The following is a 229462-nucleotide window of genomic DNA, read 5'->3' on the forward strand; positions in this document are numbered from 1 at the left end:
GGCTCATCGGCCAGCCGCGCGTTCAGCGTGGCGGCCACGGCCAACTGGCCTGCCTTCCATCTGCCCACGGCGCTGGCGCGCAAGCGTGGCGCGGTGGCGCGCGCGGACGGCGCCGTCGCCAGCTACGAGCTGACCGTGCTGCGCGCGGTCGAGGAACTGGAATCGGCGCTGACGGAGTACGGCCAGACCCAGCAGCGCCTGGGCAGCCTGGCGCAGGCGGCCGCGCATAGCGGCAGGGCGGCGGAACTGGCGCAGCTGCGCTACCGCGAGGGCAGTACGCCGTATTTGACGGTGCTGGACGCGCAGCGTACGCTTTTGCGCGCCCAGGACGCCGTGGCCGTGGCCGAAACCGAGTCCTATACCCGCCTGATCGCGCTGTACAAAGCCTTGGGGGGCGGATGGGAGGCGCCCTCGATGGATCCGCCGGCCGCTTCCGGCTGACCGGCAGGCCAGGTTCATGGCACCATAGGCAAACAACCGGAGTATGCACATCCATGTCTGACAGTCCGTCCCATCCCGTGGTCTGGGAGCATCAGCCCGCCGATCGCGTGCTCATGACCCTGAAGACGCGGGGCCCGCAATCCGTCGCCGTCATTGCCAAGGCCCTGGACGTGACGGCCGAGGCCGTGCGTCAGCAGATGACGCGCCTGCATGCGGAAGGACTGGTGGATTCCGAAAGCCACAGCGCGGGCCGGGGCCGGCCCACGCAGATCTGGTTCCTGACCGATGCCGGAAACGGGCGCTTCCCGGACACGCATGCGGAAATGACGGTGCAGATGCTGGGCGCGGTGCGCCAGGTGTTTGGCGAAGAGGGCATCGAAAAGCTGATCCAGGCGCGCGAAGCCGCCATGCTCAACAGCTACCGCCAGGCCATGCAGGGCGCCCGCAGCCTGAAGGAAAGGCTGGAGCGGCTGGTGGAAGTCCGCTCTGCCGAAGGCTACATGGCCGAGCTGCGCAAGGATGGCGCGGACTTCCTGTTCATCGAGAACCACTGCCCGATCTGCTCCGCGGCCAAAGCCTGTATGGGCTTTTGCCGCAGCGAGCTGGAACTCTTCCACAAGGTGCTAGGAGCAGAAGTCCGGGTGCGCCGCGAAGAACACATCCTCGCGGGCGCGCGCCGCTGCGCCTACCGTATCGACAAGGCTGGCTGACCAGTCATGAGCGGGGCTGCTCCCAGCCGCCCAGCGCCTTGTACAACTCCACCGCATTGACCAGCCGGCGCTGCTGCAGCCGGATGAACTCCTGTTCGGATTCGAACAGGCTGCGCTGCGCTTCCAGCATTTCCAGGTAGCTCGCCACGCCGCGTTCGTAGCGCCTTTCGGTCAGGCGCTGGCGGTCGCGGTCGGCGTCGCGGACCTTGCGCTGGGCGTCGATCTGGGCGCGCAGCGTGTCGCGCGCGGACAGCGCGTCGGCCACTTCGCGGAAGGCCTGCTGGATGCTGCCCTCGTACTGGGCCACCGCGATGTCCTTGCGCGCTTCCGCCAGCGACAGGTTGGCGCTGTTGCGTCCGGCGTTGAAGATGGGCAGCGTCAGCTTGGGCGCGAAGGTCCAGGTGCCCGTGCCCGAACCGAACAGGTCCGAGAAGCTGCCCGCCGTGGTGCCGATGTCGGTCGTCAGCTGCACCGACGGGAAGAACGCCGCGCGCGCCGCGCCGATGTCGGCGTTGGCGGCCCGCAGCGTGTCCTCGGCCTGGCGCAAGTCCGGGCGACGGACCAGCAGGGTCGAAGGCAGGCCCGCGGCCAGCGGTGTCAGGCTCTGGCTTTCCAGCGTGACGGCATCGGTGTCGGGCGGCAGCGAAAAGTCGCCCGCCAGCAGGCCCAGGGTGTGCACCGACTGCCGGTATTCCCGGCTCAGTTCGGCATGCGTGGCGCGCGAGGATTCCACCAGCATCTGCGCGGTACGCAGCCCCACGGCCGTTTCCAGTCCGGCGTCGTAACGGCGCTGGGTCAGTTTGAGCGAGGCCTCGCGTAGCGCCAGCGTGCTTTCGGTCAGGCGCAGCTGTTCGGCCAGTGAGCGCTGGTTGAAGTAGGCCGTGGCCGTCTCCGACACCAGCGACAGCGTGGCAGCGCGGTGCGCTTCCTCGCTGGCCAGGTAGCGCGACAGCGCCGCGTCGCTCAGGCTCTTCACGCGGCCGAAGAAATCCAGTTCGAACGCGGCGATGCCGACGGCGGCGCGGTAGCGGTCGGCCACCGGCATGCGCGGCTGGCCGGGCTCCGCGCCGCGTCCGCGGCTGAACTCGCCCGTGCCGTCGATGGACGGCAGGCGGTCGGCCTGCTGTACGCCGTACAGCGCCCGCGCTTCCTGGATGCGCAGCGCCGCCACCCGCAGGTTGCGGTTGTTCTCGAGCGCGGCGGCGATCCAGGCCTGCAGCGCCGGGTCGTTGAAGTAATCGCGCCAGTCCTGCGGCATCGCCGCCAGTCCGTCCGCGGCGACCGTGTCATAGGCCTGGGGGACCGGCGCTGCCGGTCGCTCATAGGTGGGGGCCAGCGAGCAGCCGGCCAGGGCCAGCGCAAGCAGGGTCATTGCCATAGCCTTCATGGCGTGGTCTCCAGCGTTTCGCGGCCTTGCGGACGCGAGGGACGCACGCGCATGCCCAGCGCGCGGCCCACGATCAAAAAGAAGAGCGGCACCAGGAAGATGGCCAGCACCGTCGCCGTGACGATGCCGCCCAGCACGCCCGTGCCGATCGCGGCCTGGGCGCCCGAGGCCGCGCCGGTGGCCAGCGCCAGGGGCAGCACGCCCACGCCGAAGGCCAGCGAGGTCATCACGATGGGCCGCAGCCGCAGCCTGGCGGCCTCCAGCGTGGCGGACACGATGCCCTGGCCGTCGCGCACCAGGTCCTTGGCTACTTCCACGATCAGGATCGCGTTCTTGGCCGACAGCCCGATGGTGGCGATGAGGCCGACCTTGAAGTAGATGTCGTTGGGCATGCCGCGCAGCGTTACGCCCAGCACCGCGCCGATCACGCCCAGCGGCACCACCAGGATCACCGCCAGCGGTATCGACCAGCTTTCATACAGCGCGGCCAGGGCCAGGAACACGACCAGCACCGACAGCGCGAACAGCACGGGCGCCTGGTTGCCGGACAGCCGTTCCTCGTAGGACTGCCCCGACCAGTCGAAGCCGATGCCGCGCGGCAGTTCGGCCGCCAGCGCCTCCATGGCGCGCATGGCCTCGCCGCTGCTGTGCCCGGGCGCGGCCGAGCCGTTGATGGTGAACGACGGGAAGCCGTTGTAGCGGTTGAGCTGCGGCGGTCCCATCGACCATTTCAGGGTGGCGAAGGCCGACAGCGGCACCATCTGGCCCTGCAGGTTGCGTACATGCAGGCGCGACACGTCTTCCATGTCGATACGGCTCTTGCCGTCGGCCTGCACGGTCACGCGCCGCACCTGGCCATTGAGCATGAAGTCGCCGATATAGTCCGAACCGTACATTACCGCCAGGGCGGTGTTGATCTCGTCCAGTGGCACGCCCATGGCCTGCGCCTTGTCGCGGTCGACGCGCAGCTCCAGCTGCGGCGCTTCTTCCTGGCCGGCGAAGACAACCTCCGTCAGCGCGGGATGCTTGGCCGCCGCTGCCAGCAATTGCTGGCGCGCCTGCTCCAGGGCCTCGTAGCCCAGTCCACCCCGGTCCTGCAGGCGGAAGTCGAAGCCCGAGGTGGAGCCCAGGTCCGGCAGCGGCGGGGAGTTCAGCGCGTGCACCATGACGTTCTTGCGGTCGGCGAAGGCGGCGTTGATGCGTTCCACCACCGCGTTCACGTGCAGGTCGGCGCCGCCGCGCTGCTTCCAGTCCTTTAGCGTGACGAAGAACATGGCCGAGTTCGGTCCGCTGCCGTAGTTGCTGAAGCCGTTGACCGAATACACATATTCGACGGGCTCATGTTCCATCATGTAGCGCTCGACCTCTTTCACCATCGCCATGGTTTCGGCTTGCGGCGAGCCCTGGGGCAGGATGACCATGGCCATGAAGCTGCCCTGGTCTTCGTCCGGCAGGAAGGAAGAGGGCAGCCGGGCGAACAGCAGCGCCACCGCGGCGATCACCGCCAGATAGGCCAGGCCGAAGCGCACCGGACGGGCCAGCACGCCCGACACCCGGGCGGTGTAGCGCGCCGTCAGGCGCGCGAAGGCCCGGTTGAACCAGCCGAAGAAGCCGCGCTTCTCGTGGTGGCCGGCGGCGATCGGCTTGAGCATGCTGGCGCACAGCGCCGGCGTCAGCGACAGCGCCAGGAAGGCCGAGAAGGCAATCGACACGGCCAGCGTCACGGCGAACTGGCGGTAGATGTTGCCCACCGCGCCGTCAAAGAAGGCCATCGGCACGAACACCGACACCAGCACCACCGTGATGCCCACGATGGCGCCGCTGATCTGGCCCATGGCCTTGACCGTGGCCTCGCGCGGCGACAAGCCTTCCTCGGCCATGATGCGCTCGACGTTTTCCACCACCACGATGGCGTCGTCGACCAGGATGCCGATGGCCAGCACCATGCCGAACATCGTCAGCACGTTGATGGAATAGCCCAGCCCCAGCATCACGCCCAGCGTGCCCAGCAGCGCCACCGGCACGACCAGCGTCGGAATCAGCGTGGCGCGGAAGTTCTGCATGAACAGGTACATCACGCAGAACACCAGGGCTACGGCTTCCAGCAGGGTCATCAGCACCTTCTTGATCGAGATTTCGACGAAGGTGGATGTCTCGTACGGAATGTCCCAGGTCACGCCCGGCGGGAAATACTGGGCCAGCTCCTGCATGGTCGCGCGGATGCGCTTGGTGGTTTCGACCGCGTTCGAACCCGGCGCCAGCTTGATGCCCAGGCCCGTGCCGGTCATGCCGTTCACGCGCGACAGGTACATGTAGTCGGTGCCGCCCAATTCGACCCGCGCCACATCCTTCAGGCGCAAAGTGGCACCGTCCGGCTGCGCGCGCAGCGGAATGTTGCCGAATTGCTCGGGCGTGCGCAGGGACTCGCCCGCGACGATGCTGGCGTTCAGCGGGGCGTCCTTGGGCACGGCCTGGTTGCCCAGCTCGCCGATGGTGACGCGGGCGTTGTGGCTGCGCAGGGCCGAGACGATGTCGCCCGGGGTCAGGGACATGGCCGTCAGCTTGGCCGGATCCGGCCAGATGCGCATGGCGGCTTCCGCGCCGAACGACTGCACCTTGCCCACGCCTTCCACGCGGCGCAACGCCTGCAGCACGTTGGAGGCTGCCAGTTCGCCCAGCTGGATGTCATCCAGCCCGCCATCCGACTTCAGCGACACCACCAGCTGGATGTTGTCGGCCGCCTTCTCCACGCGCACGCCGTCGCGGCGCACCGATTCCGGCAGGCGCGGCTCCACCGCCTTCAGGCGGTTCTGCACTTCCACGGCCGCCAGGTCCGGGTTGGTGCCTTGCTTGAAAGTCAGGTTGATGCTGGCCCAGCCCGTCGAGTCGCTGCTGGACGAGGTGTACATCAGTCCCGGCGCGCCGTTCATCTCGCGTTCGATGATGGCGGTGACGGCCTCTTCGACCACCTTGGCCGAGGCGCCGGGGTAGCTGGCGCCGACGTTGACCACGGGCGGGGCGATGTCCGGATATTGGGCCACCGGCAGCGCACGGATCGACAGGATGCCGACCAGCACGATCAGCAGCGAGATCACCCAGGCGAAGACGGGGCGATCGATAAAAAAACGCGCCATTGCGGTTTATCCTTTTTGGCCCGGCGCGGACGTCCTAGCCTGGACGCCGGCCTCCGGGTTGCCGGCGGCGGGGGCCTGCGCACCGGGCGCGGCCCGCTCCACCGGTTTGATTTTCTGTCCCGCCGCCATATGCGCGGCGTTCTCGACGACGATGCGTTCGCCGCCTGCCAATCCCTGCGTGACGATCCAGTTCGGACCCTGCAGCCGCTCTGCGGTGACGGCGATCTTCTTCAGCTCTCCGTCTGCACCCGCGGCCAGCACGTGCGCGCCTTCGGCATTGCGCAGCAGGGCGTTGCGCGGCACCAGATAGGTGTCGCGGTTGATCGCCTGCTCCAGCCGCACCCGCACATACATGCCCGGCAGCAGATCGCGGCCCGGGTTCTCGAACAGCGCCCGCATGGTGACGTTGTCCGTGCCGGGATCCACCGCCAGATCGGCGAACGACAGCGTGCCGCCGCGCCCGTACTCCGAGCCGTCGGGCAGCAGCAGCCGCACCCGCACCTGGTCCGGCGCCACGCCTTCCAGGGCGCCCGCGCGGATCTGCTTCTGCAACTGCATCACCTCGGCCGCCGGCTGGGCGAAGTTCACGTAGATGGGATCGATCTGCTGCACCACCGTCAGCGGCGTGGCCTGGCCTTCGCCCACCAGTGCGCCTTCGGTCACCAGCGCGCGCCGCGCCCGGCCGTCGATGGGCGAAGTGACGCGCGCGTAATCCAGCTTCAGCTTGGCGCTCTGCAGGTTGGCGCGGGCCAGGGCGACCTCGGCCCGCGCTTGGCGTTCCTGCGCCACGCTTTCGGCGTGGTCGCGTTCGCTGATGGCGCGGTCCGACACCAGGTCAGCGTAGCGGCGCAGCTTGTCGGCGGCGGCGGAAAGATTGGCCTGCGCGCGCGCCAGGTTCGCGGCTTCCGAATCGTAGGCAGCCTGCAACGGCGCGGGATCGATCTGGAACAGGGCGGCGCCGCGCGTCACATCCTGGCCTTCTTCGTACAGGCGCGCGGTGACGATGCCGGCCACGCGCGCGCGCACTTCGGCTTCGCGGTAGGGCTCCAGCCGGCCCGGCAATTCGGTCGCGACGCTGGTGGGCGTGGCTTGGGCAACGATGACGCCGACTTCGGCGGGAGCCTCGGTGGCTTGTTGGGCTTCCGGTTTCGAGCAACCGGTAATAAGAATTAGTACGGAAGAAAGGGCGAGCGTGCGTAGAGAGACTCTTTGCTTCATTTTTAAAATTTCTGATGGGCCCGCAGAGGGCTGAGGTGGGGAAAGGCGCCGACTTTCCCGCGTGGGGAAGCGAGTCTATCATTTAATCCGTCACGCTTGATTAATTATTTTGTTCGGAAGTATGCTCCCCGCTTCACACTTATTCACAGTGACGAAAGAGGCGGCTTCTTGTTTTGAAGCCGCCGTTTTTTTGCAGCCGGTTTTTTAAGAAGGAGGTCCCCCGCATGGCCCGCAAGACGAAAGAAGAGTCCCAACGCACCCGCGACCGCATCCTGGATGCCGCGGAGCACGTGTTCCTGTCCAAGGGGGTGGCCGCCACCACCATGAGCGACATCGCCGACCACGCAGGGGTGTCCCGGGGCGCCGTCTACGGCCATTACAAAAACAAGATCGACGTCTGCATCGCCATGTGCGACCGCGCGCTGGGCGAGGCTGCTCTCCTGACTCATGTCTCGACCGACGGCGAGGCGCTGGAATCGCTCTACACCTCCATGCGGCAATACATCCAGATCTACGCGCAGGAAGGCTCGGTGCAGCGCGTGCTGGAAATCCTGTACCTCAAATGCGAACGCAGCGACGAGAACGCGCCGCTGCTGCGCCGCCGTGACTTGTGGGAGCGCCACGCCCTGCGCACCTCCGAGAAACTGCTGCGCGCCGCGGTCAAGCGCGAGGACCTGCCGCGCGCGCTGGACGTGCGCCTGTCCAATCTTTATCTGCACGCCCTGGTCGACGGGGTGTTTGACAGCATCTGCTGGTCCGATCGCCTCAAGGGCGACATGTGGCCGCGCGTCGAGCGCATGCTCCGCGCCGCCATCGATACCCTCCGGTTTTCCGCGCACCTGCTGACGCCGAAAGCCGCCTGATTCCGCGGCGGGCGCTTTTCAACGGGATGCTCCTGAAGTGAGCATCCCCATGCCGGACGCCCCTACAATCCGCGCATGACCCTCAAGCAACTCGAAGCCTTCTACTGGGCCGCCACCTGCGCAAGTTTCGCCGTGGCGGCCGAGCGTCTGCATCTGTCGGTATCGTCGCTGTCCAAGCGCATCACCGAGCTCGAGGAAGGCCTGGGCCTGTCCTTGTTCGATCGCAGCGGCCACAAGGCGGTGCTGACCGACGCCGGCCAGCGCCTGCTGCCGCAGGCGCGCGACCTGCTGGCCTCGGCGGAGCAGATACGGGCGTCGCTGGCGCAAAGTGCGGGGCTCAGCGGTCGCTGCCGCTTCGGCGTGGGCGAGCTGACCGCGCTCACCTGGCTGCCGCGGCTGATCCGGGGCGTGCGCGCCGCCTATCCGGACCTGGTGCTGGAACCCTATGTGGACATCGGCCAGGTGCTGGAGCAGCGCGTGGCCGACGGCGAACTGGACTTTGCCGTGATCGCCGGCCGTTCCTCTCGGCCCAATATCGCTTCCACGGCCATAGGCCAGGCCGACTTTTCCTGGGTCGCCGCGCCGGCGCTGCTGGACGGCGCCACGCGCATGACGCCGGAGCTGCTTGCCCGCCTGCCGCTGGTCACGCTGCCGGCGGGGGCCGGCACCACGCGCATCATCGACGACTGGCTGGCGGGCCGCGATGCCGGCGGCGAACGCCTCTGCTGCAACAACTGGGGGGCGGTGGTCGGCCTTCTGATAGAAGGCACCGGGGTCGGCCTGCTGCCCAGCCATTGGGCCCGCGCCTTGCAGGCCGAGGGCAGCCTGCGCGTGCTGGAAGGCGATACGCCGCTGGCGGCCATGCCTTATGCATTCCAGTACCGCCGCGATGATGCCCGGCCGCTGGTCGCCAAGCTGCGCGCCGAGGTCCAGGCCGCCGTGGACTTCGCGGCCCCTTGCCGCATCCCCTGAGGGTGCGTCCGCAAGGCGGCCGTCCGGCGCGCATTTAGGCTTACGACAGCCGCCGCTCTATACAATCGCCGCGCGCCTGGCGCAGAATCCAACAAGAACGTGCGCAGCGGGGGATGGACCCGGATGCAGCACGGCTCGGGTCTGTTCCCTCATGCCGGGCGGCGCGTCCGCGTGGGGAACCAGGCCGACCTGAACCGACGGAGATCTTTCATGCGTAAACTTTGCCTCGCCATGGCCATGGCGGGAATGCTGGCCAGCGGATTGGCGCAAGCGCAATCCACCCTGCGTATCGGCTTGCAGGACGACCCCGACGTGCTGGACCCGGTGCGCGCGCGCACCTTCGTGGGCCGCATCGTCTTCGCTTCCCTCTGCGACAAGCTGGTGGAGATCACGCCGGACCTGAAGATCGTGCCGCAGCTGGCGCAATCCTGGACCTTCAGCCCCGACAACAAGGTCCTGACCTTCAAGCTGCGCACCGACGCCGTTTTCCATGACGGCACGCCGGTGAACGCCGCCGCCGTCAAGGCCAACCTGGACCGCGCCCGCACCTTGCCCGACAGCAACCGCAAGAGCGAGTTGGCCACCGTCGCCAGCGTCGAGGCCCCGGACGCCAGCACCGTGGTGCTGACGCTGTCCGAACCCGATGCCTCGCTGCTGTCGCAGCTGTCCGACCGCGCCGGGATGATGATGTCTCCCGCCAGCTTCGACAAGGACCCTGGCGGCAAGCCGGTGTGCTCCGGCCCCTACCAGTTCAAGGAGCGCGTGCAGAACGACCGCATCGTGCTCGAGAAATTTCCCAAGTACTGGGACGCCGCCAACTATCACTTCGACCGTCTGGTCTACACCCCGATTCCCGACAACACCGTGCGCCTGAACAACCTGCGCGCCGGCGACCTGGACATCATCGAGCGCGTGGCGCCCAGCGATGCCAAGGCGGTGAAGGACGACAAGAACCTGACCCTGGCGCCGGTGACCGGCCTGGGCTTCCAGGCCATTTCGGTGAACCTGGCCAATGGCGCGCGCGCCAACAACCCCCTGGCCAAGGACAAGCGCGTGCGTCAGGCGCTGGACCTCGCGATCGACCGCGACGTGCTCAATCAGGTGATCGGCGAAGGCATGTTCCAGCCCGCCTATCAGCCGTTCCCGCCGGCCAGCTTCGCCTACAACACCGCCTTCGAGCACAAGGGCCGCGACCCCAAGAAGGCGCAGGCGCTGTTGAAGGAAGCGGGCTATGACCGCGTCAAGTTCGAGATCACCTTTGGCAACAACACCACCATGCAACAGGTGTTCGAGCTGGTACAGGCCATGGGCGCCGAAGCGGGCTTCGACATCACGCTGCGTCCGGTGGAGTTCGCGTCCCTGCAATCCTCGCTCGCGCGCGGCGACTTCGAAGTGGGGCAGAGCGGCTGGTCGGGCCGCGTCGATCCCAGCGGCAACATCCACCAGTACCTGAGCTGCAAGGGCAACCTGAACGACGGCAAGTTCTGCGACGCCGCCGTGGACAAGCTGCTCAACGATGCCCGCGCCGAATCGGACACCGCCAAGCGCCGCGCCATGTATGACCAGGTGCTGACGGCGATGCAGGATCAGCGCCCGATCGTCTACCTGTTCTACCTGCCGTGGACCTTTGGCGTGCAGAAGAAGGTGGAGGGCTTTGTGCCTTACCCCGACGGCCTGATCCGCCTGAAGGGCGTCACTGTGGCAAAAAAGTAGGCTCCCCCCTACCCGTTGGCGCGGGCCCCCCAGGGGGCGGCGCTGGCGGACCAGCGGAGCCGGATCCGCGGTGCCCCGGCTGGCAGCGTCCGCCGGCCTCTCCAGCGTGCCTGTTCTTTTGATCGCCAGGCGCCCGCCGTGCAGGAAGTGTTCCGCGTTTCAGCGGCAGCCCTATAGGAATCATCATGTTTACTACTCGCCCGGAAATCCTTGGCACCTTCGGTGTCGTGACCTCCACCCATTGGCTGGCCAGCGCCGCCGGCATGTCGCTGCTGGAGCGCGGCGGCAACGCCTTCGACGCCTGCGTGGCCTCAGCCTTCGTGCTGCAGGTGGTCGAACCCCATCTGGTGGGCCCGGCCGGCGAAGTGCCCGCGGTGTTCTATTCCGCGCGCACCGGCCGCGTCGAGGTGCTGTGCGGCCAGGGCACCACGCCCGCTGCCGCCACGCTCGAACGCTACCGCGCCGAAGGCCTCAAGCTCATTCCCGGCAACGGCCTGCTGGCCGCCGTCATTCCGGGCGCCTTCGACGCCTGGATGCTGCTCCTGCGTGACCACGGCAGCATGCGCGTGCGCGACGTGCTGGAGCCCGCCATCTATTACGCGGAGCACGGCCACGCGCTCATGCCGCGCATCTCCAACACCATCGCCGGCCTGAAGGACTTCTTCCAGACCCATTGGCCCACGACGGCCGCGGTCTACGTACCGGGCGGCCAGGTGCCCGAGGCCCGCAAACTGTTCCGCAATCCGGCGCTGGCTCGCACCTGGACCCGCGTGCTGAAGCAGGCCGAAAGCGCCGGCGCAGACCGCGAGCGCCAGATCGAAGCGGCGCGCGACGCCTTCTACCGTGGCTTCATTGCGGAGGAAATCGACAAATTTGCGCGCAACACCGATGTCATGGACGAGAGCGGGTCCACCCACCGCGGCGTCATTACCGCCGAGGACCTGGCGGGCTGGTCGGCCAGCTACGACACGCCGGTCACCTACGACTATCACGGCTACACCGTGGCGAAAGCCGGCTCCTGGAGTCAAGGTCCGGTCTTCCTGCAGACCCTCGCGCTGCTCAAGGAGATGGATCTGGCAGGCGTGAGCCCGACCAGCGCCGAATTCGTGCACCGCGTGACCGAGGCCATGAAGCTGGCCTTCGCCGACCGCGAGGCCTATTACGGCGATCCGGCCTTCGTCGACGTGCCGCTGGACCATCTGCTGTCCGACGCCTATAACGCCGAACGCCGCGCGTTGATCGGCGAGTCGGCTTCGCAGGATCTGCTGCCCGGCCAAGTGCCGGGTTTCGAGGCGCAAGTGAAGCGCGTCATGGACACGCTGGAGCGCCTGTCCAAGGTATCCGCGCCCGGCAGCGCCACCAATGAACCCACGCTTGCCGACATGCGCGCCTCCGCCAAACGCGGCGACACGACGCACGTGGACGTCATCGACCGCTGGGGCAACATGATCTCGGCCACGCCTTCGGGCGGATGGTTCCAGTCTTCGCCGGTGATCCCGGAACTCGGCTTCGGCCTGAACACCCGCGCGCAGATGTTCTGGCTGGAAGAAGGGCTGCCTGGCACGCTGGCGCCCGGCAAGCGTCCGCGCACCACGCTGACGCCCTCGCTGGCGCTGCGCGATGGCAAGCCCTACCTGGCCTTCGGCACGCCGGGCGGCGACCAGCAGGAGCAATGGCAACTGTTGTTCTTCCTGCGTCACGTGCACCACGGCCTGAACCTGCAGGAAGCGATCGACCTGCCCATGTCCCACACCATGCATTTCCCCACGTCCTTCTATCCGCGCGACCGCAAGCCGGGGCATCTGGCGGTGGAGGCGAGCTTCGGCGCCGAGGTCATCGCGGCGCTGCGCCAGCGCGGGCACCAGATCGAGGAAGTGCCAGAGTGGTCGGTGGGCAGGTTGACCGCGGCTTCGCGCGATGCCGACGGCCTCCTGCACGCGGCAGCCACGCCGCGCCTGATGCAGGCTTACGCCATCGGCCGCTGAACGGCGGCGGCGGGCGCGCCTGGCGCGTCCGCCGCCAGCCTTGTTGCGGCGCTTTGCCGGCATGGGGTATGTTTGTCGCATGACGCCAACCCAGCATAAACCGGCAACAGCGGCCCATTCCCTGACGGGACAAGAACCCCTCTTCATCGTCCTCAATACCGGATCGGGACGCGGCGACGCGCAGATCCTCCAAGACACGATCCGTCGCATACTCGACGAGGCCGGGCGCCGTTACGAATTGATGCCCGTGCAGGATCCGTCGCGCCTGACCGCCACGGCCGAGGCCGCAGTCACGCGCGCGCAGGAACAGCAGGGCGTGGTCATCGCGGCAGGCGGCGATGGCACGCTCAATGCGGTCGCGGGTGTGGTGCTTGGCAAAGGAGTGCCGTTCGGCATCCTGCCCCAGGGCACGTTCAATTACTTCGGGCGCAGCTACGGCATCTCGCAAGATACCGAGGTGGCCTTGCGCGGCTTTCTGCAAGGCCAGCCCAGGCCGGTGCAAGTCGGCATGCTCAACGGCCGGCTGTTCCTGGTCAATGCCAGCCTGGGCCTGTATCCGCAATTGCTCGAGGACCGCGAAGCCTATAAACAGAAGTACGGCCGCAGCCGGATGGTGGCGCTGTGGTCCGGCCTGGTCACCCTGCTGCGCGCGCCGCGCCAGTTGAGCCTGCTGCTGGATCATGGCGGGCAGGCCCGCAATCTGCGCTCGCCCACCCTGGTGGTGGGCAACAACAAGCTCCAGCTGGAGCACATCGGCATCGAATCGGCGGAGCTGGATCAGAACCGCCTGATCGCCATGGCGGCGCGGCCGGTCGGCACCTTGGCGCTCTATGGCCTGCTGTTGCGCGGCTTGTTCAGCCGCCTGGGCGAAGCCGAGCATGTGGTGAGTTTCGCCTTCGACCGTCTGACGGTGGCCGTGCGCGGGCGCCGCCGCGTCAAGGTGGCGATGGACGGCGAAATCTCCTGGATGGATACGCCGCTGGAATTCAAAGTGGCCGACGAACGGCTGCCGCTGGTGGTGCCGGCGGACTCGCAATATCTGGACCGTTCATGACCCGTATCCTGCATTTTTCCGATACCCACTTCGGCACGGAACGCAAACCCGTGGTCGAAGCCGCGCTGGACCTGGCCTGCACGCTTGCGCCTGACCTGGTGGTGCTTAGCGGTGACATCACGCAACGCGCGCGGCGCGGCCAGTTCGCCGCCGCCCGCAGGTTCATCGAGCGCCTGTCGCTGCCGGTGCTGACCGTGCCGGGCAATCACGACATTCCGCTGTTCAACGTGTTTGCGCGCGCGCTCAATCCTTACGGCAACTACAAGCGGGCTTTGGGGCCAGTGCTCGAACCCGTGTTCGAGAACGCCGGCCTGCTCGCCATCGGCGTCAACACGACACGCCCGCGCCGCCGCAAGGATGGCGAGATATCCGGCGCGCAGATAGCCCGGGTCGCCGAGAGGCTGCGCCAGGCCAGGCCGGGGCAGTTGCGCGTCGTGGTGGCGCACCATCCCGTGCGCGCCAAGGTCGAGTCGGATCTGTCCAATCTGCTGAACGGGCGCGAACGGGCTCTCGAAGCCTGGACGCAGGCGGGCGTGGACCTGATTCTGGGGGGGCATATCCATCTGCCCTATGTGCTGCCCGCGAACCCGGCGGCGCCTTCCGGCGGCTGGGTCGTCCAGGCTGGAACCACCTGCTCGCGCCGCGTGCGCGGCAATGTGCCCAATTCGGTCAATGTCATCACCTGCGAGGGGGCAGGCGAGTGCCATATCGAGCGTTGGGACTACGCCGCCGGGGCGCATGCTTTTGCACCCGTAGACAGGACCTTGGTCGCGCTGTAATTGAGAAGGATCGGGAGTTTCATCGTGGCGGGCTCTTATTCATGACGGACGCGTACGCGGCATGGGCCGCGGCCCATGCCTTGCAGTTGTTCATCGCGCTGCCGTTGCTGGCCGGCGGGGTGGCGCTCGTGTTTGCGCGCTGCGGCCTGAGTCTGCGCGGCCGTCGCCGCGACGCCCTCTTCATGACGGGTACGTGCGCCGCGCTCGTACTCTTCCTGGTCCTGGCTTTCGCGATAGAAAGCGAGGGGAGGGTAGTGGCGTTCGACCGGGCCCTGGCCAATTCCCTGAGCATGTCCATGTCCACGCCGTTGCTGTGGCTGCTGTCCTGGTTCACCTACCTGGGCGACCGGAAATTCCTGACCGGGGTCAGCGTGCTGATGACGCTGTTCCTGTTGTGGCGCGGAGAATGGCGGCTGGCCCTGGTCTGCGCCGTCGCCACGGGCGTGGGCGGCGCGCTCAACTGGCTGCTCAAGCACGCCTTCGAACGGGTGCGGCCGGAGCACGATCATGGCTACGCCAGCGTGGCGGGATGGAGCTTTCCCAGCGGCCACTCCTCTGCCGCGATGGCCGTCTACGGCATGGCCTGCTATCTGTTGTGGCGTCTGGCGCCGCCTGCCTGGCGCCTGCCCGGCATTGCGCTGCTGGCGGCGCTCATCATGGCGATCGGACTCAGCCGCATCCTGCTGCAGGTCCATTTCGCCAGCGACGTGCTGGCGGGCTTCGCGGTCAGCCTGGCCTGGTTGGCGTTGTGCGTGGCGGCGGCGCAGCGCCTGCGGCCCTCATGCGCCGCGGGCCAGCGCGTTCAGTAAGCGCGTCTCGGCGAGCGGAGCGTCCACCGCCGCGGCCAGGGGCGCGCAGGTGTAGCGGCCGCCCGCCGCGAGGATGGCCTGGTCCAGGCTGCGCGCGCGTTCGGCGCAAGGCGGCTCCAGATCCACGATCAGCTTGCCTGCCACCGGCGCCGTCACGTTGCCGTCGCTGAAACGCTCCAGCGTGCGGTCGATCTCGCGTTCGCGTGGCAGGGCCAGCACGATGGTGTCGGATTCTTCCAGCGCTTCCCGCGCGGAGGTGGCCAGCGTCGCGCTGCCGCGAAAGTCTTCGCAACGCCCGGGCTCGATGTCGTAGAGGGTCAGCGCGATGTCCGGCTCGGCCGCCAGGAGGCGCTGTGCGGCCTGCGTGCCGATCCTGCCCATGCCGACGATGCTCACGCGCATGCTCATGGCTTTGGCACGGACCACGTGCTCACGATATGGGCAAGAGGTTCGTCCGAACCCTCGCCGGTCAGGATGACTTCCCCGGCGGACAGCCGGCCCACTTTCAGCAACCGGGCGTCGGCATAGATGGCGCCCGCGGGGCTCTTGCGCAGGAAATTGATCGTCAGGCTGGCAGTCACAGCGTGCGCCTGTCCGGTGGCGCCCACCACCGCCGCGTACATGGTCAGGTCGGCCAGGCCCATCAGCATGGGGCCGGCAACGATGCCGCCCAGCCGCTGGTGGGCGTCGCGCGCCGGCAGCACCGCGCGCGCCGTGCCGCGGCCGATGCGTATCACGTCTATGCCCAACAGCATGGAAAACGGATGTTGGTCGGCCAGCAATATATGGAAGTCGGCCAGGCTGATCAGCGGGGCGTCGGCCGGGGTGTCCAGGTCGGTTGCGGTCATCGTTGCTCCAGGGCGAGGCAGTAGTTGTCCAGCAGCGTTTCCGCTTGCTGGCCCAGGGATTTCAGGCGGCGGGTGTGCAGCAGCAGCAGCAACCCCATCAAATAGGTGAAGAGATTCATCTGTTCGACGGCGACGGTCGCGGCCTCCCAGGACTTGGTCCGGGCCAGCGCCACGCCCAGCAGATCTATGCACTGGCGCAGGCGGGCGTTGAGCCGTTCGTCCATTTCCCGGCCCAGGCCGCGCGGCCCCAGCCCCTGGAACAGGTACATGCCCAGCGAAAAGTCGGTCCGCCGTTCTGCGTAGTACCCGAAGAACGCATGGATCGCAGTGCGCGCCGCGGCCGGCGCCGGCCCGCTGGAGGCCGCCTCGGCCAGATGCGCATGCAGGCGTTCCAGCGATTCCTCCAGCAGTGCGCCATAAATGGTTTCCTTGCCGGCGAACCACGGATAGATGGCGCCGGTGGTGCAGCCGGCCTCCTTGGCGATCGCGCGGATCGTGGTCTTCTCCAGGCCGTCGCGCTCGAACACGCGCTGGGCGGCGTCCAGAACCAGCTGGCGGCGCAACGCATTCAGTCTTTCGGAACGGTCGGCGCGGGACGTGGGCGTAGGCATATGGCTGAATGGTGAGACGACGATTCGATCATATCGGCGATTTTTATAAATAACAACGTTATTGATAGTGGACGAGTCGGCGCATTCCTGCTGTGGGGGCCTTATGGCGAAGGTGCGATTCCGATGGCTGGTTGGAGGTCGCGGCGACGCGGAAACAGGGCTCGGAAGGGAGCTGTATTTGATGGCGGGGATGGTATCCGGAGCATCCGGATAATTAGGGGCAGGGCTGAAAGTCGCATGAATAGGTGCTTGGCCTAAAAACTAAGGGTAAGCCCTAGCGTGTCCGGCCAGGCTTCGCTGAGTTGTTGCAATATCCCAACAAGCCTGTCGTAAACCTGCACTTTTCTGGCGCCGACCATAGCCAGCCCCCCTGATTTTTGATGCAATAGCGTCAACTTCCCTTCGCGGAGTTAGGGGGGCGGCAGGCTGGTTTGCTGGATTGCTGCTCTTGTCACTCAAATCAACGGAGATTTCTTAAATGAAAAAGACTCTGCTCGCTGCCGCCCTGCTCGCCGGTTTTGCCGGTGTCGCCCAGGCAGAAACGTCTGTCACCCTGTACGGTATCATCGACACGGGTATCGGCTACAACAAGATCAGCGGTGGTCCCGATGCCATGAACGGCAGCCGTTTCGGCATGATCAACGGCGTCCAGAACGGTTCGCGCTGGGGTCTGCGTGGTTCGGAAGACCTGGGTGACGGCCTGCGCGCTGTTTTCCAACTGGAATCCGGCTTTGATTCGGGTAACGGCAAGTCGGCCCAAGGTGGCCGCCTGTTCGGTCGTCAAGCCACCATCGGTCTGGCCAGCGACAGCTGGGGTCAACTGGACTTCGGTCGTCAAACCAACATCGCGTCGAAGTACTTCGGCTCGATCGATCCGTTCGGCGCTGGCTTCGGTCAAGCCAACATCGGCGTTTCGATGAGCGCTGCCAACACGCAACGCTACGACAACATGGTCATGTATCAGACCCCGTCGTTCAGCGGCTTCCAGTTTGGCATCGGCTACTCGTTCAACGCTGACGACAACAACGCTGATCAAACCGGCTGGCGCACGGCTGACAACACCCGCGCCATCACGACCGGTCTGCGTTACGTGAACGGTCCCCTGAACGTTGCTCTGACGTACGACCAGCTGAACGCTTCGAACAAGTCGGTGTTTGCTGACCAAGACGCGACCCCGCGTATGTACGCCATCGGCGGTTCGTACGACTTCGAAGTCGTGAAGCTGGCCTTGGCCTACGCTCGCACGACCGACGGCTGGTTCGCTGGCCAAGGCGTGAACACCGGTTCGGGCTCCCTGAGCATCGGCACCAACATCTTTGCTGACGGCTTCAAGGCCAACTCGTACATGGTCGGCCTGTCCGCCCCGATCGGCGGCGCAAGCAAGCTGTTCGGTTCGTGGCAAATGGTTGACCCCAGCAACGACCGTATCAACGGTGCTGAGACGATGAACGTCTTCTCGCTGGGCTACACCTACGACCTGTCCAAGCGCACCAACCTGTACGCTTACGGTTCGTACGCCAAGAACTACGCCTTCATCGAAGACGTCAAGTCGACCGCCGTCGGCGTCGGTATCCGTCACCGCTTCTAATCCAAAGCAGGGCGCAAGTCCTGCCTGGATTTAAAGTGCACAAACGGGCTTCGGCCCGTTTGTATAAAACCACCCTCCGGGGTGGTTTTTTTCGTTTTCGCGCCTGTGTTTTTGCGTGTGTTTGTGCGTGCATCGGCAGGCTGCTGTATGCTTGCGTACCGGTGCTGAAAGCAGCCATTGTTCCATTTAAGGAATGCTGTCTTTCGCCTGCTGTTCGAGCTACAGAGTTCAGCCAGAAGTAACCGCGCGAATGCTACAATCCTAAGGTTTGCGCATTTGACGGACGCCTGAATGAACCTGCAACAGTATTTTCCCGTCCTGCTGTTTATCGTAGTGGCCACCCTTATCGGGTTCGCGCTTCTAACGGCCGGCTCCCTCCTTGGTCCGCGGCGTCCTTACGCCGAGAAGCTCTCGCCGTACGAATGCGGTTTCGAGGCCTTCGAAGACGCCCGCATGAAGTTTGACGTGCGCTACTACCTGGTGGCGATCCTGTTCATTCTTTTCGACCTGGAAATCGCCTTTCTGTTCCCGTGGGCCATCGCCCAGGGCACGGTCGGTCTCGTCGGTTTCTGGACGGTCATGGTTTTCCTGGCCGTGCTGACGGTCGGCTTCATCTACGAATGGAAAAAGGGCGCGCTGGACTGGGAATAACCCGCCGGGTTTTTTCACAGCACGCTATCAGAGACGAATATGGCTATAGACGGCATTCTCAAGCAAGGGTTCATCACAACCAGCGCCGACAAGTTCCTTAATTGGGCGAAGACCGGCTCCATGTGGCCCATGACCTTCGGTCTGGCCTGTTGCGCGGTTGAGATGATGCATGCGGGCGCGGCCCGCTACGACCTGGACCAATTCGGCATCATCTTCCGCCCCAGCCCGCGCCAGTCCGATCTGATGATCGTGGCCGGCACGCTGTGCAACAAGATGGCGCCGGCGCTGCGCAAGGTCTACGACCAGATGCCCGAGCCGCGTTGGGTGGTTTCCATGGGCTCCTGTGCCAACGGCGGCGGTTACTACCACTACTCGTATTCGGTGGTCCGTGGCTGCGATCGCATCGTACCGGTAGACGTCTACGTGCCAGGCTGCCCGCCCACGGCCGAGGCGCTGGTCTACGGCTTGCTGCAAATGCAGAACAAGATCCGTCTGACCAACACGATTGCGCGCTGAGTTCCGCCGCGCCAGGCAGCAGCCTTTGCAGCCGGCCCCGCGAAACCAGCATATCGGTTCACCTAAGCGTACAAGATGATGACCAGGCTCGAAACCCTGAAAAACAATTTGCAGACCACCCTCGGCGCGGACATCGCGCTGACCGAGGCGTTGGGCGAGCTGACGCTCGAAGTACCCGCGCAGCAGTGGTTCTCCGTCTGCAACAAGCTGCGCACCGAAGCCGGCCTGCGCTTTGAAACCTGTATCGACCTCTGCGGCGTCGACTACCTGACCTGGGGCAACGGCACGCGCCAACTGCCCGAGGAAACCAACGCCAAGATCCACCGCTCGCGTTTCGCCGTGGTTGCCCATGTGCTCTCGATCGAGAACAACTGGCGCCTGCGCGTGCGCACCTGGGCCGAGGACGACGAGTTCCCGATGGTCGCCTCGCTGATGGAATGCTGGCCGGCCGTGGGCTGGTTCGAACGCGAAGCCTTCGACCTGTACGGCATCGTCTTCGAAGGCCACCCGGACCTGCGCCGCATCCTCACCGACTATGGCTTCATCGGCCATCCCTTCCGCAAGGACTTCCCGCTGTCCGGCACCGTCGAAATGCGCTACGACCCGGAACAGCGGCGCGTCATTTACCAGCCGGTCACGATCGATCCGCGCGAGGTCACTCCGCGCGTGGTCCGCGAAGACTCTTACGGCTTGGGGCGTTAAATCATGGCAGAAATCAAGAACTACACGCTCAACTTCGGTCCCCAGCACCCGGCTGCGCACGGTGTGCTGCGCCTGGTGCTCGAGCTCGACGGCGAAGTGATCCAGCGCGCCGACCCGCACATCGGCCTGCTGCACCGCGCCACCGAAAAATTGGCCGAACACAAGACCTACATCCAGGCGCTGCCCTACATGGACCGCCTGGACTACGTGTCCATGATGTGCAACGAGCACGCCTACGTCATGGCCATCGAGAAGCTGCTGGGCGTGGAAGCGCCGCTGCGCGCGCAGTACATCCGCGTGATGTTCGACGAGATCACCCGTCTGCTGAACCACCTGATGTCGCTGGGTTCGCACGCGCTGGACGTGGGCGCCATGGCGGTGTTCCTGTACGCCTTCCGTGAACGCGAAGACCTGATGGACTGCTACGAAGCGGTTTCGGGCGCGCGCATGCACGCGGCCTACTACCGTCCGGGCGGCGTCTACCGCGACCTGCCGGACTCGATGCCGCAATACGGCGACACCAGCAAGTACCGCGGCGACAAGGAAGTGCGCGCCATGAACGACGCGCGTTCGGGTTCGCTGCTGGATTTCATCGAAGACTTCACCAACCGCTTCCCGGCTTGCGTCGACGAGTACGAAACTCTGCTGACCGACAACCGCATCTGGAAGCAGCGTCTGGTGGGCATCGGCGTGGTCGACCCCGACCGCGCCAAGGCGCTGGGTTTCACCGGCCCGATGCTGCGCGGTTCCGGCGTGGCCTGGGACCTGCGCAAGATGCAGCCCTACGAAGTCTACGACCTGCTCGATTTCGACATCCCCGTGGGTGTCAATGGCGACTGCTATGACCGCTATCTGGTCCGTATCGCCGAAATGCGTGAGAGCAACCGCATCATCCGCCAGTGCGTGGAATGGCTGCGCAACAACCCGGGCCCGGTCATGATCGAGAACCACAAGATCGCCCCGCCCAAGCGCACCGCCATGAAGACCAACATGGAAGAGCTGATCCATCACTTCAAGCTCTTCACTGAAGGTTTCCACGTGCCTCCCGGTGAAGCGTACGCCTCGGTGGAACACCCCAAGGGCGAATTCGGCATCTATATGGTGTCCGACGGCGCCAACAAGCCTTACCGCCTGAAGATTCGGGCCCCCGGCTTCGTCCACCTGCAATCGCTGGATGAAATGTCGCGCGGTCACATGATTGCCGACGCCGTCACCATCATTGGCACGCAGGACATCGTTTTCGGCGAGATCGATCGCTGATCCGCCCAGACAGTCACGAGCACGCCCGCATAACCCGGATTCAAACTATGCTGCTTTCCGAACAGGCCTACCAGAAAATCGACCGAGAACTCGCGAAGTTCCCGGGCGACCAGCGGCAGTCCGCCATCATGGCCTCGCTTGCCATCGCGCAAGAAGAGAAGGGCTGGTTGGCTACCGAAATCATTGAAGATGTGGCCAACTACATTGGCGTTCCGCCCATCGCGGTCCAGGAAGTCGCCACCTTCTACAACATGTTCGACGTCAAGCCCGTCGGCAAGAACAAGATCGCCGTCTGCACGAACCTGCCCTGTGCCTTGCGCGACGGCGAACGCGCCGGCGACTACCTCAAGCGCAAGCTGGGCGTCGATTACCGCGGCACCACTCCCGACGGCCAGTTCACGCTGGTGGAAGGCGAGTGCATGGGCGCTTGCGGTGACTCGCCCGTGCTGATCGTGAACAACAAGCATATGTGCGTGCGCATGACCGAAGAGAAGCTGGACGCGCTGGTCGCGGCCCTCAAGGTGCAAGGAGAGTCGGCATGAACGCGCCCGACCTGTACAAACAGTTCGCGCAGGGGCTGGACCCCAACCCGCTGAACGATGTTTCCAATTCGATGTGCCTGCATGGCCGGCACATCCAGCCGCAGATCCTGGCTGACGTCGACGGCGCCAACTGGCGCCTGGCCGACTACGTCAAGCGCGGCGGCTACGAAGCCCTGAAGAAGATCCTGACCACCGGCATGAAGCCGGAAGACGTGATCGCCGAGGTCAAGGCCTCCGGCCTGCGCGGCCGCGGCGGCGCGGGCTTCCCGACTGGCCTGAAGTGGAGCTTCATGCCGCGCGCCTTCCCGGGCCAGAAGTACCTGGTCTGCAACTCCGACGAAGGCGAGCCTGGCACGTTCAAGGACCGCGATATCCTGCGCTTCAATCCGCACATCGTGATTGAAGGCATGGCGATCGCGGCCTACGCCATGGGCATCAGCGTCGGCTACAACTACATCCACGGCGAAATCTTCGAAGTCTACGAGCGTTTCGAAGAAGCGCTGGAAGAGGCGCGCGCCGCCGGCTTCCTGGGCGACAAGCTGCTGGGTTCGGATTTCAGCTTCCAGCTGCACGCGTTCCATGGCTACGGCGCCTACATCTGTGGCGAAGAAACCGCGCTGCTGGAATCGCTGGAAGGCAAGAAGGGCCAGCCGCGCTTCAAGCCGCCGTTCCCGGCCAGCTTCGGCCTGTACGGCAAGCCCACCACCATCAACAACACCGAGACGTTCGCGGCGGTGCCCTGGATCATCCGCAACGGCGGCCAGGCCTACCTCGAAGTCGGCAAGCCGAACAACGGCGGCACCAAGCTGTTCTCGATCACCGGCGACGTCGAGCGTCCCGGCAACTACGAGATCCCGCTGGGCACCCCGTTCTCGAAGCTCCTGGAGCTGGCGGGCGGCATGCGCGGCGGCAAGAAGCTGAAGGCCGTGATTCCCGGCGGTTCGAGCGCGCCGGTGCTGCCGGCCGACATCATCATGGAATGCACGATGGACTATGACTCCATCGCCAAGGCCGGCTCGATGCTGGGCTCGGGCGCCGTGATCGTCATGGACGAAACGCGCTGCATGGTGAAGTCGCTCCTGCGCCTGTCGTACTTCTATTTCGAAGAAAGCTGCGGCCAGTGCACGCCGTGCCGCGAAGGCACCGGCTGGCTCTACCGCATGGTGCATCGCATCGAAAACGGTCACGGCCGTCCGGAAGATCTGGACTTGCTGGACAACGTGGCGGGCAACATCATGGGCCGCACCATCTGCGCCCTGGGTGACGCCGCCGCCATGCCCGTCCGTGGCTTTCTCAAGCATTTTCGCGACGAATTCGCGCACCACATCGAGCACAAGTCTTGTGTGGTCCCGCAATATCTGTAGGTCTCAGGAACAGCAATGGTTGAACTAACCGTCGACGGCAACAAGGTCGAAGTGCCCGAAGGCAGCATGGTCATGCATGCCGCCCAGAAAGTCGGGCTTTACGTGCCGCATTTCTGCTACCACAAGAAACTGTCCATCGCGGCCAACTGCCGCATGTGCCTGGTTGAAGTGGAAAAAGCGCCCAAGGCGCTGCCCGCCTGCGCCACGCCCGTGACCAACGGCATGGTCGTCCACACCTGCTCCGAGAAGGCTCGCGCCGCTCAGAAGTCGGTGATGGAATTCTTGCTCATCAATCACCCGCTCGACTGCCCGATCTGCGATCAGGGCGGCGAATGCCAGCTGCAGGACCTGGCCGTGGGCTACGGCGGTTCTTCCTCGCGTTACCAGGAAGAAAAGCGCGTGGTCTTCCACAAGGACCTGGGCCCGCTGGTTTCCGCCGAGGAAATGAGCCGCTGCATCCACTGCACCCGCTGTGTGCGCTTCGGCCAGGAAATCGCCGGCGTCATGGAACTGGGCATGCTGGGCCGTGGCGAACACTCCGAGATCACGACCTTCGTCGGCCGCTCGATCGAGTCCGAACTGTCGGGCAACATGATCGACATCTGTCCGGTGGGCGCGCTGACCTCCAAGCCCTTCCGCTACAGCGCGCGCACCTGGGAACTGGCTCGCCGCCGTTCGGTCAGCCCGCACGACAGCCTGGGCGCCAACCTGGTGGTCCAGGTCAAGGGCGACCGCGTCATGCGCGTGGTTCCGTTCGAAGACGAAGCCGTCAACGAGTGCTGGATCAGCGACCGCGATCGCTTCTCGTATGAAGGCCTGAACAGCGAAGACCGCCTGTCGGCCCCGATGATCAAGGGCACCGACGGCAAGTGGCAGGAAGCCTCCTGGAGCGACGCGCTTGCCGCCGTGGCCCAGGGCCTGTCCCGCGTGCGCGACAGCTTCGGCGCCGGCCAGATCGGCGCCCTGGCGTCCGAATACGCCACCACCGAGGAATACGCGCTGCTGGGCCGCCTGGTCCGCGCGCTGGGTTCCGAAAACATCGACTTCCGCCTGCGCCAGACCGATGCCGCCTTCGACGCCGCTCTGACCGGCGCGCCGTGGCTGGGCATGCCCATCGCCGAACTCGACAACCTGGATCGCGTCCTGGTGGTCGGTTCCTTCCTGCGCAAGGATCATCCGCTGATGGCGCAGCGTCTGCGCCAAGCTGCCAAGCGCGGCACGCAGATCCTGATGGTCGACAGCGCTGCCGACGATCCCCTGATGCCCGTGGCTGCCCGTATCACCGTGGCCCCGTCCGAGCTGGCGCGCGCGCTGGCCGAAGTGGCAGTCGCCTTGGCCCAGGCCAAGGAACAGGCCGTGCCGGCCGAGTTCGCCTCGGTCACGCCCGGCGAAAACGCCAAGCTCATCGCTGCCAGCCTGGCTTCCGGCGCCAACACCGCCGTGCTGATGGGCAACCTGGCAGTGGCTAGCGCCCAGGCCTCGACCCTGGCCGCCAACGGCCGCGCCGTGGCTGAGTTGGCCGGCGGCAAGTTCGGTTTCCTGACCTCCGGCGGCAACACCGTCGGCGGTTACCTGGCCGGCGCCATTCCGGGCAAGGGCGGCAAGAACGCAGCCGCCATGCTGGCCGAGCCGCTGAAGGCCTACGTGGTCCTGCACGCCGAGCCGCTGCTGGATGCCGACAACGGCCAGCAAGCCATCGCCGCGCTGCGCGGCGCGCAGTTCGCCGTGGCCCTGACGCCTTACCGTTCGGCCGCCGCCGAATGGGCCGACGTCATGCTGCCGGTGTCGCCGTTCACCGAAACCTCGGGCACCTACGTCAACGCGCAAGGCCTTGCCCAGAGCTTCAAGGGCACGGTCACGCCGTTCGGCCAGACCCGTCCGGGCTGGAAGGTCCTGCGCGTGCTGGGCAACGTCCTGCATCTGGCTGGCTTTGACGACGAGACTTCCGAGTCCGTGCGCGACGCCGTGCTGGCTGGCGGCATCGAAGGCCGCCTGTCCAACGAGATCAAGGCCCCGCTGGGCCTGGGCCAGGCCGCCAGCGGCCTGGAGCGCGTCGCCGACGTGCCGATCTACCGCACCGACGCGATGGTTCGCCGCTCGGAGCCGCTGCAAGCGGCCCCGGCCTCGAAGAAGCCGGCTGCCGCCATGAACGGCCGCACGCTCACCAGCCTGGGCCTGACGGCCGGCGTCAAGGTGCGCGTGTCGAGCGGGCAGGGCGCCGTCGAACTCGAAACCGTGCAGGACGATGCCGTGGCCGACCGCGCCGTGCGCATCTCCGCAGCCTTTGAAAACACCGCAGCCCTGGGTGGCGCATTCGGTCAAATCAGCGTGGAGCGTGCCTGATGGAATGGCTTAATGTTCTTGAGAGCCAGGGTACGGCATTGCTGGGCCCGACGGTCTGGATGGTCCTCTGGACCCTCGTCAAGATTGTGGTCATCGCCGTGCCCATCATTCTGTGCGTGGCGTACCTGACCTACTGGGAACGCAAGATGATCGGCGCCATGCACGTGCGCATGGGGCCGAACCGCGTCGGCTTCAAGGGGCTGCTGCAGCCGTTCGCCGACGTGTTCAAGCTGCTGACCAAGGAAGTGGTGGTTCCGTCGCAGGCCAACAAGGTGCTGTTCATCGTGGCCCCGGTGGTCACGCTGATGCCGGCCCTGGCGGCCTGGGCGGTGGTGCCGTTCGGTCCCGACGTGGTCCTGGCCAACGTCAACGCCGGCCTGCTGTACATCATGGCCATCACGTCCGTGGGCGTGTATGGCGTGATCGTCGCGGGTTGGGCGTCGAACTCCAAATACGCCTTCCTGGGCGCGCTGCGCGCTTCCGCGCAGATGCTGTCCTACGAACTGGCCATCGGCTTCGTGCTGGTGACGGTGCTGCTGGTGTCCGGCAGCCTGAACATGTCCGAGATCGTGCACGTGCAGAACCGCGGCTGGTTTGCCGACAAGGGCCTGACGTTCCTGTCCTGGAACTGGCTGCCGCTCTTGCCGTTGTTCGTGATCTACGTGATTTCGGCCGTGGCCGAAACCAACCGCCACCCGTTCGACGTGGTCGAAGGCGAATCGGAAATCGTGGCCGGCCACATGGTCGAATACTCGGGCATGGCGTTCGCGCTGTTCTTCCTGGGCGAATACGCCAACATGATCCTGCTGTCCTGCATGGCCTCGATCATGTTCCTGGGCGGCTGGGCTTCCCCGATCGACATCGCGCCGCTGACCTGGATTCCGGGTTGGATCTGGCTGGGTCTCAAGACGTTCGTCGTGGTCTCGTTGTTCGTGTGGTTCCGCGCGTCGTTCCCGCGTTACCGCTATGACCAGATCATGCGCTTGGGTTGGAAAATCTTCATCCCGCTGACCGGCGTTTGGCTGGTCGTGGTGGCGATCTGGATGCAGACGCCCTGGAACATTTGGCGCTAAGCCGCCAGGCAGAGGCAGGATATGGAAGCGATCAAGGATTTCTTCGGCAGTCTGATGCTGACCGAATTGCTCAAGGGCATGCGCCTGACGGGCAAGTATTTCTTCAAGCGCAAGGTCACCTTGCGCTACCCCCAGGAAAAGACGCCTGCGTCGCCGCGTTTCCGCGGCCTGCATGCGCTGCGCCGCTACCCCAACGGGGAAGAGCGCTGCATCGCGTGCAAGCTGTGCGAAGCCGTGTGCCCCGCGCTGGCGATCACCATAGAGTCGGACCAGCGCGATGACGGCACCCGCCGCACCACGCGTTACGACATCGACCTGACCAAGTGCATTTTCTGCGGCTTCTGTGAGGAAAGCTGCCCCGTGGACTCCATCGTGGAAACGCACATCCACGAATACCACGGTGAAAAGCGCGGCGACCTGTATTTCACCAAAGACATGCTGCTCGCCGTGGGCGACCGCTACGAAGCCGACATCGCCCGCCGCCGGGCCGAAGACGCTCCCTATCGTTGAAGCCCAGGACCTGATCCATGACTTTTACCACTGTCCTGTTTTACATACTGGCCGCCGTGCTGGTGATCGCGGCGTTCCGCGTGATCACCGCGCGCAGCCCGGTCACCGCCGTCCTGCACCTGATCCTGGCCTTCGTCAACGCGGCCATGCTGTGGATGCTGCTTGGCGCCGAGTTCCTGGCGCTGCTGCTGGTGCTGGTGTACGTGGGCGCCGTGATGGTGCTTTTCCTCTTCGTCGTGATGATGCTGGACATCCGCATGGATGCCCTGCGCCAGGGCATGAAGACCTACCTGCCGCTGGGCCTGGTCATCGGCCTGGTGATGGTGGTCGAAATGGCCTTCGTGCTGGGTTCGACCTGGTACGGCGCGGGCCCGCAAGCCCCGGTTGCCGGCGACTACAACAACGCCCGCGCGCTGGGCGAGGCCATGTACACCCAGTACATCTACGCCATTGAAGTGGGCGCCGCGCTGCTGCTGGTCGGCATGGTCGCCGCCATCGCGCTGACCCTGCGCCGCCGCCGCGACGTGAAGTACAACGACCCGGTGGCCGCCGTCCGCGTGCGCTCGAAGGACCGTTACCGCATGGTGAGCATGCCCGCCCAGAGCGAGCGTGCCCAGGCGCAGAACGGCACCCCGACCGCCGCCGCGCCCCAAGGAGAACAAAAATGACGCTGACGCTGGCCCACTACCTGATCCTCGGGGCGATCCTGTTCGCCATCGGGATCTTCGGCATCTTCCTGAACCGCCGCAACCTGATCATTCTCCTGATGTCCATCGAGCTCGTGCTCCTGGCCGTCAACATGAACTTCGTGGCGTTCTCCAGCTGGTTCGGCGATACCGCCGGCCAGGTGTTCGTGTTCTTCATCCTGACCGTGGCCGCCGCCGAAGCGGCGATCGGCCTGGCCATCCTGGTGCTGCTGTTCCGCAACCTGAACACGATCAACGTTGACGAACTCGATCGCCTGAAGGGCTGACGGGGTATTGGAAGAAAATGTCTAGCTCACCCAATCTCTACTTGCTCATCGCGCTGGCTCCGCTGGCCGGGGCGATTCTCGCGGGCCTCTTCGGCACCGGGTTCCTGGGCCGTCCCATCGGCCGCCGTGCTTCGCACATGATCACCATCCTGGGCGTGCTCATCTCCACCATCGGTTCGGTGGTGGTGCTGAACGACGTGCTCAACGGCCTGCGCTTCGACGGCGCGGTCTACACCTGGAGCCTGATCGGCCAGACCAAGCTGGAAATCGGCTTCCTGATCGATCCCCTGTCGGCCATGATGATGGTCGTGGTGACTTCCGTGTCGCTGATGGTGCACATCTACACCATCGGCTACATGGCGGATGATCCCGGCTACCAGCGCTTCTTCTCGTACATCTCGCTGTTCACGTTCTCCATGCTCATGCTGGTGATGTCGAACAACATGGTGCAGCTGTTCTTCGGCTGGGAAGCGGTGGGCCTGGTGTCGTACCTGCTGATCGGCTTCTGGTACACCCGTCCCACGGCGATCTTCGCCAACATGAAGGCGTTCCTGATCAACCGCGTCGGCGACTTCGGCTTCGTGCTGGGCATCGGCCTGCTGTTCGCTTACGCCGGCACCATGCATTACGGCGAAGTCTTCGCCCAGGCCGACAAGCTGGCCACGCTGACGCTGCCCGGTTCCGACTGGATGCTGCTGACGGTCGCCTGCATCTGCCTGTTCATCGGCGCCATGGGCAAATCGGCCCAGGTTCCGCTGCACGCCTGGCTGCCTGACTCGATGGAAGGCCCGACCCCGATTTCCGCGCTGATCCACGCCGCCACCATGGTGACGGCCGGCATCTTCATGGTCGCGCGTTTCTCGCCGCTGTTCGAACTGTCCGACGTGGCGCTGTCCTTCATCATCGTGATCGGCGCCATCGGCGCGCTGTTCCTGGGCATCCTGGGCATCATCCAGAACGACATCAAGCGCGTGGTCGCGTATTCCACGCTGTCGCAGCTGGGCTACATGACGGTCGCGCTGGGCGCTTCGGCCTACTCGGTCGCGATCTTCCACCTGATGACGCACGCGTTCTTCAAGGCGCTGCTGTTCCTGGGCGCGGGCTCCGTCATCATCGGCATGCACCATGACCAGGACATCCGCAACATGGGCGGCCTGCGCAAGTACATGCCCATCACCTGGATCACCTTCCTGCTGGGCACGCTGGCCCTGGTCGGCACGCCGTTCTTCTCGGGCTTCTACTCGAAGGAACACATCATCGAGGCCGCCGGCGCCGCAAACGTCTGGGGCGCGAACTTCGCGTACTACTCGACCCTGATCGGCGTGTTCGTGACCTCGTTGTACTCGTTCCGCGTGTACTTCCTGGTCTTCCACGGCAAGGAACGTTTCGACACCAGCGACCACGGCCATGGTCATGGCCACGACGATCACGGCCACGACGACCACGGCCATCATGGCGGCAAGCCGCATGAGTCGCCCTGGGTGGTCACGCTGCCGCTGGTGCTGCTGGCGATCCCGTCGGTCATCATCGGCGCCCTGGTGGTCGATCCGATGCTGTTCGGCAAGTTCTTCGACGGCGTCATCAAGGTCCTGCCGCAGCATCCCGCCATGCACGAGCTGCATGAAGAGTGGCACGGCTGGGTGGCCTTCGGCCTGCACGCCTTCCAGACGGTTCCGTTCTGGCTGGTCGTGGCTGGCGCGGTCATCGCCTGGTACTGCTACCTGATCAATCCCAAGGTTCCGGCCAAGATCCAGTCCAGCCTGTCCGGCATCAACAAGGTGCTCGAGAACAAGTACTACGTGGATTGGGTCAACGAGCAGATCATCGCCCGTGGCTTGCGCTGCCTGGGCCGTGGCCTGTGGCAGACCGGTGACCGCGGCATCATCGACGGCCTGCTGATCAACGGTAGCGCCCGTGTGGTGGGCTGGGTGGCAGCGGTCAGCCGTCACCTGCAGTCCGGCTTCATCTATCACTACGCGTTCGCGATGATCATCGGCATCATGGCGCTGGTGACTTTCTTTGTGCTGATTCCCCAATGATGGCAAGCGAGATGGCATCCAACACTTTCCCCTGGCTCACGCTTGCGATCTTTGTCCCGATCGTATTCGGCCTGCTGGTGCTGGCGGTGGGCCGTGACGACCGTCCCGGCCTGACGCGCGGCTTGTCGCTCGTCGGCTCAATCGCCGGTTTCCTCGTCACGATCCCGCTGTACACCGGTTTCGACTCCACCACGGCCAAGATGCAGTTCGTGGAGAAGACCTCCTGGATCGAGGCCTTCAACGTCAATTACCACCTGGGCATCGACGGCATCTCGATGTGGTTCGTGCTCCTGACCGCCTTCATCACCATCATCGTGGTGCTGGCCGGCTGGGAAGTCATCACCAGCCGCGTGTCCCAGTACATGGCCGCCTTCCTGATCCTGTCGGGTCTGATGGTGGGCGTGTTCTGCGCGCTGGACGGCATGCTGTTCTACGTGTTCTTCGAAGCCACGCTGATCCCGATGTACATCATCATCGGCGTCTGGGGCGGCCCGAACCGCGTGTACGCGGCGTTCAAGTTCTTCCTGTACACGCTGATGGGCTCGCTGCTGACGCTGGTCGCCTTCGTGTACCTGTGGAACGTGTCGGGCGGCTCGTTCGACATCCTGACCTGGCAGCAGACCAAGCTGGGCTACACCCCGCAGATCCTGATCTTCGTGGCCCTGTTGGCGGCCTTTGCCGTCAAGGTGCCGATGTGGCCGGTCCACACGTGGTTGCCCGACGCTCACGTCGAAGCTCCCACCGGCGGCTCCATCGTGCTGGCCGCGATCATGCTGAAGTTGGGCGCCTACGGTTTCCTGCGCTTCTCGCTGCCGATCGCTCCCGACGCCTCGCACAGCCTGGCCGGCCTGATGATCACGCTGTCGCTGGTCGCCGTGATCTACATCGGCCTGGTCGCGATCGTCCAGGACGACATGAAGAAGCTGGTGGCCTATTCGTCCGTCGCCCACATGGGTTTCGTGACGCTGGGTTTCTTCATCTTCAACACGGCCGGCGTCGAAGGCGCCATCGTGCAGATGATCTCGCACGGCTTCGTGTCGGGCGCCATGTTCATGTGTATCGGCGTGCTCTATGACCGCATGCACTCGCGCCGCATCGCCGACTACGGCGGCGTGGTCAACGTCATGCCGCGTTTCGCCACCTTCTTCATCCTGTTCTCGATGGCCAACAGCGGCCTGCCGGCCACCAGCGGTTTCGTCGGCGAGTTCATGGTGATCATGGGCGCGGTCGAGCACAACTTCTGGATCGGCCTGCTGGCGGCGACCGCCCTGATTCTGGGCGCTTCGTATTCGCTGTGGATGGTCAAGCGTGTGGTCCTGGGCGACGTCGCCAACGACCACGTGCGCGAGCTGACCGATATCAACCGCCGCGAGTTTGTGATTCTTGGCGTGATGGCGATCGCCGTGTTGTACATGGGGATCTATCCCAAGCCCTTTACCGACGTGATGCACGTTTCGGTGGAGGCCCTGCTGCAACACGTTGCCGTCTCGAAACTGTAAGACAAGACAATGATGCAATCCCAAATCGATTTCGCCCTGGCGACACCGGAAATCCTCCTGCTGGTTTTCGGCCTGGCTATCCTGCTCGTCGACGCGGTCAGCAATCACCCCGAGCGCAAGCCGACGTTTCTGCTGACCATGCTTGCATTGGGCGTGCTGACCGTCGTGTCGGCCCTGCAATGGAAGAACGGCGTTGTTGGTTCGACCTTCAACGGCCTGTACGTTACCGACGAACTGTCGCATCTGCTCAAGATCGCGTCCTACATCGCCGTGGCCGCGACCCTGGTCTATGGCCGCGTCTACGCGCAATTGCGCGACATGATGCGCGGCGGCGAACTCTACGTCCTGACGCTGTTCGCCCTGCTGGGCCAGATGGTCATGATCTCCTCCGGGAACCTGATCTCCATCTACCTGGGCCTGGAGCTGATGTCGCTGGCGCTGTACGCGCTGATCGCGCTGCGCCGCGACAACGTCGTCGCCACCGAAGCCGCCATGAAGTACTTCGTGCTGGGCGCGCTGGCCTCGGGCTTCCTGCTGTACGGCATGTCCATGATCTACGGCGCCACCGGCCACCTGGATCTGGCCGAAGTGTCCAAGGTCATCGCCGCGGGCAAGGCCGAGAAGCTGGCCCTGGTGTTCGGCATCGTGTTCCTGGTGTCGGGCCTGGCGTTCAAGCTCGGCGCCGTGCCGTTCCACATGTGGGTTCCGGACGTCTACCAAGGTTCGCCCACCGCCGTCACCCTGATCCTGGGCGGCGCGCCCAAGCTGGCCGCATTCGCCATCACGCTGCGCCTGCTGGTCGATGGCCTGCACGGCCTGGCCGCCGACTGGCAGCCGATGCTGATGATCCTGGCGGTGCTGTCGCTGGCCATCGGTAACGTGACGGCCATCGCGCAGACCAACTTCAAGCGCATGCTGGCCTACTCGACCATCTCGCACATGGGCTTCGTGCTGCTGGGCCTGATGTCCGGTTCGGTCGCGGGCAAGCCGGAACTGTCGTCGGCCGCCTACGGCGCCTCGCTGTTCTACATGCTGACCTACGTGCTGACCACGCTGGCGAGCTTCGGCATCGTGCTGCTGCTGTCGCGCCAAGGTTTCGAGTGCGAACACATCGACGACCTGAAGGGCCTGAACCGCCGCAGCCCCTGGCATGCCGCCATCGTGCTGCTGCTGATGTTCTCGCTGGCCGGCATTCCGCCGCTGGTGGGCTTCTACGCCAAGCTGGCAGTGCTGCAGGCGCTGGTCAGCGCCGGCCACGTGACGCTGGCCGTGATCGCGGTGCTGTTCTCGCTGATCGGCGCGTTCTACTACCTGCGTGTGGTCAAGGTCGTTTACTTCGACGAGCCGGCCGCCGATGCCGCGCCGATGGTCGCCACCTGCGGCCAGCGCGGCGTGCTGTCGGTCAACGGCGCACTGATCCTGATCCTGGGCATCCTGCCGGGCGGCCTGATGGCCCTGTGCGTGCAGGCCATCCGCAGCTCGCTCAGCCTGTAAGCGGAAAACGGGGCCATGAACCAGACTCTGGCGGTATGGCTGCTGATCGCGCTGGCCCTGGTCAGCGCGAATCTCCCGTTCCTGACGGAGCGGGTTTTCGCCGTCATGCCCTGGAAGCAGGGCGGAGTGGCGGCAGTCAAGCCGTTCTGGATGCGCCTGATCGAAGTGTTGGTGTTCTACGCCATCGTCGGCGCGCTCGGTTTCGCGTTCGAATCCACGCTGGGCAACCGGTTTTCCCAGACCTGGGAGTTCTACGCGATCACCCTGAGCCTGTATCTGGTGCTGGCTTATCCGGGGTTCGTGTACCGTTATCTGTTCAAACGGCACCCGCGCCTGCGCACCTGAAGGCAGGCATGGTTCATGCAAGAAAAACGCCCTGTGGGGCGTTTTTTTTCGCAGGTGCATGAAGGACCTTAGCCTGTGTCGTCTGAGCTTACTGATACCTTTCCTTGCCCGTTCGCGGGTATTCGGGAGGGTGGGGCTGCCCGGCATCTTGCTCTAGCGGATACCCGTCGGGATTCCTGCGAAGACCTGTGGGGGATAACCCGCTTATGGTGTTGTTTTTTCATCTTTTGGATGGGTTTGGGTCTTTCATTCAGGTTTCATTCAGCCGCTGAGTTCAGAATCGCAAACGTTAAAAAAACAAGAATCGTTGCTATTCACATTCGGAGAAGCTGGTTTGAAGCCCCAAGATACGTATTCGCTGAATACGCTCACTACCTCCCTGGCCGCCGCGATCGCGGCCCCCGCGTTGTTCATCAGCCCGTACGCCGCCGCCCAATCCGCGGATTCGGGCGTGACGCAACTTGCGCCCGTGCGCGTGGAGGGTGAGGGGTCGTCGTACCAGACCTCCACGGCGCAGTCGCCGAAGTTCACGGCGCCTCTGCTGGACACCCCGCGCACGGTGCAGGTCGTGCCGAAGCAGGTGATCCAGGACCAGGCCGCGTCCACGCTGCAGGACGTCCTGCGCAACTCCCCCGGCATCACGTTTGGCGCAGGCGAAGGCGGCCGCCCGGGCGGCGACCTGCCCATCATCCGTGGCCAGAACTCCGCCGGCAGCATCTTCCTGGACGGCATCCGCGATTCCAGCACGCAGGTGCGCGACACCTTCAACCTGGAACAGGTCGAAGTCATCAAGGGGCCGGACTCGGTCTACTCCGGCCGCGGCGGCGCGGGCGGCAGCATCAACATGGTCAGCAAGACGCCCAAGGCCACCGACTTCACGGAAGCCACGGCGCAGATCGGCACGGACAACAACTACCGCGCGACGATCGACAGCAACTGGCGCCTGGCCGACAAGGCCGCGTTCCGCTTGAACGTCATGGGCAACAAGGGCGATGCGCCGGGCCGCGACGACGCGGTGGACTTCGAGCGCTGGGGCGTGGCGCCCTCGCTGACCTTGGGCGTGGGCACGCCGACCCGCATCACGCTGAGCTACTACCACTACCAAGACGACAGCATGCCGGATTACTCCATCCCGTATGACCCGAAAACGGGTCAGCCGGTGACGGAGACCATGGGCGTGAGCCGCAAGAGCTTCTATGGCCTGAAGGGCCGCGATTTCATGAAGACCCGCGACGACGTTGCGACGGTGGACTTCCAGCACGACTTCTCCGACAAGCTGCAGCTGCGCAACGTGACGCGCTACGGCCGCGGCACGACCGACTTTGCTGCGACCAACCCCGACGACAGCAAGGGCAACATTCCGAATGGCCTGGTGTACCGGGCGCTCAAGTCGGGCTATTACGTCACCAAGAGCTTCGCCAACCAGACCAACCTGACGGGCGAGTTCGATACCGGCAGCCTGAAGCACTCGTTCGACCTGGGCTTCGAGTACAGCAATATCAAGCAAGACAAGGACGGCTATACCGAGTCGGGCGTTCCCGCCGGCACCAGCGGCTGCGTGACCGGCACCGACGCGAAGACCAAGCTGCCGATTTACGCCAATCCTGCCTTGTGCGCTTCCCTGTGGGATCCGGACCCGGGTACCAACTATCCTGGCCATCTGCAGCGCAACAACAATCCCGCGCGCTACAACACGGATACGGTCGCGCTCTACGGCTTCGACACGATCAAGTTCAACGAACAATGGCAGGCCAGCCTGGGCTTGCGCTGGGACAACTACCGCACCAGCGGCAGCAACATCGCCAAGGGCCGGAACGACCCGGCAAGCACCCCGGCGTTCTACAGCACCAGCCGCGAGGACAATCTCTTCAACTACCAGATTGGCTTGGCCTACAAGCCGGCGCCCAACGGCACCATCTACGCGACGTATGGCACTTCGTCCACGCCGTCGGCCATCGCCTCCAGCGCGATCAGCGACGCCGTGTCCGTCTCGAACCAGTCGCTCGAGCCTGAGAAGAGCCGTACGGTGGAACTGGGCACGAAGTGGCAGGTGTTCGATGACCGCCTGACGCTGTCGGCGGCGGCCTTCCAGGACATCCGCAAGAACACCAGCGTGGCCGTTTCGGCCACCGAGACCGCACAGGTCGGCGAAGCCAAGGTGCGCGGCATCGAACTGGGCTTCTCGGGCAGCATCACGCCCAAGTGGAACGTGTTCGGCGGCTACACCTTCATGGACAGCGAAATGACCAAGGGCGCCTACAACAGCGGCGCCGTGGGCCAGGACCTGCCCAATACCCCGCGCAATGCCTTCAGCCTGTGGACCACCTACAAGGTGTTGCCCAAGCTGACGGTCGGCGGCGGCGCCTACTACGTGGACAAGGTGTACGGCAATTCGGACGCGACCAAGAACGCCGACGGCTCGCCCAAGGCGCGCTGGGTGCCTTCCTACTGGCGCTTCGACGCCATGGCCGCGTATGAATTCAACGACCACATGTCGGCGCAGTTGAACGTGCTGAACATTTTCGACGAAACGTACTACACCAAGGCCTATGCGGCGCACTATGCGGCGCTGGGTACTGGCCGGGCTGCGCTGCTTTCGCTGCGCGTGCGGTACTGATACGCCGCTGCAATGAAAAAGCCACCGCGAGGTGGCTTTTTTCATGCTTGGCCGCCGGCTGCGAGCACAGGCGCCGGGCGTGGCGCGATCAGCTCTCGAACCAGTTCAGCACCCCGTCCAGCCCCGACACATTCAGCGCATAACGCGTCTGCTGACGCACCAGCGGCTTGGCGTGGTACGCGACGGGGAAGCCGGCGATGCCCAGCATCTTCAGATCATTGGCGCCGTCGCCCATGGCGATGATCTGCTCCTGGGAGGCGCCGTGCTGGCGGGCGAACTCGCGCAGGTGGGCTTCCTTGGCGTCGGCATCGAGGATGTCGCCCAAGACCTTGCCGGTCAGCACGCCGTTGGCGATTTCCAGGGTGTTGGCGTGCGCGCTGTCGAGGTTCAGGCGCTGGCGCAGGCGTTCGGTGAAGAAAGTGAAGCCGCCAGAGACCAGCAGCACCTTGATGCCGGCCGCCTGGGCCGTGGTGATCAGGCGTTCGGCGCCGGGGTTCAGACGCAGCTTGTCCGCATAGACCTGTTCCAGCGCATCGGCCGGCACGCCTTCGAGCAGGGCGACGCGGCGGCGCAGGCTTTCGGAAAAGTCCTTGATCTCGCCGCGCATCGCGGCCTCGGTGATTTCGGAGACCTTGTCCTTCAAGCCCGCCACGCCGGCGATCTCGTCGATGCACTCGATGTTGATCAGCGTGGAGTCCATGTCCATGGCCAGCACCTTGCACCCGGACAGCTTCAGGCCTGCGGGCAGGAAGGCGGTGTCGACGCCATGGCGTTCTGCCCAGCCCACGACGTCGGCGCGGGTCGAGTCGTCGTGCTGCACGTCGAGCAGGCGGGCGGCAGTGGCGCTGATGCGCGCGACGCCTTGCGCCTGGGCCAGGGCCGCCAACTGTTCAGCATGTTCCACGGTCAGGCCGGGGGATTGGACGACAAGGTGATGGGTGGTCATAGAAATCAGTGTGGTTTGACGGTTACTTCAAGGCGCGCAGCACGGCGCGCACGGCATCGGCGCGGGCAGGAATCTGCGCGGCCTTGATCTCAACCCGCAATTTATCCTGTCCCGCCAGTTTGATGTGGCGCTGGCGTTGCACCAGTTCGATGATCTTGCCGGGATCGACCGAGGTCTTGGGGCCGAACTGCAGCAGCGCCTGGGTTTCGCTGGCGTCGATCTTGACGATGCCCAGGGGCTGGGCGGCCAGGCGCAGGCGGTGCGTGGCGAGCAGCGTCTGCGCGGCCTCGGGCAGCTTGCCGAAACGGTCGATCAGTTCTTCCTGGATGTGGATCAGATCGTCTTCGTCCGCAGCGTGCGCCAGGCGCTTGTAGATGCCCAGGCGGGCATGGACGTCGGCGCAATAGTCGGACGGCAGCAGCGCCGGGGCGTGCAGATTGACTTCGCAGGCCAGGTTGAAGGGCGCGTCCAGGTCGGGCTCTTCACCGGCGCGCAGCGCGCGCACCGCTTCGTTGAGCATCTCGTTGTACATCGAGAAACCGACTTCCTGGATGTTGCCGGACTGCGAATCGCCCAGCACTTCGCCCGTGCCGCGGATCTCCAGATCGTGCATGGCCAGGTAGAAGCCCGAGCCCAGCTCTTCCATGGCCTGGATGGCTTCCAGGCGCTTCTTGGCGTTGTTGGTGATGGCGTCTTCGCCGGGCGTCAGCAGGTAGGCGTAGGCCTGATGATGCGAGCGCCCGACGCGGCCGCGCAACTGGTGCAACTGGGCCAGCCCGAAGCGGTCGGCCCGGTGGATCACGATGGTGTTGGCGCTGGGCACGTCGATGCCGGTTTCGATGATGGTGGTGCACAACAGCACGTTGTAACGCTGCTGGTAGAAGCCCTTCATCACCTGTTCCAGCTCGCGCTCGGGCATTTGGCCGTGGGCCACGGCGATGCGGGCTTCGGGCACCAGTTCTTCCAGGCGGGCACGGCGGTTGTGGATGGTCTCGACTTCGTTGTGCAGGAAGTAGCACTGGCCGCCGCGCTTGAGTTCGCGCAAGAGCGCTTCGCGCAGGGTGCTGCCGTCCTCGCGCCGCACGAAGGTCTTGATGGCCAGGCGCTTTTGCGGCGCGGTGGCGATGACGGAGAAGTCGCGTATGCCTTCCAGCGACATGCCCAGCGTGCGCGGAATGGGCGTGGCGGTCAGCGTCAGCACGTCGACCTCGGCGCGCAGCGCCTTCAAAGCTTCCTTCTGGCGCACGCCGAAGCGGTGCTCTTCGTCGATGATGACCAGGCCAAGGCGCTTGAACTTCACGTCCTTGGACAGGATCTTGTGGGTGCCGATGACGATGTCCACGCGGCCGTCGTTGATGCCTTCGATGGCGGCGGAGACTTCCTTGGCCGAACGGAAGCGCGACAGCTCCACGACCTTCACAGGCCAGTCGGCGAAGCGGTCGGAGAAGGTCTGTGCATGCTGTTCGGCCAGCAGCGTGGTGGGGCAGAGCAGGGCGACCTGCTTGCCATTGGCCACGGCCAGGAAGGCGGCGCGCAGCGCGACCTCGGTCTTGCCGAAGCCCACGTCGCCGCAGACCAGACGGTCCATGGGGCGGCCGGAGGTCATGTCAGCGATGACGGCTTCGATGGCGGCGGCCTGGTCGGCCGTTTCCTCGAAGCCGAAGCCCTCGGCGAAGGCCTGGTAGTCGTTGAGCGGCAGGTTGAAGGCGTAGCCTTCGCGTGCGGCGCGCTGGGCGTACAGGGCCAGCAGTTCGGCGGCAGTGTCGCGGACCTGCCGGGCGGCCTTGCGGCGCGCCTTGTCCCATTGGCCGGAGCCCAATTGATGCAACGGCGCGGCCTCCGGATCGGCGCCGCTGTAGCGGGCGATCACGTGCAGCTGCGACACCGGCACGTAAAGCGTGCTGCCGTTGGCGTATTCCAGATGGAGGAACTCCATCCCGCCTTCGCCCATGTCCATGTTGACCAGGCCGTGGTAGCGGCCGATGCCATGCTGCGCATGGACCACTGGGTCGCCCGCGCGCAGCTCGGACAGGTCGCGCACCATGGCTTCGACGTTGCTGGCGCGTTCCTGGTCGCGCTTGCCGCGGCGGCCGGTGGTGGCCAGGCCCGGGTACAGGTCGTTTTCGGTGAGGAAGGCCAGATTGGCCTGGGGCAGCCCGAAGCCGGTGGACAGCGGTGCGGCGACGATGCCGAAATGGGCGTCCGCAGCGAGGAAGGCTTCGATGGTGTCGGGCTGCGCGTCAGGCGTGACGCCGAACTCGTTGAGCATCTGCACCAGGGTCTCGCGCCGGCCGGCGGAGTCGGCGCACAGCAGCACGCGCGTCTGGCCGGCCTGCACCAGCGCGCGCAGCTTGGCGATGGGATCTTCAGAACGCCGCGCCACGCTCACGTCGGGCGCCGCCCGGAAGTCCGGATGCGACTGGCCGGCAGTCAGCGACAGCCGGCGGAAATCCTTCAGCCGTGCGTAGAGCGTCTCGTTGTCCAGGAACAGTTCGGAGGGCGGCAGCACCGGCCGTTCGCGGTCGCTCTTTAGGAAGCCGTAGCGGCTGGAGGTGTCCTGGTTGAAGCGCTGGATGGCGTCGTCGATGTCGCCCACGGTGACGGTGACCGTGCCTTCCGTCAGGTAGTCGAATAGCGTCGCCGTTTCCTCGAAGAAGAGCGGCAGGTAGTATTCGACGCCAGCGAACGGAATGCCGTTGCCGATGTCCTTGTAGGGCAGCGCGCGCGAGGGGTCGCCTTCGAAGACTTCACGGAAGCGCGCCCGGAAGCGGTTGCGCGCGTCTTCGTCCATAGGGAATTCGCGGCCGGGCAGCAGCTGCACTTCACGCACCGGGTACAGGCTGCGTTGCGTGTCCACGTCGAAGCTGCGGATGGTCTCGATCTCGTCGTCGAACAGGTCCAGGCGGTAGGGCACCACCGAGCCCATCGGGAACAGGTCGATCAGGCCGCCGCGCAGGCAGAATTCGCCGGGCGCCGTTACCTGGGTGACGTGGTTGTAGTTGGCCAGGGTCAGCTGGGCGCGCAGCGCGGCTTCGTTGAGCTTGTCCTTCTGCTTGAAGGAAAAGGTGTAGGCCGCCAGGAAAGAGGGCGGCGCCAGCCGGTACAACGCCGTGGTGACCGGCACCGTCAGCACGTCCACCGACTTGGTCATCAGCGAGTGCAGCGTGTGCAGGCGTTCCGAAATCAGGTCCTGGTGCGGCGAGAAGGCGTCGTAGGGCAGCGTTTCCCAGTCGGGCAGCTGGCGCACACGCAGGTCCGGAGCGAACAGCTGGATTTCCTCGGCCAGGCGCTGGGCCTCGACCGGCTCAGCGGTCAGGATGACCAGCGGCGCCGAGGCCTGCCGCGCCAGGTCCGCCAGCAGCCAGGCGTCGCCGGACCCTGGAGGGCGCGGCTGCGCATAGCGCGCGCCGGCCTTCAGCGCGGACAGGGTGGGGGCCGTAGCGGGGACGGGAGGCGCGAAGGTGGCGGGGGCGGAGGGGGCTGGCATCAGGCTGGGAGCAGGCATCAAGCGGAAGATTATAAAATCACCGCACCATGTCTGCCTCCCTCATTGCAATCGTGCCCGCTGCGGGCGTAGGGGCCCGCGCCAGCCGGCCCGGGCATGAAACCGTGCCCAAGCAGTACCGTCCGCTGTCCGGACAGCCCATGCTGCGCCATGCGGTATGCGCGCTGCTGGCCGATGAACGCATCTCGCAGGTGCGGGTGGCCGTGACGCCTGGAGACGGCTGGGTCGATGCCGCGCTGGCCGGCCTGCCGCGCACGGTGTGGCGCGCCTGCGGCGGCGCGACCCGCGCGGATACTGTGGCGGGTGCGCTGGCCGACAGCGGCGTGGCCGACGATACCTGGGTGCTGGTGCATGACGCCGCGCGCCCCGGGCTGCCGGCAACGGCGCTGGGCCGCCTGATCGACGCCTGCCTGGCGGATCCCGTGGGCGGCCTGTTGGCGCTGCCCGTGGCCGACACCGTCAAGGCCGGCCACGAGCGTGTGGAGCGCACGCTGGACCGCAATGGCCTGTGGCTGGCGCAGACCCCGCAGATGTTCCGGGCCGGCGTGCTGCGCGATGCGCTGACGGCGGCCTCGGTGAGCGGCGCGGCCGTCACCGACGAGGCCTCGGCCATCGAGGCGGCTGGCTATGCGCCGCTGCTGGTGCCCGGCGCCATGCGCAATTTCAAGGTGACGTGGCCGGACGATTTTGAACTGATGGAAAAATGGCTATGAGTATTCCTTTTCGCGTCGGCCAGGGTTTCGACGTGCACGCGCTGGTCGAGGGCCGCCCGCTGATCATCGGCGGCGTCACGATTCCCCACACGCATGGCTTGCTGGGGCATTCGGACGCGGACGTGCTGCTGCACGCCATTACCGACGCGCTGCTGGGCGCCGCCGGCCTGGGCGACATCGGCCGCCACTTTCCGGATACCGACCCGGCCTTCAAGGGCGCCGACAGCCGCGTGCTGCTGCGCGAGGCCATGGCGCGCGTGCGCGCCGCGGGCTGGACGCCGGTGAACATCGATGCCACGCTGCACGCGCAGGCGCCCAAGATCGGTCCGCACGCGCCGGCCATGGTGAAGAACATCGCCGCGGATACCGGGCTGGCCGAGACCGAGGTCAACATCAAGGCCAAGACCAACGAAGGCCTGGGGTACCTGGGCCGCAAGGAAGGCATCGCGGCGACGGTGGTGGCGCTATTGGGGCGGATTTCCTAGCCCGCCGCGGGGCCCGCGGGCAAGGGGCTTTCGCATATTCTCCGCAATTCATTTGGTTTTGATACATCTTTAACAAATGAATAAGCGGGTCGGATTGATCTGGCATATTCTGCGCTACTTCATTTCGACTACTGAGACATTCGGATGCATTTACGTGGCATCGCCCTGGCTTCCATCTTCAGCGCGGTAAGCCTGCCCGCGCATGCGCAGTACGAGCAGCAGCTCGGCCCGCTGGCCGGCGCGGTCAAGCAGCAGATGCTTGAGGGCTGGACCGCCGGCGTGCAGGATGGATGGTTCACCCTGCACAACGCGAACAAGGCCGACAGCGAACAGACGCTGTACATGAATGTCGGGCCGGCGCCGGAATCGGGCCGGGTGACCGACGTCAATGTGGTCGTCAAGTCGCCAAATCCGAAAGCGTCCATCGGCGTGGCACTGAGCAACCGCGCCAACAAGAGCCTGTGCCTGCTCGAACTCACGGCCGACAAGAATACGCTGCTGTTCTGTCTGCAGGGGAAGGATCGCCGCGACATCGCTGCGCTGCCCAACGTAGCGAAGCTGGACGGTACCGACCGCATCAGAGTGGTCGAGCTGCCCGGCGCGGCCCGTTTCATCGTCAACGGCCAGCAGATCGGCGATGTCAGCAATGAGCCCGCCACGGGCGCCGAGCTGGGAATCATGGCCTACGACGTAGGCACCTTCGGCGTTGCCGATTTCAAGATCACGATGACCGGCGGCCAATCCGCCGCGGCGCCGGCGGCCGGCACCTTGCCCGCGCGCGGCGGCAACGCAGGCGGGGGCACGGCGCAAAAGCCCCAGGCGCAGGCTCCGGCCGCTGGACAGGGTGGCGGTGACTACAACCCTGCCTTGCCGGGGGAAGGCCCCTATCCGCGCTTTGGCGGCGACACCATGCGCATTGTGTCGGTGTACATCGGCATCATGCGCAGCATCTTCATGCACGAGTTCGGGCACGCCCTGATCGGCGAGCTGGAGCTGCCCTCGACGGGGGCGGAAGAGGACGCGGTCGACATCTATTCGGCGCTGCAGATCGTCGAGCCGACCATGTATCCGTCGGACAACAAGGAAGTGAACACCATGGCGCAGGACGCGGCAAAGTACGCGGCCTTGCAGTGGTACTACAGCGGCAAGGTGGCCGAGCGCAGGGGGGCCGACGCCTCCTCGGCCTGGCAAGACGAGCACACTGGCGACCTGAAGCGTTTTCGCAACATGCTCTGCATCATGTACGGCGGCAACCCCGCCGTGTTCGAGTCCATTGCCAAACACGTCGGGCTGGAGGACCGGACCCGGGCGCGTTGCGCGGATGAATTCAACAAGCAGAACCGCGCCTGGAACAAGATCCTGGCGCCTCACACGCGCGTGGGCACCTGGACGCCCGAAGGCCAGCAGCCGGCGAATGCGCCCGGCGCGCCGGTGAAGGTGGTGTTCCAGCCGTCCAAGCGCAAGATCGGCAACTTGTTTGCGAACAATCTGTCCGAAGCGATCTCGAACAACATCAAGCTGCTGGGCGAACGCTACGTGCTGCCGCGCCCGGTCAACGTGGTGTTCAAGGACTGCGGCCAGCTCAATGCCTGGTACAGCCCGCGCGAAGGCTCGATCACCATGTGCTATGAGCTGATCGAAAACATCGCGGTGATGATTTCCGACATCGAGATGGGCACCGTGGGCGGCGAGGTCGCTCAGGCAGGGGCGGCTCCGGGCTCGGCTGCGCCGCGGCAGCAGCCGGCGCAGCCGGGGCAGGGCCTGCCCGCCAGCGCCATCGACGAGCTGAAGGACTTTGGCGTGCCGGCCACGACCATGCTGTTCACCGCGCCGTACAAGGGGCCGACGCCCAACAAGATCTACCGGGCCCAGGTGATCACGACCGCCGACCTGGTCGGGATGATCAAGAAAGACAAGAATCTCCTCATCGTCGATACCAGCGGGCTGCGCGACACGGTGCCTATCGGCTATCCGCTGACCGATGCGGGTTCGGACGGCAGCGTTACGGATCACCTGCAGCAAGGCTTCGACGCCTGGCTGTTGAAGAACAACGGTGGCGATCGCAAGGCGCCCGTCGTGGTCCTGGGCGCCGGCATGAACGATCGTTCCGCCTACAACGCGGCGCTGCGCGCCGGCACGCTGGGCTGGACCGTGTACTGGTACCGCGGCGGCGTCGAGGCCTGGGTCGCGAACGGCCTGCCCACCACGTCGAGCATGCCGAAGAAATAAACGGTCGGCGACGTAAATAAAAAGCCCGCCTGCGGTTACGCAGGCGGGCTTTTTTTGCCGGACGGAGGCTTACTTGCCTTGGGCAGCCAGCGCCAGGGCGGCAGCGTTGACCACGGCGGCGATGCGGCCGGCATCGCGCAGCTGCTCGGTCGACAGGCCGTCATTCTTCAGGTTTTCGTAGTGCGAAGCCACGCAGAAGTGGCACTTGCCGATGATGGAGGCCACCAGGGCGAACAGCTCGAAGCGCTTCTTTTCCACGCCGCCGTGGGTGGCGTAGGCGTTCATGCGCAACTGGGCCGGCAGGCTCTTCAATTGGGTGTCGCCAGTCATTTCGACGTACGGATACCAGGTGTTGTTCATGCCCATGAGGGCCGAGGCCGTCAGCGCGGCGTTGGCGTCGCCTTCGGACAGGCCGCTCTTGAAGGCTTCGACCAGCACCGGGCTGCGCGCGGCGTAGGCGGCGGACAGCGCGGCGCCGACGGCATCTTCAGGAGCCAGCGTCGAGCGGGCGATCACGGCGTCCAGATTCAGGCGGATATCCTTGGCCCAATCCGGCAGTTGTTCCTTAATGGTCGTAAGAAATTCCATAGCTTTTACCTATAATCTAGAGCAGTTAAAGCCCAGCGCAGGACCCGCAATCGGGTCCCGGGCCGGGCTGGAAATTACAGCGTGGCGCCGCCAACCGTACGGTTGCACGGGCACAGCTCGTCGGTTTGCAGACCGTCGAGCAGACGCAGAACTTCTTCCGGGTTACGGCCGACGTTCAGGTTGTTCACCGAAACGTGCTGGATCGTGTTGTCCGGATCAACGATGAAGGTGGCGCGCAGGGCAACGCCAGCGCCCTTTTCACGCACGCCCAGCTGGTCGATCAGAGCGCCGGTGGTGTCGCCGAACTGGTAGTGACCCAGCTTGTTGAGGTCCGGGTGCTCACGGCGCCATGCCAGCTTGACGAATTCGTTGTCGCTCGAGCCGCCCAGCAGGACGGCGTCGCGGTCTTCGAAATCCTTGGCCAGCTTGTTGAAGCCGACGATTTCGGTCGGGCAAACAAACGTGAAGTCTTTCGGGTAGAAGTAGATGACCTTCCACTTGCCGGGGAACGAGCTTTCGGTGATGTCTTCAAACGCCGACACGCCGTTTTCTTCGTGCTGGTTGAAGCCGGGCTTGACGCCGGTGACCTTGAAGGGTTCGAGTTTGTCGCCAACAGTTTTCATGTTTACTCCCAGTTGTTGGTGGAATTAAGGCTGCGCCTCAAACCTTAATTCTACGCTATGGATTCTCGTTGTCTAATTGATAATTCCTAAACTTTGCTTTGGGCAACTCTATCCTTGCGGTCAGGCCGCCGCCCTCGCGCGGCAGCATGCGCAACGAGCCGCCGACATGCTTGAGCAGGCGTTCGACGATGGCCAGGCCCAGCCCCGCGCCGCTGACGCCAGTGCGCGCGGCTTCGCCGCGCGAGAACGGCCGCAACAGGCGGTCGACGTCTTCCGGCGCGATGCCGGGACCGCGGTCGGACACCTCGATCACGATCATGGAGCCTTCAGCTTGCAGTGTCATGACGAGATGCGCCATGCCATCGGCCGAACGGCCGTAGCGGCGGGCGTTCTCGATCAGGTTGCTGACGATGCGCTTGAGGTCGAGCGCCGTGATGCGGGCGCGCAGGCCAGGCTCCAGCGTGGCGTCCAGCTCCCCGCCCAGGGATGCGGTATGGCTGCGTTCGCGTTCGTAGAGCTCGGCCAGCACCGCGGAGATGTCCGTGGCCAGCTGCGGCAACGTGCCGGCGGGACGCGCGTACTCCATCAACTGGCCGATACTGTGGTCGATCTGGCCCAGGTCTTCGTCGATGGCCTGGCGGGCGTCCTCGGATACGCCGCTCAACTCGATCTCCAGCCGCATGCGCGCAAGCGGCGTGCGCAGGTCGTGCGAGATACCCGCCAGCATCAGCTCGCGGTCGGCCTCCGCCTGTCTGAGGTCCTTGGCCATGCGGTTGAACGAGGCGTTCAGGTCGCGGATTTCCAGTGGTCCCTGCTCGGGCAGGGCGGCGGGGGTTTCGCCCCGCGACAGCACCTGGGCGGCCCGGGCCAGCCGCGACAGCGGCCGGTTGACGAAGCCCACGCTGACTGCGGCGCCCACCAGCGACAGCAATAGCGCCGTGGCGCCCCAGCCCAGCCATTCGATCCCGCCCGTCAGGCCGATCTGCTCGCGCTCGAACACCAGCCAATACAGGTCTTTTTCTATCTGGAAGCTGACCCAGAAGCCGGGCACCTGGTTGACGCCCCAGGCAATCTGCGTTTCCGGGCCGAAGCGCGTGCGGATGTGCTGGGCAACGCGTTGCCAGTAATCGTCGTCCGGGAGGGCTTCGGCGAAGTCGGTGACTTCGCGCGGATAGACCTGGATGCCTTCGTTGGTGGCCAGATCCAGCAGCAGCTTGCTGCGCTCGTCGTTATGCGAGTAGATCAGCGCGGTGCGCGTGATATTGACGGCCGTGATCACCCGCTGCGCCATTTGGTTGGCGCGCGGTCCCAGCTCCATGCTGAAGAATACTTGTAGCCACGCGCCCAGGCTGACGAGCATCAGTGCGGCGAGCAACAGGAACGTGCGGCCGAACAAGCCGAGCCGCAAACGTGATGTCAGGTTCCTGAAGGTTCTGCGCAAGCGGGGCACGAGGCTGCGCTCCTGCCCGGGGCGGGCGAGTCGGTCAGCTACCACCGTCCGGCACAAACACGTATCCGAGACCCCAGACGGTCTGGATGAATACGGGCTTGGACGGATTCGGTTCGATCAGCTTGCGCAGGCGCGAGATCTGCACGTCCAGGCTGCGATCGAAGGCTTCGTATTCGCGGCCGCGCGCCAGTTCCATGAGCTTGTCGCGCGACAGCGGGATCTTGGGGTGGCGTGCGAACACCTTCAGCACCGAGAATTCGCCGGTGGTGATGGGCACCTGTTCGCCGTTGCGCGTGAGCGTGCGGGTGGACAGGTTCAGCGTGTAGGGGCCGAAGGCGATGGACTCGTTTTCCTGGCTGGGGGCGCCGGGATGTTCCTCGGTGCCGCGGCGGCGCAGGATCGCGTTGATACGCGCCAGCAGTTCCCGGGGGTTGAACGGCTTGGACAGGTAGTCGTCCGCGCCCATTTCCAGGCCGACGATGCGGTCGATTTCTTCCGCCTTGGCCGTCAGCATGATGATGGGGGTATTGTCGTGACCACCGCGCAGCCGGCGACAGATGGACAGGCCATCTTCTCCAGGCAGCATCAGATCCAGCACGAGCAGGTCGAAATGCTCGCGTTGCCAGAGTTTGCCCATCTCTTTGGCGTCTTCGGCAACGAAAACGTTGAATCCCTGCTCGGATAAGTACCGACGCAGCAAATCGCGCAAGCGCGGATCATCGTCGACGACGAGGATTTTTCGGGTGGGGGTGGTGTTTTGCGTATTCATGGCCGGAAATGTAACAGTGGCAAGAACCAGCGGCTAGTGGGCGTTCACAAGATATTACACATTGCGAACCATGGTTGAAATCCCCCTCGCATCCCCCTGATAACCGGGGGCGGAGTCGCGGTATTTCGTACAATCTGCATCTATGGAACTAAACCTGCTGGCTTTGGAAACTTCTTCGTCCCGTTGCGGCGTGGCCCTGTTGCGGGCGGCCGATGGCCGCCTGGAGGTCAGCGTCAGGGAACACGAGGGTTCCCAGGAGCACGCGGAACGGCTCTTGCCCATGGCCAACGAACTGCTGGCGGCGTCCGGACTGGCGCCAGCCGCCTTGCACGCCGTGGCTTTCGGCCAGGGGCCGGGCGGATTTACCGGCCTGCGGGTGGCCTGCGGAGTGGCGCAAGGCATGGGCCTCGGCCTGGGCATCCCCGTACTTCCCATTGTCTCTCATCAGGCGGTCGCCGCACAGGTGGAGGCCACGCCGGCGGACGCGATCGTGGTGGCGCTGGACGCCCGCATGAATGAGGTCTATCTGGCCGTCTACCGCCAGACGGACGTTTCAGATGGCGAAATCTCTTGGGAAGTCCTGCAGGCGCCGTTGCTGATCGCGGCGGCTGAAGTGGTGCCATGGACCGCCCATCACCTGCCGGCATGGTCGGCGCGCGCGGGCCGGCCGCTGGAACCGGTATTGGCCGGCGATGCCTGGGACGCCTACGCGTCCGAAATGGAATATCCCGGCGCCTGGCGCCGCGCCGACGCCAGGCGTCCGGAAGCGGCCAGCGTTGCCCGTTTGGGACGGCAGGGCTGGCTGCGGGGCGAAGCCGTGGCGCCCGAGTTGGCCGCGCCGCTGTACGTGCGCGACAAGGTGGCGTTCACCACTGCCGAGCGCATGCGGGGCGAGGGCGGCAATCCGAAAGCCCAGCCTTCGCTGGTTCCCGCGGTGCCTCAACCGATGACCGACGCCGACCTGGACGAGGTCGTGGCGTTGGAAGCGCACGTGCAGGCCTTCCCCTGGACCCGTGGCAATTTCGCGGACGCCCTGGCGGCAGGCTACGGCGCCTGGGCGCTGAGGCGCGAGGGCAAGCTGGCGGGGTTCTGCGTGCTCATGTTCGCGCCCGACGTGGCGCACCTGCTGGTGATCGCGGTCGCCAAGCCGCTGCACCGCCAGGGCCTGGGCGGCGTGCTGCTGGACTGGTGCGAGCAGCAGGCGCGTGAGCGCGGCATGGAGGGCGTGCTGCTGGAAGTGCGCCCGTCCAACGAGTCGGCCGTCAGCTTCTACAAACGGCACGGGTATCTGCAGATCGGCGTGCGCCGGGGCTATTACCCGGCCGAGAAAGGCGGCAGGGAAGATGCCCTGGTCATGCAGAAGCGCTTTGCGGCGGATGGAGCGGCGGCATGAGCCAGCCCAACATAGCGCCGCCGCCGGCCGCGCCCCGGGTCAATCCGCTGCAGCGCATCTGGTTGCGCGAGATCGGCATGGAGCGGCTGTGGCTGCGTCCAGCCCCTGCGCCCGGCAAACCGGCGGCCGAGGCGCAAGCCCTTGTTTCCAAGCCGATTTTGCCGGCTGCGGCCCAGGATCCCGTCGCCGAGGCGCCGCTTGCGCCGCAGCCTGTCGCTCCGGTCGCGGCGGTCCCGGCGGTCGCGGCGGTCGCGGCGGTCCCGGCGGTCCCGGCGCGCGAGGCATCACCCGCCGCCGCGGCGGCTCCTGCGGAACCCGCTCCCGGCCGTCCCGGCATACCGACGTCGATCCTGAACCGCAAAGGCCCGCCGCCGCCGCCGGCTCCCAAGGCCGAGGCCGAGGCGGCGCCTCCGCCGCCCGTGCCTGTGGCAGAAGCGATCCGGAATTCCACACTGGAAGAAATGCACGACCAGGTCGTGGCCTGTTCCGCCTGCGGCTTGTGCAAGGGCCGCCGCAACGCGGTGTTCGGCCACGGCGGCCAACCTACGCGCTGGCTGGTGGTGGGCGAGGCGCCTGGCGAGCAAGAGGACCGGCAGGGGCAGCCCTTCGTGGGCCGCTCGGGCCAGTTGCTGGACGCCATGCTGTCGTCGGTGTCCATGAGCCGCGAGCGCGATGTGTTCATCACCAACGTCATCAAGTGCCGGCCGCCCGGCAATCGCAATCCCAAGCCTGAGGAAATCGCGGCCTGCAGTCCGTACCTGATGCGCCAGATTGCGCTGCTCAAGCCGGAGCGGATCCTGGTGCTGGGCCGTTTCGCGGCTCAGACGCTGCTGGGCACGGACGCCACGATCGGCAGCCTGCGCGGCCGCGTTCACCAGTTGAAGACGGATGAAGGGCGGGAGATTCCGGTAATCGTCAGCTACCACCCCGCCTATCTGTTGCGCAGCCCCAGCGAGAAGGCGCGCGCCTGGCAGGACCTGCGCCTGGCCGTGGCGCAATTGGCCTGAGCCTGGCTCCGCTATCTTTGGGCAAACAAAAACCGGGCGTCAGCCCGGTTTTTCCATGGCAGCGGAATCGCGCGCCTAGTGCGTGGAGTCCAGCGCGCGCCCATGGCCTTCCTGGCCGATCTGGTCGTGCAGTTCCGGGTTGGCCTGCAGGTTGCGCTTGCTCCAGCGCATGAAGACCACCATCAGCACGGCGACCACGGTGCCGAAGATCACGATGATGATGTTGATGGGCAGCTGCAGCCACAGCAGCAGCGTGTACATGGCGACCATCAGCAGGATGTTGAGCTGTTCGTTGAAGTTCTGCACGGCGATGGAGTGGCCGGCCGACAGCAGCACGTGGCCGCGGTGCTGCAGCAGCGCGTTCATCGGCACCACGAAGAAACCGGCCAGGCCGCCCGTGATCAGCAGCAGCAGGTAGACGCTCCAGGGCGAGTAGACCAGCGGCATCAGCAGCACGACCAGGCCCATGGCGGCGCCGACCGGCAACACGGCCAGCGCGCGGCGCAGCGGAATGCGGCCGGCCAGGATGGAGCCGACGACGGTGCCCAGCGCGGCCACGCCCATCAGCATCGAGGCCTTGTCCAGCTGGTATCCGAGATGGCTGCGGCCCCATTCGATGACGATCAACTGCAGCGTGGCGCCCGCGCCCCAGAACAGGGTGGTGACGGCCAGCGAGATCTGGCCCAGCTTGTCTTTCCAGAGCACACAGACATAGCCCCAGAAGGTGCGGATGAGCCGTACCGGGTTCTTTTGTTGCGGCGGGTAGCGCACGTGGGTGTGCGGAATCAGCAGGTTGCACAGCGCCGCCAGCAGGTACACGAAGGCGATGACCAGGATCGCAGCTTCGGCCGGGGTGTGGACCAGCTTGCCGATGAAGGAATGGCTGAGCAGGGCGGTGGAAACCGAGGACGAGATCAGCAGGCCGCCCAGCACCGTACCCAGGATGATGGAAAAGACCGTCAGGCCCTCGATCCAGCTGTTGCCCTTGACCAGCATGGCCGGGGGCAGCATTTCCGTGACGATGCCGTACTTGGCGGGAGAGTAGGCCGCGGCGCCGATGCCGACGATGCCGTAGGCCGCGCAGACCAGGTAGGTCTGGTATTCGGGGGCGACGCCGATGCTGGCATACGAGAACATCAGCATGCAGCCGGTCACTTTCAGGGCATTGGTGGAGAACATCACGCGGCCCTTGGGGAAGGAGTCCGCCAGTGCCCCGACAAAGGCGGCCAGCACGACATAAGCCAGCGCAAACGACCACTTCATCATGGGCGCCATCCAGTCCGGCCCATGCAGTTCCTGTATCAAGGCGATGGCTGCGATGAACAGCGCGTTGTCCGCCAATGACGAGAAGGCCTGCGCGGCCATGACCAGATAGAAACCACGTTTCAAGAATGTCCCCGTTCTCAGGCCTGGCCCCGGCCAGTCCGCGTGAAAATTTATGTGTCGTGCAAAAAAGTGTCAGGGAGTATAGCCGGACCCCAGACGGCGGCCATTGAGCGTTTGCCCGCGGATTGACCGCCGGCAAGCCTCAGGGACAACACGCCTTGACCCTTGCTGACGTTTGGGGACAGACTGCCTGCGGTATCATACGACCCATATGTGCGCCGGCCCTCCAGGGGCCGGTTTGCAATCTGTGCGGCAGGTCCGTTAACGCCTTTCGTTCAACCCACCCCGTCGTCATCGTACTGTGCGTCTTACTCAGCTAAAACTCGCCGGCTTCAAGTCCTTCGTCGATCCCACCGTGATTCCCGTGCCCAGCCAACTGGTGGGCGTGGTGGGTCCCAATGGCTGCGGAAAATCGAACATCATTGACGCCGTGCGCTGGGTGCTGGGCGAGGCCAAGGCCTCGGAACTGCGCGGCGAGTCCATGCAGGACGTCATTTTCAACGGCTCCGGCAACCGCAAGCCCGCGGCGCGGGCCTCGGTGGAAATGGTGTTCGACAACAGCGAGGGGCGCGCCGCCGGCCAGTGGAGCACCTACGCGGAAATCGCCGTGCGCCGGGTGCTGACCCGCGATGGCACCAGCAGCTACTTCGTCAACAACCAGCAGGTCCGCCGCCGCGACATCCACGACATCTTCCTGGGCACCGGCCTGGGTGCTCGCGGCTACGCCATCATTGGCCAGGGCATGATCAACCGCCTGATCGAGGCGCGCCCCGAAGAACTGCGGGTGTTCCTGGAAGAGGCGGCAGGGGTGTCGCGCTACAAGGAACGGCGTCGCGAGACCGAGAATCGCCTGTCCGACACGCGCGAAAACCTGACCCGCGTCGAAGACATCCTGCGCGAACTCAACAATCAGCTGGAAAAGCTGGAAGCGCAGGCCGAAGTGGCCACGCGCTACCGCGAACTCCAGGCCGACGGCGAAAAGAAGCAGCATGCGCTGTGGTTCCTGAAGGAAACCGGCGCGCGCGAAGAGCGCGCCAAGAAAGCCCAGGAGATGGCCCAGGCCCAGAATGAACTGGAAGCCGCCATCGCCGGCCTGCGGGCGGGCGAAGCTGCGCTGGAATCCCGCCGCCAGGCCCACTACGCCGCCAGCGACGCGGTGCACACCGCCCAGGGCGGGCTGTACGAAGCCAATGCGCAGGTCAGCCGCCTGGAAGCCGAAATCCGTCACGTGGTGGATTCCCGCAACCGCCTGCAGGCGCGTCGCGATCAGCTGCAGCAGCAGATCGGCGAGTGGACCGCCCAGCGCGAGCATTGCACCGAACAGATCGCCCAGGCCGAGGAAGACCTGGCCGCCGGCGCCGCCCGCACCGAAGAGGCGCGCGCCAAGGCCGAGGACGCCCAGGCCGCGCTGCCGGCCGTGGAGCAGCGCGTGCGCGAAGCCGCCTCGGGGCGCGACGAGATGCGCGCCGCGCTGGCCCGCGTCGAGCAGAATCTTGCCCTGGTGGCCCAGTCGCAGCGCGACGCGGACCGCCAGATGCAGGCCCTGGACCAGCGCCGCGAGCGCCTGCAACAGGAACTGCGCGAACTGCACAGTCCCGATCCGGTGCGCCTGGAGCAACTGGCTGGCGACCGAGCCGCCGGCGAGGACCAGCTCGAGGAAGCCCAGGAAGAACTGGCCACCCTGGAAGGCCGCGTGCCCGAAGCGGACGCCGAGCGCAGCCGCGCCCAGGCCGCCGCCCAGACCGACGTGCAGAACCTGGCGCGCCTGGAAGCCCGCCTGTCGGCCCTTGTGAAGCTGCAGGAAGACGTGCAGAAGCAGGGGGCGCTGGAACCCTGGCTGGCCAAGCATGAACTGGCCGGGTTGTCGCGCCTGTGGCAGAAGCTGCACATCGAACCCGGCTGGGAAACCGCCCTGGAAGCCGCCCTGCGCGAGCGCATGGCTTCCATGGAAGTACGCAACCTGGATTGGGCCCGCGCCTTCGCCGAAGATGCGCCGCCGGCCCGGCTGGCTTTCTACCAGTTGCCCGCCGCGGCGCCGACGCCCGCCGCGCCCGCCGGCCTGACGTCGCTCGCCAGCCTGCTGCGCATCACCGATCCCGACCTGCGCACGCTGCTGAATGAGTGGCTGGGCGGCATCTACACGGCTACCGACGTGACCCAGGCGCTGGCCATGCGCGCCAGCCTGCCCGCGGGCGGCGCCTGCGTGGTCAAGGCCGGCCATCTGGTCGACGCCCACAGCGTGCGTTTCTACGCGCCGGATTCCGAGCAGGCCGGCCTGTTGGCGCGCCAGCAGGAAATCGAGAACCTGCAACGCGAGATCAAGGCCCAGCAACTGATCGCCGACCAGGCGCGCGCCGCGGTCGCCCGCGCGGAAGCCGCCTGGCAGCAAGTGTCCCAGGCCATCGCCCCGGCGCGTCAGCGCGTGGCCGAGGTCACGCGCCGGGTGCACGACATCCAGCTGGAACACTCGCGCCTGCAGCAGCAGGCCGAACAGTCCGGCGAGCGCGCCTCGCGTCTGCGCCAGGACCTGGAAGAGATCAAGGTCCAGGAAGAAGACCTGCGCGCCACCCGCGAAGAGGCGGAAGCCCGCTTCGAGGCGCTGGACGAAGAGCTGGCCGAACACCAATCCCGTTTCGCCGACGCCGAGATCGACGGTGAAACCCTGGCGGCGCAGGCCGAAGCAGCCCGCGCCGGCCTGCGCGAACTGGAACGCGCCGCCCAGGAAGCCGAATTCGCCGAGCGCGGCATCCAGGTGCGTATCACCGATCTGCAGCGCAACCAGCAATTGGCGGCCGACCAAAGCCAGCGCGGCAGCGTCGAGCTGGAACAGCTGCTGGTGGACCTGGCCGAGCTGGACGCCTCGGCGTCCCAGGCTGGCTTGCAGGACGCCCTGGAAGCGCGCGCCGAGCGCGAGGAAGCGCTGTCGCGCGCCCGCCAGGAACTGGAAAATCTGGCGGCCCTGCTGCGCGGCGCGGACGAAGACCGCCTGCAGCAGGAGCAGACGCTGGAGCCGCGGCGCGCCCGCATCATGGAACTGCAGCTGCAGGAACAGGCCGCGCGCCTGGCTGAAGAGCAGTTCACCGAACAGCTGAACGCGCGCGAGGTCGACCGCGAGGCGCTGGCCCAGGATCTGGCCAATCAGCCCGACGAATGGCGCCGCGCCAGCTGGCTGCAGTCCGAAGTCAGCCGTATTTCACGCCAGATCGAAGCCCTGGGCTCGGTCAACCTGGCGGCGCTGGACGAATTGAATACCTCGCGCGAGCGCAAGGGCTTCCTCGATTCGCAGCATCAGGACCTGATGACCGCCATCGAGACCCTCGAGGACGCCATCCGCAAGATCGACCGCGAAACCCGCGAGCTGCTGCAAGAAACCTTCAACGTCGTCAACGGCCACTTCGGCGAGCTGTTCCCCAAGCTGTTCGGCGGCGGCGAGGCCAAGCTGACCATGACGGGCGAGGAAATCCTCGATGCCGGCGTGCAGGTCATGGCTCAGCCTCCAGGCAAGCGCAACAGCACCATCCACCTGCTGTCCGGCGGCGAAAAGGCCCTGACCGCGACCGCCCTGGTGTTCGCGCTGTTCAAGCTCAACCCCGCGCCGTTCTGCCTGCTGGACGAGGTGGACGCGCCGCTGGACGACGCCAACACCGAACGCTATGCGAACCTGGTCGCCAACATGAGCGAGCAGACCCAGTTCCTGTTCATCTCGCACAACAAGATCGCGATGCAGATGGCCAAGCAACTGATCGGTGTAACCATGCAAGAGCAAGGGGTTTCGCGTATCGTTGCGGTAGACATAGACTCGGCCGTCCAGATGATGGCCTCCGAAGCGGCATAAACCCAATATTCAGAAGGGCGTCGGGGTTTCGGCGCGGGATTGATACATGAGTGATTTGCAGATCGGGCTGATAGCCCTGGGCGTATTGCTGATACTGCTGGTGCTGGGATTCAACTGGTGGCAGGACCGGCGCGTCCGGCGCAAGATGCAGACCCATTTCCCCTCCACCGAGCAGGATCCGCTGTTGGGGGCGGGCGCGGCAGCCGGCGCGTCTGCAACCGCGGGCGCAGCGGCGGCGCGCCGTGAGCCTGGCATGGGCGGCGAGAGCGCCCGTGCCCAGCCCGGTCAGCCCGCCCCGGTCGATGCCGGCAGCGATGCCGACGATACCGAAGAACCCGATCCCGCTTGCGAGGTGGTCATCGAGATCAACTTCGCCGACGCCGTGCGCGGCGCCGATTTGCTGCCCTACATGCAAAGCCTGCGCCACGTGGGCCGCAAGCCCATGCGCGTGTTCGCCGAAACCGATCAGCGCCGCCACCGCGCGCGCGTCCACGCCGGCGAATCCTACGCCTCCATGCAGCTGGCCGTGCTGCTGGCCAATCGCAGCGGCCCGCTGACCGCCATCGAATGGTCGCAGGCCTGGGCTCGCGCCCAGGACATGGCCGAGCGTTTCGATGCCACCATCGAAGGTCCGGACCAGCAGGCCGTACTGGAGCAGGGCGCCCGATTGGACGACACCTGCGCCGCCCTGGACACCCAGGTCGGCCTGACCCTGCTGCTGGGCGCCGCCCAGCCCGCCGCCGAGGTCCTGTCCGTGGCGCGTGACATGGGCTTCGTTGCCGACGGCAGCCGCCTGGCCTGGCTGGCGGAAAACGGCGTAGCCCGTTTCACGCTGGCGCGCGGCGACGGTGCGGCATTCGATGCCGGCATGGGCGGCATCGAACGTCTGTACCTGCTACTGGACGTGCCTTGCAGCCCGGCGGACGAGCGCGCTTTCGGCCGCATGGTCGATGTGGGCCGCGACCTGGCCGCTCGCCTGCGCGCGGACCTGGTGGACGACCAGGGCAAACCGCTGGCCGATGGTTCGGAAACGGTCATCGACGAGCGTCTGCAGGTGCTGTTCGGCCAGCTCGAACAAGCGGGCCTGCCCGCTGGCAGCGAGCGCGCCCTGAGGGTGTTTGCATAAATGAGCGGCGCGACTGGCGGTGAAAACGCGGCGCAGGCCGCGGCGCGCTTGCGCGCCGAAATCGAACAGCACAACGTCCGCTATTACGTCTACGACGATCCGTCGATCTCGGACGCCGAGTACGACCGGCTGATGCGCGAACTGCAGGCGCTGGAGGCCGAGCATCCGGAGCTGGTGACGCCTGAGTCGCCGACGCAACGCGTGGGCGCGGCGCCTGTTTCGGCCTTTGGCAGCGTACGCCATGTCGTGCCGATGCTGTCGCTGGGCAACGCCTTCGACGAAGAAGACGTGACCGCCTTCGACCGCCGCGTCACCGACACGCTGCGCGGCGCGGGCCTGCTGGGGCCGGCGCAGCAAGCCGATTACTTCTGCGAGCTCAAGCTGGACGGGCTGGCGATCAGCCTGCGCTACGAGGACGGCCGCCTGGTGCAGGCCGCGACCCGCGGCGACGGCCAGACAGGCGAAGACGTCACCTCCAACATCCGCACGATCAAGGCGATTCCGCTGCAGCTCAAAGGGGCATACCCCAAGGTGCTGGAAGTCCGCGGCGAAGTCCTGATGAACCGCGCCGACTTCGAAAAACTGAACCAGGCCCAGGCCAAGCGCGACGAAAAAGTCTTCGTCAATCCGCGCAACGCCGCCGCGGGCAGCCTGCGTCAGCTGGATCCGCGCATCACCGCCAAGCGGCCGCTGCGCTTCTTTGCCTATGGCTGGGGCGAGGTCCAGGGCTTGGCGGGCTCCCAGGGAGGGCTGTTCGCCGAAGCCTCGGCGGGGGCGGCCGAAGCCTCGCAATTACCCGAGAAATCCCATGGCGCCATGCTGGACTGGCTGGCCTCGCTGGGCCTGCCGGTCAACGTCAAGCACAACCACCGCGCCAGCGGCGCCGAGGGCCTGATGGCCTTCTACGCCAAGGTTGGCAAACTGCGGCCTGAGCTGCCCTACGACATCGATGGCGTGGTCTACAAGGTGGATTCGCTGCCGGCGCAGAAGGTGCTGGGTTTCGTCGCGCGCGCGCCGCGTTTTGCGCTGGCGCACAAGTTCGCCGCCGAGGAAGCCACCACCACCTTGGTCGATATCGAAGTGCAGGTGGGCCGCACCGGCGCCATCACGCCGGTCGCGCGCCTGAAGCCCGTGTTCGTGGGCGGCGTCACCGTCACCAACGCCACGCTGCACAACGAAGACGAGATCCGCCGCAAGGACGTGCGCATCGGCGATACCGTCATCGTGCGCCGCGCGGGCGACGTGATCCCCGAAGTGCTGGGCCCGGTGCTGGACAAGCGCCCGGACGACGCCCGTGAATTCGTCATGCCCACGGCCTGTCCGGTCTGCGGCTCGGCCATCGAACGCCTGGAAGACGAGACCATCGCGCGCTGCACCGGCGGCCTGTTCTGCGGCGCGCAGCGCAAGCAGACGCTCTGGCACGCCGCCAGCCGCAAGGCGTTGGACATTGAAGGCCTGGGTGAAAAACTGGTGGATCAACTGGTCGACAGCGGCCGGGTCAAGACCCTGGCCGACCTGTACAGCCTGCGTCCGCTCGAATTGGTGGGCCTGGACCGCATGGGCCAGAAGTCCGCCGACAACCTGGTGGCCGCCATCGACAAGGCGCGCGCCCCCGGCTTGAACCGCCTGCTGTACGCGCTGGGCATCCGCCATGTGGGCGAGACCACGGCGCGCGACGTGGCGCGCCATTTCGGCAGCATCGACGCCATCATGGACGCCGATGAAGACGCCTTGTCCTCCGTGCCCGACGTGGGGCCGGTGGTGGCAGCATCGATCCGCCGTTTCTTCGCCGAGCAGCACAATCGCGACGTGATCGAACAACTGAAGTCGCAGGGCGTGAATCCCGTGGCCGAGGCTGCGCCGCAGGCTACGACGCTGGCCGGCAAGACCTTCGTGCTGACCGGCACGCTGCCCAATTGGACGCGCGAAGAAGCCTCGATGCGCATCCAGGCGGCGGGCGGCAAGGTCAGCGGTTCGGTGTCCAAGAAGACGGCCTATCTGGTGGCCGGCGAGGACTCCGGCAGCAAGCTCGCCAAGGCCCAGGAACTGGGCGTGGCGGTGCTGGACGAGGACGGCCTGAAAGCCTTGCTGGGCGAACAGGGCGGCTGAGGCCGCCCGCCCAGGCACAGAATCAGATGGTGCTGCGCGGCATCATGTCGCGGATGGCGGCGGCGGCGCGCTGCAAGGCCGGCAGATGCTGTTGCTTCAATTCGTCGGGCTGGCGGGAGCCCAGCACCATGCTGACGCTCAGGCCCGCCACCGCGCGGCCTTCGTGGTTGTACAGCGGCACGGCCACGCCCGCGAAACCATCCACCAATTCGCTGACCGAAATGCAGTAGCCGTCCTGGCGCACCTGCCGGATCAGCTTGCGCAGGGCGCTGCGCGACACGGTCGTGTAGGGCGTCAGGCGCTTCAGGTCCGCGCTTTCCAGATATGCGTCGAGCGCCTCGTCGTCCAGCGTCGATAGCAGCGTGCGGCCCAGGGAGTGGGCGTAGGCGGGCAGGCGGCTGCCCACCGACAGGTCCAGCTTGAGCAGCTTGGGGCCTTCTTCGCGCGCCAGGAACACGACATGTTGCCGGTCCAGCACGCCCAGCGAGCAGGTTTCCCCTACGGTCTGCGCGACTTCGCGCATGGTCGCGCGAGTCAGTTTGGGCAGGCTTAGCGAAGCGAAATACGCATAACCCAGGTCCATGACCTTGGGCGTGGGCGAGAAATTCCTGCCGTCCTGCCGCACATAGCCCAGTTTTTCCAGCGTCAGCAGAATGCGCCGCGACGCCGCGCGCGTCACGTCCAGTTGTTCCGCGGCCTCCTGCACGGTCACGCTGGCCACGCCCGTGGCGTAGATCTGCAGCAATTGCAGGCCGTTGGCCAGGCTGTCGAGAAACTCCTCTTTCCTTTCTTTCGGTTCCGGCAATGTCGTGTCCATGTATCGGCAGTCTTGTCGTTGGAGGCTCGATTGTAGTTTGACATCCGTGGCAATCTTCATAAAATGCCAATTAGCGAACAATTGTTCGTTAATTAGATGGGTCGGCCAGGGCACCCGCCCGGTACGTCCCGCAACAACGGAGACATGCCATGTGCAGGAGACTATTGCGCGCCTTGGGCGCATGCGCCCTGGCGGCGGGGGCGGCGGCCAGTTCCGTCGCCGGCGCGGCCGAGGCCTATCCCAGCAAACCCATCCGCTTCGTCGTGCCCGCCGCGGCCGGCGGACCCACTGAAATCGTCACCCGGTTGCTGGCCGAACGCATGACGCAGAGCATGGGCGTATCGGTCATCGTCGAGGCCAAGCCCGGGGCGGGCGGCAATATCGGGGCGGACGCCGTGGCCAAGGCGGCGCCGGACGGCTACACGATCCTGATGGGCACGATAGGCACCAACGCCATCAACCAAACCCTGTACAAGTCCATGCCGTTCCAGCCGTTGAAGGACTTCACGGCGGTGACGCAGGTCGTGTCGTATCCGCTGGTGGTGGTGGTCAACCCGAAGCTCCCGATCCACTCGGTGGCAGACCTCATCGCCTATGCCAAGGCCAACCCCGGCAAGCTCAACCGCGCCTCGGGCGGCAGCGGCACGTCCATGCACATGTCGGGCGAACTGTTCAACGAGATGGCCGGCGTGCAGATGCAGCACATCCCGTACAAGGGCAGCCTGCCCGCGCTCACGGACGTGATCGGCGGACAGGCCGACCTGGCCTTCGACAGCCTGGTCATCGCCCAGCCCCTGATCAAGTCCGGCAAGCTGCGCGCAATCGCCGTGACCGGGCCGGAACGTTCCCCAGCCGCACCCGCCATCCCCACCGTGGCCGAAACCCTGCCGGGCTATGCCATGACCTCCTGGATCGGCGTGTTCGCGCCCGCCGGCACGCCGCGTCCCATCGTCGAACGCCTGCAGCAGGAAATTGCCAAGGCGCTGGCCGATCCCCGCGTGCGCGAACAACTTGTTTCGCAGGCCGCGGATCCGGTGGCCAGCAAGCCCGACGACTTTGCGCGCTTCACAGCCGATGAAACCGAGAAATGGGCGCCTGTCGTCAAGGCTTCCGGCGCATCCGTTTCCTGAATCCCCAAGGAGGAGTGACACATGCAGTCCATCGATTTTCAGGCGCGCCGCAAGCGCGTCGCCCAACACGCGCGCGAACTCGGCTTCGATGCCTACCTGGGCACCCGCCAGGGCGCGCTGCACTACCTGAGCGGCGCATTCATGCCCTGGCGCGGCGCCGTGCTGGTCACGGCTGACGGCCACTGCGAATTCATCTACTGGGCCATGGACGCCTCGCGAGTGCGGGTGGAAGGCCATGAGATGGAAATGTACGAGTTCGAGTTTTCCGACTTTCCGCAACTGATACGCCAGCGCCTGGAGCATCACGGACTGACGCGTGGCAAGGTGGCGCTGGACCTGTCGCACCCCGGGGCGGCGCAGGTGGCGCCGGGCATGCTGACTGCGGCCGAGTACTTCGACCTCACCAGCCATCTGCCCGACATCCGTTTCGCGAACGGCGTGGACGTGATCGACGACGTCATGCTGATCAAGGACGCTGCCGAGATCGAGCGCCTGCGCCATGCGGCGGAAGTCTCGGACTACGGTTTCGAGCAGGGCATGAATGCGGTGCGGGTCGGAGCGACCGAGAACGAGATCGCCGGCGAAATCGAGCGTGCTATCCGGCAACGAGGCAGCACCTGGTCCTGGGCGGTGACGGGCGGTACCGAAGTCGGAGCCGGCGAGCGCACGGGATTCCTGCGCGGCGTGACCCAGCAGGCGACCGACCGCGTCATCCAGCCGAACGAATTCGTGATCCTGGACCTGCATCCCTTGCTGGACCTCTACATGGCGGATACGGCATTGCCCGTGTTCCTGGGCAAGCCCGACCCGGTCCAGAGCAAGCTGATCGATTGCTGGGAAGAGACCGTGCAGACCATGCTGGCATCGTTGACGCCGGGCCGGCCGATAGCGGAGTGCGCCAGCCGCGGCATTGCCGTGTTCGAAAAGCACGGACTGAGCGAGTTCGGCCTGCCCCTGTTCGGCCACGGCCTGGGCACCTGCGCGCGTACCCGGCCCTTCATCAACCTGCGCAGCCGCGACGTCGTGACGCCTGGCATGGTGGTGGCGTTGGGCACGCACCTGTACCGCCCGGGCGTGGGCGGCATGCGGCTGGAGTATCCGGTGCTGATCGGAGAGCACGGCGCCGAGCCGCTGGTGCGCACCGAGGCCCGCGTGCACCGCCTTCCCTGAACCTCTGCCGGAGCCTGATGATGAAAGCGATACCCCTGAGCCCGCTGATCGGTGCGGCCGTCCATGGCGTGGATCTGGAAACCCTGGACGACGCTGCCTTCGCGGATGTGAATGCGCTGTTCCTGCGCCGCCAGTTGCTGGTCTTCAAGAACCAGCGCCTCTCGCCCGAGGGCCAGTTGCGCTTCAGCCGCCGCCTGGGCGAGCTGGATATCCACGTGCTGGCCCAGTACAACCATCCCGAGTATCCCGAGATATTCGTGCTTTCCAACGAGGTCAAGAACGGCGTGCCGGCGGGCATCGCCGACGGCGGTTCGTACTGGCATTCGGATTTCGCCTTCCGCGAATGCCCGGCCAAGGCCACCATTCTGAATGCGCAACAGATTCCACCGGAAGGCGGCAACACCCTGTTCGTCAACATGTACCAGGCCTACGAGGAACTGGACGGCGCCGTGCAAAGCCAATTGGCGGGCCTGCGGGCGGTGCACCGCTACCGGCGCAAGAACACCAGGGCCGACGAAGGCACCCAGGTGAAGATGGACGCCAGTCAACTGGCCGGCACGCCTGACGTCGAACATCCCATCGTGCGCACGCATCCCGAGACGGGCCGCAAGGCGCTCTACGTCCATCCCGGCATGACCGCCGAGGTGTCTGGCTGGGGCGAGGCGGACAGCCAGGAATTGCTGGACCGCCTGTTCGCGCATTGCACGCAGGAGCAGTACCAGTACGCGCTGCAATGGGAGCCGGGCGACGTGGTCATGTGGGACAACCGCTGCGTGATGCACAAGGCCACCACCCGTGAACTGCCGGCCAGCATGCGGCGCACGATCTACCGCACCACGGTCATGGGCGAACGTCCCGTTTAGGCGCTGCCGATGTCCACCCGTCAGCCCTCAGGTCGCGCCGGTGGCGTGACGCAGTTGGAAGCCTTGCCATTGGACGGCGGGGGAACGCTGGCGCCGGTCCGGCTGGCCTGGGCCCGCTACGGTCCGCCGCCGGAGCGCGCGCGCGCCGTGGTGTTGCTGCTGCATGGCATATCCGGCAGCCACCAGGCCTTGCTTGCGGCCGAGGGAGAGGTCCATCCCGATGCCGGCTGGGCCAGTCCCTGGCTGGGGTCGGGAGCGGCGCTGGACACGCGCGATACCTGCGTGCTGGCGCCGAACGCGTTGGGATCCTGTTTCGGCAGCAGCGCGCCGATCGGGGCGGCCGCCAGCGCATTTCCTGACATATCGATTGCCGATGGCGTGCGCCTGCAGGGGGAATGGCTGCGCGCGATCGGCGTCGAGCGCCTGGATGCGGTGGTGGGTTATTCCTACGGCGGCTATCAGGCCTTCCAGTGGGCCGTGGCCGCGCCGCTGCCCGTCGGGCGGGTGGTGGCGCTGGCGTCGGCGCCGCGCGGCGGCGGCAGCATGGCGGACGCGCAGCGCCTGCGCCGCATCGCCGCCGCCCTCGACGCGGGCGATGCGCATGCCTGGAACGAATGGGTCGAATTGCGCTGCGCAACCCTGCGTCGCTATGGCTACGCGCAATGGCTGGCCGATGCGGGCGAACCCGCCGCGGAGCAGCGCTTGCGGGCCGAGGCGCAGGCCTGGGCGGCGCGTTTTTCACCGTGGTCCATGGCGGCGCTCAGGACGTCCGCCTGCCGCTACGACGTGCGCGACGCGCTGCTGGAAACCGCTACGCCCGTGCGTTGGCTGCGCTGCGTATCCGACGAGCTCTTTGCGCCCGACGATCCGGGCGCAAAGGCGCGGATCGCGTATCCCGCCCATATTGTCCAGACCAGCGTGGCTGGGCGCTACGGCCATCTGTCGCCGCTGCTGGAAGGCCGTCTGTGGGATGCCCAGCTGCGGCAGGCGCTGGCATAGCAGAGGCTGTGCCACCCCGGCGCAGGAAAACCCGGGCGAAAAAATGCCCGCTTGCGCGGGCATTTTTCATCTGTGCGGCAAGGCTTACTGGATCTTGGCCTTTTCGCGCAGTTCCTTCTGGTAGTCGGCCAGGGTTTGCTGGCGCAGCATTTCTTCCAGTTGCGGGCGCACCTGGTCGAGCGGCGGGAATTCCACCGGACGGGTGTCGTCGACCACGATGATGTGCCAGCCGTACTGGGTCTGGACCGGCTTGTCGACCATTTCGCCCTTCTTCAGCTGCGTCACGGCTTGCGCGAACGGCTGGACGTAGTTGGTCGGGGGAGCCCAACCCAGGTCGCCGCCCTTTTCGGCGCTGCCGGGGTCCTTGGAGTTCTTCTTGGCCAGGTCGTTGAACTTGCTCTTGTTGCTCTTGATCTGGGCCAGCAGGTCATTCGCCGTCTTCTCGTCTTCGACGAGGATGTGGCGGACCTTGTATTCCATCTTGCCGGCCTGTTCCTTCTTGATCTTCTCGTATTCGGCCGTGACCTTGGCGTCCGACACGGGGTGCTTGGCCAGGTAGTCGGCCATCAGGGCGCGGACCAGGATGCCTTGGCGGGCCAGTTCGACTTCGGTCTGGACGTCGGCCTGCTTGGCGATACCGCTGGATTCGGCGGCTTGCACGAAGATCTGGCGGTTGATCATTTCCTGCTTGACCTGTTCGCGCAGTTGCGGCGAATCGGTGGCGCCCTGGCTGACCAGCAGCTTGACGAATTGATCCAGGCTCTTCTGCGAGATGGCCTTGCCGTTGACGGTAGCCACGTTCTGAGCGAAAGCCGGCACGGCGATGACGCAGGCCGCAGCCAGCATGACGATGCGTTTCATGAATATCCTTTTACTTTCTATTTGGGAGCCTGGGCATCTAGCGCAAGCGCATGAATCGGATAAGGGATCAAATCTTGCAAATGATGATACACCAGCCTATGCCGCGCAACGGGCGAAAGCCCCGCGAAGCAAGGCGCTACGATGATCACGCGATAGTGGCCGGCGCCGTTTTTACTGCCTTCGTGGCCGGCATGCAAATGCGAGTCGTCCAGAATGTCCAAACTGACAGGTTCCAGGGCGGCTAGCCGCTCCCGGATCAGGGAAATGCGGTCGGTGGTGTCTGACATGAGGAGTGAGGGTTGGTTCCGGCGCGGCGCGCCGGCCATGGATTTCGGAAGGGATCAGGGCTGAGGGGGCGGGGTGTCGGAGGAGGGGGCCTGTTCCTCCGTCTGGATATGCTTGCCCAGCCAGATCGACTGGCCGATCACGAAGACCACCATCAGGCCCATCAGGCCGAAGGCCTTGAAGCTGACCCACTGCGATTCGGTGAAGTGGCCGGAAAACGCCACATACAGGTTGAGCGCACCCGCGATCAGGAAGAAGCCGGCCCAGACCAGGTTCAGCCGTTCCCAGGCGGCGTCGGGCAGCTGGATCTGCTTTTCCATCAGGCGGCGGATCAGGTTGCGGCCGAACAGCAAGCGCGCAAAGACCAGCGCGCCGCCGAACAGCCAGTACAGCACCGTGGGCTTCCACTTGATGAACACGTCGCTGTGCAGCCAGATCGTGGCCCCGCCGAACACCAGGATGACGGTCAGGTTGATCCAATGCATGGCCTCGGTGGCGCGGCCCGTCGCTTTCAGCCAGACGATCTGCAGCACGGCCGCCGCCATGGCGACGCCCGTGGCGATGAAAATGTCCGTGTACCGATACGCAATGAAGAAAAGGAACAGCGGAAACAGGTCGAACAGGAACTTCTTCATTCAGTCTTCTATGGGTTCAAACGTCATCGACAGGGAATTGATGCAGTAGCGCAGTCCGGTGGGCTCGGGGCCGTCGGGGAAGACGTGTCCCAGATGCGAGTCGCAGACGTTGCACAGCACTTCGGTGCGGACCATGCCGTGGGTGGTGTCGCGCTCTTCGCGCACCAGTTCCGGGTCCAGCGGCTGGAAGTAGCTGGGCCAGCCGCAGCCAGCGTCGAATTTGGTGTCGGAAGCGAACAGCGCCGTGCCACAGCCCACGCAGCGGTAGATGCCGTGAGAGAACGTATTCCAGTAACGCCCGGTGAATGCCCGTTCGGTACCCTTTTCACGGGCGACGACGTATTCTTCGGGGGAAAGCTGGGCCCGCCATTCGGCGTCGGATTTTCGTACTTTGTCCATATGAGCTCTTGGAGTCCCGATGCCCGAAATGGTTCGGGCATAATCCCGCCCCATGTTAATCGAGTTTGACCAGGCGGTTGTTTCCACGCCCCAGGCGCAAGTGCTGAATGGGGTGAGCCTGACGCTGGCCGAACGACGCATCGGCATCGTCGGCCCCAATGGCGCCGGCAAGAGCACGCTGGCGCGCCTGATCAATGGGCTGGTCCTGCCCTCGGCCGGCAATGTGCGGGTGGGCGGGCTGGACACCCGGCGCGACTTGAAGGCCGTGCGCCGCCAGGTCGGGTTCGTGTTCCAGAACCCTGAAAACCAGATTGTCTTCCCCATCGTCCGCGAGGACCTGGCGTTCGGCCTGAAGCATCTGTCCCCGGACCGCCAGCAGCGCGAAGCCCGTATCGATGCGCAATTGGGCAGCCTGGGCGTCGGTCACCTGGCGGACCGGACCAGCCACACGCTGTCCGGCGGCGAACGCCAACTGGTGGCGCTGGCGGCAGTGCTGGTGATGGAACCGGCGCTGATCGTGTTCGATGAACCCACCACCCAGCTGGACCTGCGCAATCGCAATCGCGTGCGCGACGCCATTGCGGGCCTGCCCCATGATGCCATCGTCGTCAGCCACGACCTGGAGCTGCTGGAGGATTTCGACCGGGTGGTGGTGGTGCGCGACGGTAACGTCGCGGCCGATGACCAGCCGGCCGCCGCGCTGCGTTGGTACCGGGAGCACTGCGCATGATGGAGCCGCTTTACGTCGCGGGAGATACCTTTCTGCACCGCCTGCCCGCCTGGCTGAAGCTGCTGGCGCTGATGGCGGCGGGCGCGGGCCTGTTCCTGCTGCGCGACCCGCGCTGGCTGGCGCCTGCCTTCCTGGCGGCCGCCGCGCTGGTCTGGTCCACGGGCGTGGCCGGGGCTGCCGTCTGGCGGCAGGTCAAGGGCTTGGCCTGGGTGCTGCTGGCCGTCGGCTTGTTCACGGCCTGGTTCCAGGGCGGCCTGGAGGCGCTGGCCGTGCTGCTGCGCGTAGGCGCGATGGTGGGACTGGCCCTGGCCGTCACGCTGGCCACGCGCACCTCGGATCTGATTGCCGTCTGCGAAAAGGCGCTGATGCCACTGGAACGCCTGAGGCTTGTCGATGCCGGCAAGGTTGCGCTGGCCTTGGCGCTGGCCCTGCGTTTCGTGCCGGAGATCTGGCGCAACTTCCAGGAAATCCGCGAAGCGCAGGCCGCGCGTGGCCTGGGCGCCAATCCGGTCGCGCTGATCGTGCCCTTGATCGTGCTGACGCTGAAAAGAGCGCAGGAAGTATCCGAAGCGATAGACGCGCGCAGCCACTGAGGCCCGCGCGCCCAGTTCCATCTCCCAAAGGGGAAAACCGTGAAATCCAGTAATACCGTGCTGATTGCGCTGTTCGCGGCGCTGATCGTCGTCCTGAGCCTGATCCCGCCGATTCCACTGCCCGCCATACCGGTGCCGGTCACGCTGCAAACCTTGGGTGCCATGCTGGCGGGCGCAATGCTCGGACCCGTCCGTGGCGCGCTGGCCTGCCTGCTGTACCTGGCGCTGGCGGCGGTCGGGTTGCCCGTCCTGCCGGGAGGCCGGGGAGGGCTGGGCGCTTTTTTCGGGCCTACCGGCGGCTTTCTCGTCGGCCTGGTGGCGGGCGCCTTCGTGACGGGCTGGCTGGCGCGCAGCCTGGCCGGCCGCGCCGCGGGCGGCTGGGGGAAGTTCGCCGGCTATTTGGCGGCATGCGTGGTGGGCGGCATCGCGGTGGTCTACGCCTGCGGCGTGCCCTGGCTGGCCGCCGTGACGAAAATGGGTTTGGCCAAGGCTGCGATGGCGGTCGCGGTGTTCCTGCCCGGCGACCTGGCCAAGGCCGTGATTGCCGCCTGGGTGGCGTCGCGGGTGGAGCGCGTGTGGCCGATGTTGGGGCGTTGAGTGGCGCGCCGCAGTCCAAGGGAATCCCCCAACTGACGGCCGCAAAGCTTTTCTAGTACAAGTTCGCCATTAACGAATGCGTTTGCTGAATTGCGTTTTTCGTAGCACATCAGGGAATTACCGGAGTTGCGCATCGTCATTTGATACTGTTTTAACCCTATAATATTTTTTTCTGTATAACTTTAACTAGGCTCGCCCTGCCTCGACCGAGGCGCCTCAGAGCCACCACAGGAGACAAAAACATGCGCAAGCACTTCGGCTTGTCCGCGGCGGCTGCCGCCATTGCCCTGGCCCTGCCGCTACTGGCGAACGCCCAGGTCAAGGTTGGCGTGACCGTGTCCAGCACCGGCCCGGCTGCCTCGCTGGGTATCCCCGAGCGCAACACCGTGGCGCTGCTGCCCAAGGAAGTGGCTGGCCAGAAGATCGAATGGATCGTCCTGGACGACGCCACCGACACCACGCAAGCCGTCAAGAACTCGCGCAAGCTGGCCTCCGACGACAAGGTCGACGTGCTGATCGGCACCTCGGTCACGCCGGGCTCGCTCGCCATGGTCGACGTGGCCGCCGAAGCCAAAGTGCCGATGATCAGCGTGGCCGCCAGCGCCAAGATCGTCGAACCCGTGGACGACAAGCGCCGCTGGGTCTTCAAGACCCCGCAGAACGACGCCCTGATGGCCGGTGCCCTGGCTGACGCCATGGCCAAGTCCAAGGTCAAGACCCTGGGCTTCATCGGCTTTGCCGACGCCTACGGCGACGGCTGGCTGGACGTGATGCAAAAGGCCGCCAAGGCCAAGGGCATCGAGATCGTCGCCATCGAGAAATACAGCCGCACCGACACCAGCGTGACGGGCCAGGTGCTCAAGCTGGTCGGCGCCAAGCCCGACGCCATCCTGATCGCCGGCGCCGGCACTCCGTCGGCCCTGCCGCAAAAGGAACTGAAGGCCCGCAACTACGGCGGCACCATCTACCAGACGCACGGCGCCGCCAACAACGACGTGCTGCGCGTTTGCGGCAAGGACTGCGACGGCATGCTGCTGCCGGCCGGCCCGCTGCTGGTCGCGGCCCAGCTGCCCGATAGCAACCAGGTCAAGAAGTCGGCCCTGGCCTACGTCGAAGCCTATGAAAAGGCCAACGGCGCCGGCTCCACCAACACGTTCGGCGGCCACATGTGGGACGCCGGCCAGCTGGTCGTGGCCGCGCTGCCCGTGGCGCTGAAGTCGGGCGCCAAGCCCGGCACGCCGGAATTCCGCGTCGCCATGCGCGATGCCCTGGAAGGCGTGAAGGACCTGGCCGCGTCGCAAGGCGTGTTCAACATGTCGCCCACGGACCACGCTGGCTTTGACGAGCGCTCGCGCGTCATCGTCAAGGTCGAAGGCGGCAAGTGGGTCTACCAGCCCGGCCTGTAATCCTCCAGGATCGCCCGATCCAAGGGTGTGCAAAGCGCGGCGGCGCCCGCCGCGCGGCACCCTAGCAATGCTTCGCACCGGCCTTTCCGGCCGGTGTGTCGTATCAGTGTCCCGGGTGCGGCCGGAACACCAGAATAAATAAGGTTGTTAGATGGATTCCTCAATTGCGCTGATCCTGCTGCAAGACGGTGTCGTCAACGGCGCCATCTATGCCCTCCTGGGCATGGCTCTGGTGCTGGTGTTCGCCGTTACGCGCGTCATTTTCATTCCCCAGGGCGAGTTCGTGGCGTTCGGCGCCCTGACCCTGGCCATGCTGGTGGACGGCAAAGTGCCGGGCACTGCCTATCTCCTGCCGCTGCTGGGCATCGTCTGCCTGGCGCTCGAGCTGCTGCGTGCGCTGCGCACCCGCAGCGCAGTCGCCTTGCCCAAGGCCATCGCCACCTGTGTGGTTCTGCCGCTGGCGCTGCTCTGGCTGACCGTGACCTACACCGCACCCGGCAATTCGCTGTGGCTGAACATGCTGCTGACGCTGCTGCTGGTGATCCCGATGGGTCCGATGGTCTACCGCATCGTCTACCAGCCGCTGGCCGAAGCCACCGTGCTGGTGCTGCTGATCGTTTCCGTGGCCGTGCACTTCGCGCTCACCGGCCTGGCGCTGGTCTTCTTCGGCGCCGAAGGCTGGCGCACTCCGGCCTTCGTCAGTGGCCAGGTCGACCTGGGCTTCATGACCTGGTCGGCGCAAAGCCTGTTCGTGGTGGCGACATGCGCCATCCTGATCATCGGCCTGTGGCTGTTCTTCGGCAAGACGCTGTATGGCCGCGCGCTGCGCGCCACGGCCGTCAACCGCCGCGGCGCCCGCCTGGTCGGCATCAGCACCACCATGTCCGGCAGCCTGACCTTCACGCTGGCCGTCGCCATCGGCGCCATGTCCGGCATGCTGATCGCGCCCATCACCACCGTGTACTACGACACCGGCTTCCTGATCGGCCTGAAGGGCTTTGTCGGCGCCATCATCGGCGGGCTGGCCAGCTACCCCGTGGCGGCCGCGGGCTCGCTGCTGGTGGGCGTGCTGGAGTCCTTCTCGTCCTTCTGGGCCAGCGCCTACAAGGAAGTGATTGTCTTCACCCTGATTATCCCGGTTCTGGTCTGGCGTTCGTTCAGCACCCATCACGTGGACGAAGAGGAATAAACGTCATGAACCGCATTCTGCTTGCCGTCTTCATCGTCGTCCTGGCGGGCCTGCCACTGCTGCCGGTCACGCCCGAATTCTGGGTGACGCAACTCAATTACATCGGGCTGGCCAGCCTGGTGGTGCTGGGCCTGGTGCTCTTGACCGGCGTGGGCGGCCTGACCTCGTTCGGCCAGGCGGCGTTCGTGGGCCTGGGCGCCTACACCACCGCCTACCTGACCACGCAATACGATGTCTCGCCCTGGCTGGCGTTGCCGGCCGGGCTGATCCTGACGGCCGTCGTGGCCTACCTGCTGGGCGCGATCACCCTGCGCCTGTCGGGCCACTACCTGCCGCTGGGCACCATCGCCTGGGGCCTGTCGCTGTACTTCCTGTTCGGCAATATCGACTGGCTGGGCAAGCATGACGGCATCGCCGGCATCGAGCCCATCAGCATCTTCGGCATGTCCCTGGCCAGCGGCCGCCACATCTATTACCTGATCTGGGTGTTCGTGCTGCTGGCGTTGTGGGCGACCCGCAACCTGCTGAACTCGCGTCCGGGCCGCGCCATTCGCGCGCTCAAGAGCGGCGCCGGCATGGCCGAGTCCATGGGCGTGAACACCGCCGCCTACAAGGTCGTGATCTTCGTCTGGGCGGCGCTGCTGGCCTGCGTCTCGGGTTGGCTCTACGCGCACATGCAGCGCGCCGTCAGCCCCAGCCCGTTCGGCATCAACTACGGCATCGAGTACCTGTTCATGGCGGTGGTCGGCGGCGCCGGCTACGTCTGGGGCGCCCTGCTGGGCTCCAGCGTCATCCTGGTGCTGAAGGACCAGTTGCAGAACCTGCTGCCCAAGCTGCTGGACACCAACGCCAACTTCGAGATGATCGTCTTCGGCGTGCTGCTGATCCTGATGCTGCAATACGCCCGCAACGGCCTGTGGCCGATCCTGGCGGGCTGGTGGGACAGCATCACAGGCGCCGACAGCTCGCGCCGCAATCTGGCGCCGCCCGCGTCCGCGCCGGCCCTGCCGACGCGCGTGCGCCCGCAAGCCGGCCAGGTGGTGCTCGAAGTCGACGCCATCCGCAAGGAATTCGGCGGGCTGGTCGCCGTCAACGATATTTCCTTCAAGGTCGCGTCCGGCGAGATCATGGGCCTGATCGGTCCGAACGGCGCCGGCAAGAGCACGACCTTCAACCTGATCAGCGGCGTGCTGCCGGTGACGCGCGGCAAGGTCACCTTCATGGGCCAGCGCATCGACAGCCGTTCGGCGCGCGACATCGCCAAGCTGGGCGTGGGTCGCACCTTCCAGCACGTGCAGCTGCTGCCCGGCATGACCGTGCTGGAAAACGTGGCGCTGGGCGCGCACCTGCGCTCCGACGTCGGCGTGCTGGCGGGCGCCCTGCATTCGGACCGCGCCCGCGAGGCGCAGCTGCTGCACGAGGCCGCCGAGCAGATCAAGCGCGTCGGCCTGGGCGAGTACCTGTACGAGCAGGCCGGCAACCTGGCGCTGGGCCAGCAACGCATCCTGGAAATCGCGCGCGCCCTGGCCGCCGACCCCGTGCTGCTGCTGCTGGACGAACCCGCCGCCGGCCTGCGCTACAAGGAAAAGCAGGACCTGGCGCGCGTGCTGGAACAGTTGCGCGCCGAGGGCATGAGCATTCTGCTCGTCGAACACGATATGGATTTTGTGATGCGTCTGACCAACCACCTCGTGGTGATGGATTTCGGCACCAAGCTGGCGGAAGGCGTGCCGGCCGACGTGCAAAAGAACCCGGCGGTGCTGGAAGCCTACCTGGGCGGCATCGATGATGACCTGCCCGAAGCGGACCAGGCCAAGCCCGTGTCGGCAGGAGGCGTGTGATGAGCGCTCCCGTACTCGAAGTCAGCAACCTGTCTGCCCGCTACGGCAAGGTGGGCGCGCTGGTGGGCGCCTCGCTCACCGTGCCCGCCGGCAGCATCGTCACGGTGATCGGCGCCAACGGCGCCGGCAAGTCCACCATGCTGAACGCCATGATGGGCTCGCTGCCCCAGACCGGCCACGCGGCCGGCACCGTGCAATACGCCGGCACCGACGTATCGGGCTGGCAGGTCGAGCGCCGCGTCGCGGCTGGCATGTCGCTGGTGCCAGAGCGCCGCGAACTGTTCGGCACCATGTCGGTGGAAGACAACCTGCTGCTGGGCGGGTTCCGCCGCTACCGCGCCCGCGAAAGCGGCTGGCGCGACACGCTGAACGAAGTCTTCGACCTGTTCCCGCGGCTGCGCGAGCGCCGCGCCCAGCAGGCCGGCACGCTGTCGGGCGGCGAACGCCAAATGCTGGCCGTCGGCCGTGCATTGATGGCCAAGCCCAATCTGCTGATGCTCGATGAGCCCAGCTTGGGCCTGGCGCCGCGCATCGTGCGCGAGATCTTCCACATCATCGCGCGCCTGCGCGAGACCGGCGTGGCAATCCTGCTGGTGGAACAGAACGCGCGCGCCGCGTTGCAGGTGGCCGATTACGGCTACGTGCTGGAAACCGGCGAAGTCATCCTGCACGGCCCGGCGCGCGAGCTGGCCGGCGACCCGAAGGTCATCGAAAGCTATCTGGGCCTGGGCAAGGGCGGCGAGCAAAGCTGACCGACCCCGAGCACACGAAGAGCCGGACGCCGCAGGGTGTCCGGCTTTTTTTTATCGTTCGAAGACCTCGACCACCCGGAACCGTTCGCACACCAGCACCAGGTCCGGCGCATAGCCGCCGTTGCGGTCGAAATAAGCGATGTGCGCATCGCGCCATGCCTCGTACGGGCCTTCGCCTTCGGCCAGCGCGAACGCCTCGTCCACCTGATCGAAGCGCTGGATCAGCACGCTGAGCGTCTCGATCACGCAAGCCGGGCGGCCCGAGCCGTCCAGCACCACGTCACGCCGACCGGCCTCGGGCACAGGTTCCTGTTCGTTGAAGTCGCGCAACGCGCCGCAGGTGGCGGTCTTCGTGCCGGCCAGCACCAGCGCAAGCAATTCGTCGGCTAACTCGGGCGAGTCGCCGAACTGGAAGGTCACGGCGTTTTCATAGGGAGCAGGTGGTTTCATGCCTGGGGTATCCATTGCAATATCAGCTCCTGTCCCATCGCGGGATCGGAAGTGGAGGGGGCGCCGGTTTCGATGCGGCCGGCCAGACGCCGCGTGTAGGTCGGATCGCCGCTTTCGCGCACGGTCAGGTCATACCATCCCGCACTGCGGGTCATGTCCCAGGACAGGCTGACCGTCTCGCCGGGAGCGAGCGTGGCATCCTCTTCCTGGGGATAGCCGTAGGCGTTGGCTTCCACCCGGAATGAACGGGCCTGCGGGGCGGGGTTGCGCAGCGTTAATTGCAGCGATGCGCCAGGCCCCTGGTAGGCGGCCAAGACCTCCAGCGCCGGCAGGCCGGCGCGGCCGGTGCAATGGCGATGGAAACCGTTGGGACCCAGCACCCACAGGTCGTAGCGTCCATCGTCAGCGGCGGTCTGCCATGCGCCCTCCAGATGCTTGCCGGCTTCCACTGTGTAGCGGCGCGGGCCGCGGTCCAGATGCAGCCGGTCATAGACGTGCAGCACCGCGCCCGCCGTGCCGCTGTTCTCGAAACGCAGCGTGACGCTTGCCGCGTCCGCGCGCGCGTGGACCTGCAACGCATAGGGCAGGGGGCGCGACGGGCGCGTGCCCGCCTGCTGCCGCGCCGGCCCCGGCTGCAGCGGCGCGGGCGGCGTGACGGTGCCCGGCAGCGCCGATGCGAGGCCGGCGCGTTCGGCGGTGGCTGGAAAGCCGCTGGGCAGGCCCGCGCCGTCCGGCGCGGCGAAATCGAAGATCGAGGTCAGGTCGCCACAGACCGCGCGCCGCCACGGCGAGATATTGGGCTCGGCCACGCCGAAGCGTTGCTCGATGAAGCGCAGCACGGAAGTGTGGTCGAACACTTGGGAGTTGACCCAGCCGCCCTTGGTCCAGGGCGACAGCACGTACATGGGCACGCGCGGACCCAGGCCGTAGACGCCGTGCAAATGCGCCAGCGTGTCGTCCTTCTCTGCGCCGGCGACGATCTCGTGATACTCGCCGCGCGTATTTACCGTGGACGCCCCGGCCAGCGCGCCCGATGCATCGCGCGCAGGCGGCGCGGGCGGCGGCATGTGGTCGAAGAAGCCGTCGTTTTCGTCGAACATCAGCAACAGGACGGTCTTGCTCCAGACCTCCGGGTTGGCCGTCAACGCATCCAGCACCCGGGCCGTGTAGTCAGCGCCTTGCGCCGGGCTGGACGGGCTGGGATGCTCGGAGCCGGCCTTCGTGGCGCAGATCCACGAGACCTGCGGCAGCGTGCCGTCCAGCACGTCCTGGCGTAGCAGGTCCAGGCCGCGGGTGGTGAGCGCCTTTTCCTTCAGCGCGGCCGCCGCGCCCGGCGCGCCATGATAGGCGTCGCGGTAGGCCTTGAAGCCGGCGGTCGGGTTCAGCGAATAATTGTCCGCCATGTTCTGGTAGATGCGCCAGCTGATGCCGGCGGCCTCCAGGCGTTCGGGATAGGTCGTCCAGGTGTAGGCGCGCGCCGGATCGCCGCCCGTGAGCTTGTTGTAGGTATTGCCCAAGGCCGGGCCGTTGCCGCGGCCCAGGCCGTCGTTGGTGCCGGTCCAGACGAACAGCCGGTTGGTGTTGGTGCCGCCGGTGAACGAGCAGTGATAGGCGTCGCAGACCGTGAAGGCGCGCGCCATGGCGTACTGGAAGGGCATGTCCTCGTCCGTGAAGTACGCCATCGAATGGTTCTTCTTGGCGGCCGGCCAGTTGCCCATGCGGCCCGCGTCCCAGGCGTCCTGCGCGTTGGACCAGGTGTGCGGCGTGCTGGCCACGCGCATGGTTTCGAAGGCCTCGCGCGTATCCAGATGGAAGGGCAGGACCGTGCGCGGCGCGCCTTCATCGGGTTTGTCGTTGTATTGCGCCCAGACGGTGCGATGGCGCGCGTCGGGGCTATCCGGCACGGGTATGGGAAAGCGGTCGCCAAACCCGCGTACGCCGGCCAGCGCGCCGAAGTAATGATCGAACGCGCGGTTCTCCTGCATGAAGATCACGATGTGTTCCACGTCGCGGATCGTGCCCGTGCGCCGCGCCGCGGGGATCGCGAGCGCGCGGCGGATGGAGGCGGGCAGCAGGGCCAGGGCGCTGCCGGCGCCGGCCAGCGTCGCGCCGCTGCGGAGAAAATCACGTCGGGTCTGCATGAGGCATTCCTGAGAACGACGCTGCCCGCACAGGGGCGGGCAGCAGGGAGGGGGCTGAAACGGCGGCGATCCTACTTCGCGCCGGTGCTTTCCGCGTAATCCATGTATAGCTTGTGCGCGCGGCGGGCCATGGGGCCGTATTCCAGCTGGCGGTCTTCCACGCGGTTCACGTGCACCACCTTGCCGTAGTTGCCGGACGAGAACACTTCATCGGCTTCCTCGATGTCGGCGCGGGTCAGGCTGCGTTCCTGCACGTCGACGCCGTCGGCCTTCAACAGCGCCAGCACGCGGCGGCGCGTGATGCCGTTCAGGAAGGTGCCGTTGTCGGCGGGCGTGGACACCACGCCGTTCTTGGCGATCCACAGGTTGCTGGTGGCGAATTCGGCGATGTTGCCCGCGCCGTCCAGCATGATGGCGTTGTCGAAGCCCTTTTCGGCGGCCTCGCGGATGGCGCGCTGGCCGTTGGGGTACAGGCAGGACGCCTTGGCGTCGGTGGGCGCCATGTTGGGCCAGGAACGTGCAAAGCTGGAGAAGCAGGCGGAAAAGCCCTGGTCGCCCGGCATCGGCACCTTGAACACGTGCAGCACGAACTGGGTCTTGTCGGCGTCCGGCAGCAGGAAGCCGTCGGCGCAATAGAACATGGGCTTGATGTAGAGTTCGCTGCCTTGCGGGAACTTGGCTACAGCCTGCAGGCACAGCTTTTGGATCTCTTCCCAGCCGATCTGGGGCTTCATCAGCATTTTTTCGGCCGAGCGCACCACGCGCTGGCAATGCAGATCCAGGTCGGGCGTCAGGCCGCGGAATGCGCGCGCGCCGTCGAACACCATGCTGGCCATCCAGAAGGCGTGGTCGGCCGGGCCGAGCAATTTGGGGTTTTCAGTGGTCCAGTGACCGTTGTGCCAGAACAAGGCATCCATGGTTGTCTTCCTTCACTTGAATTGGGGTGGCGCTATCGGCGCGCCGAAACGTCAGGATACATGAGGCAGCGGCCGGCTTCGCGCCGTCATTCGCGCGCCAGCGCCGCCTGCACGCGGTCGGCTGCCTGCGCCGGCATCCATTGCCGCCAGACCGGGCCGTACTGCTTGAGGAAATAGCGCGCGGCGTCCTCGGGTTCCTTGCCTTCGTTTTCCAGCCAGCCCAGGGTGGCGTCGATGGCGTCGCTGGGCACAGTCAGCTTGCCCAGGAATTCGGCGATCTGCGGCGCCTGTTTCGCGAACTCGGCGTTCACGCCGGTGACGACGGGGTTGGGCTTGAACTCGGTGGGCACGGGATTCGCGCACTTGGGATCGGTCATGCAGGTGTAGGCGGCCTGGTCGAACGCGGGCAGTTCCAGCTTCACCAGATCCAGCGCGCCGACCAGCGAGGTGGGCGTCCAGTAGTAGAAGACGATGTCGCGTTTGCGCTTGTAGGCGGACACGATGGCGGCTTTTTGCGCGGCGCCGGAGCCGGGCGCGAACATCGCGTAGTCCTTATCGAGCTTCAAGGCGCGCAGCAGGTTCTCGTTCAGGGTGCCGCAGGCCCAGCCCGCCGGGCAGCCGTAGATCCGGCCGCGGCCGGGTTCTTCGGGATCGGCGAACACGTTCTTGAAGCGCGCCAGGTCGGCCGCGGACTTCAGCTCGGGATGGCGCTCGACGGTGTAGCGAGGCACGTACCAGCCTTCGCCGGCGTCGTAGACGTGGCCCACGCCCAGCACCTTGCCGCTGGCCAGGGCCTTCTTCCATGCACCCTCGATCTGGCCGGGCCACACTTCCGGCGTGACGTCGACATCGCCGCGTTGCAGCGCCGCCAGCATGGGCAGGGTTTCGCCGATTTCGACCGTGGTCTTGCAGCCGTAGCCGTGTTCCAGCACATAGCGTTCGATGCCGGCCAGCACCAGGTTGGATTCCCAGTTCAGGCCGCTGAAGCGGACGGGCCGTTTGACTTCGCATACCGGCGCGGCGGAATCCGCGGCTTGAGCAGCCGCGGGAAGGAGGGCTGCGGCCAGCGCCAGGGCGCCAAGGACGGGGGCGAGCGGATGCGGTTTGCGCATGGTCAGGCACCTGTTTGGTTGGGTGCCGTTCATTGTACGGGCGGCAGCCGCCGCGCCAAATGAAAACGGGGCCGCATAAAGCGGCCCCGTGCTTGCGCTGTCAGGATCAGGCGCGGGCGGCGCGGCGGCGATCGATGAAGGCGCCGACCTCGCCCACGATGCCGCGGCGGAAGGCCAGCACGCAGATCACGAAGATCAGGCCGATCACGATGGTGACCGATTCGCCCAGGCGCAGGAACCAGTCCACGCCGGTCAGGTTGGCCATCATCTGGCCGAAGTCGCCCACCTTGTTTTCCATCAGCACCACGATGAAGGCGCCGAGGATGGGACCGGTCAAGGTGCCCAGCCCGCCGATCAGCGTCATCAGGATGACCAGGCCGGACATCTGCCAGGTGGCATCGGACAAGGTGGCCGACACGAAGACCAGGGTCTTGGTGGCGCCCGCCAGGCCGGCCAGCGCGGCCGACAGCACGAAGGCCAGCAGCTTGAAGCGGTCGACGTCGTAGCCCAGCGAGATGGCCCGCGGTTCGTTTTCGCGCAGCGCCTGCAGCACCTGGCCGAAGGGCGAATTCACCGTGCGCCAGATGATGAAGTAGCCGATGACGAAGATGGCCATCACCACGTAGTACAGGTTCAGGTCCTTGGACAGGTCGATCAGCCCGAACAGGGTGCCGCGCGGCACGCTTTGCAGGCCGTCCTCGCCGCCGGTGAACTTCGCCTGGAGGAAGAAGAAGAACACCATCTGCGACAGCGCCAGGGTGATCATGGCGAAATAGATGCCGCTGCGGCGGATGGCGATGGCGCCCATCGCCAGGCCCAGCAGCCCCGCCACGGCCACGCCGAACAGCAGGCCGACCTCGGTGGGGAAGCCCCATACCTTGAGCGCGTGGCCGGTGGCGTAGGCCGCGCTGCCCAGGAAGGCGGCGTGGCCGAACGACAGCAGCCCGGTGAAACCCAGCAGCAGGTTGAATGCGCAGGCGAAGAGCGCGTAGCACATGATCTTCATGGCGAAGATCGGATAGACCCCGATAAAGGGAAGAATGGCCACCACGATGGCCAGTACCGCATAGCCCAGGAATTGACGATTCATTTTTCTTTTCCGAACAGCCCGGCCGGGCGGATCAACAGAACGATGGCCATGATGATGAACACGACCGTGCTGGAGGCCTCGGGCCAGAACACCTTGGTCAGTCCTTCGATCACGCCCAGGCCCAGACCGGTCACGATGGCGCCCATGATGGACCCCATGCCACCGATCACGACCACGGCGAACACGACGATGATGAGGTTGGAGCCCATCAGGGGGGAAATCTGCAGCACGGGCGCGGCCAGCACGCCGGCAAAGCCCGCCAGCGCCACGCCGAAGCCATAGGTCAGGGTGATCATGCGCGGCACGTTCACGCCGAAGGCCTCGACCAGGCGGGGGTTTTCGGTGCCGGCGCGCAACAGTGCGCCCAGGCGGGTGCGTTCGATGACGAACCAGGTTGCCAGACACACTACCAGGGAGGCTGCCACGACCCAGCCGCGGTAATTCGGCAGGATCATGAAGCCCAGGTTGGTGGCGCCGCGCAAGGCGTCAGGCGTGGGGTAGGGTTGACCCGAGACGCCGTAGAAGCTGCGGAACAGACCTTCGATGAGCAGCGTCAGGCCGAAGGTCAGCAGCAGCCCGTACAGGTGATCGAGCTTGTACAGGTGTCGCAGCAACAGCTTTTCTATGATGATGCCGAACAGCCCGACGACCAGCGGCGCCAGGATCAGCATGACCCAGTAGTTCAACCCCAGGTACGACAGCCCCATCCAGGCGATGAACGCGCCCAGCATGTAGAGCGCGCCGTGCGCGAAGTTGATGACGTTCAGCAGCCCGAAGATGACGGCCAGCCCGAGCGACAGCATGGCGTAGAAGGAGCCGTTGACCAGGCCTAGCAAAAGCTGGCCGAACAAGGCCTGTATGGGGATGCCGAAAATGTCAGTCATCTTATGAAAATCCTGCGCGTACGGAGGGAAGCGAGCTAATCAAAACGCGGCCCGACGGGTAGGATCGCCGGGTCGCGTCTGGGGCACATGGGCTGGATTACTTCTTGACCAGCTTGCAGGTGGACTCGGACAACTTGGTGTAGACCTCGTCGCCGGGCAGCGTCGCCACGACCTTGTAATAGTCCCACGGGGCCTTGGATTCGGCCGGCGTCTTGACCTGCATCAGGTACATGTCGTGGATCATGCGGCCGTCTTCGCGCACATAACCGCCTTGCGCGAAGAAGTCGTTGACCTTGTTCGACTTCATCCACTTCATGACGGCGTCGCCGTCGTCCGTGCCGGTGGCCTTGATGGCGTTCAGGTAGAAAGCCGTGGCCGAGTAGTCGCCCGCCTGCAGCATGGAGGGCTTGCGGCCGACCTTGGCTTCGAACTTCTTGGACCAGGCGCGCGAGGCGTCGGATTGATCCCAGTACCAGCCGTCGGTCAGGTACATGCCTTGCGTGGCTTGCAGGCCCAGCGCGTGCACGTCGTTGATGAAGACCAGCAGGCCGGCCATCTTCATGGTCTTGGTCACGCCGAATTCATTGGCGGCCTTGATCGAGTTGATGGTGTCGCCGCCCGCGTTGGCCAGGCCCAGGATCTGCGCCTTGGACGATTGCGCCTGCAGCAGGAAGGACGAGAAGTCCGACGCGCCCAGCGGCGCCCGCACCTGGCCCTTGACCTCGCCGCCCGCGGCCTTGACCACGGCCATGGTGTCGCGCTCCAGCGCGTGGCCGAAGGCATAGTCAGCGGTCAGGAAGAACCAGCTCTTGCCGCCGTCTTTCACCACGGCGGAGCCGGTGCCGCGCGCCAGCGCCACGGTGTCGTAGGCGTAGTGCACGGTATAGGGCGAGCATTGGGCGTTGGTCAGGTCCGACGCGCCCGCGCCGATCGCCATGAAGGGCTTCTTCTTCGCGGCGGCCACGCCGGCCATGGCCAGGCTGGTCGACGAGTTGGTGCCGGCGATGATGACGTCCACCTTCTGCTCGTCGAACCATTCGCGCACGCGCGCCGAAGCCACGTCGGCCTTGTTCTGGTGGTCTGCGGAGACGACTTCGATCTTCTTGCCGTTGATCGAACCGCCGGCGTCCTCGATCGCCATGCGCACGGCTTCCAGACCGGCCTTGCCGTCGATGTCCGAATACACGCCGGACATGTCAGTGATGAAGCCGATGCGGATGACATCGTCGGAGATACCTTGCGCGTGGGCGGTTGCCCCAGCAAATCCCAGGCCCGCCATGGCCAGTGCAGCAGTGATGGTGTGCAGCTTCATGGGATGACTCCTCTCTTCCCTACGGTGTAGTGTTGCCGGATTTCCGGCGGATGACACAGGTTCTAGACGCCCAGCAGTTCGTTGAGCGTGTCCTGTTTTTCTGAAAGTTCTGCGGCTTCGAAGTGCTCGACGATCTGGCCGTGCTCCATGACGTAGAAGCGGTCGGCCAGGGGCGCTGCGAAGCGGAAGTTCTGCTCCACCATGACGATGGTGTAGCCGCGCTGCTTCAGCGCCGTGATCATGCGAGCCAGCGCCTGCACGATGACAGGGGCGAGGCCTTCGGAGATTTCGTCGAGCAGCAGCAGGTTGGCGCCGGTGCGCAGGATGCGCGCCACGGCCAGCATTTGCTGTTCGCCGCCAGACAGGCGCGTGCCGGGAGAATTCCGGCGCTCCTGCAGATTGGGGAACATGTCGTAGATTTCTGCCAGCGACATGCCGCCGCCCAGCGAACCGACGACCGGAGGCAGCAGCAGGTTTTCTTCGCAGGACAGGCTGGCGAAGATGCCGCGTTCCTCGGGGCAATAGCCCACGCCCAGATGGGCGATCTTGTAGGTGGGCAGGTCGATGGCTTCGGTGCCATGGATGCGCACCGAGCCCTTGCGCGATCCCGTCAGGCCCAGGATGGCCCGCAGGGTGGTGGTGCGCCCGGCGCCGTTGCGTCCGAGCAGCGTGACCACTTCGCCTTGTCCAACGCGCATATCCACGCCGTGCAGGATATGCGATTCCCCGTACCAGGCCTGCAGGCCCGAAATTTCCAGTGCCGGGGTGCTCATGCGTGCGCTCCTTGAAGTTCGCCGTCGGTGGTGCCCATGTAAGCCTGCATCACGGCCGGATGGCGGGAGACTTCGGCGTACGATCCTTCGGCCAGCACGCTGCCGCGCGCCAGCACAGTAATGGTGTTGGCGATGGAGGACACGACATTCATGTTGTGTTCCACCATCAGGATGGTGCGTCCGGCGCTGACGCGCTTGATCAGTTGCGTGACGCGGTCCACGTCCTCGTGGCCCATGCCTTGTGTGGGTTCGTCCAGCAGCATCAGCTCGGGTTCCATCGCCAGCGTGGTGGCGATTTCAAGCGCGCGCTTGCGGCCATAGGGCAGGTTTACGGTGGTTTCGTTGGCGAAGGCGCCCAGATCCACCTGCTCCAGCAGGTCGCGCGCCGGCTGATTCAGCACGGCGAGCTGCCTGTCGCTTTTCCAGAAGTGGAACGACAGGCCGGTCCTGCGCTGCAGCCCGATGCGCACGTTCTCCAGCACGGTCAGGTGCGGAAACACCGCCGAGATCTGGAATGAACGGATCACGCCGCGGCGCGCGATCTGCGCGGGCCGCTCGCCGGTAATGTCGATACCGTTGAACTTGATGCTTCCCGACGTGGGAGAAAGAAACTTGGTAAGCAGGTTGAAGCAAGTGGTCTTGCCCGCGCCGTTCGGCCCGATCAAGGCATGAATCTCGCCCCGCTTGATACGCAAATCGACCCCATTGACCGCGACGAATCCGCGGAATTCCTTGGTGAGGCCTTTTGTCTCCAGGATCGTGTCGTCCATGTTCGCTGCACCGGCGTTGTATTTATTTCGGTCTCCACCTGCCGTCGTTGCGCCAGGCCCCCGCAGGGTCCGGAAAACTGTTCAGGAAATCGCAGTTTTCTTATGAGTTGCCGGCGAGTATGCGCACCTATTTATCAAAATTCCATGAGGGTTTGTCATAGGTTTTGCAGTGCGGAATGGGCAATTGTCGGCAGGCCGACAATGCTTGCGCCACAAGGGAATAAAGGCTTTCCATAATGGAAATGCAATGCAGCAAATATGCGTTGATCGTCATCAACGCCTGATGGATTTGAGAGGGAGGGAAAACCCGATTTGCGTGCACCGAATGCCGTGTCGGCGCGTAAGCTAACGCGCCGTCAGGCGGGCGTCTTCTGCTTGAATTCGCAGAGATCGGAAATGCCGCATTGAGGGCATTTGGGTTTGCGCGCCACGCAGACGTAGCGGCCCAGCAGGATCAGCCAGTGGTGAGCGTCCTGCATGTATTCGCGCGGCACGAACTTTTCGAGTTTCTGTTCGACTTCCAGCACATTCTTGCCGGGCGCGATGCCGGTGCGGTTCGACACGCGGAAGATGTGCGTGTCCACCGCCATCGTGGGTTGTCCGAACGCCGTGTTGAGCACCACGTTGGCGGTCTTGCGCCCAACGCCGGGCAGGGCTTCCAGCGCTTCGCGAGTCTGCGGTACTTCGCCGCCGTGCTGCTCGATCAGGATCTTGCAGGTGGCGATGGTGTTCTTCGCCTTGGTGCGATACAGGCCGATGGTCTTGATGTAGTCGGCCAAGCCTTCTTCGCCGAGCGCCAGCAGGGCTTGCGGCGTGCCGTAAGCGGGGAAGAATTTGCGCGTGGCGATGTTGACCGATTTGTCGGTCGCCTGCGCCGACAGCAGCACGGCAATCAGCAACTGGAACGGCGTGTCGTATTCGAGCTCGGTGGTCGGATGCGGGTTGGCGGCCTGCAGGCGGGCGAAGATCTCTCGGCGTTTGGCTGCGTTCATGATTGAGTGGAGTTGCGGCGGGCCCGGGCGCGGGCCAGCGCGGATTCAATGGCGGAACGCTTGCGGTCCTCATTGCGCGCCTCGTCGGCGGCGGGAGCGGAAGCGCTGGGCGCGGCAGCCGCTTCGGGCGCCATCAGGCGCGCGTTGTCGGCAGCCAGGCGTTCGGTGCGTGCCAGATGGCTGCGGTGGCGCTGGCGGCTGATGGCGGCATCCTGCGAATTCCAGGCGCGACCTGCCGGCACCATCTGGATGCAATCGACCGGACAGGGCGCCACGCACAGGTCGCAGCCGGTGCACCAGTCGGCCAGCACGGTATGCATATGCTTGTTGGCGCCCACGATGGCGTCCACGGGACAGGCCTGGATGCACAGCGTACAGCCGATGCAGTGCGCTTCGTCGATGCGCGCGACCAGCAGCGGGCCGGGTTCGCCGCGGGTGGCGTCCAGCGGCAGGATGGGGGTATCGAGCAGGACCGCCAGCGCGGCGATACCGTCGTCGCCGCCGGGCGGGCAGCGGTTGATCGGGGCGGAGCCGTCCGCGATGGCGTCGGCATAGGGCCGGCAGCCGTCGTATCCGCACTTGGTGCATTGCGTCTGGGGTAGCAAGGCATCGATGCGGTCGGCCAATGAGCGACAGGACATGGATGTGAAGATGAAATCGTGGGACGGGGGCGCAAAAGGCAGGAATCAGGGACCCCAAACGCGAATCGCGCGCAACCCATCAAACAGCGCTGAGATTTCCAGCCACCGCTGTTTGATGGGTTGCGCGCGTCGGAGGTCCGGGTTCTAGTCCGGCTTGACTCGCGCTACACCCATCCTACGCAGATTGCCGGATGAATTCGGCAATTTTAGGACAGATCATTTCGCGCCAGCGGCGGCCCGAGAAAATGCCGTAGTGGCCGCAGTTGGGCGCCGTGTAGTGCGTCTTGCGCTCGGCCGGGATGTTCTTGCACAGCTTGATGGCGGCGCGCGTCTGGCCCTGGCCCGAGATGTCGTCCAGTTCGCCTTCGATGGTGAGCAGGGCGACCTTCTTGATGTCCGCCGGACGCACCAGCTTGCCGTCCACTTCCCAGGTGCCGTTGGGCAACTGGAACTCCTGGAACACCATGCGGATCGTGTCCAGATAGAACTCGGCCGGCATGTCCAGCACGGCGTTGTATTCGTCATAGAAGCGGCGGTGCGCTTCGGCGTCGCTGTCGTCGCCGCGCAGCAGGTCCAGGTAGAAGTCGTAATGCGACTTCATGTGGCGGTCGGGGTTCATGGCCATGAACCCCGCGTGCTGCAGGAAACCCGGGTAGACCTTGCGGCCCGCGCCCGGATAGCGCGGCGGCACCGGATGGATGACCTGGTTCTCGAACCAGCTGTAGGGCTTGGTCGTGGCCAGGCGGTTGACCTGCGTGGGCGACTGGCGCGGGTCAATGGGACCACCCATCATCACCATGCTGCGCGGCTGACAGGGATCGTTGGCGGAGGCCATCAGCGAGACGGCGGCCAGCACCGGCACCGTCGGCTGGCACACGGAAATCACGTGCACGTCCGGACCCAGGTGGCGAATGAAATCCTGCACGTAGCGCACGTAGTCGTTCAGATGGAACGGACCGGCCGACAGCGGCACCATGCGGGCGTCGACCCAGTCGGTGACGTAGACGTCGTGGGCCGGCAGCAGGGCGCGCACGGTGTCGCGCAGCAGGGTGGCGTGGTGGCCGGACAGCGGCGCCACCAGCAGGACCTTGGGATCGTCGCGGCCCGTGTGGCGGACATCGCGCTGGAAGTGCAGCAGGCGGCAGAACGGCTTGTCGATGGCCACGCCTTCGATGACGCGGACGGACTTGCCGTTGATTTCGGTGGTGGGCAGGTTCCAGGCAGGCTTCTGGTATTCCTTGCCGATGCGGGTCATCAGCTCATACCCGGCTGCCATCTGGCGAGAGATCGGGGTATAGGCGAGAGGGCTGTAGGGACTGGAAAACAGCTGGGAACCGGCGTCCGTAAATGCAGCGAACGGAGTCAGGAAGGCGCGCTGCATTTCGTGCAATTGATACAGCATTTGAGAAAAGTCCTTCTGGGTCGTGCGTGTGTCCCGATTATTGCTCCGGGCACTAACGATATTTCTAAACAGCCTGAAGAAACGCCGACAAAAAAAGCAAATCTGTTGCTAAAAAGCGACCCAATACCCATTGAGCACCAGTTTAGGGCGCTTTTTACAACGTGCTGTCATACCAAAAGAAGGATTTATGCACTAAGTCGGACGGACCGAAGCTACCAGTAGTTTTCCACTGCCAGGTTGCCGGGGATGCCGCGGCGTCCAGGCTTGAAGCCGCGTTCGCCCAGCAGCTTGCGGGCGTCGGCCAGCATGTCGGGATTGCCGCAAAGCATGATCTTGGCCTGCTCGGGGTCCAGCGGCTGGCCTGCGAGCTGCTCCAGGCGGCCGTCGGCGATCAGCGTGGTCAGGCGTTCCTGCGGCATGCCGGGCAGGGCTTCGCGGGTGGCGATGGGCAGGTAGACGAGTTTCTGCGGATCCGCCGCGAAGAACTCGGCCAGCGCCGGCTGATTGCGCCAGGATTCGATTTCGGTGCGGTAGGCGAGCTCCGCGGCGGTGCGCACTCCGTGCACCAGGATGATGCGGCGGTAGGCCCGCCAGACTGCCGGGTCGCGCAGGATCGAAAGGTAGGCAGACAGGCCCGTGCCCGAGGCCAGCAGCCAAAGATCGCCGCCCGGCGCGAAGCGCTCCAGGGTCAGAAATCCGTAGGGCGTCTTTTCCACATATAGCGAGTCGCCAGGCTGCAGCCGCGCCATGCGCGGACTGAACAGGCCTTCGGGGACCACGATGGAATAGAACTCCAGCCAGGGTTCGTGCGGCGCCGACACCATGGAATAGGCGCGCCACAGCGTGGGTTCGCCTTCCGAGGCGCCGGCTTCCGGCAGACCGACCCGGGCGAACTGGCCCGGCTGGAACGTATACGCGTCGTCGCGCGTCACGCGCACGGAGAACAGCTTGTCAGGCACCCAGGTGTGGACGTGGGTAACGGTCTGGCGCGTGTATTTGGAGTCGTCGGTCATCGGTACATCGCGCGAGGCCGGCCGCCAGGGCGGGGCCGGCGTTCGCGGATTATTTTTCCAGGTATTGCAGCTTGTCCTGCTTGCCATTCCATTCGTCGGCGTCGGGCAGGGGCTTCTTGGCACGGCTGATGCTGGCGAACTCGGGCGAGAGTTCGGCATTCAGGGCGATGAAATTCAACTGGTCCTGCGGCACGTCTTCTTCGGCGTAGATGGCATTGGCCGGGCATTCCGGGATGCAGACGGCGCAGTCGATGCATTCGTCAGGGTCGATCACGAGGAAGTTCGGACCCTCACGAAAACAGTCCACCGGGCACACGTCTACGCAGTCGGTGTACTTGCACTTAATACAGTTTTCGGTGACAACGTGGGTCATTCAGGAACTCCGGGAGCGGCGGCTTTTGTGTCTTGTTGGGCGGATTTTACCCAATGCCGCGCCGATGTGCCGGCAATACCCGTATTGACATAGTGGCCCTTCGCCCTGAACAGCGGGAGCTCTATGCTATGGTGTCGCGAAACGAAACGCGCCATCATGATAATCACTTCGCTGCTCGACACCGATCTGTATAAATTCAGCATGATGCAGGTGGTTCTGCATCATTTTCCCGCTGCCCAGGTCGAGTACCGTTACAAATGCCGCACGCCCGGGGTCGACCTGCGTCCCTACCTGGACGAAATCCGCGAGGAAGTGCATCAGCTATGCCAGTTGCGCTTCACCGAGGACGAACTTAAATATCTGGGCGGCTTGCGCTTTATCAAAAGCGACTTCGTCGATTTCCTCGAACTGTTCCATCTGCCGGAGCGCTGCATTCACATCGGCGTGGGCGATGGGCCGGGCGAAATCAGCATCGAGGTCAAAGGCCCCTGGCTGCATACGATCCTGTTCGAGATCCCGGTGCTGGCCATCGTCAACGAGGTCTATTTCCGCAACACTCGCAAGAATCCCGACTGGGAAGAGGGCCGCAAGCGCCTGCAGTCCAAGATGCACCTGGTGCTGGACGATCCGGCGCTGGCCGATTTTCGCGTGGCTGAGTACGGCACGCGGCGCCGCTTTTCCAAGATCTGGCACGAAGAAATCGTGTCCACCATGAAGTCGCAGATGGGCGTGCATTTCGCCGGCACCAGCAACGTGCTGCTGGCCAAGCAACACGAAGTGCTGCCCCTGGGCACGATGGGCCACGAATACCTGCAAGCCTGCCAGGCGCTGGGTCCGCGGCTGCGCGATTCGCAGGTGTACGCGCTGGAGGTTTGGGCCAAGGAATACCGTGGCGACCTGGGCATTGCGCTGTCGGACGTCTACGGCATGGATGCCTTCCTGCGTGATTTCGACATGTATTTCTGCAAGCTGTTCGACGGCGCGCGGCATGATTCGGGCGATCCCTTCGTCTGGGGCGAGCGCCTGCTCGAGCACTACCGCAAGAACCGCGTGGATCCGCGCGCCAAGACGCTGGTGTTCTCGGATTCGCTGACTTTCCCGCGCGCCATCGAGCTGGCCCGCCAGTTTTCCGGTCGCTGCAAGGTGTCCTTCGGCATCGGCACCAACCTGACCAACGACCTGGGCCACGAGCCCCTGCAGATCGTCATGAAGATGGTCCGCTGCAATGGCCAGCCGGTGGCCAAGGTGTCCGACGCGCCGGAAAAGACCATGTGCGACGATCCGGCCTACCTGGCCTATCTGCGCCAGGTATTCCAGCTGCCCCCCGCCTGACGGCGGCTCGGGGTAAATTGCGGGTTCTTCAGTATCGTTCCACCCAACCCACTCGAATCTAGGGGACTATTCATGAGCAGCATCAAGCGCTTCCACGTGGCCAAGCGCCTGTCCGACATGGCCGTGTACAACGGCGTCGCGTACCTGGCCGGCCAGGTGCCGGACGATTCCACGCTGGACATCACCGGCCAGACCGAACAGGTGCTCGCCACGATCGACCGCCTGCTGGCCGAAGCCGGCACCGACAAGACCAAGATCCTGATGGCCCAGATCTACGTGGCCAACATGAAGGAATTCGATGGCATGAACAAGGCCTGGGACGCCTGGGTCGCCGACGGCAATTCGCCTCCGCGCGCCACCGTCGAAGCCCGCCTGGCCAATCCGGACTACAAGGTCGAAATCGTCGTGACGGCTGCCGTCTAAGACGCCTGCCGCGTCGGGCGCCCCGGGCGCCTGATGCGTGCACGGGGCGGGCTGGCGCGTGCGCCACCCGTCTCATCATCCCGCGTTGTGCCGGCTACTGCCCGAGCAACAGCGTCGCGGCCAGCAGGCCGCCCAATTCCTCGCATTTCGCAATATCCGCGCCGGCCACGATCTTGGGCGCCAGGATCTGCTGCGCCGTCTGCGCACCCATGTTGACGATGAGCGCCGGCGCCAGCGCGTTGAGCCGCCAGCCCGTGCAGATGCGCTCGACCTGCCGCGCCGCGCCCGCGCCGTCGCTGCCCGCGCTGATGGCGCAGGCGTAGGGCAAGCCTTGTATCCGGTCCAGCACCGCGTAATAGTTGCGGTCGAAGAATTCCTTCATCTCGCCGCTCAGCGAGGCCAGGTTCTCGGGGGCGCAGAACAGGTAGGCCTGGCTGGCGAGCATTTCTTCGGCCTGCGTGTCGGCGGCGCGCCGCAAGACCACGTCCAGGTCTGCCGTCTGTTCCAGTTGCGCGGCGGCCGCGCGCGCCCCGCGCGCAGCGGCTTCGGCCATCTGCCGCGCGGCGCCGGTGCGCGAATGCCACACGATCAGCAGCTGTTTCATGCGTAGCGTTCCAGCGGATCCTGGCGGTAGTAGGTCCGCAGCAGCCCATACCATTGCGGCAGCGCTTCGTACATGGGGTAGGGATCCACGAAGAAGTGTTCCGAGCTGACCGCGAAGAACTCGGCTTCGTCGGTGGCGGCATACGGGTCCATCGGCAGTTGGCCGTACCAGGCGTCGGCGGCCTCGCTTTCCGGATCCACATCATGCGGGATGGCGGCCTCGACCGCATCCACGGCAGCGATGAAGCGGTCCAGGCTGTCGTCCAGGATGCGGCGCCAGGCCTGTGGCTTGAGTTCGGGGTGCGCGGCCAGCGAGGGCATGCCGTCGGCATAGCCCGAACGCAGGTCCAGTTTGTGGGCGAACTCGTGGATGACCACGTTGAAGCCGCCGTCGGAGAACTGCGTGTCTTCCCAGGACAGCACCAGCGGCCCGCCTTCCCAGGCTTCGCCGGCGGCGTCCTCCAGGTATTCGTGCACCACGCCGTCATCGTCCTGGCGCGAGCGCGGGATGCGGAAGCTGGCGGGGTACACGATGATCTCGTCCCAGCCTTCGTACAGTTCGGGCGCCAGGTTGAGGATGGGCAGGCTGGCCTGGGCCGCGATGCTCAGGCGCATGAAGTCCGAGACCTCCAGTCCTTGCGCGCCGTTGATGTGCTTGCTGGCCAGCAGCCAGGCCGAACGCGCCTGCAACTGGGCCGCTTCATCGGCGTTCAATGCCGCCAGGAACGGGTGGGCGTCCAGCACCTGTTGCCACAGTTCCGGGGAGATGCGGGCCTGCATTTCGGCCACCGCGGAGGGGCGGGCGCCCCGGCCCTTGAGCCAGCGCAACATAAGCTTCGGTTCCTTCCATATGCCGGGGCTAGCGGCTGCTTTTGGTGTCTACAAACCCTAGTGTAGAGTGTCGGGATATCAAACTACATCCGCCTGCCGTCCGTCATGTCCGCCCCGCCTGTTCCCGACGCGCCTACGCCTTTCGACGCTACCTGGCGCCAGGAGGTAGGCGCCGGCCTGGATGCCGAGGGCGTGGCGCTGATCGACCAGGCCGTGGCCTGGGCCGAACCGCGTTTCGAAGGGCAGCAGGCGCTGACCGGCGAACCCCTGGCCGGACACGGCGCGGGCGTGGTCCGCATCCTGGCGGCCTTGCATACCGATGCCGCCACCCGCGCCGCGGCGTTGCTGGCTGCCTTGCCGACCGACCTGATGGCGCCCGCGCCGTCCCTGCGCAGCGATCCGGTCGCGGCCGCCTTCGGTCCCGAGATCGCGCGGCTGGTGCAGGGCACGCGCGCGCTGCTGCGCCTGGGCGTGGTGGCGCGGCAGGCGAGCGACGCCGCCGCCGAAAGCGGCTCGCAAAAGGAAATGCAGCGCAAGATGCTGCTGGCCATGGCGGCCGACCTGCGCATCGTGCTGATGCGGCTGGCCTCGCGCCTGCGCACCTTGCGCTGGCACGCGGAAAGCAAGGCGCCGTGCTCCACCGATTTCGCCCGCGAAACCCTGGACCTGTATGCGCCGCTGGCGAACCGCCTGGGGATCTGGCAGATCAAGTGGGAAATGGAAGATCTGGCGTTCCGCTTCCTGGAGCCCGACAAGTACAAACAGATCGCCCGCCTGCTGGAAGAGAAGCGGGTGGAGCGCGAAGCCTTCATCGCCGGCGCCATCGAACGCCTGCAGACGGGGTTGGCCAAGGCGGGCGTCGAGGCCGAGGTCAGCGGCCGGCCCAAGCACATCTACAGCATCTGGAACAAGATGCGCGTGAAGCGGCTGGATTTCTCGCAGATGTACGACCTGCGCGCGCTGCGCATCATCGTTGACGACGTGCGCGCCTGCTATACGGCGCTGGGCATGGTGCACGAAATGTGGACGCCGATCTCGGAAGAATTCGACGACTATATTTCGCGGCCCAAGCCCAACGGCTACCGCTCGCTGCACACGGTGGTGGCCGACGACGACGGCCGTCCCTTCGAAGTGCAGATCCGCACGCGCGAGATGCATCAGTTCGCCGAATACGGCATGGCCGCGCATTGGCGCTACAAGGAAGCGGGCGCCAAGGGCGGCCAGGTGGCGGCCTCCAGCGAATACGACCGGCAACTGGCGTGGATGCGGCAACTACTGGCCTGGAACAGCGATGTCGAGGGCGGCGGCGAACCCGCCCAGCCCGCGCCCGCCAAGCCGGCATCGGGCAGGCAGCGCGGCCCGGCGGCGGCGCCGGCCCATACCGATGAGCGCATCTACGTGCTGACGCCGCAGGCGCGCGTGATCGAACTGCCCGCCGGCGCCACCCCGGTCGATTTCGCCTATCACCTGCACACCGACCTTGGCCACCGTTGCCGCGGCGCCCGCGTCGACGGGCAGATGGTGCCGCTGCAGACCCATCTGTCCACCGGCCAGACCGTGGAGATCATCTCCGCCAAGTCCGGCGGGCCGTCGCGCGACTGGCTCAACCCGCAGCTGGGCTTTCTGGCCAGTCCGCGGGCCCGCGCCAAGGTGCGCATGTGGTTCAACGCGATCGAATTGCAGCAGCGCATCACGCAGGGCCAGGCGCTGGTCGAAAAGGAATTGCAGCGGCTGGGCAAGACTGCCGTCAATCTGGAACAGCTGGCGCAGAACCTGGGATTCGCCCGCGCCGACGACCTGTACGTGGCGGCGGCCAAGGAAGAGTTCAGCCTGCGGCAGATCGACACCCTGTTCCAGCAGCCCGGGCCGGTCGTCGAGCCGCAGCCGGCCGCCTTGCGCCACGCCAGCGCCGGCAGCGCCGAGAAAAGCGGCAAGAGCGGCGTGCTGGTGGTGGGGGTGGGGTCGCTCTTGACGCAGCTGGCGCGCTGCTGCCGTCCGGCGCCGCCCGATCCGATCGCCGGCTTTGTCACGCGCGGACGCGGGGTGTCGATCCACCGCAGCGATTGCCACAGCTATCTGGCGCTGGCCGCGCGAGAGCCGGAGCGCGTCATCGAGGTGGCCTGGGGCGAAACCGCCGACACGTTCTACCCGGTGGACATCAGTGTGCGCGCGCACGACCGTTCCGGCCTGTTGCGGGACCTGTCCGAAGTCTTTGCGCGGCTGCGCCTGAACGTGGTGGGCGTGAACACACAGAGCAAGCAGTCGCTGGCCCATATGGTGTTCACGGTGGAAGTGCGCGGCGGGGAATCGCTGTCGCGCGCGCTGGACGCCCTGGCCGAAGTGCCGGGCGTGTCGTCGGCGACACGCCGCTAGGCGGGAAACCCGGGCCGGGCGGCCCGGGCGGGAGCAGGACTCAGTTGTCCAGCTCTTCGTGCGCGCGGTCGCGCATGTAGAACGCGGCGATCAGCCCCAGCGCCACGCCGAACATCACGTAATAGGCGGGCGCCATCGGCGAGCCGGTGGTCTTGATCAGCCAGGTCACGATGAACTGCGCGAAACCGCCGAAGATCATCACGGCCACGTTGTAGGCCAGGGACAGGCCCACCGAGCGCACGCGCGCGGGGAACAGTTCCGCCATCACCGTGCTGAACACGCCGAAGAATGCCGACACGAACAGGCAGACCACGACCTGCACGGCCAGCAGGCGGCCGATGGACGGCGCGTCCGACAGCCAGTAGTACAGCGGATACAGCACGATCAGGTAGCCGATGAGCGAGCCGATCACCAGGGGGCGTCGGCCGATGCGGTCGGACCAGGCGCCCATGAAGGGCGTCAGCAGCACCATCAGCGCCGCGCCCGCCATCTGCACCAGGAAGGTCTGGTTCAGCGGCAGCTTCAGGATCTGCGTGGAGTAGGTCACCAGATACGTGAAGGTGATGTAGATGGACACGGTCGCGGTGACGACCAGGCCCACGCCGATCAGCGCTTCGCGGGTATGCGTCTTCAGCATCTGGCCCAGGCTCAGGCGCTGCACGTCGCCGCGGGCGGCGGCTTGGCGCTCTTCTTCCTTGATCTGCTTGAACGCGTCGGTTTCATCGACGTTACGGCGGATATAGATGGCGATGGGGACAATGACCAGGCCGAAGGCGAACGGCAAGCGCCATGCCCAGTCGGCGATCTGTTGCGGGGTGAAGAACTCGGTGATGAGCGTGCCGCAGGCCGCGCCGATCAGCAGCGCCAGCATCTGGCCGGCCATCTGCCAGGAACCGTAGAAGCCGCGCTTGCCGTTGGGCGCCATCTCGATCAGCAGCGCCGTCGAGGTGCCGAATTCGCCGCCGGCGGAGAAACCCTGCAAGAGGCGAGCGATCAGGATGAAGATCGGGGCCAGGATGCCGGCCGCGTGGTAGGTGGGGGCCACGGTGATCAGCGCGATCGACACGGCCATCAGCGAGGTCACCATGACCATGGCGGCCTTGCGGCCTTTCTTGTCGCCGTACAGGCCAAGGATGATGCCGCCCACGGGGCGCATGAAGAAGCCGACGCCGAAAATGGCGGTGGTCATCAGGATGGCGTTCAGCTCGCTGCCGGGAACGCTGGGGTCGGTGGGGAAGAACAGCTTCGAGATGATCGGCGTCATGAACGCGAACACCAGGAAGTCATACCATTCGAGGGCATTGCCTATTACTGCCGCCACGATGTTGCGTGTGGGAACTGCTTTGTGCTGCACGGTTTCTCCTTGGGGTTTGCCTAACCGGGCGACATTCTAGGCGCTTCGCGCGCCGGACCACGCCGAGACGCGGAGGCGCGCTGGCCTTACACTCCTGTTTTTCCCCAAGAGAGTAGTGACATGAACGCGCGCACCTGGCTGGAAACGCTGGTTGGCTTTGACACCACCAGCCGCAATTCCAATCTTGCCCTGATCGAAACCGTCCGGGATTGGCTCAAGGGCCAGGGCGTCGACGCATGGCTGGCGCACAATCCGGAGCGCACCAAGGCCAACCTGTTCGCGACCTTGCCCGCCCAGGACGGCGGCATGCAGGGCGGCATCGTGCTGTCCGGCCACACCGACGTGGTGCCGGTCGACGGCCAGGAATGGAGCACGGATCCGTTCAAGCTCGTCGAAAAGGACGGCCTGCTCTATGGCCGCGGCAGCTGCGACATGAAGGGTTTCATCGCCAGCTCGCTGGCAATGGTGCCGGAATTCCTGGCCATGCCGCGCAAGAAGCCGATGCACCTGGCGTTCTCGTATGACGAGGAAGTCGGCTGCGCCGGCGCGCCCTACATGCTGGCCGACCTGCACGAACGCGGCATCCGCCCCGAAGGCTGCGTGGTGGGCGAGCCCACCGGCATGCAGGTGGTGGTGGCGCACAAGGGCATCAACCTGTTCCGCTGCAAGGTGCACGGCAAGGCGGCGCACTCGTCGCTGACCCCGCGCGGCTGCAACGCCATCGAATATGCCGCCCGCCTGATCTGCCGCATCCGCGACCTGGCCGACAGCTTCAAGGCCAACGGCCCCTACGACCAGTTCTACGACGTGCCGTTCTCCACGATGACCACCAACCAGATCCGGGGCGGCATCGCGGTCAATACCATCCCCGAACTGTGTGAATTTACCTACGAATTCCGTAACCTGCCCGGCATGCAGCCCGACGAGATCCAGGCAGAAGTTGAAAAATACGTGCGCGAAGAGCTCCTGCCGCGCATGAAGGCCGAATTCGACGGCGCCAGCATCGAAATCGAGACGGGCGCGGCCGCGCCCGCCCTGGAAGCGTCCGAGGAAGCCGCCATCACCCAGCTGGTGCGCGCCCTGACCGAAGACCGTGCCACCCGCAAGGTTGCCTACGGCACCGAGGCTGGCCTGTTCCAGGGCATCGGCATTCCCACCGTGGTCTGCGGCCCCGGCCATATCGAACAGGCCCACAAGCCCAACGAGTACGTCGCGCTGGACCAGTTGGCCGCCTGCGACACCTTCCTGCGCCGCCTGGGGCAGTCGCTCTGAGGGCAGGCTGACGGTTCCCGGGGCGGCTGGGGCGTTGCCCCCGGCCGCTGCCGGCGTCAGGTAAAATGACGGGTTGCAAACCGGATTTGCGGCCGGCAGTGGCCTGCCGCGATACCCGGGGGAGATGCTTGGTGAAACCTTACGACTTTCCGGATGCCCAGGGCCATTTTGGCCCTTATGGCGGTGTTTTCGTGGCGGAAACGCTGATGCACGCGCTCGACGAGCTGCGCGCGGCCTATGACCATTACCGTGTCGACCCCGCCTTCCAGGAAGAGTTCAACTACGAACTCAAGCATTTCGTCGGCCGGCCCAGCCCGGTCTACCACGCACGCCGCTGGTCGGAAATGGTGGGCGGCGCCCAGATCTGGTTCAAGCGCGAAGACCTGAACCACACCGGCGCCCACAAGGTCAACAACTGCATCGGCCAGGCCTTGCTGGCCAAGCGCATGGGCAAGCCGCGCGTCATCGCCGAAACCGGCGCCGGCCAGCACGGCGTGGCCACCGCCACGGTAGCGGCCCGCTACGGCATGGAATGCGTGGTCTACATGGGCAGCGAAGACGTCCGCCGTCAGGCCTCGAACGTCTACCGCATGAAGCTGCTGGGCGCGACGGTGGTGCCGGTCACGTCCGGTTCGCGCACCCTGAAGGACGCACTGAACGAAGCCATGCGCGACTGGGTCACCAACATCGAAAACACCTTCTACATCATCGGCACGGTGGCGGGTCCCGACCCCTATCCCCGCATGGTGCGCGATTTCCAGACCGTCATCGGCAACGAATGCTTGACGCAGATGCCCGAGGCCACCGGCCGCCAGCCCGACTACGTCGTGGCGGCGGTGGGCGGCGGCTCCAACGCCATGGGCATCTTCCATCCCTACATTCCGTACGAAAACGTGCGCCTGATCGGCGTCGAGGCGGCGGGCGAGGGCATGGACAGCGGCCGCCACGCCGCTTCCCTGGCCGCGGGCCAGGTGGGCGTGCTGCACGGCAACCGCACCTACGTCATGCAGGACGCCGACGGCCAGGTTCAGGAAACGCATTCGGTCTCCGCCGGCCTGGACTATCCCGGCGTGGGCCCGGAACATGCCTGGCTGAAGGACTCCGGCCGTGCCGAGTACGTCGGCATCACCGACGCGGAAGCCCTCAAGGCCTTCCACGATTGCTGCCGCATCGAAGGCATCATGCCCGCGCTGGAGTCCTCGCACGCCATCGCGCAAGCCGTGAAGATGGCCGCCACGCTGCCGCGCGACGCCGTCATCCTGGTCAACTTGTCGGGCCGTGGCGACAAGGACATGCATACCGTGGCCGAACAGGCCGGCATCGAGCTCTGAGGCCCTGTCCATGACCACTCGCATCGACCGCATTGCCGCCGCTTTTGCGCGCACCGCCGAATCCGGCCGCGCCGCGGCGCTGATTCCCTACATTGCCGCCGGCGATCCTTCGCCCGCCGCGACCGTTCCCCTGATGCATGCGCTGGTCGAGGCCGGCGCCGACGTCATCGAACTGGGCGTGCCGTTCTCCGATCCCATGGCTGACGGCCCGGTGATCCAGCGCGCCGCCGACCGCGCCATCGCGCAAGGCGTGGGCCTGGCCCGCGTGCTGGAGCTGGTGGCTGAATTCCGCCAGCGCGACGCATCCACGCCGGTGGTGTTGATGGGTTATGCCAACCCGATCGAACGCATGGGCCAGGCCGAGTTCGCGCGTCGCGCCGAGCAGGCGGGCGTGGACGGTGTGCTGGTGGTGGACTATCCGCCCGAAGAAGTCGTCGAGTTCGCCGCCACGCTGGGCGGGCACGGCATTGCGCCCATCTTCCTGCTGGCGCCCACGTCCACGGAAGCGCGCATCAAGGCCGTCGCCGAAGTGGCGCGGGGTTACGTGTACTACGTGTCGCTCAAGGGCGTCACGGGTTCGGGCTCGCTCAACACTGACGACGTTGCCGAGCGCCTGGCCGTGATCCGCCGCCACGTGCGCGACATTCCGGTGGGCGTGGGCTTCGGCATCCGCGACGCCGAAAGCGCCCAGCGCGTGGCGCGCGCGGCGGATGCCGTCGTGATCGGCAGCAAACTGATTGAAACCATGGAGCAGGCGGCGGCGAATGCCCCCGCGGCCCAGAAAACCGACGCCGCAGTCACCGCCGCCAGCGGCTGGCTGCGCACCATCCGGCAAGCGCTGGATCAAGTAAAACGAGCAAGCGCGTCGGCCTGAGCGGCGGGCGTGACCTCATACGGGATGAATAATCAATGAGCTGGATCGAAAAACTCCTGCCTCCTCGCATCAATAAAACCAGCGAAAGCGGCCCCCGCCGCGTTCCCGAAGGCCTATGGGTGAAATGCCCGTCGTGCGAATCGGTGCTGTACAGCGAAGACCTCGCGGCCAACCTGCACGTCTGCCCCAAGTGCGACCACCACATGCGCATCGGGGCCCGTGCCCGCATCGACTCGCTGCTGGATGTCGAGGGCCGCGTCGAGATCGGCCAGACCACGCGTTCGGTCGATACGCTGAAGTTCAAGGACACCCGCAAGTACCCCGAGCGTCTGCAGGAAGCGGTCAAGCAGACCGGCGAAACCGACGCGCTGGTGGTCATGAGCGGTTCGATCCGCGGCGTATCCGCAACGCTGGCCTGCTTTGAATTCGAATTCATGGGCGGCTCCATGGGCTCGGTGGTGGGCGAGCGCTTCGCGCGCGGCGCCCAGGCCGCGCTGGACAACAAGACGCCCTTCATCTGCGTGGCTGCCTCGGGCGGCGCGCGCATGCAGGAAAGCCTGCTGTCGCTGATGCAGATGGCCAAGACCAATGCCATGCTGACCCGCCTGTCGGCGGCCGGCCTGCCGTTCATCAGCGTGTTGACCGACCCCACCATGGGCGGCGTGTCAGCCAGCTTCGCCTTCATGGGCGACGTGGTCATCGCAGAACCCAAGGCGCTGATCGGCTTTGCCGGCCCGCGCGTGATTGAACAGACCGTGCGCGAAAAACTGCCGGAAGGCTTCCAGCGCGCCGAGTTCCTGCTGCAGAAGGGCGCCATCGACATGGTCGTGGACCGCCGCCAGCTGCGCGAGGAAATCGCCCGCCTGCTGGCCTTGCTGACCAATCAACCGGCGGACGTGGTTACGGCCTGAGTTTGCCCCGGCGTGCGCCTGAGGGGACGGGCCAGACGAACAGCGCCAAGATGCCGCCGGCAGCCCAGGGCTTCCGGCGGCATTGTCATATGCGGCCCCGGGACCGCATATGACGAACAATTTGCGGAACAGTGTTTTCCATCCGCGATGTTGCCTGCGTGCGACAAAGCTTGAGCCTTCCGGCCCGGATTTTGCTATGTTGCGTACTAGGTTTGAAATCTACGGAGTTTTCCAATGCAGTTGACCAAGAAGAAGATGCTTACCGGCCTTGTGGGATTTGCCCTGGCTGCAACCGCGTCGCTGGCAAGCGCCCAATCGTCCGAGGGTACTCAGGGCGGCGTCAGCGTGCATTACGGCATTGGAGACCACTATCAGCGCCTGACGATCAACTACGAAACGGCTTCGGTCTGGACCTACCAGTTCGGTGGCAACTGGGGCCGGCTGGACCTGACGCCCGAACTCGGCGCGTCGTACTGGAAGGCGAGCGGCTCGCGCTCCCCGGGCCATGTCTGGCAGCTCAACGCCATCCCGATGTTCCGCTGGTGGACCGGCGAACGCTTCTACATTGAAGCGGGTATTGGCGCCACGCTCTTCTCCAGCACGCGTTTCGCCGACGAGAACATCAGCACCGCTTTCCAGTTTGGCGACCACATCGGCATGGGCTTTCTCGTGACGCCGAACAATCGCATCGGCCTGCGCTATTCGCACTTCTCGAACGCCAGCATCAAGCGCCCGAACCCGGGCCTGGACGTGGTGCAGCTGACGTACACCTACCAGTTCTGATCACGCCATGTATGTGGGCGTGGCGCGGCCCCAAGGGCCCGCCGCACAGACAGATCCACCCTCAGGGGTGGATTTTTTTTGGGCTGCTGTGCTGCATTGCGGCAAGTCCAATTTGATACCTCAAAAATATTATGTTCTGACGCTGCGTATACATACTTGTTGGTAGGGAGTGCAATCGCCAGAATGCTCTGGCACTGCACAACACACAACGAGCCGCCGCGCGGCTCCGCTTCCCGGCACGCTTGGCTGCGGCCGGGGAGGGGCGCGACGATGGCATACGGAGACCAACGCATGAACACCCCCTGTACGCCCGCGCGTCCCCTGACGCGCATGACGGTAGCCCTAGGCCTGGGCCTCGCGCTTTTCTGCGGCTCATCCGCCGCCATGGCCGAGGAGTTTCCTAACAAGCCGCTGCGCATGGTCGTGGGCTTTGCCCCGGGAGGCGGCGCGGACATCGTGGCGCGCCTGGTCGGCGCCAAGATGGCAGAAAGCCTGGGGCAGCAGGTGGTGGTCGAAAACCGGGCCGGCGCCACCGGCACCATCGCCGCCGACAACGTCGCCCGTTCGCCTGCCGATGGCTACTCGCTGTTCCTGGGTTCGCAGTCCACCATGGTGGTGGCGCCTTCGCTGTTCCCGTCCTTGCCCTTCAAGCCCGAGAAGGACTTTGCGCCGGTATCGCAGATCGTGACCATGCCGCTGATCCTGGTGGTCAATCCAGCCTTGGTGGATGCCAAGACCGTACAGGAGCTGACGGAACAGATCCGCAAGGCCGGCGATGGCGCAATGAGCTATGCCTCGTCCGGCCAGGGCGGCCCGCAGCACATAGCCGGCGAGCTGTATGCGCACATGGTGGGCACCAAGGTGACGCATGTGCCGTACAAGGGCGAATCGGCCGCCATGGCCGACGTGCTGGGCGGGCACGTGCCGTACATGTTCGCCAATCTGCCTGTGGCCTTGCCTCACATCGCATCGGGCAAGGTCCGGCCGTTGGCCATTACCAGCCTGAAGCGCGACTCCAAGGCGCCGCAAATCCCGACCCTGGCCGAGTCCGGGTTCAAGGACTTCGAAGTGTCGACCTGGTATGGCGTGTTCGCGCCGGCCAATACGCCCAAGCCCGTGGTGGCCAAGCTTTCCGATTCCATCCGCGCCGCCGTGCAGCAGAACGATATGCAGGCCAAGCTCAGCGAGCAGGGCTTCACGGTGGTGGGCAGCGATTCCGATACCTTCACGCGTTTCGTGGGTACGGAGCTGCCGCGCTGGTCGGTGCTGATCCGCGACATAGGCATCAAACCCGAATAGGCGTCCAGCCCGCGCGGGCGAGCCTTTATCCCTACGAGATCCAGACATGATCGATTTCACTGAAAAACGTGCAGCCGGCCCCGTCATCCGGCTGCATTCCGCGGACAACGTCGTGGTGGCGCGCGTGCCCATCGGCATAGGCATGGCCGTACCCTCCGAAGGCATCGTCAGCCGCAGCCAGATCCCGGCAGGGCATAAGATCGCGGCGCGCGACCTGCGCGCCGGCGAGCCCCTCCTCAAGTACAACGTCTGCATCGGCTTTGCAGCGGGCGACATTCCGGCCGGCACCTACGTCCATTCGCACAACATGGACTTCCAGGAGTTCGACCGGGACTACGCGCACGCCCGCGATTACGTGGCGACGCCGGTCCTGCCCGAGTCCGAGCAGGCGCGCTTTCTCGGTATCGTGCGCGCCAACGGACAGGTCGCCACGCGCAACTACATCGGGGTCATGGCGACGGTCAACTGTTCGGCGACGGTGGTGCATCGCATTGCCGAAGCTTTCACGCCGCAGCTGATGGCCGCCTATCCCAATGTGGACGGCGTGGTGGCGCTGAGCCATGGCATGGGCTGCGGCATGGAAATGTCCGGCGAACCCATGGATTTGTTGCGCCGGACGATGGGCGGTTACGCCTGTCACGCCAACTTCGCCGCCGTGCTGATCGTCGGGCTGGGCTGCGAGCGCAATCAGTTGGATGCCTTGCTCAAGGACCAGGGCCTGGAGGCGGGCGCGCGGTTGAAGACTTTCATCATGCAGGAGACCGGCGGCACGCGCAAAACCATCGAGGCGGGCGTCGCCGCGGTGCAGGCGCTGTTGCCCGAGGCCAATCGGGTCGAGCGCGTGCCGGTGCCGGCGCGGCATCTGACGGTGGGCCTGCAATGCGGCGGTTCGGACGGCTTTTCGTCCATCACCGCCAATCCCGCATTGGGGGCGGCCATGGACATCCTGGTGCGCCACGGCGGCACCGCCATCCTGTCCGAAACGCCTGAGATCTATGGCGTGGAGCACACCTTGACCTCGCGCGCCCGCAACCGCGAGGTCGGCGAAAAGCTGGTGCAGCGCATCCGCTGGTGGAAGGAAGAGTACTCGCCGGGGCGCGACGTGCAGATCAACGGCAAGGTCAGTCCGGGCAACCAGATGGGCGGATTGGCCAACATCTTCGAGAAGTCGCTGGGCTCTTCGATGAAGGGCGGCACCACGGCGTTGATGGAGGTCTACCGCTACGCGGAGCCGGTGCGCCAGCCCGGCATGGTGTTCATGGACACGCCGGGCTTCGACCCCGTGTCCGCGACCGGACAGATCGCCGGCGGGGCCAACATGATCTGTTTCACCACCGGGCGCGGTTCGATGTTCGGCGCCAAGCCCGTGCCCTCGATCAAGCTGGCGACCAATACGCCGATGTATGAAAGGCTGACGGAGGACATGGACGTCAATTGCGGCGACATCCTGGACGGCACCGCGACGCTACAGGAAGTGGCGCAGCGCATCTTCGAGGAAATCCTGCTGGTGGCCTCCGGCACGCGCAGCAAGAGCGAGCTGCTGGGACTGGGCGATCACGAGTTCGTGCCCTGGAACATCGGCGTGGTGAGCTGAGCGGCACCGCCAAAAGAAGCGCCCCGGCGCACGGCTTCAGGTCGCCGTGCGCCGGGGCGCTTCTTGCTGCGGATATTGCGCTGTTCAATCCCGCGGACAACTAGCGCCCGCGGGATTGCGCGCTAGTTGTCCGCCAGGGTCTGCGCGCCGGGCATGTCGAAGCCGTTCTCATCCAGGGCGGCCTGCAAGGCGGTGCGCTGTTCAGCGTTCAGTTCCACGAGGGGCGGTCGTACCGTCGCCCAGGCCGGATCGCCGGATTTCCAGGCAATCGCGGCCTTCATCGCGGGGATCATGGGGAATTTGCCGAACACGTTGCGGGTCGCGTTCAGACCGGCCTGGCGAGCGTCGGCGTCGGCTTCCTGCCAGCGCTGCTGCAGGGCGACGATGGGGCCCGGATTGACGTTGCCGGTGGCGGTGATGCAGCCCACGCCGCCCGCGCGCAGGGTCTGCAGCAGGAAGGCTTCGCTGCCCGCGTAGACCTTGAAGCCGCGCGGCGCGAAGCGTTCGATCATGGCCGCCGTGTTGTTCCAGTCCCCACCACTGTCCTTTACGCCGGCGACCTGGCCGGGATAGCGGTCGAGCAGGCGGTCGATCAGGTCCAGGCTCAGCGGCACCTGGCTCACGGGAGGGATGTGATACAGGTACATGCGCAACCGGTCGTCGCCCACGCCTTCGATCAGTTCGGCGTAGTAGCGGAACAGGCCTTCGTCGCTCACGCCCTTGTAATAGAAGGGGGGCAGGACCAGCACGCCCATGCTGCCGCTGCGCACGGCGTGGCGTGTCAACTCGATCGCGTCGGGCAGCGCGCAGGCGCCCGTGCCGGGCATCAGCGCCGACGGTTCCACGCCCGCTTCCAGCAGCGCGTCCAGCAGGCTGCGCTTTTCCGACAGGGCGAGCGAGTTGGCTTCCGAGTTGGTGCCGAATATGGCCAGCCCGACGGATTGTTCGCGCAGCCAGCGGCAGTGCTTCACATAGCGTCCCAGCGCCGGGCGATAGGCTGCGTCGAATGGCGTCAGGACCGGAGAAAAAACGCCGGGAATGCTGGCTTGGGTGCTCATTGTCTCTACTCGTTTTCTGATGAATGAAAAGGACGCGCCACGGGGCGCAGCGGCAACGACTGATTCTGGCACCGAAGCGGCCAGTGAACATCTGCTGTTTAATTGCTTCAATCCATAAAATTGTTGTGGTTTGCCCTGGCGCAAACCATGCCTGCAGAAAAAGGGGGGACGCTTTGGATACGCGATATGTGCAGAGCTTTGTGTCGGTGGTCGAATGCGGATCGCTGGCGGAGGCCGCGCGCCGGCTGGACCTGACCCCCGCTGCCATTGCGGCGCGGGTGCGCACCCTGGAGGAAGAGCTGGGCGCCACGCTCATCAAGCGCGTGGGCCGCAGCGTCAAGGCGACCGAAGCGGGCCTGAAAGTGCTGGAACGAGCCCGCAGCGTGCTGCGCGAAGTGCGCGACCTGCGGGCCAGCGCCAGCGACGACGCGCCCTTGGGCGAGTTGAGGCTGGGCGTGTCGGTGTCGGCGCTGACGGGCATCATGCCCACCGTGCTGGCGCGCCTGTACCGGCGCCTGCCCAAGCTGGCCGTTTTCGTGGAGCCAGGCACCTCCAATCACCTGTACCACCGGGTGATCAACGGCGACCTGGACGCGGCCTTCATCGTCAAGCCGCAATTCAACCTGTCCAAGGGCTACGCCTGGAAATTGGTGGCGGAAGAGCCGCTGGTGGTGCTGGCGCCGCCCGATACCGTGAGCAATGACGCCCACGAACTGATGAGCACGCAGCCTTTTATACGCTATGACCGCAACGTCTGGGGCGGCCGGCTGGCGGACCAGTATCTGCGCCAGCACGGCATCGTGCCGCGCGAGCGCCTGGAGGTCGACGGCCTGATGGGCATCGCCTGCATGGTGTCGGAAGGGCTGGGCGTGTCGCTGGTACCCGATTGGGCGCCGGATTGGGTGGACAGCCGGCGCGTCAAGCGAGTGCCGCTGCCGGGGCGCGCGCCTCTGCGCTGCATGGGGATCATCTGGGCCCGGCATATGCCGCATTCGGCGTTGGCGGAAGCGTTCGTCGAAGAGGCCGGCCTGGCTTTGAACCTGCCCGCGGAGCCGATAGAGGACGAGTGAGCGGCCGAGGGGGCGCGCTGCGAATCGCGCGGGGCGTCGCTGCCCTGCGGACCCACCATGAAAAACACCCCGTACGCTGGATCGGTATCCAGCGTACGGGGTGCGATGTGCTGCCAGTCGCAAGCCCTTGCGGGCCTGCGGTTTAGTGGCGCGTTTCGACCTGAACCAGCGGCTCGTTGGAAACGGGCGCGACCGGCTTGCGCTCGCGGCCCAGGCGGACCGGTGTGTGCGCAGCGGCGATACGCAGCTGGGTCTGGGCGTGGCGGTCCGGATCGGTCTCCACCCACTGCAGGCCGGCGGCATTCACCACGTCGTGCAGGGCCTGGGCCTTGGCCGACGGGGCGACAGCCGGCACCACGATGGGCTGGCTGGCTGCGGGCGTCGCGGCAGCCGCTTCCTGCGCGACAGGCGCGGCCGGAGCAACCGGGGCGACCGGCGCCGGGGCGGGAGCAACCACGGGTTCGACGGCGGCGGCTTCCACCGGCGCCGGCTCGGTCGCTGCGGGGGCGGAAACCTCGCTCGCGGCCTGCACGGACACCGGCTGGGTCACTTCGGCGGTAGCCGTCTGCACGGGCTGGGCCACGGGTTCGACGGCTTGCTCGGCTTGGGCCTGCACGGGCGCTGCCGGCTGGGTTTCAACCGGAGCAGCGGCAACCTGGACGGGCTCGGCTGTCGTGGTTTCGGGCTGCTGGGCTTGCGCCGGAGCGGCCTGGACCTGCGCGGCAGGTTCCTCGGTTTGCGCAGCGGTCACGGCGGGCTGGGCAGCGGCTTCTTCCGACTGTTCGATGCTGTCGTCGTCGGCGCCATCTTCCTGCTGGTCGTCGCTGCCGGCCAAGCCAGCTTCTTCCTGGCTGCGGCGGCCACGGCGGCTGCGGCGGCGGCGGCGCTTGCGCTCGGGATCGGCGGCGCCTTCGGCGCCTTCCACGGCGGGTACGCCATCGGCGGTCTGTTCGAGCACGGCTTCGGCTTCGCCGGCCTCGGCGGTCACCGCGGCGGCTTCAGGAGCCGGTTTGGTTTCGGGCAGGGCGGTGGCGACCGTCTGCGCCAGGGCGGCGACCATGCTTTCCTGTTCGCTCATCGGGGCGTCGGACTGGCCTTCCTCGCGGCGATTGCGGCCACGGCCGCGGCGGCGGTTGCGGCCGGCGCCGCTGTCCTCGCCGCCAGCTTCCACGGCTTGCTCGGGGCGGTTGGACGCCAGGGCAGCTTGCGCAGCCTGGGTGTCGCGTTCGCCACGGGTGTCGTTGCGGTTGTTGCGGTCGCCGCGTTCCTGGCGCTCGCCCTCGGCGCGGCGGTTGCCGCGGACGTGGTGGCGGCCGCCTTCGCTGCCCTCGGCGCCTTCGCCGCGGGATTCGCCGCGGCGGTTGCGGTTGCGGTCCGAACCATGGCGTTCGCCACGGCGTTCCTGGCCGTCATGGCTGCTGCGGCCCTTGCCGCGGCCGGAGCTGGCGCGCTTGGCGCTGTCTTCCTGGGCAGCGGGAGCGGGCTTGGCCGCTTCGGAGCTGCCGCCCAGCCACCCGAACAGGCGCTTGAACAGGCCGCCCAGGCCGCCGGTTGCTGCCGGCGCGGGAGCCGGCGCAGCGGGAGCCGGGGTCGAAACAGGAGCGGGCTGCGAGGGCGTGATGCCCTTGACCAGCGCTTCCGGACGCGACTTGATTTCGTGCTCGCGCGGCTGCCAGGGGGCGTCCGTGGCCGGGGCTTCAACCAGTTCGAAGCTGGTCTTCAGTTCTTCCAGGCGCGGATCGTCGTGGCGCAGGCGCTCGATGTGGTGGTGCGGCGTTTCCAGATGCTTGTTGGGGATCAGCATCAGGTTGACCTTGAGGCGGGCTTCCATCTTGGTGATGTCGGCGCGCTTTTCGTTCAGCAGGTAGGTTGCAACGTCGACCGGCACTTGGGCGTGCACGGCGGCGGTGTTTTCCTTCATGGCCTCTTCCTGCAGCAGGCGCAGCACATGCAGGGCGCTGGACTCGGCGTCGCGGATCACGCCGGTGCCGTTGCAGCGCGGGCAGGTGATGTGCGAGCCTTCGTTCAGGGCGGGACGCAGGCGCTGGCGCGACAGTTCCATCAGGCCGAAGCGCGAAATCTTGCCCATCTGGACGCGGGCGCGGTCGAAGTGGAGGGCGTCACGCAGGCGCTGTTCGACGGCGCGCTGGTTCTTGCTGTCCTCCATGTCGATGAAGTCGATGACGATCAGGCCGCCCAGGTCGCGCAGGCGCAACTGGCGGGCCACTTCATCGGCTGCTTCCGAGTTGGTGCGCAGCGCGGTTTCCTCGATGTCGGCGCCGCGCGTGGAGCGGGCCGAGTTGACGTCCACGGAAACCAGGGCTTCGGTGTGATCGATGACGATGGCGCCGCCCGAGGGCAGCGTGACCGTGCGCGAGTACGCCGTTTCGATCTGGTGTTCGATCTGGAAACGGGAGAAGAGGGGGATATCGTCGCGGTAGCGTTTGACGCGTTGGACGTTGTCCGGCATCACCACGCTCATGAAAGCCGTGGCCTGGTCGGCGATCTCGTCGGTATCGATGAGGATCTCGCCGATTTCCGGGGAGAAGTAGTCGCGGATGGCCCGGATGACCAGGCTGGATTCCAGGTAGATCAGGATCGGCGCGGAGTTGTCGCGCGCGGCGCCGTCGATCGCGGTCCAGAGCTGCAACAGGTAGGACAGGTCCCACTGGAGCTCTTCGACGTTGCGGCCGATGCCGGCGGTGCGGGCGATGATGCTCATGCCCTGGGGCAGATCGAGCTGCTCCATCGTGTCGCGCAGTTCCTGGCGGTCCTCGCCCTCGACGCGGCGCGAAACGCCACCGCCACGGGGGTTGTTGGGCATCAGGACCAGGTAGCGGCCGGCCAGCGAGATGAACGTGGTCAGGGCGGCGCCCTTGTTGCCGCGCTCTTCCTTTTCAACCTGGACGATCAGTTCCTGGCCTTCGCGCAGGGCGTCCTGGATGCGGGCGCTGCGGACGTCCACGCCTTCCTTGAAGTAGCTGCGGGCCACTTCCTTGAAAGGCAGGAAACCGTGACGGTCTTCACCGTAGTTGACGAAGCAAGCTTCGAGGCCGGGTTCAATCCGGGTGATGACACCTTTGTAGATATTGCCTTTGCGTTGTTCACGGCCGGCAGTCTCGATGTCGAGGTCGATGAGTTTTTGCCCATCGACGATAGCGACGCGTAATTCTTCCTGATGCGTCGCATTGAACAGCATGCGCTTCATGAGAGGGGTTCTCCGTTGTCATGACGCGCCGATATCGGCGCGTGACCTCGGGTCACTCGGGCTGCGGGCTGAAGCGGGCAAGAGTTGCGGACCGTACCTGGGCGGCGCCCAGGCGTATCCGCCGCGGGTCAGGCGGGCACGTCGAGCCGTGGGGCTCGGGGTTCTGTCAGCAGGAGGGTCAGCTTCACTGAATGTGGTTTGACGGAAAAGTGCTGTGAACGGCAGTTGCGGTCGGATTGGTTGCCCACGCGCAGCTGGTGCTTTAAATATGCGACGATTCTTGCGGTGCTTCAGAGCCGCTTGCGGCATGCAACGGACCTGCTGGGACAGCGGGCAAAATGAATGCCACACCACTATCCGGCAGGGCGCGGTTGCGCCGGCGACCAAATGACCCCGGGGGTTGAATGAGCAGGCAGTACAATGGCGGCCCGCGCGCTCGACGGAGTTGCGTAACGTTGCATCTCTACGTCAGGCGGCTAGTTCAGCCCCTTTAGGCTGTCCCGATTATATGTCGCTTTTCGCAATGCGCAAAGAAACTTCCCCCTCGCTTTCCCTCTCTAAAGCTCCCCCTGCCGTCCGGATGGTGGAAGTCGATGCCGAGCATGCCGGCCAGCGTCTGGACAACTACCTTGCGCGCCTGTGCAAGGGCGTCCCCAAAACCCATATCTACAAGGCCATACGCGGCGGCGAAGTGCGGGTAAACAAGGGACGCACTTCGGCCGACTACCGCGTCGCCGAGGGCGACGTGGTCCGCGTTCCGCCGCTGCGGCTGCCCGACCCGGGCAAGCCCCGGCCGGTGCCTGGCGCCGAATTCCCCGTGGTGTTCGAGGACGAGGCGTTGCTTGTCGTGGACAAGCCCGCCGGCGTGGCGGTCCATGGCGGCAGCGGCGTGTCCTTCGGCGTGATCGAACAGCTGCGGGCGGCCCGGCCCGGCGCCAAGTTCCTGGAACTGGTCCATCGCCTGGACCGGGAGACCTCGGGTCTCTTGATGGTGGCCAAGAAGCGCAGCGCCCTGCTGGCGTTGCACGCCATGCTGCGCGAAGGAAAAGGGGACAAACATTACCTGGCCCTGGTCGAGGGCGATTGGGTCAATGACCGCCAGCACATCAAGCTGGGGCTGTCCAAGTGGACCACCCAGTCCGGCGAGCGCCGGGTCAAGGTCGATCCGGACGGCCAGTCGGCGCACACCATCGTCACGCTCAAGCAGCGTTTTGGTGGCTATAGTCTGGTCGACGCCGAATTGCGTACCGGTCGCACCCATCAGATCCGGGTGCACCTGGCCGCCAGCGGCTTCCCCATCGTGGGCGACGACAAGTACGGCCACGACGAAGTACGGGCGCAGTTCGCGCGCATGGGTTTTGGCAGGATGTTCCTGCACGCCCACCAATTGACCTTGGCCCACCCGGTGACGGGCGAGTCCCTGACGCTTACCGCCGAGCTGCCCCCAGCTTGCCGGAAAATACTGAAACAACTGGAGTCGGTCTGATTATGTCGTATTCGCTGGTCGTTTTTGACTGGGATGGCACCCTGATGGATTCCACGCACAGCATCGTGGCCGCCATCCAGGGCGCCTGCCGCGACCTGGAGCTGGCGGTACCTTCGGCATCCGATGCCAGCTGGGTGATAGGCCTGTCCCTGGAAAGCGCCCTGCGCCGCGCGGTGCCGGAACTGACGCAGGCGATGCTGCCGCGCTTCCTGGAGCGCTACCGCACGCACTATCTGCTGCGTGATCCGGAATTGCGCCTGTTCGAGGGCGTGCAGGAACTCTTGGCCGAACTGGCCGGGCAGAACGTGCGCCTGGCGGTGGCTACCGGCAAGAGCCGCGTGGGCCTGACCCGCGCGCTGGCCGCGACCGGCCTGGGGCCGCTGTTCGATGCCACGCGCACCGCCGACGAAACTTTCAGCAAGCCGCATCCGGCGATGCTGCACGAGCTGATGCAGGAGCTGGACGTGGATCCGGACCGCGTCGTGATGGTGGGTGACACCTCGCACGACCTGCAGATGGCGATCAATGCCGGCGTGCATGGCCTGGGGGTGACCTATGGCGCACATACCCTGAAGGAACTTGAGGGTTGTTCGCCCCAGGCGGTGCTCGACAGCGTGCCGAAGGTGCGCGAATGGCTGCTGCCTCGTATCTAGCGACCTGGCGCCCGGGATTCTCCGGGCGTGCGCAGTCCGGGCGCGGAACGCCCGCCGTACGCGCGGGTCTATAGGAAATACCCGCAAGCGCCGGCTGCCGCGGAATATCATGGGGCGGCGCGGCGTCCATGGCTTGCGCAGGGCGCGTCCATGATCCTGCGGGCGCTACACCGGAGACCATGATGTTGATACGCAAGCCCGACGATATTCTTCCGTCCGAGATCACCTCCGAGGACGTCTGGCGTTCGCGCCGCGAACTGATGCTGCGCGCGGGGCTGGTCGCGGCCGCCGCAGGCCTGCCGGGGTGGGCCATGCGCAGCGCGCACGCCCAGGAGGCCGGCGTTCTGCCGGGCAAGCTCAACCCCGCCTTGAGCGTCATGGACAAGCAGACGACGCTGGCCGACGTCACCTCCTACAACAACTACTACGAGTTCGGCGTGGATAAGGGCGATCCGGCCGCCAATGCCGGCAAATTGCAGACACGCCCCTGGAGCGTGAGCGTCGAGGGCGAAGTCGGCAAGCCGCGCACCTTTTCCATCGAAGAGCTGCTCAAGCTGGCGCCGATGGAAGAACGCGTCTACCGGCTGCGCTGCGTCGAGGGCTGGTCCATGGTGATTCCGTGGATGGGCTATTCGCTGTCGGCGCTGCTCAAGCAGGTCGAACCCACGGGCAACGCCAAGTACGTGGAATTCGTCACCGCCGTGCAGCGCGAGAACATGCCGGGCGTGCGCGCCGCGATCCTGGAATGGCCTTATGTGGAGGGCCTGCGCATCGACGAAGCCATGAATCCCCTGGCCATGCTGGTGTTCGGCGTCTACGGAAAGGTGCTGCCGAACCAGAACGGCGCGCCGCTCAGGTTGGCGGTACCCTGGAAGTATGGTTTCAAGTCGGCCAAGTCCCTGGTCAAGATCCGCCTGGTCGAAAAGCCGCCCGTGTCGTCGTGGATCAAGGCCGCGCCCCAGGAGTACGGCTTTTACGCCAATGTGAATCCCGAGGTGCCTCATCCGCGCTGGAGCCAGGCCACGGAACGCCGCATTGGCGAGGACGGGCTGTTCTCCCCCAAGCGCAAGACCTTGATGTTCAACGGTTATGCCGAACAGGTGGCGTCGCTCTACCAGGGGATGGACCTGAAGGCGAACTACTGAGGCGATTCCATGCCTGACGGCACTCCGCAGGTGGCTCCGGCCACGCCGCCGCGCAAGACCCAGCTTTCCGCCAAGACTGTGGGGCGCTTCAAACCGTTCCTGTTCCTGCTGGGGCTGGCGCCGTTCGCGCGTTGGATCTGGCTGGGCGTGAATAACGGGCTGACGGCGAACCCGGTCGAGTTCCTGACCCGTTCATCGGGCACCTGGACCCTGGTCTGCCTGCTCGTGACCCTGGCCATCACGCCGCTGCGCCGACTGACTGGCCAGCCGGCATTGGTGCGTCTGCGGCGCATGTGCGGTTTGTTCGCGTTCTTCTATGGATCCATGCACTTCATGGCCTGGGTCTGGTGGGATCGCGGCTTCGATCCGGCGGGCATGCTGCGCGATATCGGCGAACGCCCCTTCATCATGGTGGGATTTGCGGCGTTCGTGCTGATGGCCGCTCTGGCGGCTACCTCCACGCAGTGGGCCATGCGCAAGCTGGGCAAGCGCTGGCAAAGCCTGCACCGCGCCATCTATGCCATCGGCCTGCTGGCGGTGCTGCATTATTGGTGGCACAAGGCCGGCAAGAACGACCTGGCGCAGCCCGCCCTGTACGCCGCCGTGCTGGCCTTGTTGCTGGGCTGGCGGCTGGTCGCCTGGTTGCGCGGCAGGCGGTAGCGCTGCGCGTCCCTACAGCATCGCCAGCATGATGGCGGCAGTCTCCGCGTCCGGCTGGCCGTCGTACAGTGTCGGTCGGTAGTGCATCTGAAAGGCTGCCAGCGCGCCGATGGTGGCCGGGCTCAGTGTGCCGTCCTGTGGACACGCATAGCCCAACCGTGCCAGCTGTTTCTGGAACCATGCGACATCCGGGATGCCCTGGACCTGAAGGCGCGCGAGGTGTTCGGCGGCTCCGGTCTCGTCGTACCAGCGCCCGATTCCCGCCTCGGCCAACGTCTTCCACGGGAAAAGAGGGCCGGGATCCACCTTGCGCTGGGGCGCGATGTCGCTGTGGCCCACGATGTTCTCGGGCGTGACACCATGCCGTTGCGCAATATCGCGCAGCAATATGGTCAGTGCGCGCAATTGCTGGTCGTTGTACGGATGCCAGACAGGCTTGCCGTCAGAGCCCTCCGTCCAGCCTGGGTTGACGATTTCTATGCCGATGGACGTGCTGTTCATGGCGATGTTGCCATACCAGGAGCTGGCGCCGGCATGCCAGGCGGCGCGGTTCTCGTCGACCAGCCGGTAGACGCGGCCGGCGTCGTTAACCAGATAGTGCGAACTGACCTTGCCCTTGGAGAGCAATTCCATGGAACGGGCGTCGTCCACGCTGGTGTAGTGCAGCACGATGCTGCGTACCCGGCTGGCCTGGCTGACCGCAGTGATCGAGGTGTCCAGGTCCAGGCCGGCGGGGCCGCGCGCGGCGCATCCCGCCAGGATGGCCGCGGCAAGCGGCACAAGGAATAGGCGGCGCATGGATCAGCGCGCCAGGAAGAGGAATAGCGTCGGCAGCTTGTCGAGCTGGGGCGCCGGCTGCTTTTTCCAGTCGGCCACGCTGCGGGTGACGATCCATTCGTCGGCGGTCGTGACCGAGCGCGCCACGCACAGCTTGGTGTCGCCCTTCAGGCTGGCCAGCAGCGTGGCGAACATGGCGGCGTTGCGATAGGGGGTCTCGATCAGCAGTTGGGTCTGGTTGTGCTTGGCCGAGTGCTGCTCCCAGGCGCGCAGCTGCTTGGCGCGTTCCGCGGGGTCCACCGGCGCGTAGCCATGGAAGGCAAAGCGCTGGCCGTCCAGTCCGCTGGCCATCAGGCCCAGCAGGATGGAAGAGGGGCCGACCCAGGGTTTTACCGTGATGCCCAGGCGGTGTGCGGCGTCCGCGACCTTGGCGCCCGGGTCCGCGACCGCGGGGCAGCCCGCCTCGGAGACCAGGCCGATTTCCGCGCCCTTGAGCGCCGGTTCCAGCCAGGCCTTGATCTGGGCGGCGTCTACCTTGTCGTTCAGGGTGTGGATGGTGATTTCCTGCAGCGGCCGGGTTGTGCCGATCAGCTTGAGGAAGGCGCGCGCGGTCTTTGCGTTTTCGGCGATGTAGGTGTCCAGCTGGCCTGCCAGGGTGCGGACCTCGGTGGGGAGCCAGCGCTCGGGCGGGGCTTCACCCAGGCCGACCGGGATCAGGTGCAGCGCGCCGCTCATGTGGATGCTCCGGGCGCGTCCAGCGGATCCAGGCCGAACTGCGCCAGCATGCCGGTCAGCGCGATCAGCGGCAGCCCGATGATGGCGGTGGGGTCGTCGCTCTGGATGCTTTCCATCAGTGCGATGCCCAGGCTTTCCGCCTTGGCGCTGCCTGCGGTATCGTAGGGTTCTTCGGCGCGCAGATAGGCTTCGATCGCGCGGTCCGACAGCTGGCGGAAATGGCAGCGCGTGACGATGTCGGCTTTTTCCACCCGCTGGCCGTCCGTGACCGCCAAGGCGCTGTGAAATTCCACGATTTGACCCGACAGGGCCCGCAATTGCGCCAATGCGCGCGGGAAATCCCCCGGTTTGCCGATGGGCTGTCCGTCGATGGTGGCCACCTGGTCCGAGCCGATCACGATGCTGCCGGGGTAATTGGCCGCGACCGCCATGGCCTTGGCCACGGACAGGCGCAGCGCCAGGGCTTCGGGCGTTTCGCCGGAGTGTGGCGTTTCGTCTACATCGGGGGAAATCGCCGTGAAAGGCAGGCGCAGGCGGGACAGCAGTTCTTTGCGGTAACGCGAGCTGGACGCGAGGATCAGGCTGGGCTTGGAAGGCATGCGATATTTGACGTTAAGGCGTAAGTCACAGTATTATCTAACGTTTTGCGGGATTTTTGCATGAATGGGCGCGCGAGCAAGCCGGTGGCGAAGCTTGGCGGCCTCGGCAAAATCATGGGTTCTGGGTTTTCCGGGGTTTAAACCCCCGGGGTTTTAAACCCGCGAGTTCGGGCTCTGTGAACAGCCCCGCGAATGCAAAGGACTGAACATCAAGCGCATCGATGCATACGCATTTGCCCAGATGGGCAAGGAAGCGCAAGGAACCATACCTCTTGTGCGGCTTACGCGCGTGGTTGACGGGCTGCCCGAACAACCGCAGGGCGATGCCGGACTCGTGACGTGGTCCGTGCGCGGCGAAATGGGTAGAACCGGCCTGCTGATGGGCCGGCCGCTACTGCATATCCATGTGCAGGCGAATCCGGTGCTGGTGTGCCAACGGTGCAACGAGCCGTTCGTGTATCCGATCGACAGCGAAGTCCTTTTGCAGCTGGTCAAGTCCGAAGCCGATCTCGACGACGATGCTTCCTACGGGGATCCGTCCGGCGAGGACGACGAGGACGAAGAAGGAAATGGTTTTGTGTCCAACCTGCCTGAAAAGGTGGTGGGTTCGCATCATTTTGATCTGCTGGCCCAGATCGAAGATGAGCTCATTCTGAGCGTTCCGTATGTGCCCAAGCATGATGTATGCCCGGGCGCGCTGGCCAAGGTCAGCGAAGCTTCTCCCGAGGAGCCCGCTGTCAAGCGTCCGTCGCCGTTTGCGGTGCTGGAACAACTGAAGCACAAAGATTGAGATCAACATCGGGCCGCATCGCGTACAATGCGCCCCGTTTCTAGGAGTCATCATGGCCGTTCAACAAAACAAGAAGTCCCCGTCCAAGCGCGGTATGCACCGCTCGCACGATTTTCTGGTGAACCCGCCGACCGCGATCGAACCCAACACGGGCGAAGCGCATCTGCGTCACCACATCAGCCCCAACGGCTTCTACCGCGGCCGCAAGGTCCTGAAGACCAAGGCCGACGAATAAGGCCCCCGGGCCGAACTCGTACTCGGACCATTTCGGCTGAGCGCTGATACCTGGCACCCGTGATACGCATCGCCATAGACTGTATGGGCGGAGACTTCGGTCTGCCCGTCACGATTCCGGCTGCGATCGAGTTCGCCCGGCAATTTCCGGATACCCGGCTATTGCTGGTCGGGCTTCCCGACGCCATCGAAGCGGCGCTCTCCGAGCACCGCGGCGTGGCGCGTGATCGCATTGAGATCGTGGCGGCTTCCGAAGTCGTCACCATGGACGACCCGGTCGAGGTCGCCCTGCGCCGCAAAAAAGACTCCTCCATGCGCCTGGCCGCCCAGTCCGTCAAGGACGGGCGCGCCGACGCCTGCGTTTCCGCGGGCAATACCGGCGCGTGGATGGCCATTTCACGCTATGTGCTCAAGACGCTGGACGGCATAGACCGCCCCGCGATCGCCACGTCCATTCCGAACCAGACGGGCCGCGCCACCACGGTGCTGGACCTGGGCGCGAATGTGGACTGCACGGCCGAGCATCTACTCCAATTCGCCATCATGGGCGCCGCGCTGTCGCAGGCGGTGGACCATCGCGAGCGCCCCTCGGTGGGCCTGCTCAACATCGGCGAAGAAGTCATCAAGGGCAACGAAGTCGTCAAGGAAGCCGCCGAGCTCCTGCGCAGCAGCCCGCTCAACTTCTACGGCAACGTGGAAGGCAATGACATATTCAAAGGCACGGTCGACGTCGTCGTCTGCGACGGTTTCGTCGGCAACGTCGTGCTCAAGTCCGTCGAAGGGCTGGCGAAGATGTTGTCCAGCGTCATTCGCGAAGAGTTCAAACGCAATCTGATCACGCTGCTGGCTGGCGCGGTGGCCAAGCCGGTGCTCAACCGCCTGCGCACCCGCGTCGACAACCGGCGCTATAACGGCGCCGCGCTGCTGGGCTTGCGCGGCGTGGTCATCAAGAGCCATGGTTCCGCGGACGTCTACGCCTATGGATTTGCGTTGCAGCGCGCCCGTGAAGCCGTAGTGAGTAAACTGCTGGAGCGCACCGCTGAGACGGTCGCTCAGATTACCAAGCGCGTTCAATCTGGCGAAGGCCCCTCGGTGTCGTCGCCAAACGTGGCTGGGGACACCGCTTGATGGATACCGCAATGAAATATTCCGTGATCGCGGGCACCGGCAGCTTCCTGCCGGAACGCGTGGTTTCGAATGACGAACTGGCGGCGGAGCTGGCGACGCGCGACATCGCCACCTCCGACGAATGGATCGTCGAGCGCACCGGCATCCGCCAGCGCCATCTGGCCGAGCGCGGCGTGACCACCAGCGTCCTGGCGACCGAGGCCTCGCGCCGCGCGCTTGCCGATGCCGGCGTGGACGCCTCCGAGGTCGACCTGATCGTCCTGGCCACGTCGACGCCGGACTTCGTGTTTCCGAGCACCGCCTGCATCGTGCAGTCCAATATCGGCGCCAAGGGTTCGGCGGCATTCGACGTGCAGGCCGTGTGCAGCGGTTTCGTCTATGCGATGACCACCGCCGACAGCTTCATCCGTGCCGGCCGTGCGCGTTGCGCGCTGGTCATCGGCGCTGAAGTCTTCTCGCGCATCCTGGACTGGAACGACCGCTCCACCTGCGTGCTGTTCGGCGACGGCGCCGGCGCCGTGGTGCTCAAGGCTTCCGACAAGCCTGGCATCCTGGCCGCGCAACTGCACGCCGACGGCAGCCAGGCCAAGATCCTGAACGCTGCGGGCAACGTAGCCTATGGCGACGTGACCGGCGATCCGTTCCTGCGCATGGACGGGCAGGCCGTGTTCAAGCAGGCCGTTACCGTGCTGGACCGTTCCGCGCGCGACACCTGCGCCGAAGCGGGCGTCGAGATCGCCGACGTCGATTGGCTGATCCCGCACCAGGCCAACGTGCGCATCCTGAATTTCCTGGCGCGCAAGCTTGCCGTGCCGGTCGAGAAGGTCGTCGTCACCGTCGACAGCCACGCCAACACCTCTGCAGCCAGCGTGCCGCTGGCCCTGGACGCCGCGCGCCGCGACGGCCGCGTCAAGCCGGGCCAGTTGATCCTGATGCAAGGCGTGGGCGGCGGATTCACCTGGGGCTCGGTACTGGCCCGCATGTAAGGGCGCGCTCCGGCGCGGCGTGGCGCTCGGCGCCGCGGCCGCCGGAACGATGTGCCTGGCATTCCACACAGACACTGAATCAATCCAAACGGTCAAACATGAAAATCGCTTTTGTCTTTCCTGGCCAAGGTTCCCAAGCTGTCGGCATGCTGGACGCCTGGTCCGGCGTCGCGGCCGTCACGGACACCGTGGCGCGCGCCTCGCAGGCGCTGGGTCAGGACCTGGGCGCGCTGATCGCGCAAGGCCCTGCGGAACAGCTCAACCTGACCACCAACACCCAGCCCGCCATGCTGACCGCTGGCGCTGCGTTCTACGCGGCCTGGTGCGCTGCTGGCGGCCGCAAGCCCGACGTCGTGGCCGGCCACAGCCTGGGCGAATACGCCGCGCTGACGGCCGCGGGCTCGCTCGCGCTTGAAGATGCCGTGCGTCTGGTGCGCGTGCGCGCCGACGCCATGCAGGCCGCGGTGCCGGTAGGCACCGGCGCCATGGCCGCCATCCTGGGTCTGGACGACGACGCCGTGCGCGCGGCCTGCGAAGCCGCCGCCCAGGGCGAGGTTGTCGAAGCCGTGAACTTCAACGCGCCCGCGCAGGTCGTGATCGCAGGCCACAAGGCCGCGGTCGAACGCGCTTGCGAACTGGCCAAGGCCGCAGGCGCCAAGCGCGCGCTGCTGCTGCCGGTGTCCGCGCCGTTCCACTCCAGCCTGCTCAAGCCCGCCGCAGACGTGCTGGCCGGCGCGCTGGCCGGCGTGACCGTGTCCGCGCCGCAGGTGCAAGTGATCAACAACGTCGACGTGGCTTCGCCTGTCGAACCCGATGCAATCCGGGATGCGCTGGTGCGCCAGGCATGGCATCCTGTGCGCTGGGTCGAAACCCTGCGCGCGATGAAGGCGCAAGGCGTCACGCACGTCATCGAATGCGGTCCCGGCAAGGTGCTGGCCGGCCTGACCAAGCGCATCGATCCCGAACTCACGGGCATGGCCATTACCGATCCTGCTTCGCTTGAAGCAGCGTTGGCCGCCGTCAACGGAAATTAAGAACATGGACAACACCTCGATCGAACTGCAGGGCAAGATCGCGCTGGTGACCGGCGCCACGCGTGGCATTGGCCGCGCCATCGCCCAGGAACTGGCTGCGCGCGGCGCCACCGTCGTCGGCACCGCCACGTCCGAATCGGGCGCTGCCGCCATCACCGAAGCGCTGGCGCCCGTGGGCGGCCGCGGCGTGGTGCTGGACGTGACCGACGCCGCTGCCTGCGATGCGCTGATCGACGCGCTGGGCAAGGAGGGCGGCGGTCCCCACATCCTCGTCAATAACGCAGGCATCACCCGTGATACGCTGGCGATGCGCATGAAGGATGAGGACTGGTCGGCTGTCATCGATACCAACCTGGCTTCGGTTTTCCGCCTGTCGCGCGCCGTGCTGCGCAGCATGATGAAGGCCCGCTGGGGACGCATCATCAACGTCACGTCCGTGGTGGGTTCCAGCGGCAACCCGGGCCAGGCCAACTACGCCGCGGCCAAGGCCGGCGTGGCAGGCATGTCGCGCGCCCTGGCGCGTGAACTGGGCAGCCGCAACATCACCGTGAACTGCGTCGCGCCCGGTTTCATCGATACCGACATGACGCGCGCGCTGGGCGAAAATCAGACTGCGGCCTTGCTGCAGCAGATTCCGCTGGGCCGCCTGGGTTCGCCTGCCGACATCGCCCACGCCGTGGCGTTTTTGTCCGGGCCGCAGGCGGGTTACATTACCGGCACCACCCTGCACGTCAACGGCGGGATGTACATGCAATAAGTCACGAATCGCGCGTAGGCGGCCAGTTCCGCCATGCCGCCGCCGGACACAAACGGCGAGGCAACGCGAGGTTCAACCGGAAACGCCGCACACCGGTTTCCTGCGCCATTCCCGGCGACAGATCAAGTGCGCGGTGTTATTTTTGTCACGGCCAGGCGTCGCAAAACTCCGCGCTTGGCTATAATTCGCGGGATTTTTCCCAATTGGAGATCTGCATGGAAAGCATCGAACAGCGCGTCAAGAAGATCGTCGCTGAACAACTTGGCGTCAACGAAGCCGAGATCAAGAACGAATCCTCCTTCCTTGACGACCTCGGTGCCGATTCGCTCGACATGGTCGAACTGGTCATGGCGCTCGAAGACGAATTCGAGACCGAGATCCCCGACGAAGAGGCCGAAAAGATCACGACCGTGCAACAAGCGATTGACTACATCAATTCGCACGGCAAGCAGTAAGCTGGGCTTTTACCCTTCTGGTTGCCTCGCGACGTCCGTCGCAGCCAGCCGGAAAATCGGGGCGGTTTCAGGAATTTGCCGTGCGGTCCGCATGCGGGAAGGGCGTAGTAATGCCCGACCCGCTTTCGCGTGGGCCGCACGTGCAGCGCATCCCGAAAACCGCCTTTCTTTTGTCTGTTTGAGGAGTCATCCGTGAAGCGACGTGTCGTCATCACTGGCCTGGGTATCGTTTCTCCCGTCGGGAACGACTTGACCACCGCTTGGGACAATATCGTCAACGGACGTTCTGGCATCAGCCGCATCACCCGTTTCGATCCCTCGGCCATCACCACGCATATTGCCGGCGAAGTCAAAGACTTCGACATCAGCACCTATATCTCGGCCAAGGAAGCCCGCCAGATGGATACCTTCATCCATTACGGCCTGGCCGCCGGGATGCAGGCATGGCGCGACAGCGGCCTGGAAGTCACCGAAGCCAACGCGGAACGCATCGGCGTGATCGTGGGCTCGGGCATCGGCGGTCTGCCGCGCATCGAGGAAACGCAGGTTGAATACCTGGCCAAGGGTCCGCGCCGCATTTCGCCGTTCTTCGTGCCGGGTTCGCTGATCAACCTGATCTCCGGTCATTTGTCCATCGCATATGGCATGAAGGGCCCGAGCTACGCAGTCGTGTCGGCCTGCACCACCGGCCTGCATTGCATCGGCGACGCTGCGCGTCTGATCGAGTACGGCGATGCCGACGTCATGGTTGCCGGCGGCGCCGAGTCCACCGTGTCGCCGCTGGGCATCGGCGGTTTTGCCGCGATGCGCGCCTTGTCGACCCGCAATGACGATCCTCAGACGGCTTCGCGTCCCTGGGACCGCGATCGCGACGGCTTCGTACTGGGCGAGGGTGCGGGCGTACTGGTGCTGGAAGAGTACGAACACGCCAAGAAGCGCGGCGCGCGCATCTACGGCGAGTTCGTGGGCTACGGCATGAGTTCCGATGCGCACCACATCACGGCTCCAGACAAGGACGGTCCGCGTCGCGGCATCGTGAATGCGCTGCGCAACGGCGGCCTGAACCTCGAAGACGTGCAGTACGTCAACGCGCATGGCACCTCGACGCCCCTGGGCGACAAGAACGAAACCGACGCCTTGAAGCTGGCTTTCGGCGATCACGCCAAGAAGCTGGTGGTCAATTCGACCAAGTCCATGACTGGGCACCTGCTTGGCGCGGCCGGTGGTATCGAGGCGGTGTTCACCACCCTGGCGGTCTACAACCAGGTGTCGCCGCCCACGATCAACATCTTCAATCAAGATCCGGAATGCGATTTGGATTACTGCGCCAATGAGGCGCGGCAGATGAAGATCGATGTCGGCCTGTCCAACTCGTTCGGCTTCGGCGGCACCAACGGCTCGATGGCCGTTCGCCGGGTCTGATTTGGAAGAGGCGCTCGGGGAACGCTGGGCGTTTCGCGTGCCCGTCAGGCGGCCAGGAAGCGCCACGGCGCTTTTTGGCCTGGCGCTGGCCGCGGCTGGCGCCAGCGTGCTGACGGCGGCGTCCTGGCACGGCATGGCATGGGCAGCGGGCGCGGCGATTGCGCTCCTGCTTGTGCTGGCCGGGCTGTTACACTCGGCACGGAGCAGCCTGTCCCCCGTATCCGCGTTGCGCGCGGCAGCCGGGGCAGGGAGCTGGCAGGTACGCCTGCCGCAAGGCTGGCAGGACGCAAGGCTGTTGCGAGAACAGCGTGGTCCCCGCTGGCTGACGCTCACTTTGCAGCCCTTGTCCACCGGGAGTACGGCCTTTACCAACAGCACAATCACCCTCACCGTCTGGCAGCGGACGTTGCGCCCCGAGTCCTGGCGGCGCCTGTGCCTGCTGGCCGGCGCGGCGCGGCCTGCCCGTCCGGCGCCCAGCCTGCGGGAGGCGTCATGAGCGAGCGCGAAGTCGACGCCGAGCTTGTCGCGCGCGTCCAGCGGGGCGACAAGAAGGCTTTCGACCTGCTGGTGCTCAAGTACCAGCGCAAGATTCTCCGTCTGCTGGCCCGCATGATCCGCGACCCCGCGGAAATCGAGGACGTGGCCCAGGAGGCTTTCATCAAGGCCTACCGCGCCTTGCCCCAATTCCGTGGGGAGAGCGCCTTTTACACCTGGTTGTACCGGATCGCCATCAACACGGCGCGCAACTGGCTGGCCTCGCAGGGCCGGCGTCCCAGCGCGCCCAATGCGATAGAAACGGAAGACGGTGAAACTTTTAACGAAACCGACAACCTAACCGATATAAGCACGCCGGAATCCATGGTCGCCAGCCGCGAAATCGCCGAGACGGTGAACGCGGCTATTGAGGAATTGCCGGAAGAATTGCGTACCGCAATTGTCCTGCGTGAAATCGAAGGTATGAGTTACGAAGACATCGCCCAGAGCATGGATTGCCCGATAGGTACGGTGCGTTCCCGCATTTTTCGTGCGCGTGAAGCCATCGCCACCAAGTTGCGTCCGTTGCTAGGCACCGATGCCGAGCGTCGCTGGTAAGGAGTGGCAGTCATGCAAACAGCAGCCAAATCCGTTGTGATCGCCGAGTCCTCCTGGGAGGAGTCGGTTTCCGCCTGGATGGACGGAGAGGAATCCGACGACATCTTTCCCGGCTTGTTGTCCCGCGAGGGGCGCGAGACCTGGGACACCTATCATCTGATCGGTGATTCCCTGCGCAACGCCGATCTGGCGCTGACCCCCAGCGCGGCCTTCCAGGCCCGCCTGGCACGGGCGCTGGACGCGGAATTGCCCATTGTTGCGGCGCCTCGGCGCCGCTCGCCATTGCGGGTCGGCCTGTCCGGCCTGGCGGTGGCCGCTGCCGTGGCGACCGTCGCCTGGGTGGCGCAGCCTTACCTGACCGGCGAACCGGCGACCGAAGTCCGGGTACTGGCCGATGCCAGCTCGCCCGCCGCGGCTGCCGACGATTCGGGCTTGCGCGACTACCTGGAAGCGCATCGCCAGATGGCTGGCCCGAGCGCCGTGCGCCAGGTGTCCTTTGACACCGGGGTGGGGCGCTGATGGCGTTGGTGCTTCCATCGCGCTGGCCGGTGCTGGGCCGGGCCGCCACGCTGCAGGCCCACCGCGCCGGCTGGTTTGCCGCCACGCTTTTGACCGCTTTCCTGGCTGCGCACGAACCCGCGCGCGCGGCCGATGCCGCGCCCGCCGTCACCGATGACGTGGTCCAGCTGCTGACCCGCATCCAACAAGCCGCCCGCAAGCAGGACTACGCGGGCGTCTTCATGTACCAGCAGGGCGAAACGATCCAGTCCTCGCGCCTGGTGCACGTGGTGGACGGCACCGGTGAACGCGAACGCCTGGAAATCCTCGACGGCCAGCCCCGCGAGTACCTGCGTCACAACGAAGACGTGCAGTGTCTGCTGCCCGAGCGCAAGACCGTGTTGCTGGAGCGCCGCCGAGGCGACCGCTTTCCCGGTCTGCTGCTGGGCGACGCGGCCAACCTGTCCGAGCACTACAAGATCCACGCCGAGTCCGCGCTGCACCGCGTGGCCGGGCGCGAATGCCGCCTGATCACGATCGAGCCGCTGGACAAGCTGCGCTACGGCTACCGGCTGTGCGCGGACGTCGAAACCAATCTGCTGCTCAAGGCCCAGACGCTGAACGCCGCCCGCGGCGTGGTCGAGCAGGTGTCCTTCACCTCGCTGCGGCTGGGCTCGGAAGTCGATCCCCAGTTGCTGAGCTCGCGCTGGAGCACGCGCGACTGGAAGGTGCTGGAACCCTCGATGAAACCGGTGGATCTGGCTGCCCAGGGGTGGCGCATCCCGGCGCCCAAGGGCTTCAAGGCCGTCATGCAGGTGGCCCGTTCGATGGGGAAGGGCATTACGGTCAACCAGATGGTATTGTCCGACGGACTGGCGGCCATTTCCGTGTTCATCGAACCCTACGACAGCCAGCGCGGCCACCGTCCTCCCCACGGCGCCGCGCAGCGCGGGGCGATCACGGTCTATGGCACGCGCATCGCTGATTTCTGGCTGACCGCCGTGGGCGAAGTGCCCATCGCGACGCTGGAGCAGCTGGCGCAAGCCACTGAATATGTGCCCGCCGCGCCTGTGGCAGCAGCCCCCGGGGCCGAGTCCAAGTGATCGGCCGGGTATGGCAAGCAGCAATTTCGGAGTAACACTTATGAAAGCAATGACAGTGTCGAATGCTTTTTTCCGGCGCTTTCTGGTGGCGGCCGCGGCCAGCGTCATGTTGGCCGGCGCCTATGTGCCTGCCGCCGTCGCCCAGGCGCCGACGGTGACGCTGCCTGATTTCACTAGCATTGTCGAAAAGGCCGACCCCGCGGTCGTCAACATCCGCACCACGGCCACGGTGCCGGTGCGCGGCATGGGCCCCGGCGGCGGCAATGATCCCTATGAACTGTTCCGCTGGTTCTTCGGCCCCGAATTCCAGCCGCCCGGCGGCGGCGCTCAGCCCGGCCCCTCGCCGCGTCAGCGTCCGCAGCCATCCCAGCCCGAAGAGCGCACCGTGCCGCGCGGCGTGGGTTCCGGCTTCTTCATTTCCGATGACGGCTACATCCTGACCAACAACCACGTGGTGGTGGACGCGACGGACATCTACGTTACGCTGACCGACGGCCGCGAGTTCAAGGCCAAGGTCATCGGCACGGACGAGCGCACCGACGTGGCGCTGATCAAGATCGAAGCCAAGGACATGACCCCGCTGGTGATCGGCGATCCCAAGAAGCTGAAGAAGGGGCAGTGGGTGCTGGCCATCGGTTCGCCGTTCGGCCTGGATTCCACCGTGACCTCCGGCATCGTCAGCGCCATCGGCCGCGATACCGGCGAATACCTGCCGTTCATCCAGACCGACGTGGCGGTCAACCCGGGCAACTCGGGCGGTCCGCTGATCAACCTGCAAGGCGAGGTGGTGGGCATCAATTCCCAGATCATTTCGCGCAGCGGCGGCTTCATGGGCATTTCGCTGGCCATTCCGATCGACGAAGCCATGCGCGTGGTGGACCAGTTGCGCGCTACCGGCAAGGTCACGCGCGGCCGCGTCGGCGTGCAGATCGGCGAAGTGGGCAAGGACGTGGCCGAAGCCATCGGCTTGCCCAAGGCCGAAGGCGCGTTGGTCAGCAGCGTGGAAGCCGATGGTCCTGCCGAGCAGGCAGGCGTGCAGCCGGGCGACGTGATCCTCAAGTTCAACGGCGAACCCATCAAGCGTTGGTCCGACCTGCCCCGCATCGTGGGCGAAACCAAGCCGGGCACGCGCGCCGACATGGAAGTGTGGCGCAAGGGCAAGAACCTGACGCTGACGGTCAAGGTGGGCGAGATCCCGACCGAGAAGGCCGCGGGCGCCAGCAAGAAGGGTGCGCCGCCAGTCCCGGAAGTCACCAATGCGCTGGGTCTGGGCGTGGTCGACGTGCCGGCCGACGTGCAGAAGAAGCTGCGCATCAAGGGCGGCGTCCAGGTCAAGGTGGCCGAAGGCGCTGCGGCCAAGGCCGGCCTGCAGGAAGGCGATATCGTGTTGGCCCTGAACGACACCGACGTCACGGGCGCCAAGCAGTTCGGCGAACTCGTGGCCAAGCTGGACAAGGGCCGCGCCGCAGGGTTGCTGGTGCGCCGCGGCGACCAGACGCAGTGGGTGGCGGTGCCGGCATCGAAGTAATGCCGGGCCCGTCTTCCGAGTCCGCAGAAAAAAGGCGCAAGACCGGCTAAAATGCCTGGTTGCCGCAAGAGGGGGCGCATGGCGCCCCCTTGTTTTGCCCGGGCCAGGCCCGTTGGCACCCTCCTCGTCAGCCGTGCGTATTCCGGCGGCGGTGTCTTCCGGCCCAGTGCCGAGTGTTCCGTCCCTTATAACTTCAAGCATGCAGCATATTCGCAACTTCTCCATCATTGCCCACATCGATCACGGCAAATCGACCCTGGCCGATCGCCTGATCCAGCGCTGCGGCGGATTGGCGGATCGCGAGATGTCGGCGCAGGTCCTCGATTCCATGGAAATCGAACGCGAGCGCGGCATCACCATCAAGGCCCAGACCGCGGCCCTGCACTACAAGGCGCAGGACGGCAAGGTCTACAACCTGAACCTGATCGACACCCCGGGGCACGTGGACTTCTCGTATGAAGTCAGCCGCTCCCTGTCGGCCTGCGAAGGCGCGCTGCTGGTGGTGGACGCTTCGCAGGGCGTGGAAGCGCAGACCGTGGCCAACTGCTACACCGCCATCGAGCTGGGCGTGGAAGTGCTGCCCGTGCTGAACAAGATGGACCTGCCGCAGGCTGATCCCGACAGCGCCCGCCAGGAAGTCGAGGATGTGATCGGCATCGACGCCTCGCAGGCGGTGCTGGCCAGCGCCAAGACCGGCATGGGCATCGACGAGATCCTGGAAATGGTCGTGGCCCGCGTGCCGCCGCCCAAGGGCGATCCCGACGCGCCGCTGCAGGCCCTCATCATCGATTCGTGGTTCGACAACTACGTGGGCGTGGTGATGCTGGTGCGCATCATCAACGGCGTGCTCAAGCCCAAGGACAAGATCCTGCTGATGGCGTCCGGCGCCACCCACCTTTGCGAGCAGACCGGCGTGTTCACGCCGAAGTCGCAACAGCGTCCGCATCTGTCGGCGGGCGAAGTGGGCTTCATCATCGCCGGCATCAAGCAGCTGGAAGACGCCAAGGTGGGCGATACCGTCACGTTGGCCAACAAGCCTGCAGCCGAACCGCTGCCCGGCTTCAAGGAAGTGAAGCCGCAGGTGTTCGCGGGCCTGTACCCCGTGGAAAGCTCCGAATACGACCAGCTGCGCGATTCGCTTGAAAAGCTCAAGCTGAACGACGCCGCGCTGATGTTCGAGCCGGAAGTGTCGCAGGCGCTGGGCTTCGGTTTCCGTTGCGGCTTCCTGGGTCTTTTGCACATGGAAATCGTGCAGGAGCGCCTGGAGCGCGAATTCGACATGGACATCATCACCACCGCGCCGTCGGTGGTGTACGAGGTCGAACAGCGCGACGGTTCCGTGATCACCGTGGAAAGCCCGTCGCGCATGCCGGAAATCGGCAAGATCGCCGACATCCGCGAACCCATCGTGAAGGTCACGCTATTCATGCCGCAGGACTACGTGGGTCCTGTCATGACGCTGTGCAATAACAAGCGCGGCGTGCAGGTCAACATGAGCTACCACGGCCGCCAGGTGCACCTGGTGTACGAGATCCCGCTGGCCGAGATCGTGCTGGACTTCTTCGACAAGCTGAAGTCGGTGTCGCGCGGCTACGCTTCGATGGACTACGAGTTCCTGGAGTACCGCTCGGCCGACGTGGTGCGCGTGGACCTGCTGATCAACAACGACCGCGTCGACGCGCTGGCCGTGATCGTCCACCGCAGCAACGCGCGCCATCGCGCCCGCGACGTGGTCACGCGCATGCGCGGCCTGATTCCGCGCCAGATGTTCGACGTGGTGATCCAGGCCGCCATCGGCGCCGAAATCATCGCGCGTGAAAACGTCAAGGCGTTGCGCAAGAACGTGCTGGCCAAGTGCTACGGCGGCGACATCTCGCGCAAGAAGAAGCTGCTGGAAAAGCAGAAGGCCGGCAAGAAGCGCATGAAGCAGGTGGGTAGCGTGGAAATTCCGCAGGAGGCGTTCCTGGCCATCCTGCAAGTGGAAGACAAATAGAACCCGAAAAGGCGGTTAGCTGATGAGTTGGAACTTTGCCCTGATTCTTTTTGTTTTGCTGGTGTTGACCGGCATTATCTGGGTGCTTGATCTGGCAGTGCTGCGCAAGGGCCGCGAACGCCGGGCCCAGGCGGCAATGGCGCAATACGATACGGCCCTGGTCGGCGACGCCCAGGAAGCCGAGCGCCTGCGCCGCGAAGCCGGCGACGCCGCGCGCCGCATGCCGTGGTGGATCGAATACGCCGTCAGCTTCTTCCCCGTCATCCTGTTCGTGTTCATGCTGCGCTCGTTCGTGGTCGAGCCGTTCCGCATTCCGTCGGGCTCGATGCTGCCGACCCTGCAATCGGGCGATCTGATCCTGGTGAACAAGTTCAGCTACGGCCTGCGCCTGCCGGTCATCGACAAGAAGATCATCGAGGTGGGCAAGCCCCAGCGCGGCGACGTGTTCGTGTTCCGCTACCCCGTGGATCCGGACGTCGACTACATCAAGCGCGTGGTCGGCCTGCCGGGCGACGAGGTCGCCTACCTGGACAAAAAGCTCTACATCAACGGCGAATTGGTGCCGCATGAGCGCGACGGCGACTACTTCGAGCCGGATCGTGTGTCATATATTGCGCAATATAAAGAGAAGTTGGGCGACGTTGAGCACAAAATCCTGCTGGATGAGGGCAAGCCGCAGGAGTATGGCCCGATGTGGCAATTTCCCAACCGCCAGAACTGCCAATACAGCCGTAATGGGGTACGCTGCAAAGTACCCGAGGGGCAGTTTTTCGCCATGGGCGATAATCGGGATAACAGCGCCGACAGCCGATACTGGGGCTTCGTACCGGAAGCCAATATCGTCGGCCGCGCGTTCTTCATCTGGATGAATTTCAGCGATCTCAGCCGCATCGGCCGGTTCAACTGATTATGTCGCTAGCCACGCTAGAAAACCGCCTGGATCACCACTTCAGTGATTCGGCATTGCTCGAACAGGCGCTGACGCACCGCAGCCACGGTGCGCGCCACAACGAGCGCCTGGAATTCCTTGGGGATTCCGTGCTGAACTTTGTCGTTGCGGCGATGCTGTTCGAGCGTTATTCCAAAATCGACGAAGGCGATCTGTCGCGCCTGCGCGCCAATCTGGTCAAGCAGGCCTCGCTGGCGGATATCGCCCAGCGGCTGGAACTGTCGCAATACCTGCGTCTGGGCGAAGGCGAATTGAAGAGCGGCGGTTTCCGCCGGCCTTCCATCCTGGCGGACACGGTCGAAGCCCTGTTCGGCGCCGTGTTCCTGGACGCGGGTTTCGACGCCGCCCGTCGCGTGATCGTGCGCCAGTACCAGCCGGTGCTGGCTTCGGTCGATCCCAAGACCCTGGGCAAGGACGCCAAGACCTTGCTGCAGGAATTCCTGCAGGGCCGCAAGCTGGCGCTGCCGGTGTACACGGTGGTGGCCACGCATGGCGCGGCCCATAGCCAGCAGTTCGAAGTCGAGTGCGCCATTCCGGCGCTCGAGATCAAGGTGATGGCGCCCGGCGCCAGCCGCCGTGCCGCCGAGCAATCGGCGGCCAAGCTGGCGCTGGAGGCCGCGTTGGCCGTCAGCCCGGCGACCAAGGCTGCCCGCAAGTCGGGCAAGGCGCGCAAAACCGCGCAATTGTCGCTGCCGGTGGCAGTGGCTCAAGAGACTAAATGAGCGATACCCCTTTTCGTACCGGCTTCGTCGCCATCGTGGGCCGCCCCAACGTGGGCAAGTCCACCCTGACGAACGCCCTGATCGGTTCCAAGATTTCCATCGTGTCGCGCAAGGCGCAGACCACGCGCCACCGCATCCACGGTGTGTTGACGCGCGAGCACGAGCAGTTCGTATTCGTCGATACGCCGGGTTTCCAGACCCGCCATGGCGGCGCAATGAACCGCATGATGAACCGCGTGGTCACGCAGGCCCTGGCCGACGTGGACGTGGTGGTGCATGTGGTGGAAGCCGGCAAATGGTCCGAGGGCGACGCCAAGCTGCTGCCGCTTTTGCCCGCGCCGGAACGCACCATCCTGGTCGTCTCCAAGATCGACGCATTGAAGAACCGCGACGACCTGTTCGCCTTCGTGTCCAAGATCATGGCGCTGCATCCGTTCGGCGCCGTGGTGCCCGTCAGCGCCACCAAGAACCAGCAGCTGGATCAGCTGTTGCAAGAAATCGCGTCGCGCCTGCCGGAAGGCGAGCCGATGTTCGAGGAAGACACGCTGACCGACCGCCCCATGCGCTTCATCGCCGCCGAACTGGTGCGCGAGAAGATCTTCCGCCTGGTTGGCGACGAACTGCCTTACGGCTGTACCGTCGTCATCGAGCAATGGGAAGAAACCAGCAAGGGCGCCAGCATCAATGCCTGCGTGGTGGTCGAGCGCGACAGCCACAAACCCATCCTGTTGGGCGCGGGCGGCATGCACATGAAGCGCATCGCCACGGAGGCGCGGCAGGACATCGCCAAGCTGCTGGACAAGCCGGTGCACCTGGAGGTCTACATCAAGGTGCGCAAGGGCTGGTCCGACCGCGAGGGTGCGCTCCGCGATCTGGGCTATGAGTAGACGGGCGCCTCGCGTCCAGGATCGCCCCGGATACATGTTGCACGCCACCGCGTGGCGTGAAACCTCCCTCATCGTTCAGACTTTCTCACGCGATCACGGCTGTGTGGCCATGGTCGCCAAGGGCGCGAAGCGCCCGTATTCCGTCCTGCGTCCCGTGTTGTCCGCGTTCCAGCCGCTGCTGCTGTCGTGGACCGGCAATGGCGAGGTCAAGACGCTGACGCGCGCCGAGATCGCGGGCATCCGGCCGCTGACCGGCACCGCGCTGATGTCGGCCTGGTATATGAACGAACTGCTGCTGCGGCTGCTGCCGCGCGAAGACGCCCATCCGCTGTTGTTCGACGCCTACGACTTCGCCTTGCAGCAGTTGTCCGGCGGCACCCGCGCCGCGGGCGCGCTGCGCCGCTTCGAATGGACGCTGCTGCGCGAAACCGGTTATGGCGTGGACGAGGATCCCCCCGATTTCGACGACCCGGCGATCGAGCCGGCCCTGCGCCGCGACCTGCGCGAACGGCTGGCCGAAATCCTGGCGGGCCGTCCCTTGTCGACCCGCCGCGTGTTGCTGGACCTGCAACGCATCTGAGCGCAGCGCGATCCGGCCATGACCTTCACGCTCAAGCAGGTCGAGACCTTCCGCACCGTCTATGAAACGGAAAGCGTCACCGCCGCTGCCAGACGGCTGGACGTGTCGCCCGCCACCGTCAGCGCGACCCTGGCCGCGCTCGAAGCCAGCATCGAGCTGCGTCTGTTCGAGCGCGTACGCCAGCGCATGCAGCGCACGCCCGAGGCGACCCTGCTGTATGAAGAAATCCGCCGCCTGAACGTCGGGCTGGAAAGCCTGGGCCGCAAGATCCGCGCCATCCGCGGCGCGGCGCAGCCGCGGCTGCGCATCGGCTGCATCCATGCCTATAGCGGCGCCATCATCAGCGACACTATTGCTCGCTTTCGCGAGCGCTATCCTGATACCGGCCTGTATCTGCAGATCCGGGATTCCAATACCTTGCGCGACATGGTGGTGTCGGGCGAGCTGGACCTGGCAGCTGTGGCCGACGAATCCGAACTCGAAGGCTTGCGCGGCCACCGGCTGGCCAGTTTGCGCGCCGTGGCGGTTTTTCCCAAGGGGCATCCGCTGGCGCGGCTGGAGCAAGTGGATTTTTCGCACCTGGCCGACGCCGACGTGATCGCGCTGAACGCCGAGGACGGCTCGCGCAAGCGCCTGGACGCGCTGTTGGCGCAAGCGGGGCAGAGCCTGAAGGTGGCCATCGAGACGCCTTATTCCAGCACCGTGTGCCAACTGGCGCTGGCGGGGCATGGCGTGGGCATCGCCAACCCGGCCACGGCAGTCGGCATGGCGGCGGCGGGCCTGTGCTATCGCCCGCTGGCCGCGCCGGTGCATTTCGAATGCCACATGATCCTGCATGGCAGCCGCCCCTTGTCCGAGGCGGGCAAGTTCTGGGCGACCTGTCTGCGCGGCGCGTTGGCGCCGCTGGTGGAAAGCTTTGGCGTCTAGCGCGCCGAAGCCGGCCCCCGGGCGCTAGCCGCGGCGCCCGTCCGAGGTCACGATCAACACCACGGACGACTCCGCATCCAACAAGCCCGAGCGCCGCAGCCGCGACACGGCAGCCAGCGCCGCGGCCGATGACAGCTCGGTCGCCAGGCCAATGCGTTCCAGCCGCTGCTGCGCTTGCGCGGCCGCGGCGTCCGAGATCTCCACCGGCGTGCCGCCGGAACGCGTCAAGGCTTCCAGCGATTGCAGCGTGCTGGTGCTGCCCGCGATCGAATACTGGTCCGTCACGCCGTCCCATTGCTTGCGCGCGTCGCCTGTGGCGCGCGCGCGCGACAGGCGGGCGTACGGCTCCACCGCATGCAGGCGCGGAAGGCGCGCGATGCGGCCGGTTTGCAGCAGATGCTGCCAACCCAGGAAGATGCCCCACAGCAGATCGCCGCGCGCGGTGGGCACCACGATGTCACTGGGCACGCCGCAGCTTTCCAGGATCTCCTGCGCGATGGGCTTGTAGCCTTCCACGCCGTAGGGGTGGGTGCCCACGGGCGGATTCAGATAGTTCGTGCCGGCGAAGGCGCCGTGGTTGCGACACAAGTCCTCGACATGGGGCCAGCGGCTCAGGCTGTCCTCGAAGGCGGTCAGCCGGGCGCCGAAGCGCTGCATGGCCTCGCGCTGCAAGGGCGGGCAGTTGGTGGTGATGGCGATGTCGGCTTCCAGCCGCGCGGCGGCGCAATAGGCGGCCAGCGAGACGCCGGCATTGCCGCTGGAGGCGGCCGCCACGCGGGTGGCGCCGGCCAGGCGCGCGCGCGACACCAGTTGGGCCGCCATGCGGTCCTTGTGGCTGCCGGTGGGGTTGGCGCTTTCGCATTTCAGCCAGAGCTGGCCCACGCCTTCAGTCTGCGCCAGCGCGGGCGCCGCGAGGCAGGGAGTGGCGCCTTCGCCCAGCGTGACGGCGTCCAGCACCGGCAGGGGCATGGCGCCGTCGGCCGAGGGTTCGTACAGGCATTCCAGGCTGGCGGGGTGGCCGGCTTCCAGGCAGCTGGGGCAGCCTTCGGGGTAATCGGCCGGCGGCCACAGGCTGGCGCAACGGATGCAGCGCAGGCCGGACAAGCTAGGGTTCATCTGCATGGGTCAATACTTCGAGGCAAGGGAATCGAGGGGAAGGGCGGGCGCGACTTGCAGCAGGCAATCGCCGTCGTCGCTGCGGGCGATGGCGCGCAGGCACACGACAGTGCCGGCCTGCGGACTGGTCAGCGCGCGCGGCGCCATGTCGGGTCGGGCGGGTTCCAGCAGTTGGCCGATGCGCTGGCGCGCATTGACCAGTTGTCCCAGTTCGACAGCGGGCACGAACACGCCAGCCTCGCTGGCGCGCAGGGTGGCGGCGGGAGCGTCCAGGTCATAGAGGCGGACCTCGGGGCGGCGCGCGGGCGGGCGGTCGGGCAGGAGGCCGAGCTCGCCCAGGCAGCCCAGCAGGCCGTCGCGGCAGCGGTCGACCAGCGCCTGGCTGGTTTCGCGGCCGCCCCCGATCTCGGCGCTCAGGCGCAGCACCCCATGGCGGCTGGCGGCGGCCGGCATGGAGCCGGACTCCGTGCCGCGGAAGTACATGCAATCGGGCAGCCCGAAGGCTCGCGCCAGGGCGGGCAGGCGTTCGTCGTAGGCGTCGTCGCCGTAGCGCGTGATGACCGACGAGGGCAGGTAGCGCAGCGACGCGCCGCCGCTGTGCACGTCCACCAGCGCCTGTATGCGCGGCAGCAGCCGGGCTTCCAGCGCGGCGGCCACGCTTTCCGTGTAGCCGCGCGCGGGGGCGCCCAGGAAAGCGCGGTTGAGGTTGCCGCCGTCGGACGGCGACAGGCGCGTGCCCGCCAGCGAGGCCTCGGCGTTGGCCGCGGGCAGCAGGTAGACCGTGCCGCGTTGCAGGATGCCGGGCAGCAGGCGCCACAGCTCCAGGATGGCGGCCTGGCCTTCCCATTCGTCGCCATGCACGCCCGCCATCAAGGCAACGGCGGGGCCAGGCCCCGCCTCGATCCGCAGCATCGGTATGGTGACGCGCCGGTAGGCCGACGCGTTGGTCGCCGCGGCGCAGGAAAAGTCCTCGCGGCTTACCGTGGCCATGCGGCGGCTCCTGCTGATGTGACGATCCGGTTCAATCCAGCGTCGTGCCGGCGGCCTTGATGATGCCTTCCCATTTGGGCAGCTCCTTGCGTATCTGGTTCTGTACGTCCTGCGGCGTGCCACCCAGCGGTTCCTGGGAGCGGCTGCGCAGTTCCTTGCTGACGCCGTCCGAGCGCAGCGCAGCGTTCATTGCCGCGTTCAGCCGCGCGATGACCTCGGGCGGGGTGCCGGCGGGCGCGACCAGCGCGCTCCAGGCCGATTGCTCGTAGTCGGGATACCCTTGCTCCGCCACCGTCGGCACGTCCGGATTGGAGGCGGCGCGGGTCTTGGTCGTGACCGCCAGCGCGCGCAAGCGGCCATCCTTCAGGTTGCCGATCAGTGGCGGCAGGTTTTCCATCATGGAATCGACATGGCCGCCCAGCAGGTCGGACAACTGCGCGGCCGTGGCCTTGTACGGGATCTGGCGCACGGCGGCGCCGGTCTGGGCGATGAAGAGCTTGACCCCGACCTCGCTGGTGGTGCCCGGGTCGGCGGAGGTCATCGTCAGGCGCTCCGGCTGGGCGCGGCTGGCCTCGATGAACCCCTTCAGGTCGCGATAGGGCGAGGACGCGTTCACCACGATGACGTTGGGCGTTTCGGCCACCAGCCCGATGGCGGCGATGTCGCGGTCCAGGTCGTAGAGCTGCTGCTTGAACAGGAACCGGTGCAGCACCAGCGTGCCGACGTGGGCATAGCCGATGGTGTAGCCGTCGGCCGGCGCGCGCGCCACGGCCTGGGTGCCGATACGGCCGCCCGCGCCGACGCGGTTCTCCACGACCACGGGCTGGCCCAGCTGGCGGCTCATTTCCTGGCCCACCAGGCGCGCAGTGATGTCGGCGTTGCCGCCCGCTGCGGCCGGCACGATCAGGGTGATGGCGCGTTCCGGATAGGCGGCCAGCGCGGCGGGCGCGGCCAAGCTTAGCAACACGGCGGCAAGACAGGCGGTGCGTTTCATGACGTTTCCCCAGGCATTGAGAGCTGCGCCATTGTGCGGTCGCGGCCTGGGGAATACGTTTGTTTCAATGATATGGATGTTCAATAAAACCTAAGACCTGTCCGCATTGCGCCGGTCGGCGGTCCGTCCCAGCCCGTGGCCCACGGCGGCGGCCGCCAGCGCGCACAGGGCGCCCAGCGCGGCGATCAGCGCCGGGCCGTAGCCCAGCATGTCCACGCCCGCCTTGACCCAGCCGCTGGCCGCATCGCCCGCGCGGTAGACCACGGTGTCGATGACGTTCTTGGTCTTGTACTTGTCTTCGGGCGAGACTGCAGTGAACAGCATTTCGCGCCCCGGCCGGATCAGCGCGTACTCGCCGACCCGGCGCACGATCATGGCCGCGGCCAGCACGCCGAAGACGGGAAAGGCCGCCAGCGCCAGGAAAGCGGCCGTCATCGTCAGCGGCACGGCGGTCAGCAGGAAGCGCAGCCCCAGACGCGTGGCCACGCGCCCGGTGATGAAGAGCTGCGACAGCAGCGACAGCGCCTGTACCGTGAAGTCCAGCGCGCTGAAGACCCGGATGCGCTGGGCCGTGTCGGTAAAGGCATGCGCCACCAGCCGCGCCTGCTCCATGTAGAGAAACGTGTTGAGCGTGGCCAGCAGGATCACCAGCAGCGAAATCCCCAGCAGGTAAGGTGACTGGAAGATGCGCGAGAGGCCGGCCAGGATCGAACCTTCCAGCGGTCGGCGCATGTCGTCCGACGCCGCGTCCTCGCGGTGGGCCGCGCGCCAGCGCAGCAGCCAGCGCTTGAGGGGCAGGGTGGCGGTCAACAGCAGCGCCGACAGCAGCAACAGGCCGGCCGGACCGAGCGCGCCGGCCAGCAGGCCGCCCAACAGCGGGCCTGCCAGCCCGCCGGCGCTGGCGCCCGCGGCAATCAGCGCGAACAGGCGCTTGGCGGACTCCATGCGGAATACGTCGGCCATCAGGCTCCAGGCGATGGAGACGACGAACAGGTTGAAGACCGACAGCCAGACGTAGAAGCTGCGCGCCGCCCAGACGCTGCCGGGGCGCAGATGGAGCAGGGCGGCGAAGCCGGCCATGCTGAGCGCGAAAGCGGCATAGACCCAGGTCACCAGCATGGCGCGTGGCACGCGCGCCGACAGCCAGCCGAACAGCGGCACCACGGCCAGCATGGCGATGAAGGTCGCGGTGAACAGCCATTGCAGCTGGTCGACGCCCGCCTGGATGCCCATGGTCTCGCGTATCGGCCGCAGCATGAAATAGCCGCAGAACAGAAAGAAGAAAAACGCGAAGCCGCAGGCTGCCGGCGCCAGTTCTTCCTGCGGAATGCCCAAGGCCTGCGCGGCGCGGCCTGGCAAGCTGCCGGGGGCGGACGCCATGGCGTCAGGCCAGCAGCGCGGCGATGCGTTCCCGCATGGCGGCGTCCGGCAGCGGCCCGAAGCCGGCCTGCGCGTTGTCCGCCATGTTGGCCGGCTTGGAAGTGGCGGGAATGACGGCGGTGACCGCGGGATGGCCGATGATGAACTTCAGGAAGATCTGCGCCCAGGATCCGCAATCGATCTCGGCGGCCAGCTCGGGCAGCGCCATCCCCTTGACCCGGCGGAACAGCGCGCCGTCCTGGAACGGGCGGTTGATCAGCACCGCGACGCCGTGGGCCTGGCAGGCGGGCAACAGGCGTTTTTCGGCGCTGCGGTCGGCTACGGACAGGTTGATCTGCAGGAAATCGGGCTTTTCGCGTTCGACCAGTTCGGTCAGTTCGTCGTGGGCATGGTCGGTGTAGTGCGTGATGCCCAGATAGCGGATCACGCCTTGCTGCTTCAGTTCGCGCAGCAGCGCCAATTGGTTGGCGGTGTCGATCAGGTTGTGCACCTGGACCAGGTCGAGCTTGTCGCTGCCCAGCGCCTGTTGCGATTGGCGCACCTGGCGCATGGCTGACTCGTGGCCCTGCGTGCTGATCTTGGTCGCCAGGAAGGTCCTGGCCCGCACGCCGCCGTCGCGCGCCAGCAGCGCGCCGGTGACCGCTTCCGCCTGCCCGTAGCTGGGCGCGGTGTCGATCAGCTTGCCGCCCTTCTGCAGCAGCGTATCCAGCACCTGCGCCAGCGGCGCCATGGCGGCCTTGTCGGCGGGGGACACGTTGAAGGTGTCGGCGGTGCCCAGGCCGATCACAGGCAGCGCCTCGCCGGAGGCGGGTATGTTCCGCCTGTGCATGGGAGTTACCACGCTGAGGGCGCGGGCCGTCCAGGCCGGCCCGGTCAGGGCGGCGGCGGCAGCGGTCTGGAGGAAGCGGCGGCGGTCGGGCATGGCGTGGCTCCAGCGGGAAAGGGCGCCCGGGAGGGGCAAAGAAAAGGGCCTACACGTGAATGCAGGCCCAAGGTAAAAAAAGAGCCCACACGTGAATGTAGGCTCTTTGTGCCGGTTTGGCAGCGTTGCGATTACTCGCGGTTGCCGCCGAAGATGCCCAGCAGCATCAGCAGGTTCGAGAAGACGTTGTAGACGTCCAGGTAGATGGCCAGCGTGGCGGACACGTAGTTGGTTTCGCCGCCGTTGACCACGCGCTGCAGGTCGACCAGCATGAAGGCCGAGAAGATGACGATGGCCAGGACCGAGATGGTCAGCATCAGCGCGGGCAGTTGCAGGAAGATGTTGGCCAGGGCCGCCACCAGGATCACGACCGCGCCGATGAACAGGAATTTCTGCAATCCCGACAGGTCGCGCTTGATGGTGGTGGCCAGCGTGGCCATCGTGCCGAACACGATCGCGGTGCCGCCGAAGGCCGTCATGACCAGCTGCGAGCCGTTGCTCATGCCCATGACGAAGCCCAGCAGGCGCGACAGCATCACGCCCATGAAGAACGTGAAGGCCAGCAGCAGGACCACGCCCAGCGAGCTGTTCTTGTTCTTTTCGATCGCGAACATCAGGCCGAACGCGCCCACCAGGAACACGATGGCGGACAGGCCGGGACTTGCGCCCATGATGCGGTTGATGCCGGTGTACATGCCCACGGCCGCGCCCAGCACGGTCGGGATCAGCGAGAGCGCCAAGAGCCAATAGGTGTTGCGCAGCACCTGGTTGCGCGCGACCTCGCCCGGCGCGCCGGCTACGGCGCCGGAACGGTTAAAAGGGGACGGACGATATTCGTTCATTGAGAACTCCTGTGTGCGGCAGAGTAATGGTTGCCTAGAAGGCTTAGATGGGAAGGATACCTTACAGTTCCCTGAAGAATCCAGTTCTGCCTAGGATTAGACCAGAGGCGCGAAATAGGTTCCAGACGGGTCAACCCGGCCTGACGTCCTGCAGCACCCTGGCGACGATGCGCGGCAATTCCGCGTCCATGCGGGCCTGGATCTGTTCGATGGCCTCGGCCAGGGCTTCGCGCATCAGCTGCTCGACCTCGGCCTGAAGGCGGGCGCTCAGGACCGTGGCGTCCGGCGCCGCGGGGGGCGTAGCCAGGACGGCGGCTGCCGGCGGAATGATATCAGGGGACGCATCTGCGTCGTCCGCCACTTCCGTCAGTAGCGGAAAGGCGTCGTCGTCATCACCCTGCGCGCCATCGTCGGCCAGGTCGGTCAACACGGGCATGTCCGCGTCGTGCGGGGACGCCGGCGGGTAGAGCGCGGGCTCGGCCCGCTGGGTCAGGGTAGGGATGCCGGGGTCGGCGTGGCGAGAGGGCATGATGGCTCCCGGGTGATCGAGGTGGCGCGCCGCAAGGCCGGCGCGTTCAGCCGTCCGGCTGCTGGCGGCTGAGGTCGTGGCTTTGCGGCGTGTGGCCCGCGGCCAGGTAGGTCCGCCAGCGCTGGCGGGCGGCCTGCTTGTCGTCGGGGTCGTCCGAGACGATTTCAAGCAGGCGCTCGAAGGCTTCGAAACCCGGAGGGCAGTCGAGGTCCAGGTTCAGCAGCCAGGACGGCTGGGGCTGTCCGCCCTGGCCCGCCGCGGCCGCGGCCTGTTGCGGATCGCCGGCAGTGAGAATTACAGGAGTCTCGCCCGCCAGCGGATCGTTGGCCAGCACGTGCGGCACGAAAGAAGTGTCGTCGAAGGCCCAGAGCATGCGGTCGAACGCGGCCAGCCGGGAGCCATCCCTACAGTACACCACCAGCCGCTGCCCTGCCAGGTAGCGCTTGCGCACCACCTGGCAGGCGGTGCGCAAGCGGTCGGGCGCGCCGAAGGCGAAGTCGATGCGCGTCATGCCGGGTTCCGTTGCTGCCGTTTCAAGCCTGGTCCAGCAGGTACTGCATCAGGAGCGGCACAGGGCGGCCGGTGGCGCCCTTGTCCTTGCCACCGCGCCAGGCGGTGCCGGCGATGTCCAGGTGGGCCCAGCGGTACGAGGTGGCAAAGCGCGACAGGAAGCAGGCCGCCGTGACCGCGCCCGCCGGAGGACCGCCGATGTTGGCGAGGTCGGCGAAGTTGGACTTGAGCTGTTCCTGGTAGGCGTCGTCCATCGGCATGCGCCATGCGGTGTCCAGCGACTGGCGGCCGGCCGCGGCCAGCGCATCGGCCAGCGCGTCGTCCTTGGAGAACAGGCCGCTATTGACGTTGCCCAGGGCCACCACGCAAGCGCCGGTCAGGGTGGCGATGTCGATCACCGCGGACGGCTTGAAGCGTTCCGCGTAGGTCAGTGCGTCGCACAGCACCAGGCGGCCTTCGGCGTCGGTGTTCAGGATTTCGATGGTCAGGCCAGCCATGCTGGTGACGACGTCGCCCGGCTTGTTGGCCTTGCCGCTGGGCAGGTTTTCGCAAGCCGGGATCAGGCCCACCACGTCCAGCGGCAGCTCCAGTTCGGCCAGGGCACGGAACGAACCCAGCACGCTGGCGGCGCCGCACATGTCGTACTTCATTTCGTCCATGGTGGCGGCGGGCTTGAGCGAGATGCCGCCGGCATCGAAGGTGATGCCCTTGCCGACCAGCACGATGGGGCCTTGCGCGCCCTTGGCGGTCTTTTTGGCGGCCTTGTTGCCGGCATGGCGCAGGACGATGAAGCGCAGCGCTTCCTCGGAGCCGCGCGCGACCGACAGGAACGAGCCCATGCCCAGCGCTTCGACCTGCTTGCGGTCCAGCACTTCCACCTTCAGCGACTTGAACTCGCGGGCCAGGCGCTTGGCCGTCTCGCCCAGGTAGGTCGGCGTGCAGATATTGCCGGGCAGGTTGCCCAGCGTGCGGGTCAGGTCCATGCCGTTGGCGATGGCGCCGCCTTCGCGCAGGCCCTTCTGGGCCTGGGCCGCGTCGGCGCGCTCGACGACCTGGACGATCTTCTTGAGCTTGGGACGGGCGTCGCGGTCGGGCTTGCCGAAGCTGGCGTCGTAATGATAGGTGGCGTTGCCGGCTGCGATGGCGGCGCTGCGGGCGCGCGCGATGACAGCCACGTCGGCGATCGGATTGGCGACCAGCGTGGACACGCCTTCAGCCAGCTGCGCCGATACGCAAGCCGCGGCGAAGGCCTGCTCGGCCGAGGCGTGGGCGCGGGCAGAATATTCTTCCTGCTTGCCCAGGCCCACCAGCACCACACGCTGCGCGGACACGCCGGGCAGGTTGCGCAGGGTCAGCGTGGAGCCGGCGCGGCCGCGGAACTCGGCCTTGACCACCGAACGCACCGCGCCATTGGAAGCGCGGTCGATGAGATCGGCGGCGGGGCTCAACACGCCTTCCGCATAGACCCCGACGGCCAGGGCGGCGGTCTTGACTTGGTGCAGGGAAGCAGTGGTCTGTGTGCTAAATTCCATGAGGGTTTCCCGTGTACGTCTGTGTAGAATGCGGTCGATTATCCCGCATATTCTCCCATGTCTCTATTCAAACGCTCTGTCGTCAGCGAGATCACCAGTCACGCTGGCGTTGTCTTTTCCACGTTGCTCATCGTATGGCTCAGCGTGTTGCTCGTGCGCCTGCTCGGTGAAGCAGCGGGCGGCAACATCGGGGCGGACGTCGTGGTGGTGCTGGCCGCGCTGTCGACCATCACCGCATTGCCGACCATTCTCGCGGTCTCCGTCTTCATTGCGGTCCTCACCACCGTCACGCGCAATTACCGTGAATCGGAAATGGTGGTGTGGTTCGCCAGCGGCCTCTCGCTGGCCGACTGGTTCCGGCCGGTGCTGCGCGTCGCCATCCCCGTGGCGCTGGCGGTGGCGGGGTTGACGCTGGTGGCGGCGCCTTGGGCGTACCGCCAGATCGGCGAATACCACGAACGCTTCGAGCAGCGCTCCGACCTGTCCAAGGTCACGGCCGGCCAGTTCGCGGAATCGTCCGGCGGCAACCGCGTGTTCTTCGCCGAAGATCCGCTGGAGCCCAGCGATGAACTGGGCAACGTATTCGCGCGCGAAAATGGTCCCGAATGGCTCAGCGTGCTGACCGCCAGCAAGGCCCATAGCGAAACCATGCCCAACGGCGACCGCTTCCTGGTGCTGGGCGAAGGCCATCGCTATGACCTGAAGCCGGGCACGCCCGAGATCCGGCTGGTGCACTTCGACAAGTACGGCCTGCGCCTCGAAAGCAAGTCGGGCGGCGATCCCGTGGCCGAAGCGCGCGCCAACGCGGAGCGTTCCGCCAAGGCGCGCACGACCTCGCAATTGATTGCGGACAACACCAATAGCAGCTGGTCGCAAGTGATGTGGCGGGTCTCGCTGCCGCTGGCCGCGCTGAACCTGGCGTTGCTGGCGATTCCGCTGGGCGCCGTCAACCCGCGCCTGGGACGTTCGGGCGACCTGCTCATCGCCGGCCTGGTGGGCCTGCTCTACATGAACCTGATGAACCTGTCGCGCGCCTGGATCTCCAACGGCAAGCTCAGCTTTGGCGTGGGCGTGTGGGCGATCCATGCCTTGGTGGCGATGCTGACGGTCTTCCTGCTGATGCGGCGCTTGCGTGTGAAAGCGCCCAAGAACAGCGCCTGACGCCGGCACATCCAACGCCTTGCGGCCCGCCCAGCGCGGGCCGCGGCTTTTTCAGGGCAGGTACTTCATCGTGCCGCCCTTGCCGGCCAGCAGGTCGGCGTTCTTCAGCACTGACTTGCGAATGAACTCCCACAGGGCCGTCACGCGTTTGAGCTTGCGCAGGTCTTCATGGCAGTACATCCAGAACGAGCGCGTGATCTCGACCTCGTCCGCCAGCACGGGCGTGAGCCGCGGGTCCTGCGCGGCGATGAAGCAGGGCAGGATCGCCAGCGACTGGCCCTGCAGCGCGGCGTGGTATTGCGCCACCACGCTGGTGCTGCGCAATACCACCTTGCTGGCGGGCAGCAGGTCTTCCAGATAGCGCAGCCGCTCGCTGAACAGCAGTTCGTCGACGTAGCCGATGAAGGTGTGGTCGGCCAGGTCCGCGCGCTCGCGGATTGGCGGATGGCTGGCCAGATAGCCGGGCGTGCCGTACAGGCGCAGCGTGTAGTCGCACAGCTTGCTGCACACATAGGGGCCGCGCTGGGGGCGCTCGATGGTGATGGCCAGGTCGGCTTCACGCTTGGACAGGCTGACAAAGCGCGGCACCGGCAGGATGTCCAGCGTGATGTGCGGATAGCGCCGCTGGAAGTCCGCCGCCAACGGCGTCAGCACATAGCTGCCGAAGCCCTCGGTGGCGCCGATGCGCAAGTGCCCCGACAGCGCCTGGCCGATGCCCGACAGGTTTTCGCGGGCGGAATGCACCGTGGTCTCCATCTGTTCGGCATGGACGAACAGGCGCTGGCCGTCTTCGGTCAGCACGAAGCCCGCGCCGCGCGACTTTTCGAATAGCAGGGTGTCCAGCTCAGCTTCCAGCGCGCGGATGCGCCGCGACACGGTCGTGTGCTCGACCCCGAGCTTGCGCGCCGCGGCGCTCACCCGCTGGGTGCGGGCCACTTCGAGGAAATATCTCAGGCTGTCCCAATCAAGCACTTTCCGGCTCTCCAGGCCCGGCTGCGCGCTGCGCCGCCGGGAAAATTTTGCTTGTGCATGAATGCACAAGGAATGTGCATTTCTAGTGTTGCTTGTTGATTTTCACACATCTACACTGGGTCGGCGGGCTTGGGGCCTGTAGCCAGGCTCTCCGGGGCCTGAACCCCGGGACCGCAGGCCGCGTAGACGGCGCCATAACGAATAAAACTCAGGAGACAAATCCATGAAATTGCACGCACGCGGGCTGGCCGTAGGCTTGTGTCTGGGCGCCGCATTGGTCGGCCAGGCGCAGGCGGCGGATAAGCCGCCAGTGAAGATCGGCATTCTGACGGACATGTCTGGCACCTACGCCGGCATGGGTGGGCCTGGTTCGGTGGCGGCGGCGCAGTTGGCCATCGACGACTGCCTGGCCGCGGAATGCAAGGGCATGAAGATCGAGCTGGTGTCCGCGGACAACCAGAACAAGGCCGACGTGGGCGCGGCCAAAGCGCGCGAATGGTTCGACCGCGACGGCGTCACCGCCATTGCCGACCTGACCAATTCCGCGGTGGCGCTGGCGGTGCAGGGCATTGCGCGAGAAAAGAACAAGGTGGTGATGTTCTCCGGTCCCGCCACCACGGCGCTGACCAACAAGGAATGCTCACCGGTGGGATTCCACTGGATGTTCGATACCTACTCGCAGTCCGCGGGCGGCGCCAAGGCCACGGTGAAGGCAGGCGGCAAATCCTGGTACTTCATCACCGTGGACTACGCCTTCGGCCACTCGCTGGAAGCCGACACGGCCAAGGCCGTGCAAGCGCTGGGCGGCACCGTCGCCGGCAGCGTGCGCCATCCCCTGAACGCGCCGGACTTCGCGTCCTACCTGCTGCAGGCGCAGGCCTCCAAGGCCCAGGTCGTGGCGCTGGCCAACGGCGGCCAGGACACGGTCAACGCGGTCAAGCAAGCGCGCGAATTCGGCATCGTGGCCGGCGGCCAGCGCCTGGTCTCGTTGCTGATTTTCCTGTCGGACCTGCGCGCGCTGGGCCTGGAAAGCGCCCAGGGCCTGTCGTACGTGGACGGCTTCTACTGGGATTACGACGACGCCACGCGCCAGTGGTCCGGGCGCTTCGAGAAAGCGTTCCGCGGCCTGAAACCCACCATGACGCAGGCCGGCGTGTACTCCAGCGTGCGGCACTACCTGCGCTCGGTCGCCGCTTCCGGCAGCACCGACGGCAAGGTGGTGGCCGACAAGATGCGCGCGCTGCCCATCGAGGATCCGATCATGCGCAACGCGTCCATCCGTCCCGACGGCCGCGTGATCCACGACATGTACCTGTATGAAGTGAAAAAGCCGTCCGAGTCCAAGGGCGGTTGGGACTATTCCAAGCTGGTGGCCACCATTCCGGCCGCCGAAGCCTTCCAGCCGCTGGCGGATTCGAGCTGCCCGCTGGTCAAGAAGTAAACCCGGGGCGCCGGCAGGCCCTTGCCGCCGGCGCCTCACCATCCATGTATGCGGATTCCATCCGCATCGACCATGCAGTGTGAGGAGCATCAAATGAGTGAAGTCCCCCGCGTTCCGCTATTGATCGGCGGCAAGCTCGTGCAGTCCAAAACCACCGAATGGCGGGACGTGATCAATCCCGCTACCCAGGAGGTCGTTGCCAAGGTGCCCTTCGCCACGCGCGAAGAACTGGACCTGGCCGTCTCCAACGCCAAGGAGGCTTTCAAGACCTGGCGCAACAGCGGGCAGGGCGCTCGCATGCGCGTCATGCTGAAGTTCCAGGAACTGCTGCGCGCCAATACCGGCAAGCTGGCCGAAATGATTACCCGCGAGCACGGCAAGACCCTGCCGGACGCCGAGGGCGAAGTCGGCCGCGGCCTGGAAGTGGTGGAGCACGCATGCTCCATCGCCAACCTGCAGCTGGGCGAGTACGCCGAGAATGCCGCTTCCGGCATCGACGTCTACACGCTGATCCAGCCGCTGGGCGTGTGCGCGGGCATCACCGCGTTCAACTTCCCGGTCATGCTGCCTTGCTTCATGTTCCCGATCGCCGTGGCCTGCGGCAACACCTTCATCCTCAAGCCTTCCGAGCAGGATCCGACGTCCTCGCTGTTCCTGGCGCAACTGGCGCTGGAAGCCGGCCTGCCGCCGGGCGTGCTGAACGTGGTGCACGGCGGCCCGGAAACCGCCAACGGCCTGTGCGAACACCCCGACATCAAGGCGGTCTCGTTCATCGGTTCGACCCGCGTCGGCACCGAGATCTACAACCGTGCCTCCGCCGCCGGCAAGCGCTGCCAGTCCATGATGGGCGCCAAGAACCACTGCGTGATCCTGCCGGACGCCGATCCCGAGGTCGCGCTGAACCAGCTGGTGGGCGCCGCCTTCGGCGCGGCCGGCCAACGCTGCATGGCCTCGTCCGTGGCCGTGCTGGTGGGCGAAGCCCGCAACTGGCTGCCTGACTTCGTCGAACGCTCGAAGAAGCTCAAGGTCAATTCCGGCATGGACCGCGAAGCGGATCTCGGCCCTCTCGTTTCGCCCAACGCCAAGAAGCGCGTCGAAAGCCTGATCCAGAAGGGCGTGGACGAAGGCGCCAAGCTGCTGCTGGACGGCCGCAGCCTGAAGGTCGCCGGCTTTGAGCAGGGCAACTTCGTGGGCCCGACGATTTTCGACGGCGTCACCGAAAACATGACCATCTACACCGAGGAAATCTTCGGGCCGGTCCTGTGCGTGGTGGGCGTGGAAACGCTGGAGGACGCGGTTGCGTTCATCAACCGCAATCCCAACGGCAACGGCGTGGCGCTGTTCACCCAGGATGGCGGCGCGGCGCGCTACTTCCAGAACAACATCGACGTCGGCCAGGTCGGCATCAACGTGCCGATCCCGGTGCCGGTGGCCTGGTTCAGCTTCACCGGCTCGCGCGGCTCCAAACTGGGCGACCTGGGTCCCAATGGCAAGCAGGCCGTGCAGTTCTGGACGCAGACCAAGACCGTCACGGCGCGTTGGTCGGCCCATGCCAAGAGCGTGAACACCACGATCTCGATGCGCTGAACTGGGGACGCCTTGCATGTAAGCTTATATAAATAAGTTATATAACAAGGCGTCCTTATTACTTATAATTGGCCCGTCTAACAGGGGCCAATTCATGAACCTGCAGCAATTTCGTTTTGTCCGCGAAACCATCCGGCGCGACTTCAACCTGACCGAAGCCGCCAGGATGCTCTATACCTCGCAGCCCGGCGTCTCCAAGGCGATCATCGAGTTCGAGGACGAACTGGGCATCAAGATCTTCGAACGGCACGGCAAGCGCATCAAGGGGCTGACCAAGCCCGGCCTGGCGGTGTCGCAGGTCATCGACCGCATCATGCGCGAAGTGGACAACCTGAAGAAGGTCAGCGACGAGTTTGCGCGCCGCGACGAAGGCGGCCTTGTCATCGCTTGCACCCACACTCAGGCGCGCTATCTGCTGCCGCGCGTGATTCCCGCGTTCCGCAAGCAATTCCCCAAGGTGCACCTGTCGCTGGCCGAAGGCAGCCCCGCGCAACTGGCCGAAATGGTGCTGCATGAGCAGGCCGACCTGGCCCTGGCGACGGAATCGCTGGCCTTGACGCCGGGCCTGGCGACCTTGCCGGTCTATGCCTGGGAACACACCGTGGTGGTGCGCCCGGACCATCCCCTGGCCGAACTGACCTCCAGCGCCGCCAAGCGCCTGTCGCTGGCGCAGCTGGCCGAGTATCCCATCGTGACCTACGACCGCGCCTTCACCGGCCGCAGCACCATCGATGAGATCTTCGCCAACCAGGGTATCCACCCCGACATCGTGCTGGAAGCCATCGATGCCGACGTCATCAAGACCTATGTCGATGTGGGCCTGGGCATTGGCATCATCGCCGGCGTAGCCTACGATCCGCGCCGCGACAGCAACCTGGTGGGCCTGCCGGTGGGCCATCTGTTCGGCACGCATACGACCCGCGTCGGCGTGAAGGCAGGCGTGTTCCTGCGTGACTACGTCTACACCTTCCTGGAGATGCTGGCGCCTTCGCTGACCCGCGCGGTGGTGACCGAAGCGGTGCAGGGCACGCCCAAGTAGGCATCCGTTTCACGGGGGGCGAGAGGCGCGGCGTCATTGGGCGGCGCGCCTTTTTTCTTGATGCGTCGCGGTCCGCGCTATCCCCTTTCATGGGCTCATAAAAATAATTAAATAAGAACTGATCTCATTTGAGTTGACTAAAAAATAGGAATCATTATCATTACATCCAGTCTCAACGACCCAGTGAGGTTCATCATGACGGCAGGATTAAGTGCAGTGGTAGTGGGCGCCGACCGCCTTGGCAACATCCCGGATCTGCTCAAAGGACACAATATTTCGATCACGCACCACATCAGCGGGCGTGATCCCTCGCATCAAAAGAAGACGTTGCAACTGCCTTCGGGCACCCAGCTGGTCATCCTGCTGACCGACTTCCTGGGCCACAACGTCATGAAAACCTTCCGCAACGCCGCGCAACGTGGCGGCATCCGGGTCGTCGCTTGTCGGCGTTCGGTATGCAGCATGCAGCAGGCCCTGCAGCAATGCGGCCTGTGCCAGCGGGCTGGCTCTGTGCACTGAAGACACGGTCTGCCGCCGCCAAACAAAAAACTGGGGAGGCCGAAACGGCCTGCGGCCCAAAGCGCCGCGAAGAGATGGAAAAACGCCGCCGGACTGGAAAGTCCGGCGGCGTTTTGCTTGTAGCGGGGAGAGCCTGGCGGCTATCCTGGGAATGTGTCAGTTGGAGGCGCGGGCGGACGCCATCAGGCTGTTGTCCAGGCGGCGCGCGCCGTTGTAGCGCTTGGACCAGTAGGCCATGGTCATGTTTTCGACGCGGACCACGCCGCCAGCGCTGGGCGAGTGCACGAAGCGGTCGTCGCCCAGGTAGATGCCCACGTGCGAGTAGCGGCGGCCCAGCGTATTGAAGAAGACCAGGTCGCCGGCCTTCAGTTCGTTCTTGGCGACCGAGACGCCTTGCTGCGCCATCTCGGCGGCGTTGCGGGGCAGCTTCAGGCCCAGCGAACGTTCGGCGGTGTAGGTCACCAGGCCGCTGCAGTCGAATCCGGTATCGGGGGAATTGCCGCCGAAGCGGTAGCGGATGCCCAGATGGTTCAGGGCTTCGCTGACCAGGGCGTTGTCGCTGCTGACGCCGGAGTGGGTCTTCTGGCGTTCGCGCTTGAATTTCTGGCTTACCAGTACGCCGATGGGATCATCGGAGGTGGCGACCCATTCCGTCTCGTAGGGGTCAATCTCGGACGTATGGGCGGTTGACTTTTGATTTGTAGCGGCACAACCTGCCAGACCCACCACGCATGCAACCAACGCCAGCAAGCGCAGACCGCGAGTTGCTTGGCCGGAGGATGAATTCAGTCTCGCGTGGTTGGAGTGTCGATGCATGCGCCTGGGGGTGATTTGCAGATAACGGCAAAAAACACGGAATTCGCCGTGAATGTGGCCGAGATGTCAGCAAAATCAACATTGTTCTACAACTTCGCGGGGATTCTACCAAACTTTTAAGACCAGTTAGTTACGAAACTGGCCTTAATGTCCATGCAGCGTGGACATTTGGTAGAACATTTTGACTTGCGGCAAGCCTCGTGCAAGGTTTGCCTACCAGAATGACCGAAGGATCAGAGAAGAAATCAATCAGCCTTAAGGCCTAAGAAAGATAACAGGAGACATAAATGCAAAAAACCCGGGATTTCCATTACCGCTCGATACATGACCGCGACGCGTTCTGGCGGGAAGAGGCCGGCCGCATCCACTGGGAGACGCCCTTCGAGTCCGTGCTGGACTTCTCCCGGCCGCCGTTCGCCAAGTGGTTCACGGGCGGGCGCACCAATCTCTGTTACAACGCCGTCGACCGCTGGCTGCCGACCCAGGCCGAAACGCCGGCCCTGATCTGGGTGTCCACCGAGGTCGACCGCGAGCGCGTCTACACGCGCCAGGAAATGTACGAAGAGGTCAACGCCGCCGCTGCCATGCTCAAGGAGCTCGGGGTGGGGCGCGGCGACCGGGTGCTGCTGTACATGCCCATGGTGCCGGAAGCCGTGTTCACCATGCTGGCGTGCGCGCGGATCGGCGCGGTGCATTCGGTGGTGTTCGGCGGCTTCGCCTCGGTCAATCTGGCCCAGCGCATCGACGACGCGGCGCCCAAAGTGGTGGTCTGCACCGACGGCGGTTCGCGCGGCGGCAAGGTCGTGCCCTACAAACCGCTGCTGGACCGTGCCTTGGCGCTGGCCAAGACGCCGCCGGCCTCGGTGGTGGTGTTCGACCGCGGCCTGGCGCCGTTCGAACCCGTCGCAGGACGCGACCTGGATTACGAGACGCTGCGCCAGCGCCACCTGGGCGCGCGGGTGCCGGTGGAATGGCTGGAGTCCTCGGAGCCCAGCTATATCCTCTATACCTCCGGCACCACCGGCAAGCCCAAGGGCGTGCAGCGCGATACCGGCGGCTATGCCGTGGCGCTGGCCTCGTCCATGGAATACCTGTTCGACGGCCGCGCCGGCGACACCTTCTTCTGCACCAGCGACATCGGCTGGGTGGTGGGCCATTCGTACATCATCTACGGCCCCCTGATCGGCGGGCAGGCGACGGTGCTGTATGAAGGCACCCCGGTGCGTCCGGACGGCGCCATCCTGTGGAAGCTGGTGGAGCAGTTCGGCGTCAACACCCTGTTCTCGGCGCCGACCGCGGTGCGCGTGCTCAAGCGCCAGGATCCGGAGCTGCTCAAGCGCCACGACCTGTCCTCGTTGCGTGCGGTCTATCTGGCGGGCGAACCGCTGGACGAGCCGACCGCGCAATGGATCTCGGGCGGCCTGGGCAAGCCCATCATCGACAACTACTGGCAGACGGAATCGGGCTGGCCGATCCTGTCGGCCCAGCCTGGCGTGGAAAAGGTCCCGACGCGCTTCGGCAGCCCGTCGTTCCCGGTATATGGCTTTGACGCGCGCATCGTCAGCGAGTCCACGGGCGAGGATCTGGGACCCGACCAGAAAGGCGTGGTGGCCATCGTGCCGCCGCTGCCGCCGGGCGCCATGTCCACCATCTGGGGCGACGACGAGCGCTTCGTGCAGACCTACTTCACCTCCATTCCCGGCCGCCAGGTGTATTCGACCTTCGACTGGGGCCTGGTGGATGCCGACGGCTACTGGTTCATCCTGGGGCGCACGGATGATGTGATCAATGTGGCGGGCCACCGGCTGGGCACGCGCGAGATCGAGGAATCCGTCAATAGCCACAACGCGATTGCCGAATGCGCGGTCGTGGGCGTGGCGGACTCGCTCAAGGGCCAGGTTGCGATGGCGTTCGCCGTGCTCAAGAATCCCGCCGGAGCCGAAACCGAGGAAGGGGCAAAGCGCCTGGAAGGCGATATCATGCGGCTGGTGGAAGAGCAGCTGGGAGCGGTGGCTAGGCCCGCCAGGATCCGGTTCGTGGGCGCATTGCCCAAGACCCGTTCCGGCAAGGTCCTGCGCCGCGCGATCGTCGCGGTATGCGAAGGACGCGATCCCGGCGATCTGACCACCATAGAAGATCCCACCGCCCTGGAACAAATAAAGGAGTCGCTGCAATGAATACCAAGCCCGTGCTGAGCGCCGAAGACGTCAAGAAGATTTTGGCTGCGGCCGAAGCACACGCCCTGCAGAACAAGTGGGCCGTCACGATCTCCGTGGTCGATGACGGCGGCCATCTGCTGGGCATGCTGCGCCTGGACGGCGCGGCTCCGATTTCGGCGCACATCGCGCCGGCCAAGGCCAAGACCGCGGCGCTCGGCCGCCGCGAGTCGCGCGTCTACGAGGAAATGATCAACAACGGCCGCGTTTCGTTCCTGTCGGCCCCCTTGATCGACGGCCTGCTGGAAGGCGGCGTGCCGGTCGTGGCCGATGGCCATGTGGTCGGCGCGGTCGGCGTGTCGGGCGTGAAGTCGAGCGAAGACGTGCTGATCGCTCAAGCTGGCATCGCCGCCCTGGGCCTATGAGCCACGGCGAGCCGTCGGATGCGCCGGCCGGCGCATCCGCGCAGAACGCCGGGGCAGGGGGCGACGGCCCCCTGAATCCCGGCGTGGCCAAACGCGAGGTCTGGGCCTGGGCCATGTACGACTTCGCCAATTCCGGCTACACCACCGTGATCCTCACGGCGGTGTTCAGCACCTATTTCGTCGGTGTGGTCGGCGGGCGCGCGCCCTGGGCCACGCTGGCCTGGACCGCGGCGCTGTCGCTGTCCTATCTCCTCATCATGCTGACCATGCCCACGCTGGGCGCCCGCGCCGATGCGCGCGCCAGCAAGCGCCGCCTGCTGTTTTCGAGCACGGTGGGTTGCGTGGCCGCTACGCTGGTGCTGACGCAGGCCGGGCCCGGGGACGTCTGGCTGGCGCTGGCCGCCATCGTCATTTCCAACTACTGCTATTGCGTCGGCGAATCCGTGGTCGCGGCCTTCCTGCCGGAGCTTGCGCGGCCCTCCGCGCTGGGCCGCGTTTCGGGCTGGGGCTGGAGCTTCGGCTATTGCGGCGGCATGCTCACGCTGGGCTTGTCGCTGGTGGTCGTGACGCTGGCCGAGGGGCGTGGCGAGACGGCCGAGCATTTCGTGCCGTGGGTCATCGTGGTCACGTGCGCGGTGTTCGCGCTGGCGGCGCTGCCGTCCTTCTTCCTGCTGCGCGAACGCGCGAAGCCGCAGGCCGGCAAGCAGGAGGCGCTGCACATGCTCAAGCGCCTGGCCTATGCCTGGCGCGAAACCGGGCAGCATTTTCCGGAGTTCCGCCGCCTGCTCATGTGCATCGCCTGCTACCAGGCGGGCATTTCGGTGGTGATCACGCTGGCCGCGGTCTATGCCTCGGAGGTCATGGGCTTTACCACGCCGCAGATCATGCTGCTGGTGTTCACCGTAAACATCGGCGCGGCGGCCGGCGCATTTTCGTTCGGCTACGTGCAGGACCGCATCGGCCACAAGCCGGCGCTGGCCCTGACGCTGTGCGGCTGGATCGTGATGGTGCTGGTGGCCTACGCCGCCGTGACCGCGCCCGTGTTCTGGATCGCGGCCACGTTGGCCGGGCTGTGCATGGGCACCACGCAGAGCGCGGGCCGCGCCATGACCGGCGCGCTGGCGCCCGCCGGCCGGCTGGCAGAGTTCTACTCGCTGTGGACCTTCGCGGTGCAACTGGCCGCGGTGATCGGTCCGCTGACCTACGGCCTGGTGACCTGGGCCACGCACGGCAACCACCGGCTTGCGATCCTGGTGACCGGCCTGTTCTTCGTGGGCGGCCTCATCCTTTTGTCGCGCGTGGACGTGAAGCGCGGGCTGGAACGGCGCGCCGCCTGAGGCGCGCGGTTCGCGCAGGCTGCTATCCTTATGGACTGTCCGGTGCCGCCGCGTCGAGAGCGCGGCGGCACGCCTTGATTACCCGGCGCCGGCCTTGCGCCGCGGGCTCCGGCCCGCATTTTGCGTAAGGTGCCCGTAAGAGCGCGGCGATACGGTTGCGGTTGGGTAATGAACAAGCGGCACAAACAAACAGAATTACCGATTGGAGACAAAGATCATGTCGAACGCTATTGAGTCCGTACTGGTGGAAACCCGGGTGTTCCCGCCGCCCGAGCGCGCAGCAGAAGGCGCCGCGATTCCCAGCATGGAGGCCTACAACGCGCTGTGCGCGCAGGTCGAAAACGATTTCGACGGATTCTGGGCCGGGCAGGCGCGCGACAACCTGCAGTGGACCAAGCCGTTCACGCAGGTCCTGGACGAATCGGACGCGCCGTTCTACCGCTGGTTCGGCGATGGCGAATTGAACGTGTCGGCCAACTGTCTGGACGTGCACCTGACCAACGGCAATGCCGACAAGACCGCCATCATCTTTGAAACCGACGACGGCAAGGTCAACAAGGTCAGCTACCGTGAACTGCTGGCGCGCGTCTGCCGCTTCGCCAACGGCATGAAGGCGCTGGGCTACAAGAAGGGCGACCGCGCCATCATCTACATGCCCATGTCGATCGAAGCCGTGGTGGCCATGCAGGCCTGCGCGCGCCTGGGCGTGACGCACTCGGTGGTGTTCGGCGGCTTCTCGGCCAAGAGCCTGCAGGAGCGCATCATGGACGTGGGCGCGTCCCTGGTCATCACCGCCGACGAGCAGGTGCGCGGCGGCAAGACCATACCGCTGAAGCCCGCGGTCGAAGAAGCCTTCACCATGGGCGGCTGCGAGGCCGTGAGCAAGGTCATCGTGTACCGCCGCACCGGCGGCAAGGTGCAATGGAACGAAGGCCGCGACCTCTGGATGCACGACGTCGAAGCCGGCCAGCCCGACACCTGCGAACCCGTGCCGGTCAACGCCGAGCATCCGCTCTTCATCCTCTATACCTCCGGCTCCACCGGCAAGCCCAAGGGCGTGCAGCATTCCTCGGCGGGCTACCTGCTGTGGGCGCTGCTGACGGTGAAGTGGACCTTCGACGCCCGCAAGGACGACGTGTACTGGTGCACGGCCGACGTGGGCTGGGTCACCGGCCACACCTACATCACCTACGGTCCGCTGGCCGCCGGCCTGACGCAGGTGGTGTTCGAAGGCGTGCCGACTTATCCCAACGCCGGCCGCTTCTGGGACATGATCGCGCGCCACAAGGTCACCACCTTCTACACCGCGCCCACCGCGATCCGCTCGCTGATCAAGGCCGCCGAGGCCGCGCCCGAAGCGCATCCGCAGAACTACGACCTGGACAGCCTGCGCATCATCGGCACGGTGGGCGAGCCCATCAATCCCGAAGCCTGGATGTGGTACCACAAGAACATCGGCCGCGAACGTTGCCCCATCGTGGACACGTGGTGGCAGACCGAGACCGGCGGCCACATGATCACGCCGCTGCCTGGCGCCACGCCGACCAAGCCGGGTTCCTGCACCTTGCCGCTGCCGGGCATCGCCGCCGCCATCGTCGACGAGACCGGCGGCGACGTGGAGCAGGGCAATGGCGGCTTCCTGGTCATCAAGCGTCCGTGGCCCGCCATGATCCGCAACATCTGGGGCGACCCGGAGCGTTTCAAGAAGAGCTACTTTCCCTCGGAACTGCGCGGCTACTACCTGGCCGGCGACGGCGCGCAGCGCGATGCCGACGGCTATTTCTGGATCATGGGCCGTATCGACGACGTGCTGAACGTGTCCGGCCACCGCCTGGGCACGATGGAAGTCGAGTCCGCGCTGGTGGCGCACGAACTGGTGGCGGAAGCCGCGGTGGTGGGCCGTCCGGACGACACGACGGGCGAAGCCGTGGTGGCCTTCGTGGTGCTCAAGCGTTCGCGTCCGGAAGGCGAAGAGGCGCAAGCCATCGCCAAGGTGCTGCGCGACTGGGTGGCCAAGGAAATCGGCCCCATCGCCAAGCCCAAGGACATCCGCTTCGGCGACAACCTGCCCAAGACCCGCTCGGGCAAGATCATGCGCCGCCTGTTGCGCGTGGTCGCCAAGGGCGAGGAAATCACGCAGGACGTTTCCACGCTGGAGAATCCGGCCATCCTGGATCAGTTGGCCAAGTCGCTGTGATCCTTCCCGTCCACTTGATGGACGGGAACGGCCCGCCTGCGGCCTCCGCGGGAGGCAAGGCAGGCGCATAATGTCATACGCCCGTATCGGAATCGCCGGTACGGGCGTATTTGCTTTTTCGCGCCCAGAATTTTTTCCCACGGAGCCGTGCCAGTGAGCCGCAGCAGTTTCGATCGAGCAGGGCTAGCCCTGATGTTCAGCACCATCCTGGTCTGGGCGGGCAGCTGGATCGCGATGAAACTGATCGTTCCCTACATCGGTCCCTTCGACTTCGTGGCGCTGCGCTACGTTTCGGGCGGCCTGGTGCTGTTCGCGCTGGCCATCGCAATGCGGCGGCCGCTGGCGATGCCGCCCTGGAAGCTGACATTGCTGATCGGCCTGACGCAGACGGCCGGATTCCAGGGGTTTGTACAGACGGCGCTGGTGTCGGGCGGCGTGGGCAAGGTCTCGCTCATGGCGTACACGATGCCGTTCTGGGTGATCCTCTTCGCGTGGTGGCTGCTGGGCGAACGTCCCACGGCGCGGCATGGGGTGGGCATTGCGCTGGCCGCCATCGGGCTGGTCTGCTTCGTCGAACCCTGGAACGGCCTGGGCGATATCCGGCCCGTGTTGCTGGGGCTGGGCAGCGGCCTGTGCTGGGGCGTGGGCACCGTGCTGTCCAAGCGCATGTTCGAGCGGCACGCGCCCGATGTGATGACATTCACCGCCTGGCAGATGCTGCTGGGCGGACTGGTCATGACGCCGGTCGCCTTTCTGGTGCCGCAGATGCCGGCCCAGTGGGGCTGGCAGCTTTGGGCCGGCATGGCCTACATCGTGCTGATCGCGACCGCCGCGGGCTGGTTGTTGTGGCTGCTGGTGGTGCGACTGGTGCCGGCGTCGATCGCAGGCCTGTCCAGCCTGGGCGTGCCAGTCGTGGCCATGCTGTTCGCCTGGGCGCTGCTGTCCGAGCAGCCTACCGCGGCTGAGCTGGGCGGCATGGCGCTGATCCTGGCCGGCATCTGGGTAGTGAGCCGCGCGGCGCCGGCGGCGCGCGCCGAATAAGCGCTTTCCATATTCCTTTTCCTATCCTGGGATTTTCCATGATCGATCTGCGTAGCGACACAGTCACCCGGCCATCCGCAGCCATGTTGCAGGCCATGGTCTGCGCGCCCCTGGGCGATGACGTGATGGGCGATGACCCGACCGTGATCCGCCTGCAGGAGGCGGTTGCCGAGCGCACGGGCAAGGCGGCCGGGCTGTTTTTCCCCTCTGGCACGCAAAGCAATCTGGGGGCTCTGATGGCCCATTGCGAGCGCGGCGACGAGTACCTGGTGGGCCAGCTTGCGCACACCTATAAGTACGAAGGGGGCGGGGCGGCCGTGCTGGGCAGCATCCAGCCGCAGCCCATAGAACATGCGGCGGACGGCTCCTTGCCGCTGGACAAGTTGACCGCGGCGCTCAAGCCCGAGGGCGACGCGCATTTCGCCCGCACCCGCTTGCTGGCGCTGGAGAATACTTTCCACGGAAAGCTGATTCCGGCCAGCTACGTGCAGGCCGCGACCGACTGGGCGCGCCAGCATGGCCTGGCGACGCATCTGGACGGCGCCCGCGTGTTCAACGCGGCCGTCGCCAGCGGCAAGCCGGTGGCGGACCTGTGCGCGCCTTTCGACACGGTGTCCATCTGTTTTTCCAAGGGCCTGGGCGCGCCCGTGGGGTCGGTGCTGGTCGGCAGCGTCGAACTCATCGCCCGCGCCCGCCGCTGGCGCAAGATGCTGGGCGGCGGTTTGCGCCAGGCTGGCGTGCTGGCCGCGGCCTGCCTGTATGCGCTGGAGCACAACGTGGAGCGCCTGGCCGAAGACCACGAGAACGCCCGGCTGCTGGCAGAAGGGCTGCGCGCCATTCCGGGCGTAAAGGTATTGAGCCAGGACACCAACATGGTGTTCGCGGAATTCGAACCCGCGCGCTGCGATGAACTCACCGCCAAGCTGGCGGCTGACGGTATCCAGATGCGGGCTGTGTATGGCGGCCCGACCCGCCTGGTCACGCACCTGGACGTGTCCGCCGCGGACGTGCGGCAGGTGGTCCAGGCGGTGACCCGGCACCTGGCATAAGCGGGGCGGGCGCTCAGGCGTCCGCGCGCAGCACGTCCGACAAGACCGAGAACAATTCGTCGATCTGCGCGCGCTCGATGATGAGCGGGGGCGACAACAGCATGGTGTCGCCCGCCGAACGGATCAGGCAGCCGCGTTCCAGGCAGGCCTGGTGCACGGCGTACGCCCGCTGGCCGGGCTTGCCTTCCAGCGGTTCGAGTTCGATGGCGGCCAGGAGGCCGATGTTGCGGATGTCCACTACGTGCGGCAGTCCCTTCAGGCTGTGCGCCGCGTCTTCCCAATAGCGCCAGAGTTCGCGGCTGCGCTGGAACAGGCCTTCGCGGCGGCAGATGTCCAGGGTCGCGAGGCCGGCGGCGCAGGCCACGGGATGGCCGGAATAGGTGTAGCCATGCGACAGCTCGATGGCGCTGTCCGGCCCCTGCATGAACGCATCGTAGACATGCTGCTGCACCAGCGTGGCGCCCATGGGGATGGCGCCGTTGGTCAGCCCCTTGGCGCTGGTGATGATGTCGGGCGTGACGCCGAAGTGCGATGAGGCGAACGCGCCATCGATGCGGCCGAAGGCGCAGATCACTTCGTCGAAGATCAGCAGGATGCCGTGCGCGTCGCAGATCTGCCGCAGCTTCTGCAGATAGCCCTTGGGCGGCACCAGCACGCCGGTCGAACCCGCCACGGGTTCCACGATGACGGCCGCGATGGTGGAGGCGTCATGCAGCGCGACGATGCGCTCCAGCGTATCGGCCAGGTGGGCGCCCCAGTCCGGCTGGCCGCGCGTGTAGGCCATCTGGCTGCGGTCATAGGTGTGCGGCAGGTGGTCCACGTAGGGCAGCAGATTGCCGAAAGGCTTGCGGTGGCCGGCGATGCCCGACACCGACAGGCCGCCGAACCCCACCCCGTGGTACGAGCGCTCGCGCCCGATCAGGCGCACGCGCTGGCCCTGTCCGCGCGCGCGGTGATAGCCCAGCGCGATCTTCAGCGCGGTGTCCACCGCTTCGGATCCGGAGTTCGAGAAAAACACGTTGGAGAACCCGGCGGGCGCTTCCTGGCGCAAGGACTCGGCCAGCTCGAAGGCCAGGGGATGGCTCATCTGGAACGACGGCGCGTAGTCCAGTTCATGGGCGGTGCGGGCGATGGCCTCGACGATTTCCGGGCGGCGGTGTCCGGCGTTCACGCACCACAGGCCCGCAATGCCGTCCAGCACGCGGCGTCCGTCCGGCCGGATGTAGTGCATGCCCTCGGCGGCGCTGAACAGCACGGGCGCGCGCTTGTACCGGCGGTTCGCGGTGAAGGGCATCCAATAGGCTTCGGCGTTGATGGCGGGAGTGGGATGAGGCGCTGACGATGGCATGGGTGTTCCGGCGTGAAGAGATATTCGGACTTTCTATTTTGTATTAATCAATTGATAAATACAATACAAGAAGACCCGAAGGTACGCCGCAACGAGGACGCCATGCGTGCCGAGGGCCCGCGACGGCGGGCTGGCGGATGAATGAAAGCGGAAAGGGTGTCAGGACACTTGCAGCGAGGTCTTCAAGTGGCGCCGCATGAGCTGCGAAGCCCACTCCTGGTCGCCGGCCTCGAGCGCGTCGATGATCTGCAGGTGTTCGCTGCTGGAGTTGATGAAGCGCGCGTCGCGGTAGAACGCGGCATGCTCTTCCAGCCGGCGCAATTGGTTCTGCTGCTGCACCGCCTGCAGGATGTAGCGGTTGCCCGAGAAGCGGGCCAGCATTTCGTGGAACGAGGCGTTGAGATTGAAGAACTCGGTGGCCGAGATGTCGGCGTCGCTGCGCGCGGCCAGCGCTTCATGCGCGGCGCGCATGCGGGCCAGCGCCTCGCGGTCCAGGCGGAACGTGGGTTCCAGCAGGCCGGCGCATTCGATCGTCATGCGGAAGCGGTAGCTCTCGTTGAGCGCGTCGCGGTTTTCCAGCGACGGCGCGAATTGCCAGCCATGGCCCTTGCGCTTCTCGATCAGGCCGTCCGCGGAGAGCTGCAACAGGGTCTTGGTCAGCACGCTGCGCGGCGCTGGATAGCGCTGTTGCAGGTCGCGCTCGGTAAAGGTTTCCGGCAGCTCGCGCGAGGCGCGGTCATCGATCAGGCGCCGGTATAGCTCGTCCTGGGTGGGGCCGGCGCCCTCGATGGCTGGGGGCGCGGCCGCCGCGTGCGCCGCTACCGTGTAGCCGCTGTTGGGGCGGTGCGTGATGAGGCCCTGCGCGGCCAGCAGCTTCAACGCGCCGCGCACGGGCGTGCGCGACACCTCGTAGCTCGCGGCCAACGTTTCCTCGGACAGGTGGTCGCCGGGCGCATGGCGCCGGGCCACGATGTCTTCCGCGATAAGGCGCGCCAGGTCGACTTGCAGCGGAGTGGGGCGGGCGGGAGCGGCGTTGGACATGAAGGATGGGCGCGAAGGGCGACGGAGTCGGAATGGTACCGGAGAGCTACGCGCGCAACGTTCGCGATAGTGGCCCCGGGGAAACCCTTGTATTGAACTTTTTCTTATATTAGTACAAAATTTGCCCGTCTTGAACCTTGCTCCGGAGCCTTGAGCCGTGACTTTGCCCACCCCCTTCCCCCTGGTCGATGTACAGGGCAGCCCATACGAGCGGGGCCGCCAGCATGGCGCCGCCGTCCCCGAGCGCGTGGCGCGCAGCGTGGCCCTCTACCGCGGGCAGCTGGAGCGGCGCGGCGTCGCCGCGGACCGCTTGAAGGAACTGGCCGCCGCCATGGTGCCGGTGGTGGGCGACTATGACGCGGCCTACCTGGAAGAGCTGCGCGGCATCGCCGACGGATCGGGCCAGGCGCTGGAGGATGTGGTGGTCATCAACTGCCGCACCGAAATGATGTTCGGCCATGCCGAGCTGGGCCGCGCCCGCAAGGGGCTGGACGATGGCTGCACCGGCCTGGTCGTGCTGCCCGAGGCCGCCGCCGGCGGCAAGCTCATGCATGCCCATAACTGGGACTGGCGCGAGGAATGCGTGGACACCGGCATCGTGCTGCGCATGCGCCGCGAAGACGGCCCCGACCTGCTGGTGTTCACGGAAGCCGGCAGCCTCGCGCGCCACGGTTTCAACAGCGCGGGCGTTTCCCTGTCCGGCAATTTCCTGTCTTGCGAACACGACTATCAGCGCCCCGCCGAGGTGCCGCTGGTGCTGGTGCGGCGCAAGATGCTGGAAGCCAGCAACATCTGCAACGCCATGAAGGTGCTGTGGGCCTCGCGCCGCTTTTGCTCCAACAACCTGATGCTGGCGCAGGCGCAGGGCGAGGCGGTCGACCTGGAGTGCTCGCCCGACGAAATCTTCTGGATCACCCCCGAGGACGGCCTGCTGGTACATGCCAACCACTGGATCAGCCCGCCCGCGCGCGCCAAGCTGTTCGACAAAGGGCTGGCGGCCAATCCGGATTCGATCTACCGCCAGCGCCGTGTGCAGGACATGCTGGCGCGCGCCACGGGCGGCATCGACTGGGACACGGTCAAGCGCATCCTGGCCGACGACTTCGCCGCGCCCGACGGCGTGCTGCGTTCGCCCAAGCCGGCCAGTTTCGACAGCATCTCGGCCACGGTGGCCACCACCTTGATGGAGCCGGCCAGCGGCGTGATGTGGATCGCGCGCAAGCCCTACGAAGGACGCAACTTCGCGGAGTACCGGCTCTTCTGAGCCGGCCCCCAGACCCGTATGCGGCGAGCGCCGCGCCTGGAGTGATCCCTATGAATTCGCATGCTACGCGCGCCAAGAACGCGCTGCTGTTGTCCGCCGCGCTGGCCGCCGCCGTGGCCGCTCTGCCCGCCGCCGTGCGGGCGCAGGCCGCCGCGCCAGAAATCCGCTACGCCGAAGGGTCGGGCACGCCGACCACGCTGCCCGGCGGGCGGTCCCGCAACACTTCCACCGACAACGTGCTGGCGCACGTGGTGGAGTCCCTGGTGGCGCTGCGCGCCGACATGAGCGTGGCCCCCATGCTGGCCGACAGCTGGACGCTGTCCGACGACAAGCGCGCCTATACCTTCAAGCTGCGCCAGGGCGTTACCTTCCATGACGGCACGCCCATGACCTCGGCCGACGTCAAATGGACCTACGACTACCTCAACGGCGCCCAGTCCGAGTACTCCTGCAAGAACCTCTACGACGGCAGCAAGGGCGCCAAGGTCGTGGCGGTGGAGACGCCCGATCCGGCCACCGTGGTGTTCAGGCTGGAGCAGCCCTACGCGCTGTTCCTGGACCAGATGGCCAGCGTGCAGTGCCCGATGCCGGTGCTGAGCGCCAGGAGCGTCGACGCCGACGGCAAGTGGGCCAGGCCCATCGGCACCGGTCCTTACGTGTTGGCGGAATGGAAGAAGGAACAGTACCTGCTGCTGACGCCGTACGCCGGCTACAAGCCGCGCGAGGAAGCGCCCAGCGGCATGGCCGGCAAGAAAGTGGCGCGGGCCAATGTGCGCTTCGTGGTGATTCCGGATGCGGCCGCGCAGAAGGCGGCGCTCATGGCGGGGCAGGTCGACGCCTACAACGCGGACGAAGACAATCTGCCGGCCAAGGACCCGCGCTGGAACATCGTCACCGAGCAGGGCCTGGACACCGTCAACCTGCTGATGCAGACGCGCGCGCCCTTGCTGTCGGATGTGAACATGCGCCGCGCCATCGCGCTGGCGCTGGACTTTCCCGGCATCGCCAAGGCTTTGAATAACGGCCAGGCGGCCTATAACCCGTCCCTGGTGCCCGCGGCCAGCGTCTACTACTCCGAGGCCGACCGCGCCGGCTACGAGAAGAACCTGAAAGAGGTCAAGCGCCTGCTCGATGCCGCCGGCTACCGCGGCGAGCCCCTGAAGCTGCAGGCCAACAAGCGCTATCCCTACCTGTACCGCGTCGCGGTGGTGACGCAGCAGCTGTTGGGCAAGGCCGGCATCAAGGCCGAGCTGGACATGCTGGAATGGGGCACCCAGGTGACCAACTTCCGCGAAGGCAAGTTCCAGCTGATGGCATTCGCGTATTCCGCGCGCACGGAGCCGGCGCTGATGTTCCGCGACGTGATCGGCGATAAGTCCAAAACGCCCATGGCCCAGTGGGAAAGTCCGGAGGCCGCGGCCATCCTGGAAGGCATAGAAGCCGAATCCGATCCTGCCGTGCGTAAGCAGGCCTTCGACAAGCTGCATGCCCTGATGCTGCGCGACACGCCGCTGCTGATGTACTACAACAAGCCCGGCTATGTGGTCGTTTCCAGCAAGCTGCAGGGCTTTACCGGCTGGCCGCTGCGCAAGCCGCGTTTCTTCAACGTGACCAAGAACTGAGGCGCCGTGCTGGGCTATCTACTCAAGCGCATCGCGGCGTCGGTGCCCACCGTGATCGTCGTCACGGTGCTCGTGTTCGCGCTGATACGCGCGATCCCCGGGGATCCTGCGTCGCTGATGCTGGGCGATATCGACAACCCGGCGCTGCTGGCGGAAATGCGCCACGCGCTGGGACTGGACCGTCCTGTAGGCGAGCAGTTCCTGATCTGGGTGGGCAACGCGCTGCAGGGCGACCTGGGCATGTCCATCGCGCGGCGCGAACCCGTGATGCATCTGGTGCTGACGCATTTTGCGGTGACGGCCCAGGTGGTGCTGACCGCCACGCTGCTGGCCTGCCTGGTGGCGGTGCCCGCCGGCATGGTGGCCGCCTGGCGCCAGAACCGCCGCGCCGACACCGCCATCGTGTCGACCTCGATCCTGTTCGTGTCCATGCCCAGCTTCTGGGTCGGCATCCTGCTGATCTGGCTGTTTGGCGTGAAGCTGAACTGGCTGCCGGTGTATGGCTTCGAATCCATCGCCCAGGGCGGACTGGGCGCGGCGCGGTATCTGGTGCTGCCGGTCTGCGCCATCGTGCTGACGGAAATCGCGGCCATCACGCGCATGATGCGCGCCAGCACCATCGAGACGCTGCGGCTGGAATACGTGGCGCATGCGCGCGCCAAGGGCCTGCCGGAAAAGCGCGTCATGCTGCGCCATGTGCTGCCCAATTCGTTCGGCCCCACCTTGACGGTGATCGGCCTGATGCTGGGCCATCTGCTGTCGGGCGCCGCGGTGATCGAGACCGTGTTCACGCTGCCGGGCATCGGGCGGCTGCTGGTGGAAAGCATCTATGCGCGGGACTACCCCGTGGTACAGGGCTGCCTGCTGTTCATCGCGCTCTTGTACGTGGCGGTCAACCTGGTGGTGGATCTGCTGTATCCGCTGTTCGACCCGCGCGTGAAGCTTCAATAGGATCATCATGGGCTTTAAACATACCAATGCCGTCCTGGGCGGCGCGCTGGTCGGGGGCGTCGTGCTGCTGGCCCTGGTCGGGCTGGTGTACACGCCGCACGATCCGCTGGAAGGCGATCTGCTGGCGCGCTTTTCGCCGCCGTCGGCGGAGTACTGGCTGGGCACCGATGAATTCGGCCGCGACGTGCTGTCGCGGCTGATGGCGGGCGCCGGGGTCAGCGTGGCGGTCAGCGTGTTTTCCGTGCTGCTGGCGCTGCTCTTGGGCACGACGATAGGCGTCACGGCCGGCTATGCGGGCGGCTGGGTCGATCGCGGCATCACCGTGCTGGTGGAATCGCTGATGGCGTTTCCGGGCCTCCTGCTCGCGCTCGGGATCATGACCGTGCTGGGGCCGTCCAAATGGGGCGTGGTGCTGGCGCTGGGCCTGGCGTATTCGCCGTCGGTGTCGCGCATCGCGCGCGGCGCGGCGCTGTCCCTGCGCCAGCGCGATTTCGTCATTGCCTCGCGCGCCACCGGCCATGGGGGCCTATGGACCGTGTTCCGCCACGTACTGCCCAACTGCCTGCCGCCGTTGCTGATCTTCGCGACCTCGATCTTCGGTTCCGCCCTGCTGGCGGAAAGCGCGCTGAGCTTCCTGGGCCTGGGCGTGCCGCCGCCGCTGGCCACCTGGGGCGGCATGCTGTCCGAAAGCCGCAACGCCATGGACCAGGCCATCTGGCTGGCGGTGTTTCCGGGCGCCATGATTTCGTTGAGCCTGCTGGGCATCAATCTGCTGGGCGATGCGGTGCGCGATCTGCTGGATCCGCGCATGCGGGGGGTGATGGCATGAGCGCTGCGCAACCCTTGCTGTCCGTGCGCGACCTGGAGATCCGCTTTCCGGGCAAGCGCGACGCCGCGCCGGTGGTGAACCGGGTGTCATTCGATCTGCACGCAGGCGAATCGCTGTCCATCGTCGGTGAGTCCGGCAGCGGCAAGACGCTGATCGGCAAGACGCTGCTGGGCCTGTTGCCCGATTCGGCGCGCATCACCGGCGGACAGGCGCTGTTCGAAGGCCAGGACCTGTTGCAGCAGGCGCCGCGCGACTGGCTGGCGAAGCGCGGCACCGGCATCGGCATGGTGTTCCAGGAGCCGATGGTGTCGCTCAACCCGGCGTTCCGCGTGGGCGAACAACTGATCGAGGCGCTGGTTCTGCGCCGTGGCATGGCGCGCCGCGAGGCCTGGGACGAAGCCGTCCGGATGCTGGAGCGGGTGCGCGTGCGCGACGCGCAGGATTGCATGAAGCGCTATCCGCATGAATTCTCCGGCGGCATGCGCCAGCGCATTCTGCTGGCGGGCGTGATGCTGCTCAAGCCGCGCCTCCTGATCGCGGACGAACCCACCACCGCGCTGGACTGCGTGGTGCAGAAGGAAGTGCTGGACCTGATGTGCGAACTGACGCGCGAGCAGGGCACGGCGCTGATCTTCATCAGCCACAACCTGGCGCTGGTGGCCGCGTACACGCAGCGCGTGCTGGTGATGTGCCGCGGCCGGGCGGTCGAGACCGGGCCGGTGGCCGAGGTGCTGTCGCGGCCGGCGGATCCGTACACGCTCAGCCTGCTGGACGCGTTGCCCAAGCGCGGTCCGGCCCGGCCTGCCGTCGAAGCGGCGCCCATCCTGCAGGTGGACGGATTGGCGATCGACTACTCGGTCCGCGAGGGCTGGTTCCGCAAGCGCGCGGTGCGCGCCGTGCACCGCGCGACGTTCGCGGTGGCGCCGGGGGAAACGCTGGCCATCGTCGGCGAATCGGGCAGCGGCAAGACCACGGTCATGATGTCCATCCTGGGACTGGTGCCGCAGGCGCAGGGGCGCATCGAACTGGACGGCCAGGCCTTGCCCGCGGGCGGTTCGGGGCAGTCGTGGCAGGCGGCGCGCCGGCGGGTGCAGATGGTGTTCCAGGATCCCTATTCATCGCTGGATCCGCGCATGACCATCGGCGACCTGGTGGGGGAGGGCCTGCGGCTGGAAGCCGGCATGACGGCGGACATCCGCCGCAAGCGCGTGGCCGACGCGTTGCGGGACGTGGGCCTGGGCGAGGACTACGCCGAGCGCTATGCGCACGAGCTGTCCGGCGGCCAGCGCCAGCGCGTGGCCATCGCGCGGGCGCTGGTGCTGCGGCCCGAGGTCATCATCGCGGACGAGCCAGTGTCGGCGCTGGACGTCACCGTGCAGAAGCAGGTGCTGGAGACTCTGATGTCGCTGCAGCGTTCACACGGCTTTGCCTGCCTGCTGATCTCGCATGACCTGGGCGTGGTCGAGCAGATCGCCGACCGCGTGGTGGTGATGCTGCGCGGCCATATCGTCGAAGAAGGCACGCGTGACGAAGTGTTCGACCGGCCCACGCATCCCTACACGCGCCGCCTGTTGCAGGCGGTGCCGGAACTGCGCGGCAACCGGACCGAGGGCTTTCGCGTGGAAGTGCGCGACCTGCCGGCGGGCCCGGGGCGCGACGAGGCCGATTACTTCGACCCCTCGTCCGCGCCGGGCCTGCCCGCAATGACGGCGGTACTCGAATCAGGCGCGACCCACCGGGTGGCGCTGGCGGCAGCCGCGGCCGGGGCCTGAGGCGGGGGCCTCAGCCGTGCCGCTCGCGGCTGTCGACGGGCGCCGCGTCGCGCTGGTTCATGCCGTAGTCGCGCAGCACCTGCGCCACGCGCAGGCGGTAATTGGCGAAGACGCCGCCGCGCCCGGCTTCCTGGGCCCGGCGGTGCGACTCCAGCGTGCGCCAGCGCTGGACCGCCGCTTCATCGCGCCAGAACGACAGCGACAGCAGCTTGCCCGGATCGCTCAGGCTCTGGAAGCGTTCGACCGAGACGAAGCCGTCAATGGCCTTCAGCTCGTCGATCAGGCTGGCGGCGATGTGCAGATAGGGATCGGGGTTGCCGTGGGCGGGTTCGACTTCGAATATCACTGCGATCATGGTGCTTGTTCCTCGGAAAAATCAAACTGCGGCACGCGCGCGTTGGGCAGCGGCCGGTAACGGAAACGGGCCGCCAGCGCGGCGGCATCCAGGCCTGCGCGCAGCAGGCGAGTGAGCGCGCCCGCCGCATGCAGGCGGGCCGGAAGGCGGCCCGGGCAGGCATGCCCGAAAGCGCCGAAAGTCCAGTGCGCCTCGGGTTGCACCGTGGCAGCCGCGGCCAGCACCAGCAGCACGGTCTGGCCGGCTTCGATGCGCAAGCCGCAGACGTCCATGCCCGCGGCGAGAAAGCGCCGCGTGTTGTGCAACGGCGGGTCGCTGCGTTCCACGTCGTCCACCAGGGCCAGCGCCGCAGCGTTCGTGAGATCCGCGCGCAGGCCGCGCCGTCCGGCCAGGACGATGGCGTTGCCCAGCAGGCCGGCGCCCGCCTCGCAGGACTGGAACAGCAGGCCGGCCAGGTTGGCGGCCAGCACCGCGGGCGCTATCTCCGCCCGCGCGCCGTCTTCGCGCAGCCGGCGCAGGGCCGGCGCGGCGTCGGGGGCTTGCAGATGCGATTCCAGGCGTGTCTGCAGGCGCTGCGCTGCGGCGTGTCCCGCTTCGATGCGATCCGCCGCTGCGGCGGCGGGCAGCGCGGACAGGAACGCCGCAATATCGGCGGCGCAATCTGCATACAGGTCAGGCGGCAGCCCCAGGAAGGCGGCTTGCGCATGCACCGGCGCGGCGCTCAGGTAACGGTCGACGGCGGCGGCGTCCAGGGGGCCGGGATCGGGACACGCGGGCGTACAGGGCCGCGCCGATTGTTCGCGGAGGTAGGCGCTCAGCAGGGCCTTCACCTGCGTGTGCGTTGCGCTGTCGTTCATGCGCACGAAGCGGCCGAAGAGTTCGCCCGCCGGGCCTGGACACAGCGCCTTGGGCACGGGCTCCGCGGCCGGGCGCACGCGCGCGGCCGGATGCTGCATGATGGCCGCTATCGCGTCCGGATGGCTGGCCACCCACAGGTCCAGCGCCGCCTCGCGATACAGCGGCCGCTCGCGCGCCAGCGCGGCGTAGTACGGGTAGGGGTCGGGGTGAGTGACCGCCTGCAGGGGATGGGCAGGATGCATGGCGATGGCCGGTAATGGATACGGCCGCCAGTATCCGCCAGCCTTGACGGCCACGATTCGATGCGCGGCGAACTATGCCTGCGGCGCGTCCGGGTTGCCTGCCGCCGCCAGCAGCGCGGCATAGCCGAGTCGCGAGTCCGGCCATTGCAGGGTGAAGCCGCTGGCGCGCAGGCGAGCGTTGCTCAGCTTCTTGCTGCCGACGTTGGCCGGCGCCGGCGCCTCGCGCGGCGCGGGGGCGCCGATCAGCCTGGCGAGGTCGGCATAGAGCTCGTGCAGGGGCAGCGGCGTATCGTCGCAGCCTATGTAGACAGGCGCGACGTCGGGCAGCAGCGCCAGATGGACCACGGCCCCCGCCGCGTCGTCGATGTGGATGCGGTTGGCCCAGTGTTCGGGAGCGGTCGGCGCGCCTGCCGCGCCTTGGCGCAGGCGTTCGATCAAGTGCAGGCGTCCGGGGCCGTAGAGGCCCGCCAGGCGCAAGGCGGTCGAGGGCAGGCCGCGGGCCGCCAGCGCGGCTTCGGCCTCGAGCAGGATGCGGCCATTGACGCCCAGCGGCGCGGGCGGCGTGTCTTCGTCGACCCAGCCGCCTTCGTGTTCGCCGTAGACCGCGCTGGACGAGATGAACACGATGCGCTTGAGCTGTGTGGCGTCCAGCGCGTCCAGCACGTGTTTCAGGCCATCGACGAACACCGCGCGGTAGGCGGCGGCTTCGCGCGCGCCGGGCGCGGGCAGGTGGATGAGCCGCGTGACACCCGGGGGCAGGGCGGGCAGCCCGTCGGCGCGGGAGATGTCGCCCCGCAGCCAGTGGATGCCGTCCGCATCCCCTACCGGTGGATTGCGGCGCAGCGCGTAGACTTCGTCGCCGCGCGCCAGGAAACGCCGGGCCGCGCGCTGACCCAGGTCGCCGCAGCCGATAAGGAGTACGCGTTCGGTCATGGAGAGTTCTGCCTGTCGAAAAAAAAGCGCCCCGCAGGGCGCCTTCGGTGGCCGGGCGCGGGCGTCCGGTAGCGTTACATGCCGCTGTACACGGGCCCTTCGCCGCCTTGCGGGGCCACCCAGACGATGTTCTGGGTCGGGTCCTTGATGTCGCAGGTCTTGCAGTGCACGCAGTTCTGCGCGTTGATCTGCAGGCGGTCCTCGCCGTGGTCGTCCTTGACGAATTCGTACACGCCCGCCGGGCAGTAGCGCGATTCCGGGCCGCCATACTTGGCCAGGTTGACCTGCACTGGCACGGACGGATCCTTCAGCGTCAGGTGGACGGGTTCGTTCTCGTCATGGTTGGTGTTCGAGATGAACACCGAGCTGAGCTTGTCGAAGGTCAGTTTGCCGTCGGGCTTGGGGTAGTCGATGCGCGCGCATTGCGATGCGGGTTGCAGACAGGCGTGGTCGGGCTTGTTGTGGCGCAGGGTCCAGGGCATCTTGCCCTTGAGCAGCAGCTGTTCGACGCCGGTCATCACGGTGGCGATGGTGCGGCCCTTCTTGAACCACTGCTTGAAGTTGCGCGCCTTGTTCAGTTCCGCATGCAGCCAGGAAGACTCGAAGGCCGCGGGGTAGGCGGCCAACTCGTCCTGGCGGCGGTCAGCGACCAGCGCGTCGAACGCGGCTTCGGCGGCCAGCTTGCCGGACTTGATGGCGGCGTGGCTGCCCTTGATGCGCGAGGCGTTGAGGAAACCGGCTTCGCAGCCGACCAGCACGCCGCCCGGGAAAGTCAGCTTGGGCAGGGCCAGCAGGCCGCCCGCGGTGATGGCGCGCGCGCCGTAGGCGATGCGCTTGCCGCCTTCAAAGGTGCCGCGGATGGCGGGGTGCGTCTTGTAGCGCTGGAATTCGTCGAACGGCGACAACCAGGGGTTGGCGTAGTCCAGGCCCACGATCATGCCCACCGCCACCAGGTTGTTGTCCAGGTGATAGAGGAAGGAGCCGCCGTAGGTGTCGGCGTCCAGCGGCCAGCCGGCGGTGTGGATCACCAGGCCGGGCTTGGATTGGGCCGGATCGACTTCCCACATTTCCTTGATGCCGATGCCGTAGGACTGAGGATTGCGGCCATCGTCCAGCTTGTAGCGTTCGATCAGCTGGCGGCCCAGCTGGCCGCGCGCGCCTTCGGCGAACACGGTGTAGCGGGCGTGCAGCTCCATGCCGGGCTGGTAATGGTCGGTGTGCGAACCGTCGCGGGCCACGCCCATGTCGCCGGTGGCCACGCCGCGGACCGCGCCGTTTTCGTCGTACAGCACTTCCACGGCTGCGAAGCCCGGGAAGATGTCCACGCCCAGGGCCTCGGCCTGCTCGCCCATCCACTTCACGACATCGCCCAGACGGACGATGTAGTTGCCTTCGTTGTGGAAACAGGGCGGCAGCAGCCAGTTGGGCGTGGTGCGCGCGCCGGTCTCGGACAGGAACATGAACTTGTCATGCGTGACGGGCACGTTCAGGGGCGCGCCTTTTTCCTTCCAGTCGGGGATGAGCTCGGTCAGCGCCAGCGGGTCCATGACGGCGCCGGACAGGATGTGTGCACCCAGTTCCGCGCCCTTTTCAAGTACGCAGACGCCGATTTCCTGATTCTTCTCAGCGGCCAACTGCTTAAGACGGATAGCAGTGGCCAGGCCGGCGGGTCCACCGCCAACCACGACCACGTCATATTCCATCGACTCGCGTTCAGACATTGCAAAGCTCCCCGTATGTATTCCATATATGGCTGGAAGTATTATCGGCGATTGTATTGCAGGCGGAGGCCATGGTTGCCTTCGTATTTCTTTTAGCCATCAGGAGTAATTGGTGAACGCGGACAAAACCTCAGCGCGGATCCTGGCCGTGGGAGATATCCATCAAGTCGAACTGCCTTTGCGGTGGGGCGACTCGGACGCTCTGAATCATCTGAACAATGCGATGTATTTCCGCCTCATGGAAGAGGCCCGGATACAGATACTTTATGGCGCGGGTTTCGCGCTCCCCGCAGATCAGGGGCTCATCCTGGCGCATGCGTCCTGCGATTTTCTGCGGCCGCTGACCTATCCCGCCAATGTGCTCGTGACGCACAAGCTCATGCGCATAGGCCGGTCCAGCGCCGAATTCGAATTGCTGCTGGAGAAGGCGGGCGACGAAGGCGGTCCGTATGCCCGCGCGCGCAACGTGCTAGTCTGGATGGACTATGTGGTCAATGCGTCCGCCCCGTGGCCGCAAGAGGTGCTGTCCAAGCTGGGCGCCATGTTCAAGCCCGGGGCTTGAATCGGCGCCGGCCAAAATAGCGCGTGCGTTGGCCGGCCATGCCGGTAAAATCAGCGCAAAATCAAAAAAGCAATAAGGGCGCGCCACCCTAGGCGCCAGCCGCACAGGACTCCGTACGGTGTTGCTGGGACCGGCGCCGGCAGCCGCGCCCTCTTCAAGTTCGACCTTAACTAGGAGTTGGAGCGATGGACAAGGTTTTTGCAAGCGCCCAGGAGGCGCTGGCAGGCATCGTCAAGGACGGCCAGATGATTGCCGTGGGCGGTTTCGGCCTTTGCGGCATTCCCGAGGCACTGATCGCCGCGCTGCGCGATTCGGGCGTGAAGGATCTCACTTGCATCAGCAATAACGCGGGCGTCGACGGCTTCGGCCTGGGCCAGCTGCTCAATACGCGCCAGGTCCGCAAGATGATTGCGTCCTACGTGGGCGAGAACAAGGAATTCGAGCGCCAGTACCTGTCCGGCGAACTCGAGCTGGAGTTCACTCCCCAGGGCACGCTGGCCGAGAAGCTGCGCGCCGGCGGCGCCGGCATCCCGGCCTTCTTCACCCGCACCGGCGTGGGCACCATCGTCGCCGACGGCAAGGAAATCCGCGAGTTCGACGGCCAGCAGTACGTGATGGAGCGTTCGCTGGTGCCGGACGTGTCGCTGGTCAAGGCGCACATCGCCGACCGCAGCGGCAACCTGGTGTTCCGCAAGACCGCCCGCAACTTCAATCCGAACGTCGCCATGGCGGGCAAGTTCACGGTGGTCGAAGTCGAGGAAATCGTTGACACCGGCAGCCTGGATCCCGATCAGATCCATCTGCCCGGCATCTATGTGCATCGGATCGTGCTGAATGCCACGCCCGAAAAGCGCATCGAACAACGCACCACTCGCCCGGCCTAAGGAGAACAGACATGGCATGGTCCCGCGATGAAATGGCGGCACGCGCCGCGCGCGAGCTGCAAGACGGCTTTTATGTGAACCTGGGCATCGGCTTGCCGACCCTGGTGGCCAACCACGTGCCCAAGGGCATGGAAGTGTGGCTGCAATCCGAGAACGGCCTGCTGGGCATCGGCCCGTTCCCCACCGACGATGAAGTCGACGCCGACCTCATCAACGCAGGCAAGCAGACGGTCACGACCTTGCCCGGCTCCTCGATCTTCTCGTCGGCGGATTCGTTCGCGATGATCCGCGGCGGCAAGATCAACCTGGCCATTCTTGGCGCCATGCAGGTGTCCGAAAAGGGCGACCTGGCCAACTGGATGATCCCGGGCAAGATGGTCAAGGGCATGGGTGGCGCCATGGACCTGGTGGCGGGCGTGGGCCGCGTCGTGGTCCTGATGGAGCACGTGGCCAAGAAAAAGGACGGCACCGAGGACATCAAGCTGCTGTCCGAATGCAACCTGCCGCTGACGGGCGTGGGGGTGGTCGACCTGATCATCACCGACCTGGGCGTGATGGAAGTCACCGAAAACGGCCTCAAGCTGCTGGAAACGGCGCCGGGCGTGACGGTGGACGAGATCAAGTCCAAGACCCAGGCCAAGCTGGACGTGTCGGCAGTCAAGTAATCCTTGCGCCGCACCCATGAAAAACGCCCCTCCGGGGCGTTTTTTTATGCCGTTTCGTCGAGCCGCATCCCCACATGCGGAATGCCGTCCTCGATGTACTCCTCGGTGACCTGCACGAAGCCGTGGCCGCCGTAGTAGTTGCGCAGTCGGGCCTGCGCGCCCAGGTACATGGCGCGGCCGGGCCAGCGCAGGCGTACTTCCTGCATCGCGTGGCGGATCAGCTCGTGGCCCAGGCCCTGGCCGCGGGTCCAGGGGGCGGTGATGACGCGTCCGATCTCGATCTGGCCGTCCTTCAGCGACGGATCCAGGATGCGGCAATAGGCGGCGAGCTTGCCGTCCTGCCAGGCCATCAGGTGCGAGGTCTGCCCGATCAGATCCTTGCCATCCATGTCCTGGAAGATGCAATTCTGTTCAATGACAAAGACTTCCGTGCGCAACCGCAGGATCGCGTAGATCTCGGTCACGGTCAGTTCCTGGTGCGGCTTGCAGATCCAATCGGGCATAGCGTCAATCCGGTGTGGCGGGGTGGGGGCCATTAGGGCGGGCCTTAGCGTACCTCAAACCGACCCCGTTTTATTCGATGCACTGTTACATGTTTTCACGGGTATACCCTTAGTATGAAAATCTATTTTCTTCTCTAAAATTTGTTTGTAAACAGATTTACATAAACTCCCGCTACATCTCCCCCCTCGATGACCAAGGCCGCACTCACGATTGCTGACCGGATCGCCCGGGCCCAGCCCGCGCTGAGCCGTACTCAGCACAAGATGGCCGAGTACGTGCTGGCGCACCAGTTCCGCGCCGCCACCATGACCATCGATGAGTTCGCCGCGGCGGTGGGAGTGTCGGTGGCGACGGCCAACCGCTTCGCGCGCGCCCTGGACCTGCCGGGCTATCCGCAGTTCCGCGCCGAACTCGCGCGCGGCTTCGAGGCGGCGCTGGAGCCAGTGGAAAAGCTGCGCACAGAGCTGGCGCATTCCGCCAGCGCCGTGCAGATCTTCGCCGCTACGCTGGAAGAAGACATCCGCAATGCCCAGCGCAACCTGCAGTCGCTGGACGCCGCCGCCTGCGAGCAGGCAGTGGAGGCCATCCTGGCCGCCGACCGCGTTTTCATCATCGGTTTCGGCGCCAGCGGCTTCCTGGCCGGCCTCCTGCAGCGCGGCCTGTGCATGCATCTGCATTCCGTCGAATCGCTGGCCGGTCCCGGCGGCGTGTCGCACGCGGCGCGCCAGATGGCGCGCATGACGTCCAAGGACCTGGTGATCGCCATCGGCTTTCCCCGCTACCTGGCCGACACGGTGACGTTGGCCGGCGCCGCCAAGCAGGCCGGCGTGCCGGTGCTGGTGCTGACCGACAAGCCCACCTCGCCATTGGCGCCCACGGCTTCCGTCCTGCTGTATGCGTATTCCGCGCGCCAGCTGATTCCCAATTCCGAAACCGCTGCGCTGGGGCTGATCGAAGCCCTGTCGGCCGCGGTGGCCTATCGGGCCAAGAATTCCGTCGCGGCCGCCGCTGGGGTGACCCAGTCCGTGATGCCGTGGCTCATCCATGGAGTAGGTAAACGATGATTCAACCCGTGATTGCGATTCACGGTGGCGCCGGCGCGATGTCCCGCGCGGCCATGTCGCCCGAGAAAGAACAGGAGTACCTGAGCGCGCTGGAATCCATCCTGACCGCCGGCCAGGCCGTGCTGGCCCGTGGCGGCAGCGCCCTGGACGCCGTGACCGAAGCCGTCCGCCTGCTGGAAGACTGTCCGCTGTTCAACGCCGGCCATGGCGCCGTGTTCACCAGCGCCGCCACCCACGAACTGGACGCCGCCATCATGGACGGCGCCACGCTGCGCTCGGGCGCGATCGCCGGCGTGCACCGCGTGCGCAACCCGATCTTCGCCGCGCGCAAGGTCATGGAAAACAGCAAGCACGTGTTCTTCGTGGGCGAGGGCGCCGAAGCCTTCGCCAAGGAAGAAGGCGTGGAACTGGTCGATCCCTCCTACTTCTCCACCGAAGCCCGCCGCGAACAGCTGCTGCGCGTGCAGCGCGAAACGCCGGAAGCGGCGGTGCTGGACCATGACGGCCAGGCGCTGGTCGCGCGCGGCCAGCCCGCACCGGCCGATCCGCTGGACTCGGACAAGAAGTTCGGCACCGTGGGCGCGGTGGCGGTGGACGCCCAGGGCAACCTGGCCGCGGCCACTTCGACCGGCGGCATCACCAACAAGCAGGTCGGCCGCGTGGGCGACGCGCCGCTGATCGGCGCCGGCACCTATGCCAGCAACAAGACCTGCGCGGTGTCCACCACGGGCACCGGCGAAATGTTCATCCGCATGGTCGCCGCCTATGACGTGGCGGCGCAGATGGAATATTGCGGCGCGTCGCTGGAAGCGGCCGCCGACCGCGTCGTGCATGAAAAGCTGCCCACCATCGATGGCAAGGGCGGCCTGGTGGCCGTCGACGCCCAGGGCAATGTGGCCTTGCCGTTCAACACGGAAGGCATGTATCGGGGTTACGCCCGCGTCGGCGAGAAGCCGGTCACCGCTATCTACCGATAAGCGGCGGCGGGTTCGTTTTTTCAGTATTTGGGGAATCAAAAGAGATGGTTGATCGCGCAAACAGCCTGGCGCTGCCGGAAAACCGCGTGGTCCAGGTCGACGACCTGACGGTGCGCTTCGTGGGATCGGAGCGCACGGTCGAAGCCGTGCGCAATCTGTCGTTCCATGTGGACCGGGGCGAGACCCTGGCCATCGTGGGCGAATCGGGTTCGGGCAAATCGGTGACGTCCCTGGCGCTCATGCGTCTGGTGGAGCACGGCGGCGGGCGCATCGCCCAGGGCAGCATGGCCCTGCGGCGGCGCAACGGTTCCGTGATCGACCTGGTCGGATCCAGCCAACGCGAAATGCGCAGTGTGCGCGGCGCGGACATGGCCATGATCTTCCAGGAGCCGATGACCTCCCTGAATCCGGTCTTCACCGCCGGCGACCAGATCGCCGAATCGATCCGCCAGCACCAGGGCAAGGACGCCGCGGCCGCGCGCGCCGAGGCGCTGCGCATGCTGGAGCAGGTCCGTATTCCGGAAGCCAAGTCGGTGCTGGACCGCTACCCGCACCAACTGTCGGGCGGCATGCGCCAGCGCGTGATGATCGCCATGGCGCTGGCCTGCAAGCCGGCGCTGCTGATCGCCGACGAACCCACCACCGCGCTGGACGTCACCATCCAGGCGCAGATCCTGCAACTGATCCGCCAGCTGCAGGAAGAAATGCACATGGGCGTGGTGTTCATCACCCACGACATGGGCGTGGTCGCGGAAGTGGCCGACCGCGTGCTGGTCATGTACCGCGGCGACAAGGTCGAGGAAGGCCCGTCCGAGCAGGTATTCGCCTCGCCGCAGCACCGCTACACCAAGGCGCTGCTGTCGGCCGTGCCGAAGCTGGGCGCCATGCAGGGCACGGACCTGCCCGCGCGTTTCCCGCTGCTGCAGGCCGAAGGCCAGGCCCAGCCCGAGGCAGCTCCGGTCAGCGCGCCCGCCGCGCCGGACGCCAAGCGCGAGCCTATCCTGAGCGTGCGCAAGCTGGTCACCCGCTTCGATCTGCGCGGCGGCATCATGAGCCGCGTGCAGCGCCGCGTGCATGCGGTGGAGCAGGTCAGCTTCGACCTGTTCCCCGGCGAAACGCTGTCGCTGGTGGGCGAGTCCGGTTGCGGCAAGTCCACCACCGGCCGCTCGCTGTTGCGCCTGGTCGACAGCCAGGGCGGCGAGATCCGCTTCGGCGGCCGCGACATCGTGCGCCTGAAGAACACCGAACTGCAATCCCTGCGCCGCGACATCCAGTTCGTGTTCCAGGACCCGTTCGCCTCGCTGGATCCGCGCGTGACGGTCGGCTTTTCCATCATGGAGCCGCTGCTGGTGCACGGCGTGGCCCGTGGCCGCGATGCCGAGCGCCGCGTGGCCGAACTGCTGGAACGCGTGGGCCTGCCGGCGGAAATGGCGCAGCGCTATCCGCACGAATTTTCGGGCGGCCAGCGCCAGCGCATCTGCATTGCGCGCGCCCTGGCTTTGAACCCCAAGGTCGTGATCGCGGACGAATCCGTGTCGGCGCTGGACGTGTCGATCCAGGCGCAGATCGTGAACCTGCTGATCGACCTGCAGCGCGACATGGGCATTTCCTTCCTGTTCATTTCGCATGACATGGCCGTGGTCGAGCGCGTCAGCCACCGCGTCGCCGTCATGTACCTGGGCCAGATCGTGGAGATTGGGCCGCGCCGCGCCATTTTCGAGAATCCGCAGCACCCTTACACCAAGAAGCTGATGTCCGCCGTGCCGATCGCCGATCCGGCCCGCCGCCACATGAAGCGCACGCTGTTGTCCGACGAAATCCCCAGCCCCATCCGCAAGCTCGGCGACGAGCCCGTGGTGCAGCCGCTGGTGCAGGTCGGAACGGATCACTTCGTCGCCCGGCATCCGGTCGGCGGAGCGTATTGAGTCAGTTGTCGTACTTGTTTTTCTTCCACCAAACCCCCTAATTCCTTTTTGGAACCAGGAGTTGCAATGATGAAAGTTCTGCGCCCCACCAAACTGATGGCCGCCGCTGCGCTGGCCTTCGGCGTGATCGCGTCGCCGCTGGCGCATGCCGCCAAGGACGTGACGTTCGCCGTCTCCATCGCGCTGGAAACGCTCGATCCGTACAACACCAACAGCACGCTGAACCAGGCGGCCGGCAAGGCCTACTATGAAGGCCTGTTCGAGTTCGACAAGGACCTGAAGGTCCAGAAGGTCCTGGCCACCGACTACACCGTCAGCGAAGACGGCCTGGTCTACACCTTCAAGCTGCGTCCCGGCGTGAAGTTCCATGACGGCACCGATTTCAACGCCGAAGCCGTCAAGATCAACTTCGACCGTCCGGCCAATCCGGACAACCGCCTGTCGCGCTACATCCAGTTCAGCGTCATCGACAAGACCGAAGTGGTCGACCCGATGACCGTCAAGATCACGCTGAAGAAGCCGTTCTCGGCCTTCATCAACGCGCTGGCCCACCCGGCCGCCATGATGATCTCGCCCGCCGCGCTGGCCAAGTACGGCAAGGAAATCGGCTTCCACCCCGTGGGCACCGGTCCCTTCGAATTCGTCGAATGGAAGCCGGCCGAATACCTGAAGGTCAAGAAGTTCGACGGCTACTGGAAGAAGGGCTACCCCAAGGTCGACACCCTGACCTTCCGTACCGTGACGGACAACAACACCCGCGCCGCCGTGGTGCAGACGGGTGAAGCGCAGTTCGCCTTCCCGGTGCCGTTCGAGCAGGCCGCCGTGCTGAAGAAGAACGACAAGCTGGACGTGGTCGATCACCACAACTCGATCATGGCGCGCTACCTGTCGATGAACACGCAGCAAAAGCCGTTCGACAACGTCAAGGTGCGTGAAGCCATCAACTACGCCATCAACAAGGAAGCCCTGGCCAAGGTCGCTTTCTCGGGCTATGCCACCATCGTCGACGGCGTCGTGCCGCAAGGCGTGGACTACGCGCACAAGACCGGCCCGTGGCCGTACGACATCAAGAAGGCCAAGGCCCTGCTGGCCGAAGCCGGCTACCCCAACGGCTTCGAAAGCCAGCTGTGGTCCGCCTATAACGACGGCACCTCGGTGAAGGTGGTGCAGTTCCTGCAGCAGCAACTGGCGCAAGTCGGCATCAAGGTGTCGGTCGAAGTGCTGGAATCGGGCCAGCGTGTGCAGCGCGTCCAACAGGTGCAGAAGCCTGAAGACGCCAAGGTCCGCATGTACTACGCCGGCTGGTCGTCCTCGACCGGCGAAGCCGACTGGGGCCTGCGTCCGCTGCTGACCACCGCCGCGTTCCCGCCGGTGCTCAACAACGTGTCGTACTACTCGAACAAGTCGGTGGACGATGGCATCCAGCAAGCCCTGGCCACGACCGACCGCGCCAAGAAGACCGAAATCTACAAGAACGTTCAGGAAACCATCTGGAAGGACGCCCCGTGGGCCTTCCTGGTGACCCAGAACAACCTGTACGTGAAGTCGAAGAACCTGTCGGGCGTGTACGTTGAGCCGGACACCTCGTTCTGGTTCGGCGACATCGATCTGAAGCAGTAAATCTGGCAGTAACTCTCGGGGCCTAGTCGCCCCTGTAAGGCCACATACGGCGGGGGCGCGGTGTCCCCGCCGATGTTGCAGGAATTTCAATGCTGACCTACATCGTCAAACGTCTTTTGGGCATGATCCCCACGCTGCTGCTGGTAGCCGTGGTCGTGTTCCTGTTTGTGCACATGCTTCCGGGCGACCCGGCGCGACTGGCCGCGGGCCAGGAGGCCGACCAGCAGACCGTCGAGCTCGTGCGCAAGGAACTGGGACTGGATCTGCCGCTGCCGCAGCAGTTCGTGCGCTATTTCAGCCACATGCTGCAAGGCGACCTGGGTACCTCCTTGCGTACCAAGCGCCCCGTCTCGACCGAAATCGCCGACCGTTTCATGCCTACCCTGTGGCTCACGCTCGCCAGCATGGTGTGGTCAGTGACCTTCGGCATGATCATCGGGATCGTGTCGGCGGTATGGCGCAATCGCTGGCCCGACCGTCTCGGCATGACGCTGGCGGTGTCCGGCATCTCGTTCCCCGCGTTCGCGCTGGGCATGATGCTGATGCAGGTCTTCTCCGTGAATCTGGGCTGGCTGCCTACCGTGGGCGCCTCGACCTGGCAACACTACATACTTCCGTCCATCACGCTGGGCGCCGCCGTGGCGGCCGTGATGGCGCGCTTTACCCGGGCTTCCTTCGTGGAAGTCATCCAGGAAGACTTCGTGCGGACCGCCCGCGCCAAGGGCCTTACCGAGCGCCGCGTCGTGATCAAGCATGCGCTGCGCAATGCGCTGATTCCCGTCGTCACGATGATGGGCCTGCAGTTCGGCTTCCTGCTGGGCGGCTCCATCGTGGTCGAGACCGTGTTCAACTGGCCCGGCCTCGGCCGCCTGCTGGTGGACGCCGTGACCCAGCGCGACTATCCGGTGATCCAGGGCCTGGTGCTGCTGTTCTCGCTGGAATTCATCCTGATCAACCTGATTGTCGACGTGCTCTATGGCGTCATCAATCCCAGCATCCGTTACAAGTGAGGCGGCCATGAGCAATACGACACCCGCCACGACCATCGCCGCCGCTCCCAAGAACGACGTGCGCACCCCCGCCACCGAGTTCTGGCGCAAATTCAAGAAGCAGAAGCTCGCCGTCGGCGCGGGCATCTTCGTCCTGCTGCTCGTCGTCGTCGCGGTCTTCGCGCCGTGGATCGTGCCGTTCGACCCGGAGAACTTCTTCGACTACGACGCCCTGAACGCCGGACCTTCCACCACCCACTGGCTGGGCGTGGACTCGCTGGGCCGCGACATCTTCAGCCGCATCATCATGGGCGCGCGCATCTCCCTGGCCGCGGGCTTCCTGTCCGTCGCCATGGGCGCCGTCGTCGGCACTTTTATGGGCCTGATGGCGGGCTACTACGAAGGCTGGTGGGAACGCATCACGATGCGCATCTCCGACGTGCTGCTGGCGTTCCCCGGCATGCTGCTGGCCATCGGCGTGGTCGCCATCCTGGGTTCCAGCATGGTCAACGTGATCGTGGCCGTGGCCGTGTTCAGCGTGCCGGCGTTTGCCCGCCTGGTGCGCGGCAACACGCTGTCGATCAAGCAGATGACCTACGTCGAAGCGGTCAAGAGCGTGGGCGCGTCCGACTGGACCATCATCATGCGCCACATCCTGCCCGGCACGATCTCGCCGATCGTGGTCTACGGCACGATGCGCATCGGCACCTCGATCATCACCGCGGCCAGCCTGTCGTTCCTGGGCATGGGCGCTTCGCCCCCCACGCCGGAGTGGGGCGCGATGCTGAACGAAGCGCGCGCCGACATGGTGATCGCGCCGCACGTGGCAATCTTCCCGGCGCTGGCGATCTTCTTCACGGTGCTCGCGTTCAACCTGCTGGGCGACGGCCTGCGCGACGCGCTCGATCCCAAGATCGACCGCAAGTAATCCTGCCGCCGGCCCTCCCTGGAGGGCTGGCGTGGAGGGCGAATCTTTGCGCCGTCGCCCCAGGGCGGCGGCGTTTTACATTCAGGAGCGTGGCGACACGCAGCGAACATGGACAAACAAGCGCTGGACATCCCCCGCATCGGCGTACTGCCATCGGGACCGCTGGATTCGATCTGCGACGTGGGCGAGGTCGCCGTCGGCCACCGTACGCTGGCCGAAGGCCCGCTGCAGACCGGCGTAACCGTGGTGCGTCCGCATGCCGGCGATCCCTATCTGGATAAGGTGCCGGCTGCCGCCACCGTGCTGAACGGCTTCGGCAAGAGCACCGGCCTGGTTCAGGTGCAGGAGCTGGGCGTGCTGGAAACGCCCATTGCGCTGACCAATACGTTTGGCGTGGGTACGGTGGCCAATGCGCAGATCCGCGCCGCGGTCGCCGCGAACCCTGGCATTGGTCGCGGCATGGCTACCGTCAATCCGCTGGTCTTCGAATGCAACGATGGCTATCTGAACGATATCCAGGCGCTGGCGGTGCAGGAATCGCACTACGCCGAGGCGCTGGCCGCCGCGGGCAAGCCGTTCGAGCAGGGCGCCGTCGGCGCGGGCCGGGGCATGTCCTGCTTCTCGTTCAAGGGCGGCATCGGCTCGGCCTCGCGCCTGGCATCCATTCAGGCCGGACCGCAATACACGGTTGGCGCGCTGGTGCTGGCGAACTTCGGCCGCCTGCCCAACCTGACCGTGGCGGGCAGGCCCTTCGGCCGCCGGCTGGCGCAGCAACTGGACAGCGGCCTGGCCCAGGCGGGCGAGAACGCCGCCATCGTGCCCGAGAAGGGTTCCATCATCCTGCTGCTGGCGACCGATGCGCCGCTGGACTCGCGCCAGTTGCGCCGCCTGTCGCTGCGGGCCGGGGCGGGGCTGGCCCGCACCGGTTCGGTGTATGGCCATGGCAGCGGCGACATCGCGCTGGCGTTTTCCACCGCCTATACGGTGCCGCAACTACCCGAGCAGCCCATGCCGGCGGTGGCGATGCTGCACGAGGCCCGCATCGATCCCTTGTTCGAAGCCGCCGCCGAAGCCTGCGAACAGGCCATCATTTCCGCGCTGTGGCATGCCGAAGGCGTGACGGGGCGCGACGGCAACCACCGCGCCGCGATCCGCGACGCGGCGCCGCAGTGGCGCCAGTGGCTGTCCGAAACCGAATTCTGAAATCCTCCGAGGCTGATCCCATGAAGATCCTGATTTCCACCGATATCGAAGGCGTCGCCGGCGTCTTTCATTCCGAACAAGTCCGCGCCGGCAACGGCGAATACGAGCGCGCCCGCGCCTGGATGACCGCCGAGGCCAACGCGGCCGTGCAAGGCGCGATCGCCGGCGGCGCCGAAGAGATCCTGGTCAACGATTCGCACGGCGGCTTTCGCAACCTGCTGCCTGACGGCCTGGACGAGCGCGCCCGCCTGGTGCTGGGCAAGCCGCGCTACCTCGGCATGATGGGCGGCCTGGAAGAGGGCTGCGACGCCGTCTTCATGATCGGCTACCACTCGCGTTCGCAGGGCCGCGGCATCCTGGCCCACACCATCAACAGCTTCGCCTTTGCCCGCGTAATCATCAACGGCATGGAGCTGGGCGAGGCCGGCCTGTACGGCGCGCTGGCGGGCGAGTTGGGCGTGCCCGTCATCCTGGGCACCGGCGACGATGCCTTCATCGCGGAGACCCGCGATACCTTCCCGGGCGCCGAATGGGTGCAGACCAAGGTGGCCCATGGGCAGGGTAGCGGCGTGACCCTGTCGCCCGCTGCATCGCGCCGCGCGATTGCGTCCGCCGCCGAAACCGCCGTGCGCAATTTGAAGAAAGGGGGAGTGGTTCCTTTCCGCATTCCCGCCCCTATAGAATGCCGGTTGCAGACGCAGAGCTCGGCCCTGGCCGACCTGTTCTGCATGTGGCCCACGCTGGAACGCGTGGACGGCGTGACCTTGCGATTCACCACGGATAGCATGCAGTCCGCCGTCCGCACGCTGAACAGCCTGGCCGCCATGTCTTTCATGTTGCGCTAAGGATCCCATCCCCCATGTCTAGCACCGACGCCCGTATTGCCCAATTGCGGCAGGCCATGAGCCGCCGCGGCCTGTCCGCCTATGTCGTTCCGTCCTCGGACCCGCACCTGTCCGAATACCTGCCCGCGCGCTGGCAGGGACGGCGCTGGTTGTCCGGCTTCACGGGCTCGGTCGGCACGCTGGTGGTCACGGCCGATTTCGCCGGCCTGTGGGTGGACAGCCGCTACTGGGTGCAGGCCGAAGCCCAGTTGGCCGGCACCTGCGTGCAGCTGATGAAGATCGCGCTGGCCACGACGCCGGGCCATGTGGACTGGCTGGCGGCCAATGCCAAGGCGGGCGAGGTCATCGGGGTGGACGGACAGGTGCTGGGCCTGGGCGCTTTCCGCGCCTTGTCGGCGGCCGCGGCCTCGGCCGGCGCGGCGCTTGAAATCCGCGAGGATCTGCTGGAAGACATCTGGCAGGAACGCGCCGGGCTGCCCGGCGCCGCCATCTATGAACATGTGGCGCCTGAAGCCTGCGTGACCCGCGCAGACAAGCTGGCGCAGGTGCGCGCCGCCATGCGCACGCATGGCGCCGACGTGCATTTCATCAGCACGCTGGACGACATTGCCTGGCTCTTCAACCTGCGCGGCGCGGACGTGGATTACAACCCGGTGTTCGTCGGCCACGCGCTGGTCGGACAGGACCATGCCACGCTGTTCGTGGCCGACGGCAAGATCGACGACGCCCTGCGTGCTGTGCTGGCGGCCGATGGCGTGGAAGTCGCCGCATATGCCCAGGCCGCCGATGCGCTGGCCTCGCTGGAACTCGATCAGAAGCTGCTGATCGATCCGGCCCGCGTGACCTGCGGCGTGTTCCATGCGATGGACCCGGCCGTGCCGCGCATCGAAGCCATCAATCCGTCCACGCTGCTGAAATCCCGCAAGACCGATGCCGAGCTGGCGAACGTACGTCTTGCCATGGCGCAGGACGGCGCCGCGCTCTGTGAGTTCTTCGCCTGGTTCGAAGGCGCGCTGGGCAATGAAACCATCACCGAACTGACCATCGACGAGCAGATCACCGCTGCGCGCGCGCGCCGGCCGGCCTATGTCTGCCCCAGCTTCGCCACCATCGCCGGCTTCAACGCCAACGGCGCGATGCCGCACTACCGCGCAACCCAGGAATCGCACGCCACCATCGAAGGCGACGGCCTGCTGCTGATCGACTCGGGCGGCCAATACCTGGGCGGCACGACCGACATCACCCGTGTGGTCGCGGTGGGCTCGCCCAGCGCCGACCAGAAGGTGGATTTCACGCTGGTGCTCAAGGGCATGATCGCGCTGTCGCGCGCCTCGTTCCCGCGCGGCACGCCTTCGCCCATGCTGGACGCCATTGCGCGCGCCCCAATTTGGGAAGGCGGCGCGGAATACGGCCATGGCACGGGCCACGGCGTGGGTTACTTCCTGAACGTGCATGAGGGCCCGCAGGTCATTTCCTACCGCGCCGTGCCGGGTCCGCACACGGCGATGGAGCCAGGCATGATCACCTCCAACGAACCGGGCATCTACCGCCCGGGCCGCTGGGGCGTGCGCATCGAGAACCTGGTCGCCAACCGCGCCTGGCTGACCTCGGAACTTGGCGAATTCCTGTGCTTCGAAACGCTGACGCTGTGCCCGATCGACACGCGCTGCATCGAGCCGTCGCTGATGCGCGCCGACGAAATCGCCTGGCTCAACGACTATCACAAGACGGTGTACGAACGCCTGTCGCCGCTGGTCGAAGGCGAGGCGCTGGCCTGGCTGGAGCGCCGCACCGCCGCGATCTGAACCGCTGCGTGAGTGCATGAAAAAAGGCCGCGGGCGCAATGCCCGCGGCCTTTTGCTTCGCGTGAAATCGGGTCAGCTTGCCGGCGTGGCCGTCTTGGCGCGGGGATACAGTGCGAGCCTGCCGATCAGGCAGCCCAAGGCCAGCAGCGCGCCATAGGCCAGCAGCGTCAGGCCGGCGGCCGCATGGGACTCCGCCGCGCGCATCAGTTGTCCCCAGGTCATCGCCCGGACGGCCAGGAATCCCAAACCTATGCCCAGCGCCTGCGCCAGCCAGAAGGCGATGGTGCCGTGGGCGACGGCCCGTCCGAACCGGGCCGCGCCGATCGGGCGCGGCAGGATGTTCAGGCAGACCAGGGTGCATAGCCCCAGCAGGGCCGCAGGCAGGACCAGGTAGCCCAGCGCGTACGCCGTCCAGCCAGCGCCCTGAGCCTGCATCTGCAGGAAACCGCCCAACCAGATCGAAACAGTCAGTTGCCAGACCAGCACGGTCAGCGCGGTAGTCCAGGCGGCATGGCGCCGTTCATAGGCGGGGCCGCCAGCCGGGCCCGCAGGCTGCACGGTCCAGGCGGCAATGCGCACGATGACGCAGATGCCGATGATCTCCAGCACGATGGTCACGAGCTTGGTGATGATGTTCAGGGCCAGAAACTGCCCGATCATGCCGAAGCCGAGCCGTTCCTGCAGCACGTCGCGGTGGTCCATGACGAAGCGCATCAGCGTGTTCTGCAGGAAGGCGATGCCTGCCGCCACGGCCAGGGTGTAAAGCAGAAACAGCGCGATGAAGGTGCCGAACAGCTTGCGGGGCTCGGTCACCGCCTGGGTGTCATGGCGCGCCAGCCAGCCTCGCATGGCTCCCCAGGCGGTCAATCCGGCGATCACCGCGCCCGCGACGATATGGACCAGCAGCGGCGCCAGGAACTGCGGCTGGGTGTACATCTCCTGCATTTGCTCGAACTGGGGCAGGGCCAGCAGGCTGTACGACTGGACCAGCGCCGAGTAAGCAAGCCGCAGGAAAACTGCGGTCAACGCAAGGCGCCAGGCGAGCGAGTAGGAGGATCGGGCGGGATCGGTCATCGGCGGAAGCGGGAGTGTTGAGAAAAAACAGCAAGCAAAAAAATAGGGATCGAACATAGCACGGCGCTGCGCCGCGCCACACAAGGCGATGCCCCTTTCGGCGATTCGAGTGCTGCCAAATGTTACGCCCCGGAGCTAGGGGAAAACCCAAATAAGCTCCGCCTCCCGGCTATAATCCAAATTTCCCGCACGCGCCCGCTCGTCCCGGGTGCTCATTACGATGACCAAATACGTATTTGTCACCGGCGGTGTGGTGTCTTCCCTGGGCAAAGGCATCGCCGCTGCGTCGCTCGCCGCCATCCTCGAGTCGCGTGGCCTGCAAGTCACCATGCTGAAGCTCGACCCGTACATCAACGTCGATCCGGGCACCATGAGCCCGTTCCAGCATGGCGAGGTGTTCGTCACGGAAGACGGCGCCGAAACCGACCTGGACCTTGGCCACTACGAGCGTTTCATTTCGGCTCGCATGCACAAGGTGAACAACTTCACCACCGGCCAGATCTACGAATCCGTGCTCCGCAAGGAGCGCCGCGGTGACTACCTGGGCAAGACCGTCCAGGTCATTCCGCACATCACCAACGAAATCCAGGACTTCATCGCCCGCGGCGCCGAAGCCGCCTGGAACGGCAACACGGACGTCGCGATCGTCGAGATCGGCGGCACCGTGGGTGACATCGAGTCCCTGCCGTTCCTGGAAGCCGCCCGCCAGATGAGCCTGCGCATGGGCCGCAACAACGCCGCCTTCGTGCACCTGACGCTGGTGCCCTTCATCGCGTCGGCCGGCGAACTCAAGACCAAGCCGACCCAGCACTCGGTGCAGAAGCTGCGCGAAATCGGCATCTACCCGAACGCGCTGCTGTGCCGCGCCGACCGCCGCATCCCGGACGACGAGCGCGCCAAGATCTCGATGTTCTCCAACGTGCCCCTGGACGCGGTCATCTCCGTCTGGGACGCCGATTCGATCTACAAGATCCCGGCGATGCTGCATGCGCAGGGCGTGGACAACATCGTCTGCGAAGCGCTGGGCCTGACCCCGCCGCCGGCCGACCTGTCCATGTGGGACAACCTGGTCGAGGCGCTGGAGCACCCGCAGCACCAGCTCACCATCGGCATGGTCGGCAAGTACGTCGACCTGACCGAGTCGTACAAGTCGCTGACGGAAGCCCTGGTTCACGCCGGCATCCACACGCGCTCGAAGATCAACATCGAGTACATCGACTCCGAAGACATCGAAACCCGCGGCACCGACCAGCTCAAGCACCTGGACGCCATCCTGGTTCCGGGCGGCTTCGGCAAGCGCGGCACCGAAGGCAAGATTGCCGCGATCCGCTACGCCCGTGAAAACGGTGTGCCGTACCTGGGCATCTGCCTGGGCATGCAACTGGCCGTGATCGAGTTCGCGCGCCACGTCGCCGGCCTGGGCGGCGCCAACAGCACGGAATTCGATCCCTCGGCGCCGCACCCCGTGGTGGCCCTGATCACCGAATGGATGGACCGCGAAGGCAAGGTCGAAAAGCGCAACCAGTCGTCCGACCTGGGCGGCACCATGCGCAAGGGCGCGCAGCGCGTGCCGATCAAGCCGGGCACCCGCGCGCAGTCGATCTACGGCGACGAAGTGAACGAGCGTCACCGCCATCGCTACGAGGTCAACAACGTCTACGTGCCGCGCCTGGAAGAAGCCGGCATGGTGATCAGCGCCCGCACGCCGACCGAGAACCTGCCGGAAATGATGGAATTGCCCGACCACCCGTGGTTCGTGGGCGTGCAGTTCCACCCGGAGTTCACGTCGACCCCGCGTGACGGCCACCCGTTGTTCGCCAGCTATATCCGCGCCGCCATCGAGCAGAAGGCTCGCCGCGGTCAGGAGGCGTAATGCGCGTCTGCGGTCTGGAGTTCCGTAAGCGGATCTTCGGGACCGCGGGCCGCCGCCTCAGCGCCGCCCTATACGGCGGCGCTTCTTTCGGATACAACCAATTAGCATCGGATATGCGTCGCCCGGCCGCCTTGCGCGACACTGGCGGCGTCGCCGTATCCGGCGTCAGACCGAAACCAACGCAACTGCTCTGAAGGAATCCCATGAGTGCCTACCTCATCGCCGACGTCTCAGTGACCAAGCCCGCGCAGTACGAGGACTACAAGCGTCTGTCCACGCTCGCAATGCGCGCGTACGATGCGAAGATCCTGGTGCGCGGCGGCGATTCCAGGCACCTCGAGGGCCGTGAGCCTGGCCGTACCGTCGTCATGGAATTCCCCTCCATGACCGCGGCCCAGGCTTTCTACGACTCCTGGCAGTACCGCCGCGCCCGCAATGCCCGCGAAGGCGCGGCTGTCATGAATATGTTTATCGTTCAGGGAATGTAAAGTCATGAGTGCTATCGTCGATATCATCGGCCGCGAGATTCTGGATTCGCGCGGCAACCCCACCGTCGAATGCGATGTGCTGCTGGAGTCCGGCGCCATGGGCCGCGCGGCCGTGCCGTCGGGCGCGTCCACCGGCGCGCGCGAAGCCATCGAGCTGCGCGACGGCGACAAGAGCCGTTATCTGGGCAAGGGCGTGCTGCGCGCCGTCGAGAACCTGAATACGGAAATCTCGGAAGCCCTGATGGGCCTGGACGCCCAGGAACAGACCTTCGTCGATCGCACCCTGATCGAGCTGGACGGCACCGAATCCAAGGAACGCCTGGGCGCCAACGCGATCCTGGCCGCCTCCATGGCCGTGGCCCGCGCCGCCGCCGACGAATCGGGCCTGTCCCTGTACCGCTATTTCGGCGGCAGCGGCCCCATGAGCATGCCCGTGCCGATGATGAACGTCATCAACGGCGGCGCGCACGCCAACAACACGCTGGACCTGCAGGAACTGATGATTCTGCCGGTGGGCGCAGGCAGCTTCCGCGAAGCCCTGCGCTGGGGCGCCGAAGTCTTCCACATGCTCAAGAAGCTGATCCACGGCCAAGGCATGTCCACGGCAGTGGGCGACGAGGGCGGTTTCGCGCCCAACGTGGCCAGCCATGAAGCCGCCATCCAGCTGATCCTGAAGGCCATCACCGAAGCCGGCTACGAGCCGGGCACGCAGATCGCCCTGGGCCTGGATTGCGCCAGCTCCGAGTTCTACCGCGACGGCAAGTACACGCTGGCCGGCGAAGGCGGCATCTCGCTGTCCTCGCAGGAATTCACCAATCTGCTGGCCACCTGGTGCGACAAGTACCCGATCATCTCGATCGAAGACGGCATGGCCGAAAACGACTGGGAAGGCTGGAAGCTCCTGACCGACCAGTTGGGCAAGAAGGTGCAGCTGGTGGGCGACGACCTGTTCGTTACCAACACCAAGATCTTGCGCGAAGGCATCCAGAAGGGCGTCGCCAACTCGATCCTCATCAAGATCAACCAGATCGGCACCCTGACCGAGACCTTCGCCGCCATCGAAATGGCCAAGCGAGCCGGCTACACCGCCGTCGTGTCGCACCGTTCGGGCGAAACCGAAGACTCCACCATCGCCGATATCGCCGTGGCGACCAACGCCATGCAGATCAAGACGGGTTCGCTGTCGCGTTCGGACCGCATGGCCAAGTACAACCAGCTCCTGCGCATCGAGGAAGAGCTGGCTGAAGTCGCGTCGTATCCCGGCTTGGAAGCTTTTTACAACCTGCGTTGATGAGAAGCGCGGCCCCAGGCGCAATCCCGGGGCCGCATCCACGCCACGACTGCTGAGGGTTCCCGCGTATGCGCCTGTTGTTCCTGGTGCTGTTCGTGCTGCTAGGCCTGATCCAATACCCGCTGTGGCTGGGTAAGGGCGGGTGGTTCAAGGTCTGGGATCTGCAACGCCAGGTGGCGGAGCAACGCGAGACCAACGAAGGCCTGCGCGCGCGCAATGCCGCATTGGAAGCGGAAGTGCGCGACCTCGAAGGCGGCTCCGGCGCCATCGAGGAACGCGCCCGCGGCGAACTGGGCATGATGCGCGACGGCGAGGTGTTCGTGCACATCCTGCCGCAGAACACCCCGGCCCCGGCTGGCGGCGCCTCTTTGGCTGCCGACGCCGCGGCCAAGCCGGCCACCCCCGCGCGCGCCAGCGCGCCGGCGGCCCGCCCTGCGGCTACGCCTCCCAAGCCCGCCAATCAGGCCAACGCCCGGCACTGAGCGCCGGCTGCCGTTCCTGTTCATTCCCCGTTCCGTTCAACCGCAGCGCACGCTGCGGCACTCTCCGTACACGATGCCGGCGGGTTGCGTCGTCCTGCGCGCCCAATCCACCGGGTGCGAATGCATCTCCGTTTCCAGTTCCATGCGCAGGGGTAACAGGCCCCGGGTCTGCGCGTTTCCGGCATAGCTGCCGCGATCGGAGCCCAGCGCGGCCAGCAACGCCCGCAAGGGCGGCAGCAACGGCTTGTGCAGATAGGTCAGCCGCAGCTTCAAGGTGTTGGCCTGGAATATGGTCTGGCCGCCCGGCTGCGGCGGCCGGCGCGCATGCTGCAGGTCCTGGTAGCCGTTGTCGATGGCGCGCAGGCCTGACGCCGCGGGTACCTTGAGATCCGGGCGGGCGTGTTCGCGGAACGATTGCTCGTCGGGCAGCAGGACTTCGATGCGCCAGGGGTGGGTACCCGAAATGGCGGCCAGCTCGGCTTGCTCGTCTTCCTGGCGGCGGCGTGCGCCGGCCTGGCCTTGCGCATCGGCGTACCGCGGCAGCAGGGCCTGCAGAAAGGCCATGCGCATGCGCGCTGGATCGCCGTGCCCGGTGGCGCCGGCGCGTCCCGCCTCCATCAACGCCAGATAGGCCATCTGGCGCACGCCCTGCCAGCGGGCCGTTTCGATCGCCAGCAGGCCCAGCAGCAGCACCACGGCGCCCGCCACCGCGAATTCGATGGCGGCAGCGCCGCGTTGCCGGCAGGAGGGAGCATGAAAAAAGGCGGTCATGGCTGCGCAGTCTGGCGCAGGCATGGCCGCCTGTCGATGAGGATAAGCCGGCGTGATCGAAACGTCCCGGCGGCCAGGCCGCCGGTGTGGATCAGTGCACCGTGGGAGGTTCGTCCGCGGCCGGAGCTGCGCCGGACGAGAACAAGGTGGCGCAGTCGACGGAGTCGAACTTATACGGTTTGCCGCAGAAGTCGCAGGCCACGTCGACCTGGCCGCGTTCGGCCAGGATGCTGTTGATCTCTTCCTGGCCCAGCGTGCGCAGCATGCTGGCCACGCGTTCGCGGGTGCAGGGGCAGTGCCAGCGCACCGCCAGCGGATCGAACGCCACCAGGGTTTCTTCCCAGAACAGGCGATGGATCAGCGTGTCGATGTCGGTGGCCAGCAGTTCGTCGCGCTTGATGGTGCCGGCCAGGGCGCAGGCGCGGTCCCAGGTTTCGGCGGCGTTCTGCTCGGTAAGAGCGGGCGCGTCCGAGCCGCCGTGGTAAGGCAGGCGCTGGATCAGCATGCCCGTGGCATGGTCGGCGTCGGCCGCCAGCCACAGCCGGGTATCCAGCTGTTCGGAGGCTTTCATGTAGTGCTGCAGGGCTTCGGCCACGGTGTCGCCCTGCAGGGGCACGATACCCTGATAGGCCTGCTGGCCCGGCAGCTTGCGCTGCGGATCCAGCACCACGATGAAACGGCCGTTGCCGCCCGGGTTCAGCAGGCTTTGCATGTTGCCGTCGCTGGGCACGTCGTGGCCTTCGCGCATCTTGACGGTGGCGCGCAGGCTCAGGTCGTTGCGGCATTCCACCACCAGCAGGGCAATGGGGCCGTCGCCCTGGATCTGCAGCACCAGCGAGCCGTCGAACTTGATGTTGGCGGCCAGCAGTGTGGACGCCGCCACCAGTTCGCCCAGCAGGTGGGTGATGGCGGGAGGGTAGTCGTGATTGGCCTGCACGGCCTTCCAGGTCGCGTCCAGGCGCACGGCCTGGATGCGGACGCTGCGGTCTTCGGTAAGGTATTTCTTGAGCTGATCGGTCATGGAGGAATGTTAGCCGATCAGGCCCGTCTATTCCCCCTGCCGCCAGCAGGGTCGAAGCGCCGCCCCGGGGCGCTCAGCCGATCCGTTTCAGCGCGGTCTTGTAGTGTTGGCCGCGCGCCACGTAATGGGCGGTGTTCTTGTGCAGATTGGCGATTTCCTCGTCCGAGAGCTCGCGGACGATCTTGCCGATGCCGATGACCAGGGAGTTGTCGGGAATGATGCGGTCTTCCGGAATGATGGCGCCAGCGCCGATCAGGCAGTTGCGGCCAATGACGGCATTGTTCAGCACGATGGCCTGCATGCCCACGAGGGCGCCTTCATGGATGGTACAGCCGTGCAGCATGGCCTGATGGCCTACCGTGACGTTGGGGCCGATGGTCATGGGACAGCCGTCGTCCACGTGCAGCACGCTGCCTTCCTGGATATTGGTGCCGCTCTTGATCAGGATGGCGTCGTTGTCGCCGCGGATCGACACGTTGGACCAGATGCTGACGCCTGCCTCCAGCGTTACGTTGCCGATGATGTCGGCGCTGTCGGCCACATAGGCCGCCGGGTCGATGCGGGGAATCAGGTCGTCAAGCTGGTAAATGGGCATGCCTAGGTCTCCGGTTGCGGCGTCACGCCTTGGGGGCGTGCGGCGCGTCTGTAATGGCTGCGGTCATCCGCGAGCGCTCTTCTTCGCGCAGGCGCAGGACGCGGCGCTGGATTTTACCGGTGGTGGTCATGGGCAGCTCGTCGACGAATTCGATCTCCTTGGGGTACTCATACGGGGCCAGGCGTTCGCGCACATGTTCCTGCAGGTTCTCGATGATGTCGTTGCGGTCGCGCTGCGCGAACTCCGGCGTCAGCACCACGTAGGCCTTGACCAGGGCGCCGCGCTCGGCGTCCGGCTTGGGCACGACGGCGGCGTTGGCCACGGCCGGATGCCCGATCAGGCAGCTTTCGATTTCGCCCGGCCCGATGCGGTAGCCGGCGGACTTGAATACGTCGTCGGCGCGGCCCGCGTACCAGAGGTAGCCGTCGCCGTCGATCTTGGCCAGGTCGCCAGTCAGGCACCAGTCGCCCTTGAACTTGGCCTGGGTGGCGGCTTCATTGCGCCAGTAGCCCAGGAACATCACGGGATCCGGGTAGCCATGGATGTCGAGCCGGTTGACGGCGATCTCGCCGGTGGCGCCGGGCGCGACCGGCTTGCCGTCCTCGTCCAGCACCGCGACGTTGTGGCCCGGGTAGGGGCGGCCCATGCTGCCTGGTTTGGCGGGCCAGCGCTTCTGGCTGTTGCCCACCACGTAGTTCATTTCCGTCTGGCCGAACATTTCGTTGGGCGTTACGCCCAGCGCCGATTGGCACCATTCGAAGACGGTCTCGCCCACGCTTTCGCCGGCGCTCATGATGGAACGCAGGGCCAGCTGGTAGCGGCCGCGCGGCTCCGGCACCGCTTTCATCATCATCTTGAGCGCGGTGGGAAAGAGGAAGGTGTTGGTGACCTGGTAGCGTTCCAGGAGCTCGAATGCGCGCTCGACCGAGAAGCGGCCGCGCGTGCCGACGATGGGGTGGCCGAAGTACAGGGTGGGCAGAAGGGCGTCCATCATGCCGCCGGTCCAGGCCCAGTCGGCCGGCGACCAGAACACGTCGGCGGGCTTGGGGAACCAGTCCTGCGAGGCCACGAAGCCCGGCAGGTTGCCGATCAGCACGCTGTGCGGCAGCAGCGCGCCCTTGGGGGCGCCGGTGGTGCCGGAGGTATAGAGCAGGATGGCAGGGTCCGAGGAACGGGTCTGGACCATCTTGAATTCGCTGGGTTGGCGCGCCAGCAGGCTGCGCCAGGGCAATACGCGTTCGTCGGCGAAGCCGATGCCGATGATCTGCTGCAGGTTGGGACAGTTGTCGCTTACGGCCAGCAGGTTGGCGCTGGAGGCGTAATCCACGATCGCGACCCGGGTTTCGGAGTCGCGCAGGCGGCTTTCCAGGGCCTCGGGGCCGAACAGGGCGGACAGCGGCAGCACTACCGCGCCGACGCTGTAGATGGCCATATGGGCCACCACGGTCTCGGGCCGTTGCCCCAGCACCACACCCACGCGGTCGCCGCGCCCAACGCCCATTTTCACCAGGCCGTTGGCCAGCTGATTGGCCGCTTCCGCCAGGCGGGCATAGGTCCAGACCTCGCGGTTGCCAGATTCATCTTCGTAGTAGATGGCAATGCGCCGCGCATCCGGACTGCTGGATGCCCAGCGGTGGCAGCACGCTTCCGCGATGTTGAACTGGGTGGGTACCAGCCAGCGGAATGTTTGGTAGAGCGCCTGATATTGGTCGTTCATGGCCCTATGTTGTGAGCATGTTGCAGCGTGAACGGGTCAAGTTGGCCCGTTGCCCCAGATGCAAGCATGACCTAGAGGGCCGTGAACTGCAACATCCCCGTTGCGTAACGGGGACGCATACGGGTTATCACGGGTGTTTGCCTTGGCGGCGCAGTGCGGAGGGCAGGGCCGGCAGCGTCAGCGAGCGGGGCGGCCGGGCGGCGGGATCGGCTTCGCGATCCGCCATGACAGTGGCCCAGTCCAGCAACTGGAGCTGGCCGTCGTGCGTCTCCGCCAGGGCGGACAGGCTCTCCACCCAGTCGCCGTCGTTGCAGTAGAGGATCTCGCCCACGTAGCGCAGTTCGGCCTTGTGGATATGGCCGCAGACCACGCCGTCCAGGCCCCGTCGCCGGGCTTCGCCCGCCAGCGCCTCTTCGAAGTCCGTGATGAAGGACACGGCGTTCTTGACCTTGTGCTTCAGGTATTGCGACAGGGACCAGTAATGCAGTCCCAGGCGGTGGCGCAGCCGGTTGAAATGATGGTTGATCCACAGCGCCAGTTGGTAGAGCCCGTCGCCCAGGTGGGCCAGCCAGCGGCTGTGCTGGATCACGCCGTCGAACTGGTCGCCATGCAGCACCAGCAGGCGCTGCCCCTTGGCGGTGGTGTGCACGTCCTCGTCCAGGATCTCGATGTCGCCGAAGGCATAGCCAGCGAACTCGCGCGCGAATTCGTCATGGTTGCCCGGGATGAACACGACCCGGGTGCCGTTGCGCGCCTTGCGCAGGATGCGCTGGATGACGTCGTTGTGCGCCCGGGGCCAGTGCCAGTGCTTGCGCAGCTGCCAGCCGTCGACGATGTCCCCCACCAGGTAGAGCGTGTCGGAATCGTTGTGATCCAGGAAGTCGAGGAGGAATTCCGCCTTGCACCCGGCGGTGCCCAGGTGAATATCGGAAATCCAGAGGGCGCGCCAGTGCGCGGGGCGGATTTCGTTCACGGTCGCTTTCCCAGGGGCTGTGCTCATGCCTGGGAATGAAACCATCCGGCGATGACCGGAACGTGAACGCTGCGTGACGCTGTTGTGACGGCGGGCGAGGTTCTGCGATGCACGGCGGACTGCCGTGCATCGGGTTCATGGGTTCGGGGGGCCGCGACCGGAGTCGGCGGTCAGGGCTGCTGCGGGTTGGCCTTCTTGGCCCGCAGGCGCTTCCAGATGCCGCCGCCCAGCGCGGCCGCGGCCAGCAGGCCGACCTTGGCGAACTTGGCCAGGAAGGCGGCGATCACGGCGAACAGGCCCAGTTTCTTGGCCGCTACGCCAGCCACCAGGGCGGCCAGGCCGTACTCGGCCACCTTGTCGGTCGAGGAGTTGAAGTCGGCGTAGCGCTTGCCTTCGACGTAGTTCAGGTTGTCCAGCAGGGTCAGCACGGCCGTCTTGTCCTTGGGCACCATGCTCTTCTGCGTGATCAGGTCCAGCGTGATGTAGCCGTCGCGGCCCAGCGCGTAGGTGTTGTAGTTGACGGTGGGGTTCTCGGTGGCGCTTTCGCCCTTGTGCTTGACCGCGACCGACCAGACCAGGCGCTGCGAGTTGCTGTCGTACTTCGGCGCCTCGACCCAGCCGTCCATGATCAGTTCGGGGAAGCCACGCTTCTTGCGCTCTTCGTTGGACTGCTCGGTGCCTTCGCGCAGGCTGTCCAGCAATTCGTTGACGTTCCAGTTCTTGGCGTCGTCGTCCTTGATGTAGCCGGCCTTGTCGAAATTGACGGTGATGACCCAATCGTCATCGTCGTTCTTGGGCATCACCACGCCCAGCAGGGAAGGATCCTTGCCGTTGCCGTAGGCCGCCATCAGCCGGTCCGCCTGCAGGCGCGGCACGAAGAACATGGATTCGGGCAGATGCACGACCGCCTGCTCGCCCAGCTTGACGTCGGCGGGCCCTTCCTGGGCAGCGGCGAAGGCGGCCTTGGTGGCCGCTTCGATTTCCTGTTGGGCGGCGGCGTTCTGCGCCAGGGCGCCGGCGGGCAGCAGGAACAGGGCGCTGGCGGCGGCCAGCGCAACACGGGAAAGGAAAGCGCGCATGATGGTTCTAGGGCGTCTGAAAAAAGGGGCCCCATTGTCTTTGCGGTCGACTTTCAACTTTCTGAAAGCAAAAGGCTAATTCGGCGCACGATGTTGCCGTTTGTCGCAGAATGTATACGGCGCGGCGGCTGACGCTGCCGGCGCAGGCTAGCGGGCCTTCTTGTGGCGCGGCGCGTTGCGCAGCCGCGTGCCCAGGATGCGATCGTGCAGGAACTGGCCGTCGGGATCGAACCAGGACCAGACGAAGATGGTGAAGGGCGCGGCGACGATGAACATGTCCATCGAAGGCCAGCCGGTGGCGCTGGCGGCCGCCCACACGACCGCCGCGCCGGCCAGCACCAGAGGCCAGACCAGGACGTAGCGCAACATCAGGCGGGTCGTGGACGGGGTGTTGCCGTCGCGGTCGACCAGGCGGATGTTCCAGGTTTTCATGGGCAGGGTCTGGCCGCGGCGGCGCCAGCACAGCACGAAATACGCTCCGATGGCGACGAACAGCCAGGCCTGCCGGGCGCCGCGCAATTCCAGCGCGTTCTTGCTCTGGGTCAGGGTATCCAGCAGGTAGCCAGCCAGGAACACCACGCCAAACAGCAGCACGGCTTCGTACATCATGCAGGCGAACCGGCGCAGCCGGTTGGGGGTCTGGTCGAGGAGGGCGTCGGTCGTCATGGGTCGCTATTATCCGACAAAGCCCAGGCCTTCCAAGGCAAAAAAAAACCCACCGGTAAGGGCGGGTCTTAAAAGGGGCTATGCAGCCCCCAAGGGGAAAACTGTTCAGGCCGTAAGCCTGGGGCCTTGCTCAGGCGGCGGAGTGCGCGTTCTTGGCGCTCGTCTTGCCAGCCAGGGCACGGATGCCGTGGGCCAGCTTACGCAGGCCGGCGGCCAACGCCCGCATCGGGTGCGGACGGAATTGTTCTTCGATAGCCTGGAGCATCAGTTGGCGCTCGAGTTCGTCGGTCAGGCGGATAGTGTTGTTCGGGTTGATCACAATAGCCTCCACGGGCTTGCACTGTTTGTTTAGCTACTAGGGATAACCCGAATTATAGGGGTTAACCCTGAACTTGTGCAAGTGCCTGGTGCATATTGGCAACACCTTGGTGCGATGATGCGCTCAAACAGTGCTGGGGAAAACCATAAGCAAAGATAAGCGCGCCATGTTGCGGCGCCTTTACAACGCGCTGTTCAAGAGGAAGGGGGCGCCCGGGGGCCGAAACCTCCCGGGGCGCAGGGGGGCTCAGGCGTCGCGGTAACCGGCCGCGACCAGCTCGAAACCGAACAGGCGGCAGTCCAGCGAACCGTTGTGCAGCGGCACGCGGCGCTTGGGCTTCAAGCGCATCTGGTTGGGCAAGGTGAGGTCGCTGGTGATGACGTGCAGTTGCCAGCCCGCGAAATTGCGCTTCAGGCAGGTGGCCCAGTCGCGCCACAGATCCGCGTCCTGTTCGGTCCCCATGCGCTCGCCATAGGGCGGGTTGGTGACGATCCAGCCGTGGTCGGCGGGCGCCGTGACGTGGCGGGCATCGCCGACCTCGAAGCGGATCGAGTCTTCGGTCAGCCAGGCGCGTTCGGCGTTGTTGCGGGCGAATTCGATCGCGCGCGGGTCCAGGTCGTAGCCGACCAGCGGCGCGTCCAGTTGCGGCAGGATGCGCGCGCGGGCATCGTCCTTCAGGTCGCGCCAGCGGTAGGCGTCATGTCCGCGCAGGCGTTCGAAGCCGAACGGGCGCGAGATGCCCGGGGGCACGCCGAGGGCGATCCAGGCAGCCTCGATCAGGATGGTGCCCGATCCGCAGAACGGATCCAGCAGCGGGGCGGCCGGATCCCAGCCCGCCAACGCCAGCATGCCTGCGGCCAGGTTCTCGCGCAGCGGCGCCTCGCCCTTGTCCAGGCGCCAGCCGCGCTTGAACAGCGACTCGCCCGAGGTGTCCAGGTACAGCGTCGCGGTATGCCCGGTCAGGAACAGGTGCACGCGGGCGTCCGGACGCACGGTGTCGATGCTGGGGCGTTCGCCTTCCAGTTCGCGCAGGCGGTCGCAGATGCCGTCCTTGGCGCGCAAATTGCAGTACTGCAGGCTTTGCACCGGGCTCTTGATGGCCGAGGTATCCACGCGCAGGGTCTGCTCCGCGCCGAACCAGCGCTCCCAGGGAGTGTCGCGGGCCAGGTCCAGGATGTCGTCTTCGTGCGAAATCTCGGCATGGGCGACCTGCACCAGGATACGGGTGGCCAGGCGCGAATACAGGTTGGCGCGCTGCACGCCGGCCCAATCGGCCGTGAACGAGCAGCCAGCGCGGCCGGCCTGGGCGTCCTCGAAGCCCAGCGCCTGCATTTCGGCCGTCAGCGCCTCTTCCAGTCCTTGCGGGCAGGGGGCGAAGATGGGAAATGTTTCCGCCTGGCGGGTTTCGCGCGGACGGCGGCTGCGGACCTCGACGGCGGGTTCGCGGTGGTCTTGGTCCCGGTTACGTGCTTCGACAAAATCCGATTCGTGCTCGGGTTCAGCCTGATATTCCGGCGCCGGACCGTCGTCCTCGAACGGGTCGTAGAAGCGTCCCGCCGGGGTGGCCGGCGCGATGTACTGATCGTCGCGCAGGCGCGGCGCGCGCTGCGGGGCGCGGCCGGAGCGGCCGCCGGATTCAGTTTCGCGGCGCGGGCTGTCGGCCCGCTTGCGGTCCGTAGCAGGTCGCCCCGATGCCGCCCGGTCCGAGGCGCCGCGTCCCGGCGCCGCCCGGTCCGACGCGCCGCGCGCGGACTGGCCGCGGCCGGCGCCGCGCGGGCCACGCGCTTCCTCGTCCTTGCGCCGCTGATAGGCGGCGGGATCTTTCTGGCGTTCGATGCTTTCCTTGGTGCGCTCCTGTTGCGCGACCAGACGGGCGCGGGCGCCGCTGCGGGTGCGCTTGGGGGCGTCTTCGGCATAGGCGTCGCGCGCCGTTTTCTTGATCGTCAGCGTCTTGCGCGGGCGGTCCTGTTCATCAGAGGACATACGAATCCTGGCGAATGTGCAGAGGTAGGGGTATCAGAAGGGTTTGACGACGACCAGCGCCACCACCACCAAGAGCAGCAAGACGGGAACTTCGTTGAACCAGCGATAGAACTTGTGCGAACGGGTGTTTTTGCCCTGTTCGAATTTGCGCAGCATCAGGCCACAGGCGTGATGGTAGCCGATGACGAGCAGGACGAAAAAGAGCTTGGCGTGCATCCAGCCGTTGCCGGGGCCCACGCCGATGCGATAACCCAGATAGAGCCACATGCCGAATACCACCGCGACCACGGCCAGGATGGTGGTGAAACGGTACAGGCGGCGCGCCATGCCCAGCAGGGTGGTCTGGACCGCGGGGTCCGATTGCTGCGCCAGATTCACGAATATGCGCGGCAGGTAGAACAGGCCGGCGAACCAGGAAGCGATAAAGACAATATGAAAGGTCTTGACCCAAAGCATGGCCATGGCGCGATCCAGTCGAGGAAAGCCGCATTGTAAGCTGCGCCACTACGCGTTCAGGCCAAGAGGCAAAGCCCCGCGGGCAGGGCTTTGCGGGGAGGCGGCTCAGATCACGTACAGGTCGACGTACTCGTGGACCGGCATGGCTTCCAGCCGCTTCTGGTCCAGCGAGGCCTGCAGGATGCGGTCTTGCTGGCGGGCTGGAAACATGCGCGCCAGATTGGTGCGGAACTTGGTTTCCAGCAGCGGTATGCCTTCGGGGCGGCGGCGCTTGTGGCCGATGGGGTACTCGCAGACGATCTCGTCCAGCCGCGTGCCGTCCTTGAATTCCACCGTCAGCGCATTGGCGATCGAACGCTTGTCGGGGTCGTGATAGTCGCGGGTGTAAGCCGGGTCTTCGACACACACAATCTTGTCGCGCAGCGCGTCGATGCGTGGATCCCGCGCCACCGCGTCCTCGTAGTCGGCCGCGGTCAGGCGGCCGAACAGCGTCGGTACCGCCACCATGTACTGGATGCAGTGGTCCCGGTCGGCCGGGTTGGCCAGCGGTCCCTTCTTGTCGATGATGCGGATGCAGGCTTCGTGCGTGCGGATTGTGATTTTCGCGATGTCGTCGGCGTTCTTGCCGGCGGCCTGCAGCCGGGCGTGGAGTTCCATTGCGCACTCGACGGCGGTCTGCGCATGGAATTCGGCTGGAAACGAAATCTTGAACAGCACGTTTTCCATCACGTAGCTGCCGTAGGGGCGCTGGAACCGGAACGGCTGGCCTTTGAACAGCACGTCGTAAAAGCCCCAGGTCTTGGCCGTCAGCACGGACGGATAGCCCATTTCGCCGGTCCGGGCGATCAGCGCCAGGCGCACGGCGCGGCTGGTGGCGTCGCCCGCGGCCCAGCTCTTGCGGCTGCCGGTATTGGGCGCGTGGCGATAGGTGCGCAGGCTCTGGCCATCGACCCAGGCCAGCGACACCGCATTGATCACTTCATCGCGGCTCAGGCCCAGCATCTGCGCCACCACGGCGGTGGAGGCAACTTTCACCAGCACGACGTGGTCCAGGCCGACCTTGTTGAAGGAGTTTTCCAGTGCGATGCAGCCCTGGATCTCGTGCGCCTTGATCATGCCGGTCAGCACGTCGCGCATCAGCAGGGGCGGTTTGCCGGCCGCGACCGCCGTGCGGGACAGCCAGTCGGCGGTGGCCAGGATGCCGCCCAGGTTGTCGGACGGGTGGCCCCATTCGGCGGCCAGCCAGGTGTCGTTGAAGTCCAGCCAGCGGATCATCGTGCCGATGTTGAAGGCGGCCTGCACGGGATCGAGCTGGAATTGCGTGCCCGGCACCTTGGCGCCGTGGGGCACGGTCGTGCCGGGGACGATGGGCCCCAGCAGTTTCCTGCACGCTGGATACTCCAGCGCTTCCAGGCCGCAGCCCAGCGTGTCGATCAGGCAGTTGCGCGCCGTTTCGTACGCCAGGCCGCTCTGGATTTCATACTTCAGGACGTAGTCGGCGATATCGACCAGAACCAGGTCGGGATCGGGACGGACGTTGGAGATCGGGGCAGACATAGCGGTACCTCTCCATGGAATGAATACAGGTGGCCATGCCGTGCCCTCGTCCGCGCCCTGGTGTCGTGGCTTACTTGCGCTTTTCCAGCGGCACGAACTTCTGGTCTTCCGGGCCCACGTAATTGGCGGTGGGGCGGATGATCTTGTTGTCGATGCGCTGCTCGATGATGTGGGCCGACCAGCCCGCCGTGCGCGCGATGACGAACAGCGGCGTGAACATGGCGGTGGGGACTCCCATCATGTGATAGCTGACGGCCGAGAACCAGTCCAGGTTGGGGAACATCTTCTTGATGTCCCACATGACCGTTTCCAAGCGTTCGGCGATGTCGAACATCTTGGTGCTGCCGGCCTTCTTGGACAGCTTCTTGGCCACTTCCTTGATGACCTTGTTGCGCGGGTCGGACACGGTATAGACGGGGTGGCCAAAGCCGATGATAACTTCCTTGGCTTCGACGCGGCGGCGGATGTCGGCCTCGGCCTCGTCCGGGGTTTCATAGCGCTTCTGCACGTCGAAGGCCACTTCGTTGGCGCCGCCGTGCTTGGGGCCGCGCAGCGCGCCGATGGCGCCCGAGATGGCGGAGAACATGTCCGAGCCGGTGCCGGCGATGACGCGGGCCGTGAACGTGGACGCGTTGAACTCGTGTTCGGCGTACAGGTTCAGCGAGATGTGCATGGCCTTGACCCACTCGTCGCTGGGCTTTTCGCCGTGCAGCAGGTGCAGGAAGTGGCCGCCGATGCTGTCGTCGTCCGTCTGCACGTCGATGATGCGGCCGTTGTGGCTGTAGTGGTACCAGTACAGCAGCGCCGAGCCCAGGTTGGCCATCAGGCGGTCGGCGATGTCGCGCGCGCCCGGGGTGTTGTGGTCGTCTTTTTCAGGCAGCACGCAGCCCAGCACGGACACGGCGGTGCGCATCACGTCCATCGGGTGGCTGGCGGCGGGCAAGGCTTCCAGCGCGGCTTGCAGCTGGGCGGGCAGGCCGCGCAGGCTGCGCAGCTTTTCCTTGTAGGCCTTCAGTTCGGCCTTGTTCGGCAGCTTGCCGTGGACGAGCAAGTGGGCGATTTCCTCGAACTCGCTGGCGTCGGCGATGTCCAGGATGTCGTAGCCGCGGTAGTGCAGGTCGTTGCCGCTGCGGCCGACCGTGCACAGTGCGGTGTTGCCGGCGACGACGCCGGACAGCGCAACCGACTTCTTGGGCTTGAAGCCGGCTTTTTCTTCCGGCTGGGCGTCCGTCTTGGCCACTTGCTTCTTGGGAGCCGTGCTCATGTCTCTACTCCTTCCTTTCGCGATGGTCGTTGCTATTGGGGGTGGGCATGCAAGGCGCCGGGCGGCTGCCGCGACGCCGGAAACCGTGGGCTGGCTTAGGCCTTGCCCTTCTGGAACAGCGCGTCCAGCTTCGATTCGAATTCGTGGTAACCGATGCGGTCGTACAGTTCCTCGCGCGTCTGCATCAGGTCCACCACGTTCTTCTGGTGGCCATCGCGGCGGATGGCGGTGTAGACCGCTTCGGCTGCCTTGTTCATGGCGCGGAAGGCCGACAGCGGGTAGAGCACCATGCCTACGCCCACGCTCTTCAGTTCTTCCACCGAGAACAGCGGCGTCTTGCCGAATTCGGTGATGTTGGCCAGCACCGGCACCTTGACCGCCTTGACGAAGCGGTCGTAGGTAGGCAGGTCGTAGGCGGCTTCGGCGAAGATCGCGTCGGCGCCCGCTTCCACGCAGGCCAGCGCGCGCTCGATGGCGGCGTCCACGCCATGGGAGGCAATCGCGTCGGTGCGGGCGATCAGGTAGAAGTCCGTATCGGTGCGGGCGTCGGCCGCGGCCTTGACGCGGTCGGCCATTTCTTCGGTCGAGACGATTTCCTTGCCGGGGCGATGGCCGCAGCGCTTGGCGCCGACCTGGTCTTCGATGTGGCAGGCGGCGGCGCCGAACTTGATCAGACTCTTGACGCTGCGGGCGATGTTGAACGCCGACGGGCCGAAGCCGGTATCGATGTCGACCACCAGGGGCACGTCGCAGACGTCGGTGATGCGGCGCACGTCCGTCAGGACGTCGTCCATGGTGTTGATGCCCAGGTCGGGCAGGCCCAGCGAACCAGCCGCGACGCCGCCGCCGGACAGGTAGATGGCGCGGTAGCCGGCGCGCTTGGCCAACAGCGCGTGATTGGCGTTGATGGCGCCGATGATCTGCAGGGGGCTTTCTTCGGCAAGCGCGCGGCGAAAGAGGGCGCCGGCGGATTCGGGTCTGGACATGGGTGGTCTCCGTAATTTGGACCGGGTGTTTTCGTGGGCCCCGGATGAAACGACTGGACTGCGGACTGGCGCGTTGCAGGCCAGGCCGGGATGCGTCCCGTCCTGGTTCCTGACCTTACCGCGGGCCCGGAAAATAAATCTGTCCCCTTCGCGACATTCCTTTGCGCAGGGGCAAAGGGACAGGTTTATGTTTCGGTCTTGCCTAGGAATTGGGCCCGCGCAAACGGGCCCAATTCTTTACTCATGCGCTGCTTACTTCAGCAGGTCCTTGACGCCGTCGCGCTCTTCGAGGAGCTCTTTCAGCGTGAAGTCCAGGCGCTCGCGCGAGAAGGCGTCGATTTCCAGGCCTTCGATGCGCTTGTATTCGCCGTTTTCGGTCGTGACCGGCACGCCGTAGATGATGCCTTCGGGGATGCCGTAGGAGCCGTCCGACGGGATGCCCATCGTGACCCACTTGCCGTTGCTGCCCAGGACCCAGTCACGGACGTGGTCGATGGCGGCGTTGGCAGCCGAAGCGGCCGAGGACAGGCCGCGGGCTTCGATGATGGCGGCGCCGCGCTTGCCCACGGTGGGGATGAACGTGTCGCGGTTCCAGGCGTCGTCGTTGATCAGCTTGGACAGCGATTCGCCGCCGACGGTGGCGAAGCGGTAGTCGGGGTACATCGTGGGCGAGTGGTTGCCCCACACGACCAGCTTTTCGATGTCGGCGACGGCCTTGCCGGACTTGGCAGCCAGTTGCGACAGGGCGCGGTTGTGGTCCAGGCGCAGCATGGCGGTGAAGTTCTTGGCGGGCAGGTCCGGCGCCGACTTCATGGCGATGTAGGCGTTGGTGTTGGCCGGGTTGCCGACGACCAGGACCTTGACGTTGCGGCTGGCGACGTCGTTCAGGGCCTTGCCCTGAGCCGTGAAGATCTGGGCATTGACCGACAGCAGGTCCTTGCGTTCCATGCCGGGGCCGCGCGGGCGGGCGCCAACCAGCAGGGCCACGTCGGCGTCCTTGAAGGCGGTGCGCGGGTCGCTGTGGGCGGTGACTTCTTGCAGCAGCGGGAAGGCGCAGTCATCCAGTTCCATGATGACGCCCTTCAGGGCCTTTTGCGCTTTCTCGTCGGGGATTTCCAGCAGTTGCAGGATGACGGGTTGATCTTTACCCAGCATTTCGCCGGAGGCGATGCGGAATAGCAGTGCGTAACCGATTTGGCCGGCGGCGCCGGTGACGGCGACACGCAAGGCAGGCTTGGACATGGACGTTCTCCGTAATGGTTTGGCGAGAAAAAATCTCACCAAGCAGTGTAATCGTTGGGCGTGAAAATCAACGCGTGTGCAACGGCGTGCGCAGCGGCAGGCGCGGGGCCCGGACAGCGTTGAATCCTAGATCGAATTTACGTGTCCGTCAATTGCTCTTCTATCTTATATAAGACATAAGACGTTGGACAGCCGCCCGGCCGATATGCCACAATAGAGCGTTTATTCGAATGCGCCGCAACCCGGTTTCGGTTGCGCGCCTGTATCAAGCCAGAACACTGGCGGCGGCAGCGCATTGCGGATGGGTTCGCTGCCTTGCGCCGCTCTCCCACTTCCCCGGATAAACATGACTCAATCAAAAAGATCCATGGCAGAGCCCCGGCCCGAAACCTCCTTACGCATTCGCGCCGCCCGCACGGCGGGCGAGGGGGCCGCTTTCAGTCCGCTCTACCGGCAAATCAAGGATCTGCTTGTCCAGAGCCTGGAACGCGGCGAATGGAAGCCCGGCGAACTCATCCCCAGCGAAATCGATCTGGCTGCCCGTTTCCAGGTAAGCCAGGGCACGGTGCGCAAGGCGGTCGATGAGCTGGCTGCCGAGCACATGCTGCTGCGCCGCCAGGGCAAGGGCACTTTCGTCGCCACCCACCACGAAGCGCGCGTGCGCTACCGCTTCCTGCGCCTGGCCGCCGATGACGAAGGCGAGGCCGGCCGGGCCGAAAGCCGCATCCTGGAATGCCGGCGCCTGCGGGCGCCCGCCGAGATCGCGCGCGCCCTGGACCTGCGTGCCGGCGAAACCGTCGTCATGATCCGCCGCCTGCTGTCCATGGGGCAGACGCCCACCGTCGTGGACGACATCTGGCTGCCTGGTTCCATCTTCCGTGGACTGACCCTGGAGCTGTTGACCGCCAACAAGGCGCCGCTCTACGGTCTGTTCGAATCCGAATTCGGCGTGAGCATGGTGCGCGCGGACGAAAAGCTGCGCGCGGTGATCGCGCCGGCCGAGGTCTGTCCGCTGCTTAATGTTCCCGCCGGGACGCCGTTGTTGCAGGTTGATAGGGTGTCTTATACGTATGGTGACCGCCCCATGGAAATCCGCCGGGGGTTGTACTTGACCGATCGATACCACTACCGCAATAGTCTGAATTGATGAGTTTTTTACCTACGATTTGATACCGACCCTATCTCTGGGCGAAAATACCGTGTTTGCCCGCAAGGGCTACGGCATTTCCGCCGTAACGATTCCCTAGTTCCGAAACACCGAGGCCGTCATGTCCGACACCGCTGCCAAGCCACGTCCGCAGTTTCGCAATATTGGTATTGCGCAACTCGCCAGCTACCGCCTGCCCCTGGCCGGCAAGCTGTCCATCCTGCACCGCGTCAGCGGTGCGCTGCTGTTCCTCTGTCTTCCCTTGGTCATTCTGCCGCTGTTCGCGGCCAGCGTGGCCGCACCGCAGACGTTCGCAGCCGTGGCCGCGTACGCCGGCAACCCGATCGTCAAGCTTGTCTTCCTGGTCCTGATCTGGGGCTATCTGCACCACTTCTGTGCCGGCATCCGCTACCTGCTGCTGGACCTGCACATCGGTATCGACAAGCTGTCGGCCAAGAAGAGCGCCGGCGTGGTTTTCGGGGTGAGCCTGGCGCTGACCCTGGTGTTCGCTCTCAAACTGTTCGGAGTGCTGTAATGGCCGACGTCAAAAACTACGGACCCAAGCGTCTGGTCGTGGGCGCCCATTACGGCGTCATGGATTTCATCATCCAGCGCATCACCGCCGTCATCATGGCCGTGTATACGCTGGTGCTGCTCATCGGCATCCTGATGATGCCGGCCTTCACGTACGAGCACTGGACCGCGCTGTTCAACTTCTACGTGGGCGTTCTTCCGGTTGGCCAGATCCTGGCCACCCTTGCATTCATTGCGCTGGCCTGGCATGCCTGGATTGGTGTGCGCGACATCTGGATGGACTACGTCAAGTCGGTGGGCGTGCGCCTGCTGCTGCAAGTGCTGACGATCCTCTGGCTGGTCGGTTCGGTCGTTTACTTCGCGCAAATCCTCTGGAGCATTTAAGCCGTGGTCTCTGTCATGAAATCCCTGCCGCGCCGCCAGTTTGATGTGGTGGTCGTTGGCGCCGGTGGAGCCGGCATGCGTTGTTCGCTGCAACTGTCCCAAGCGGGCCTGTCCGTTGCAGTGCTGTCCAAGGTGTTCCCCACGCGTTCGCACACGGTTGCCGCACAGGGCGGCGTGAGCGCCTCGCTGGGCAACATGAGCGAAGACAACTGGTACTGGCACATGTACGACACCGTCAAGGGTTCGGACTGGCTGGGCGACCAGGACGCCATCGAATTCATGTGCCGTGAAGCGCCGAACGCCGTGTACGAGCTCGAGCACTTCGGCATGCCGTTCGACCGCAACCCCGACGGCACCATCTACCAGCGTCCGTTCGGCGGCCACACCGCCAACTTCGGTGAAAAGCCGGTCCAGCGCGCCTGTGCCGCTGCCGACCGCACCGGCCACGCGCTGCTGCACACCCTCTACCAGCGCAACGTCGCCGCGCGTACCCAGTTCTTCGTCGAATGGATGGCGCTGGACCTGCTGCGCAACGAAGCGGGCGACGTCGTGGGCGTGACCGCCCTGGAAATGGAAACGGGCGAAATCTACATCCTGGAAGCCAAGACCACGGTGCTGGCCACCGGCGGCGCCGGCCGCATCTGGGCCGCTTCCACCAACGCCTTCATCAACACCGGTGATGGCCTGGGCATGGCCGCCCGCGCGGGCATTCCGCTGCAGGACATGGAATTCTGGCAATTCCACCCGACCGGCGTGGCCGGCGCCGGCGTGCTGATCACCGAAGGCGTGCGCGGCGAAGGCGGCATCCTGCTGAACAAGGATGGCGAACGCTTCATGGAGCGCTATGCGCCCACGCTGAAGGATCTGGCCCCGCGCGACTTCGTGTCCCGCTCGATGGACCAGGAAATCAAGGAAGGCCGCGGCTGCGGTCCGGACGGCAGCTACGTGGTCCTCAAGCTGGATCACCTGGGCGCCGACGTGATCAACAAGCGTCTGCCCTCGATCCGCGAAATCGCGATCAAGTTCGGCAACGTGGACCCGATCAAGGAACCGATCCCCGTCGTTCCGACCATCCACTACCAGATGGGCGGCATTCCGGCCAACTACCACGGCCAGGTGCTGACGCGCGAAAACGGCGAGAACAAGATCGTCAACGGCCTGTACGCCATCGGCGAATGCGCCGCGGTGTCGGTGCACGGCGCCAACCGCCTGGGCACCAACTCGCTGCTGGACCTGATCGTGTTCGGTCGCGCCACCGGCAACCACATCGTCAATTCGCATCCGGAACGCCAGCACGCGCACCAGCCCGTGCCGCAGCAAGCCGTCGAATTCTCGCTGGACCGCATCAACAAGCTGGAATCGCGCACTTCGGGCGAGAAGACCCAGGACATCGGCAACGCCATCCGCTTCTCGATGCAGCGCCACTGCGGCGTGTTCCGCACGCTGGAACTGCTGAACGAAGGCGTGACCCAGATCGAAGATCTGGCCAAGCAAGCCGACAACATCTACTTCAAGGACAAGTCCAAGGTGTTCAACACCGCGCGCGTCGAGGCGCTGGAATTGGCGAACATGACCGAAGTGGCCCGCGCCACGATCAAGTCGGCCGCCAACCGCACCGAAAGCCGCGGCGCGCACGCGCTGGACGACCACCCGACGCGCGACGACGAGAACTGGCTGAAGCACACGCTGTGGTACTCCGAAGGCAGCCGCCTGGATTACAAGCCCGTGCAGATGAAGCCGCTGACGGTCGAGTCCTTCCCGCCCAAGGCGCGTACCTTCTAAGTCCGGATTGAGCCCACTATGAGCACCAAGAGAATCGTCAAGTTCGAAATCTACCGCTACGATCCGGACAAGGACGAGCGCCCGTACATGCAGAAGCTGGAAGTCGAACTCCAGCCGACCGACAAGATGCTGCTCGATGCGCTGGTGCGCATCAAGAACGACGTCGATGACAGCCTGGCCCTGCGCCGCTCGTGCCGTGAAGGCGTGTGCGGTTCGGACGCCATGAACATCAACGGCAAGAACGGTCTGGCGTGCACGACCAACCTGCGCGAACTGAAGGAACCCATCGTTCTGCGTCCGCTGCCGGGCCTGCCCGTCATCCGCGACCTGATCGTGGACATGACGCACTTCTTCAACCAGTACCACTCGATCCGCCCGTACCTCATCAACGACACGCCGCCGCCCGAAAAGGAACGTCTGCAGTCGCCCGAGGCCCGCGAAGAGCTGGATGGCCTGTACGAGTGCATTCTGTGCGCGTGCTGTTCCACTTCCTGCCCGTCGTTCTGGTGGAACCCGGACAAGTTCGTCGGCCCGGCCGGCCTGCTGCAAGCCTACCGCTTCATCGCCGACAGCCGCGACGAAGCCACGGGCAGCCGCCTCGACAACCTGGACGATCCGTACCGCCTGTTCCGTTGCCACACCATCATGAATTGCGTCGACGTCTGTCCCAAGGGACTGAACCCGACCAAGGCGATCGGCAAGATCAAGGAACTGATGGTTCGCCGTACGGTCTAGTTTTTATTAAGCGCATTTTGCCTCCGGCGGCATTTTTTGCCGCCGGGCCGTCCCAAGGCAAAAACGCCCCCAAAGGGGGGCAGCAAGCCCGCGTAGCGGGTGCGGCGTGGGGGCTTTTAAAGGTGTAAAGAAGGATGAGCAAGCTAACTGAATTGGAGCGGGCGCGCTTGCGTTGGCGGGCGCGCCGCGGCTTGCTCGAAAACGACTTGATCATCACCCGGTATCTGGATGCCCACGAGGCTGAGCTTACCGATGATGACGTAGCCGCATTGACGCAGCTTTTCGAGATGGGAGACAACGACCTTCTCGACCTGCTGCTGGCCCGCAAAGAGCTTGAGGGCGCGCTGGACACGCCCAGGCTTCGGAGCATCATTGGCCAGATGCGCGCGCTCTGATTAATTGAGAGGAATGAACATGAACCTGTCTGACAAAAAAGCCACTCTATCCTTCTCGGATGGCAGCGCCCCCATTGAGTTCCCTGTTTACAAGGGTACGGTTGGTCCGGATGTGATCGACATCCGCAAGCTGTACGGCCAGACGGGCATGTTCACGTTTGACCCCGGCTTCATGTCCACCGCTGCCTGCGAATCGGGCATCACGTACATCGACGGCGACAAGGGCGAACTGCTGTACCGCGGCTACCCCATCGAGCAATTGGCCGTCAATTGCGACTTCATGGACATCTGCTACCTGATCCTGAACGGCGAACTGCCCAACAAGGACCAGAAGGCCGATTTCGATTCGCAAGTGACCCATCACACGATGGTCAACGAGCAGCTGCACTTCTTCCTGCGCGGCTTCCGTCGCGACGCGCACCCGATGGCCGTGCTGACCGGCCTGGTCGGCGCGCTGTCCGCGTTCTACCACGACTCCACCGACATCACGAACCCGCAGCATCGTCACATCTCGGCCATCCGCCTGATCGCCAAGATGCCGACGCTGGTCGCGATGGCCTATAAGTATTCGCAAGGCCAGCCCTTCATCTACCCGCAGAACGACCTGTCCTACACGGGCAACTTCCTGCGCATGATGTTCGCCACGCCGTGCGAAGACTACAAGGTGAACGAAGTCGTCGAGCGCGCGCTGGACCGCATCTTCATCCTGCACGCCGACCACGAGCAGAACGCTTCGACCTCGACCGTCCGCCTGTGCGGTTCGTCGGGCACCAACCCGTTCGCCGCCATCTCGGCCGGCGTGGCTTGCCTGTGGGGCCCGGCTCACGGCGGCGCCAACGAAGCTTGCCTGCAGATGCTGGAAGAGCTGCAAGCCAACGGCGGCATCGCCAAGGTCGGCGAGTTCATGGAGAAGGTCAAGGACAAGAACTCGGGCGTGCGCCTGATGGGCTTTGGCCACCGCGTCTACAAGAACTACGACCCGCGCGCCAAGCTGATGCAGGAAACCTGCAAGGAAGTGCTCTCGGCCCTGGGCCTGGAAAACGACCCGCTGTTCAAGCTGGCCATGGAACTGGAACGCATCGCCCTGTCGGATCCGTACTTCGTCCAGCGCAAGCTGTACCCGAACGTGGACTTCTACTCGGGTATCGTCCAGCGCGCCATCGGCATCCCGACCTCGCTGTTCACGGCCATCTTCGCGCTGGCCCGCACGGTGGGCTGGATCGCCCAGTGGAACGAAATGCTGTCGGATCCCGATTACAAGATCGGCCGTCCGCGCCAGCTGTTCACCGGTTCGGTCACGCGCGACGTGCCCCCGATGGACAAGCGTTGATACGCAGTCTGGCTTGAACAAGAAACCGCCTTCGGGCGGTTTTTTGTTGCCTGTACGCCGTGTGGCCGCGGCGCGATGGTTTGGCGTGTACCATCCTTGCCATGATTCCGATAGCGCTGCCTTCTGCTGGCTTCTACATTTTTGTTTCCCTGGGTTTTCTTGCCGGTCTGGCGCTGCTGGCCTGGGCCGTGGTCCTGGTCGCCAGCGGCGGCGCGCGCCGTACGGTGCGCAAGTACTGGAAGACTTCTTCCCTGGTGTTCGTCGTGCTGGCCGTGCCGTTCGCCTTCTATGCCTGGGTGCAGACGGTGATCTGGCAAATCGAACGAGAGGGCGCCCGTGCCGAGGCAGCCCGCAATGTCACGCTGCAGGAAGTCACGACCGTCGGCGGCATCGCCATGCCCGCGGGCACTCGACTGAAGCTGCAGGACGAAGGGCAGCTGGAGACCTATCTCGAAGTGGAATTTCCGCAGCCCGTGGCCATGTATGGCGTGCAGGCGTCGAGCGCGCGGCGCTATCTCAATTCGGACTATGACGACGAAACCTACGCCTTGCGGGGCCGCTATCCGCGCAACGTCATCCTGCGTGGCGCGGGCAGCCAGACCGTGCTGGGCTGGCAGTGCGACGCCACGCAGGACATCGAATTCGAGGTGGCGCGCGATGGCGCGATGAGGGCACTGGACAAGTGCGTGCTGGGGCCGGGCAACCGCGCCGAAACCCTGGACCTTGCGCCGGGTTCCATCGTCTACGGCTCCAGCGGCACGGTCTACACCGATGGCTCGAGCGATCCGGACCGCTGGCGCATCGAGGTCAAGGATCCGATGGCGGTCCGGATATTCGGGCTGCCCTTGAGCGAGCCCCGGCTGTACCTGGACGAGGCGCGGCGCCTGCTGCGGGTCAGCGATGCGGAACTGGCCTGCCCGACGCGATTCGGCGGCGTGAGCTATGCCGCCGGCACCCAGGTCAAGTCGATGCGCCGCGGCCGCGGCGATGCGCGCGAGCCGTTCCCGGGCGTGCTGGTGCTGAGCCCCTGGAATGGCCAGGCCGCCACACGCGACGGCCAGGCGGACGTGCCGGAAGGCATGTCGGTGATGCAGACCTTGGCTGGCGAGGTCGTGGACGTGGTCCGGAACGACACGGTGGGCGTCTTCCACTTCGCCACCTTCGTCGTGGGCGACGAGGAACCCGAGGCCCCCCGTCGCGCATCCTGCCCTTGAGCGCACGGCCCTCACGGGCGGGTGTTACGCGCCGATGCCGCGCGCCATCAGCACGGCGAACAGCGGCAGGAAGATGAACAGGTGCGATTCGATCATGACCCAGCGCCGCGCCCGCTTGATGTCGGCGGCCGCAGGCAAGAAGCCCGGCTGCTGCCGCGACTGCTTGGCCCAGCGCAGGAAGGTCATCGTCGGCGCGATCGAACAGAGCCCGATGATGACGAAGAGCGTGATCTTGGCATGGAACCAGGGATTGCTCATGTAGAACGCGGCGCCCTTGATGCCCAGCGTCAGGCGCAGCACACCAGTGATGAGCACCACCACGGCGCTCAGCGCATAGAGGCGGTCATAGATGACCAGGCGCTTGAGGCCGGCGGCAGTGAGATCGGGCCGCAGCAGCACGGCTTCGGCGGTCAGGACCACCACCAGCAGGAAGATGGCCAGGTAGTGAAACCAGGCATACAAGGCGTCGGCCAGCATGTTGACTCCAGAAAACAAGGTTGAACTTGGTTTTTACCATCAGCCCGTGCCGGCGGGCTATCGCGGCGGCATGAGCCCGCGCAATGAAAATGGGCGCCCCGAGGGGCGCCCATTGCTCAGCGGCTGACTATCATCAACGGCGCTTCTTGGCGGCCTCGGCGGCTTCCTGCTGCGCGTCCACCACGGCCAGCGCCGTCATGTTGACGATGCGGCGCACGGTGGCGCTGGTGGTCAGGATGTGCACGGGGCGCGCCGCGCCCAGCAGGATCGGGCCCATCGCGACGCCATTGCTGCCAGTCATCTTCAGCATGTTGTACGTGATGTTGCCGGTGTCCAGCGTGGGCATGACGAGCAGGTTGGCGCGGCCCTTGAGCGTGCTGTCCGGGTAGGCGAGCACGCGGATCTTTTCCGACAGGGCGGCGTCGGCGTGCATTTCGCCGTCGACTTCCAGGTCGGGAGCGCGGTCCTGCACCATCTGGCGCGCGGCGGCCATCTTGCGCGAGGATTCCGTCACGCGGCTGCCGAAGTTGGAGTGCGACAGCAGGGCGATCTTCGGCACCACGCCAAAGCGCAGCATTTCGTCCGCGGCCTGGATGGTGATGCTGGCGACTTCCTCGGCCGTCGGGTTCTCGTTGACGTGGGTGTCGGTGACGAACAGCGTCTGGTCGGGCAGCATCAGCACGTTCAGGGCGGCGTAGGTCTGGCCTTCCTTCTTGCCGATGATTTCGTCGATGTACTTGAGCTGGTTGTCGTACTTGCTGGCCACGCCGCACAGCAGGGCATCCGCGTCGCCGCGACGCAGCAGCATCGCGCCGATCAGCGTGTTGTGCTTGCGGATCATCGCCTTGGCGATGGCCGGCGTCACGCCTTCGCGGCCCTTCAGCTGGTAGTACGCGTTCCAGGTTTCGTTGAAGCGGCTGTCGTCTTCCGGATCCACGATCTCGAAGTCCTGGCCGGCCGCCAGGCGCAGGCCGAACTTCTTGATGCGCATTTCGATGACGGCAGGGCGGCCGATCAGGATCGGGAACGCCAGCTTCTCATCGGCCACGGTCTGCACCGCGCGCAGCACGCGCTCGTCTTCGCCGTCGGCGTAGATGACGCGCTTGGGCGCCTTCTTGGCCTGGGCGAACAGCGGACGCATCAGCTGGCCCGAGTGGTACACGAAGCCCATCAGCTTCTGGCGGTAGGCTTCGATGTCCTCGATGGGGCGGGCGGCTACGCCGGAGTCGGCGGCGGCCTGGGCCACGGCGGGGGCGATCTGGACGATCAGGCGCGGGTCGAAGGGCTTGGGGATGATGTAGTCCGGGCCGAACGACAGTTCCTGGCCGGCGTAGGCGCGGGCCACTTCGTCGTTCTGCTCGGCTTGCGCCAGTTCGGCGATGGCCTTCACGCAAGCCAGCTTCATCTCTTCCGTGATGCGCGACGCGCCGGCGTCCATGGCGCCGCGGAAGATGAAGGGGAAGCACAGCACGTTGTTGACCTGGTTCGGGTAGTCCGAACGGCCGGTGGCGATGATGCAGTCCGGGCGGGCGGCCTTGGCCACTTCAGGACGGATTTCCGGTTCCGGATTGGCCAGCGCCAGGATCAGCGGGCTGGCGGCCATGGTCTTGACCATGTCGGCGGTCAGCACGCCGGCGGTCGAGCAGCCCAGGAACACGTCGGCGCCGTTGACCACGTCGGCCAGCGTGCGCGCGTCGGTCTTCTGCGCGTAGCGCTTCTTGTTGGCTTCCATGTTTTCATCGCGGCCGTCCCAGATCACGCCGCGCGAATCCACCACGTAGATGTTCTCGCGCTTGACGCCCAGGTGGACCAGCAGGTCCAGGCAGGCGATGGCGGCGGCGCCGGCGCCGGAGCAGGCCAGCTTGACCTTGCCGATGTCCTTGTTCACGACCTTCAGGCCGTTCAGGATGGCGGCCGACGAAATGATGGCGGTGCCGTGCTGGTCGTCGTGGAAGACGGGGATCTTCATGCGCTCGCGCAGCTTCTTCTCGATGTAGAAGCACTCGGGCGCCTTGATGTCCTCGAGGTTGACGCCGCCCAGCGTGGGTTCCAGCGCGGCGATGATGTCGACCAGCTTGTCGGGGTCGTTCTCGGCCAGTTCGATGTCGAACACGTCGATGCCGGCGAACTTCTTGAACAGGCAGCCCTTGCCTTCCATCACGGGCTTGGCGGCCAGCGGGCCGATGTTGCCCAGGCCCAGCACGGCGGTGCCGTTGGTGATCACGCCCACCAGGTTGCCGCGCGAGGTGTACTTCGAGGCGGCGTCATCGCCCTGGTCGAAGATGGCCATGCAGGCGGCTGCCACGCCGGGGGAGTAGGCCAGGGACAGGTCGTCCTGGTTGGCCAGCGTCTTGGTCGGAGTGACCGAGATTTTGCCGGGGGTGGGGTAGGCGTGGTAGTCCAACGCCATTTTGGTGAGGGTTTCGTCCATGGGATACAGGCCTTGCGGGCGCTAAATGGAAAGGAAATGGGATTGCAAAAAGCGGGCTCGCGGCCCGCCGTATTTTCTGGGAAATGCTTGGGAACACCCGTATTTCAACAGAAAGCGCGGGTGCTTGGTTGTTGCGCTGCAGCGAATGGACGATTTTGCGCAAAACCTCGCTGCATTGCGGATTGCAATCCTATCTATCCCAAGGCGGCGTTTGCCGCGCGCCGGCATTCAGGCTCGCGCGCAACGCCAGGGCATCTTCCTGGCGGTCCAGGCTGTCCAGCGCGTACAGCACGATCCAATCCGCGCTGACCTCGAAGAAGTCGCGCAGCTGGGCGCGGGTGTCGCTGCGGCCGAAGCCGTCGGTGCCCAGCGTGCGGTAGGGCGCGGGCACCCAGGCGCGGATCTGTTCCGGCACGGCGCGCACGTAGTCGCTGGCGGCGACTACCGGGGCGTTGCTGGCGCCCAGGCAGCTGCGGACCCAGTCGGCGCCGGATGCAAGGCCGAGCACGCGGGCGCGTTCGGCTTCGCGGCCGTCGCGGGCCAGTTCGGAAAAGCTGGTGACGCTCCAGACTTCGGCGTCCACGCCGTAATCGGCCTGCAGGCGCTCCGCCGCGAGTTCGGCCTCGCGCAGCATCGGGCCCGCGCCCAGCAGGCGCACCTGCGCCTGCCCGCGCGCGGGCCGCAGGCGGTACATGCCGCGCAGGATGCCCTCGCGCACGTCGTTGCGTGCCGGCATGTCCGGCTGCGCCAGGTTCTCGTTGGTGACGGTCAGGTAGTAGAACTCGTCGCGCTGTTCGTCCAGCATGCGGCGCATGCCGTGCTCGACGATGATGGCGACCTCGTAGGCATAGGCCGGGTCATAGGCGCGGCAGTTCGGCACGGCGGCGGCCATGATGTGGCTGGAGCCGTCCTGGTGCTGCAGCCCCTCGCCGCCGAGTGTGGTGCGGCCGGAGGTGGCGCCGACAAGGAAGCCGCGCGTGCGCTGATCGGCGGCTGCCCAGATCAGGTCGCCGATGCGCTGGAAGCCGAACATCGAGTAATAGATATAGAAGGGCAGCATCGGCAGGCCGTTGACCGAATAGCTGGTGCCCGCGGCCGTCCACGAGGAAATCGCGCCGGCCTCGGTAATGCCTTCTTCCAGGATCTGGCCGTCGCGCGCCTCGCGGTAATACAGCACCGAGCCGATGTCTTCGGGTTCGTAGAGCTGGCCTTGCGCGGAATAGATGCCGATCTGTCGGAACAGGTTGGCCATGCCGAAGGTGCGCGCCTCGTCCGCCACGATGGGCACGATGCGCGGCCCCACGTTGGCGTCCTTGAGCAGGGCGGTGAGCATGCGCACGATGGCCATGGTGGACGACATTTCCTTGCCGTCGGCGGCCAGCGCGAAGCGCGCCCAGTGCTCCGCGTCCGGCGGCGCCAGGCGCGGCGCCTCGGTATTGCGGCGGGGAATGTGGCCGCCCAGCGCGGCGCGGCGCGCCTGCAGGTGGCGCAGTTCGGCGCTGTCCTCGGCCGGGCGGTAGAACTTCAGCGCCAGGCAATCGGCGTCCGAGATCGGCAGCGCGAAGCGGTCGCGGAAGGCCAGCAGCGCCTCGTCATCCAGCTTCTTCTGCTGGTGCGTGGTCATCTTGCCCTGGCCGGCCGAGCCCATGCCGAAACCCTTCTTGGTCTGCGCCAGGATCACCGTGGGCTGGCCGCGATGGCGCACGGCGCGGTGGTAGGCCGCGTGGATCTTCACCATGTCATGGCCGCCGCGGTGGAGGCGGTCGATGGCTTCGTCGCTCCAGTCGGCCACCAGGGCGGCCAGTTCGGGATTCTGGTTGAAGAAGTGGGCGCGGTTGAAGGCGCCGTCGTTGGCCGCGAAGGTCTGGAACTGTCCATCCACGGTATTGGCGAAGGCGCGCGCCAGGGCGCCATTGGCGTCGCGCCGCAGGAGCGCGTCCCAGTCGCTGCCCCAGACCAGCTTGATGACGTTCCAGCCGGCGCCCGCGTACAGCGTTTCCAGTTCGTCGATGATGCGGCCGTTGCCGCGCACCGGGCCGTCCAGGCGCTGCAGGTTGCAATTGACCACGAACACCAGGTTGTCGAGCTTTTCGCGCGCGGCCAGCGTCAGCGCGGCGATGGATTCAGGTTCGTCCATTTCGCCATCGCCGAAGATGCCCCAGACCTTGCGGTCGCCGCCGGGCATCAGCGAACGGTGCTCCAGGTAGCGCATGAAGCGCGCCTGGTAGATGGCGTTGATGGGGCCGATGCCCATCGAGCCCGTGGGGAATTGCCAGAAATCCGGCATCAGCCACGGGTGCGGATACGACGACAGCCCGCGCAGGCCGCGCGCGCCAGCCGTGATCTCCTGGCGGAAATGCGCCAGGTCCTCTTCGCCCAGAAAGCCTTCCAGATAGGCGCGGGCATACACGCCGGGCGCCGAGTGCGGCTGCATGTAGACCAGGTCGCCGGGGCCGTCCGGGCTCTGCGCGCGGAAGAAATGGTTGAAGCCGACCTCGAACAGGTCGGCGGCCGAGGCGTAGCTGGCGATGTGGCCGCCCAGCTCTCCATGCGCCTGGTTGGCGCGCACCACCATGGCCAGCGCATTCCAGCGGTTGATGCGGGCGATCCGTTCCTCCACGGCGAGGTTGCCGGGGAAGGGCGGCTCCTGATCGGCGGGGATGGTGTTGAGGTAGGCGGTGCGGGCCTGGCTGTTGGCGCGCAGGCCCAGCGACGCCGCATGACCCAGCAGATTGTCCAGCACGTAGCCCGCGCGCTCAGAACCTTCCGCATGTACCAGCGATTCCAGCGCCTCACGCCATTCGGCGGTTTCGGCGGGGTCGGCGTCGTGCTGGATGTCTTGCCCGGGGCGGGCGGAACTGGCGTCGCGCATGGTCTTGTCGTCTCCTGGTTTGACGTCCATGCTAGACCCTAGCCCCTGGCATGGGTGATCAAAATTCTGGGGAAACTTCGGAAAATTCAGCATAATCTTTTGCAAGTTTTACCGCTTGCGGCAGCTTCTGCTGAGGATATGCTTGGTGGTCGTATCAGAGGGGTGACCGCCAGGTGGACGCGAAGGCGCTAGAATTCGCGCCTGGCAAGATAGGAATAACTGCAATGACCCAACCCATCAGCGTCCCGGCAGAGGTCACGTTGCCCGAACTTACGTTCCGCGGCATCCTCCTGGGCGCAATCATCACTGTCATCTTCACGGCTTCCAACGTCTTTCTCGGACTGAAGGTGGGCCTGACGTTCTCATCCGCCATTCCGGCGGCGGTGATCTCGATGTCCGTCCTGCGCCTGTTCAAGGACGCGAACATCCTCGAAAACAACATGGTGCAGACCCAGGCCTCCGCGGCCGGGACGCTGTCGTCCATCATCTTCATCCTGCCGGCCCTGGTCATGATGGGACACTGGCAGGGCTTCCCGTTCTGGCAGACGCTGGGCATCTGCGCCGCCGGCGGCATGCTGGGCGTGATGTTCACCATTCCGCTGCGCCATGTGATGGTGGTGCAGAGCGACCTGCCGTATCCGGAAGGCGTGGCTGCCGCTGAAATCCTGCGGGTGGGCAGCGCCGAGCGCGCCCAGGACGAGGCCGCGGACAACGGACGCGCGCCAGCCAAGGCCGAGACCGGCATGGGCGACATCGTGGCCGGCGGCGTGGTCGCCGCCGCGGTCAGCTTCGCGGCCAGCGGACTGCGCGTGCTGGGAGACAGCGTCAGCGGCTGGTTCGCGCTGGGCGGCGCGGTGTTCCGGCTGCCCATGGGCTTTTCGCTGGCACTGCTGGGCGCGGGCTACCTGATCGGCATCGTCGCGGGCCTGGCCATGCTGACCGGGTTGATCATTTCCTGGGGCATCGCCGTGCCCATCCTCACCGCCATGGGCGACATCCCGGCGGGCACGTCGCTGGCGAAGTACGCCACCGGCCTGTGGGCTTCGCAGGTGCGCTTCATCGGCGCCGGCGTGATCGGCGTGGGCGCCATCTGGACCCTGGCCACGCTGTTCATGCCGATGGCGCGCGGCGTCAAGGCTTCGTTCGCGGCGCTGACCAAGGCGGGCGCGGCCCGCGCCGGACGCGCGCCGCGCACCGAGCGCGACCTGTCGGCCGGCTGGATCTCGGCCGTGACGCTGGTGCTGGTGGCGGTCCTGGTGGTGACCTTCCAGGTGTTCCTGTCCGGCGCGCCGCTGTCGCCTGCCGGCATCTGGAAGCTGGTGGCCTACGCCGTGCTGTTTGCCTTCGTCTTCGGCTTCCTGGTGGCCGCCGCCTGCGGCTACATGGCCGGCCTGGTGGGCTCGTCGACCAGCCCGATCTCGGGCGTGGGCATCGTTGCCATCGTGCTGGTGTCGCTGCTGATGCTGGCGCTGGGCGGCGAATTGCTGGGCGCGCAGAACGGCGTGCAGATGGCGATTGCGCTGTCGATCTTCAGCACCTCGGCGGTGGTGGCGGTGGCCTCCATTTCCAACGACAACCTGCAGGACCTGAAGACCGGCTGGCTGGTGGGCGCGACGCCCTGGCGTCAGCAGGTGGCCCTGCTGATCGGCTGCGTCGCCGGCGCGGCAGTGATTTCGCCGGTGCTGGAACTGCTTTACAACGCCTACGGTTTTGCCGACGCCATGCCGCGCGAGGGCATGGACCCGGCGCAGGCCCTGTCCGCGCCGCAGGCGACGCTGATGCTGGCGATCGCGCGCGGCATCTTCACGCACCAGCTCAACTGGACCATGATCCTGATCGGCATGGCGGTCGGCGTGGGCCTGATCGTGGTGGACGAGATCATGAAGCGCACCTGCCGCGTGGCCCGGATTCCGGTGCTGGCCGTGGGTATCGGCATCTATCTGCCGCCCACCGTCGCCGCGCCCATCGTGGTCGGCGCGGTCCTGGCATGGCTGCTGGAACGCGCCCTGCGCCGCCGCGCGGCCGCCGCCGGCAAGCCCTACGAGCAGTTCGCCGACGCAGCCAATCGCCGCGGCGTGCTGATCGCCTCGGGCCTGATCGTGGGCGAAAGCCTGGTCGGCGTGCTGATGGCCGGCATCATCGGCGCGGCCGGCACCGAAGCGCCGCTGGCGATCGCCGGCGCGGGCTTCGAGCACACGGCCTCGTTCCTGGGGTTGGCCGTCTTCGTGGCGGTGGCGATCCTGTTCTGGCGCCGGGTAATGAAACTGGCGTGAAACGCCCGGCCGGTCCTGCCGGGCGGCCGCCTCAGGCGGCGTCCAGCAGGTCGGCCAGCGTGCGGGCGATGACCTTGGTGGCGCGCCGCAGGTCTTCCAGCACTACCCGCTCATCGTTGCGCTTGGCGTGCGATTCCAGCACGGTGCGCGGTCCGGCGCCGTAGATCACGCCCGGAATGCCCGCTTCGGCGTACAGGCGCACGTCGGTGTAGAGCGGCGTGCCCATGGCGGCGATGGGCTCGCCGAACAATTCCTCTCCATGCTTCTGAATGGCCTGCACCAGCGGCTGGCTGCCGGGCAGCGGGCGCATGGAATTGGCCAGCAACAGGCGCTTGATGTCCACGCTGATGCCGGGCACGGCAGCAGCGGTTTCCTGGATGATGCGGCGGATGTCGGCCTCGACCTCGGCCGCGCTTTCTTCGGGGATCATGCGCCGGTCCAGCTTGAACGCCACCTTGCCTGGCACCACATTGGTGTTGGTGCCGCCTTCGATGCGGCCCACGTTCAGGTAGGGGTGGCTGATGCCCGGCACCTCGGAGCGGATTTCCCGGTACCGCGCGTTCTGCGCGTACAGCGCGTTCAGGATGGCAACCGCGCCTTGCAGCGCGTCCACGCCGCTGCTGGGGATGGCGGCATGCGCCATCTTGCCGTGGACCGTCACTTCCATTTGCAGGCAGCCGTTGTGGGCGGTTACGACCTCGTAGCTGAAACCCGCGGCGATCAGCAGATCGGGCTTGGTCAGTCCTTGGGACAGCAGCCAGCCGGGGCCGAGCAGGCCGCCGAATTCCTCGTCGTAGGTGAAGTGCAGTTCGACGGCGCCGCGGCTGGGGCGGGCGACGGCTTCCAGCGCGCGCAGGGCGAACGTGTAGCTGGCGAAGTCGCTCTTGCTGACCGCGGCGGCGCGGCCGTACAGGCTGCCGTCGTCGATCTCGCCGCCGTAGGGGTCATGTTCCCAGCCTTCGCCCGGCGGCACCACGTCGCCGTGGGCATTGAGCGCCACGCGCGGGCCGCCCGCGCCGTATTCGCGGCGCACGATCAGGTTGGTGATCGATTGCAGGCCATAGTCCCGCACGGCCTCGGCGGGCACGGGATGGGCTTCCGCCTGCAGGCCGAAGCCTTGCAGCAGCTCGGCCGTGCGCTCGGCATGCGGTGCGTTGTTGCCGGGCGGCGTGTCGGTCGGCACGCGCACCAGCTCCTGCAGGAAGCGGACTTCCTCGTCAAAGTGGGCGTCAATCCAGGCGTCGAGTCGGGCGTAGTCGGTCATGGTCGGCTATTGGGTGTCGTGGGCAAGGTCGTCGAGCAGGTTCAGGAACGCCAGCACGGCAAGCTGGATGTCGTCGCTGGAGGTGGATTCGCGCGGGTTGTGGCTGATGCCGGAGTTCTGGCCGCGCACGAACAGCATGGCCTGGGGCATGACCTCGTGCAGCTTCATGGCGTCGTGGCCGGCGCCGCTGGGCATGCGGTGGACGGGCAGTCCCAGCGCGTCGACGGCGCGTTCCCAGCGCTGCTGCCAGGCGCGATCGCTGGGCGCGGCGGCGGCGCGCATGGTTTCTTCCAGCGTGTAGCGCAGGCCGCGGCGCTGGCAGATGGCTTCGAGTTCGGCCAGCACGTCATGCGCCAGCGCATCGCGCTGCGCGTCGCTGGGCGCGCGCAGGTCCAGGCTGAAGCGGCATTCTCCCGGCACCACGTTGATCGAGCCGCCCGGGACTTCCAGCATGCCCATGGTGCCGACCGAGTCGCCGTCGCGGGCGGCGCGCTGCTCCGCGTACAAGGCCAGTTCGGCCGTGGCGGTGGCGGCGTCGCGGCGGCGGTTCATGGGCGTGGTGCCGGCGTGGCAGGCCAGGCCGTGGATCCGCACCTGGTAGCGCACGCAGCCGTTGATGGACGTGACCACGGCCAGCGGCAGCCCCATTTCGTAGAGCACCGGCCCTTGTTCGATGTGGACTTCGACGAAGCCCAGATAGCGGGCAGGGTCGCGCTTGAGCGTGGGAATGTCTTCACTGCGCAGGCCGGCTTGCGCCATGGCGTCGCGCATGCTGACGCCGTCGACGTCCTGCTGGTCCAGCCATTGCGGCTTGAAGTCGCCGATCAGCGCGCCCGAGCCCAGGAAGGTGGCGCGGTAGCGCTGGCCTTCCTCTTCCGCGAAGCCAATGACTTCCAGGTGGTAGGGCAGGCGCTTGCCCTGGCGGCGCAGTTCGCGCACGCAGGCCATCGGCACGAAGATGCCCAGCCGGCCGTCGTATTTGCCGGCGTTGCGCACGGTGTCGTAATGGCTGCCCGTCATGAGCGTGGGGGCGTCGGGGCTGGCGGCCAGGTAGCGGCCAACCACGTTGCCGACCGCGTCGATGCCGACCTCGTCGAAGCCGCAGTCGCGCATCCATTGCGACAACAGTCCGGCGCAGGCGCGGTGGGCTTCGGTCAGGTAGGTGACGGTGAGCTGCCCTTTTTCGGCGTAGCCGGGATCGCTGTGGACGGCCAGTTGCTCGCCCCAGTCCCAGATGTCGTTGCCGATGGCGGGTTCGGCGCCGAAGCCATCGCGCAGGCGGATCTCGGCGATGCGGTGCAACTGCTGCTGGGCCTCATCGAATTCCAGGTCCGGGGGGTTGTCCAGGCGGCGGGTGAACTCGTCGATCACCTGCTGGCGCGTCATGCCGGCGCCGCGCGGGCCGCGCACGGCCAGCACGAAGGGAAAGCCGAACCTGGCGCGGTAGTCGGCGTTCAACGCTTGCAGGCGGGCAGATTCGGCGGGCGTGCACGCGGCCAATCCGGCCAGGTCCTGTTCGCGCGCCGAATCCGCGTCCTGGGGCGTCCCTGCTGCCAGCTCGGGATGGGCGCGCAGTAGCGCCGTCCGGGCATCGGCATCCGCGTCGTTCACGGCGCGGCGCAGGCGCTGCGCCAGGTCGGCCAGCGAGCGGAACGGCCGGTGGCCAAGCGCGCGTTCGGCGATCCAGGGCGCGCGGCCGTACAGGCCGTCGAGCATGGCGGCGGCGTCCGCGGGCGCTGCCGCATTGAGTTGGGCTAGGGTGTGGGCCATGGCCGTCCTGTTCAGGCGTTGGGGGTGTAGGGATGCGCCGCCTTCCAGTGGCGCGCGATGTCCAGGCGCCGGCAGACCCAGACGCGGTCATGGCTGGCAATGTGGTCCAGGAAGCGCTGCAGCGCAGTGATGCGGCCGGGCCGGCCCAGCAGGCGGCAATGCATGCCGATGCTCATCATCTTGGGGGCCTCGTCGCCTTCGGCGTAGAGCGCGTCGAAGCTGTCCTTCAGGTACTGGAAGAAGGGATCTGCGTGCGAATAGCCCTGCGGCAGCGCGAAGCGCATGTCGTTGCAGTCCAGCGTGTAGGGCACGATCAGTTGCGGCACGACGCTGCCGTCCGTTTTCTGTACGCGCATCCAGAAGGGCAGGTCGTCGCCGTAGTAGTCGCTGTCGTACTCGAAGCCGCCGTAGTCGGCCACCAGACGCCGCGTGCGCGGACTGTCGCGTCCGGTGTACCAACCCAGCGGACGGCTGCCGGTCAATTGCGTGATCGCGTCCATGGCCAGGCGCATGTGTTCGCGCTCGGTGGCCTCGTCGATGTGCTGATAGTGGATCCAGCGCCAGCCGTGGCAGGCGATTTCGTGTCCCAGCTCGACGAAGGCGGCGGTCAGCTCGGGGTGGCGCTGCAAGGCCATGCCGACGCCGAACACCGTCAGCGGCAGGCCGCGCTTCTCGAATTCGCGCAGGATGCGCCAGACGCCGGCGCGCGAGCCGTACTCGTAGATGCCTTCCATGCTGAGGTGGCGCTCGGGATAGCTGGCGGGGTTGAACATTTCCGACAGGAACTGTTCGGACCCGGCGTCGCCATGCAGCACGCTGTTTTCGCCGCCTTCCTCGTAATTCAGCACGAACTGCACCGCGATGCGCGCCTGCCCCGGCCATCGGGCATGCGGCGGATTGCGGCCGTAGCCGGCCAGGTCGCGGGGGTAGGGGAGCGTGGAATCGTAGACGGTCATGGACAGGCGGGCGGAGTGCAACGGCGCGCGGCGGCCGGGCGTGGGTGGGCGGACGACTTCCTGATGATCAGCACCATAGCTGGAAATCCTAGTTATGTATACAAACTATGTACATAATTTTGCGGAGGCGACGTTGTCGGGAAGGTCCGGCCACGGAAAAAAGCCCAGCCGGCGGACACGCCGGCTGGGCTGCGCTTCCTGCGCTCATCATGGGCGCTGGCGGCCAGGGCTGGCAAGCCCTGGGGCAAGGCTGGACTTTCAGCGCAAGTCGCCGCAAGGCCAGCCGAAGGCGCCGTAGGCGCCCTTATCCGTTGCGGTAGAGAAAGCTGTAGGCGTTGATCGCCGGCACCCCTCCCAGGTGCGCATACAGAACCCGCGAACCGGCCGGAATCTCGCCGCGGCGGATGATGTCCATCATGCCCTGCATGGATTTTCCTTCGTAGACCGGGTCGGTCATCATGCCCTCGAGCCGGGCGCAGAGGCGGATGGCCTCGTTGGTCTCGGCCGAGGGCAGGCCGTAGGCCGGATAGGCATAGCGGGTGTCCAGCACCACGTCGCGCTCTTCGATGGCAGTCCCGAGTCCGACCATATCGGCCGTGCGCCGCGCGATGCGCAGGATCTGCGCGCGGGTTTGCTCGGGCGTGCCCGAAGCGTCGATACCGATGACGCGGTCCGCGCGGCCATCCGCCGCAAAGCCCACCACCATGCCGGCCTGCGTACTGCCCGTGACGGCGCAGACGACGATGTAGTCGAACTTGAAGCCCAGCTCGGCTTCCTGGCGCCGCACTTCCTCGGCGAAGCCGACGTAGCCCAGGCCGCCAAGTTCATGGTCGGATGCGCCGGCCGGAATCGCGTAGGGCTTGCCGCCGCGCTTGCGGACGTCTTCCAGCGCCTCTTCCCAGCTGCGGCGAAAGCCGATGTCGAACCCCTGGTCCACAAGACGCACGTCGGCGCCCATCAGGCGGCTCATCATGATGTTGCCGACCCGGTCGTAGACCGCGTCTGAATAGTCCACCCAGTTTTCCTGCACCAGCACGCAGGCCAGGCCCAGCTTGGCGGCCACCGCAGCCACCATGCGGGTGTGGTTGGACTGGATGCCGCCGATGGTGACCAGCGTGTCGCAGCCCTGTTCCAGCGCCTGCGGGATCAGGTACTCCAGCTTGCGCAGCTTGTTGCCGCCGAACGCGAGGCCGCTGTTGCAGTCTTCGCGCTTGGCGTAGATCTCGACCTTGCCGCCCAGATGCGTGGACAGGCGCTCGAGCTTTTCGATGGGGGTGTCGCCGAAGGTCAGGCGATGGCGCGGAAATCGTTGCAGATCCATGGGACTCTCCTGGGCCGGGCCGGGTGGCGCGGATGGAAAAATCATAGGAATTTCAAGGATTTGCCGTCAATTGCGTATTTTTATTATTTAAAAGGAAAATAATTAAATAAACGTCCAGGTTTCTATTTAATATTTCCTGATTGGCTTTTTGATCGAAATTTAATTTTCAGGGACGTATCAAATGCCGGCAAATTCTGAGCTGGACCGCATCGATCGCCACATCCTGCGCGTGCTGCAGCAGGACGCGCAGATCACCAACCTGGAGCTGAGCGCGCGCGTCCACCTGAGCCCGGCCGCCTGCCTGCGCCGCGTGGAAAAGCTCAAGAACGAGGGCGTCATCCGCAAGACTGTCGCCCTGCTGGAGCCGGCGGAAGTGGACATGGCCACCCTGGTCATCGTGGGCGTGGTGCTGGACCGCTCCACGCCGGAGTCCTTCACCGATTTCGAAGCCGCGGCGCGCGGCATCAGCGGCTGCCTGGAATGCCACCTGGTGGCCGGCGAGTTCGACTACTTCCTGATGCTGCGCATCCGTGATCTGGAACGCTTCAACAAGCTGCATGCGGGCGAGATCATCAAGCTGCCCGGCGTACGCCAGATCCGCACCTTTTTCGTCCTGAAAGAGATCCTGTCGACCACCGAATTGCCCGTATGAACGAGGCTAATGCGCAACACTGCAATTTCTACCAGTGAAAATGATGCGGCGCGGCATTTTGGGTTGCCGGAAATTGAATGCGAGTAGACGGCGCAATGGAAGGGGTTGCCTGGACATTCCAATGCTGCATGACGGCATTCCGAATGCGCTTTTGCGTCACGCAAACGCAAGAAGACGTCCTTAAACTCAAAGGGCTATACTCTTATCCCATACGGCTTTTAAGGCTTGTACGCGCCTTCTGCCCCTGCTATCCGCCTAACGGGAAGCCCGTGTCGCGGAAGGTTTTCCTGCATCGTGTCGAGTGAAGCACTCGTAAAGGTGAAGCGATATGTCTTCGGAAATAGAATCTCTATCCACGTCTTATCTCTTTGGGGGTAACGCCCCTTATGTTGAGGAGCTTTACGAAGCCTACCTCGACAATCCCGGTTCGGTACCTGACAACTGGCGCGAATACTTCGACCAGCTGCAACACGCTCCCGCTACCGACGGCCAGGAATCCACCCGCGACCAGGCCCACGCTCCCATCGTCGAATCGTTCGCCCAGCGCGCCAAGGCCAATGCCTTCGTGCAACGCGCGGCCGAACCCGACCTGACCGTGGCCAGCAAGCAGGTTTCGGTGCAGTCGCTGATCGCGGCCTACCGCTCCCTGGGTTCGCGCTGGGCCGACCTGGATCCGCTCAAGCGCCAGGAACGTCCCCCGATCCCCGAACTCGATCCGGCCTTCTACGGCCTGACCGAAGCCGATCTGGACCAGACCTACTCGGCCACCAACACCTACTTCACGACCGCCAGCACGATGACGCTGCGCGACATCCTGAAGGCGCTGCGCGACACGTACTGCCGCAGCATCGGTGCCGAATTCACGCACATCTCCGACCCCGCCGCCAAGCGCTGGATCCAGGAACGCCTGGAAGCCACCCTGGGCGCGCCCGCCTACTCGGCCGAAGAAAAGCGCCACATCCTGCAGCAGCTGACCGAGTCCGAAGGCCTCGAGCGCTTCCTGCACACCAAGTACGTCGGCCAGAAGCGCTTCTCGCTGGAAGGCGGCGAAAGCTTCATCGCCTCGATGGACGAAGTGGTGAACCACGCCGGTGAAAACGGCGTCCAGGAAATCGTGGTCGGCATGGCCCACCGCGGCCGCCTGAACCTGCTCGTGAACATCATGGGCAAGATGCCCGGCGACCTGTTCGCCGAGTTCGAAGGCAAGCACGCCGAAGGCCTGACCGACGGCGACGTGAAGTACCACAACGGCTTCTCCAGCGACCTGTCCACCCGTGGCGGCCCGGTCCACCTGTCGCTCGCGTTCAACCCGTCCCACCTGGAAATCGTCAACCCCGTGGTCGAAGGCAGCGCGCGCGCCCGCCAGGAACGCCGCGGCGACGCCGAAGGCAAGCAAGTGCTGCCGGTGCTGGTGCACGGCGACGCGGCCTTCGCCGGCCAGGGCGTGGTCATGGAAACCCTGAACCTGGCCCAGACCCGCGGCTACGGCACGGGCGGCACGCTGCATATCGTCATCAACAACCAGATCGGCTTCACCACGTCCGACCCCCGCGACTCGCGCTCGACGCTGTATTGCACCGACGTGGTCAAGATGATCGAAGCGCCGGTGTTCCACGTCAACGGCGACGATCCCGAAGCCGTCGTGTTCGTGACCAAGCTGGCGCTGGACTACCGTCTGCAGTTCCGCCACGACGTGGTCGTGGACATCGTCTGCTTCCGCAAGCTGGGCCACAACGAGCAAGACACCCCGTCGCTGACGCAGCCCCTGATGTACAAGCGCATCGGCCATCACCCCGGCACGCGCAAGCTGTACGCCGACAAGCTGACCACGCAAGGCGTGCTGGCCGACGGCGAAGCCGATCAGCTCGTCAAGGATTACCGCCAGCTGATGGAAGACGGCCAGCGCACCATCGAACCGGTGCTGACCGACTACAAGAGCAAGTACGCCATCGACTGGTCGCCGTTCCTGGGCGCCAAGTGGACCGACCAGGCCGACACCGCCGTGCCGCTGGCCGAACTCAAGCGCATCGGCGAACGCATCACCAGCGTGCCGGAAGGCTTCACGGTGCACCCGCTGGTCGCCAAGCTGCTGAACGACCGCCGCACCATGGCCAAGGGCGAAATGAACCTGGACTGGGGCATGGGCGAACACCTCGCCTTCGCGACCCTGGTGTCCTCGGGCTACGCCATCCGCATCACCGGCCAGGACTCGGGCCGCGGCACGTTCACGCACCGCCATGCCGTGCTGCACGACCAGAACCGCGAACGCTGGAACGACGGCACCTACATTCCGCTGCAGAACGTCTCGGAAGGCCAGGCTCCGTTCACCGTCATCGACTCCGTGCTGTCCGAAGAGGCTGTGCTGGGCTTTGAATACGGTTACTCCAGCGCCGAACCCAACACGCTGACCATCTGGGAAGGCCAGTTCGGCGACTTCGTCAACGGCGCCCAGGTCGTGATCGACCAGTTCATCAGCTCCGGCGAAGCCAAGTGGGGCCGCCAGTCGGGCCTGACCCTGATGTTGCCGCACGGCTACGAAGGCCAGGGTCCCGAGCACTCGTCGGGCCGCATCGAGCGCTTCCTGCAGCTGTGCGCCGACAACAACATGCAAGTGGTCCAGCCGACCTCCGCGTCGCAGATCTTCCACGTGCTGCGCCGTCAGATGATCCGTCCGTTCCGCAAGCCGCTGGTGCTGTTCACGCCCAAGTCGCTGCTGCGCAACAAGGACGCCGGTTCGCCCCTGACCGACCTGGCCGGCGGCAGCTTCCGCCCGGTCATCGGCGAGGTCGACGAGGCCATCGACGCCAGCAAGGTCAAGCGCGTGCTGGCTTGCTCGGGCAAGGTCTACTACGATCTGGTCAATGCCCGCCGCGAGCGTGGCGCCGACAACGTTGCGATCGTCCGCGTCGAACAGCTGTATCCGTTCGCGCACAAGTCGTTCGAAACGGAACTGCGCAAGTACCCGAAGGCAACCGAAGTGATCTGGGTTCAGGACGAACCGCAGAACCAGGGCGCCTGGTTCTACGTTCAGCATCACGTGTACGAGAACATGGTCGAAGGCCAGAAGCTGGGTTACGCCGGCCGCGCCGCGTCGGCATCGCCGGCCGTGGGCTACCTGGCCAAGCACCAGGAGCAGCAGAAGGCCCTGATCGAAACGGCTTTCGCGCCCAAGTTCAAGGTCATGTTGACGAAGTAACACTCGCTTGATGCACGCGCCGCGCGCGCAGGTTTCTGGAATTCCGATTCGAAGCTTGCCGCGCAGCGCGACCAGAACACAAACTTTACGGAACAAACAAAATGGCTATTACCGACGTCGTCGTCCCCCAACTCTCCGAATCCGTCTCCGAAGCGACGCTGCTGACCTGGAAGAAGCAGCCGGGCGCTGCCGTTGAAGCGGACGAAATCCTGATCGAAGTCGAAACCGACAAGGTCGTGCTGGAAGTGCCGGCTCCCGCTTCGGGCGTGCTGGCTGAAATCGTCAAGGGCGACGGCAGCACCGTCACCTCCGGCGAAGTGCTGGCTCGCATCGACACCGCCGGCAAGGCCGCCGTTGCCGCCGCCGCGCCCGCCGCCGAAGCGCCCAAGGCCGCCGAGCAAGCCGCTGCCGCTCCGGCCGCCGCTTCCGCTTCGTCGGCTGCCGCCGGCGTGGCTTCGCCCGCCGCTGCCAAGATCCTGGCCGAGAAGGGCGTTGACGCCGCTTCCGTGGCTGGCTCCGGCCGCGACGGCCGCGTGACCAAGGGCGATGCCCTGGCCGCCAGCGCGCCCGCCAAGGCCGCTCCGGCCAAGGCCGCCGCTCCGGTCGCGCCCCCGACGCTGTCGCTGGACGGCCGTCCGGAACAGCGCGTGCCGATGAGCCGCCTGCGCGCCCGCATCGCCGAGCGCCTGCTGCAATCGCAACAGGAAAACGCGATCCTGACCACGTTCAACGAAGTGAACATGCAGGCCGTCATCGACCTGCGCAACAAGTACAAGGACAAGTTCGAGAAAGAGCACGGCATCAAGCTGGGCTTCATGTCGTTCTTCGTCAAGGCCGCCGTTGCCGCGCTGAAGAAGTTCCCGCTGATCAACGCCTCGATCGACGGCAAGGACATCATCTACCACGGCTACTTCGACATCGGTATCGCTGTCGGCAGCCCGCGCGGCCTGGTTGTGCCGATCCTGCGCAACGCCGACCAGCTGTCGATCGCCGACATCGAAAAGACCATCGCCGACTTCGGCCGCCGCGCCGCTGACGGCAAGCTGGGCATTGAAGAAATGACCGGCGGCACGTTCTCGATCTCCAACGGCGGCGTGTTCGGCTCGATGCTGTCGACCCCGATCATCAACCCGCCGCAATCGGCCATCCTGGGCGTGCACGCCACCAAGGATCGCGCCGTGGTTGAAAACGGCCAGATCGTCATCCGCCCGATGAACTACCTGGCGCTGTCCTACGACCACCGCATCATCGACGGCCGCGAAGCCGTGCTGGGCCTGGTCGCCATGAAGGACGCCCTGGAAGATCCGCAGCGCCTGTTGCTGGACCTGTAATCTCGACGCCCCGGCCCGGCGCCCACCCGACCCCTGGGTCTTGCGGCGCCCTGGCCGGCTTATTGCCGGCCCGCAGGGCGGGGCGTGCTCCACTCAATACCTCATCGCGAGAACACTATGTCCAAACAATTTGACGTCGTCGTCATTGGCGCGGGCCCCGGCGGCTACATCGCCGCCATCCGCGCCGCGCAGCTCGGCATGTCGGTGGCTTGCATCGACGCCTGGCAGAACGGCCAAGGCGGCCCGGCTCCCGGCGGCACCTGCACCAACGTCGGCTGCATCCCGTCCAAGGCGCTGCTGCAATCGTCCGAGCACTACGAACAAGCCAATCACCACTTCGCCGAGCACGGCATCGAAGTCAAGGGCGTCAGCCTGAAGCTCGACACGCTGATCGGCCGCAAGAACACGGTGGTCAAGCAGAACAACGACGGCATCCTGTACCTGTTCAAGAAGAACAAGGTCACGTTCTTCCATGGCAAGGGCGCGTTCGCCGGCCAGGTTGAAGGCGGCTGGGCCATCAAGGTCACCGGCACCGCCGAGGAAGACCTGGTTGCCAAGCACGTGGTGGTCGCCACCGGTTCGTCGGCGCGCGAGCTGCCCGGCCTGCCGTTCGACGAAAAGGTCGTGCTGTCCAACGACGGCGCGCTGAACATCGGCGCCGTGCCGAAGACGCTGGGCGTGATCGGCGCCGGCGTGATCGGCCTGGAAATGGGCAGCGTGTGGCGCCGCCTGGGTTCCGAAGTCACCATCCTGGAAGCCATGCCGGAATTCCTGGCAGCCGCTGACGGCCAGGTGGCCAAGGAAGCCCTGAAGGCCTTCACCAAGCAAGGCCTGAACATCCAGATGGGCGTCAAGATCGGCGAGATCAAGGCGACCGCCAAGTCCGTCACCGTGCCCTACGTCGACGCCAAGGGCGCCGAGCAGAAGCTGGTGGTCGACAAGCTGATCGTCTCGATCGGCCGCGTGCCTTACACCGGCGGCCTGAACGCCGACGCCGTGGGCCTGAAGCTGGACGAGCGCGGCTTCATCGCCGTGGACGGCGACTGCAAGACCAACCTGCCGAACGTCTGGGCAGTCGGCGACGTGGTGCGCGGCCCGATGCTGGCGCACAAGGCCGAGGAAGAAGGCGTGGCGGTTGCCGAGCGCATCGCCGGCCAGCACGGCCACGTCAACTTCGACACCGTGCCGTGGGTTATCTACACCTCGCCGGAAATCGCCTGGGTCGGCAAGACCGAGCAGCAGCTCAAGGCCGAAGGCCGCGAGTACAAGGCTGGCAGCTTCCCCTTCCTGGCCAACGGCCGCGCCCGCGCGCTGGGCGACACCACCGGCTTTGCCAAGGTGATCGCCGATGCCAAGACCGACGAGGTCCTGGGCGTGCACATCGTGGGCCCGATGGCCTCGGAACTGATCTCGGAAGCCGTGACCATCATGGAATTCCGTGGCGCAGCCGAAGACATCGCCCGCATCTGCCACGCGCACCCGACGCTGTCGGAAGCCGTGAAGGAAGCCGCATTGGCCGTGGACAAGCGCGCATTGAACTTCTGATACGCGCATAGCCGATGCAAGACGGGGGCGGGTTCACGGATCCGCCCTTTTTTCATTCTGCTTTTCCTGCTCCCACATGAACGTCCGCGAATACTACGAACACGCCCTGGCCGAACGCGGCTACAAGCCCGACGAAGCCCAGAAAAAGGCGATCGACCGGCTGCAGCGCTATTTCGACGAATGGGTCAAGTTCAAGTCGATGCGCTCGAACGCGCTGAAGAAGCTGCTGAACCGCCCCGACGTGCCGCGCGGCGTGTACCTGTGGGGCGGAGTGGGGCGGGGCAAGAGCTTCCTGATGGACGCCTTCTACGCCACCGTGCCCGTGGTGCGCAAGACGCGCCTGCACTTCCACGAATTCATGCGCGGCGTGCACCGCGAACTCGAAGAAGTGAAGGGCATGCAGGATCCGCTGGACGAAGTGGCCAGGCGCGTGGCCAAACGCTACCGCCTGATCTGCTTCGACGAGTTCCACGTGTCCGACGTGGCCGACGCGATGATCCTGCACCGGCTGCTGTTCAAGCTGTTCGAGTACGGCACGTCCTTCGTGATGACGTCCAACTACGAGCCCTCGACCCTGTATCCGGACGGCCTGCACCGCGACCGCATCCTGCCCGCGATCCAGCTGATCCAGGCGCGCATGGACATCATGAACGTGGACGCCGGCGTGGACTACCGCCGCCGCTCGCTGGAACAGGTGCAGTGCTATCACACGCCGCTGGACGAGCGCGCCCAGAATGCATTGCAGGAAGCGTTCGAC

At 65.8% G+C, this 229462-nt stretch carries 205 protein-coding genes and 1 pseudogene (2 of these 206 running past the window's edge); 125 read left to right on the top strand and 81 right to left on the bottom strand.

Translation table 11 applies throughout. The features are described 5' to 3' along the window. Together IB258_RS10980 and IB258_RS10985 are read left to right on the top strand one after the other, a co-directional pair. Positions 1–441, top strand: partial view of an efflux transporter outer membrane subunit gene (locus IB258_RS10980; RefSeq protein WP_192352581.1) — the final stretch only. It extends 1005 nt beyond the left edge of the window; the window shows 441 of its 1446 coding nt (coding positions 1006–1446); its start codon lies beyond the left edge, outside the window; the stop codon is at positions 439–441. 53 nt (positions 442–494) lie between these two features. Beyond that, on the top strand, positions 495–1151 hold the full coding sequence (locus tag IB258_RS10985) for a metalloregulator ArsR/SmtB family transcription factor (protein ID WP_119449049.1): 657 nt from the start codon (positions 495–497) through the stop codon (positions 1149–1151). A 4-nt stretch (positions 1152–1155) separates the two neighbouring features. Here IB258_RS10985 and oprZ read toward each other — a convergent pair whose 3' ends face one another. From oprZ to IB258_RS11000, 3 genes are read right to left on the bottom strand one after another with little or no spacing between them, the layout of a single operon-like run. Beyond that, a complete protein-coding gene (gene oprZ, locus IB258_RS10990; RefSeq protein WP_054450454.1) occupies positions 1156–2538 on the bottom strand; it encodes a multidrug efflux RND transporter outer membrane subunit OprZ in 1383 nt (460 codons plus the stop codon). Continuing rightward, a complete protein-coding gene (locus IB258_RS10995; protein ID WP_192352582.1) occupies positions 2535–5672 on the bottom strand; it encodes a multidrug efflux RND transporter permease subunit in 3138 nt (1045 codons plus the stop codon). Before IB258_RS10995 ends, oprZ begins: the two co-directional genes overlap by 4 nt. Positions 5673–5678: 6 nt before the next feature. Further along, positions 5679–6890, bottom strand: a complete 1212-nt coding sequence (locus IB258_RS11000) for a MexX/AxyX family multidrug efflux RND transporter periplasmic adaptor subunit (RefSeq protein WP_192352583.1) — start codon at positions 6888–6890, stop codon at positions 5679–5681. Positions 6891–7114: 224 nt separating this feature from the next. Here IB258_RS11000 and axyZ point away from each other — a divergent pair, with 224 nt between their 5' ends. The 7 genes from axyZ to IB258_RS11035 all read left to right on the top strand — a co-directional run bounded on the left by axyZ (position 7115) and on the right by IB258_RS11035 (position 15065). Beyond that, complete coding sequence (gene axyZ, locus IB258_RS11005; RefSeq protein WP_192352584.1) at positions 7115–7753, top strand: multidrug efflux transcriptional repressor AxyZ; 639 nt, start codon at positions 7115–7117, stop codon at positions 7751–7753. A 75-nt stretch (positions 7754–7828) separates the two neighbouring features. Continuing rightward, positions 7829–8725, top strand: coding sequence for a LysR family transcriptional regulator (locus IB258_RS11010; RefSeq protein ID WP_119449054.1), 897 nt, complete (start codon positions 7829–7831; stop codon positions 8723–8725). Between the two features lie 210 nt (positions 8726–8935). Continuing rightward, entirely contained in the window at positions 8936–10438 is a 1503-nt protein-coding gene (locus tag IB258_RS11015) for an ABC transporter substrate-binding protein (RefSeq protein ID WP_119449055.1), read from the top strand. Between the two features lie 185 nt (positions 10439–10623). Beyond that, on the top strand, positions 10624–12423 hold the full coding sequence (locus tag IB258_RS11020) for a gamma-glutamyltransferase family protein (protein WP_054450467.1): 1800 nt from the start codon (positions 10624–10626) through the stop codon (positions 12421–12423). 79 nt (positions 12424–12502) lie between these two features. After that, on the top strand, positions 12503–13477 hold the full coding sequence (locus tag IB258_RS11025; RefSeq protein ID WP_054450469.1) for a diacylglycerol kinase family protein: 975 nt from the start codon (positions 12503–12505) through the stop codon (positions 13475–13477). After that, positions 13474–14256: a metallophosphoesterase gene (locus IB258_RS11030; protein WP_054450471.1), complete on the top strand. Its 783-nt coding sequence runs from the start codon at positions 13474–13476 to the stop codon at positions 14254–14256. The genes IB258_RS11025 and IB258_RS11030 overlap by 4 nt, the downstream gene beginning before the upstream one ends. A gap of 41 nt (positions 14257–14297) precedes the next feature. Further along, the gene (locus IB258_RS11035) at positions 14298–15065 is read left to right on the top strand and encodes a phosphatase PAP2 family protein (protein ID WP_054450473.1); all 768 of its coding nucleotides are present in this window, start codon (positions 14298–14300) and stop codon (positions 15063–15065) included. Here IB258_RS11035 and IB258_RS11040 read toward each other — a convergent pair. From IB258_RS11040 to IB258_RS11050, 3 genes are read right to left on the bottom strand one after another with little or no spacing between them, the layout of a single operon-like run. Beyond that, complete coding sequence (locus tag IB258_RS11040) at positions 15036–15473, bottom strand: NAD(P)-binding domain-containing protein (RefSeq protein ID WP_192352585.1); 438 nt, start codon at positions 15471–15473, stop codon at positions 15036–15038. The two genes, IB258_RS11035 and IB258_RS11040, sit on opposite strands and share 30 nt — an antisense overlap. Beyond that, complete coding sequence (locus tag IB258_RS11045) at positions 15470–15913, bottom strand: PaaI family thioesterase (RefSeq protein ID WP_054450477.1); 444 nt, start codon at positions 15911–15913, stop codon at positions 15470–15472. The genes IB258_RS11040 and IB258_RS11045 overlap by 4 nt, the downstream gene beginning before the upstream one ends. Next, positions 15910–16524 carry a TetR/AcrR family transcriptional regulator gene (locus IB258_RS11050; RefSeq protein ID WP_054450479.1) on the bottom strand — a complete coding sequence of 205 codons (615 nt, stop codon included), beginning with the start codon at positions 16522–16524 and terminating at the stop codon, positions 15910–15912. Before IB258_RS11050 ends, IB258_RS11045 begins: the two co-directional genes overlap by 4 nt. Before the next feature lie 478 nt (positions 16525–17002). Here IB258_RS11050 and IB258_RS11055 point away from each other — a divergent pair, with 478 nt between their 5' ends. The 17 genes from IB258_RS11055 to IB258_RS11135 all read left to right on the top strand — a co-directional run bounded on the left by IB258_RS11055 (position 17003) and on the right by IB258_RS11135 (position 36040). Further along, positions 17003–18112: a porin gene (locus tag IB258_RS11055; RefSeq protein ID WP_088138979.1), complete on the top strand. Its 1110-nt coding sequence runs from the start codon at positions 17003–17005 to the stop codon at positions 18110–18112. A gap of 291 nt (positions 18113–18403) precedes the next feature. After that, positions 18404–18763 (top strand): NADH-quinone oxidoreductase subunit A, encoded by a 360-nt coding sequence (locus tag IB258_RS11060; protein ID WP_006217959.1) that lies wholly within the window; start codon positions 18404–18406, stop codon positions 18761–18763. Positions 18764–18802: 39 nt separating this feature from the next. Beyond that, the gene (locus IB258_RS11065) at positions 18803–19279 is read left to right on the top strand and encodes an NADH-quinone oxidoreductase subunit B family protein (protein ID WP_006217960.1); all 477 of its coding nucleotides are present in this window, start codon (positions 18803–18805) and stop codon (positions 19277–19279) included. A 75-nt stretch (positions 19280–19354) separates the two neighbouring features. Continuing rightward, the gene (locus IB258_RS11070; protein ID WP_054450481.1) at positions 19355–19981 is read left to right on the top strand and encodes an NADH-quinone oxidoreductase subunit C; all 627 of its coding nucleotides are present in this window, start codon (positions 19355–19357) and stop codon (positions 19979–19981) included. 3 nt (positions 19982–19984) lie between these two features. Beyond that, positions 19985–21241, top strand: coding sequence for an NADH-quinone oxidoreductase subunit D (locus IB258_RS11075; RefSeq protein ID WP_054450482.1), 1257 nt, complete (start codon positions 19985–19987; stop codon positions 21239–21241). A 47-nt stretch (positions 21242–21288) separates the two neighbouring features. Further along, positions 21289–21783 carry an NADH-quinone oxidoreductase subunit NuoE gene (gene nuoE, locus IB258_RS11080; RefSeq protein WP_054450483.1) on the top strand — a complete coding sequence of 165 codons (495 nt, stop codon included), beginning with the start codon at positions 21289–21291 and terminating at the stop codon, positions 21781–21783. Further along, positions 21780–23147 (top strand): NADH-quinone oxidoreductase subunit NuoF, encoded by a 1368-nt coding sequence (gene nuoF, locus IB258_RS11085; protein ID WP_054450485.1) that lies wholly within the window; start codon positions 21780–21782, stop codon positions 23145–23147. Before nuoE ends, nuoF begins: the two co-directional genes overlap by 4 nt. 15 nt (positions 23148–23162) lie before the next feature. Next, positions 23163–25490: an NADH-quinone oxidoreductase subunit NuoG gene (gene nuoG, locus IB258_RS11090; protein WP_054450489.1), complete on the top strand. Its 2328-nt coding sequence runs from the start codon at positions 23163–23165 to the stop codon at positions 25488–25490. Further along, the gene (nuoH, locus tag IB258_RS11095) at positions 25490–26563 is read left to right on the top strand and encodes an NADH-quinone oxidoreductase subunit NuoH (RefSeq protein ID WP_054450490.1); all 1074 of its coding nucleotides are present in this window, start codon (positions 25490–25492) and stop codon (positions 26561–26563) included. Before nuoG ends, nuoH begins: the two co-directional genes overlap by 1 nt. 21 nt (positions 26564–26584) lie before the next feature. Continuing rightward, entirely contained in the window at positions 26585–27073 is a 489-nt protein-coding gene (nuoI, locus tag IB258_RS11100; protein WP_008161196.1) for an NADH-quinone oxidoreductase subunit NuoI, read from the top strand. Positions 27074–27090: 17 nt separating this feature from the next. Then, complete coding sequence (locus tag IB258_RS11105; protein WP_054450491.1) at positions 27091–27741, top strand: NADH-quinone oxidoreductase subunit J; 651 nt, start codon at positions 27091–27093, stop codon at positions 27739–27741. Further along, positions 27738–28046 (top strand): NADH-quinone oxidoreductase subunit NuoK, encoded by a 309-nt coding sequence (gene nuoK, locus IB258_RS11110; protein ID WP_006217969.1) that lies wholly within the window; start codon positions 27738–27740, stop codon positions 28044–28046. The genes IB258_RS11105 and nuoK overlap by 4 nt, the downstream gene beginning before the upstream one ends. Positions 28047–28063: 17 nt before the next feature. After that, positions 28064–30085, top strand: coding sequence for an NADH-quinone oxidoreductase subunit L (gene nuoL / locus IB258_RS11115; RefSeq protein ID WP_054450492.1), 2022 nt, complete (start codon positions 28064–28066; stop codon positions 30083–30085). After that, positions 30082–31584 carry an NADH-quinone oxidoreductase subunit M gene (locus tag IB258_RS11120; protein WP_054450494.1) on the top strand — a complete coding sequence of 501 codons (1503 nt, stop codon included), beginning with the start codon at positions 30082–30084 and terminating at the stop codon, positions 31582–31584. Before nuoL ends, IB258_RS11120 begins: the two co-directional genes overlap by 4 nt. Positions 31585–31593: 9 nt before the next feature. Continuing rightward, positions 31594–33078, top strand: a complete 1485-nt coding sequence (nuoN, locus tag IB258_RS11125) for an NADH-quinone oxidoreductase subunit NuoN (protein WP_192352586.1) — start codon at positions 31594–31596, stop codon at positions 33076–33078. A gap of 15 nt (positions 33079–33093) precedes the next feature. Then, the gene (locus IB258_RS11130) at positions 33094–33423 is read left to right on the top strand and encodes a DUF2818 family protein (RefSeq protein ID WP_054450498.1); all 330 of its coding nucleotides are present in this window, start codon (positions 33094–33096) and stop codon (positions 33421–33423) included. Between the two features lie 334 nt (positions 33424–33757). Beyond that, a complete protein-coding gene (locus tag IB258_RS11135; RefSeq protein ID WP_192352587.1) occupies positions 33758–36040 on the top strand; it encodes a TonB-dependent siderophore receptor in 2283 nt (760 codons plus the stop codon). Positions 36041–36128: 88 nt separating this feature from the next. Here the strand turns inward: IB258_RS11135 and serB are convergent, their stop codons facing one another. Further along, positions 36129–36986, bottom strand: coding sequence for a phosphoserine phosphatase SerB (gene serB / locus IB258_RS11140; protein ID WP_175213932.1), 858 nt, complete (start codon positions 36984–36986; stop codon positions 36129–36131). A gap of 22 nt (positions 36987–37008) precedes the next feature. Next, the gene (gene mfd, locus IB258_RS11145; RefSeq protein ID WP_192352588.1) at positions 37009–40491 is read right to left on the bottom strand and encodes a transcription-repair coupling factor; all 3483 of its coding nucleotides are present in this window, start codon (positions 40489–40491) and stop codon (positions 37009–37011) included. 29 nt (positions 40492–40520) lie between these two features. Between mfd and ispD the strand changes: the two genes are divergently transcribed. The 3 genes from ispD to IB258_RS11160 all read left to right on the top strand — a co-directional run bounded on the left by ispD (position 40521) and on the right by IB258_RS11160 (position 43918). After that, positions 40521–41204, top strand: coding sequence for a 2-C-methyl-D-erythritol 4-phosphate cytidylyltransferase (gene ispD, locus IB258_RS11150; RefSeq protein WP_054450509.1), 684 nt, complete (start codon positions 40521–40523; stop codon positions 41202–41204). Further along, positions 41201–41689, top strand: a complete 489-nt coding sequence (ispF, locus tag IB258_RS11155; protein WP_054450511.1) for a 2-C-methyl-D-erythritol 2,4-cyclodiphosphate synthase — start codon at positions 41201–41203, stop codon at positions 41687–41689. Before ispD ends, ispF begins: the two co-directional genes overlap by 4 nt. Positions 41690–41833: 144 nt before the next feature. Further along, a complete protein-coding gene (locus IB258_RS11160) occupies positions 41834–43918 on the top strand; it encodes a DUF4344 domain-containing metallopeptidase (RefSeq protein ID WP_192329912.1) in 2085 nt (694 codons plus the stop codon). Positions 43919–43987: 69 nt separating this feature from the next. Here IB258_RS11160 and IB258_RS11165 read toward each other — a convergent pair whose 3' ends face one another. The 4 genes from IB258_RS11165 to ompR all read right to left on the bottom strand — a co-directional run bounded on the left by IB258_RS11165 (position 43988) and on the right by ompR (position 47348). After that, positions 43988–44506 carry a carboxymuconolactone decarboxylase family protein gene (locus IB258_RS11165; RefSeq protein ID WP_192352589.1) on the bottom strand — a complete coding sequence of 173 codons (519 nt, stop codon included), beginning with the start codon at positions 44504–44506 and terminating at the stop codon, positions 43988–43990. Between the two features lie 74 nt (positions 44507–44580). Beyond that, the gene (locus IB258_RS11170; protein WP_006389231.1) at positions 44581–45129 is read right to left on the bottom strand and encodes a peroxiredoxin; all 549 of its coding nucleotides are present in this window, start codon (positions 45127–45129) and stop codon (positions 44581–44583) included. A 55-nt stretch (positions 45130–45184) separates the two neighbouring features. Next, positions 45185–46579 (bottom strand): ATP-binding protein, encoded by a 1395-nt coding sequence (locus IB258_RS11175; protein ID WP_059374934.1) that lies wholly within the window; start codon positions 46577–46579, stop codon positions 45185–45187. A gap of 34 nt (positions 46580–46613) precedes the next feature. Beyond that, positions 46614–47348, bottom strand: a complete 735-nt coding sequence (gene ompR / locus IB258_RS11180; protein WP_013392162.1) for a two-component system response regulator OmpR — start codon at positions 47346–47348, stop codon at positions 46614–46616. A gap of 142 nt (positions 47349–47490) precedes the next feature. Between ompR and tsaB the strand changes: the two genes are divergently transcribed. Both tsaB and IB258_RS11190 read left to right on the top strand, forming a co-directional pair. Then, positions 47491–48741 (top strand): tRNA (adenosine(37)-N6)-threonylcarbamoyltransferase complex dimerization subunit type 1 TsaB, encoded by a 1251-nt coding sequence (gene tsaB / locus IB258_RS11185; protein WP_054450515.1) that lies wholly within the window; start codon positions 47491–47493, stop codon positions 48739–48741. After that, on the top strand, positions 48738–49748 hold the full coding sequence (locus IB258_RS11190; RefSeq protein WP_192352590.1) for a uracil-DNA glycosylase: 1011 nt from the start codon (positions 48738–48740) through the stop codon (positions 49746–49748). The genes tsaB and IB258_RS11190 overlap by 4 nt, the downstream gene beginning before the upstream one ends. 75 nt (positions 49749–49823) lie before the next feature. Here IB258_RS11190 and lplT read toward each other — a convergent pair whose 3' ends face one another. Continuing rightward, positions 49824–51137, bottom strand: coding sequence for a lysophospholipid transporter LplT (gene lplT, locus IB258_RS11195; protein WP_054450519.1), 1314 nt, complete (start codon positions 51135–51137; stop codon positions 49824–49826). A 298-nt stretch (positions 51138–51435) separates the two neighbouring features. Between lplT and smc the strand changes: the two genes are divergently transcribed. The 3 genes from smc to ligA are packed head-to-tail and all read left to right on the top strand — an operon-like array spanning position 51436 to position 58204. Further along, positions 51436–54969: a chromosome segregation protein SMC gene (gene smc / locus IB258_RS11200; protein WP_054450521.1), complete on the top strand. Its 3534-nt coding sequence runs from the start codon at positions 51436–51438 to the stop codon at positions 54967–54969. Positions 54970–55015: 46 nt separating this feature from the next. After that, positions 55016–56095: a cell division protein ZipA C-terminal FtsZ-binding domain-containing protein gene (locus IB258_RS11205; RefSeq protein WP_054450522.1), complete on the top strand. Its 1080-nt coding sequence runs from the start codon at positions 55016–55018 to the stop codon at positions 56093–56095. Continuing rightward, the gene (gene ligA, locus IB258_RS11210) at positions 56096–58204 is read left to right on the top strand and encodes an NAD-dependent DNA ligase LigA (protein WP_054450524.1); all 2109 of its coding nucleotides are present in this window, start codon (positions 56096–56098) and stop codon (positions 58202–58204) included. 22 nt (positions 58205–58226) lie between these two features. Here ligA and IB258_RS11215 read toward each other — a convergent pair whose 3' ends face one another. Next, positions 58227–59021, bottom strand: a complete 795-nt coding sequence (locus tag IB258_RS11215) for an IclR family transcriptional regulator C-terminal domain-containing protein (protein WP_082400663.1) — start codon at positions 59019–59021, stop codon at positions 58227–58229. Positions 59022–59170: 149 nt separating this feature from the next. On the opposite strand from IB258_RS11215, the gene IB258_RS11220 reads away from it, so the two are divergent. The 4 genes from IB258_RS11220 to IB258_RS11235 are packed head-to-tail and all read left to right on the top strand — an operon-like array spanning position 59171 to position 63183. After that, positions 59171–60151, top strand: coding sequence for a tripartite tricarboxylate transporter substrate binding protein (locus tag IB258_RS11220; RefSeq protein WP_175213938.1), 981 nt, complete (start codon positions 59171–59173; stop codon positions 60149–60151). Positions 60152–60172: 21 nt separating this feature from the next. After that, complete coding sequence (locus IB258_RS11225; RefSeq protein ID WP_054450530.1) at positions 60173–61321, top strand: Xaa-Pro peptidase family protein; 1149 nt, start codon at positions 60173–60175, stop codon at positions 61319–61321. A gap of 20 nt (positions 61322–61341) precedes the next feature. Next, positions 61342–62184: a TauD/TfdA family dioxygenase gene (locus IB258_RS11230; RefSeq protein ID WP_225590354.1), complete on the top strand. Its 843-nt coding sequence runs from the start codon at positions 61342–61344 to the stop codon at positions 62182–62184. Between the two features lie 9 nt (positions 62185–62193). Then, entirely contained in the window at positions 62194–63183 is a 990-nt protein-coding gene (locus IB258_RS11235; protein ID WP_054450532.1) for an alpha/beta fold hydrolase, read from the top strand. An 84-nt stretch (positions 63184–63267) separates the two neighbouring features. Here the strand turns inward: IB258_RS11235 and IB258_RS11240 are convergent, their stop codons facing one another. Genes IB258_RS11240 through msrB form a run of 4 tightly spaced genes read right to left on the bottom strand, consistent with a single transcriptional unit; the run spans position 63268 to position 65363 of the window. Continuing rightward, a complete protein-coding gene (locus IB258_RS11240; protein ID WP_175164515.1) occupies positions 63268–64044 on the bottom strand; it encodes a peptidylprolyl isomerase in 777 nt (258 codons plus the stop codon). 17 nt (positions 64045–64061) lie between these two features. Further along, entirely contained in the window at positions 64062–64331 is a 270-nt protein-coding gene (locus IB258_RS11245; RefSeq protein ID WP_082400667.1) for a BolA family transcriptional regulator, read from the bottom strand. Between the two features lie 54 nt (positions 64332–64385). Next, positions 64386–64964 (bottom strand): septation protein A, encoded by a 579-nt coding sequence (locus IB258_RS11250; protein ID WP_119450986.1) that lies wholly within the window; start codon positions 64962–64964, stop codon positions 64386–64388. Beyond that, entirely contained in the window at positions 64965–65363 is a 399-nt protein-coding gene (gene msrB / locus IB258_RS11255) for a peptide-methionine (R)-S-oxide reductase MsrB (RefSeq protein ID WP_054450538.1), read from the bottom strand. It lies immediately after the preceding gene. Positions 65364–65415: 52 nt separating this feature from the next. On the opposite strand from msrB, the gene IB258_RS11260 reads away from it, so the two are divergent. From IB258_RS11260 to IB258_RS11290, 7 genes are all read left to right on the top strand, one after another. Further along, complete coding sequence (locus IB258_RS11260; protein ID WP_054450540.1) at positions 65416–66093, top strand: energy-coupling factor ABC transporter ATP-binding protein; 678 nt, start codon at positions 65416–65418, stop codon at positions 66091–66093. After that, positions 66090–66686: an energy-coupling factor transporter transmembrane protein EcfT gene (locus IB258_RS11265; RefSeq protein ID WP_192329921.1), complete on the top strand. Its 597-nt coding sequence runs from the start codon at positions 66090–66092 to the stop codon at positions 66684–66686. Before IB258_RS11260 ends, IB258_RS11265 begins: the two co-directional genes overlap by 4 nt. 39 nt (positions 66687–66725) lie before the next feature. Further along, positions 66726–67283: a biotin transporter BioY gene (locus IB258_RS11270; protein ID WP_192352592.1), complete on the top strand. Its 558-nt coding sequence runs from the start codon at positions 66726–66728 to the stop codon at positions 67281–67283. Positions 67284–67525: 242 nt separating this feature from the next. Beyond that, on the top strand, positions 67526–68689 hold the full coding sequence (locus IB258_RS11275) for an ABC transporter substrate-binding protein (protein ID WP_192352593.1): 1164 nt from the start codon (positions 67526–67528) through the stop codon (positions 68687–68689). A 151-nt stretch (positions 68690–68840) separates the two neighbouring features. After that, positions 68841–69878: a branched-chain amino acid ABC transporter permease gene (locus tag IB258_RS11280; protein ID WP_192352594.1), complete on the top strand. Its 1038-nt coding sequence runs from the start codon at positions 68841–68843 to the stop codon at positions 69876–69878. 5 nt (positions 69879–69883) lie between these two features. Next, the gene (locus IB258_RS11285; RefSeq protein WP_054450549.1) at positions 69884–71719 is read left to right on the top strand and encodes an ATP-binding cassette domain-containing protein; all 1836 of its coding nucleotides are present in this window, start codon (positions 69884–69886) and stop codon (positions 71717–71719) included. Further along, positions 71719–72471: an ABC transporter ATP-binding protein gene (locus IB258_RS11290; protein WP_054450551.1), complete on the top strand. Its 753-nt coding sequence runs from the start codon at positions 71719–71721 to the stop codon at positions 72469–72471. Before IB258_RS11285 ends, IB258_RS11290 begins: the two co-directional genes overlap by 1 nt. 51 nt (positions 72472–72522) lie before the next feature. Here IB258_RS11290 and IB258_RS11295 read toward each other — a convergent pair whose 3' ends face one another. The 14 genes from IB258_RS11295 to fdxA all read right to left on the bottom strand — a co-directional run bounded on the left by IB258_RS11295 (position 72523) and on the right by fdxA (position 86341). Beyond that, on the bottom strand, positions 72523–72921 hold the full coding sequence (locus IB258_RS11295; protein ID WP_054450553.1) for an ASCH domain-containing protein: 399 nt from the start codon (positions 72919–72921) through the stop codon (positions 72523–72525). Next, on the bottom strand, positions 72918–75062 hold the full coding sequence (locus tag IB258_RS11300) for a phosphocholine-specific phospholipase C (RefSeq protein ID WP_175213942.1): 2145 nt from the start codon (positions 75060–75062) through the stop codon (positions 72918–72920). Before IB258_RS11300 ends, IB258_RS11295 begins: the two co-directional genes overlap by 4 nt. A 71-nt stretch (positions 75063–75133) precedes the next feature. Beyond that, positions 75134–75979, bottom strand: a complete 846-nt coding sequence (locus tag IB258_RS11305; protein ID WP_054450557.1) for a branched-chain amino acid aminotransferase — start codon at positions 75977–75979, stop codon at positions 75134–75136. A gap of 86 nt (positions 75980–76065) precedes the next feature. Further along, on the bottom strand, positions 76066–77091 hold the full coding sequence (locus IB258_RS11310; protein WP_175161907.1) for an ABC transporter substrate-binding protein: 1026 nt from the start codon (positions 77089–77091) through the stop codon (positions 76066–76068). 106 nt (positions 77092–77197) lie between these two features. Then, positions 77198–78181, bottom strand: a complete 984-nt coding sequence (locus tag IB258_RS11315) for a branched-chain amino acid ABC transporter permease (protein ID WP_054450559.1) — start codon at positions 78179–78181, stop codon at positions 77198–77200. Beyond that, the gene (locus tag IB258_RS11320) at positions 78178–79065 is read right to left on the bottom strand and encodes a branched-chain amino acid ABC transporter permease (RefSeq protein ID WP_054450560.1); all 888 of its coding nucleotides are present in this window, start codon (positions 79063–79065) and stop codon (positions 78178–78180) included. The genes IB258_RS11315 and IB258_RS11320 overlap by 4 nt, the downstream gene beginning before the upstream one ends. A 97-nt stretch (positions 79066–79162) precedes the next feature. Continuing rightward, on the bottom strand, positions 79163–80377 hold the full coding sequence (locus IB258_RS11325) for an ABC transporter substrate-binding protein (RefSeq protein WP_054450561.1): 1215 nt from the start codon (positions 80375–80377) through the stop codon (positions 79163–79165). A gap of 62 nt (positions 80378–80439) precedes the next feature. Further along, positions 80440–81150: an ABC transporter ATP-binding protein gene (locus IB258_RS11330; RefSeq protein ID WP_013392192.1), complete on the bottom strand. Its 711-nt coding sequence runs from the start codon at positions 81148–81150 to the stop codon at positions 80440–80442. Beyond that, on the bottom strand, positions 81147–81920 hold the full coding sequence (locus IB258_RS11335; protein WP_054450562.1) for an ABC transporter ATP-binding protein: 774 nt from the start codon (positions 81918–81920) through the stop codon (positions 81147–81149). The genes IB258_RS11330 and IB258_RS11335 overlap by 4 nt, the downstream gene beginning before the upstream one ends. A 356-nt stretch (positions 81921–82276) precedes the next feature. Further along, complete coding sequence (gene nth, locus IB258_RS11340; protein ID WP_054450563.1) at positions 82277–82912, bottom strand: endonuclease III; 636 nt, start codon at positions 82910–82912, stop codon at positions 82277–82279. Beyond that, complete coding sequence (gene rsxB / locus IB258_RS11345; RefSeq protein ID WP_192352595.1) at positions 82909–83553, bottom strand: electron transport complex subunit RsxB; 645 nt, start codon at positions 83551–83553, stop codon at positions 82909–82911. Before rsxB ends, nth begins: the two co-directional genes overlap by 4 nt. Positions 83554–83728: 175 nt before the next feature. Next, on the bottom strand, positions 83729–84955 hold the full coding sequence (locus tag IB258_RS11350) for a polyhydroxyalkanoate depolymerase (RefSeq protein WP_119450983.1): 1227 nt from the start codon (positions 84953–84955) through the stop codon (positions 83729–83731). A 212-nt stretch (positions 84956–85167) separates the two neighbouring features. After that, positions 85168–85968 carry a ferredoxin--NADP reductase gene (locus tag IB258_RS11355; RefSeq protein WP_054450568.1) on the bottom strand — a complete coding sequence of 267 codons (801 nt, stop codon included), beginning with the start codon at positions 85966–85968 and terminating at the stop codon, positions 85168–85170. Positions 85969–86017: 49 nt separating this feature from the next. After that, a complete protein-coding gene (fdxA, locus tag IB258_RS11360) occupies positions 86018–86341 on the bottom strand; it encodes a ferredoxin FdxA (RefSeq protein WP_006389264.1) in 324 nt (107 codons plus the stop codon). A 156-nt stretch (positions 86342–86497) separates the two neighbouring features. On the opposite strand from fdxA, the gene pncB reads away from it, so the two are divergent. Beyond that, the gene (pncB, locus tag IB258_RS11365) at positions 86498–87673 is read left to right on the top strand and encodes a nicotinate phosphoribosyltransferase (protein ID WP_054450570.1); all 1176 of its coding nucleotides are present in this window, start codon (positions 86498–86500) and stop codon (positions 87671–87673) included. 72 nt (positions 87674–87745) lie between these two features. Then, complete coding sequence (locus IB258_RS11370) at positions 87746–88096, top strand: RidA family protein (protein ID WP_042796825.1); 351 nt, start codon at positions 87746–87748, stop codon at positions 88094–88096. 94 nt (positions 88097–88190) lie between these two features. On the opposite strand, the gene IB258_RS11375 is transcribed toward IB258_RS11370, so the two are convergent. Both IB258_RS11375 and IB258_RS11380 read right to left on the bottom strand, forming a co-directional pair. Further along, positions 88191–88700: an NAD(P)H-dependent oxidoreductase gene (locus IB258_RS11375; RefSeq protein ID WP_119450981.1), complete on the bottom strand. Its 510-nt coding sequence runs from the start codon at positions 88698–88700 to the stop codon at positions 88191–88193. Continuing rightward, the gene (locus IB258_RS11380; protein ID WP_192352596.1) at positions 88697–89530 is read right to left on the bottom strand and encodes a zinc-dependent peptidase; all 834 of its coding nucleotides are present in this window, start codon (positions 89528–89530) and stop codon (positions 88697–88699) included. Before IB258_RS11380 ends, IB258_RS11375 begins: the two co-directional genes overlap by 4 nt. A 105-nt stretch (positions 89531–89635) precedes the next feature. Between IB258_RS11380 and IB258_RS11385 the strand changes: the two genes are divergently transcribed. Further along, positions 89636–91903, top strand: a complete 2268-nt coding sequence (locus tag IB258_RS11385; RefSeq protein WP_054450575.1) for a bifunctional (p)ppGpp synthetase/guanosine-3',5'-bis(diphosphate) 3'-pyrophosphohydrolase — start codon at positions 89636–89638, stop codon at positions 91901–91903. 40 nt (positions 91904–91943) lie between these two features. Here IB258_RS11385 and IB258_RS11390 read toward each other — a convergent pair whose 3' ends face one another. Beyond that, positions 91944–93257 carry an MFS transporter gene (locus tag IB258_RS11390; RefSeq protein ID WP_059374811.1) on the bottom strand — a complete coding sequence of 438 codons (1314 nt, stop codon included), beginning with the start codon at positions 93255–93257 and terminating at the stop codon, positions 91944–91946. A gap of 120 nt (positions 93258–93377) precedes the next feature. Between IB258_RS11390 and argE the strand changes: the two genes are divergently transcribed. The 7 genes from argE to IB258_RS11425 all read left to right on the top strand — a co-directional run bounded on the left by argE (position 93378) and on the right by IB258_RS11425 (position 101321). Beyond that, positions 93378–94529, top strand: a complete 1152-nt coding sequence (gene argE, locus IB258_RS11395) for an acetylornithine deacetylase (RefSeq protein ID WP_054450578.1) — start codon at positions 93378–93380, stop codon at positions 94527–94529. 131 nt (positions 94530–94660) lie between these two features. Further along, positions 94661–95860, top strand: coding sequence for a tryptophan synthase subunit beta (gene trpB, locus IB258_RS11400; RefSeq protein WP_054451311.1), 1200 nt, complete (start codon positions 94661–94663; stop codon positions 95858–95860). Between the two features lie 10 nt (positions 95861–95870). Beyond that, complete coding sequence (trpA, locus tag IB258_RS11405; RefSeq protein WP_054450579.1) at positions 95871–96734, top strand: tryptophan synthase subunit alpha; 864 nt, start codon at positions 95871–95873, stop codon at positions 96732–96734. A gap of 35 nt (positions 96735–96769) precedes the next feature. Next, positions 96770–97645, top strand: coding sequence for an acetyl-CoA carboxylase, carboxyltransferase subunit beta (gene accD, locus IB258_RS11410; RefSeq protein WP_054450581.1), 876 nt, complete (start codon positions 96770–96772; stop codon positions 97643–97645). A 234-nt stretch (positions 97646–97879) separates the two neighbouring features. Further along, on the top strand, positions 97880–98428 hold the full coding sequence (locus IB258_RS11415) for an acyloxyacyl hydrolase (RefSeq protein WP_192352597.1): 549 nt from the start codon (positions 97880–97882) through the stop codon (positions 98426–98428). A gap of 291 nt (positions 98429–98719) precedes the next feature. After that, entirely contained in the window at positions 98720–99727 is a 1008-nt protein-coding gene (locus IB258_RS11420) for a tripartite tricarboxylate transporter substrate binding protein (RefSeq protein WP_192352598.1), read from the top strand. A gap of 46 nt (positions 99728–99773) precedes the next feature. Then, positions 99774–101321, top strand: coding sequence for a UxaA family hydrolase (locus tag IB258_RS11425; RefSeq protein WP_192352599.1), 1548 nt, complete (start codon positions 99774–99776; stop codon positions 101319–101321). Positions 101322–101443: 122 nt separating this feature from the next. Here IB258_RS11425 and IB258_RS11430 read toward each other — a convergent pair whose 3' ends face one another. Next, complete coding sequence (locus tag IB258_RS11430; protein ID WP_054450588.1) at positions 101444–102379, bottom strand: dihydrodipicolinate synthase family protein; 936 nt, start codon at positions 102377–102379, stop codon at positions 101444–101446. Between the two features lie 173 nt (positions 102380–102552). Between IB258_RS11430 and IB258_RS11435 the strand changes: the two genes are divergently transcribed. After that, positions 102553–103449: a LysR family transcriptional regulator gene (locus tag IB258_RS11435; protein ID WP_054450590.1), complete on the top strand. Its 897-nt coding sequence runs from the start codon at positions 102553–102555 to the stop codon at positions 103447–103449. 142 nt (positions 103450–103591) lie between these two features. Here IB258_RS11435 and IB258_RS11440 read toward each other — a convergent pair whose 3' ends face one another. Both IB258_RS11440 and IB258_RS30600 read right to left on the bottom strand, forming a co-directional pair. After that, the gene (locus IB258_RS11440; protein ID WP_225590366.1) at positions 103592–106648 is read right to left on the bottom strand and encodes an Rne/Rng family ribonuclease; all 3057 of its coding nucleotides are present in this window, start codon (positions 106646–106648) and stop codon (positions 103592–103594) included. Next, positions 106632–106679, bottom strand: a pseudogene (locus IB258_RS30600) (hypothetical protein); the annotation flags it as partial. The pseudogene IB258_RS30600 and the gene IB258_RS11440, both read right to left, overlap by 17 nt. 501 nt (positions 106680–107180) lie before the next feature. Between IB258_RS30600 and IB258_RS11445 the strand changes: the two are divergent. The 4 genes from IB258_RS11445 to msrQ all read left to right on the top strand — a co-directional run bounded on the left by IB258_RS11445 (position 107181) and on the right by msrQ (position 110601). After that, the gene (locus IB258_RS11445) at positions 107181–108143 is read left to right on the top strand and encodes an RluA family pseudouridine synthase (protein ID WP_175181235.1); all 963 of its coding nucleotides are present in this window, start codon (positions 107181–107183) and stop codon (positions 108141–108143) included. 2 nt (positions 108144–108145) lie between these two features. Continuing rightward, a complete protein-coding gene (locus IB258_RS11450) occupies positions 108146–108796 on the top strand; it encodes an HAD family hydrolase (RefSeq protein WP_054450595.1) in 651 nt (216 codons plus the stop codon). Between the two features lie 182 nt (positions 108797–108978). Continuing rightward, the gene (msrP, locus tag IB258_RS11455) at positions 108979–109941 is read left to right on the top strand and encodes a protein-methionine-sulfoxide reductase catalytic subunit MsrP (protein WP_054450597.1); all 963 of its coding nucleotides are present in this window, start codon (positions 108979–108981) and stop codon (positions 109939–109941) included. 9 nt (positions 109942–109950) lie between these two features. After that, positions 109951–110601: a protein-methionine-sulfoxide reductase heme-binding subunit MsrQ gene (msrQ, locus tag IB258_RS11460; protein WP_054450599.1), complete on the top strand. Its 651-nt coding sequence runs from the start codon at positions 109951–109953 to the stop codon at positions 110599–110601. 12 nt (positions 110602–110613) lie between these two features. Here the strand turns inward: msrQ and IB258_RS11465 are convergent, their stop codons facing one another. From IB258_RS11465 to IB258_RS11475, 3 genes are read right to left on the bottom strand one after another with little or no spacing between them, the layout of a single operon-like run. Continuing rightward, complete coding sequence (locus tag IB258_RS11465; RefSeq protein ID WP_054450601.1) at positions 110614–111399, bottom strand: N-acetylmuramoyl-L-alanine amidase; 786 nt, start codon at positions 111397–111399, stop codon at positions 110614–110616. Positions 111400–111402: 3 nt separating this feature from the next. Next, a complete protein-coding gene (locus IB258_RS11470) occupies positions 111403–112113 on the bottom strand; it encodes an SAM-dependent methyltransferase (RefSeq protein WP_192352601.1) in 711 nt (236 codons plus the stop codon). Beyond that, positions 112110–112712, bottom strand: coding sequence for a Maf-like protein (locus IB258_RS11475; protein ID WP_192352602.1), 603 nt, complete (start codon positions 112710–112712; stop codon positions 112110–112112). Before IB258_RS11475 ends, IB258_RS11470 begins: the two co-directional genes overlap by 4 nt. A 241-nt stretch (positions 112713–112953) precedes the next feature. Between IB258_RS11475 and IB258_RS11480 the strand changes: the two genes are divergently transcribed. The 18 genes from IB258_RS11480 (at position 112954) to IB258_RS11565 (ending at position 129797) form a co-directional block, all read left to right on the top strand. Beyond that, entirely contained in the window at positions 112954–113502 is a 549-nt protein-coding gene (locus tag IB258_RS11480; RefSeq protein WP_199728318.1) for a DUF177 domain-containing protein, read from the top strand. A 52-nt stretch (positions 113503–113554) separates the two neighbouring features. Further along, the gene (gene rpmF / locus IB258_RS11485) at positions 113555–113737 is read left to right on the top strand and encodes a 50S ribosomal protein L32 (RefSeq protein ID WP_013392223.1); all 183 of its coding nucleotides are present in this window, start codon (positions 113555–113557) and stop codon (positions 113735–113737) included. 59 nt (positions 113738–113796) lie between these two features. Next, positions 113797–114864 (top strand): phosphate acyltransferase PlsX, encoded by a 1068-nt coding sequence (gene plsX / locus IB258_RS11490; RefSeq protein WP_054450609.1) that lies wholly within the window; start codon positions 113797–113799, stop codon positions 114862–114864. Then, the gene (locus tag IB258_RS11495) at positions 114864–115850 is read left to right on the top strand and encodes a beta-ketoacyl-ACP synthase III (protein WP_054450612.1); all 987 of its coding nucleotides are present in this window, start codon (positions 114864–114866) and stop codon (positions 115848–115850) included. The genes plsX and IB258_RS11495 overlap by 1 nt, the downstream gene beginning before the upstream one ends. Before the next feature lie 98 nt (positions 115851–115948). Then, on the top strand, positions 115949–116884 hold the full coding sequence (gene fabD, locus IB258_RS11500) for an ACP S-malonyltransferase (RefSeq protein ID WP_054450614.1): 936 nt from the start codon (positions 115949–115951) through the stop codon (positions 116882–116884). A gap of 4 nt (positions 116885–116888) precedes the next feature. Continuing rightward, a complete protein-coding gene (gene fabG / locus IB258_RS11505; RefSeq protein WP_054450615.1) occupies positions 116889–117641 on the top strand; it encodes a 3-oxoacyl-ACP reductase FabG in 753 nt (250 codons plus the stop codon). A 215-nt stretch (positions 117642–117856) separates the two neighbouring features. Continuing rightward, complete coding sequence (gene acpP / locus IB258_RS11510) at positions 117857–118096, top strand: acyl carrier protein (RefSeq protein WP_003813816.1); 240 nt, start codon at positions 117857–117859, stop codon at positions 118094–118096. A gap of 192 nt (positions 118097–118288) precedes the next feature. Further along, the gene (gene fabF / locus IB258_RS11515; RefSeq protein ID WP_054450616.1) at positions 118289–119518 is read left to right on the top strand and encodes a beta-ketoacyl-ACP synthase II; all 1230 of its coding nucleotides are present in this window, start codon (positions 118289–118291) and stop codon (positions 119516–119518) included. Positions 119519–120010: 492 nt separating this feature from the next. Next, positions 120011–120610 carry an RNA polymerase sigma factor RpoE gene (gene rpoE, locus IB258_RS11520; RefSeq protein WP_006389292.1) on the top strand — a complete coding sequence of 200 codons (600 nt, stop codon included), beginning with the start codon at positions 120011–120013 and terminating at the stop codon, positions 120608–120610. 12 nt (positions 120611–120622) lie between these two features. After that, complete coding sequence (locus IB258_RS11525) at positions 120623–121129, top strand: sigma-E factor negative regulatory protein (RefSeq protein WP_054450617.1); 507 nt, start codon at positions 120623–120625, stop codon at positions 121127–121129. Further along, complete coding sequence (locus IB258_RS11530; RefSeq protein WP_192352603.1) at positions 121129–122211, top strand: MucB/RseB C-terminal domain-containing protein; 1083 nt, start codon at positions 121129–121131, stop codon at positions 122209–122211. Before IB258_RS11525 ends, IB258_RS11530 begins: the two co-directional genes overlap by 1 nt. 40 nt (positions 122212–122251) lie before the next feature. Beyond that, on the top strand, positions 122252–123739 hold the full coding sequence (locus IB258_RS11535) for a DegQ family serine endoprotease (RefSeq protein WP_054450621.1): 1488 nt from the start codon (positions 122252–122254) through the stop codon (positions 123737–123739). A 199-nt stretch (positions 123740–123938) separates the two neighbouring features. Next, positions 123939–125732, top strand: coding sequence for a translation elongation factor 4 (gene lepA / locus IB258_RS11540; protein WP_054450623.1), 1794 nt, complete (start codon positions 123939–123941; stop codon positions 125730–125732). 22 nt (positions 125733–125754) lie between these two features. Then, positions 125755–126639, top strand: coding sequence for a signal peptidase I (lepB, locus tag IB258_RS11545; protein ID WP_054450625.1), 885 nt, complete (start codon positions 125755–125757; stop codon positions 126637–126639). Between the two features lie 2 nt (positions 126640–126641). Continuing rightward, positions 126642–127403 (top strand): ribonuclease III, encoded by a 762-nt coding sequence (gene rnc, locus IB258_RS11550; RefSeq protein ID WP_054450627.1) that lies wholly within the window; start codon positions 126642–126644, stop codon positions 127401–127403. Then, positions 127400–128290 carry a GTPase Era gene (era, locus tag IB258_RS11555; protein WP_054450629.1) on the top strand — a complete coding sequence of 297 codons (891 nt, stop codon included), beginning with the start codon at positions 127400–127402 and terminating at the stop codon, positions 128288–128290. Before rnc ends, era begins: the two co-directional genes overlap by 4 nt. Beyond that, positions 128283–128870 (top strand): DNA repair protein RecO, encoded by a 588-nt coding sequence (gene recO, locus IB258_RS11560; RefSeq protein ID WP_054450631.1) that lies wholly within the window; start codon positions 128283–128285, stop codon positions 128868–128870. The genes era and recO overlap by 8 nt, the downstream gene beginning before the upstream one ends. 18 nt (positions 128871–128888) lie before the next feature. Continuing rightward, on the top strand, positions 128889–129797 hold the full coding sequence (locus IB258_RS11565) for a LysR family transcriptional regulator (protein ID WP_054450632.1): 909 nt from the start codon (positions 128889–128891) through the stop codon (positions 129795–129797). Between the two features lie 24 nt (positions 129798–129821). On the opposite strand, the gene IB258_RS11570 is transcribed toward IB258_RS11565, so the two are convergent. The 9 genes from IB258_RS11570 to IB258_RS11610 form a co-directional block, all read right to left on the bottom strand. After that, entirely contained in the window at positions 129822–130919 is a 1098-nt protein-coding gene (locus IB258_RS11570; protein ID WP_054450634.1) for a pyridoxal-phosphate dependent enzyme, read from the bottom strand. A 3-nt stretch (positions 130920–130922) separates the two neighbouring features. Beyond that, positions 130923–131903: a succinylglutamate desuccinylase/aspartoacylase family protein gene (locus IB258_RS11575; protein WP_175181238.1), complete on the bottom strand. Its 981-nt coding sequence runs from the start codon at positions 131901–131903 to the stop codon at positions 130923–130925. Positions 131904–131934: 31 nt separating this feature from the next. Then, positions 131935–132897 (bottom strand): tripartite tricarboxylate transporter substrate binding protein, encoded by a 963-nt coding sequence (locus IB258_RS11580; protein WP_054450638.1) that lies wholly within the window; start codon positions 132895–132897, stop codon positions 131935–131937. A 90-nt stretch (positions 132898–132987) separates the two neighbouring features. Beyond that, positions 132988–134277, bottom strand: coding sequence for an NTP/NDP exchange transporter (locus IB258_RS11585; RefSeq protein WP_175181239.1), 1290 nt, complete (start codon positions 134275–134277; stop codon positions 132988–132990). Between the two features lie 4 nt (positions 134278–134281). Beyond that, the gene (locus IB258_RS11590) at positions 134282–135199 is read right to left on the bottom strand and encodes an aldo/keto reductase (protein WP_192329939.1); all 918 of its coding nucleotides are present in this window, start codon (positions 135197–135199) and stop codon (positions 134282–134284) included. A 131-nt stretch (positions 135200–135330) separates the two neighbouring features. Beyond that, a complete protein-coding gene (locus IB258_RS11595) occupies positions 135331–136041 on the bottom strand; it encodes a Bax inhibitor-1/YccA family protein (RefSeq protein WP_054450644.1) in 711 nt (236 codons plus the stop codon). Between the two features lie 130 nt (positions 136042–136171). Beyond that, on the bottom strand, positions 136172–136570 hold the full coding sequence (locus IB258_RS11600) for a hypothetical protein (protein WP_192329941.1): 399 nt from the start codon (positions 136568–136570) through the stop codon (positions 136172–136174). Between the two features lie 46 nt (positions 136571–136616). After that, a complete protein-coding gene (locus IB258_RS11605) occupies positions 136617–137081 on the bottom strand; it encodes a DNA polymerase III subunit chi (protein WP_119450966.1) in 465 nt (154 codons plus the stop codon). A 22-nt stretch (positions 137082–137103) separates the two neighbouring features. Further along, positions 137104–138612, bottom strand: a complete 1509-nt coding sequence (locus IB258_RS11610; protein WP_054450650.1) for a leucyl aminopeptidase — start codon at positions 138610–138612, stop codon at positions 137104–137106. 57 nt (positions 138613–138669) lie between these two features. Here IB258_RS11610 and lptF point away from each other — a divergent pair, with 57 nt between their 5' ends. Beyond that, positions 138670–139773, top strand: a complete 1104-nt coding sequence (lptF, locus tag IB258_RS11615) for an LPS export ABC transporter permease LptF (protein ID WP_054450652.1) — start codon at positions 138670–138672, stop codon at positions 139771–139773. A 51-nt stretch (positions 139774–139824) separates the two neighbouring features. On the opposite strand, the gene IB258_RS11620 is transcribed toward lptF, so the two are convergent. Beyond that, positions 139825–140745, bottom strand: a complete 921-nt coding sequence (locus IB258_RS11620; protein WP_192352604.1) for a LysR family transcriptional regulator — start codon at positions 140743–140745, stop codon at positions 139825–139827. Positions 140746–140968: 223 nt separating this feature from the next. Between IB258_RS11620 and IB258_RS11625 the strand changes: the two genes are divergently transcribed. The 4 genes from IB258_RS11625 (at position 140969) to IB258_RS11640 (ending at position 145331) form a co-directional block, all read left to right on the top strand. Further along, positions 140969–142186, top strand: coding sequence for an ABC transporter substrate-binding protein (locus IB258_RS11625; protein WP_054450656.1), 1218 nt, complete (start codon positions 140969–140971; stop codon positions 142184–142186). Positions 142187–142279: 93 nt separating this feature from the next. After that, a complete protein-coding gene (locus tag IB258_RS11630; RefSeq protein WP_054450658.1) occupies positions 142280–143773 on the top strand; it encodes a CoA-acylating methylmalonate-semialdehyde dehydrogenase in 1494 nt (497 codons plus the stop codon). A 94-nt stretch (positions 143774–143867) separates the two neighbouring features. Beyond that, a complete protein-coding gene (locus IB258_RS11635; protein WP_054450660.1) occupies positions 143868–144812 on the top strand; it encodes a CysB family HTH-type transcriptional regulator in 945 nt (314 codons plus the stop codon). Positions 144813–145007: 195 nt separating this feature from the next. Next, positions 145008–145331 (top strand): DUF2325 domain-containing protein, encoded by a 324-nt coding sequence (locus IB258_RS11640; RefSeq protein ID WP_054451313.1) that lies wholly within the window; start codon positions 145008–145010, stop codon positions 145329–145331. A 156-nt stretch (positions 145332–145487) separates the two neighbouring features. Here IB258_RS11640 and IB258_RS11645 read toward each other — a convergent pair whose 3' ends face one another. Next, on the bottom strand, positions 145488–146147 hold the full coding sequence (locus IB258_RS11645; RefSeq protein ID WP_054450662.1) for a C40 family peptidase: 660 nt from the start codon (positions 146145–146147) through the stop codon (positions 145488–145490). 287 nt (positions 146148–146434) lie between these two features. On the opposite strand from IB258_RS11645, the gene IB258_RS11650 reads away from it, so the two are divergent. The 6 genes from IB258_RS11650 (at position 146435) to ltaE (ending at position 154352) form a co-directional block, all read left to right on the top strand. Further along, a complete protein-coding gene (locus IB258_RS11650) occupies positions 146435–148324 on the top strand; it encodes a propionate--CoA ligase (protein ID WP_054450664.1) in 1890 nt (629 codons plus the stop codon). Then, positions 148321–148728, top strand: a complete 408-nt coding sequence (locus IB258_RS11655) for a heme-binding protein (RefSeq protein ID WP_054450667.1) — start codon at positions 148321–148323, stop codon at positions 148726–148728. Before IB258_RS11650 ends, IB258_RS11655 begins: the two co-directional genes overlap by 4 nt. Then, on the top strand, positions 148725–150065 hold the full coding sequence (locus tag IB258_RS11660) for an MFS transporter (protein ID WP_175161935.1): 1341 nt from the start codon (positions 148725–148727) through the stop codon (positions 150063–150065). The genes IB258_RS11655 and IB258_RS11660 overlap by 4 nt, the downstream gene beginning before the upstream one ends. A gap of 217 nt (positions 150066–150282) precedes the next feature. Further along, positions 150283–152262 (top strand): acetate--CoA ligase, encoded by a 1980-nt coding sequence (gene acs / locus IB258_RS11665; protein ID WP_054450671.1) that lies wholly within the window; start codon positions 150283–150285, stop codon positions 152260–152262. A gap of 153 nt (positions 152263–152415) precedes the next feature. Further along, positions 152416–153303, top strand: a complete 888-nt coding sequence (locus IB258_RS11670; RefSeq protein ID WP_119450963.1) for a DMT family transporter — start codon at positions 152416–152418, stop codon at positions 153301–153303. Positions 153304–153341: 38 nt separating this feature from the next. Then, positions 153342–154352, top strand: coding sequence for a low-specificity L-threonine aldolase (ltaE, locus tag IB258_RS11675; protein WP_119450962.1), 1011 nt, complete (start codon positions 153342–153344; stop codon positions 154350–154352). A gap of 13 nt (positions 154353–154365) precedes the next feature. On the opposite strand, the gene IB258_RS11680 is transcribed toward ltaE, so the two are convergent. Then, the gene (locus tag IB258_RS11680) at positions 154366–155700 is read right to left on the bottom strand and encodes an aspartate aminotransferase family protein (RefSeq protein ID WP_125472906.1); all 1335 of its coding nucleotides are present in this window, start codon (positions 155698–155700) and stop codon (positions 154366–154368) included. Positions 155701–155859: 159 nt separating this feature from the next. After that, positions 155860–156741 (bottom strand): GntR family transcriptional regulator, encoded by an 882-nt coding sequence (locus tag IB258_RS11685; RefSeq protein WP_054450677.1) that lies wholly within the window; start codon positions 156739–156741, stop codon positions 155860–155862. Positions 156742–156898: 157 nt separating this feature from the next. Here IB258_RS11685 and IB258_RS11690 point away from each other — a divergent pair, with 157 nt between their 5' ends. Genes IB258_RS11690 through IB258_RS11710 form a run of 5 tightly spaced genes read left to right on the top strand, consistent with a single transcriptional unit; the run spans position 156899 to position 163179 of the window. Next, positions 156899–158005, top strand: coding sequence for a C45 family peptidase (locus IB258_RS11690; RefSeq protein WP_054450679.1), 1107 nt, complete (start codon positions 156899–156901; stop codon positions 158003–158005). Positions 158006–158055: 50 nt separating this feature from the next. Continuing rightward, on the top strand, positions 158056–159627 hold the full coding sequence (locus tag IB258_RS11695; RefSeq protein ID WP_192352605.1) for an ABC transporter substrate-binding protein: 1572 nt from the start codon (positions 158056–158058) through the stop codon (positions 159625–159627). Positions 159628–159633: 6 nt separating this feature from the next. Further along, the gene (locus IB258_RS11700) at positions 159634–160578 is read left to right on the top strand and encodes an ABC transporter permease (protein ID WP_013392266.1); all 945 of its coding nucleotides are present in this window, start codon (positions 159634–159636) and stop codon (positions 160576–160578) included. Between the two features lie 7 nt (positions 160579–160585). Beyond that, positions 160586–161407, top strand: coding sequence for an ABC transporter permease (locus tag IB258_RS11705; protein WP_054450682.1), 822 nt, complete (start codon positions 160586–160588; stop codon positions 161405–161407). Continuing rightward, entirely contained in the window at positions 161404–163179 is a 1776-nt protein-coding gene (locus IB258_RS11710; RefSeq protein ID WP_175161939.1) for an ABC transporter ATP-binding protein, read from the top strand. The genes IB258_RS11705 and IB258_RS11710 overlap by 4 nt, the downstream gene beginning before the upstream one ends. Before the next feature lie 10 nt (positions 163180–163189). Here IB258_RS11710 and IB258_RS11715 read toward each other — a convergent pair whose 3' ends face one another. The 4 genes from IB258_RS11715 to IB258_RS11730 all read right to left on the bottom strand — a co-directional run bounded on the left by IB258_RS11715 (position 163190) and on the right by IB258_RS11730 (position 167288). Next, positions 163190–163534, bottom strand: coding sequence for an antibiotic biosynthesis monooxygenase (locus IB258_RS11715; RefSeq protein ID WP_175213962.1), 345 nt, complete (start codon positions 163532–163534; stop codon positions 163190–163192). Then, positions 163531–164634: a cytochrome gene (locus IB258_RS11720; RefSeq protein ID WP_192352606.1), complete on the bottom strand. Its 1104-nt coding sequence runs from the start codon at positions 164632–164634 to the stop codon at positions 163531–163533. The genes IB258_RS11715 and IB258_RS11720 overlap by 4 nt, the downstream gene beginning before the upstream one ends. Before the next feature lie 72 nt (positions 164635–164706). Continuing rightward, positions 164707–165567 (bottom strand): NAD-dependent epimerase/dehydratase family protein, encoded by an 861-nt coding sequence (locus IB258_RS11725; RefSeq protein ID WP_175161943.1) that lies wholly within the window; start codon positions 165565–165567, stop codon positions 164707–164709. Positions 165568–165641: 74 nt separating this feature from the next. Further along, positions 165642–167288, bottom strand: coding sequence for an electron transfer flavoprotein-ubiquinone oxidoreductase (locus IB258_RS11730; protein WP_054450691.1), 1647 nt, complete (start codon positions 167286–167288; stop codon positions 165642–165644). A gap of 112 nt (positions 167289–167400) precedes the next feature. Between IB258_RS11730 and IB258_RS11735 the strand changes: the two genes are divergently transcribed. The 3 genes from IB258_RS11735 (at position 167401) to IB258_RS11745 (ending at position 169399) form a co-directional block, all read left to right on the top strand. Further along, on the top strand, positions 167401–167850 hold the full coding sequence (locus IB258_RS11735; protein ID WP_054450693.1) for a thioesterase family protein: 450 nt from the start codon (positions 167401–167403) through the stop codon (positions 167848–167850). Positions 167851–168035: 185 nt separating this feature from the next. Next, a complete protein-coding gene (locus IB258_RS11740) occupies positions 168036–168734 on the top strand; it encodes a CoA transferase subunit A (RefSeq protein WP_025137174.1) in 699 nt (232 codons plus the stop codon). Positions 168735–168745: 11 nt separating this feature from the next. Continuing rightward, the gene (locus IB258_RS11745) at positions 168746–169399 is read left to right on the top strand and encodes a CoA transferase subunit B (protein ID WP_054450695.1); all 654 of its coding nucleotides are present in this window, start codon (positions 168746–168748) and stop codon (positions 169397–169399) included. A gap of 44 nt (positions 169400–169443) precedes the next feature. Here IB258_RS11745 and IB258_RS11750 read toward each other — a convergent pair whose 3' ends face one another. Next, positions 169444–169902: a GNAT family N-acetyltransferase gene (locus IB258_RS11750; RefSeq protein ID WP_054450697.1), complete on the bottom strand. Its 459-nt coding sequence runs from the start codon at positions 169900–169902 to the stop codon at positions 169444–169446. A 189-nt stretch (positions 169903–170091) separates the two neighbouring features. On the opposite strand from IB258_RS11750, the gene IB258_RS11755 reads away from it, so the two are divergent. The 9 genes from IB258_RS11755 (at position 170092) to IB258_RS11795 (ending at position 181259) form a co-directional block, all read left to right on the top strand. Then, positions 170092–170967 carry a MurR/RpiR family transcriptional regulator gene (locus tag IB258_RS11755; RefSeq protein WP_054450699.1) on the top strand — a complete coding sequence of 292 codons (876 nt, stop codon included), beginning with the start codon at positions 170092–170094 and terminating at the stop codon, positions 170965–170967. Further along, positions 170964–171944: an isoaspartyl peptidase/L-asparaginase family protein gene (locus IB258_RS11760; RefSeq protein ID WP_054450701.1), complete on the top strand. Its 981-nt coding sequence runs from the start codon at positions 170964–170966 to the stop codon at positions 171942–171944. The genes IB258_RS11755 and IB258_RS11760 overlap by 4 nt, the downstream gene beginning before the upstream one ends. A gap of 44 nt (positions 171945–171988) precedes the next feature. Beyond that, positions 171989–173869: a dipeptide ABC transporter ATP-binding protein gene (locus IB258_RS11765; RefSeq protein ID WP_054450703.1), complete on the top strand. Its 1881-nt coding sequence runs from the start codon at positions 171989–171991 to the stop codon at positions 173867–173869. A gap of 66 nt (positions 173870–173935) precedes the next feature. Beyond that, the gene (gene gsiB, locus IB258_RS11770) at positions 173936–175489 is read left to right on the top strand and encodes a glutathione ABC transporter substrate-binding protein GsiB (protein WP_054450705.1); all 1554 of its coding nucleotides are present in this window, start codon (positions 173936–173938) and stop codon (positions 175487–175489) included. An 89-nt stretch (positions 175490–175578) separates the two neighbouring features. Then, complete coding sequence (gsiC, locus tag IB258_RS11775) at positions 175579–176499, top strand: glutathione ABC transporter permease GsiC (RefSeq protein ID WP_013392281.1); 921 nt, start codon at positions 175579–175581, stop codon at positions 176497–176499. Between the two features lie 7 nt (positions 176500–176506). Continuing rightward, positions 176507–177406, top strand: a complete 900-nt coding sequence (gene gsiD, locus IB258_RS11780; RefSeq protein WP_054450707.1) for a glutathione ABC transporter permease GsiD — start codon at positions 176507–176509, stop codon at positions 177404–177406. 108 nt (positions 177407–177514) lie between these two features. Beyond that, positions 177515–178609, top strand: coding sequence for a P1 family peptidase (locus tag IB258_RS11785; RefSeq protein WP_192352607.1), 1095 nt, complete (start codon positions 177515–177517; stop codon positions 178607–178609). Between the two features lie 20 nt (positions 178610–178629). Beyond that, entirely contained in the window at positions 178630–179454 is an 825-nt protein-coding gene (locus IB258_RS11790) for a M55 family metallopeptidase (RefSeq protein WP_192352608.1), read from the top strand. A 14-nt stretch (positions 179455–179468) separates the two neighbouring features. Next, the gene (locus IB258_RS11795; protein ID WP_054450712.1) at positions 179469–181259 is read left to right on the top strand and encodes an aminopeptidase P family protein; all 1791 of its coding nucleotides are present in this window, start codon (positions 179469–179471) and stop codon (positions 181257–181259) included. Between the two features lie 72 nt (positions 181260–181331). Here IB258_RS11795 and IB258_RS11800 read toward each other — a convergent pair whose 3' ends face one another. Further along, positions 181332–182285 carry a hypothetical protein gene (locus tag IB258_RS11800; protein WP_225590355.1) on the bottom strand — a complete coding sequence of 318 codons (954 nt, stop codon included), beginning with the start codon at positions 182283–182285 and terminating at the stop codon, positions 181332–181334. A gap of 268 nt (positions 182286–182553) precedes the next feature. Here IB258_RS11800 and IB258_RS11805 point away from each other — a divergent pair, with 268 nt between their 5' ends. The 4 genes from IB258_RS11805 to ftsB all read left to right on the top strand — a co-directional run bounded on the left by IB258_RS11805 (position 182554) and on the right by ftsB (position 186467). Then, positions 182554–184206, top strand: a complete 1653-nt coding sequence (locus IB258_RS11805; protein WP_054450715.1) for a CTP synthase — start codon at positions 182554–182556, stop codon at positions 184204–184206. 203 nt (positions 184207–184409) lie between these two features. Further along, on the top strand, positions 184410–184694 hold the full coding sequence (locus tag IB258_RS11810) for a DUF1330 domain-containing protein (protein ID WP_013392289.1): 285 nt from the start codon (positions 184410–184412) through the stop codon (positions 184692–184694). Between the two features lie 4 nt (positions 184695–184698). Further along, the gene (gene eno / locus IB258_RS11815; protein ID WP_054450719.1) at positions 184699–185985 is read left to right on the top strand and encodes a phosphopyruvate hydratase; all 1287 of its coding nucleotides are present in this window, start codon (positions 184699–184701) and stop codon (positions 185983–185985) included. Between the two features lie 68 nt (positions 185986–186053). Beyond that, on the top strand, positions 186054–186467 hold the full coding sequence (gene ftsB / locus IB258_RS11820; protein WP_054450721.1) for a cell division protein FtsB: 414 nt from the start codon (positions 186054–186056) through the stop codon (positions 186465–186467). A 36-nt stretch (positions 186468–186503) separates the two neighbouring features. Here the strand turns inward: ftsB and IB258_RS11825 are convergent, their stop codons facing one another. The 14 genes from IB258_RS11825 to IB258_RS11890 all read right to left on the bottom strand — a co-directional run bounded on the left by IB258_RS11825 (position 186504) and on the right by IB258_RS11890 (position 201096). Further along, positions 186504–187238, bottom strand: a complete 735-nt coding sequence (locus tag IB258_RS11825; protein WP_225590356.1) for a pilus assembly protein — start codon at positions 187236–187238, stop codon at positions 186504–186506. 91 nt (positions 187239–187329) lie between these two features. Beyond that, entirely contained in the window at positions 187330–188259 is a 930-nt protein-coding gene (gene hslO / locus IB258_RS11830; RefSeq protein ID WP_054450725.1) for an Hsp33 family molecular chaperone HslO, read from the bottom strand. A gap of 73 nt (positions 188260–188332) precedes the next feature. Beyond that, complete coding sequence (locus IB258_RS11835; protein WP_054450727.1) at positions 188333–188854, bottom strand: gamma carbonic anhydrase family protein; 522 nt, start codon at positions 188852–188854, stop codon at positions 188333–188335. 22 nt (positions 188855–188876) lie between these two features. Beyond that, entirely contained in the window at positions 188877–190571 is a 1695-nt protein-coding gene (locus IB258_RS11840) for an acyl-CoA synthetase (protein ID WP_192352610.1), read from the bottom strand. A gap of 127 nt (positions 190572–190698) precedes the next feature. Next, positions 190699–191571 (bottom strand): UDP-2,3-diacylglucosamine diphosphatase, encoded by an 873-nt coding sequence (locus IB258_RS11845; RefSeq protein ID WP_119450948.1) that lies wholly within the window; start codon positions 191569–191571, stop codon positions 190699–190701. Between the two features lie 143 nt (positions 191572–191714). Continuing rightward, entirely contained in the window at positions 191715–192623 is a 909-nt protein-coding gene (locus IB258_RS11850; RefSeq protein WP_192352611.1) for a DUF2167 domain-containing protein, read from the bottom strand. Between the two features lie 147 nt (positions 192624–192770). Further along, a complete protein-coding gene (locus tag IB258_RS11855; RefSeq protein WP_054450734.1) occupies positions 192771–193289 on the bottom strand; it encodes an RDD family protein in 519 nt (172 codons plus the stop codon). A gap of 130 nt (positions 193290–193419) precedes the next feature. Next, positions 193420–193608, bottom strand: a complete 189-nt coding sequence (locus IB258_RS11860) for a hypothetical protein (RefSeq protein ID WP_006389355.1) — start codon at positions 193606–193608, stop codon at positions 193420–193422. Positions 193609–193854: 246 nt separating this feature from the next. Continuing rightward, entirely contained in the window at positions 193855–195591 is a 1737-nt protein-coding gene (locus tag IB258_RS11865) for a class I SAM-dependent RNA methyltransferase (RefSeq protein WP_054450736.1), read from the bottom strand. A gap of 33 nt (positions 195592–195624) precedes the next feature. Further along, entirely contained in the window at positions 195625–196053 is a 429-nt protein-coding gene (locus IB258_RS11870; RefSeq protein ID WP_175163653.1) for a CopD family protein, read from the bottom strand. A gap of 99 nt (positions 196054–196152) precedes the next feature. Next, positions 196153–197604: a bifunctional 2-methylcitrate dehydratase/aconitate hydratase gene (locus IB258_RS11875; protein ID WP_192352612.1), complete on the bottom strand. Its 1452-nt coding sequence runs from the start codon at positions 197602–197604 to the stop codon at positions 196153–196155. 70 nt (positions 197605–197674) lie between these two features. Beyond that, on the bottom strand, positions 197675–198868 hold the full coding sequence (gene prpC / locus IB258_RS11880; protein WP_042792448.1) for a 2-methylcitrate synthase: 1194 nt from the start codon (positions 198866–198868) through the stop codon (positions 197675–197677). 95 nt (positions 198869–198963) lie between these two features. Further along, positions 198964–199854 (bottom strand): methylisocitrate lyase, encoded by an 891-nt coding sequence (gene prpB, locus IB258_RS11885; RefSeq protein WP_054450739.1) that lies wholly within the window; start codon positions 199852–199854, stop codon positions 198964–198966. Positions 199855–200106: 252 nt separating this feature from the next. Beyond that, on the bottom strand, positions 200107–201096 hold the full coding sequence (locus tag IB258_RS11890) for a malate dehydrogenase (RefSeq protein WP_013392305.1): 990 nt from the start codon (positions 201094–201096) through the stop codon (positions 200107–200109). A 367-nt stretch (positions 201097–201463) separates the two neighbouring features. Between IB258_RS11890 and IB258_RS11895 the strand changes: the two genes are divergently transcribed. The 8 genes from IB258_RS11895 to IB258_RS11930 all read left to right on the top strand — a co-directional run bounded on the left by IB258_RS11895 (position 201464) and on the right by IB258_RS11930 (position 208617). After that, positions 201464–202243 (top strand): GntR family transcriptional regulator, encoded by a 780-nt coding sequence (locus IB258_RS11895; protein WP_042792450.1) that lies wholly within the window; start codon positions 201464–201466, stop codon positions 202241–202243. Between the two features lie 121 nt (positions 202244–202364). Continuing rightward, positions 202365–202778, top strand: coding sequence for a succinate dehydrogenase, cytochrome b556 subunit (gene sdhC / locus IB258_RS11900; RefSeq protein WP_013392307.1), 414 nt, complete (start codon positions 202365–202367; stop codon positions 202776–202778). Continuing rightward, complete coding sequence (gene sdhD / locus IB258_RS11905; protein WP_013392308.1) at positions 202778–203161, top strand: succinate dehydrogenase, hydrophobic membrane anchor protein; 384 nt, start codon at positions 202778–202780, stop codon at positions 203159–203161. The genes sdhC and sdhD overlap by 1 nt, the downstream gene beginning before the upstream one ends. Positions 203162–203176: 15 nt before the next feature. Further along, complete coding sequence (gene sdhA / locus IB258_RS11910; protein ID WP_225589297.1) at positions 203177–204943, top strand: succinate dehydrogenase flavoprotein subunit; 1767 nt, start codon at positions 203177–203179, stop codon at positions 204941–204943. Between the two features lie 18 nt (positions 204944–204961). Continuing rightward, on the top strand, positions 204962–205678 hold the full coding sequence (locus IB258_RS11915; RefSeq protein WP_054450743.1) for a succinate dehydrogenase iron-sulfur subunit: 717 nt from the start codon (positions 204962–204964) through the stop codon (positions 205676–205678). A gap of 134 nt (positions 205679–205812) precedes the next feature. After that, on the top strand, positions 205813–206073 hold the full coding sequence (locus tag IB258_RS11920; protein WP_013392311.1) for a succinate dehydrogenase assembly factor 2: 261 nt from the start codon (positions 205813–205815) through the stop codon (positions 206071–206073). Positions 206074–206092: 19 nt separating this feature from the next. Then, a complete protein-coding gene (locus IB258_RS11925; RefSeq protein WP_013392312.1) occupies positions 206093–207403 on the top strand; it encodes a citrate synthase in 1311 nt (436 codons plus the stop codon). 101 nt (positions 207404–207504) lie between these two features. Continuing rightward, positions 207505–208617 carry a hypothetical protein gene (locus IB258_RS11930; protein WP_192352613.1) on the top strand — a complete coding sequence of 371 codons (1113 nt, stop codon included), beginning with the start codon at positions 207505–207507 and terminating at the stop codon, positions 208615–208617. Positions 208618–208641: 24 nt separating this feature from the next. On the opposite strand, the gene IB258_RS11935 is transcribed toward IB258_RS11930, so the two are convergent. Continuing rightward, complete coding sequence (locus IB258_RS11935; RefSeq protein ID WP_054450746.1) at positions 208642–209094, bottom strand: DUF2214 family protein; 453 nt, start codon at positions 209092–209094, stop codon at positions 208642–208644. Here IB258_RS11935 and IB258_RS30500 point away from each other — a divergent pair. Beyond that, positions 209093–209221 (top strand): hypothetical protein, encoded by a 129-nt coding sequence (locus IB258_RS30500; RefSeq protein ID WP_255423521.1) that lies wholly within the window; start codon positions 209093–209095, stop codon positions 209219–209221. The genes IB258_RS11935 and IB258_RS30500 overlap by 2 nt on opposite strands. A gap of 6 nt (positions 209222–209227) precedes the next feature. Here the strand turns inward: IB258_RS30500 and IB258_RS11940 are convergent, their stop codons facing one another. Together IB258_RS11940 and mdeB are read right to left on the bottom strand one after the other, a co-directional pair. Continuing rightward, entirely contained in the window at positions 209228–211525 is a 2298-nt protein-coding gene (locus IB258_RS11940; protein ID WP_054450748.1) for an NADP-dependent malic enzyme, read from the bottom strand. Between the two features lie 190 nt (positions 211526–211715). After that, positions 211716–214397, bottom strand: a complete 2682-nt coding sequence (gene mdeB, locus IB258_RS11945) for an alpha-ketoglutarate dehydrogenase (RefSeq protein ID WP_192352644.1) — start codon at positions 214395–214397, stop codon at positions 211716–211718. Between the two features lie 224 nt (positions 214398–214621). On the opposite strand from mdeB, the gene IB258_RS11950 reads away from it, so the two are divergent. Continuing rightward, positions 214622–216670 carry an OPT family oligopeptide transporter gene (locus IB258_RS11950; RefSeq protein WP_054450752.1) on the top strand — a complete coding sequence of 683 codons (2049 nt, stop codon included), beginning with the start codon at positions 214622–214624 and terminating at the stop codon, positions 216668–216670. 31 nt (positions 216671–216701) lie between these two features. Here the strand turns inward: IB258_RS11950 and IB258_RS11955 are convergent, their stop codons facing one another. The 4 genes from IB258_RS11955 to IB258_RS11970 all read right to left on the bottom strand — a co-directional run bounded on the left by IB258_RS11955 (position 216702) and on the right by IB258_RS11970 (position 221981). Next, positions 216702–217934, bottom strand: a complete 1233-nt coding sequence (locus IB258_RS11955; RefSeq protein ID WP_054450754.1) for a M20/M25/M40 family metallo-hydrolase — start codon at positions 217932–217934, stop codon at positions 216702–216704. Positions 217935–217940: 6 nt separating this feature from the next. Next, positions 217941–219704, bottom strand: a complete 1764-nt coding sequence (gene uraD, locus IB258_RS11960) for a 2-oxo-4-hydroxy-4-carboxy-5-ureidoimidazoline decarboxylase (protein WP_192352614.1) — start codon at positions 219702–219704, stop codon at positions 217941–217943. 11 nt (positions 219705–219715) lie between these two features. Then, on the bottom strand, positions 219716–220660 hold the full coding sequence (gene puuE, locus IB258_RS11965) for an allantoinase PuuE (RefSeq protein WP_054450757.1): 945 nt from the start codon (positions 220658–220660) through the stop codon (positions 219716–219718). Positions 220661–220964: 304 nt separating this feature from the next. Then, positions 220965–221981, bottom strand: a complete 1017-nt coding sequence (locus tag IB258_RS11970) for a 1-aminocyclopropane-1-carboxylate deaminase (protein ID WP_119450938.1) — start codon at positions 221979–221981, stop codon at positions 220965–220967. Between the two features lie 181 nt (positions 221982–222162). On the opposite strand from IB258_RS11970, the gene IB258_RS11975 reads away from it, so the two are divergent. The 5 genes from IB258_RS11975 to zapE form a co-directional block, all read left to right on the top strand. Beyond that, the gene (locus IB258_RS11975; protein ID WP_054450761.1) at positions 222163–222633 is read left to right on the top strand and encodes an Lrp/AsnC family transcriptional regulator; all 471 of its coding nucleotides are present in this window, start codon (positions 222163–222165) and stop codon (positions 222631–222633) included. A 328-nt stretch (positions 222634–222961) separates the two neighbouring features. Then, positions 222962–225829, top strand: a complete 2868-nt coding sequence (locus IB258_RS11980) for a 2-oxoglutarate dehydrogenase E1 component (protein ID WP_054450764.1) — start codon at positions 222962–222964, stop codon at positions 225827–225829. Positions 225830–225930: 101 nt separating this feature from the next. Continuing rightward, positions 225931–227160 carry a 2-oxoglutarate dehydrogenase complex dihydrolipoyllysine-residue succinyltransferase gene (gene odhB, locus IB258_RS11985; RefSeq protein WP_192352615.1) on the top strand — a complete coding sequence of 410 codons (1230 nt, stop codon included), beginning with the start codon at positions 225931–225933 and terminating at the stop codon, positions 227158–227160. 117 nt (positions 227161–227277) lie between these two features. Then, positions 227278–228705: a dihydrolipoyl dehydrogenase gene (gene lpdA, locus IB258_RS11990; RefSeq protein ID WP_119450936.1), complete on the top strand. Its 1428-nt coding sequence runs from the start codon at positions 227278–227280 to the stop codon at positions 228703–228705. Between the two features lie 76 nt (positions 228706–228781). Beyond that, on the top strand, positions 228782–229462 hold the 5' portion of the coding sequence (gene zapE / locus IB258_RS11995; RefSeq protein WP_059374633.1) for a cell division protein ZapE. 411 nt of this gene lie beyond the right edge of the window; only the first 681 of its 1092 coding nucleotides appear in the window; its start codon is at positions 228782–228784; its stop codon lies off the right edge, out of view.

It is taken from the genome of Achromobacter sp. ACM02, assembly GCF_014851605.1.
Taxonomy (GTDB): Bacteria; Pseudomonadota; Gammaproteobacteria; order Burkholderiales; family Burkholderiaceae_B; genus Achromobacter; species Achromobacter aegrifaciens.

Excerpts from the sequence above, each read along its gene's own strand:
- IB258_RS11695 (WP_192352605.1), top strand. The coding sequence starts at position 158,056 with ATGAATTCGCATGCTACGCGCGCCAAGAACGCGCTGCTGTTGTCCGCC.
- IB258_RS11055 (WP_088138979.1), top strand. The coding sequence starts at position 17,003 with ATGAAAAAGACTCTGCTCGCTGCCGCCCTGCTCGCCGGTTTTGCCGGT.
- IB258_RS11170 (WP_006389231.1), bottom strand. The coding sequence starts at position 45,129 with ATGAAAACTGTTGGCGACAAACTCGAACCCTTCAAGGTCACCGGCGTC.
- tsaB (WP_054450515.1), top strand. The coding sequence starts at position 47,491 with ATGGAACTAAACCTGCTGGCTTTGGAAACTTCTTCGTCCCGTTGCGGC.
- nuoG (WP_054450489.1), top strand. The coding sequence starts at position 23,163 with ATGGTTGAACTAACCGTCGACGGCAACAAGGTCGAAGTGCCCGAAGGC.
- pncB (WP_054450570.1), top strand. The coding sequence starts at position 86,498 with ATGATAATCACTTCGCTGCTCGACACCGATCTGTATAAATTCAGCATG.
- IB258_RS11835 (WP_054450727.1), bottom strand. The coding sequence starts at position 188,854 with ATGCCCATTTACCAGCTTGACGACCTGATTCCCCGCATCGACCCGGCG.
- IB258_RS11380 (WP_192352596.1), bottom strand. The coding sequence starts at position 89,530 with ATGTTGCGCTGGCTCAAGGGCCGGGGCGCCCGCCCCTCCGCGGTGGCC.
- IB258_RS10985 (WP_119449049.1), top strand. The coding sequence starts at position 495 with ATGTCTGACAGTCCGTCCCATCCCGTGGTCTGGGAGCATCAGCCCGCC.
- IB258_RS11850 (WP_192352611.1), bottom strand. The coding sequence starts at position 192,623 with ATGCGCGCTTTCCTTTCCCGTGTTGCGCTGGCCGCCGCCAGCGCCCTG.
- ispF (WP_054450511.1), top strand. The coding sequence starts at position 41,201 with ATGAGTATTCCTTTTCGCGTCGGCCAGGGTTTCGACGTGCACGCGCTG.
- IB258_RS11240 (WP_175164515.1), bottom strand. The coding sequence starts at position 64,044 with ATGAAACGCATCGTCATGCTGGCTGCGGCCTGCGTCATCGCCGTGCCG.
- IB258_RS11840 (WP_192352610.1), bottom strand. The coding sequence starts at position 190,571 with ATGAACGACCAATATCAGGCGCTCTACCAAACATTCCGCTGGCTGGTA.
- IB258_RS11955 (WP_054450754.1), bottom strand. The coding sequence starts at position 217,934 with ATGACCGACTACGCCCGACTCGACGCCTGGATTGACGCCCACTTTGAC.
- IB258_RS11440 (WP_225590366.1), bottom strand. The coding sequence starts at position 106,648 with ATGCTGTTCAATGCGACGCATCAGGAAGAATTACGCGTCGCTATCGTC.
- IB258_RS11605 (WP_119450966.1), bottom strand. The coding sequence starts at position 137,081 with ATGACGCGCATCGACTTCGCCTTCGGCGCGCCCGACCGCTTGCGCACC.
- IB258_RS11975 (WP_054450761.1), top strand. The coding sequence starts at position 222,163 with ATGCCGGCAAATTCTGAGCTGGACCGCATCGATCGCCACATCCTGCGC.
- IB258_RS11075 (WP_054450482.1), top strand. The coding sequence starts at position 19,985 with ATGGCAGAAATCAAGAACTACACGCTCAACTTCGGTCCCCAGCACCCG.
- IB258_RS11260 (WP_054450540.1), top strand. The coding sequence starts at position 65,416 with ATGTTAATCGAGTTTGACCAGGCGGTTGTTTCCACGCCCCAGGCGCAA.
- IB258_RS11305 (WP_054450557.1), bottom strand. The coding sequence starts at position 75,979 with ATGGATGCCTTGTTCTGGCACAACGGTCACTGGACCACTGAAAACCCC.
- IB258_RS11565 (WP_054450632.1), top strand. The coding sequence starts at position 128,889 with ATGACCTTCACGCTCAAGCAGGTCGAGACCTTCCGCACCGTCTATGAA.
- IB258_RS11035 (WP_054450473.1), top strand. The coding sequence starts at position 14,298 with ATGACGGACGCGTACGCGGCATGGGCCGCGGCCCATGCCTTGCAGTTG.
- fabG (WP_054450615.1), top strand. The coding sequence starts at position 116,889 with ATGGACAACACCTCGATCGAACTGCAGGGCAAGATCGCGCTGGTGACC.
- IB258_RS11570 (WP_054450634.1), bottom strand. The coding sequence starts at position 130,919 with ATGCAGATGAACCCTAGCTTGTCCGGCCTGCGCTGCATCCGTTGCGCC.
- IB258_RS11655 (WP_054450667.1), top strand. The coding sequence starts at position 148,321 with ATGAATACCAAGCCCGTGCTGAGCGCCGAAGACGTCAAGAAGATTTTG.
- IB258_RS11050 (WP_054450479.1), bottom strand. The coding sequence starts at position 16,524 with ATGCCTACGCCCACGTCCCGCGCCGACCGTTCCGAAAGACTGAATGCG.
- IB258_RS11795 (WP_054450712.1), top strand. The coding sequence starts at position 179,469 with ATGTCTAGCACCGACGCCCGTATTGCCCAATTGCGGCAGGCCATGAGC.
- IB258_RS11475 (WP_192352602.1), bottom strand. The coding sequence starts at position 112,712 with ATGCCTTCCAAGCCCAGCCTGATCCTCGCGTCCAGCTCGCGTTACCGC.
- IB258_RS11245 (WP_082400667.1), bottom strand. The coding sequence starts at position 64,331 with ATGTCAGACACCACCGACCGCATTTCCCTGATCCGGGAGCGGCTAGCC.
- IB258_RS11865 (WP_054450736.1), bottom strand. The coding sequence starts at position 195,591 with ATGTCCTCTGATGAACAGGACCGCCCGCGCAAGACGCTGACGATCAAG.
- IB258_RS11415 (WP_192352597.1), top strand. The coding sequence starts at position 97,880 with ATGCAGTTGACCAAGAAGAAGATGCTTACCGGCCTTGTGGGATTTGCC.
- IB258_RS11610 (WP_054450650.1), bottom strand. The coding sequence starts at position 138,612 with ATGGAATTTAGCACACAGACCACTGCTTCCCTGCACCAAGTCAAGACC.
- IB258_RS11535 (WP_054450621.1), top strand. The coding sequence starts at position 122,252 with ATGAAAGCAATGACAGTGTCGAATGCTTTTTTCCGGCGCTTTCTGGTG.
- IB258_RS11630 (WP_054450658.1), top strand. The coding sequence starts at position 142,280 with ATGAGTGAAGTCCCCCGCGTTCCGCTATTGATCGGCGGCAAGCTCGTG.
- nuoN (WP_192352586.1), top strand. The coding sequence starts at position 31,594 with ATGATGCAATCCCAAATCGATTTCGCCCTGGCGACACCGGAAATCCTC.
- IB258_RS11275 (WP_192352593.1), top strand. The coding sequence starts at position 67,526 with ATGCGCAAGCACTTCGGCTTGTCCGCGGCGGCTGCCGCCATTGCCCTG.
- nuoL (WP_054450492.1), top strand. The coding sequence starts at position 28,064 with ATGTCTAGCTCACCCAATCTCTACTTGCTCATCGCGCTGGCTCCGCTG.
- IB258_RS11235 (WP_054450532.1), top strand. The coding sequence starts at position 62,194 with ATGTCCACCCGTCAGCCCTCAGGTCGCGCCGGTGGCGTGACGCAGTTG.
- IB258_RS11935 (WP_054450746.1), bottom strand. The coding sequence starts at position 209,094 with ATGCTGGCCGACGCCTTGTATGCCTGGTTTCACTACCTGGCCATCTTC.
- IB258_RS11845 (WP_119450948.1), bottom strand. The coding sequence starts at position 191,571 with ATGAGCACAGCCCCTGGGAAAGCGACCGTGAACGAAATCCGCCCCGCG.
- IB258_RS11650 (WP_054450664.1), top strand. The coding sequence starts at position 146,435 with ATGCAAAAAACCCGGGATTTCCATTACCGCTCGATACATGACCGCGAC.
- IB258_RS11015 (WP_119449055.1), top strand. The coding sequence starts at position 8,936 with ATGCGTAAACTTTGCCTCGCCATGGCCATGGCGGGAATGCTGGCCAGC.
- IB258_RS11625 (WP_054450656.1), top strand. The coding sequence starts at position 140,969 with ATGAAATTGCACGCACGCGGGCTGGCCGTAGGCTTGTGTCTGGGCGCC.
- IB258_RS11895 (WP_042792450.1), top strand. The coding sequence starts at position 201,464 with ATGGCAGAGCCCCGGCCCGAAACCTCCTTACGCATTCGCGCCGCCCGC.
- IB258_RS11120 (WP_054450494.1), top strand. The coding sequence starts at position 30,082 with ATGATGGCAAGCGAGATGGCATCCAACACTTTCCCCTGGCTCACGCTT.
- IB258_RS11970 (WP_119450938.1), bottom strand. The coding sequence starts at position 221,981 with ATGGATCTGCAACGATTTCCGCGCCATCGCCTGACCTTCGGCGACACC.
- rnc (WP_054450627.1), top strand. The coding sequence starts at position 126,642 with ATGTCGCTAGCCACGCTAGAAAACCGCCTGGATCACCACTTCAGTGAT.
- IB258_RS11810 (WP_013392289.1), top strand. The coding sequence starts at position 184,410 with ATGAGTGCCTACCTCATCGCCGACGTCTCAGTGACCAAGCCCGCGCAG.
- IB258_RS11635 (WP_054450660.1), top strand. The coding sequence starts at position 143,868 with ATGAACCTGCAGCAATTTCGTTTTGTCCGCGAAACCATCCGGCGCGAC.
- IB258_RS11645 (WP_054450662.1), bottom strand. The coding sequence starts at position 146,147 with ATGCATCGACACTCCAACCACGCGAGACTGAATTCATCCTCCGGCCAA.
- IB258_RS11760 (WP_054450701.1), top strand. The coding sequence starts at position 170,964 with ATGATTCAACCCGTGATTGCGATTCACGGTGGCGCCGGCGCGATGTCC.
- IB258_RS11020 (WP_054450467.1), top strand. The coding sequence starts at position 10,624 with ATGTTTACTACTCGCCCGGAAATCCTTGGCACCTTCGGTGTCGTGACC.
- odhB (WP_192352615.1), top strand. The coding sequence starts at position 225,931 with ATGGCTATTACCGACGTCGTCGTCCCCCAACTCTCCGAATCCGTCTCC.
- IB258_RS11715 (WP_175213962.1), bottom strand. The coding sequence starts at position 163,534 with ATGATCGCAGTGATATTCGAAGTCGAACCCGCCCACGGCAACCCCGAT.
- acs (WP_054450671.1), top strand. The coding sequence starts at position 150,283 with ATGTCGAACGCTATTGAGTCCGTACTGGTGGAAACCCGGGTGTTCCCG.
- IB258_RS11330 (WP_013392192.1), bottom strand. The coding sequence starts at position 81,150 with ATGAGCACCCCGGCACTGGAAATTTCGGGCCTGCAGGCCTGGTACGGG.
- IB258_RS11030 (WP_054450471.1), top strand. The coding sequence starts at position 13,474 with ATGACCCGTATCCTGCATTTTTCCGATACCCACTTCGGCACGGAACGC.
- msrB (WP_054450538.1), bottom strand. The coding sequence starts at position 65,363 with ATGGACAAAGTACGAAAATCCGACGCCGAATGGCGGGCCCAGCTTTCC.
- IB258_RS11225 (WP_054450530.1), top strand. The coding sequence starts at position 60,173 with ATGCAGTCCATCGATTTTCAGGCGCGCCGCAAGCGCGTCGCCCAACAC.
- nuoE (WP_054450483.1), top strand. The coding sequence starts at position 21,289 with ATGCTGCTTTCCGAACAGGCCTACCAGAAAATCGACCGAGAACTCGCG.
- gsiC (WP_013392281.1), top strand. The coding sequence starts at position 175,579 with ATGCTGACCTACATCGTCAAACGTCTTTTGGGCATGATCCCCACGCTG.
- IB258_RS11590 (WP_192329939.1), bottom strand. The coding sequence starts at position 135,199 with ATGCCCGACCGCCGCCGCTTCCTCCAGACCGCTGCCGCCGCCGCCCTG.
- IB258_RS11750 (WP_054450697.1), bottom strand. The coding sequence starts at position 169,902 with ATGCCCGATTGGATCTGCAAGCCGCACCAGGAACTGACCGTGACCGAG.
- msrP (WP_054450597.1), top strand. The coding sequence starts at position 108,979 with ATGTTGATACGCAAGCCCGACGATATTCTTCCGTCCGAGATCACCTCC.
- ompR (WP_013392162.1), bottom strand. The coding sequence starts at position 47,348 with ATGAATACGCAAAACACCACCCCCACCCGAAAAATCCTCGTCGTCGAC.
- puuE (WP_054450757.1), bottom strand. The coding sequence starts at position 220,660 with ATGACCGTCTACGATTCCACGCTCCCCTACCCCCGCGACCTGGCCGGC.
- IB258_RS11740 (WP_025137174.1), top strand. The coding sequence starts at position 168,036 with ATGGACAAGGTTTTTGCAAGCGCCCAGGAGGCGCTGGCAGGCATCGTC.
- IB258_RS11925 (WP_013392312.1), top strand. The coding sequence starts at position 206,093 with ATGAACCTGTCTGACAAAAAAGCCACTCTATCCTTCTCGGATGGCAGC.
- mdeB (WP_192352644.1), bottom strand. The coding sequence starts at position 214,397 with ATGCGCGACGCCAGTTCCGCCCGCCCCGGGCAAGACATCCAGCACGAC.
- IB258_RS11765 (WP_054450703.1), top strand. The coding sequence starts at position 171,989 with ATGGTTGATCGCGCAAACAGCCTGGCGCTGCCGGAAAACCGCGTGGTC.
- IB258_RS11130 (WP_054450498.1), top strand. The coding sequence starts at position 33,094 with ATGAACCAGACTCTGGCGGTATGGCTGCTGATCGCGCTGGCCCTGGTC.
- IB258_RS11470 (WP_192352601.1), bottom strand. The coding sequence starts at position 112,113 with ATGAGCGGCGCGCTGCACCTGATCCCGGTCGGCCTGGGTGAAGCCCCG.
- IB258_RS11585 (WP_175181239.1), bottom strand. The coding sequence starts at position 134,277 with ATGGCGTCCGCCCCCGGCAGCTTGCCAGGCCGCGCCGCGCAGGCCTTG.
- IB258_RS11745 (WP_054450695.1), top strand. The coding sequence starts at position 168,746 with ATGGCATGGTCCCGCGATGAAATGGCGGCACGCGCCGCGCGCGAGCTG.
- sdhC (WP_013392307.1), top strand. The coding sequence starts at position 202,365 with ATGTCCGACACCGCTGCCAAGCCACGTCCGCAGTTTCGCAATATTGGT.
- IB258_RS11385 (WP_054450575.1), top strand. The coding sequence starts at position 89,636 with ATGTCCGCCCCGCCTGTTCCCGACGCGCCTACGCCTTTCGACGCTACC.
- IB258_RS11660 (WP_175161935.1), top strand. The coding sequence starts at position 148,725 with ATGAGCCACGGCGAGCCGTCGGATGCGCCGGCCGGCGCATCCGCGCAG.
- ispD (WP_054450509.1), top strand. The coding sequence starts at position 40,521 with ATGTCTGCCTCCCTCATTGCAATCGTGCCCGCTGCGGGCGTAGGGGCC.
- IB258_RS11705 (WP_054450682.1), top strand. The coding sequence starts at position 160,586 with ATGGGCTTTAAACATACCAATGCCGTCCTGGGCGGCGCGCTGGTCGGG.
- IB258_RS11280 (WP_192352594.1), top strand. The coding sequence starts at position 68,841 with ATGGATTCCTCAATTGCGCTGATCCTGCTGCAAGACGGTGTCGTCAAC.
- sdhA (WP_225589297.1), top strand. The coding sequence starts at position 203,177 with ATGAAATCCCTGCCGCGCCGCCAGTTTGATGTGGTGGTCGTTGGCGCC.
- IB258_RS11730 (WP_054450691.1), bottom strand. The coding sequence starts at position 167,288 with ATGTCTGAACGCGAGTCGATGGAATATGACGTGGTCGTGGTTGGCGGT.
- IB258_RS11335 (WP_054450562.1), bottom strand. The coding sequence starts at position 81,920 with ATGGACGACACGATCCTGGAGACAAAAGGCCTCACCAAGGAATTCCGC.
- lpdA (WP_119450936.1), top strand. The coding sequence starts at position 227,278 with ATGTCCAAACAATTTGACGTCGTCGTCATTGGCGCGGGCCCCGGCGGC.
- IB258_RS11430 (WP_054450588.1), bottom strand. The coding sequence starts at position 102,379 with ATGAGCACCCAAGCCAGCATTCCCGGCGTTTTTTCTCCGGTCCTGACG.
- IB258_RS11105 (WP_054450491.1), top strand. The coding sequence starts at position 27,091 with ATGACTTTTACCACTGTCCTGTTTTACATACTGGCCGCCGTGCTGGTG.
- IB258_RS10995 (WP_192352582.1), bottom strand. The coding sequence starts at position 5,672 with ATGGCGCGTTTTTTTATCGATCGCCCCGTCTTCGCCTGGGTGATCTCG.
- fdxA (WP_006389264.1), bottom strand. The coding sequence starts at position 86,341 with ATGACCCACGTTGTCACCGAAAACTGTATTAAGTGCAAGTACACCGAC.
- IB258_RS11755 (WP_054450699.1), top strand. The coding sequence starts at position 170,092 with ATGACCAAGGCCGCACTCACGATTGCTGACCGGATCGCCCGGGCCCAG.
- IB258_RS11285 (WP_054450549.1), top strand. The coding sequence starts at position 69,884 with ATGAACCGCATTCTGCTTGCCGTCTTCATCGTCGTCCTGGCGGGCCTG.
- IB258_RS11930 (WP_192352613.1), top strand. The coding sequence starts at position 207,505 with ATGATTCCGATAGCGCTGCCTTCTGCTGGCTTCTACATTTTTGTTTCC.
- IB258_RS11000 (WP_192352583.1), bottom strand. The coding sequence starts at position 6,890 with ATGAAGCAAAGAGTCTCTCTACGCACGCTCGCCCTTTCTTCCGTACTA.
- lepB (WP_054450625.1), top strand. The coding sequence starts at position 125,755 with ATGAGTTGGAACTTTGCCCTGATTCTTTTTGTTTTGCTGGTGTTGACC.
- trpA (WP_054450579.1), top strand. The coding sequence starts at position 95,871 with ATGACCACTCGCATCGACCGCATTGCCGCCGCTTTTGCGCGCACCGCC.
- IB258_RS11450 (WP_054450595.1), top strand. The coding sequence starts at position 108,146 with ATGTCGTATTCGCTGGTCGTTTTTGACTGGGATGGCACCCTGATGGAT.
- IB258_RS11920 (WP_013392311.1), top strand. The coding sequence starts at position 205,813 with ATGAGCAAGCTAACTGAATTGGAGCGGGCGCGCTTGCGTTGGCGGGCG.
- serB (WP_175213932.1), bottom strand. The coding sequence starts at position 36,986 with ATGACCACCCATCACCTTGTCGTCCAATCCCCCGGCCTGACCGTGGAA.
- IB258_RS11725 (WP_175161943.1), bottom strand. The coding sequence starts at position 165,567 with ATGACCGAACGCGTACTCCTTATCGGCTGCGGCGACCTGGGTCAGCGC.
- IB258_RS11205 (WP_054450522.1), top strand. The coding sequence starts at position 55,016 with ATGAGTGATTTGCAGATCGGGCTGATAGCCCTGGGCGTATTGCTGATA.
- IB258_RS11370 (WP_042796825.1), top strand. The coding sequence starts at position 87,746 with ATGAGCAGCATCAAGCGCTTCCACGTGGCCAAGCGCCTGTCCGACATG.
- IB258_RS11250 (WP_119450986.1), bottom strand. The coding sequence starts at position 64,964 with ATGAAGAAGTTCCTGTTCGACCTGTTTCCGCTGTTCCTTTTCTTCATT.
- IB258_RS11065 (WP_006217960.1), top strand. The coding sequence starts at position 18,803 with ATGGCTATAGACGGCATTCTCAAGCAAGGGTTCATCACAACCAGCGCC.
- IB258_RS11190 (WP_192352590.1), top strand. The coding sequence starts at position 48,738 with ATGAGCCAGCCCAACATAGCGCCGCCGCCGGCCGCGCCCCGGGTCAAT.
- sdhD (WP_013392308.1), top strand. The coding sequence starts at position 202,778 with ATGGCCGACGTCAAAAACTACGGACCCAAGCGTCTGGTCGTGGGCGCC.
- IB258_RS11790 (WP_192352608.1), top strand. The coding sequence starts at position 178,630 with ATGAAGATCCTGATTTCCACCGATATCGAAGGCGTCGCCGGCGTCTTT.
- IB258_RS11875 (WP_192352612.1), bottom strand. The coding sequence starts at position 197,604 with ATGTCTGCCCCGATCTCCAACGTCCGTCCCGATCCCGACCTGGTTCTG.
- eno (WP_054450719.1), top strand. The coding sequence starts at position 184,699 with ATGAGTGCTATCGTCGATATCATCGGCCGCGAGATTCTGGATTCGCGC.
- ltaE (WP_119450962.1), top strand. The coding sequence starts at position 153,342 with ATGATCGATCTGCGTAGCGACACAGTCACCCGGCCATCCGCAGCCATG.
- ftsB (WP_054450721.1), top strand. The coding sequence starts at position 186,054 with ATGCGCCTGTTGTTCCTGGTGCTGTTCGTGCTGCTAGGCCTGATCCAA.
- prpC (WP_042792448.1), bottom strand. The coding sequence starts at position 198,868 with ATGAGCACGGCTCCCAAGAAGCAAGTGGCCAAGACGGACGCCCAGCCG.
- IB258_RS11600 (WP_192329941.1), bottom strand. The coding sequence starts at position 136,570 with ATGCCCTCTCGCCACGCCGACCCCGGCATCCCTACCCTGACCCAGCGG.
- IB258_RS11295 (WP_054450553.1), bottom strand. The coding sequence starts at position 72,921 with ATGAAACCACCTGCTCCCTATGAAAACGCCGTGACCTTCCAGTTCGGC.
- IB258_RS11525 (WP_054450617.1), top strand. The coding sequence starts at position 120,623 with ATGCAAACAGCAGCCAAATCCGTTGTGATCGCCGAGTCCTCCTGGGAG.
- IB258_RS11870 (WP_175163653.1), bottom strand. The coding sequence starts at position 196,053 with ATGGCCATGCTTTGGGTCAAGACCTTTCATATTGTCTTTATCGCTTCC.
- IB258_RS11805 (WP_054450715.1), top strand. The coding sequence starts at position 182,554 with ATGACCAAATACGTATTTGTCACCGGCGGTGTGGTGTCTTCCCTGGGC.
- IB258_RS11980 (WP_054450764.1), top strand. The coding sequence starts at position 222,962 with ATGTCTTCGGAAATAGAATCTCTATCCACGTCTTATCTCTTTGGGGGT.
- IB258_RS11355 (WP_054450568.1), bottom strand. The coding sequence starts at position 85,968 with ATGACCGACGACTCCAAATACACGCGCCAGACCGTTACCCACGTCCAC.
- lptF (WP_054450652.1), top strand. The coding sequence starts at position 138,670 with ATGTCTCTATTCAAACGCTCTGTCGTCAGCGAGATCACCAGTCACGCT.
- IB258_RS11915 (WP_054450743.1), top strand. The coding sequence starts at position 204,962 with ATGAGCACCAAGAGAATCGTCAAGTTCGAAATCTACCGCTACGATCCG.
- rpmF (WP_013392223.1), top strand. The coding sequence starts at position 113,555 with ATGGCCGTTCAACAAAACAAGAAGTCCCCGTCCAAGCGCGGTATGCAC.
- IB258_RS11640 (WP_054451313.1), top strand. The coding sequence starts at position 145,008 with ATGACGGCAGGATTAAGTGCAGTGGTAGTGGGCGCCGACCGCCTTGGC.
- nth (WP_054450563.1), bottom strand. The coding sequence starts at position 82,912 with ATGAACGCAGCCAAACGCCGAGAGATCTTCGCCCGCCTGCAGGCCGCC.
- IB258_RS11375 (WP_119450981.1), bottom strand. The coding sequence starts at position 88,700 with ATGAAACAGCTGCTGATCGTGTGGCATTCGCGCACCGGCGCCGCGCGG.
- acpP (WP_003813816.1), top strand. The coding sequence starts at position 117,857 with ATGGAAAGCATCGAACAGCGCGTCAAGAAGATCGTCGCTGAACAACTT.
- fabD (WP_054450614.1), top strand. The coding sequence starts at position 115,949 with ATGAAAATCGCTTTTGTCTTTCCTGGCCAAGGTTCCCAAGCTGTCGGC.
- argE (WP_054450578.1), top strand. The coding sequence starts at position 93,378 with ATGAACGCGCGCACCTGGCTGGAAACGCTGGTTGGCTTTGACACCACC.
- IB258_RS11420 (WP_192352598.1), top strand. The coding sequence starts at position 98,720 with ATGAACACCCCCTGTACGCCCGCGCGTCCCCTGACGCGCATGACGGTA.
- IB258_RS11825 (WP_225590356.1), bottom strand. The coding sequence starts at position 187,238 with ATGACCGCCTTTTTTCATGCTCCCTCCTGCCGGCAACGCGGCGCTGCC.
- IB258_RS11950 (WP_054450752.1), top strand. The coding sequence starts at position 214,622 with ATGACCCAACCCATCAGCGTCCCGGCAGAGGTCACGTTGCCCGAACTT.
- IB258_RS11165 (WP_192352589.1), bottom strand. The coding sequence starts at position 44,506 with ATGGAATTTCTTACGACCATTAAGGAACAACTGCCGGATTGGGCCAAG.
- IB258_RS11480 (WP_199728318.1), top strand. The coding sequence starts at position 112,954 with ATGGGCAAGGAAGCGCAAGGAACCATACCTCTTGTGCGGCTTACGCGC.
- rpoE (WP_006389292.1), top strand. The coding sequence starts at position 120,011 with ATGAGCGAGCGCGAAGTCGACGCCGAGCTTGTCGCGCGCGTCCAGCGG.
- IB258_RS11685 (WP_054450677.1), bottom strand. The coding sequence starts at position 156,741 with ATGTCCAACGCCGCTCCCGCCCGCCCCACTCCGCTGCAAGTCGACCTG.
- IB258_RS11720 (WP_192352606.1), bottom strand. The coding sequence starts at position 164,634 with ATGCATCCTGCCCATCCCCTGCAGGCGGTCACTCACCCCGACCCCTAC.
- IB258_RS11220 (WP_175213938.1), top strand. The coding sequence starts at position 59,171 with ATGTGCAGGAGACTATTGCGCGCCTTGGGCGCATGCGCCCTGGCGGCG.
- IB258_RS11010 (WP_119449054.1), top strand. The coding sequence starts at position 7,829 with ATGACCCTCAAGCAACTCGAAGCCTTCTACTGGGCCGCCACCTGCGCA.
- axyZ (WP_192352584.1), top strand. The coding sequence starts at position 7,115 with ATGGCCCGCAAGACGAAAGAAGAGTCCCAACGCACCCGCGACCGCATC.
- gsiB (WP_054450705.1), top strand. The coding sequence starts at position 173,936 with ATGATGAAAGTTCTGCGCCCCACCAAACTGATGGCCGCCGCTGCGCTG.
- recO (WP_054450631.1), top strand. The coding sequence starts at position 128,283 with ATGAGTAGACGGGCGCCTCGCGTCCAGGATCGCCCCGGATACATGTTG.
- IB258_RS11070 (WP_054450481.1), top strand. The coding sequence starts at position 19,355 with ATGATGACCAGGCTCGAAACCCTGAAAAACAATTTGCAGACCACCCTC.
- prpB (WP_054450739.1), bottom strand. The coding sequence starts at position 199,854 with ATGTCCAGACCCGAATCCGCCGGCGCCCTCTTTCGCCGCGCGCTTGCC.
- IB258_RS30500 (WP_255423521.1), top strand. The coding sequence starts at position 209,093 with ATGTTGACTCCAGAAAACAAGGTTGAACTTGGTTTTTACCATCAGCCC.
- lepA (WP_054450623.1), top strand. The coding sequence starts at position 123,939 with ATGCAGCATATTCGCAACTTCTCCATCATTGCCCACATCGATCACGGC.
- msrQ (WP_054450599.1), top strand. The coding sequence starts at position 109,951 with ATGCCTGACGGCACTCCGCAGGTGGCTCCGGCCACGCCGCCGCGCAAG.
- IB258_RS11230 (WP_225590354.1), top strand. The coding sequence starts at position 61,342 with ATGAAAGCGATACCCCTGAGCCCGCTGATCGGTGCGGCCGTCCATGGC.
- nuoI (WP_008161196.1), top strand. The coding sequence starts at position 26,585 with ATGGAAGCGATCAAGGATTTCTTCGGCAGTCTGATGCTGACCGAATTG.
- hslO (WP_054450725.1), bottom strand. The coding sequence starts at position 188,259 with ATGACCGATCAGCTCAAGAAATACCTTACCGAAGACCGCAGCGTCCGC.
- IB258_RS11495 (WP_054450612.1), top strand. The coding sequence starts at position 114,864 with ATGGATACCGCAATGAAATATTCCGTGATCGCGGGCACCGGCAGCTTC.
- IB258_RS11710 (WP_175161939.1), top strand. The coding sequence starts at position 161,404 with ATGAGCGCTGCGCAACCCTTGCTGTCCGTGCGCGACCTGGAGATCCGC.
- IB258_RS11890 (WP_013392305.1), bottom strand. The coding sequence starts at position 201,096 with ATGTCCAAGCCTGCCTTGCGTGTCGCCGTCACCGGCGCCGCCGGCCAA.
- IB258_RS11320 (WP_054450560.1), bottom strand. The coding sequence starts at position 79,065 with ATGACTGACATTTTCGGCATCCCCATACAGGCCTTGTTCGGCCAGCTT.
- uraD (WP_192352614.1), bottom strand. The coding sequence starts at position 219,704 with ATGGCCCACACCCTAGCCCAACTCAATGCGGCAGCGCCCGCGGACGCC.
- IB258_RS11045 (WP_054450477.1), bottom strand. The coding sequence starts at position 15,913 with ATGACCGCAACCGACCTGGACACCCCGGCCGACGCCCCGCTGATCAGC.
- IB258_RS11855 (WP_054450734.1), bottom strand. The coding sequence starts at position 193,289 with ATGACGACCGACGCCCTCCTCGACCAGACCCCCAACCGGCTGCGCCGG.
- oprZ (WP_054450454.1), bottom strand. The coding sequence starts at position 2,538 with ATGAAGGCTATGGCAATGACCCTGCTTGCGCTGGCCCTGGCCGGCTGC.
- IB258_RS11215 (WP_082400663.1), bottom strand. The coding sequence starts at position 59,021 with ATGGACACGACATTGCCGGAACCGAAAGAAAGGAAAGAGGAGTTTCTC.
- IB258_RS11445 (WP_175181235.1), top strand. The coding sequence starts at position 107,181 with ATGCGCAAAGAAACTTCCCCCTCGCTTTCCCTCTCTAAAGCTCCCCCT.
- IB258_RS11315 (WP_054450559.1), bottom strand. The coding sequence starts at position 78,181 with ATGAATCGTCAATTCCTGGGCTATGCGGTACTGGCCATCGTGGTGGCC.
- IB258_RS11300 (WP_175213942.1), bottom strand. The coding sequence starts at position 75,062 with ATGCAGACCCGACGTGATTTTCTCCGCAGCGGCGCGACGCTGGCCGGC.
- IB258_RS11290 (WP_054450551.1), top strand. The coding sequence starts at position 71,719 with ATGAGCGCTCCCGTACTCGAAGTCAGCAACCTGTCTGCCCGCTACGGC.
- IB258_RS11465 (WP_054450601.1), bottom strand. The coding sequence starts at position 111,399 with ATGCGCCGCCTATTCCTTGTGCCGCTTGCCGCGGCCATCCTGGCGGGA.
- rsxB (WP_192352595.1), bottom strand. The coding sequence starts at position 83,553 with ATGTCCTGTCGCTCATTGGCCGACCGCATCGATGCCTTGCTACCCCAG.
- IB258_RS11785 (WP_192352607.1), top strand. The coding sequence starts at position 177,515 with ATGGACAAACAAGCGCTGGACATCCCCCGCATCGGCGTACTGCCATCG.
- IB258_RS11160 (WP_192329912.1), top strand. The coding sequence starts at position 41,834 with ATGCATTTACGTGGCATCGCCCTGGCTTCCATCTTCAGCGCGGTAAGC.
- ligA (WP_054450524.1), top strand. The coding sequence starts at position 56,096 with ATGAGCGGCGCGACTGGCGGTGAAAACGCGGCGCAGGCCGCGGCGCGC.
- mfd (WP_192352588.1), bottom strand. The coding sequence starts at position 40,491 with ATGCCTGCTCCCAGCCTGATGCCAGCCCCCTCCGCCCCCGCCACCTTC.
- IB258_RS11265 (WP_192329921.1), top strand. The coding sequence starts at position 66,090 with ATGATGGAGCCGCTTTACGTCGCGGGAGATACCTTTCTGCACCGCCTG.
- IB258_RS11425 (WP_192352599.1), top strand. The coding sequence starts at position 99,774 with ATGATCGATTTCACTGAAAAACGTGCAGCCGGCCCCGTCATCCGGCTG.
- IB258_RS11310 (WP_175161907.1), bottom strand. The coding sequence starts at position 77,091 with ATGCGCAAACCGCATCCGCTCGCCCCCGTCCTTGGCGCCCTGGCGCTG.
- nuoH (WP_054450490.1), top strand. The coding sequence starts at position 25,490 with ATGGAATGGCTTAATGTTCTTGAGAGCCAGGGTACGGCATTGCTGGGC.
- era (WP_054450629.1), top strand. The coding sequence starts at position 127,400 with ATGAGCGATACCCCTTTTCGTACCGGCTTCGTCGCCATCGTGGGCCGC.
- IB258_RS11680 (WP_125472906.1), bottom strand. The coding sequence starts at position 155,700 with ATGCCATCGTCAGCGCCTCATCCCACTCCCGCCATCAACGCCGAAGCC.
- IB258_RS11350 (WP_119450983.1), bottom strand. The coding sequence starts at position 84,955 with ATGCTGTATCAATTGCACGAAATGCAGCGCGCCTTCCTGACTCCGTTC.
- gsiD (WP_054450707.1), top strand. The coding sequence starts at position 176,507 with ATGAGCAATACGACACCCGCCACGACCATCGCCGCCGCTCCCAAGAAC.
- IB258_RS11575 (WP_175181238.1), bottom strand. The coding sequence starts at position 131,903 with ATGGCCACGGTAAGCCGCGAGGACTTTTCCTGCGCCGCGGCGACCAAC.
- IB258_RS11580 (WP_054450638.1), bottom strand. The coding sequence starts at position 132,897 with ATGAAACGCACCGCCTGTCTTGCCGCCGTGTTGCTAAGCTTGGCCGCG.
- nuoF (WP_054450485.1), top strand. The coding sequence starts at position 21,780 with ATGAACGCGCCCGACCTGTACAAACAGTTCGCGCAGGGGCTGGACCCC.
- IB258_RS11025 (WP_054450469.1), top strand. The coding sequence starts at position 12,503 with ATGACGCCAACCCAGCATAAACCGGCAACAGCGGCCCATTCCCTGACG.
- IB258_RS11325 (WP_054450561.1), bottom strand. The coding sequence starts at position 80,377 with ATGAAGCTGCACACCATCACTGCTGCACTGGCCATGGCGGGCCTGGGA.
- accD (WP_054450581.1), top strand. The coding sequence starts at position 96,770 with ATGAGCTGGATCGAAAAACTCCTGCCTCCTCGCATCAATAAAACCAGC.
- IB258_RS11530 (WP_192352603.1), top strand. The coding sequence starts at position 121,129 with ATGGCGTTGGTGCTTCCATCGCGCTGGCCGGTGCTGGGCCGGGCCGCC.
- IB258_RS11595 (WP_054450644.1), bottom strand. The coding sequence starts at position 136,041 with ATGAACGAATATCGTCCGTCCCCTTTTAACCGTTCCGGCGCCGTAGCC.
- IB258_RS11060 (WP_006217959.1), top strand. The coding sequence starts at position 18,404 with ATGAACCTGCAACAGTATTTTCCCGTCCTGCTGTTTATCGTAGTGGCC.
- IB258_RS11940 (WP_054450748.1), bottom strand. The coding sequence starts at position 211,525 with ATGGACGAAACCCTCACCAAAATGGCGTTGGACTACCACGCCTACCCC.
- nuoK (WP_006217969.1), top strand. The coding sequence starts at position 27,738 with ATGACGCTGACGCTGGCCCACTACCTGATCCTCGGGGCGATCCTGTTC.
- IB258_RS11040 (WP_192352585.1), bottom strand. The coding sequence starts at position 15,473 with ATGAGCATGCGCGTGAGCATCGTCGGCATGGGCAGGATCGGCACGCAG.